The sequence below is a fragment of the Streptomyces sp. NPDC104367 genome, from assembly GCF_055583825.1.
Genome location: NZ_JBVJND010000007.1, coordinates 1 through 226,089, shown reverse-complemented (window position 1 = coordinate 226,089; position 226,089 = coordinate 1). Strand labels below are relative to the sequence as shown.

209 protein-coding genes and 1 pseudogene (1 of these 210 only partly in view) are annotated in these 226,089 nt (G+C 73.3%); 105 read left to right on the top strand and 105 right to left on the bottom strand.

Annotation, left to right across the window (positions count from 1 at the left end):
- From ACZ619_RS13355 to ACZ619_RS13335, 5 genes are all read right to left on the bottom strand, one after another.
- Positions 1-776 carry the 5' portion of an aldehyde dehydrogenase family protein gene (locus ACZ619_RS13355; RefSeq protein ID WP_469598008.1) on the bottom strand. The gene continues 682 nt to the left of window position 1, outside the view, so only the first 776 of its 1,458 coding nucleotides appear in the window; it begins with the start codon at positions 774-776; the stop codon falls past the left edge of the window.
- Between the two features lie 35 nt (positions 777-811).
- On the bottom strand, positions 812-1,996 hold the full coding sequence (locus ACZ619_RS13350) for an FAD-dependent oxidoreductase (protein WP_469598005.1): 1,185 nt from the start codon (positions 1,994-1,996) through the stop codon (positions 812-814).
- Positions 1,993-3,648, bottom strand: a complete 1,656-nt coding sequence (locus tag ACZ619_RS13345) for an aldehyde dehydrogenase family protein (protein WP_469598003.1) — start codon at positions 3,646-3,648, stop codon at positions 1,993-1,995. The genes ACZ619_RS13350 and ACZ619_RS13345 overlap by 4 nt, the downstream gene beginning before the upstream one ends.
- Positions 3,645-4,928: an acyl-CoA dehydrogenase family protein gene (locus ACZ619_RS13340; protein ID WP_469598000.1), complete on the bottom strand. Its 1,284-nt coding sequence runs from the start codon at positions 4,926-4,928 to the stop codon at positions 3,645-3,647. The genes ACZ619_RS13345 and ACZ619_RS13340 overlap by 4 nt, the downstream gene beginning before the upstream one ends.
- Before the next feature lie 132 nt (positions 4,929-5,060).
- A complete protein-coding gene (locus tag ACZ619_RS13335) occupies positions 5,061-6,335 on the bottom strand; it encodes a flavin reductase (RefSeq protein ID WP_469597998.1) in 1,275 nt (424 codons plus the stop codon).
- A 257-nt stretch (positions 6,336-6,592) separates the two neighbouring features.
- Between ACZ619_RS13335 and ACZ619_RS13330 the strand changes: the two genes are divergently transcribed.
- Positions 6,593-7,390: an IclR family transcriptional regulator gene (locus tag ACZ619_RS13330; RefSeq protein ID WP_469597995.1), complete on the top strand. Its 798-nt coding sequence runs from the start codon at positions 6,593-6,595 to the stop codon at positions 7,388-7,390.
- Positions 7,391-7,445: 55 nt separating this feature from the next.
- On the opposite strand, the gene ACZ619_RS13325 is transcribed toward ACZ619_RS13330, so the two are convergent.
- Both ACZ619_RS13325 and ACZ619_RS13320 read right to left on the bottom strand, forming a co-directional pair.
- Positions 7,446-8,138 (bottom strand): hypothetical protein, encoded by a 693-nt coding sequence (locus ACZ619_RS13325; protein WP_469597993.1) that lies wholly within the window; start codon positions 8,136-8,138, stop codon positions 7,446-7,448.
- A 9-nt stretch (positions 8,139-8,147) separates the two neighbouring features.
- Positions 8,148-9,278: a hydroxymethylglutaryl-CoA lyase gene (locus ACZ619_RS13320; RefSeq protein WP_469597991.1), complete on the bottom strand. Its 1,131-nt coding sequence runs from the start codon at positions 9,276-9,278 to the stop codon at positions 8,148-8,150.
- 64 nt (positions 9,279-9,342) lie between these two features.
- Between ACZ619_RS13320 and ACZ619_RS13315 the strand changes: the two genes are divergently transcribed.
- Together ACZ619_RS13315 and ACZ619_RS13310 are read left to right on the top strand one after the other, a co-directional pair.
- Positions 9,343-10,536 carry a CaiB/BaiF CoA transferase family protein gene (locus ACZ619_RS13315; RefSeq protein WP_469597990.1) on the top strand — a complete coding sequence of 398 codons (1,194 nt, stop codon included), beginning with the start codon at positions 9,343-9,345 and terminating at the stop codon, positions 10,534-10,536.
- A 1-nt stretch (position 10,537) separates the two neighbouring features.
- Positions 10,538-11,176: an isochorismatase family protein gene (locus ACZ619_RS13310; RefSeq protein ID WP_469597987.1), complete on the top strand. Its 639-nt coding sequence runs from the start codon at positions 10,538-10,540 to the stop codon at positions 11,174-11,176.
- A 63-nt stretch (positions 11,177-11,239) separates the two neighbouring features.
- Here the strand turns inward: ACZ619_RS13310 and ACZ619_RS13305 are convergent, their stop codons facing one another.
- The 6 genes from ACZ619_RS13305 to ACZ619_RS13280 form a co-directional block, all read right to left on the bottom strand.
- Positions 11,240-11,941, bottom strand: a complete 702-nt coding sequence (locus tag ACZ619_RS13305) for a neocarzinostatin apoprotein domain-containing protein (RefSeq protein ID WP_469597985.1) — start codon at positions 11,939-11,941, stop codon at positions 11,240-11,242.
- Positions 11,941-12,600, bottom strand: a complete 660-nt coding sequence (locus tag ACZ619_RS13300; RefSeq protein ID WP_469597982.1) for a neocarzinostatin apoprotein domain-containing protein — start codon at positions 12,598-12,600, stop codon at positions 11,941-11,943. The genes ACZ619_RS13305 and ACZ619_RS13300 overlap by 1 nt, the downstream gene beginning before the upstream one ends.
- Positions 12,597-14,678 carry a hypothetical protein gene (locus ACZ619_RS13295; RefSeq protein WP_469597979.1) on the bottom strand — a complete coding sequence of 694 codons (2,082 nt, stop codon included), beginning with the start codon at positions 14,676-14,678 and terminating at the stop codon, positions 12,597-12,599. Before ACZ619_RS13295 ends, ACZ619_RS13300 begins: the two co-directional genes overlap by 4 nt.
- Positions 14,675-15,823, bottom strand: a complete 1,149-nt coding sequence (locus ACZ619_RS13290) for a hypothetical protein (RefSeq protein WP_469597977.1) — start codon at positions 15,821-15,823, stop codon at positions 14,675-14,677. The genes ACZ619_RS13295 and ACZ619_RS13290 overlap by 4 nt, the downstream gene beginning before the upstream one ends.
- Complete coding sequence (locus tag ACZ619_RS13285; protein ID WP_469597975.1) at positions 15,820-16,833, bottom strand: hypothetical protein; 1,014 nt, start codon at positions 16,831-16,833, stop codon at positions 15,820-15,822. The genes ACZ619_RS13290 and ACZ619_RS13285 overlap by 4 nt, the downstream gene beginning before the upstream one ends.
- A 135-nt stretch (positions 16,834-16,968) precedes the next feature.
- The gene (locus tag ACZ619_RS13280) at positions 16,969-18,588 is read right to left on the bottom strand and encodes a WxL domain-containing protein (RefSeq protein ID WP_469597973.1); all 1,620 of its coding nucleotides are present in this window, start codon (positions 18,586-18,588) and stop codon (positions 16,969-16,971) included.
- A gap of 395 nt (positions 18,589-18,983) precedes the next feature.
- Here ACZ619_RS13280 and ACZ619_RS13275 point away from each other — a divergent pair.
- From ACZ619_RS13275 to ACZ619_RS13225, 11 genes and pseudogenes are all read left to right on the top strand, one after another.
- Positions 18,984-19,469 (top strand): annotated as a pseudogene (locus tag ACZ619_RS13275) (MaoC family dehydratase); the annotation flags it as partial.
- Positions 19,466-20,506 (top strand): LLM class flavin-dependent oxidoreductase, encoded by a 1,041-nt coding sequence (locus tag ACZ619_RS13270; RefSeq protein ID WP_469597970.1) that lies wholly within the window; start codon positions 19,466-19,468, stop codon positions 20,504-20,506. The pseudogene ACZ619_RS13275 and the gene ACZ619_RS13270, both read left to right, overlap by 4 nt.
- Positions 20,503-21,747, top strand: a complete 1,245-nt coding sequence (locus ACZ619_RS13265) for a CaiB/BaiF CoA transferase family protein (protein ID WP_469597968.1) — start codon at positions 20,503-20,505, stop codon at positions 21,745-21,747. The genes ACZ619_RS13270 and ACZ619_RS13265 overlap by 4 nt, the downstream gene beginning before the upstream one ends.
- A 247-nt stretch (positions 21,748-21,994) precedes the next feature.
- Positions 21,995-23,416, top strand: coding sequence for an MmgE/PrpD family protein (locus tag ACZ619_RS13260; protein ID WP_469597966.1), 1,422 nt, complete (start codon positions 21,995-21,997; stop codon positions 23,414-23,416).
- Positions 23,413-24,498 carry a Rid family hydrolase gene (locus tag ACZ619_RS13255; protein WP_469597964.1) on the top strand — a complete coding sequence of 362 codons (1,086 nt, stop codon included), beginning with the start codon at positions 23,413-23,415 and terminating at the stop codon, positions 24,496-24,498. The genes ACZ619_RS13260 and ACZ619_RS13255 overlap by 4 nt, the downstream gene beginning before the upstream one ends.
- Entirely contained in the window at positions 24,495-25,010 is a 516-nt protein-coding gene (locus ACZ619_RS13250; RefSeq protein ID WP_469597962.1) for an FAS1-like dehydratase domain-containing protein, read from the top strand. Before ACZ619_RS13255 ends, ACZ619_RS13250 begins: the two co-directional genes overlap by 4 nt.
- On the top strand, positions 25,007-25,435 hold the full coding sequence (locus tag ACZ619_RS13245; RefSeq protein ID WP_469597959.1) for a MaoC/PaaZ C-terminal domain-containing protein: 429 nt from the start codon (positions 25,007-25,009) through the stop codon (positions 25,433-25,435). Before ACZ619_RS13250 ends, ACZ619_RS13245 begins: the two co-directional genes overlap by 4 nt.
- Positions 25,432-26,580, top strand: coding sequence for an acetyl-CoA acetyltransferase (locus tag ACZ619_RS13240; protein WP_469597957.1), 1,149 nt, complete (start codon positions 25,432-25,434; stop codon positions 26,578-26,580). The genes ACZ619_RS13245 and ACZ619_RS13240 overlap by 4 nt, the downstream gene beginning before the upstream one ends.
- Positions 26,577-27,005, top strand: coding sequence for a Zn-ribbon domain-containing OB-fold protein (locus ACZ619_RS13235; protein WP_469597955.1), 429 nt, complete (start codon positions 26,577-26,579; stop codon positions 27,003-27,005). The genes ACZ619_RS13240 and ACZ619_RS13235 overlap by 4 nt, the downstream gene beginning before the upstream one ends.
- 3 nt (positions 27,006-27,008) lie before the next feature.
- Positions 27,009-28,172, top strand: coding sequence for an acyl-CoA dehydrogenase family protein (locus ACZ619_RS13230; protein WP_469597953.1), 1,164 nt, complete (start codon positions 27,009-27,011; stop codon positions 28,170-28,172).
- Positions 28,173-28,176: 4 nt separating this feature from the next.
- Positions 28,177-29,040, top strand: coding sequence for an HpcH/HpaI aldolase/citrate lyase family protein (locus ACZ619_RS13225; RefSeq protein WP_469597951.1), 864 nt, complete (start codon positions 28,177-28,179; stop codon positions 29,038-29,040).
- A gap of 21 nt (positions 29,041-29,061) precedes the next feature.
- Here the strand turns inward: ACZ619_RS13225 and ACZ619_RS13220 are convergent, their stop codons facing one another.
- The 3 genes from ACZ619_RS13220 to ACZ619_RS13210 all read right to left on the bottom strand — a co-directional run bounded on the left by ACZ619_RS13220 (position 29,062) and on the right by ACZ619_RS13210 (position 33,123).
- Entirely contained in the window at positions 29,062-30,621 is a 1,560-nt protein-coding gene (locus tag ACZ619_RS13220) for an MmgE/PrpD family protein (RefSeq protein WP_469597948.1), read from the bottom strand.
- Between the two features lie 302 nt (positions 30,622-30,923).
- Positions 30,924-31,769, bottom strand: a complete 846-nt coding sequence (locus ACZ619_RS13215; protein ID WP_469597946.1) for a cyclase family protein — start codon at positions 31,767-31,769, stop codon at positions 30,924-30,926.
- Positions 31,770-31,830: 61 nt separating this feature from the next.
- Positions 31,831-33,123 (bottom strand): CaiB/BaiF CoA transferase family protein, encoded by a 1,293-nt coding sequence (locus ACZ619_RS13210; RefSeq protein WP_469597944.1) that lies wholly within the window; start codon positions 33,121-33,123, stop codon positions 31,831-31,833.
- Between the two features lie 70 nt (positions 33,124-33,193).
- On the opposite strand from ACZ619_RS13210, the gene ACZ619_RS13205 reads away from it, so the two are divergent.
- Complete coding sequence (locus ACZ619_RS13205) at positions 33,194-34,642, top strand: dihydroorotase (RefSeq protein ID WP_469597942.1); 1,449 nt, start codon at positions 33,194-33,196, stop codon at positions 34,640-34,642.
- Positions 34,643-34,712: 70 nt separating this feature from the next.
- On the opposite strand, the gene ACZ619_RS13200 is transcribed toward ACZ619_RS13205, so the two are convergent.
- The 5 genes from ACZ619_RS13200 to ACZ619_RS13180 all read right to left on the bottom strand — a co-directional run bounded on the left by ACZ619_RS13200 (position 34,713) and on the right by ACZ619_RS13180 (position 42,534).
- Entirely contained in the window at positions 34,713-35,555 is an 843-nt protein-coding gene (locus ACZ619_RS13200; protein WP_469597940.1) for a DUF4437 domain-containing protein, read from the bottom strand.
- Positions 35,556-35,576: 21 nt separating this feature from the next.
- On the bottom strand, positions 35,577-37,190 hold the full coding sequence (locus ACZ619_RS13195) for a class I adenylate-forming enzyme family protein (protein ID WP_469597938.1): 1,614 nt from the start codon (positions 37,188-37,190) through the stop codon (positions 35,577-35,579).
- 118 nt (positions 37,191-37,308) lie between these two features.
- Positions 37,309-39,117, bottom strand: coding sequence for an endo-1,4-beta-xylanase (locus tag ACZ619_RS13190; RefSeq protein ID WP_469597936.1), 1,809 nt, complete (start codon positions 39,115-39,117; stop codon positions 37,309-37,311).
- A gap of 90 nt (positions 39,118-39,207) precedes the next feature.
- Positions 39,208-41,499 carry a zinc-dependent metalloprotease gene (locus tag ACZ619_RS13185; RefSeq protein ID WP_469597934.1) on the bottom strand — a complete coding sequence of 764 codons (2,292 nt, stop codon included), beginning with the start codon at positions 41,497-41,499 and terminating at the stop codon, positions 39,208-39,210.
- A 336-nt stretch (positions 41,500-41,835) separates the two neighbouring features.
- Positions 41,836-42,534 carry a GntR family transcriptional regulator gene (locus ACZ619_RS13180; protein WP_469597932.1) on the bottom strand — a complete coding sequence of 233 codons (699 nt, stop codon included), beginning with the start codon at positions 42,532-42,534 and terminating at the stop codon, positions 41,836-41,838.
- Positions 42,535-42,668: 134 nt separating this feature from the next.
- Between ACZ619_RS13180 and ACZ619_RS13175 the strand changes: the two genes are divergently transcribed.
- The 12 genes from ACZ619_RS13175 to ACZ619_RS13120 all read left to right on the top strand — a co-directional run bounded on the left by ACZ619_RS13175 (position 42,669) and on the right by ACZ619_RS13120 (position 55,094).
- Positions 42,669-43,991 (top strand): M20/M25/M40 family metallo-hydrolase, encoded by a 1,323-nt coding sequence (locus tag ACZ619_RS13175; RefSeq protein ID WP_469597929.1) that lies wholly within the window; start codon positions 42,669-42,671, stop codon positions 43,989-43,991.
- Complete coding sequence (locus ACZ619_RS13170) at positions 43,988-44,911, top strand: polysaccharide deacetylase family protein (RefSeq protein WP_469597926.1); 924 nt, start codon at positions 43,988-43,990, stop codon at positions 44,909-44,911. The genes ACZ619_RS13175 and ACZ619_RS13170 overlap by 4 nt, the downstream gene beginning before the upstream one ends.
- The gene (locus ACZ619_RS13165) at positions 44,908-45,714 is read left to right on the top strand and encodes an SDR family NAD(P)-dependent oxidoreductase (protein ID WP_469597924.1); all 807 of its coding nucleotides are present in this window, start codon (positions 44,908-44,910) and stop codon (positions 45,712-45,714) included. The genes ACZ619_RS13170 and ACZ619_RS13165 overlap by 4 nt, the downstream gene beginning before the upstream one ends.
- Positions 45,711-46,739, top strand: coding sequence for a ketopantoate reductase family protein (locus ACZ619_RS13160; protein WP_469597921.1), 1,029 nt, complete (start codon positions 45,711-45,713; stop codon positions 46,737-46,739). Before ACZ619_RS13165 ends, ACZ619_RS13160 begins: the two co-directional genes overlap by 4 nt.
- Positions 46,740-46,901: 162 nt before the next feature.
- Positions 46,902-48,536, top strand: coding sequence for an ABC transporter substrate-binding protein (locus tag ACZ619_RS13155; protein ID WP_469597919.1), 1,635 nt, complete (start codon positions 46,902-46,904; stop codon positions 48,534-48,536).
- Positions 48,536-49,480, top strand: a complete 945-nt coding sequence (locus tag ACZ619_RS13150; protein WP_469597917.1) for an ABC transporter permease — start codon at positions 48,536-48,538, stop codon at positions 49,478-49,480. The genes ACZ619_RS13155 and ACZ619_RS13150 overlap by 1 nt, the downstream gene beginning before the upstream one ends.
- Complete coding sequence (locus ACZ619_RS13145) at positions 49,477-50,331, top strand: ABC transporter permease (RefSeq protein WP_469597914.1); 855 nt, start codon at positions 49,477-49,479, stop codon at positions 50,329-50,331. Before ACZ619_RS13150 ends, ACZ619_RS13145 begins: the two co-directional genes overlap by 4 nt.
- Positions 50,328-52,040: a dipeptide ABC transporter ATP-binding protein gene (locus tag ACZ619_RS13140; RefSeq protein WP_469597912.1), complete on the top strand. Its 1,713-nt coding sequence runs from the start codon at positions 50,328-50,330 to the stop codon at positions 52,038-52,040. Before ACZ619_RS13145 ends, ACZ619_RS13140 begins: the two co-directional genes overlap by 4 nt.
- A 42-nt stretch (positions 52,041-52,082) precedes the next feature.
- A complete protein-coding gene (locus ACZ619_RS13135; RefSeq protein ID WP_469597910.1) occupies positions 52,083-52,637 on the top strand; it encodes a WD40 repeat domain-containing protein in 555 nt (184 codons plus the stop codon).
- Positions 52,638-52,756: 119 nt separating this feature from the next.
- Positions 52,757-54,223, top strand: coding sequence for a hypothetical protein (locus ACZ619_RS13130; RefSeq protein WP_469597907.1), 1,467 nt, complete (start codon positions 52,757-52,759; stop codon positions 54,221-54,223).
- Positions 54,224-54,269: 46 nt separating this feature from the next.
- Positions 54,270-54,854: a GNAT family N-acetyltransferase gene (locus ACZ619_RS13125; protein ID WP_469597905.1), complete on the top strand. Its 585-nt coding sequence runs from the start codon at positions 54,270-54,272 to the stop codon at positions 54,852-54,854.
- A gap of 78 nt (positions 54,855-54,932) precedes the next feature.
- A complete protein-coding gene (locus ACZ619_RS13120) occupies positions 54,933-55,094 on the top strand; it encodes a hypothetical protein (RefSeq protein ID WP_469597903.1) in 162 nt (53 codons plus the stop codon).
- A 62-nt stretch (positions 55,095-55,156) separates the two neighbouring features.
- On the opposite strand, the gene ACZ619_RS13115 is transcribed toward ACZ619_RS13120, so the two are convergent.
- From ACZ619_RS13115 to ACZ619_RS13095, 5 genes are all read right to left on the bottom strand, one after another.
- Complete coding sequence (locus tag ACZ619_RS13115; RefSeq protein ID WP_469597901.1) at positions 55,157-55,372, bottom strand: DUF4177 domain-containing protein; 216 nt, start codon at positions 55,370-55,372, stop codon at positions 55,157-55,159.
- A gap of 110 nt (positions 55,373-55,482) precedes the next feature.
- Positions 55,483-56,010: a hypothetical protein gene (locus ACZ619_RS13110; RefSeq protein WP_469597898.1), complete on the bottom strand. Its 528-nt coding sequence runs from the start codon at positions 56,008-56,010 to the stop codon at positions 55,483-55,485.
- Between the two features lie 13 nt (positions 56,011-56,023).
- Positions 56,024-56,737 carry a transcriptional repressor LexA gene (gene lexA, locus ACZ619_RS13105; RefSeq protein ID WP_469597896.1) on the bottom strand — a complete coding sequence of 238 codons (714 nt, stop codon included), beginning with the start codon at positions 56,735-56,737 and terminating at the stop codon, positions 56,024-56,026.
- A gap of 80 nt (positions 56,738-56,817) precedes the next feature.
- Positions 56,818-58,167 carry a cytochrome P450 gene (locus ACZ619_RS13100; protein WP_469597894.1) on the bottom strand — a complete coding sequence of 450 codons (1,350 nt, stop codon included), beginning with the start codon at positions 58,165-58,167 and terminating at the stop codon, positions 56,818-56,820.
- 133 nt (positions 58,168-58,300) lie between these two features.
- Positions 58,301-58,807: a MarR family winged helix-turn-helix transcriptional regulator gene (locus ACZ619_RS13095; protein WP_469597892.1), complete on the bottom strand. Its 507-nt coding sequence runs from the start codon at positions 58,805-58,807 to the stop codon at positions 58,301-58,303.
- Between the two features lie 256 nt (positions 58,808-59,063).
- On the opposite strand from ACZ619_RS13095, the gene ACZ619_RS13090 reads away from it, so the two are divergent.
- Positions 59,064-60,329: an MFS transporter gene (locus ACZ619_RS13090; RefSeq protein ID WP_469597890.1), complete on the top strand. Its 1,266-nt coding sequence runs from the start codon at positions 59,064-59,066 to the stop codon at positions 60,327-60,329.
- A 76-nt stretch (positions 60,330-60,405) separates the two neighbouring features.
- Here the strand turns inward: ACZ619_RS13090 and ACZ619_RS13085 are convergent, their stop codons facing one another.
- Complete coding sequence (locus ACZ619_RS13085; RefSeq protein WP_469597888.1) at positions 60,406-61,326, bottom strand: LysR family transcriptional regulator; 921 nt, start codon at positions 61,324-61,326, stop codon at positions 60,406-60,408.
- Between the two features lie 121 nt (positions 61,327-61,447).
- Between ACZ619_RS13085 and ACZ619_RS13080 the strand changes: the two genes are divergently transcribed.
- The 8 genes from ACZ619_RS13080 (at position 61,448) to ACZ619_RS13045 (ending at position 69,135) form a co-directional block, all read left to right on the top strand.
- Positions 61,448-62,428 carry a fumarylacetoacetate hydrolase family protein gene (locus ACZ619_RS13080; protein ID WP_469597886.1) on the top strand — a complete coding sequence of 327 codons (981 nt, stop codon included), beginning with the start codon at positions 61,448-61,450 and terminating at the stop codon, positions 62,426-62,428.
- On the top strand, positions 62,425-63,381 hold the full coding sequence (locus ACZ619_RS13075) for a cyclase family protein (protein WP_469597884.1): 957 nt from the start codon (positions 62,425-62,427) through the stop codon (positions 63,379-63,381). The genes ACZ619_RS13080 and ACZ619_RS13075 overlap by 4 nt, the downstream gene beginning before the upstream one ends.
- A gap of 158 nt (positions 63,382-63,539) precedes the next feature.
- Positions 63,540-64,688, top strand: coding sequence for an FAD-dependent oxidoreductase (locus ACZ619_RS13070; RefSeq protein ID WP_469597882.1), 1,149 nt, complete (start codon positions 63,540-63,542; stop codon positions 64,686-64,688).
- Positions 64,685-65,692 (top strand): amidohydrolase family protein, encoded by a 1,008-nt coding sequence (locus tag ACZ619_RS13065; protein ID WP_469597880.1) that lies wholly within the window; start codon positions 64,685-64,687, stop codon positions 65,690-65,692. The genes ACZ619_RS13070 and ACZ619_RS13065 overlap by 4 nt, the downstream gene beginning before the upstream one ends.
- Positions 65,693-65,704: 12 nt before the next feature.
- The gene (locus ACZ619_RS13060; protein WP_469597878.1) at positions 65,705-66,643 is read left to right on the top strand and encodes a VOC family protein; all 939 of its coding nucleotides are present in this window, start codon (positions 65,705-65,707) and stop codon (positions 66,641-66,643) included.
- A gap of 55 nt (positions 66,644-66,698) precedes the next feature.
- On the top strand, positions 66,699-67,670 hold the full coding sequence (locus ACZ619_RS13055; RefSeq protein WP_469597876.1) for a fumarylacetoacetate hydrolase family protein: 972 nt from the start codon (positions 66,699-66,701) through the stop codon (positions 67,668-67,670).
- 71 nt (positions 67,671-67,741) lie between these two features.
- Positions 67,742-68,497: a CoA transferase subunit A gene (locus ACZ619_RS13050; protein ID WP_469598217.1), complete on the top strand. Its 756-nt coding sequence runs from the start codon at positions 67,742-67,744 to the stop codon at positions 68,495-68,497.
- The gene (locus tag ACZ619_RS13045; protein WP_469597874.1) at positions 68,494-69,135 is read left to right on the top strand and encodes a CoA transferase subunit B; all 642 of its coding nucleotides are present in this window, start codon (positions 68,494-68,496) and stop codon (positions 69,133-69,135) included. The genes ACZ619_RS13050 and ACZ619_RS13045 overlap by 4 nt, the downstream gene beginning before the upstream one ends.
- On the opposite strand, the gene ACZ619_RS13040 is transcribed toward ACZ619_RS13045, so the two are convergent.
- Together ACZ619_RS13040 and ACZ619_RS13035 are read right to left on the bottom strand one after the other, a co-directional pair.
- Positions 69,119-69,532: a DUF6069 family protein gene (locus tag ACZ619_RS13040; RefSeq protein ID WP_469597872.1), complete on the bottom strand. Its 414-nt coding sequence runs from the start codon at positions 69,530-69,532 to the stop codon at positions 69,119-69,121. The genes ACZ619_RS13045 and ACZ619_RS13040 overlap by 17 nt on opposite strands.
- Positions 69,533-69,691: 159 nt before the next feature.
- Entirely contained in the window at positions 69,692-72,061 is a 2,370-nt protein-coding gene (locus tag ACZ619_RS13035) for an ATP-binding cassette domain-containing protein (RefSeq protein WP_469597869.1), read from the bottom strand.
- 325 nt (positions 72,062-72,386) lie between these two features.
- On the opposite strand from ACZ619_RS13035, the gene ACZ619_RS13030 reads away from it, so the two are divergent.
- From ACZ619_RS13030 to ACZ619_RS13015, 4 genes are all read left to right on the top strand, one after another.
- Positions 72,387-73,379 (top strand): phospholipase D-like domain-containing protein, encoded by a 993-nt coding sequence (locus ACZ619_RS13030; protein ID WP_469597866.1) that lies wholly within the window; start codon positions 72,387-72,389, stop codon positions 73,377-73,379.
- Positions 73,380-73,586: 207 nt separating this feature from the next.
- Positions 73,587-73,898 (top strand): hypothetical protein, encoded by a 312-nt coding sequence (locus tag ACZ619_RS13025; protein WP_469597863.1) that lies wholly within the window; start codon positions 73,587-73,589, stop codon positions 73,896-73,898.
- Between the two features lies 1 nt (position 73,899).
- On the top strand, positions 73,900-74,931 hold the full coding sequence (locus ACZ619_RS13020) for a hypothetical protein (protein ID WP_469597860.1): 1,032 nt from the start codon (positions 73,900-73,902) through the stop codon (positions 74,929-74,931).
- Positions 74,928-76,628, top strand: coding sequence for a hypothetical protein (locus tag ACZ619_RS13015; protein ID WP_469597857.1), 1,701 nt, complete (start codon positions 74,928-74,930; stop codon positions 76,626-76,628). The genes ACZ619_RS13020 and ACZ619_RS13015 overlap by 4 nt, the downstream gene beginning before the upstream one ends.
- Here the strand turns inward: ACZ619_RS13015 and ACZ619_RS13010 are convergent.
- Positions 76,609-78,342 carry an APC family permease gene (locus tag ACZ619_RS13010; protein WP_469597855.1) on the bottom strand — a complete coding sequence of 578 codons (1,734 nt, stop codon included), beginning with the start codon at positions 78,340-78,342 and terminating at the stop codon, positions 76,609-76,611. The two genes, ACZ619_RS13015 and ACZ619_RS13010, sit on opposite strands and share 20 nt — an antisense overlap.
- A gap of 337 nt (positions 78,343-78,679) precedes the next feature.
- Here ACZ619_RS13010 and ACZ619_RS13005 point away from each other — a divergent pair, with 337 nt between their 5' ends.
- From ACZ619_RS13005 to ACZ619_RS12990, 4 genes are all read left to right on the top strand, one after another.
- Positions 78,680-80,710, top strand: coding sequence for an NAD(+) synthase (locus ACZ619_RS13005; RefSeq protein ID WP_469597853.1), 2,031 nt, complete (start codon positions 78,680-78,682; stop codon positions 80,708-80,710).
- Between the two features lie 431 nt (positions 80,711-81,141).
- A complete protein-coding gene (locus ACZ619_RS13000; RefSeq protein WP_469597851.1) occupies positions 81,142-81,687 on the top strand; it encodes a hypothetical protein in 546 nt (181 codons plus the stop codon).
- A gap of 313 nt (positions 81,688-82,000) precedes the next feature.
- Positions 82,001-82,750 carry a dienelactone hydrolase family protein gene (locus tag ACZ619_RS12995; protein WP_469597849.1) on the top strand — a complete coding sequence of 250 codons (750 nt, stop codon included), beginning with the start codon at positions 82,001-82,003 and terminating at the stop codon, positions 82,748-82,750.
- Positions 82,751-82,858: 108 nt separating this feature from the next.
- Positions 82,859-84,724: a glycoside hydrolase family 5 protein gene (locus ACZ619_RS12990; RefSeq protein ID WP_469597847.1), complete on the top strand. Its 1,866-nt coding sequence runs from the start codon at positions 82,859-82,861 to the stop codon at positions 84,722-84,724.
- Between the two features lie 59 nt (positions 84,725-84,783).
- Here ACZ619_RS12990 and ACZ619_RS12985 read toward each other — a convergent pair whose 3' ends face one another.
- Positions 84,784-85,665 (bottom strand): AfsR/SARP family transcriptional regulator, encoded by an 882-nt coding sequence (locus ACZ619_RS12985; protein ID WP_469597845.1) that lies wholly within the window; start codon positions 85,663-85,665, stop codon positions 84,784-84,786.
- 293 nt (positions 85,666-85,958) lie between these two features.
- On the bottom strand, positions 85,959-86,933 hold the full coding sequence (locus ACZ619_RS12980; RefSeq protein ID WP_469597843.1) for a DMT family transporter: 975 nt from the start codon (positions 86,931-86,933) through the stop codon (positions 85,959-85,961).
- 584 nt (positions 86,934-87,517) lie between these two features.
- Here ACZ619_RS12980 and ACZ619_RS12975 point away from each other — a divergent pair.
- Positions 87,518-88,789 (top strand): FAD-dependent oxidoreductase, encoded by a 1,272-nt coding sequence (locus tag ACZ619_RS12975; RefSeq protein ID WP_469597841.1) that lies wholly within the window; start codon positions 87,518-87,520, stop codon positions 88,787-88,789.
- Positions 88,790-88,932: 143 nt separating this feature from the next.
- Here the strand turns inward: ACZ619_RS12975 and ACZ619_RS12970 are convergent, their stop codons facing one another.
- From ACZ619_RS12970 to ACZ619_RS12955, 4 genes are all read right to left on the bottom strand, one after another.
- Positions 88,933-89,547: a ScbR family autoregulator-binding transcription factor gene (locus tag ACZ619_RS12970; protein WP_469597838.1), complete on the bottom strand. Its 615-nt coding sequence runs from the start codon at positions 89,545-89,547 to the stop codon at positions 88,933-88,935.
- A gap of 215 nt (positions 89,548-89,762) precedes the next feature.
- Complete coding sequence (locus ACZ619_RS12965; RefSeq protein WP_469597835.1) at positions 89,763-90,428, bottom strand: ScbR family autoregulator-binding transcription factor; 666 nt, start codon at positions 90,426-90,428, stop codon at positions 89,763-89,765.
- Positions 90,429-90,573: 145 nt separating this feature from the next.
- On the bottom strand, positions 90,574-91,347 hold the full coding sequence (locus tag ACZ619_RS12960) for an SDR family NAD(P)-dependent oxidoreductase (RefSeq protein ID WP_469597832.1): 774 nt from the start codon (positions 91,345-91,347) through the stop codon (positions 90,574-90,576).
- A complete protein-coding gene (locus ACZ619_RS12955; RefSeq protein WP_469597830.1) occupies positions 91,344-92,078 on the bottom strand; it encodes an HAD family hydrolase in 735 nt (244 codons plus the stop codon). Before ACZ619_RS12955 ends, ACZ619_RS12960 begins: the two co-directional genes overlap by 4 nt.
- Positions 92,079-92,462: 384 nt before the next feature.
- On the opposite strand from ACZ619_RS12955, the gene ACZ619_RS12950 reads away from it, so the two are divergent.
- Positions 92,463-93,422: a ScbA/BarX family gamma-butyrolactone biosynthesis protein gene (locus ACZ619_RS12950; RefSeq protein ID WP_469597828.1), complete on the top strand. Its 960-nt coding sequence runs from the start codon at positions 92,463-92,465 to the stop codon at positions 93,420-93,422.
- Between the two features lie 465 nt (positions 93,423-93,887).
- Entirely contained in the window at positions 93,888-95,222 is a 1,335-nt protein-coding gene (locus ACZ619_RS12945) for a jacalin-like lectin (RefSeq protein WP_469597826.1), read from the top strand.
- Between the two features lie 123 nt (positions 95,223-95,345).
- On the opposite strand, the gene ACZ619_RS12940 is transcribed toward ACZ619_RS12945, so the two are convergent.
- Entirely contained in the window at positions 95,346-97,094 is a 1,749-nt protein-coding gene (locus ACZ619_RS12940) for a helix-turn-helix domain-containing protein (protein WP_469597823.1), read from the bottom strand.
- Positions 97,095-97,260: 166 nt separating this feature from the next.
- Here ACZ619_RS12940 and ACZ619_RS12935 point away from each other — a divergent pair, with 166 nt between their 5' ends.
- The 3 genes from ACZ619_RS12935 to ACZ619_RS12925 all read left to right on the top strand — a co-directional run bounded on the left by ACZ619_RS12935 (position 97,261) and on the right by ACZ619_RS12925 (position 100,948).
- Complete coding sequence (locus ACZ619_RS12935; RefSeq protein ID WP_469597821.1) at positions 97,261-99,000, top strand: FAD-dependent oxidoreductase; 1,740 nt, start codon at positions 97,261-97,263, stop codon at positions 98,998-99,000.
- 96 nt (positions 99,001-99,096) lie between these two features.
- A complete protein-coding gene (locus ACZ619_RS12930; protein ID WP_469597818.1) occupies positions 99,097-100,011 on the top strand; it encodes a YceI family protein in 915 nt (304 codons plus the stop codon).
- Positions 100,012-100,183: 172 nt separating this feature from the next.
- On the top strand, positions 100,184-100,948 hold the full coding sequence (locus ACZ619_RS12925) for a thioesterase family protein (RefSeq protein WP_469597816.1): 765 nt from the start codon (positions 100,184-100,186) through the stop codon (positions 100,946-100,948).
- An 83-nt stretch (positions 100,949-101,031) separates the two neighbouring features.
- On the opposite strand, the gene ACZ619_RS12920 is transcribed toward ACZ619_RS12925, so the two are convergent.
- Positions 101,032-101,457: a MarR family winged helix-turn-helix transcriptional regulator gene (locus ACZ619_RS12920; protein WP_469597815.1), complete on the bottom strand. Its 426-nt coding sequence runs from the start codon at positions 101,455-101,457 to the stop codon at positions 101,032-101,034.
- 245 nt (positions 101,458-101,702) lie between these two features.
- Between ACZ619_RS12920 and ACZ619_RS12915 the strand changes: the two genes are divergently transcribed.
- Positions 101,703-102,746: an aldo/keto reductase gene (locus ACZ619_RS12915; RefSeq protein ID WP_469597812.1), complete on the top strand. Its 1,044-nt coding sequence runs from the start codon at positions 101,703-101,705 to the stop codon at positions 102,744-102,746.
- A gap of 282 nt (positions 102,747-103,028) precedes the next feature.
- Complete coding sequence (locus ACZ619_RS12910; protein ID WP_469597810.1) at positions 103,029-105,314, top strand: sensor histidine kinase; 2,286 nt, start codon at positions 103,029-103,031, stop codon at positions 105,312-105,314.
- Between the two features lie 345 nt (positions 105,315-105,659).
- Here the strand turns inward: ACZ619_RS12910 and ACZ619_RS12905 are convergent, their stop codons facing one another.
- Both ACZ619_RS12905 and ACZ619_RS12900 read right to left on the bottom strand, forming a co-directional pair.
- A complete protein-coding gene (locus ACZ619_RS12905; RefSeq protein ID WP_469597807.1) occupies positions 105,660-106,838 on the bottom strand; it encodes an AI-2E family transporter in 1,179 nt (392 codons plus the stop codon).
- An 86-nt stretch (positions 106,839-106,924) separates the two neighbouring features.
- Complete coding sequence (locus ACZ619_RS12900) at positions 106,925-107,752, bottom strand: serine hydrolase (RefSeq protein WP_469597804.1); 828 nt, start codon at positions 107,750-107,752, stop codon at positions 106,925-106,927.
- 186 nt (positions 107,753-107,938) lie between these two features.
- Here ACZ619_RS12900 and ACZ619_RS12895 point away from each other — a divergent pair, with 186 nt between their 5' ends.
- Positions 107,939-109,393: a purine-cytosine permease family protein gene (locus ACZ619_RS12895; protein WP_469597801.1), complete on the top strand. Its 1,455-nt coding sequence runs from the start codon at positions 107,939-107,941 to the stop codon at positions 109,391-109,393.
- A 33-nt stretch (positions 109,394-109,426) separates the two neighbouring features.
- Here ACZ619_RS12895 and ACZ619_RS12890 read toward each other — a convergent pair whose 3' ends face one another.
- Entirely contained in the window at positions 109,427-109,951 is a 525-nt protein-coding gene (locus ACZ619_RS12890; RefSeq protein WP_469597799.1) for a transglycosylase SLT domain-containing protein, read from the bottom strand.
- Between the two features lie 424 nt (positions 109,952-110,375).
- Here ACZ619_RS12890 and ACZ619_RS12885 point away from each other — a divergent pair, with 424 nt between their 5' ends.
- From ACZ619_RS12885 to ACZ619_RS12875, 3 genes are all read left to right on the top strand, one after another.
- Positions 110,376-111,101 carry a response regulator transcription factor gene (locus tag ACZ619_RS12885; RefSeq protein ID WP_469597798.1) on the top strand — a complete coding sequence of 242 codons (726 nt, stop codon included), beginning with the start codon at positions 110,376-110,378 and terminating at the stop codon, positions 111,099-111,101.
- Positions 111,102-111,154: 53 nt separating this feature from the next.
- The gene (locus ACZ619_RS12880; RefSeq protein WP_469598214.1) at positions 111,155-112,588 is read left to right on the top strand and encodes a sensor histidine kinase; all 1,434 of its coding nucleotides are present in this window, start codon (positions 111,155-111,157) and stop codon (positions 112,586-112,588) included.
- A gap of 147 nt (positions 112,589-112,735) precedes the next feature.
- The gene (locus tag ACZ619_RS12875) at positions 112,736-114,067 is read left to right on the top strand and encodes a DUF3500 domain-containing protein (RefSeq protein WP_469597796.1); all 1,332 of its coding nucleotides are present in this window, start codon (positions 112,736-112,738) and stop codon (positions 114,065-114,067) included.
- On the opposite strand, the gene ACZ619_RS12870 is transcribed toward ACZ619_RS12875, so the two are convergent.
- Genes ACZ619_RS12870 through ACZ619_RS12855 form a run of 4 tightly spaced genes read right to left on the bottom strand, consistent with a single transcriptional unit; the run spans position 114,050 to position 119,562 of the window.
- Entirely contained in the window at positions 114,050-116,434 is a 2,385-nt protein-coding gene (locus tag ACZ619_RS12870) for a bifunctional salicylyl-CoA 5-hydroxylase/oxidoreductase (protein ID WP_469597794.1), read from the bottom strand. The genes ACZ619_RS12875 and ACZ619_RS12870 overlap by 18 nt on opposite strands.
- An 11-nt stretch (positions 116,435-116,445) precedes the next feature.
- Positions 116,446-118,134 (bottom strand): AMP-binding protein, encoded by a 1,689-nt coding sequence (locus ACZ619_RS12865; protein ID WP_469597791.1) that lies wholly within the window; start codon positions 118,132-118,134, stop codon positions 116,446-116,448.
- Between the two features lie 46 nt (positions 118,135-118,180).
- Positions 118,181-119,080: an acyl-CoA thioesterase gene (locus tag ACZ619_RS12860; RefSeq protein ID WP_469597789.1), complete on the bottom strand. Its 900-nt coding sequence runs from the start codon at positions 119,078-119,080 to the stop codon at positions 118,181-118,183.
- Positions 119,077-119,562: a cupin domain-containing protein gene (locus tag ACZ619_RS12855; RefSeq protein ID WP_469597786.1), complete on the bottom strand. Its 486-nt coding sequence runs from the start codon at positions 119,560-119,562 to the stop codon at positions 119,077-119,079. Before ACZ619_RS12855 ends, ACZ619_RS12860 begins: the two co-directional genes overlap by 4 nt.
- A gap of 148 nt (positions 119,563-119,710) precedes the next feature.
- On the opposite strand from ACZ619_RS12855, the gene ACZ619_RS12850 reads away from it, so the two are divergent.
- Positions 119,711-120,124, top strand: coding sequence for a RidA family protein (locus ACZ619_RS12850; RefSeq protein WP_469597784.1), 414 nt, complete (start codon positions 119,711-119,713; stop codon positions 120,122-120,124).
- Here the strand turns inward: ACZ619_RS12850 and ACZ619_RS12845 are convergent.
- Positions 120,121-120,978 carry a PaaX family transcriptional regulator gene (locus tag ACZ619_RS12845; protein ID WP_469597782.1) on the bottom strand — a complete coding sequence of 286 codons (858 nt, stop codon included), beginning with the start codon at positions 120,976-120,978 and terminating at the stop codon, positions 120,121-120,123. The genes ACZ619_RS12850 and ACZ619_RS12845 overlap by 4 nt on opposite strands.
- Before the next feature lie 183 nt (positions 120,979-121,161).
- Here ACZ619_RS12845 and ACZ619_RS12840 point away from each other — a divergent pair, with 183 nt between their 5' ends.
- The 3 genes from ACZ619_RS12840 (at position 121,162) to ACZ619_RS12830 (ending at position 123,128) form a co-directional block, all read left to right on the top strand.
- The gene (locus tag ACZ619_RS12840; protein WP_469597779.1) at positions 121,162-121,767 is read left to right on the top strand and encodes a GOLPH3/VPS74 family protein; all 606 of its coding nucleotides are present in this window, start codon (positions 121,162-121,164) and stop codon (positions 121,765-121,767) included.
- Positions 121,768-121,962: 195 nt separating this feature from the next.
- Positions 121,963-122,145 (top strand): hypothetical protein, encoded by a 183-nt coding sequence (locus ACZ619_RS12835; protein ID WP_469597777.1) that lies wholly within the window; start codon positions 121,963-121,965, stop codon positions 122,143-122,145.
- Between the two features lie 206 nt (positions 122,146-122,351).
- A complete protein-coding gene (locus ACZ619_RS12830) occupies positions 122,352-123,128 on the top strand; it encodes an SDR family NAD(P)-dependent oxidoreductase (protein ID WP_469597774.1) in 777 nt (258 codons plus the stop codon).
- Positions 123,129-123,164: 36 nt separating this feature from the next.
- On the opposite strand, the gene ACZ619_RS12825 is transcribed toward ACZ619_RS12830, so the two are convergent.
- Genes ACZ619_RS12825 through ACZ619_RS12805 form a run of 5 tightly spaced genes read right to left on the bottom strand, consistent with a single transcriptional unit; the run spans position 123,165 to position 128,508 of the window.
- Positions 123,165-124,034, bottom strand: a complete 870-nt coding sequence (locus ACZ619_RS12825; RefSeq protein WP_469597771.1) for a carbohydrate ABC transporter permease — start codon at positions 124,032-124,034, stop codon at positions 123,165-123,167.
- Entirely contained in the window at positions 124,031-124,990 is a 960-nt protein-coding gene (locus ACZ619_RS12820) for a carbohydrate ABC transporter permease (RefSeq protein WP_469597769.1), read from the bottom strand. The genes ACZ619_RS12825 and ACZ619_RS12820 overlap by 4 nt, the downstream gene beginning before the upstream one ends.
- Positions 124,984-126,285: an extracellular solute-binding protein gene (locus ACZ619_RS12815; protein WP_469597765.1), complete on the bottom strand. Its 1,302-nt coding sequence runs from the start codon at positions 126,283-126,285 to the stop codon at positions 124,984-124,986. Before ACZ619_RS12815 ends, ACZ619_RS12820 begins: the two co-directional genes overlap by 7 nt.
- Complete coding sequence (locus ACZ619_RS12810) at positions 126,282-127,277, bottom strand: GNAT family N-acetyltransferase (RefSeq protein ID WP_469597762.1); 996 nt, start codon at positions 127,275-127,277, stop codon at positions 126,282-126,284. The genes ACZ619_RS12815 and ACZ619_RS12810 overlap by 4 nt, the downstream gene beginning before the upstream one ends.
- Before the next feature lie 34 nt (positions 127,278-127,311).
- Positions 127,312-128,508 (bottom strand): exo-beta-N-acetylmuramidase NamZ family protein, encoded by a 1,197-nt coding sequence (locus ACZ619_RS12805; protein ID WP_469597759.1) that lies wholly within the window; start codon positions 128,506-128,508, stop codon positions 127,312-127,314.
- A 203-nt stretch (positions 128,509-128,711) separates the two neighbouring features.
- On the opposite strand from ACZ619_RS12805, the gene ACZ619_RS12800 reads away from it, so the two are divergent.
- The gene (locus ACZ619_RS12800; protein ID WP_469597757.1) at positions 128,712-128,900 is read left to right on the top strand and encodes a hypothetical protein; all 189 of its coding nucleotides are present in this window, start codon (positions 128,712-128,714) and stop codon (positions 128,898-128,900) included.
- Between the two features lie 255 nt (positions 128,901-129,155).
- On the top strand, positions 129,156-129,470 hold the full coding sequence (locus ACZ619_RS12795; protein ID WP_469597755.1) for a hypothetical protein: 315 nt from the start codon (positions 129,156-129,158) through the stop codon (positions 129,468-129,470).
- A 105-nt stretch (positions 129,471-129,575) separates the two neighbouring features.
- Here the strand turns inward: ACZ619_RS12795 and ACZ619_RS12790 are convergent, their stop codons facing one another.
- Complete coding sequence (locus ACZ619_RS12790) at positions 129,576-130,211, bottom strand: LysE family translocator (protein WP_469597753.1); 636 nt, start codon at positions 130,209-130,211, stop codon at positions 129,576-129,578.
- Positions 130,212-130,321: 110 nt separating this feature from the next.
- On the opposite strand from ACZ619_RS12790, the gene ACZ619_RS12785 reads away from it, so the two are divergent.
- The 5 genes from ACZ619_RS12785 (at position 130,322) to ACZ619_RS12765 (ending at position 136,902) form a co-directional block, all read left to right on the top strand.
- Positions 130,322-131,257 (top strand): LysR family transcriptional regulator, encoded by a 936-nt coding sequence (locus ACZ619_RS12785; RefSeq protein ID WP_469597750.1) that lies wholly within the window; start codon positions 130,322-130,324, stop codon positions 131,255-131,257.
- A gap of 150 nt (positions 131,258-131,407) precedes the next feature.
- A complete protein-coding gene (locus ACZ619_RS12780) occupies positions 131,408-132,853 on the top strand; it encodes a glyceraldehyde-3-phosphate dehydrogenase (RefSeq protein ID WP_469597748.1) in 1,446 nt (481 codons plus the stop codon).
- A gap of 191 nt (positions 132,854-133,044) precedes the next feature.
- Positions 133,045-134,574: an alpha-N-arabinofuranosidase gene (locus ACZ619_RS12775; protein ID WP_469597746.1), complete on the top strand. Its 1,530-nt coding sequence runs from the start codon at positions 133,045-133,047 to the stop codon at positions 134,572-134,574.
- Between the two features lie 16 nt (positions 134,575-134,590).
- Complete coding sequence (locus ACZ619_RS12770; RefSeq protein ID WP_469597744.1) at positions 134,591-135,892, top strand: glycoside hydrolase family 27 protein; 1,302 nt, start codon at positions 134,591-134,593, stop codon at positions 135,890-135,892.
- Between the two features lie 2 nt (positions 135,893-135,894).
- Complete coding sequence (locus ACZ619_RS12765; RefSeq protein WP_469597742.1) at positions 135,895-136,902, top strand: LacI family DNA-binding transcriptional regulator; 1,008 nt, start codon at positions 135,895-135,897, stop codon at positions 136,900-136,902.
- Positions 136,903-136,921: 19 nt separating this feature from the next.
- Here the strand turns inward: ACZ619_RS12765 and ACZ619_RS12760 are convergent, their stop codons facing one another.
- The 3 genes from ACZ619_RS12760 to ACZ619_RS12750 all read right to left on the bottom strand — a co-directional run bounded on the left by ACZ619_RS12760 (position 136,922) and on the right by ACZ619_RS12750 (position 139,756).
- A complete protein-coding gene (locus tag ACZ619_RS12760) occupies positions 136,922-137,578 on the bottom strand; it encodes a class F sortase (RefSeq protein ID WP_469597739.1) in 657 nt (218 codons plus the stop codon).
- Positions 137,579-137,690: 112 nt separating this feature from the next.
- The gene (locus ACZ619_RS12755) at positions 137,691-138,131 is read right to left on the bottom strand and encodes a hypothetical protein (RefSeq protein ID WP_469597736.1); all 441 of its coding nucleotides are present in this window, start codon (positions 138,129-138,131) and stop codon (positions 137,691-137,693) included.
- Positions 138,132-138,367: 236 nt separating this feature from the next.
- Positions 138,368-139,756 carry a glycoside hydrolase family 43 protein gene (locus ACZ619_RS12750; RefSeq protein ID WP_469597733.1) on the bottom strand — a complete coding sequence of 463 codons (1,389 nt, stop codon included), beginning with the start codon at positions 139,754-139,756 and terminating at the stop codon, positions 138,368-138,370.
- A gap of 401 nt (positions 139,757-140,157) precedes the next feature.
- Between ACZ619_RS12750 and ACZ619_RS12745 the strand changes: the two genes are divergently transcribed.
- From ACZ619_RS12745 to ACZ619_RS12725, 5 genes are all read left to right on the top strand, one after another.
- The gene (locus ACZ619_RS12745; protein WP_469597730.1) at positions 140,158-141,219 is read left to right on the top strand and encodes a Vgb family protein; all 1,062 of its coding nucleotides are present in this window, start codon (positions 140,158-140,160) and stop codon (positions 141,217-141,219) included.
- 72 nt (positions 141,220-141,291) lie between these two features.
- Positions 141,292-141,762: a hypothetical protein gene (locus tag ACZ619_RS12740; protein ID WP_469597728.1), complete on the top strand. Its 471-nt coding sequence runs from the start codon at positions 141,292-141,294 to the stop codon at positions 141,760-141,762.
- Positions 141,763-142,112: 350 nt separating this feature from the next.
- Positions 142,113-142,304: a putative ATP-grasp-modified RiPP gene (gene tgmA, locus ACZ619_RS12735; RefSeq protein ID WP_089102565.1), complete on the top strand. Its 192-nt coding sequence runs from the start codon at positions 142,113-142,115 to the stop codon at positions 142,302-142,304.
- A 15-nt stretch (positions 142,305-142,319) separates the two neighbouring features.
- Positions 142,320-143,303, top strand: coding sequence for an ATP-grasp ribosomal peptide maturase (gene tgmB, locus ACZ619_RS12730; protein ID WP_469597726.1), 984 nt, complete (start codon positions 142,320-142,322; stop codon positions 143,301-143,303).
- A gap of 48 nt (positions 143,304-143,351) precedes the next feature.
- Positions 143,352-144,239, top strand: coding sequence for a Gfo/Idh/MocA family protein (locus ACZ619_RS12725; protein WP_469597723.1), 888 nt, complete (start codon positions 143,352-143,354; stop codon positions 144,237-144,239).
- A 15-nt stretch (positions 144,240-144,254) separates the two neighbouring features.
- Here the strand turns inward: ACZ619_RS12725 and ACZ619_RS12720 are convergent, their stop codons facing one another.
- On the bottom strand, positions 144,255-145,163 hold the full coding sequence (locus ACZ619_RS12720; RefSeq protein WP_469597720.1) for a GNAT family N-acetyltransferase: 909 nt from the start codon (positions 145,161-145,163) through the stop codon (positions 144,255-144,257).
- Between the two features lie 246 nt (positions 145,164-145,409).
- Between ACZ619_RS12720 and ACZ619_RS12715 the strand changes: the two genes are divergently transcribed.
- Positions 145,410-146,507: a PP2C family protein-serine/threonine phosphatase gene (locus ACZ619_RS12715; protein WP_469597718.1), complete on the top strand. Its 1,098-nt coding sequence runs from the start codon at positions 145,410-145,412 to the stop codon at positions 146,505-146,507.
- 3 nt (positions 146,508-146,510) lie between these two features.
- Here ACZ619_RS12715 and ACZ619_RS12710 read toward each other — a convergent pair whose 3' ends face one another.
- Both ACZ619_RS12710 and ACZ619_RS12705 read right to left on the bottom strand, forming a co-directional pair.
- Complete coding sequence (locus ACZ619_RS12710) at positions 146,511-146,951, bottom strand: Lrp/AsnC family transcriptional regulator (protein ID WP_469598212.1); 441 nt, start codon at positions 146,949-146,951, stop codon at positions 146,511-146,513.
- Positions 146,952-146,971: 20 nt separating this feature from the next.
- Entirely contained in the window at positions 146,972-148,321 is a 1,350-nt protein-coding gene (locus ACZ619_RS12705; protein WP_469597716.1) for a transaminase, read from the bottom strand.
- Between the two features lie 347 nt (positions 148,322-148,668).
- Here ACZ619_RS12705 and ACZ619_RS12700 point away from each other — a divergent pair, with 347 nt between their 5' ends.
- The 8 genes from ACZ619_RS12700 to ACZ619_RS12665 all read left to right on the top strand — a co-directional run bounded on the left by ACZ619_RS12700 (position 148,669) and on the right by ACZ619_RS12665 (position 156,364).
- Positions 148,669-149,136, top strand: coding sequence for a hypothetical protein (locus ACZ619_RS12700; protein ID WP_469597714.1), 468 nt, complete (start codon positions 148,669-148,671; stop codon positions 149,134-149,136).
- A 423-nt stretch (positions 149,137-149,559) separates the two neighbouring features.
- Positions 149,560-150,831, top strand: coding sequence for a serine hydrolase domain-containing protein (locus ACZ619_RS12695; RefSeq protein ID WP_469597711.1), 1,272 nt, complete (start codon positions 149,560-149,562; stop codon positions 150,829-150,831).
- A gap of 217 nt (positions 150,832-151,048) precedes the next feature.
- Complete coding sequence (locus ACZ619_RS12690; protein ID WP_469597709.1) at positions 151,049-152,539, top strand: ATP-binding protein; 1,491 nt, start codon at positions 151,049-151,051, stop codon at positions 152,537-152,539.
- On the top strand, positions 152,536-152,958 hold the full coding sequence (locus ACZ619_RS12685; protein WP_469597706.1) for a roadblock/LC7 domain-containing protein: 423 nt from the start codon (positions 152,536-152,538) through the stop codon (positions 152,956-152,958). The genes ACZ619_RS12690 and ACZ619_RS12685 overlap by 4 nt, the downstream gene beginning before the upstream one ends.
- On the top strand, positions 152,955-153,317 hold the full coding sequence (locus ACZ619_RS12680; RefSeq protein ID WP_469597705.1) for a DUF742 domain-containing protein: 363 nt from the start codon (positions 152,955-152,957) through the stop codon (positions 153,315-153,317). The genes ACZ619_RS12685 and ACZ619_RS12680 overlap by 4 nt, the downstream gene beginning before the upstream one ends.
- A complete protein-coding gene (locus ACZ619_RS12675) occupies positions 153,289-153,912 on the top strand; it encodes a GTP-binding protein (protein WP_469597702.1) in 624 nt (207 codons plus the stop codon). The genes ACZ619_RS12680 and ACZ619_RS12675 overlap by 29 nt, the downstream gene beginning before the upstream one ends.
- Positions 153,909-155,135 carry a cytochrome P450 family protein gene (locus ACZ619_RS12670; RefSeq protein WP_469597699.1) on the top strand — a complete coding sequence of 409 codons (1,227 nt, stop codon included), beginning with the start codon at positions 153,909-153,911 and terminating at the stop codon, positions 155,133-155,135. Before ACZ619_RS12675 ends, ACZ619_RS12670 begins: the two co-directional genes overlap by 4 nt.
- Positions 155,132-156,364, top strand: coding sequence for a cytochrome P450 family protein (locus ACZ619_RS12665; protein WP_469597696.1), 1,233 nt, complete (start codon positions 155,132-155,134; stop codon positions 156,362-156,364). Before ACZ619_RS12670 ends, ACZ619_RS12665 begins: the two co-directional genes overlap by 4 nt.
- Before the next feature lie 121 nt (positions 156,365-156,485).
- Here ACZ619_RS12665 and ACZ619_RS12660 read toward each other — a convergent pair whose 3' ends face one another.
- The 3 genes from ACZ619_RS12660 to ACZ619_RS12650 all read right to left on the bottom strand — a co-directional run bounded on the left by ACZ619_RS12660 (position 156,486) and on the right by ACZ619_RS12650 (position 160,557).
- A complete protein-coding gene (locus ACZ619_RS12660; protein ID WP_469597693.1) occupies positions 156,486-158,015 on the bottom strand; it encodes a helix-turn-helix domain-containing protein in 1,530 nt (509 codons plus the stop codon).
- A 366-nt stretch (positions 158,016-158,381) separates the two neighbouring features.
- On the bottom strand, positions 158,382-159,974 hold the full coding sequence (locus tag ACZ619_RS12655) for an MFS transporter (protein ID WP_469597691.1): 1,593 nt from the start codon (positions 159,972-159,974) through the stop codon (positions 158,382-158,384).
- Positions 159,975-160,080: 106 nt separating this feature from the next.
- Entirely contained in the window at positions 160,081-160,557 is a 477-nt protein-coding gene (locus ACZ619_RS12650; protein WP_469597689.1) for a MarR family winged helix-turn-helix transcriptional regulator, read from the bottom strand.
- 129 nt (positions 160,558-160,686) lie between these two features.
- On the opposite strand from ACZ619_RS12650, the gene ACZ619_RS12645 reads away from it, so the two are divergent.
- Positions 160,687-161,307 carry an L-threonylcarbamoyladenylate synthase gene (locus ACZ619_RS12645; protein ID WP_469597686.1) on the top strand — a complete coding sequence of 207 codons (621 nt, stop codon included), beginning with the start codon at positions 160,687-160,689 and terminating at the stop codon, positions 161,305-161,307.
- 113 nt (positions 161,308-161,420) lie between these two features.
- Positions 161,421-162,176, top strand: coding sequence for a dienelactone hydrolase family protein (locus tag ACZ619_RS12640; RefSeq protein ID WP_469597684.1), 756 nt, complete (start codon positions 161,421-161,423; stop codon positions 162,174-162,176).
- Positions 162,177-162,233: 57 nt separating this feature from the next.
- On the opposite strand, the gene ACZ619_RS12635 is transcribed toward ACZ619_RS12640, so the two are convergent.
- The 3 genes from ACZ619_RS12635 to ACZ619_RS12625 form a co-directional block, all read right to left on the bottom strand.
- The gene (locus tag ACZ619_RS12635) at positions 162,234-164,633 is read right to left on the bottom strand and encodes a M4 family metallopeptidase (RefSeq protein ID WP_469597682.1); all 2,400 of its coding nucleotides are present in this window, start codon (positions 164,631-164,633) and stop codon (positions 162,234-162,236) included.
- Complete coding sequence (locus tag ACZ619_RS12630) at positions 164,630-164,773, bottom strand: hypothetical protein (protein ID WP_469597680.1); 144 nt, start codon at positions 164,771-164,773, stop codon at positions 164,630-164,632. The genes ACZ619_RS12635 and ACZ619_RS12630 overlap by 4 nt, the downstream gene beginning before the upstream one ends.
- A gap of 117 nt (positions 164,774-164,890) precedes the next feature.
- Positions 164,891-165,334, bottom strand: coding sequence for a GNAT family N-acetyltransferase (locus ACZ619_RS12625; protein WP_469597677.1), 444 nt, complete (start codon positions 165,332-165,334; stop codon positions 164,891-164,893).
- A 140-nt stretch (positions 165,335-165,474) separates the two neighbouring features.
- Between ACZ619_RS12625 and ACZ619_RS12620 the strand changes: the two genes are divergently transcribed.
- The 4 genes from ACZ619_RS12620 (at position 165,475) to ACZ619_RS12605 (ending at position 169,880) form a co-directional block, all read left to right on the top strand.
- Positions 165,475-166,125 (top strand): NADPH-dependent F420 reductase, encoded by a 651-nt coding sequence (locus tag ACZ619_RS12620; protein WP_469597675.1) that lies wholly within the window; start codon positions 165,475-165,477, stop codon positions 166,123-166,125.
- 91 nt (positions 166,126-166,216) lie between these two features.
- Entirely contained in the window at positions 166,217-167,215 is a 999-nt protein-coding gene (locus ACZ619_RS12615; RefSeq protein WP_469597672.1) for an MHYT domain-containing protein, read from the top strand.
- A 61-nt stretch (positions 167,216-167,276) separates the two neighbouring features.
- Positions 167,277-168,824, top strand: a complete 1,548-nt coding sequence (locus ACZ619_RS12610; protein WP_469597670.1) for a metallophosphoesterase family protein — start codon at positions 167,277-167,279, stop codon at positions 168,822-168,824.
- A gap of 21 nt (positions 168,825-168,845) precedes the next feature.
- Positions 168,846-169,880, top strand: a complete 1,035-nt coding sequence (locus tag ACZ619_RS12605) for an LLM class flavin-dependent oxidoreductase (protein WP_469597668.1) — start codon at positions 168,846-168,848, stop codon at positions 169,878-169,880.
- A 1-nt stretch (position 169,881) separates the two neighbouring features.
- Here the strand turns inward: ACZ619_RS12605 and ACZ619_RS12600 are convergent, their stop codons facing one another.
- The gene (locus ACZ619_RS12600; RefSeq protein ID WP_469597666.1) at positions 169,882-170,841 is read right to left on the bottom strand and encodes a TauD/TfdA dioxygenase family protein; all 960 of its coding nucleotides are present in this window, start codon (positions 170,839-170,841) and stop codon (positions 169,882-169,884) included.
- A gap of 133 nt (positions 170,842-170,974) precedes the next feature.
- On the opposite strand from ACZ619_RS12600, the gene ACZ619_RS12595 reads away from it, so the two are divergent.
- Positions 170,975-171,280, top strand: coding sequence for a hypothetical protein (locus ACZ619_RS12595; RefSeq protein WP_469597664.1), 306 nt, complete (start codon positions 170,975-170,977; stop codon positions 171,278-171,280).
- Between the two features lie 86 nt (positions 171,281-171,366).
- Positions 171,367-172,197 (top strand): aldo/keto reductase, encoded by an 831-nt coding sequence (locus ACZ619_RS12590; RefSeq protein ID WP_469597662.1) that lies wholly within the window; start codon positions 171,367-171,369, stop codon positions 172,195-172,197.
- Positions 172,198-172,252: 55 nt separating this feature from the next.
- On the opposite strand, the gene ACZ619_RS12585 is transcribed toward ACZ619_RS12590, so the two are convergent.
- Positions 172,253-173,143 carry a helix-turn-helix domain-containing protein gene (locus ACZ619_RS12585; RefSeq protein WP_469597659.1) on the bottom strand — a complete coding sequence of 297 codons (891 nt, stop codon included), beginning with the start codon at positions 173,141-173,143 and terminating at the stop codon, positions 172,253-172,255.
- Between the two features lie 160 nt (positions 173,144-173,303).
- Here ACZ619_RS12585 and ACZ619_RS12580 point away from each other — a divergent pair, with 160 nt between their 5' ends.
- A complete protein-coding gene (locus ACZ619_RS12580; RefSeq protein ID WP_469597657.1) occupies positions 173,304-174,182 on the top strand; it encodes an oxidoreductase in 879 nt (292 codons plus the stop codon).
- Positions 174,183-174,194: 12 nt separating this feature from the next.
- On the opposite strand, the gene ACZ619_RS12575 is transcribed toward ACZ619_RS12580, so the two are convergent.
- The 5 genes from ACZ619_RS12575 to ACZ619_RS12555 form a co-directional block, all read right to left on the bottom strand.
- Positions 174,195-176,555: an ATP-binding SpoIIE family protein phosphatase gene (locus ACZ619_RS12575; protein WP_469597655.1), complete on the bottom strand. Its 2,361-nt coding sequence runs from the start codon at positions 176,553-176,555 to the stop codon at positions 174,195-174,197.
- Between the two features lie 56 nt (positions 176,556-176,611).
- Positions 176,612-177,079 (bottom strand): peroxiredoxin, encoded by a 468-nt coding sequence (locus ACZ619_RS12570; RefSeq protein ID WP_469597653.1) that lies wholly within the window; start codon positions 177,077-177,079, stop codon positions 176,612-176,614.
- A complete protein-coding gene (locus tag ACZ619_RS12565) occupies positions 177,080-177,457 on the bottom strand; it encodes a DoxX family protein (RefSeq protein ID WP_469597650.1) in 378 nt (125 codons plus the stop codon).
- A gap of 66 nt (positions 177,458-177,523) precedes the next feature.
- Positions 177,524-178,996: a family 43 glycosylhydrolase gene (locus ACZ619_RS12560; protein ID WP_469597648.1), complete on the bottom strand. Its 1,473-nt coding sequence runs from the start codon at positions 178,994-178,996 to the stop codon at positions 177,524-177,526.
- A gap of 184 nt (positions 178,997-179,180) precedes the next feature.
- Positions 179,181-179,693 (bottom strand): MarR family winged helix-turn-helix transcriptional regulator, encoded by a 513-nt coding sequence (locus ACZ619_RS12555; RefSeq protein WP_469597646.1) that lies wholly within the window; start codon positions 179,691-179,693, stop codon positions 179,181-179,183.
- Positions 179,694-179,784: 91 nt separating this feature from the next.
- On the opposite strand from ACZ619_RS12555, the gene ACZ619_RS12550 reads away from it, so the two are divergent.
- On the top strand, positions 179,785-180,738 hold the full coding sequence (locus ACZ619_RS12550; RefSeq protein ID WP_469597644.1) for an alpha/beta hydrolase fold domain-containing protein: 954 nt from the start codon (positions 179,785-179,787) through the stop codon (positions 180,736-180,738).
- A 120-nt stretch (positions 180,739-180,858) separates the two neighbouring features.
- Here ACZ619_RS12550 and ACZ619_RS12545 read toward each other — a convergent pair whose 3' ends face one another.
- From ACZ619_RS12545 to ACZ619_RS12520, 6 genes are all read right to left on the bottom strand, one after another.
- Complete coding sequence (locus tag ACZ619_RS12545; protein ID WP_469597641.1) at positions 180,859-181,332, bottom strand: carboxymuconolactone decarboxylase family protein; 474 nt, start codon at positions 181,330-181,332, stop codon at positions 180,859-180,861.
- Between the two features lie 204 nt (positions 181,333-181,536).
- A complete protein-coding gene (locus ACZ619_RS12540; protein ID WP_469597640.1) occupies positions 181,537-182,580 on the bottom strand; it encodes an Ldh family oxidoreductase in 1,044 nt (347 codons plus the stop codon).
- 19 nt (positions 182,581-182,599) lie between these two features.
- Positions 182,600-184,300: a thiamine pyrophosphate-dependent enzyme gene (locus ACZ619_RS12535; RefSeq protein ID WP_469597638.1), complete on the bottom strand. Its 1,701-nt coding sequence runs from the start codon at positions 184,298-184,300 to the stop codon at positions 182,600-182,602.
- A 13-nt stretch (positions 184,301-184,313) separates the two neighbouring features.
- Positions 184,314-185,174: an amidohydrolase family protein gene (locus ACZ619_RS12530; protein ID WP_469597636.1), complete on the bottom strand. Its 861-nt coding sequence runs from the start codon at positions 185,172-185,174 to the stop codon at positions 184,314-184,316.
- Positions 185,175-185,326: 152 nt separating this feature from the next.
- Positions 185,327-186,526, bottom strand: coding sequence for an L-2-hydroxyglutarate oxidase (gene lhgO, locus ACZ619_RS12525; RefSeq protein ID WP_469597634.1), 1,200 nt, complete (start codon positions 186,524-186,526; stop codon positions 185,327-185,329).
- Positions 186,519-187,979: an aldehyde dehydrogenase family protein gene (locus ACZ619_RS12520; protein WP_469597632.1), complete on the bottom strand. Its 1,461-nt coding sequence runs from the start codon at positions 187,977-187,979 to the stop codon at positions 186,519-186,521. Before ACZ619_RS12520 ends, lhgO begins: the two co-directional genes overlap by 8 nt.
- 181 nt (positions 187,980-188,160) lie before the next feature.
- Between ACZ619_RS12520 and ACZ619_RS12515 the strand changes: the two genes are divergently transcribed.
- Positions 188,161-188,448: a putative quinol monooxygenase gene (locus tag ACZ619_RS12515; protein ID WP_469597630.1), complete on the top strand. Its 288-nt coding sequence runs from the start codon at positions 188,161-188,163 to the stop codon at positions 188,446-188,448.
- A gap of 101 nt (positions 188,449-188,549) precedes the next feature.
- Here ACZ619_RS12515 and ACZ619_RS12510 read toward each other — a convergent pair whose 3' ends face one another.
- From ACZ619_RS12510 to ACZ619_RS12470, 9 genes are all read right to left on the bottom strand, one after another.
- Positions 188,550-189,554, bottom strand: coding sequence for a uroporphyrinogen decarboxylase/cobalamine-independent methonine synthase family protein (locus tag ACZ619_RS12510; protein WP_469597628.1), 1,005 nt, complete (start codon positions 189,552-189,554; stop codon positions 188,550-188,552).
- A 4-nt stretch (positions 189,555-189,558) separates the two neighbouring features.
- The gene (locus tag ACZ619_RS12505) at positions 189,559-190,017 is read right to left on the bottom strand and encodes a GlcG/HbpS family heme-binding protein (RefSeq protein ID WP_469597626.1); all 459 of its coding nucleotides are present in this window, start codon (positions 190,015-190,017) and stop codon (positions 189,559-189,561) included.
- The gene (locus ACZ619_RS12500; protein ID WP_469597624.1) at positions 190,014-190,799 is read right to left on the bottom strand and encodes an alpha/beta fold hydrolase; all 786 of its coding nucleotides are present in this window, start codon (positions 190,797-190,799) and stop codon (positions 190,014-190,016) included. Before ACZ619_RS12500 ends, ACZ619_RS12505 begins: the two co-directional genes overlap by 4 nt.
- Before the next feature lie 25 nt (positions 190,800-190,824).
- Positions 190,825-191,196, bottom strand: a complete 372-nt coding sequence (locus ACZ619_RS12495) for a VOC family protein (RefSeq protein ID WP_355723483.1) — start codon at positions 191,194-191,196, stop codon at positions 190,825-190,827.
- The gene (locus ACZ619_RS12490; RefSeq protein ID WP_469597622.1) at positions 191,193-191,963 is read right to left on the bottom strand and encodes a fumarylacetoacetate hydrolase family protein; all 771 of its coding nucleotides are present in this window, start codon (positions 191,961-191,963) and stop codon (positions 191,193-191,195) included. Before ACZ619_RS12490 ends, ACZ619_RS12495 begins: the two co-directional genes overlap by 4 nt.
- Positions 191,960-193,408: an NAD-dependent succinate-semialdehyde dehydrogenase gene (locus tag ACZ619_RS12485; protein ID WP_469597619.1), complete on the bottom strand. Its 1,449-nt coding sequence runs from the start codon at positions 193,406-193,408 to the stop codon at positions 191,960-191,962. Before ACZ619_RS12485 ends, ACZ619_RS12490 begins: the two co-directional genes overlap by 4 nt.
- Positions 193,409-193,428: 20 nt before the next feature.
- The gene (locus ACZ619_RS12480) at positions 193,429-194,349 is read right to left on the bottom strand and encodes a VOC family protein (protein ID WP_469597616.1); all 921 of its coding nucleotides are present in this window, start codon (positions 194,347-194,349) and stop codon (positions 193,429-193,431) included.
- Positions 194,350-194,461: 112 nt separating this feature from the next.
- On the bottom strand, positions 194,462-195,373 hold the full coding sequence (locus tag ACZ619_RS12475) for a LysR family transcriptional regulator (protein ID WP_469597613.1): 912 nt from the start codon (positions 195,371-195,373) through the stop codon (positions 194,462-194,464).
- 124 nt (positions 195,374-195,497) lie between these two features.
- The gene (locus tag ACZ619_RS12470; protein WP_469598210.1) at positions 195,498-196,061 is read right to left on the bottom strand and encodes a carboxymuconolactone decarboxylase family protein; all 564 of its coding nucleotides are present in this window, start codon (positions 196,059-196,061) and stop codon (positions 195,498-195,500) included.
- A 223-nt stretch (positions 196,062-196,284) separates the two neighbouring features.
- On the opposite strand from ACZ619_RS12470, the gene ACZ619_RS12465 reads away from it, so the two are divergent.
- The 3 genes from ACZ619_RS12465 to ACZ619_RS12455 all read left to right on the top strand — a co-directional run bounded on the left by ACZ619_RS12465 (position 196,285) and on the right by ACZ619_RS12455 (position 198,217).
- On the top strand, positions 196,285-196,689 hold the full coding sequence (locus tag ACZ619_RS12465) for a cupin domain-containing protein (RefSeq protein WP_469597612.1): 405 nt from the start codon (positions 196,285-196,287) through the stop codon (positions 196,687-196,689).
- A gap of 129 nt (positions 196,690-196,818) precedes the next feature.
- Positions 196,819-197,253, top strand: a complete 435-nt coding sequence (locus ACZ619_RS12460) for an SH3 domain-containing protein (protein WP_469597610.1) — start codon at positions 196,819-196,821, stop codon at positions 197,251-197,253.
- A 199-nt stretch (positions 197,254-197,452) separates the two neighbouring features.
- The gene (locus ACZ619_RS12455) at positions 197,453-198,217 is read left to right on the top strand and encodes an XRE family transcriptional regulator (protein ID WP_469597608.1); all 765 of its coding nucleotides are present in this window, start codon (positions 197,453-197,455) and stop codon (positions 198,215-198,217) included.
- Positions 198,218-198,275: 58 nt separating this feature from the next.
- On the opposite strand, the gene ACZ619_RS12450 is transcribed toward ACZ619_RS12455, so the two are convergent.
- The 7 genes from ACZ619_RS12450 to ACZ619_RS12420 form a co-directional block, all read right to left on the bottom strand.
- Entirely contained in the window at positions 198,276-199,601 is a 1,326-nt protein-coding gene (locus ACZ619_RS12450; RefSeq protein ID WP_469597605.1) for an MFS transporter, read from the bottom strand.
- A gap of 262 nt (positions 199,602-199,863) precedes the next feature.
- Positions 199,864-200,814, bottom strand: coding sequence for a catechol 2,3-dioxygenase (locus ACZ619_RS12445; RefSeq protein WP_469597603.1), 951 nt, complete (start codon positions 200,812-200,814; stop codon positions 199,864-199,866).
- Positions 200,795-201,922, bottom strand: coding sequence for a 4-oxalomesaconate tautomerase (locus ACZ619_RS12440; protein WP_469597601.1), 1,128 nt, complete (start codon positions 201,920-201,922; stop codon positions 200,795-200,797). The genes ACZ619_RS12445 and ACZ619_RS12440 overlap by 20 nt, the downstream gene beginning before the upstream one ends.
- Complete coding sequence (locus ACZ619_RS12435) at positions 201,919-202,623, bottom strand: 4-carboxy-4-hydroxy-2-oxoadipate aldolase/oxaloacetate decarboxylase (RefSeq protein ID WP_469597598.1); 705 nt, start codon at positions 202,621-202,623, stop codon at positions 201,919-201,921. The genes ACZ619_RS12440 and ACZ619_RS12435 overlap by 4 nt, the downstream gene beginning before the upstream one ends.
- Positions 202,620-203,372: a PIG-L deacetylase family protein gene (locus tag ACZ619_RS12430; protein WP_469597596.1), complete on the bottom strand. Its 753-nt coding sequence runs from the start codon at positions 203,370-203,372 to the stop codon at positions 202,620-202,622. The genes ACZ619_RS12435 and ACZ619_RS12430 overlap by 4 nt, the downstream gene beginning before the upstream one ends.
- A gap of 65 nt (positions 203,373-203,437) precedes the next feature.
- Positions 203,438-204,088, bottom strand: coding sequence for a GntR family transcriptional regulator (locus ACZ619_RS12425; protein WP_469597593.1), 651 nt, complete (start codon positions 204,086-204,088; stop codon positions 203,438-203,440).
- A gap of 118 nt (positions 204,089-204,206) precedes the next feature.
- On the bottom strand, positions 204,207-205,064 hold the full coding sequence (locus ACZ619_RS12420; RefSeq protein ID WP_469597591.1) for a LysR family transcriptional regulator: 858 nt from the start codon (positions 205,062-205,064) through the stop codon (positions 204,207-204,209).
- Between the two features lie 68 nt (positions 205,065-205,132).
- Between ACZ619_RS12420 and ACZ619_RS12415 the strand changes: the two genes are divergently transcribed.
- Positions 205,133-206,050, top strand: a complete 918-nt coding sequence (locus tag ACZ619_RS12415) for an EamA family transporter (RefSeq protein ID WP_469597588.1) — start codon at positions 205,133-205,135, stop codon at positions 206,048-206,050.
- 53 nt (positions 206,051-206,103) lie between these two features.
- Here ACZ619_RS12415 and ACZ619_RS12410 read toward each other — a convergent pair whose 3' ends face one another.
- The 4 genes from ACZ619_RS12410 to ACZ619_RS12395 form a co-directional block, all read right to left on the bottom strand.
- The gene (locus ACZ619_RS12410; RefSeq protein WP_469597586.1) at positions 206,104-207,288 is read right to left on the bottom strand and encodes an NAD(P)/FAD-dependent oxidoreductase; all 1,185 of its coding nucleotides are present in this window, start codon (positions 207,286-207,288) and stop codon (positions 206,104-206,106) included.
- Positions 207,285-207,482, bottom strand: a complete 198-nt coding sequence (locus ACZ619_RS12405; protein ID WP_469597584.1) for a ferredoxin — start codon at positions 207,480-207,482, stop codon at positions 207,285-207,287. Before ACZ619_RS12405 ends, ACZ619_RS12410 begins: the two co-directional genes overlap by 4 nt.
- Before the next feature lie 29 nt (positions 207,483-207,511).
- Positions 207,512-208,738, bottom strand: a complete 1,227-nt coding sequence (locus ACZ619_RS12400; protein ID WP_469597582.1) for a cytochrome P450 — start codon at positions 208,736-208,738, stop codon at positions 207,512-207,514.
- Positions 208,739-209,084: 346 nt separating this feature from the next.
- Positions 209,085-209,810, bottom strand: coding sequence for a response regulator transcription factor (locus ACZ619_RS12395; protein ID WP_469597580.1), 726 nt, complete (start codon positions 209,808-209,810; stop codon positions 209,085-209,087).
- 296 nt (positions 209,811-210,106) lie between these two features.
- On the opposite strand from ACZ619_RS12395, the gene ACZ619_RS12390 reads away from it, so the two are divergent.
- On the top strand, positions 210,107-211,147 hold the full coding sequence (locus ACZ619_RS12390) for a zinc-dependent alcohol dehydrogenase (protein ID WP_469597578.1): 1,041 nt from the start codon (positions 210,107-210,109) through the stop codon (positions 211,145-211,147).
- Here ACZ619_RS12390 and ACZ619_RS12385 read toward each other — a convergent pair.
- Positions 211,131-211,787, bottom strand: coding sequence for a TetR/AcrR family transcriptional regulator (locus tag ACZ619_RS12385; RefSeq protein ID WP_469597576.1), 657 nt, complete (start codon positions 211,785-211,787; stop codon positions 211,131-211,133). The genes ACZ619_RS12390 and ACZ619_RS12385 overlap by 17 nt on opposite strands.
- Positions 211,788-211,995: 208 nt before the next feature.
- Here ACZ619_RS12385 and ACZ619_RS12380 point away from each other — a divergent pair, with 208 nt between their 5' ends.
- From ACZ619_RS12380 to hemC, 4 genes are all read left to right on the top strand, one after another.
- Positions 211,996-213,462 (top strand): MFS transporter, encoded by a 1,467-nt coding sequence (locus tag ACZ619_RS12380; protein WP_469597574.1) that lies wholly within the window; start codon positions 211,996-211,998, stop codon positions 213,460-213,462.
- A 365-nt stretch (positions 213,463-213,827) separates the two neighbouring features.
- A complete protein-coding gene (locus tag ACZ619_RS12375) occupies positions 213,828-214,805 on the top strand; it encodes an ATP-dependent DNA ligase (protein ID WP_469598207.1) in 978 nt (325 codons plus the stop codon).
- A gap of 105 nt (positions 214,806-214,910) precedes the next feature.
- Positions 214,911-215,687, top strand: a complete 777-nt coding sequence (locus tag ACZ619_RS12370; RefSeq protein ID WP_469597571.1) for an NPP1 family protein — start codon at positions 214,911-214,913, stop codon at positions 215,685-215,687.
- A 254-nt stretch (positions 215,688-215,941) separates the two neighbouring features.
- Positions 215,942-216,877, top strand: coding sequence for a hydroxymethylbilane synthase (gene hemC / locus ACZ619_RS12365; protein WP_469597568.1), 936 nt, complete (start codon positions 215,942-215,944; stop codon positions 216,875-216,877).
- A gap of 6 nt (positions 216,878-216,883) precedes the next feature.
- On the opposite strand, the gene ACZ619_RS12360 is transcribed toward hemC, so the two are convergent.
- The 4 genes from ACZ619_RS12360 to ACZ619_RS12345 form a co-directional block, all read right to left on the bottom strand.
- The gene (locus tag ACZ619_RS12360; protein ID WP_469597566.1) at positions 216,884-217,402 is read right to left on the bottom strand and encodes a hypothetical protein; all 519 of its coding nucleotides are present in this window, start codon (positions 217,400-217,402) and stop codon (positions 216,884-216,886) included.
- Between the two features lie 195 nt (positions 217,403-217,597).
- Positions 217,598-218,452, bottom strand: coding sequence for an ABC transporter permease (locus ACZ619_RS12355; protein ID WP_469597563.1), 855 nt, complete (start codon positions 218,450-218,452; stop codon positions 217,598-217,600).
- On the bottom strand, positions 218,412-219,239 hold the full coding sequence (locus tag ACZ619_RS12350) for an ABC transporter ATP-binding protein (protein ID WP_469597560.1): 828 nt from the start codon (positions 219,237-219,239) through the stop codon (positions 218,412-218,414). Before ACZ619_RS12350 ends, ACZ619_RS12355 begins: the two co-directional genes overlap by 41 nt.
- The gene (locus ACZ619_RS12345; RefSeq protein WP_469597558.1) at positions 219,236-219,691 is read right to left on the bottom strand and encodes a MarR family winged helix-turn-helix transcriptional regulator; all 456 of its coding nucleotides are present in this window, start codon (positions 219,689-219,691) and stop codon (positions 219,236-219,238) included. The genes ACZ619_RS12350 and ACZ619_RS12345 overlap by 4 nt, the downstream gene beginning before the upstream one ends.
- Positions 219,692-220,006: 315 nt before the next feature.
- On the opposite strand from ACZ619_RS12345, the gene ACZ619_RS12340 reads away from it, so the two are divergent.
- Positions 220,007-220,798, top strand: a complete 792-nt coding sequence (locus ACZ619_RS12340; RefSeq protein WP_469597556.1) for an RNA polymerase sigma factor SigF — start codon at positions 220,007-220,009, stop codon at positions 220,796-220,798.
- A gap of 3 nt (positions 220,799-220,801) precedes the next feature.
- Here the strand turns inward: ACZ619_RS12340 and ACZ619_RS12335 are convergent, their stop codons facing one another.
- The gene (locus ACZ619_RS12335; protein WP_469597553.1) at positions 220,802-221,116 is read right to left on the bottom strand and encodes an ANTAR domain-containing protein; all 315 of its coding nucleotides are present in this window, start codon (positions 221,114-221,116) and stop codon (positions 220,802-220,804) included.
- 129 nt (positions 221,117-221,245) lie between these two features.
- On the opposite strand from ACZ619_RS12335, the gene ACZ619_RS12330 reads away from it, so the two are divergent.
- On the top strand, positions 221,246-222,058 hold the full coding sequence (locus ACZ619_RS12330; protein WP_469597550.1) for a VOC family protein: 813 nt from the start codon (positions 221,246-221,248) through the stop codon (positions 222,056-222,058).
- A gap of 76 nt (positions 222,059-222,134) precedes the next feature.
- Here ACZ619_RS12330 and glgX read toward each other — a convergent pair whose 3' ends face one another.
- Both glgX and ACZ619_RS12320 read right to left on the bottom strand, forming a co-directional pair.
- The gene (gene glgX / locus ACZ619_RS12325; protein ID WP_469598204.1) at positions 222,135-224,243 is read right to left on the bottom strand and encodes a glycogen debranching protein GlgX; all 2,109 of its coding nucleotides are present in this window, start codon (positions 224,241-224,243) and stop codon (positions 222,135-222,137) included.
- A gap of 23 nt (positions 224,244-224,266) precedes the next feature.
- A complete protein-coding gene (locus tag ACZ619_RS12320; protein ID WP_469597548.1) occupies positions 224,267-224,770 on the bottom strand; it encodes a pep a2 in 504 nt (167 codons plus the stop codon).
- 304 nt (positions 224,771-225,074) lie between these two features.
- Here ACZ619_RS12320 and ACZ619_RS12315 point away from each other — a divergent pair, with 304 nt between their 5' ends.
- Positions 225,075-225,368, top strand: a complete 294-nt coding sequence (locus ACZ619_RS12315) for a DUF5133 domain-containing protein (protein WP_469597545.1) — start codon at positions 225,075-225,077, stop codon at positions 225,366-225,368.
- A 103-nt stretch (positions 225,369-225,471) separates the two neighbouring features.
- The coding region (locus ACZ619_RS12310) for a maltotransferase domain-containing protein (RefSeq protein ID WP_469597542.1) at positions 225,472-226,089 on the top strand (618 nt) is incomplete at its 3' end.

Genomic DNA, 226,089 nt, shown 5'->3' with positions numbered 1-226,089 from the left:
CAGGCCATCACCAGCCGGTCCAGGGCCTCGTCGGTGAGTTCGGCGTCGTCGAGCAGGACCGCCGGGTCGTTGCCGCCCAGTTCCATGGTGGTCGGGGTGAGCGCCGCCGCTGCCAGGGCGCCGACGGCCCGGCCGGCCCGGGCGCCGCCGGTGAACGCCACCTTGTACACGCCCGGGTGCCCGACCAGTTCGGCGGCGGTCGCCTCGTGGCCGTGCAGCACGTGCAGCAGTCCGGGCGGAAAGCGTCCCGCCCAGGCCCGCAGCAGTCCGTCCAGGGCGAGCGGCGCGAGCGGTGAGGGCTTGACCAGCAGGGCGTTGCCCGCGACCAGGGCGGGGGCGAGCTTGAGCACGGTGAGGACGACGGGCGCGTTCCACGGGGTGAGGGCGGCGACGGGGCCGTAGGGGCGGCGGCGTACCGTCAGCCGGCCCAGGGCGTCGTCGGTCTCGGTGTCGGCGAGCAGGGCGGGGGCGGCGTCCGCGTACCAGCGCAGCACGGCGGCGGAGAAGGCGAGTTCGCCCCGGCAGTCCGCGAGGGGCTTGCCGGACTCGCGGGCCAGGAGCACGGCCGCGTCGGGTGCGCGCCGGTCCAGTTCGTCGGCCGCCTCCCGTACGGCGGCGGCCCGTTCGGTGACCGGGCGGGCCGCCCACGCCCGTGCGGCGGGCCCGGCGGCCGCCACCGCACGGTGCACCTCGGCGGGCCCGGCCACCGCCACGGTGCCGACCGACTCGGCCTTCCGGGACGGGCTGTGACGGTCAATCAGTTCCGGGTCGGCCACGGGGCCCTCCTCCGTGCGGTCGGCGCGCTCCCCGTTCAGCGGGCGGGGCGCAGCGAGGCGATCATCGAGCTGCGCAGCAGGGTGTCCCGGGCCCGGACGGGATCGGCGGCGGTGGCCCGGAGTTCGGCCTCCAGCGCGGCGCGGGTCCCGGGGTCGCGGGCGCGCAGCCGCTCCCAGTTCCGGTGGGTGTGGGCGCCCACGTAGCCGAGGGCGCAGTCCCGGCGGGCGGCGGCGACCCGGTCGAGGGCGGTGTCGGCGCCGGGTTCGCCGAGGGCCAGCGCGGCCAGGGCGCCGCCGAGCAGGACGGCGTCGTGGATGCCGCTGTTCATGCCCATCCCGCCGAGCGGGTTGTTGACGTGCGCGGCGTCCCCCGCGAGGAGGACCCGGCCCTTCCTGAAGCCGTCCGCGACCCGCTGGTGCACCCGGTAGAGGCTGGCGTGCGCGACCCGCCAGGGTGTCCGTGCCCCCACGTCGGCGCGCAGAGCCGCCAACCGCGTTTCCAGTCGGGCCAGTTCGGCGGTGTCCTCGGTGTCGGGGGCGGTGGGCAGCAGTACCCGCCAGTGGTCCGGGGTGCGCAGCAGGACCAGCCACTCGTCCGGATCCATGACGTAGGCGATCGGCGCCAGACCGGGCAGGTCGGCGGCGAGGTCCGCGTCCAGGGAGGCGACGAGGAAGCGCTCGGGGTAGGTGAGCCCGTCGAAGGTGACGCCGAGCGCGCGCCGTACGGCGGAGTGGGCGCCGTCGGCCGCGACCAGGTAGGTGCCGCGCACGGCGTGCCCGTCGTCGAGGACGGCCGTGACGGAGTCCGTGTCCTGCCGTACGTCCGCGACCCGGCTGCCGAACCGCAGCCGGGCACCGGGCAGCGCGCCCAGCGCCCCGGCCAGGAGCGGGGTCAGCTTGCTCTGCTCGCACTGCACCCGGTACGGGAACGGGGTGTCGCCGGCCAGCAGGGACAGGTCGAGTTCGGCGACGGGCCCGGTGTGCCGGTCGCGGTACTGGAAGGTTCGGGCGATCAGACCGCGGGCGAGCAGACCGTCGGCGACACCGAGCCGGGCGAGCATCTCCAGGGTCGGCGGGTGGAAGGTCGAGGCGCGGGACTCGGCGGACAGTCCGGTGCCCGCCTCCAGGACGGTCACCGGCACCCCGGCGCGGGCCAGCATCAGGGCGGCGGTGAGCCCGACCGGGCCGGCCCCGGCCACCAGCACGGGCGGCGCGCTCATCCGGACGCCCGGCCGGCGGAGGGACCGGTGTGCGGGGCGGCCGGATGGGAACCGGCCGTGTGCGGGTCGGTGGCGGGCGGGGCGACCGTGTCCGGGGCAGCCGTGTGCGGGTCGGCGGCGGGCGGGGCGACCGTGTCCGCGGTGGCCGTGTGCGGGTCGGCGGCGGGCGGGATGGTGGTGTGCAGGGCGAATCCGGCCTCGACGCCGGTGACGCGGGTGCCGGTGAAGTGCAGCAGGGTCTCGTCGGTGCCCTCGTCCACCAGCCCGGACAGTCCCCAGGCGGGGCGCGGTGTGTCGAGGTGCAGGCTGAGCACCGAGGAGCCGTTGACCTTGACCTCCCCGGCCCGGATCCGCGCCGCGACGGCCAGTGCCGCCGCCTCGTCGCGTCCGGCCACGTAGGCCTCCAGACCGTAGCCGGTGGCGTTGGCCAGGGCCACCGCCTCGTCGAGGGAGTCGTACGGGTGGACGGTGGCGACCGGGCCGAAGATCTCCGCGCGGGCGTGCTCCTCGGGGACGCCGGAGAGCAGCACCGGGGCCAACCAGTTGCCCTTCTCGGGGACCTCGGTGAAGGAGTGCTCCTTGGCGCCGAGCGCGGTCAGGCCCGCTATCGCCGAGCGGGCGCCGTGCCGGTAGCGGGAGTGGGCCAGCGGGCCGTAGCCGGTGGCGGGGGACAACGGGTCGCCGACGGCCAGTGCGGCGAGGGCCGCGCCGACGGCCTCGACGACCTCGGTGCGGCGGGCGGCCGGCACCACGAGTCTGCCCAGGGCGCGGCACCACTGGCCGTTGAGGGTGGTGAGCAGTTCGGCGGCGATCCGCGCGACGTCGCCGGTGTCCGCGTCGGCCATCACCACCAGGGCGTTGTTGCCGCCGAGTTCGAGCTGGGCGGGTTTGAGGGAACCGCCGCACACGGCCCCGACCGCGCGGCCGGTCGCGGTGCCGCCGGTGAAGGACACCGCGCGGACCCGGTCGTCTCCCACCAGCCGGGCGCCGACGGCGCCGTCTCCGTGCAGGAGTTGGAGGAGCGCGGCGGGGGCCCCGGCGTCGGCGAGGGCGGCCGCCGCGCTCTCCACCAGCAACTGGCTTCCGTAGGGGTTGAGTTCGGGCGCCTTGAGGAGGACGGGACAGCCCGCGGCGAGGGCGGAGGCCGCCTTGTGCGCGGCCATCGGGGCGGGCGCGTTGGCGGGTACGACGCACAGGGCGGGGCCGAGTGCCGCCCTGCGCACGGTGACCGTGCGGCCGTCGGGCCGGGCCACGGTGGTGTGCAGTACCGAGGCGCGCAGGCGGGCGGCGGCGAGCCGGAAGGCGCCGCCGAGGATGACGCCGAGCACGGTGGTCTGGGCGATCGGGACGCCGCTGCCGAAGGACTCGGCGCGGGTGATGAGACCGGCCCGCGCCTCCACCGCGCCGGCGGCCGCGTCGAGGGCGTCCGCGCGGTCGGTGTCGGGGAGTTCGGCCCAGGCGCCCGAGCGGTGCACCCGGTCGGCGGCGGCGAGGGCCTGCTCCACCCGGGCACCGGTGCTGCCGCGGGCCGGGCCGAGGTCCTCGCCGGTCGCGGGGTTCTCCAGCCGGGGGCCGTCCGGCAGCGGCGGGCAGGGCAGGGACCGGCCGTCGACCAGGTCGGCGACGGGGGCGGGCCGGAAGGGTGTGGTCATCGGCCGCGCTCCACGGTGGCGAACAGTGCGGTGGCCCGGTCGTCGGTGACCGTCTTCGCGGCCTCCAGCCGTCCGCGCTCCGCGGGGAACGTCATCACCAGGCCCATGGCGAGGTCACGCAGGGTGCGGCCGATGATCCCGTCGAGGGTCGCCCCGGAGGTGCCGCACGCCTTGAGCGCGCCCAGTGCGACCTCGAAGCAGGCCTCGGTGACGGAGCCCTTGCCCAGGCGCCACTGCCGGAACACCTCGGGTTTGGGGCGCAACGGCGGTTGCGAGGTCTCCAGTTCGAGCTGGCGGCGCAGCCAGAGGTAGGCGGTCTCCAGCCGCTGGGTCATGTCGCCGACGAGCACCTGGTGCATGGGGCTGGAGGCGATGGGCCGGCCGGTGTCGGCGAACGTCCTGGTGGTGAGCAGGTCCAGGGTGTGGTCGTAGACCGCCTGGGCGGCGCCGGTGTAGACGGCGGCGATGGCGAGCTGGTTGCCGACGAAGCTGCCCCGGCTGACCTGGAGCATCCGGCTGAAGGCGCCGGGCAGGGTCAGCGCGTCGCCGTCGGGGACGGTCACCCCGTCGAGACGGATGCCGTGGTTGGCGCTGCCGCGCATGCCGATGCCGTTCCAGGGCGGCCGGGAGGAGACTCCGGGCGCGTCGCGCGGTACGAGGAACAGAGCGAGTCCGTCCATGCCGTCCACGCCGTCGAGGCGGGCGGTGACGAGGTAGAGGTCGGCGACGCCGGTGGCGCAGCCGAAGGACTTCTCGCCGTCGAGCCGCCAGCCGTCGGTGGTGCGGCGGGCAGTGGTGGCGATGGAGATGTTGGCCCCGGAGGTCTTGACCGACTCGCTGGCGAAGTTGCCGAGCCAGCTGCCGCCGGACATCACCTTCAGCACCCGCTCCGCGAAGGCGGTGACCTCCGGGATCTCGGCGTCCTCGAAGAGCCCGGCGTCGATCGCCTCCAGCGGCAGCAGTCCGCGGGAGGCGCTCGTGTTGTGGAAGAAGTAGGCGAGAGCGGTGGAGGGGCAGGCGGTGCCCATCGCGAAGGTGGCGGCGGCCAGGTCCCGCAGGCCGCCGCCGAGGCCGCCGTACTCCTCGGGGACGACGAGGCCGAGCAGACCCGCTTCCCTCAGCAGCGCGACGTGGCCGCGCGGGAACTCCCCGGCGGCGTCCGCCTCGGCTGCGGCGGCACGCAGCGTGGGCAGCACGGATTCGACCCGGCGGGCCCGGCTCTGTTCCTCGGGGGTCATGACGTCGATGAGACGCTCACCGGTCAGGCGCGGTGCTGTCATGCGTCGACTCCTCGGCGCGGAAGTGGGTGGGGAGACAAGGGCGGAGAGGGCTGGAGAGGTGAGTGGAAGGAAAGAAGGAAAGGAAAGGAAAGGGAAGGGAAGGGAAGGGAACGCACGGGACCGGTCCGGCGCTCAGGCGGGGCGGCGGGTCGGGCCGCGCCTGACCAGCCGGGCCATGTCCGCCCGGCAGGCGGCGAGTTGGGAGCCGTCCACGGGTACGCCCACCCCCATGCGGGAGCACAGCAGCACCAGCCGTTCGGTGTCCAGGGTGCCGTCGCAGCCGGTGAGTGTGGTGTCGAAGTGGCGGATGCCGCTCTTCATGGCGGTGAGCGCGTTGACCAGGCCGAGGCCGTGGTCGTCCCGCAGGCACAGCCGCAGCGGTACGACGCCGGCCAGTTGGACCGCGTCCTGGAGGAGCAGCCGCAGATGGAGCGGCGAGCTGCGCTCGGGCGAGGTGCCTCCGTCCGGATCGGGTGCCTCCTGGAGGGCGATCTCGTCGCATCCCGCGGCGCGCAGCGCGGACACCAGGTCCAGGACACGGGCGGCGCGGGCGGGGTCGAGGGCGTCGTCGACACGGCCCACGACCGTGGCTGCTCCGGAGGCAGCGGCCATGAGGGCGGGCACGCCGGCGAGCGCCACGCCGGGCGTCCCGGGTGACTCCGCGACCGTGAACTCGACCGTCGTGACCCCTGCGGCGAGGGCCTCGGCGGCCTCCTCGGCCCCGGCGACCAGCGCGGAGACGGCGAGCGGGACCCCGCCGACCGGCCGGGCGCCGGAGAACCGTGCCGGGGGCAGCCGCACCCGGACGCCGGCCACGGCCAGGGCGGACAGCAGCCGGGCGGAGCTGCGGTCCGGGCCGCCGGCGGCCAGCTGCCGGGCGGCACCGATGTCGGCGACCCCTACCCGGTCGGGCAGCGGGTCGGCGACCTGGCCCCAGGCGCGGGAGTGGAACAGCAGGGGGGCGACCAGGCGGGGCACCCGGGCGTCGAGCACCTCGCCGACGAAGATGGTGTGGTCGCCGCCGGGGTAGGCGTGCCGGACCGTGCAGTCGACCCAGGCCGCCGCGTCCTCAAGGACCGGGCTGCCCGTCGCGCGCGCCTCCCAGGACGCCCCGGCGAAGCGGTCCTCGACCGCCGGTTCCATGCCGGCGAACCGGCGTCCCAGGGCGATGTGGTCCCGGCCGAGGACGCTGACCGCGAAGACGCCGTGCTCCTCGATCATCCGGTGCGAGCGGATCCGGCGGTCCATGCAGACCAGGACCAGCGGCGGGTCGAGACTCAGGCTGCAGAACGAACTGGCGGTCATGCCGTGCCGGCCGAGCGGTCCGTCGGTGGTGACGATCGCGACGCCACTGGGCCAGCGCGCCAGTGCCTGACGGAATGTCGACTCGTCGACGGCGGCTCGCATGGCGCCTCCCGGCGGTGGGTTCGTGTGGGTACCGGTGTCCCGAGCAGACGTCCACCGCCACCACCATCGGGCTTCTGTTTCCTCTAGCGGAACGGTGTCACGATGAGCGTAACGACGGCCTTCATCCGGTGTCAATGGCGAACGGTGACGGCAGGGCGACCGCGTTTCCCTTGGGGAAATCCGGACCGTATGCTGGGACACGGTCGGAGGAGCCGCCCCGACTGGCCCACCCGGCCCCGCACCGCAGAAGGAACAGCGTGAGCGAGGAGAACAGCAGCAGGTCGATCGCCGCCGTCGAGCGGGCCATGGACGTACTCCTGCTCTTCGGCCGCAGCGGCCGGCCGGACCTCGGAGTCACCGAGATCGCACAGGAGCTGGGCATCACCAAGGCGGTGGTGCACCGCATCCTGACGGCCCTGCGCAACCGGGACCTGATCATCACCGACCCGGTCACCCGGCGCTACGCCCTGGGTCCCGCGGCCATCTCGCTGGGCCGCGCCTACCTGGCCCGCACCGACCTGCGGACCATGGCGGCACCGGAACTGCGCCGGCTGGCCGCCCAGTGCGGCGAGACGGCGACGCTGTCCATCCGGCGCGGTGACACCCGGCTCTACGTCGACCAGGTCGTCCCGCAGCAGGAGTTGCGCATCGAGGTCGCCCTCGGCATCCCCTATCCGCTGCACGCGGGCAGCTCCTCCAAGGTGGTGCTGGCGTTCATGCCGGAGCACGAGATCGAGGAGTACCTGAGCCGACACGAACTGGAGCCGCTCACCGACCGGACCATCACCGACGTGGCCAGGCTGCGCAAGGAGCTGACGGCCATCCGCAGGCGCGGCTACGCGACCTCCGCCGGTGAGCGGGAGGCGGGGTCGGCCTCCGCCGCCGCGCCCGTGCTCGGCCACGACGGCCATGTGGTGGCCGCGCTGAGCGTGGCCGGGCCGCAGACCCGCTTCAAGTCCCGGCTGGCCGAGTGCGTTCCGCTGGTGATGGCGGCGGCGGAACGGATCTCGGCGGAGTTCGGCCACCGGCCCGGCTCGGGGACGGCCACGGGCTGAGCGAGGGCCGCGCCGGCCTGCCGCCACGGGCTCCCGCGGGAGCCCGTGCGGGCGTTCACAGCGATGCGCCCGGTTTGAACACGCCCAGCGCGGCCGCGCCGAGCACACAGCTCCAGATCCCCACGACGTAGGGCACACAGCCGTCGACCGCGCGGCGCAGCACGGCCTCCGTCGCGGGGGTGGAGCCCTCGCGGGCGAGCGTGGCGAAGGCGGCGCCGAACGGGCGCAGGGTGAGCCTGATGCCGAGCCCGCAGGCGATCGCCAGCGCGTACAGCATCACCTTGGCGCCCAGCCAGTGCGGCCGTGTCGTGACCCCGAAGGGTTCGTCCGCGAACAGGGTGTATCCGCCGACCGCGAGCAGGGCGAGGGTCAGCCCCACCCGTACGGTCCAGTCGGCGCGGCGGACGAGTGGATGGCGGCCGGGGTGCCGGTGGTCGGTGACCGTGAGCCAGAGCCACACCGCGGCACCCGCCCAGGCGGCCCCGGCGGTCCAGGGGTTGAGCAGGGAGGCGCCGTGCGGATCCAGCGCCATCAGGGTCACCCCGCTGGGCAGGAAGAGCACGAGGCAGATCTTGGGGCCGAGGTCGAGGATCCCCATGATGCGCAGGGCGGTAGCCCGGGCCTCGAAGCCGATGCCGGAGGCGAGCACGGACCGGCTGGACACGTAGACCCCGAGGTCACCGCCGAGCCAGAAGACGAACAGCACGAGGTGCAGCAGAATCCACCAGCCGTGCGCGTGAGCACCCATGGCTCCCCCTCACCCCTCCCCACCGGACGTACCGGACACACCGGACACACCGGCCCGGTCGACTCCGACGCCTGACGCGGGCAGGCCGGCGGATGACGTGGGCAGGTCGGCGGGCGGCGGCGGCCGGTCGGCAGACAGCGCGGGCCGGTCGGCGGGCGGTCGTGGTGCGGCCAGAGGGTCGGCCTGCGGGGACGGTTCGGCGGGGGCGGCTCGCGGTGCGCTCGGCGGGAAGGGGCCCGCGCGGCCGAGCAGGGCCGGGACGGGCTTGGCGAGGCGGTTGCCCAGGGAGCGGCCGATGGCGGCCGCGGTCTCCAGGTCGATACCCGTGCGGACGCCCATCCGCTCCATCAGGTAGACGAGGTCCTCGGTGGCGATGTTGCCGGTCGCCGCGGGAGCGAACGGGCAGCCGCCGATGCCTCCCAGGGACGCGTCCAGCCAGGCGGCGCCCGCCTGCACGCCGGCCACCGCGTTGGCGTACCCGGTGTTGCGGGTGTTGTGGAAGTGGCAGCGCAACACGGCGTCCGGGGCCACCTCGGCGACCGCGCGCAGCAGCCGGGTGACGGCGTCCGGGGCGGCCACCCCGATGGTGTCGGCGAGCACGATCTCCGCCGCCCCGGCCAGTGCGGCCCGCCGCGCCAGCTCCACGACCCTGCCCTCGGGGACCTCTCCCTCGAAGGGACAGCCGAAGGCCGCGGCGAGGGTGACCGACGGCGTCACCCGGTGCGCGCGGGCGCGGGCGGCGACCTGCTCGAAGACCCCGAAGGCGCCCTCGGTGTCCACGCCCTGGTTGCGCCGGCAGAACGTGTCGGAGGCCACCACCACGCAGTTGACCTCGTCCACACCGCTGTCCAACGCCCTTTCCAGGCCCCGGAGGTTGAGGACGAGTCCGGAGTAGCGCACCCCGTCCGTCCGGGGCACCAGCGCCATCACCTCCTCGGCCCCCGCCATCTGCGGAACACGTCCGGGACGGACGAACGCCACCGCTTCCACCCGGCGGGCCCCGGCCGCGACGGCCCGCGCCACCAACTCCGCCCGCTCGGCCGGTCCGAGGACCACCGACTCGTTCTGGAGCCCGTCACGCGGGGCGACTTCGACGATGCCGACGGCGGGCGCGGCCGCTTCGGCGGACCTGATCTCCATGGCCGCCATTCTGCCCCCTCGGTTCCCCTGGCGGAACAGCGTTTCCCAAATCTACACTCGGCTCATGACTGGACCCCTCTCCGACGTCCGCGTGGTGGAGACCGGCACCCTGCTCGCCGGTCCGTTCTGCGGCCAACTCCTCGGCGACCACGGCGCCGAGGTCGTCAAACTGGAGGACCCCGGCGGCGGCGACCCGATGCGCCAGTGGGGGCGCGAGCGCCCGTACGGCACCTCGCTGTGGTGGCCGGTGGTCGCCCGCAACAAGAAGTCCGCGACCTGCAACCTGCGCCACCCCGAAGGCCAGCGCCTGGCAAGGGAGTTGATCGCCACCGCCGATGTGCTGGTGGAGAACTTCCGCCCCGGCACCCTCGAACGCTGGGGGCTCGACTACGCGACCCTGGCCGAGGCCAACCCCGGCCTGGTCCTGGTCCGCGTCACCGGCTACGGCCAGAGCGGCCCCTACGCGCCCCGGGCCGGCTTCGGTTCCATCGGCGAGGCCATGGGCGGCATCCGGCACATCACCGGCGAGCCCGACCGGCCCCCGTCGCGCACCGGGGTCTCCCTGGGCGACGCGCTGGCGGGCACGATGGCCGCCTACGGCGCGGTGATGGCCCTGCACGCCCGCACCAGGACCGGCCGCGGCCAGGTGGTCGACTCGGCGCTCTACGAGGCGGTGCTGGCGTACATGGAGTCGCTGATCCCCGAGTGGGAGATCGGCGGGTACCGGCGCGAGCGCACCGGCGCCGTCCTCCCCAACGTGGCTCCCAGCAACGTCTATCCCACGGCGGACGGCGTCGACGTGCTGATCGCCGCGAACCAGGACACGGTGTTCGCCCGGCTGACCGAGGTGATGGGCCGCGCGGACCTGGCCGCGGACGAGCGGTACGCCACGCACGGCGCGCGCGGCGCCCACCAGGCCGAGCTCGACGCGGCGGTCTCCGAGTGGAGCTCGCGGCAGAAGGCGGAGCCGCTGCTGGCGGCCCTGCACGAGGCGGGCGTACCGGCGGGGCGGACGTACACCGCCGAGGACATGCTGGCCGACCCGCACTTCGCCGCGCGCGAGGCCATCGTCCGCGTGCCGCACCCCGACTTCGGCCGGATCCCCATGCAGAACGTGGTGCCCCGGCTGTCGGAGACCCCGGGCGAGGTGCGCTGGCCCGGCCCCGCGCTGGGCGCCCACAACGACGAGATCTGGGGCGGCGTCCTCGGACTGGCCGCCGGGGAGCGGGCCCGGCTGGCCGCCGACGGGGTGATCTGACGTGGCGGGCCGGCTCGACGACGACTACGCGGCGGCGGGATTCGGGCGCCGCGTCGGCTGGGGCGAGCGCCCGGCGCTGCTGCTGGTCGACGCGGTCCGTGCCTACGCCGAGCCGGACTCCCGGCTCCGCCTCGACACCGCCGGGCCCGCGCTCGCGGCGATGGCGGAACTGGCCGCCGCGGCCCGCGCGGCCGGGGCCCCGGTGGTGTTCACGGCCGTCCACTACGCGGGCGACCCGGCGGCCGACGCCCCGCACTTCCACCGCAAGGTGCCGGGTCTCGACGCCTTCCGGGCGGGCGGTCCGCACGCCGGGTTCACCGACGTCTGCCCGCCGCGGGGGGACGACCTGGTGGTGCGCAAGCACTATCCGAGCGCGTTCTTCGGCACCGGACTGGACCGGCTGCTCACCGAACGGGGCGTGGACACCGTGGTGATCGGCGGGTTCTCCACCAGTGGCTGCGTCCGGGCCAGCGCGCTGGACGCCCTCCAGTACGGGTTCCGCCCCCAGGTGGTCCGCGAGGCCTCGGCCGACCGCGATCCGGCGCCGCACGAGGCCAACCTCTTCGACCTCGACTCCAAGTACGCCGACGTCATCGGGCTGGCCGAGGCCCTCGCCCGGCTCGCCCCGCCGCTGCCCTGACCGCGGGCCGGTCATCGGCCCTGGGGCCGCTCCGTGACGGTGCGGCCCCAGGGTGACGGACGGTCAGTCCTCGTGCCGTCGGCGCGGGATCAGCAGCAGTCCGGAGACGCCGCACAGCACCAGCGTCGTGGTGGCCAGCAGCCCGACGGGGATGCCGTCCATGGTGCCGGTCTGCGCCAGCGCGTCGTCCGAGGACGAGGCCGACGAAGACGACGAGGACGACGAGGACCCGGTCGCCCCCGAGGACCCCGACGTGCCCGACCCGCCGGAGGACGAGGCGGCGGAGGCCGAGGCGGAGGCGGAGGGGCTCGCGGACGACGAGGCCTCCGTGACGGTCAGCGGCACCTGGACCATCTCCTCGGTGGCGGTGATGAAGACCGCGATCACACAGGCGCCCGCCTTCGCGGTGCAGTCCGCGCCTCCCGCCGTCGCCTTGACGGTGATCCTGACGGTCGTGGCGTCGTCGGAGGAGGCGTGCCAGACGCCGTCGGCGTCGGTCTTGCCGACGTACGCGGAGTCGGCCGAGGTGTCGCAGTCGGTCGGCCCGGCCGGATCGGGCTTGCACAGGCCGAGCGGCGCGAAGGACTGGCTCTTGCTGAGTCCCTTCGCCGAGACGGTGACCGTGTCGCCGACGGCGAGCCCGGTGGTTCTGCTGACGGTCAGGACTCCGGCGGCGGCCGCCGGATGGGCGGTGAGCAGGGCGGTGCCGGCGGCCACCGCCCCGGCACAGGCCAGGGCCGTGGACCGGCGGTTGACGGTGCGCATCAGGGAGTACCTCCAGAGCGGGAGAGCGGGACGGGGCCTGGGCGGTGCGGGAGCAGGCCGGCCGCGGCGCACAGCACGACGGCGGCCAGGGACAGGGCCCACAGCACGGTCGAGGGACCGTCCCAGCGGGAGTCGTCCGACGACCGGGCCGCGGCGGAGGTCTCGGCGTGCCCCTCGCCGGACGGCTCGCCGGCGACGGTCCCGCCCTTGAGGCCGATCGGGACGTTCACGGTGTTGGCGGGGCGGAGCGCGGCCGGTGTCCCGGTCGGCAGCGGGGAGACCCCGACGACGCACTGGCTGGTGCGGCAGTCGGTGCCGGCGACCGTGCGCCGGACCGTCAGGGTGACCGTGGGCAGGCGGCCCCGCGCGTCGATGTTGACGAGCGCGGCGCCTCCGGTGAGGTCGCAGTCCGTGTTGCTTCGGTAGCCCTTCTTGCACAGTCCGACGGCGACCGAGGTGAGCCCAGGGCGGAAGCCCTCGCCGGTGACGGTGATGCGCTGGCCCTCGGTGAGCGCGGTGGCCTGCGAGACGGTGACGGTGGCCCCTGCGCTGTCGGCCTCCGCCACCGTGACCGGGCCGAGGAGGGCGAACAGCGGCGGTCCGCTCAGCGCCAGGGCCGCGACGAGGCGCCGCGGACGGGTCCGGGGCCAGGAGGTCATACCGGTTTCCTTTCGTGGAGAGGCGCCGTGCCGTGGGCGTCGGGGCCGCCGGACGCGCCCGGTCGTCGGGCCATCGCGTCGGCGGTGGACCGCTCGGGCCGGCGCGGCGCGCGTGCGGGCCTGCGTTCGGTGAGGTCGAGCGGCCTGCCGCCGAGCGGGACGGCCGCGCTGCCCGCGGTGGCGACCAGGACCGTCGTGCCGTGGTCCGCGATCCGGCGGACGAGCCCGGCCACTTGGGGATCCTCGGCGAGGGCCGCCGCGGCCGGGTCGGTCAGGTCGAGGAGCAGCAGCCGGGGCCGGGCGAGCAGTGTCTGCGCGAGCCCGAGGACGCAGCGCTCGGCCGGTCCCAGGTCCCGTGGCCGGCTGTCGAGCCGCTCCGCCAGGACCGGGAACGCGGCGAGCGCGGCCCTCAGCAGGTCCTCGGCGCGTCCCGGGCCGTGCTGTGCCACGGCACCGCGCAGCGCGTCACCGACCGTGCGGTCCGAGGCGACCTGCGGCAGCAGGCCGGTTCCGGTGGCGTCGACGGGGTCGACGGCGGCGGACAGGCCCAGCAGCCACCGGGTTCGGGCGGGGACGGCCCGTACGTCCTGGCCGTGCAGCCGGTATCCGCCGCGGGCCGGCCGGTCGCGCCCGGCCAGGACCCGCAGCAGCGCGGCGGCCCGCCGCCCGTTCCGCTCGTCGCGCAGGACGAGGACGTCCCCGGGCCGGGCCGTCAGCCGCAGCCGCCGGACCTCGACGCGCCCGCCGCGCCGTACCGTCAGGCCGTGCACCCGCAGCAGCGGTTCCGCCCGCTCCTCCGCTCCGCCGTACGCACGGCGGTCCGCCCGGACCAGCAGCACGGTGGCGGCCAGCGGCGGCCAGGCGCAGAGCGTGAGCGCGTCCCCCGCGTCCACGAACCGTCCGAGACCGGACAGGACCCCGATCCCGGCGAGCGCGCCGAGCAGGGTCCACGCGGCGGTCGCCGTACGACGACGGTCGTCGAGGCGCCGGTCCAGCGCCCGCCCGGTGAGCGCGGCGCAGACCAGCAGGGCGCAGAGGGCCACGGTCAGCCGCACCGCTCCGCCGGCGGTCGCGAGGGCGAGCAGCGCGGCGCAGGCGGCCGCGAGCGACAGCGCGGCGGACCGTCGGCCGCCGTTCCGGCCGGGGAGCGCCGCGAGCAGGTACAGCAGTGCGGCCCCGCCGGCGGCGACGCCGATCCGCCCGGCCGGTTCCGCCCCCAGCAGCTCGAAGCGGAAGGTGAGGAAGTCCTGCGCCGCGAGGCCTCCGGCGCCCACCGCGAACCCGAGGGCGGCGAAGGCGGCGGAGCCCGTGCGGTGCCGGTCGTCACGACCCGCGATCGGGCCGGTGTCAGCCCCGGGCAGGGCGCCGACGTGTCCGGACTCCGACTCCGCCCCGGCGAACTTCGCCCCGGCGGACACCGGGCCTGCGGATCCGGTCCCTGCGAGGACCGGGCCTGCGGACACGGGGCCTGCGGACACCGGGCCAGCAGGCACCGAATCCGCCGGCACCGGATCCGCGCGCACCAGATCCACGGAAACCGATTCCGCGGGCACCGGTTCCGCGCGCACCGGGTCGCGTCGGAACGCGGCCGGTGCCGTCGCGAGCGTGGCGGTCGCCGCGCATGCCAGGAGCGCGGTCGCCGGGCGGTCCGGGAGCAGGGCGCTGGTCGCGCCGCTCGCGGCCAGGCCGGTCAGCGCGGCCGGGTACCAGGCGGGGCCGGTGCGGATGGTGAGGGCGGCGGCACCGAGGGGGGCGGCCAGCAGGACCGCGGCGCACAGCACGGCAACGCCGGGCAGCGCGCCCGCGAGGGCGATCAGCAGGCTCGCGGCGAACACGCAGCGAGCCGCGGTGCGGGCGGAGAAGGGGCGCTCGGGGCGCCGGCGGGCGCGGCAGCCGGTGAGCGTCAGGGCCCCGAGGGCGAGGAGCACGCCGGTGAGCAGGACGTAGCGGACGGCCGCCCCGGGCATCCCCACGACACCGCCGAGCTGCTGTGCGCCGAGGACGAGGGCCCCCGGCACCAGTCCGGTGGCCGCTCCGGCCGCGGCGCCCCAAAGGGTGGCCGACGAGAGGCGGTTCACCGGTCTCCCCCGGCCTCGGCGGAGCCGACGGGCGCGGTGTCCGGTGCGGGAAGGTGGGCCAACAGGGTCTCCAGGGCGTCGAGTCGCGCGGCGTCGACGAGGGCCGGCCGGCCGGAGAGCGTCCGCAACAGGCCCTCCAGTCCGAGAGGTTCGCCGAGAGGTTCGCCGAGAGGTTCGCCGACCGGCCGGGGGGTGAGGGTGGTGAGCAGGGTGTGCAGTCCCTCGGCGGTGACGGGGACGGCGGCCGGGGCGGGGACGGTCGCCGGGGCGGGCGGCGGGACCGGCGCGGGCGGCCTGTCGAGGCGGCGGCGGACGGCCCGGCCGACGGCGAACACGGTGAGCAGGACCGAGGCCCCGGTGACCGTGATCAGGCCCCACGGGTAGAGGTCCGTGGCGACGGTGAACGAGCGTGTGCCGTACCGGCCGCCGACGGAGTAGCGGCCGAAGGCGGCCAGCGGCATGGCCATCGGGACGCGGTAGGTGGCCTGCGCGCCCGGTGCCAGCGGTGCGGTGAGCGGGGCCGCGACGTCGGTGTCGGCCCGCGCGCCCGCTCCCCAGCGGACCCGGAGGGGGGTCCGTCCGAGCGTGGCGTCACCGGTGTTGCGCACGGTGACGACGAGGGTGCGGTGGGGCCGGCCGCCGAACAGCTCGGCGAGCCCGGGGCGTCCGGTCAGTTCGGCGTCGACGACCGTCACCTCGGGGGCCCTGGTGTCCGGGGCGGGCACCTTCCGTTCGGGGACGCCCTCGATCCCGACGCCGACCGTGGCGGTACGGCCGCTCTGTCCTCCGGTGGTCGCGCGGACCACGCACGGGCAGTCGGCGGGCGGGCCGCCGGCGACCAGCGCCAGCCGGAAGGTGCCGTCGGGGGCCACCAGGGCGACCGCACCCCGGGTGGTGTCGCAGTCGGAGCTGCCGTGGACGGCCCGCGCCCCGCACACCTCGGCCTGGACGGTGGCGCCGACGGGCCAGCCGGTGCCGCTGACGGTGACGGGGCGGCCGGGGACCAGCCGGGTGTCGTCGACGGTGACGGCCTGGCCGGCGGCCGGGACGGGCACCGTGGCGAGGGCGACGAGGGCGAGGGCGCCCAGGACCGGGGCGAGCAGCCGGTGGGCCGGGGTCGGGGCCGGGGCCCGGCGGTGGGTCATGTGTGCTCCAGCGCGAGGGTGCGTCGCCGTCGCCGCAGTTGGGATCCGGCGGCGGCGGACAGGATCGCGGCGGCGGCCACGACCGCGAGGGTGGGCCAGGACAGGGCCAGCCGGTGGGCCCGCGCGGTGGTGGCGGGTGTTCCGGTGCTGCGCACGGTGACCTTCGCGGTGAGCAGGTCGACGGGCGGGGCGCGGCCGATGCCGACGCTGAGTTCGGTGTGCTGGCCGGGCAGGATCAGGGGCAGGGAGCGGGTGCGGCGGCCGATGTCGCGGCCGAGGAGTCCGCTGACGGCGATGACGGCCCTGCCCTGGACCGGGGTGTTCCCGGTGTTGGTGACGGTGTAGCGGACGGTGACGCGCCCCTGGCCGAAGGGGGCGCCGTCGGGCGTGTGGTCGAGGTGCACCCCGCCGACCGACAGGCCCGGGGTGAGCGGGCCGGCGACGGTGAGCTCCAGGCGGACGGCGATGGCCCGCTGGATCCTCACGTCCACTCCGGAGCCGGTGGTGCCGGCGCCGCGCAGGGCGTTGTCGAGGGCGACGATGCCGCCGGTGTGGGTGCCGGGGGTGGCGTCCTCGGGGACGGTCACGGTGAACGGGATGTCGGCGGCCCGGCGGGAGGGGATGACCAGGGCGTTGGTGCCGAGCTTCACCCAGACCCCGATGTCGTGCTGGGCCTCTCCCGCCTGGCGGTAGGCGAGGCCGCCGTCGCGCGGGGTGTTGTAGGCGTCGGCGCCGTAGACCTGGAAGGAGATGGGCTCGGTGGAGAGGTTGCTGACGCGCACCGAGTCGTGGACGACGGTCCCGGGCCGGGCGTCGAGCCGGAAGGCCGTTCGGGTGTCGGTTCCGCCGGCTGCGCCGCTCTTGTCGCTGGGCTGCACCGACCAGGCCTGCGCGGTGCCGTCCGCCGCGGCGCCGGGCGCGTGGAGCCAGCACAGGGCGGTGGTCAGCACCGCGCACACGGCGAGCCGGGCCGCGCGGACGGCCGTACGGCCGCGGACGCTTGGGCGCATCGGTCCTCTCGGATCCTCGGGCGGGCCGTGGGCCCCGGCGGGCGGGGCGCTCGGCGGACGGCGGTGTCCGGCGGTGCGGGGGAAGAGGGCGGGCCCGCCGGGCGCGTTGCCCGGGGGCCGCCGTCCGGAGTCCGGTCAGGACAGGGTCAGTCGCAGGACGGCCGCGTACTGGCCGCGTTGGGTGATGGCCGGGACGGTCAGGTCGAGCGCGGCACCGGCGTCGAAGTCGCCGCCCGTCACGGCGGTGGGGTCGTCGTCGGCGGCCTGGGTGCACAGGGGCGCGGCGGTGGTGGAGCTGAGGGCTCCGGCGCCGCCCGGGGTGACGGTGGAGGCCGCGGCGGCGCCGGTGTGGACGGCGCAGGTGGGGGTCCAGGACAGGTTGCTCGCGGGCAGGGTGGCGCCGGCCGCGTCGGTGAAGTCGGTGACGGTGCCGACCAGGGACCAGCCGCCGGTGCCGCCGCGGAAGTCCTTGACCTCGACGGAGTTGAGCGCGCCGGTGGAGGTGTGCGCGGTGCCGTCGACGGTGACGGGCGAGAGGGTGACCTCGCCGGCCTGCTGGGCCATGGTCAGCGCGCCGCCGCTGACGACGACCTTGAGGGTCTGTTCGGCGCTGCCGCCGTCGGTGGTGGCGGTCCAGCCGGCCTCGGCGGAGTCGGCGGCGGTGCCGTCCTTCTCGGTGGCGACGACCTTCACCGTGGCGGTGGTGGGGGTGAGGGTGGCGGTGAATCCGCCGCGGGCGTCGACGGGTGCGGTGAGGGTGTCCCCGACGGCCTTGCCGTCGGCGTCCACGCCGGTGACGGTGACCTCGTCGCCGGGGTCGAAGGAGGCTCCGGTGACGGTGGTGGTCGTGCCGGGTCCGCCGCCGGCGGGGCTGAGCTGGAGGGAGCGGGTGCCCAGCACGCCGAGCGGGACGGTGGCGCTGAGCGAGCCCTGGGTGATGACCAGGCTGTGCGGGCCCGGGGTGGCGGCGGCGCCGATCCCGACGGTGCCGGAGAGGCCGCCGCCGGCGTCGACGGTGAGCGCGGGGGTGAGCACGTCGTCGGCGCAGGCGGTGGTTCCGTCCAGGGCGCAGAGCCGGACGCCGTCGACGGGTTCGCCCGCCGTCCAGCCGCTGCCGCCGAGGGTGACGACGTCGCCGCGGCGGGCGCCGGTGGTGTCGGCGGCGGGGCGGCCGGAGACGGACTCGACCGCGGCGGTGGCGCTGCCGGTGCTGTCGTCGGTGGCGGTCACCGTGCCGAGGACCGGGGCGCTGCCGGTGACCGTGCAGGCGATGGACAGGCCGTAGTTGGTGATGTTCAGCGTGATGTCGCCCGGGGCGAGTTCGACGGTGCCGGGCTGGGCGACGGTGAGTTCGCCGGTGAGGTCGGGGATGGGGATCTCGGCGTAGGCGGCGACGGCGGCGTTGGCGGCGGGTGCGCTCACGGTGACCGGGTCCTGGCCGGAGACGGAGACCTTCGCGGAGACGGCCACGGTGTTCGCGGCGAGCGCCACGGGGCCGTTGGCGGGTCCGTCGGCGAAGCTCAGGGTGACGTCGACCGGGGTGCCCGCGGTGGTGGTGGCGTCGGCGGTGAGAGTCGCCGTGGTGCTGAACACCGAGTGGGACGAGGCGAACACGCAGTCGTAGGTCACCGCGGCGCTGCCCGCGAGCGCCGGGGTGGCGCCGCCGAGCACGAGTGATCCTGCCGCCGCGACGACCAGGGCGGCGAGCGACGCCACCGTGCGGGACGAACACGGTGAGATGGTCTTGGCTCTCATAGCGGGAAGCTGCCCTCTCCGTGGTGAGAGTGTTTCCCATAAGGAAACAATGTTCCGAAACAGTGCCTCACATGGAGCCACCACCGCGACCCACTGTCAAGGCGCGGGCGGGTCACGACCCGTAAAACCCCTGTTTCCAAAGGGCGTCGGCAGCATCACCTCACAGGGAAACACTGGACCGCACAGGGAAACAAAGCTCTTGACGGGGCCGGACCGCGCTCCTAGGGTCTGGGCGACAGCGGCCCCTCGCCGCGGCCCCCTGGAGCCCGCATCCGAAAGAGGACGCCATGAGTTCCACCGCCGAACCCGAACCCGTCCCGCGGGCGGGCTGGACCGGCCGCTTCTACGAGGACTTCGCCCCCGGCGACCTCTACGAGCATCCGCTCGGCCGCACGGTCGGCGAAGCGGACAACACCTGGTTCACGCTCCTGACGATGAACACCAGCCAGGTGCACTTCAACGAGCAGTACGCCGCGCGGGGCGAGTTCGGGCGCCCGCTGGTGGTGTCCACCCTCACCCTCGCCATCGCCGTCGGGCAGAGCGTCACCGACCTCAGCCAGAACGCCTTCGCCAACCTCGGCTGGGACGACGTCCGGATGAGCGCGCCGGTACACGCGGGCGACACCCTGTGGTCGGAGTCGCTGGTGCTCTCCAGGCGCGAGTCAGCCTCCCGCCCCGAGGCCGGCATCGTGACCGTGCGCACCCGCACCATCAACCAGCACGGCACCGAGGTCTGTTCCTTCCGCCGCACCTTCTACGTGCACAAACGGGGCGCCCAGGCGCTCGTGGGCATCCGGCCGCGCCCCGCCACCCCCCTGACGGCGGCACCGGAGCCCGCGCGCCCGCGTCCCGCCTCCGCCGTCCGGACCCCCCGGCCGTGACCGCGTCCGTGCCGCTCCGGCTCGGCTACGCCCCCTGGGGCGCGGATCTCGCCGAACTCACCGCCGCCGGACGGGCCGCCGAGGAGGCGGGCGCCGACACCGTGTGGGCCTCGGAACTGCACCGCAGCGCGACCGTCACCGCCGCCGCGCTGGCCTGCGCCACCACGACCGCCCGGGTGGGCACCGCCGTCGCCCTGGCCTTCGTCCGCTCCCCCATGACCTGCGCCCTGGAGACCCTCGACCTCGACGAACTCTCCGACGGCAGAGCGGTGCTGGGCCTGGGCACCGGGGTGCGACGGCTGAACGAGGAGTGGCACGGTGTGCCCTTCGACCAGCCCGCCCAGCGGCTGCGGGAGACCGTCGAGTGCGTCCGCGCGTTCATCGCGCACTGCGCCGACGGAGAGCCCATCGAGGCCGGCGGCGCTCTCACCGCCCTCCGCGTCCGCGGCTACCGCCGTCCGCCGCCCCGCCGCACCCGTGTGCCCGTGCACCTGGCCGCGGCGGGCCCGCTGACGACCCGGCTCGCCGGTGAGATCGCGGACGGCTGGATCGGCCACGAACTGGGCTCCCCCGCCCACCTGCGCGACACCGTCCTGCCCGCCCTCCACCGCGGCCTGGAGCGGGCCGGGCGGTCCGCGGCCGAGCTGGAAGTGGTGGCCTCGGCCTGTGTGTCGGTGCACCCCGATCCGGCCGAGGCGCTGCGCCGGGCAGCCGGGAACGTCGGCTTCTACGCCTCCGTGCGCACCTACGCGCCGCTGTTCGCGGCGCACGGACTGGCCGGGCCGCAGCGCGCGGTCGCCGAGGAGTTCCGCCGCCCGGGCGCCCGCGCGGGCGGCCTGGCGGTCGCCGTGGACCCGGCGATGACCCGGGCCCTGACCCTGTGCGGCACCCGCGACCAGGTCGCCGAGCGGCTCGCCGGGTACGCGGGGGCAGCCACCAGCCTCAAGCTCACCCCGCCCGTGCACGGCCTGACGCCCCGGGAGATCCGGGAGTCCCAGGCCCATGTCCTCGACCTCGTCCGGGAGTTGCGCCGATGACCTCCAGCCTCTCCCCCGCCGGTCCCTCCCCCGCCGGCCCGCGTCCGCTCCAGGACGTCCGGGTGATCGCCGTGGAGCAGTACGGCGCGGGGCCCTTCGGCACCTGGCATCTCGCCGAACTCGGCGCCGAGATCGTCAAGATCGAGGAGCCGTACTCGGGCGGTGACGTCGGCCGCTACGTGCCGCCGTACCAGGAGGGCGAGGACTCGCTCTTCTTCGAGACCTTCAACCGCGGCAAACTCAGCGTCGGCCTCGACCTGGCCGCGCCCGCGGGCCGCGAGGTCTTCGAGGACCTGGTCCGGCACAGCGACGCCGTCTACTCGAACCTGCGCGGCGACGTGCCCGCCCGGATCGGCATCACCCACGCCGACCTGCGCCACCTCAACCCGGCCGTGGTGTGCTGCTCGCTCAGCGGCTTCGGCCTGACCGGTCCGCGCGCGGCCCAGCCCGGCTACGACTACATCCTGCAAGGGCTGGCGGGCTGGATGGACCTGACCGGCGAACCGGGCGCGGCCCCCGCCAAGTCCGGCCTGTCGCTGGTCGACTACTCCGGCGGCTTCGTCGCGGCGCTGGCCCTGCTCGCCGGGCTGCACGCGGCCCGCCGCGACGGCGTCGGCTGCGACTGCGACGTCTCGCTGTACGACACGGCGATCGCGATGCTCACCTATCCGGCCGTGTGGCACCTGACGGCGGGTCACACACCGGAGCGCACCCGGCACTCCGCCCACCCCTCGCTGGTGCCCTTCCAGGCCTTCGAGGCGGCGGACGGCTGGCTGGTCGTCGGCTGCGCCAAGGAGAAGTTCTGGCGCCGTCTCGCACCGCTGCTCGGCCACCCGGAGTGGGCCGAACCGGGCCACCCCTACGCGGACTTCGCGGGCCGACGGGAGCACCGTGCCCGGCTGATAACGGAGTTGGAGTCGCTCTTCGCGGTGCGGACGGTCGCCGAGTGGACCGGCCTGCTCACCCCGGCCGAGGTGCCCTGCGCGCCGGTGCGCACGGTGGCCGAGGCCTTGGCCGATCCGCACACCGAGGCCCGGGGGCTGATCGCGGAGAGCGACCATCCGCGGTTCGGCACGGTGCGCGCCCCGGCCAGCCCGGTCCGGGTCGGCGACCGCCCCTCCGGACGGCGGCCACGCGCCCCGCACCGCGGCGAGCACACCGACCCCGTCCTGCGCGACCTGCTCGGTTACGACGACGACCGCATCGCGGCCCTGCGCGCCAAGGGAGCCTTCGGTGACTGACACCCCCCACCCCCCGCACCAGACCCCGACGCCGACCCCAACGCCGCACCCAACCCCAACCTCGGCCCCGCCCCCAACCTCGGCCCCAACGCCGATCTCAGCCCCAGCCCCAGCCCCGCACCCGCACCCGCACCCGCACGACCATCACCACGGCCACCACCAGCGCCCCGACCCCTGGGACCAGGCACCCGCGGCCGTCCGAATCGCCCACTGGGCCGCCGACCTCACCCCCGCCAAGATCCCCAGCGTGGTCCGGCGCGCGCTGTGCCGCCAGCTGCTGGACGGTGTCGGCTGCGTGCTCGCCGCCGCCCGCACCGGCCGGGCCGCGCCCGCGCTCACCGTGGCCGCCGCGCTCGGCGGCCCTCCGGAGGCCGTCGTACCGGGGCTGCCCGAGCCCGTCGGCGCACCGGCCGCGGCGCTCGCGCTCGGCGCGCTCGTCCACGCCCTGGACTACGACGACACCCACCCGGCCGCCCTGGTGCACGCCACCGCGGCCGTCCTGCCCGCCCTGTTCGCCCACGGCCGGTCCGTCCCGGCGGCCGGTCCGGCCCTGCTGACCGCCGCCGCGGCCGGGTACGAGACGGCGCTGCGGATCGGGCTCGGCGCCCCCTACCGGTTCCATGCCCGCGGCCTGCACGCGACCCAGGTCGCGGCCGTCTTCGCGGCGGCCGTCACCGCCTCGGTGCTGGACCGGCGGCCGGCCGCGACCGTGGCCCACGCGCTGGGGATCGCCGGCAGCAGCGCGGGCGGACTGCTGGAGTTCCTGGACACCGGCAGCGACACCAAGACCCTGCACCCCGGGCTCGCCGCGCACGCAGGACTGGTCGCGGCCCGGCTCGCCGCGGCGGGCGCCGAGGGTCCCGCGACGGTCCTCGAAGGACGTCACGGCGTGTACGCGTCCCTGGCCGGACATCCCGTCACGGCCGCCGACATCACGGGCGACCTGGGCGAGATGTGGCACGTCAGCGCCGTCGAGAGCAAGCTGCACCCCTGCTGCCACCTGCTGCACCGCACCCTGGACGCGGCGGCGGCGCTGCGGGAGCGGCTCGCGGCGCACGGCGGGCCGGAGGCCGTGGCGTCCTGCGAGGCGTGGATGGCGCCGGGCAGCGTGCCCGTGGTCTGCGCACCGCGCGCCCACCGGGTCGCCCCGCGCACCCGCTACGAGGCGAGGTTCTCGCTGCCGTTCACCGTCGCCCTCACCCTGCTCGACGGCGCTCCGGCCCACGACGGCGACATCCCCACGGCCGACGAGCGGCCGGACGCGGCCCGGCTGGCGGCGCGCGTGACCCACACCGTCCGGCCGTACGACGGTCCCGACGCCGAGGCGCCCGGGGTGCTGCGCGCCCGCCTGCACGACGGGCGGGTGCTGGAGGCCCGGGTCGACGGCGGCCCCCTGCGGCCGCCGGACACGGCACGGGTCGTCGCCAAGTTCCACGCCAACGCGGGCGGCGAGACCGCCGCGACCCGCGAACTGGCCGACCGTGTGCTGCACCTGGACCGCGAGGACGGCCTCCACACCGTCCTGGACCTGACGGCCGCGATCGCCACCGGCCCATCCTCGCTGGAGCACCGCACAGCCCCGTCCGCACCGGACCACCGCACCGACCCGTCATCGCCCTGCCACCGCTCCGGCCCGTCCGTGAACTCCGCATCCGGGAGCCCTAGTTGAGTCACACCCACGCCCCGCCCGCACCCCGGGCCGCGGTCACCGTCCTGGGCCGTGGCCCCGGACCCGAGCGGCAGGCCCGCGCGGCCTACGGCGCGCTGGCCGCCCGTCTGGCCGTCCGTCTGGCAGACGGCGTCCGGGGCGTGCGGCTCACCGAGTTCGTCACGGCCGGCGCCCCCGAGGCGCACCCCGCGCTGGCCGTCGCCCGAGCCGCCGCCCTGCCGGCGGCCGACGCCGCCGTACGGACCGTCGTCGTGGACTCGCTGCCCGACCCCGGCGCCCTGCTCGCCGTACGGGCCGAGCCCGCGCGGTCCGGGGACGCGGCGTTCGACGCAACGGTGCGGCTGCCGACCGTGCTGCCGCTCGACGCGCACGGCGGCCTCGTCCGCCCGGGCGACTTCACCGCGCAGTACGCCCACTGCCTGACCACGGCGGACCGGCTGCTCAAGAGCGCGGGGCTCAGCCTGGACCACGCGGTGACGACCTTCGACTACACCACTCCGGCGACCCGTCGCGCCTATCCCGCGTGCGCGGCGCCCCGGCGTGAACTCCTGGGCGGTGCAGGGGTGTTCCCGGGCGCCGGGGGCATCCTGATGAACCGGCTGCACGCCCCGGGGGTCCTGGTGGCGCTGGACGTCACCGCCTCACGGCACCCGCTGACAGCGGTGAACCCCGGCTGGAGCCGCTACGACACGCTCACCTACTCCCCCGGTGTACTGGCCGGGCGCACCCTGCACATGTCCGGCTTCGCCGCGCTCGACATGGAGACCCAGCGGGCCCTGCACCCGGACGATCCGGTCGCGCAGAGCGAGACGGTGACGCGGGCCGTGCTGGAGGTGGTGGGGGCGGCGGGCGGCGGACCGGAACACCTGGTGGCCGTGGAGGAGTACCTGTGCCCGGCCGCCGTCCCGGGCCGGGCCGCCGTGGCCGCCGCGCGCTCGCGGGTGCTCGGGCCCGCCGCGCGGCCCGAGGTGACCTCCGTGGGCTGCGCGGCCCTGCTGCGGCGGGAGTTCCTCACCGAGGTGTTGCCGACCGCGCTCCTGCCCGCCGCCCCGGCGGGACCCCCCGAGGAGGGAACGCGATGACCGTCCTGCTCACCGACGCGCTCCGGGCGAGCCTGACCGGGCGCACCGCCGTCTACACCGCGCCGGAGGAACTGGGCCGGGCGGCGATCCGCTACTTCGCGCTCGCCACCGGCAACACCGATCCGCTGCACCTGGACCCGGAGTACGCGCGCGCCCACGGCCACCCGGACGTGGTCGCCCCGCCCACCCTGGTCTGCGAGACCAACCAGTACGCGGGCCTGCCGCCGGACGAGGACGGCTACCCGGGCCACACCTGGGGCATCGCGCTGCCCGGCACCCGGACCGTGCGCGGCGGCAACTCCTACGCCTTCCACCGGCCGGTGCGCCCCGACGACCGGATCACCGCCACCTGGACCCTGGTGTCGGTCGTCGAACGCACCACCGGGCAGGGGCTGCCGATGCTGGTGGTGACCTCGCACTGCGCCTACACCGCGGACGGCGAACTCCTCGCGGAGAACGAGGAGACCGTGCTGCACGTCGCGCTCCCGCCCGACGAGGTGAAGTCCTCGTGACCGGACCCCAGTTGCTGCCCGGAGCGGTCGTCCCGCCGCTGCGCCGCGACTTCCCCCTCACCCGGCTGGTGGCCTACGCGGGCGCCACCTGGGACTGGCACCGGCTGCACTACGACACCGCCTACGCGGCCGAACGCGGGCTGCCCGCCCCGGTGGTGGACGGGCAGGTCCTCGGCGCGCTGCTCGCCGAGCAGCTCCAGCGCTGGCTCGGACCGCAGTGTGCGCTGCGCACGCTGCGTTTCCGGTTCGCCCAGCCGGTGTTCGCCGGTGAGAGCGTGCTGTGCACCGGCCGGGTGACCGCGGTCGACGGCGCCCTGGTCACCGTGGAGCAGCGCATCGAGGTGACCGGCGAGCGCCCCCGCACCGCGGTGTCACGGGCCGGGGCCACCCTCACGCTGGCCCCGCCGCCGGGAAGCCGGGCGTGACGGCGGCGATCGTCGGCGCGGCCACCTCCGACCTCGGGGTGACCGGGATGCCCGCGCTGGCGCTGCTCGCGCAGGGCGTCACCCGGGCCCTGGCCGACGCCGGGCTGCGGCTGTCCGACGTGGACGGTCTGGCCACCGCGGGGACCGGCCGCTTCGCCGCCACGCAGGCCGCCGACTACCTGGGGCTGCGTCCGGCCTGGACCGACTCCACGTTCGCAGGCGGCAGCGCCTTCGAGATGTACGTGGCCCGGGCCGCCCAGGCGCTGGCGGCCGGACAGTGCCGTACGGTCGTCATCGCCTACGGCTCCGACCAGCGCTCGGCGCGTCGGCGGTCGCTGGCCGGGCCGTACGACCCGACGGCGCCCGAGGCGCAGTTCGAGGCGGCGGCGGGTCCGCTGTTCCCTGCCTCGCACTACGCGCTGGCCGCGCGGCGCTATCTGCACGTCCACGGTCACGACCGGCGGGCGCTCGCCGAGGTGGCGGTCTCGGCGCGGGCCTGGGCGCTGCTGAACCCGGAGGCGTACCGGTACACGGCGGGTCCGCTGAGCGTGGCGGAGGTACTGGCCGCGCCGATGCTGTCGAGCCCGCTGTCCACCGCCGACTGCTGTCTGGTCACCGACGGCGGCGGCGCGCTGGTGCTCACCACGCCGGACCGGGCCCGCGAACTGCCCAACCACCCGGTCCTGGTGCTGGGTTACGGGGAGGCCACCGCCCACACCGGCTCCGCCGGACCGCGCGACCTGCTCGACACCGGGGCGGCGGCGTCGGCCGAACGCGCCTTCGCCCGTGCCGGGTTGGGTCCGTCCGAGATGGATCTCGCCGAGGTCTACGACTCGTTCACCATCACCACCCTGCTCTCCCTGGAGGCGCTCGGCCTGTGCCCGCCCGGCGGCGCCCCGGAGCTGGTCGCGGACGGCGGCACGGGTCCGGGCGGCCGGCTGCCGGTCAACACCTCGGGCGGCGGACTGTCGTACGGCCATCCCGGGATGTTCGGGCTGTTCCTGCTGATCGAGGCGGTACGGCAGTTGCGCGGCGGGTGCGGGGAGCGTCAGGTCGCCGGGGCGCGGACCGCCGTCGTGCACGGCACCGGCGGGATCCTGTCCACGCACGCGACCGTGGTCCTGGCCCGGGACGACGCGCGATGAGTGCCGCGGCCGACCGTCCCGCGCCCGCGGACGCCGTGACGGAGCCGTACTGGCGGGCCACCCGGGCGGGTGTTCTCACGGTGCAGCGCTGTGCGGACTGCGGGGCGCACCAGCATCCGCCGCGGGTGCTGTGCGCGGGCTGCGGGGCCACCGGGTCGCTGGCCCAGGTGCCGGTGCGCGGTCCGGCGGTGCTCGACAGCTACACCACCGTGCACCGTGCACCGGACGGCCGCCCGGTGCCGTACACCCTGGGCCGGGTGCGGCTCGCCGAGGGGCCGGTGCTGCTGGTGCCGCTGCTCGGGGCGCCGGACGGCTTCCGCTGCGACCAGCCCGTGCGGCTCGTCTGGCTGCCCCTGCCCGACGGGCGGCGCCAGCCCGCCTTCACCCCGGCGCCCGAAGCGCCGCCCGCCCGAACGGAGCCGTGACCCGTGGACTTCGACCTCACCCCCGAGCAGGACCTCTTCCGCCGCACCCTGCGCGCCTTCGTCACCAAGGAGATCGAACCCGTCGCCCGGGAGTGGGAGGCGGCCGACCGCTATCCCGCGGAGATCGTCGAGACGATGCGCACGATGGGCCTGTTCGGGCTGACCGTGCCGGAGGCGTACGGCGGCCTGGCCGTCGACATGGTCTCCTTCGCCCTGGTCTTCGAGGAGATCTCACGCGGCTGGATGGGCATCGCCGGGATCCTCGGCTCGCACGCGCTGGCCTGTCTGCTGATCGCCCGGTTCGGCGACGAGGGGCAGCGGGCGCGGTGGCTGCCCGGCATGGCGAGCGGAGCGTGCCGCAGCGGCATCGCCCTGACCGAACCCGACGCGGGCACCGACCTCCAGGGCATCCGCACCACGGCCCGCCGCGAGGGCGACACCTACGTGGTGACCGGGGCGAAGACCTGGATCACCAACGCGCGGCACGCGGGTCTGCTGCCGGTGCTGGTGAAGACGGATCCCGGGGCCCGGCCCGCCCACCGGGGCATGAGCATCCTGCTGGTGGACACCTCGCTGGAGGGCTTCACCGTCACCCGCGACCTGCCCAAGCTGGGCTACAGGGGCACGGAGACCTGCGAGTTGCTGCTGGACGGGGTGCGGGTCCCGGCCGACTGCCTGCTGGGGCCGGACGAGGGCCGGGGCATGCAGCAGGCGCTGTCGGTCCTGGAGACCGGCCGGATCAACGTCGCCGCCCGCTCGGTGGGCATCGCGCAGGCCGCCCTGGACGAGGCGCTGGCCTACACGGGCCGGCGGCAGGCGTTCGGCCGGCCCGTCCACGACTTCCAGGCGGTGCAGCTGCGGCTGGCCGACCTCGCGACCCGGCTCCAGGCGGCCCGGCTGCTCGTCTACTGGGCGGCCTCCCGCGCCGACGGCGGAGCGCGCGCGGACACCGAGTCGGGGATGGCGAAGCTGTTCGCCTCCGAGACGGCGATCACGGCGGCGCTGGACGCCATGCGGCTGCACGGCGGCTACGGCTACTCGAAGGAGTTCCTGGTCGAACGGCTCTACCGGGACGCCGCGTTGATGAGCATCGGCGAGGGCACCAACGACATCCTGCGCACGGTCGTCGCCCGCGGACTGACCTCCGGCACGACCAGGATCGGGTGACCCGGTGGCGCGTTCCTACCTCTACGTCCCCGCCGACCGTCCCGCGATGCTGGCGCGGGCCCTGGAGCGCGGCGCGGACGCGGTCATCGTCGACCTGGAGGACGCCGTGGCGCCGGACGCGAAGGACGCGGCGCGGCGGGCCGCAGCCGACTGGCTCGCCGGGCTGGACCCCGGTCCGGCGGCCGAGGTGTGGGTGCGGGTGAACCCCGGCCCGGCGGGTCTGGCGGACGCGGCGGCCGTGGTGGCTCCGGCGCTGCGCGGCCTGTGCCTGGCCAAGTGCGAGTCCCCCGAGGACGTGGCGGCCGTGTCGCGGGCGGTGGCCCGGCGGGAGCGGTCGCTCGGCCTGGTGCCGGGCGCGGTCGCGCTCTCACCGCTGCTGGAGTCGGCCGCCGCGGTGCTGGCGGCGCCCGGGATCGCCGCCGCCCCCCGGGTGGCGCATCTCCAGGCGGGCGAGGCGGATCTGCGGGCCGAGCTGGGCATGGAACCCGGCCCCGACGAGCGGGAGTTGCTGCCCGTGCGGGTCGCCCTGGTGCTGGCGTGCGCCGCCGCGCGGGTGGGTCCGCCGGTGGGACCGGTGAGCACGGACTACCGGGACGCGGAGGCGCTCCGGCGTTCCACCCGGGCCCTGCGCCGGCTCGGCTACCGGTCCCGGGCCTGTATTCATCCTGCACAACTCGCCGTGGTGCACGAGGTGTTCACGCCCTCGGCGGCGGAACTCGACGCGGCGCGCGACCTGGTCACCCGTTTCGACGCGGCCGTCCTCGACGGGCGCCCCGTCATCGTCGGCGCGGACGGCCGGATGGTCGACGAGGCCGTGGTGCGCGCCGCCCGCCGCACCCTGGCGGCGGAGCGGCGTGCGGCGACCTGAGGGGCGTACGGCCGGGACCGCTCACCCGGGTGCGGTCCGCGCGCGGGTCGCGTCGAGGAGCCGGCGGGCGCAGCCCGGGCCGGTGCCGGGCAGGGCGCGGACGGCCGCCGCCAGGTGTGCGGCGCGGTCGGGGCCGAGGAGCGGGTCGGCGCCCAGCCCGTACTTGGTCTCCAGTTCCCGCGGGGTGAGCGGCGCGGACGGGCCGCCGCGGGAGCCCGCGACCCGGTGTTCCCAACGGGCCCCCGTGTGGGTGGTGATCCGCAGGACGGCGCTGAAGGCGTGCGGGAACTCCTCGTCGCAGCGCGGGTCGACGACCACCTCGACGCGTTCGGCGAGCGCCCGGCGGACCGGATCCTCGAAGGCGGCGGGTGTGAAGTCCGCGAGCCGCAGGCCGAGTCCGGGACCGTTCCCGGCGAGCAGGGCCGCGGCGACGGTGTAGGGGCCGGAGAACTTCGCGTGGTACGGGGTGCGGGGCCGGGTCTTGTCCGGCCGGGGCTCGCCGATGGTGCGGCGGGGGGCGGCGGCGACGCCCAGTTCGGCGGTGGCGATGTCGGCCGGGTCGAGTCCGCGGCGGCGCAGCGCGAGCGCGCAGTCGATGCCGGGGTGGGTGAAGTGGTTGGAGGGGTACGGCTTGTAGACGGACCTCGGGTACTGCCAGTGGGCGGCGTCGTGCGGGGTGTCCAGGCCCTGGGTGAGCGGTTCGACGTGCCACCGGTCGCCCAGGTGGGCGGTGAGGAATCCGAAGCGGCCCTCGATCACGGTCGGGGGTCCGGTGACGCCCTCGGCGGCGAGCTGCGCGGCGTGCACCCCGCTGTGCGCGGCCCAGCCGCAGTGCACGCGTTTGACGCTGCCGCCGGTGCGGTTGGCCTCGATCACGCCGGCGCCCATGGAGCAGGCGATGCCGATGGCGTGGGCGATGCCGTCGGCGGGCAGGCCGAGGAGCAGGGCGGCGGCGACGGCCGCGCCGACGGTGCCGCAGATCGAGGTGGCGTGCAGGCCCTGTTCGAAGAAGACGGAGTTGCGCAGGGCCGGGTCGTAGGAGGCCATGCCGAGGCGTACGCAGATCTCGCCGCCGGCCGCGAGCGCGGCGAGCAGGGCGGGGCCGTCGGCGTCGGTCGCCTCGGCGACGGCGAGGGCGGCCGGGAGCACGGCGGCGGTGGGGTGCAGGACGGACGGCAGGTGGGTGTCGTCGAAGTCGAGGGCGTGCGCGAGGGTGCCGTTGACGAGGGCGGCCCGGTCGGCGGGCAGCCGGTCCCCGCCGCCGATGACGGTGGACTCGGTACGGCCGCCCGTGTGCCGGGCGGTGCGCAGAGCGGCCTCGTGGGGTGCGGTGCCGGGCTCCTCCCCGGTGTCCGGGCCGAGCGCCGCGAGGCAGTTCCCGAGGAGGTCGAGGACCCGTCCGGTGGCATCGGCGGCGACGGCGTCGGGAAGCCCGCTCCGGGACGCGGCGGCGAACTCGGCGAGCAGCGCGGCGAGGCCGGGCGGTCGCGGGGAGACGGCAGCGCCCGGAGCGGCGGCCCGGCCCGGGGCACCGGACGGCCGCGCCGCGGGAGAGGGGAGCGCCGCAGGGGACGGCGGCACGGACGCGGACGCGGACGGGGGCGGGGACGGGGAAGCGGCCGGAGCCGGAGACGGAACCGGGGCCGAGGGCAGGGGAAGGGACGCGGACGGAACCGGGGCCGAGGAAGCGGCCGGAGACGCGGACGGAATCGGAGACGGAGACACAGCCGGGGACGGAGCCGGAGCCGGGGACACAGCCGGAGACGCGGACGGAGTCGGGGGCGCGTCAGGAGATGGCGGCGCGGAGACGGACGGGGGAACTGACGGGGGGACGGATTGGGTCGGTGGTACCGCGTCGGCCGGGGTCGCGGATGCGGGCGGGTTCATGCGGGGGCCTCCCCGGTGAGCAGGGCGAGGGGGCGTACCGGGGCGCCGGTGGCGCCGACGAACGGCAGTGGGGCGAGCACCAGCAGGAACTCGGCCGCGCCGGTCGCGGCGAGGGTGTCCAGGCGCATGGTCTCCACGATGTTGATGCCGGCCTCCACCAGCAGGGTGCGGTGGACGGGGAGGGTGGCGTGGCCGCGGCCGGGCGCGATGTGTTCGAAGGCGATGGTCTCCGCGCCGGCCAGGGCGGGCCCGCGGGCGGCCAGCCAGTCCGCGGCCGCGGGACCGGGGCCGGGGGCGCCGTCGCGCTGTCCGGTGAAGCGCGCGGGGTCGGACCAGTGCCGGGTCCAGCCGGTGCCGATGAGGACGGCCTCGCCGGGCAGGACGGTGACGCCGGCGGCCCGTTCGGCGGCTTCCAGGTCGTCCGGGGTGACCTCGTAGCCCGCGGGCAGGACGTCGACGCCGTGCAGGCGGGCCACGTCGAGGAGGACGCCGCGGCCGACGTAGGGCGTGAACTCGTCGATGCCCAGCCGTGCGAAGCCCTCGTGACCCTGCTGCTCGGCGGCGACGAGCCCGCCGTGCAGCAGCCCTCGGTGGGAGACGTGGGCGAGGGCGTCGACATGGGTGCCGACGTGGCCGCCGGTGATGACGATCTCGTTGGCCGCGGAGCCGCCGTCCGCCCGGACCAGGTCGCCGTGGCGGCGGTCCAGCTGGAGCCGGAAGGGCGGGTGGTTGGGCGACTGGGGCATGCCGCGCCGCATGGGCTGGGCGAGGTCCACGACGCGGGCGGCGGTGAGCGCCTGCCAGGGCGGAGGACCGGGGAGGACGTCGCGGGCGCCGGACATGGGGGTCCCTTCGGTGAGGCGGCGGGGGGACGGCCGGGCGGGAGCCGAGCGCGTCGGCGGATCAGATGGTTCCGTCGTCGGCGAGCGCCTTGAGTTCGGCCGCGCTCAGACCGAGCCGGTCCCCGTAGACGGCGGTGTTGTCGGCGCCGTGCGGGCGTCCGGTCCAGCGGATCGAGCCCGGTGTGCCGGAGAGCCGGAACAGCACGTTCTGCATGCGCAGCGGTCCCAGTTCGGGGTCGTCGACGGTGGTGAGGGAGTCCAGGGCCCGGTACTGGGGGTCGGCGAAGACGTCGCGGATGTCGTACACGGGACAGATCGCGGCGTCGGCCTCGGTGAAGGCGGTGACCACGGTGTCCAGGTCGCGGGCGGCGATCCAGCGGCCGACGTGTCCGTCGAGGAGGTCGGCGTGGGCGGCCCGTCCCGAACCGGTGGCGAACCAGCCCTCTTCGGTGACCTCGGGGTGTCCGACCAGCCGCAGGACCCGTTCGGCGACGGACTGGGCGGAGGTGGAGACGGCCACCCAGCGGTCGTCTCGGGTGCGGTAGGTGTTGCGGGGCGCGTTGTTGGCGGAGCGGTTCCCGGTGCGGACGGGGACGGTGCCGAGCTGGTCGTAGGCGGTGGCCTGGGGGCCGAGCAGGGTGAGCAGGGGTTCGACGATGGCGAGGTCGACGACCTGGCCCCGGCCGTCGTGGCGTTCGCGGTGCAGCAGCGCGGTCTGTACGGCGGAGGCGGCGACGAGGGCGGCGACGCCGTCGGCGAGACCGAAGGGGGGCAGGGTGGGCGGTCCGTCGGGTTCGCCGGTGACGGCGGCGAACCCGCTCATCGACTCGGCGAGGGTGCCGAAACCCGGCCTGCGGGCGTAGGGGCCGAACTGGCCGAAGCCGGTGACCCGGGCGATGACCAGGCCGGGGCTGGCGTCGTGGAGGCGGTCCGGGGCGAGGCCCCAGCGTTCCAGTGTGCCGGGGCGGAAGTTCTCGATGAGGACGTCGGCCCGTTCGGCGAGCCGGAGCAGCAGGGCGGCGCCGGCCGGCCGGGAGAGGTCGAGGGTGACGGTGTGTTTGTTGCGGCCCAGCATCTTCCACCACAGGCCGGTGCCGTCGCGGGCGGGGCCGTGGGTGCGGGCGGGGTCGGGCCGGCGGGGGTGTTCGATCTTGACGACGTCGGCCCCGTAGTCGCCGAGGACGGTCGCGGCGAGCGGGCCGGCGAAGAGCGTCGCGCAGTCGAGCACGGTCAGTCCGGCGAGCGGTCCGGGCGGTGTCCCGGTCTCGGAGGGGATGTGGGACGGCACAGCGGCTCGCACCCCTTCAGTCCAGCTTGTTTCTCCTTGTGGAACAGCGTTACCAAACGCTAGCATGCGGCACGCTCACACAGAAGAGAAACGACGTTTCCCCAAGGGGAGGCGGGACCGGAAGGCGGTAGTGGGCTTGGCACGCTACGACCTGCTCGTGAAGAACGGCACGCTGGTCCAGCCGTGGACCGGGAACATCCGCGCCGACCTGGCCGTCCGGGACGGTCTGGTGACCGCCATCGGGGACGACCTGCCCTCCTGCGACGCGGCGGAGGTGCTCGACGCGACCGGCAGGGTGGTGCTGCCGGGGGCCGTCGACGCCCACTTCCACCTCGGCATCTACCGGCCGCTCGCGGTGGACGCCGCCGAGGAGACCCGCTCGGCCCTGGCCGGCGGCGTCACCAGCGTGCTGTCGTACTTCCGCACCGGGGAGCACTACCTCGACCGCACCGGGCCCTACGCGGAGATCCTGCCGGAGGTGCTCAAGGCGGTGGAGGGCCGCGCCCACACCGACTACGGCTTCCACCTGGCCCCCATGGACAGCGCGCAGATCGGCGAGATCCCGGCGCTGGTCGGGGAGAGCGGGGTCAGCTCCTTCAAGTACTACATGTTCTACAAGGGGTTCAACCTCGCCGCCGACTCCCGCGACGCCCGCGGGTTCCGGATGACCGGTGAGGGCGAGGAGTACGACCTCGGGCACCTCTACCAGCTGATGGAGGCGGTCGCCGCGGCGGACGCGGCCCGGCCCGGGGGCCGGGTCTCGCTCTCCCTGCACTGCGAACAGGCCGAGCTGATGCGCCTGTTCATCGACCGGGTGCGCGCGGCGGGCGACCCGCAGACGCTGCGCGCCTACAGCGAGGCCCGGCCGCCCCTGACCGAGCAGGTCGCCATCGGAGAGGCCGCCGCGCTGGCCCGCGCCACCGGCTGCCCGGTCAACCTGCTCCATCTCTCCAGCGGCCAGGCGCTGGACGCGGCCCGCGCCGCGCGCGCCGCCGCCCCCGGCGCGGACCTGCGCACCGAGGTGACCCTCCATCACCTCTGCCTCGACCACGAGACCCTGGACGCGGCGGGCACCGGCCTCGGCGGCAAGGTGAACCCGCCGATCCGTACCGCGGCCGACAACGAGGCCCTGTGGGCGGGCGTCCTGGACGGCACGGTCGACTGGGTCGCCTCCGACCACGCCTGCTGCATGGAGGCGAGCAAGGGCGACGCCCTCTGGCCCGCGCTGCCGGGCTTCGGCGGGACGGCGCTGCTCTATCCGCTGCTGCTGTCCGAGGGCCACCACCGGCGGGGGCTGCCGCTGCACCGGATAGCCGAGCTGGCGTCGGGCACTCCGGCCGCCGCCTACGGGCTGGCCGGGCGCAAGGGGTCGCTGATGGTGGGGCACGACGCGGACCTGGTGGTCGCCGACCTCGACGCCGAGCGCACCGTCACCCCGGAACTGCTGCTGTCGGGACAGGACCACTGCCCGTTCGCGGGCCGGACGGTCCGCGGCTGGCCGCGGGCCACCGTGCTGGGCGGCCAGGTCGTCTACCGCGACGGCGAGGTGACCGGCCCGCCGCGGGGCCGCTACCTGTCGCGCTGACCCCGTCCCGCCGACGGGCCGGGCCCGGCACCCGTGGGGGAGGTGCCGGGCCCTTCGCCGCGTTCGTGCCTCACATGCCGTCGCGGCTCCAGTCGCCTCGCGAACGCGAGCGCAACGGCATCGTGGACGGCTGCGGCGACTGGTGCGGCTCGTAGTTCTCCGCCTCACCGCCCCAGTTGATCCATTCCTCGGTCGTGTACCAGTTGATGAGCTCGCCGTCCGAGCGGATGATCCACTCGGTGTCCTCCTCGGCGACGAAGTGGCCGTGCTTCACGAACGGCGGGCGGAAGCAGTAGGTGCCCGGATCGATGTCGCCGAAGTTGTAGGTCATCCGCCCGCTGAGTGTGTAGAACTCCTCGTAGCAGGGGTGGTGGGCCAGCCGGTGGTCGGTCCAGCCCTTCGGGGCGAGGATCAGCCGGGTGTAGAACCCGGTCTTCTCGTCGCGGTGCAGCAGCTTGATGTAGAGCGGGGTGATGGGTCCGACCGTGGGCGCCGCGCTCCACCCGATCGCCCCGGAGTCCCGCAGGGTGACCTCGCCCTCGGCGTCGGCCGCGCGTTCGCCGCCCGCCAGGAAGCCGGCCGGACCGTACTCGCGCCAGTGCAGCAGCCGGCTGCCCGCGTCGACGGAGATCCGCTCCATGGGCACTCCGGCGGGCACCTGGACGTACCCGCCCTCCCCCATCTCCGTCTCCCCGTAGGTGAGACGGCCGGAGAGCACGAAGAACTCGGTGTCGGCGAGGGGGACTCCGGGGCCCCGGGACCAGTCGGTGTCGAAGACGAGGGACAGGGCGCTGGAGCCGTCCTCCTCGTCCGTGCTGAGCCTGCGCTCACGCACCTCGCCCTCGCCGCCCGGCAGTTCGGCCGGGTGCCAGACGTAGTCGTCCTCGTGGATCAGTTCCACATGCGGGCGCACCGCGCCACCGCCTTTCGCTCGTCATGCCGTCGTGGGGTCCTGCTCGGCCCCCGACCGGGGCGCCGTCGCACGCAGTTCGCGTTTGAGCACCTTGCCCGCGGAGTTGCGCGGCAGGGCCGCCACGCTCTCCACCCGTCGGGGGAGCTTGTAGGGCGCGAGGTGGGGCCGTACGAAGCCCATGAGGCCTTCCGCGTCGACGGGTTCGGCGCCCGGGGCCCACACCACGAACGCGGTGACACGCTCCCCCCAGACCGGGTCGGCCGTGCCCGTCACCGCGCAATCGGCCACCGCCGGATGGGCCAGGAGCGCCTCCTCCACCTCACGCGGGTAGACGTTGAGCCCGCCGGAGACGATCACGTCCTTCTTGCGGTCGACGATGCGGACGTAGCCCTCGTCGTCGAGGGTGGCGACGTCGCCGACCGAGAGCGCGCCGTCCGGTGCGCGGCAGGCGGCGGAGGCGGCCGGGTCGTCGAGGTAACCGGCCATGAGGAAGGGCGACTTGCTGAACAGTTCACCGGGCTCCCCCGGCGCGACCGGCCGGCCGTCGTCGTCGACCACGCGGACCTCGGTGAGGTACCAGGCCCGGCCGACCGAGCCGGCCTTGCGACGGGCGTCGACGGGACGCAGATCGGTGACGACGCCGCCCTCGGTGGAGCCGTACAGCTCGTGCACACCGCAGCCGGGAAACGCGTCCAGCACCCATTCCTTCAACGGCACCGGCAGGGCTGCCGCGTTGAAGTAGAGGGTGTCCAGCGCGGACAGCCGGTAGCGGGACGGCGCCCGCTCCCCGAGCGCCCGGAGGGTCTGGGCGTGGGTGGGCACCAGGAACACGGACTGGGCCCGGTGTTCCTGCGCGAGTTCGAGCATGCGGACGGGGTCCCAGCGCGGCAGCATCACCACGGTGCCGCCCGTCAGGACCGGCGCGTAGCCGAACATGAAGCCGGCGCCATGGCTCATGGGCGCCACCGCGATGCTCGTGCGCCCGGCGCCCAGCCCCCACTCGTGCGCGGACAGCGACGCGGTGAGCGCCCGCCCGCCGTGCGTGAGCAGCGCGCCCTTGGGGCGGCCCGTGGTGCCGGACGTGTACTGGACACAGAAGACGTCGTCGCCGGTGACGGGCACCATCGGGTCCCGGTCGGCGGCGCGGTCGAGCGTCCTCTCGTACGGCCGCCCCGGTCCGGATCCGCCGAGGGTGAGGACGACCGCGAGCCGTTCCGCGCCCTTCTCGACGGCGGCGACGGCCTCCTCGGCCCGGTCCCCGTCGACGATCAGCGCCCGGGCCCGGCTGTGCCCGACGATCCAGGCGATCTCGGGGGCGGTCTGCCGGATGCCCAGCGGCACCATCGGCAGCCCGGCCTTGGCCAGGGCGGCGGCCACCTCGGGATACTCCAGCCGGTTCCCCAGCAGCACCGCGACCCGGTCCCCCGGCGAGAGTCCGGCGCCGAGCAGCGCCTGCGCGAGCCGGTTCGACCGTCCGTGCACGGCGGCGAAGGTGAGCGTGCGCGCGCCGTCCACCACCGCGGTCCGGTCGGCCGCGTCGACGGCACGCGCGCGCAGACCGGTCGCCATCGTCCCGACGCTCCCCGAGGCGAGCATCCGCCGGACCCGGGCGGGCAGGGGCGGCGCATCCGGCATGAGACGTCCTCCCCTGCGGGCCCGGCGGCGAGCGGTCCAGTCGCCCTTGTTTACCGCAGTCGTTCCACCCAGGTCAACGAAGTTTCCATGCGTGGAACACCGCCCGCCGGTTCCCGGGTCATGACGGCGGGGCAGCTCCGCGTGCTCGACCCCGCCGGGACGAGCGCGAGACGGCGGCCCGGCGAGGGGAACGGCTCAGGACATCGCGCAGGGCCCAGTAGGCGGGCTTCGCCTCGTACTCCGCGTCCCAGGGGAGTGCGTCCCCGGGGCTCGGCGGGTAGTTCCGGATGTCGGCCGTGGAACCGTACCGGTCGGTGAAGCCCCAGGTGGAGAAGGAGGTGCAGTTGGGCTCCTCCAGGCAGACGGCGAGCTTTCCCGCGAACTGACGGGCCTGGACGTCCGCGCCGTCCGCGCCGCCCTCGCCGCCCTCGCCGTCATCCCCGCCGTCACCGACGAGCACGTCCATCTCCGAGACCCGGGCCTTCAGGCCGAGCTCGGCCAGCGCCCTGACCTTGCGCCGGAAGACCTCGGGGTCGGTACGGTCGCCGGCGGAGTACTCGTGGTTCTGGAAACCGACGCCGTCGACCGGAACGCCGCGTTCCCTGAGCCGTACGAGCAGCGCGTGCAGGGCGTCCCAGCGCCGTCCGTCCTCCTCCACGCCGTACTCGTTGAGGTAGAGCACCGCGTGCGGGTCGGCCGCGCGGGCCGTACGGAAGGCGATGTCGATGTACCGCTCGCCCATCGCGTCGAACCAGAGGTGGGGCCGCACGCCGAGGTTGCCGTTGGTGTAGTCCTCGTCCTCGTCGGACATGGGCTCGTTCACCACGTCCCACTCCGCCACCCTCCCCCGGAAGTGGCCCGCGACCGCCCGGACGTGTTCCGTCATCACGTGCCTGCGGGCCTCGTCCGTCATCTCGGCGCGCATCCACGCGGGCAGCGCCTCGAACCAGACGAGGGTGTGGGCGTGCACCCGCGCGCCGTTGGCCTCGGCGAAGTCCACCAGGGTGTCGCCCTCCGCGAACGCGAACACTCCGCGTCGCGGCTGCACGAACTGCGCCTTGAAGTCGTTCTCCGGGGTGAGCACGGAGAACTCCTCACCGGCCGTCCTCCGGTAGGCGCTGTCGGTCAGCAGCGGGCCCGCGGCCAGGGCGGTCCCCACGCCGACCGGACGCCGGAGGCCGGCCGCCAGGTCACGCAGCGCGTCCGTGGACCGGGGCACCTTGAGGCCGGGGGCGTCCCGGACGGACAGCCGCCCCCGCCCCACGGGCATCGCACGGAGTTCCCGGAGCGTCCAGTGCTCCCCGTCGCCCTGCGCGTCCGCGCCGAACCAGATCCGGCCGTGCCCGAAGACCTCCCGCGCCGGGGCGCTCCCCACGACGTGCCCGTCGGCCTCCAGCACGAGCCTGTCCCCGCGCACGTCGACGGCGAGGCGGACGTCCGCCCCGAGCTCCCCGCCGAAGGTCCGGGTCAGTGCGGGCCGGTCCGAGTCCCCGTCCCACCGGTCGAACCGGACACGGCCGCCGGCCACACCGATCCGCACACCGCGCCGCTCGTAGCGCCACTCGTCGTAGACGACGGGGGTCTCACCGTAGAGGTGCAGATAGGCATCCGTGCCGTCCGTCCCGCTCATCCGTGCCTCGATCCGGATGTCACCCCGGAACACCAGGTGAGGACCCCGCAGGTTCACCGGCGGATTGGGCTGCCCACCGCTGCCGTCCTGCCGCGTGATCCGCCGGTCGAGGCGGGTGACGCGGACCCCCGCCCGTGTCCGCCTCGCCCCGGCGAAGTGCGCCCAGTCCCGCCCCTTCAGCAGGTCCACCGCCGCTCCCCGCGCGGCCCCGGACCGGACGGAACCGGTCACCGCGACCCCGGCGAGCAACGCACCGGCACCCGCGACAACGGCCCGCCTCCGCGACGGTCCTGCCATGCCCGCTCCCCCGCCCCCGCCCCCGCTGACCAGCGTCCCCGGCTCACCATCATCCCCGGCCGCCGTGGCCGTTCGGGACCGGGGGTGTGTTCAGTTGGGCGCTCCCGGCGGAAGCGTCGGGAGCAAGTCGCGGGTGGGTGGAAGGGGTTCGGCCAGGCGGAGCCGGATGGTCTGGGCCGCTTCGCTCTGTTGGGGGTCGCCGTCGCGCAGGATCTCGAAGAGGGAGCGCAGCGCGTGGCGGATCACGGCGTCGACGCCGGCGTGGATGGTGCCGTCCGCCAGGACGCGGAACAGGTGGTCGAGGAGGGTCCGTCCGGCGGTGGCGGTGACGGCGTCCGCGCCGGGGGTACCCGGGTGCACCGGGTCCGCGCGGAGCCAGGTGGTGGCGAAGACCGCGGCGAGGACGTCGGCGACACCGGGTACGTCCGGGTCGGCGGCGTGCTGCCAGGCGAGCCGGTTCAGCCGGGTGGGTTCCAGGAGGGGCTCGGCGACCACCGACACCGCCGCCGCGACCGCCGCGAGGGGGTCGAAGACGCGTCCGGCCCGGGTGGCGAGGTACTGGTCGCTGCGCTCGTGGCGGATGGCCGGCGGGGTGAGGACGTCCAGCACGGCTCGGGGCAGGCTGAGTTCCTCGGCCCGCAGCAGCGCGGCGAGACGGGTGAGCGCTTGGTGCTGGTCCTGTGCCGCGACCGGGCGGGTCCCCACCTCGGGGTCGCCGGCCCAGGCGTACCGGTAGCGCACTCCGCCGAGGAGCCGGGCCACCGCCTGCGTCTCGTGACGGTGCAACAGGTGCAGCAGGGCGGCCCGTTCCTCCAGCTCGCCGCTCTGCCGGTCCGGCGGCACCGCTCCGGCGGTGAAGCCGTCCAGGGCGGTCCGCCGCACCCGCAGGATCCGGTCGAGGGCGTCGACCGCGCCGGGTCCGGTGACCCACGGCACGGCGTCCGCGTGCGCGGCGTGCGGTCCGTGCCCGTCCTCGTCGGTGAGGTAGACGAGGCCCGACTCGGTTGCCAGCCGCCGGAGTTCGGCGAGCGCCGTCTCCTCGTCGTGGTCCGGGAAGCGGCCGTAGGCGTGGGTGACGAGGAAGTGGTCCCAGGGGCCGAGGCCTTCGGCGTAGGCGCCGGAGAGGTCGACGACACCGTCCGCGCCGACGTCGACCCGGGCGTACGGGTAGTCCATCACGGAGGGCTCGGGGTGGTGGGTGCTGGCGTAGTTGTGCATGAACCCGAGCGCGTGGCCGATCTCGTGCGCGGCCAGCTGCCGTATCCGGGCGAAGACCAACTCCTCGACGGCGGCCAGTCGTTCCGCCTCGTCGGGGCGGCCGTAAGGGGTCAGCAGGGCTTCGCCCAGGGCGCGTACCTGCTCCACCCGCTGGGAGCCGAGCCGGACCCGGCCGGCCACGATCTCCCCGGTGCGCGGATCGGTCAGGCCCGCGCCCATCGACCAGCCCCGCCCGGCGCGGTGCACCCACCACACGGCGTTGACGCCCGGGTCGTGGAGGTCGGCGTCCTCGCCCGCGACCTCGACCCGGAAGGCGTCGGTGAAACCGGCGCTCTCGAAGCCCGCCCGCCACCAGTTGCCGCCCTCGACGACCGCCGAACGCAGCGGCTCGGGGATGGCGGGGTCGACCAGGAAGACGACGGGACGGCGCACGGCGGTGGCCGGCGCCTCGGGCGCGAGCGGTTCGAGGCGGAACCTCGGCTGGAGCCGCACCGTGGGCGAGTCGCCGCCGGTGAGCCGGGCGTGGTCGGCGTGCCCGATGCCGTAGGCCCCGGAGCCCGGGTGGTAGCGGCGGACCGGCAGGGCGGGCTCGGGCAGCGGGAGCAGGTGCAGGTGCTGGACCAGGCTGACGGAACGGGGGTCGGGCACCACCTCACGCAGGGCGGTGCCGGTGCCGGGGCCGCTCAGGGTGAGCAGCGCGGTCAGCCGGACGCGTCCGTCACGGACGTGGCTCTGCTCGGGCAGGGGCAGACTGCGGCCGGGGTCGAGGGTGTGGGTGCCCTGTCCGGTCTCGGCGAGGTGGGTGATCAGGTCCTGGTGGTCGGCGACGGTCAGGGAGCCGGCGTCCACGACGACCGCGCCGTCCTCTTCCCGCAGCACGGGCGCGCTCCACAGCACGGACACCGCGAAGGACTCCTCGCCGGCCCGGCGGGCGGCGCCGTCGCCGTGGGCGAGGTGGTGCTTGTTGTGCTGGACGAGCAGGACGCGCGGGCCGACCCGTCGGAAGGAGGCGACCCGGACCTTGCCCGGCCGGGCGCGGTCGGGCAGCAGACGGCTGCTGCCGACGCCGGTGCCGAGGGCGGCGAGGAGCAGGAACGGGGTGTCGAACTGGCGTATTCCGACGAGGAGTCGGGCTCCCTCGGGATCGTGCGGGAGGTCGAGCATGGCGGGCGCCTTTCGTCTCGGGTACGGACGGGCTCGGGCAACGGGGCGACATGGGGACGCGCGGTGGGCTCGGCCGGTTGGCCGGACCGGCGCTCCAAACGAGCAGGGTGCGGACGAGCAGGGTGCGGACGAGCAGGGTCCGGATCTCATGCGTATCCAGTCGAGTACACGCGAGGACTCGATGGGTGCGCGCGGCGGCGCGGTGGCCGCCGCGCAACTCGGCCACGGGTGCGCGAAGGTGACGGGGCATGGACGCCCAACGCTCAGGAGCGGGTCGCGCTCAGGGGCGGGTCGTACGACATCGCGAGGGGCCGACGACGCGCCGGGGGCCGGGGTTCAGGGGAGGGTCCTGGCGAGGGCGGCGAGCCGCACGTCGCGGTTGCGGCCGAGGTGGGCGACGACCTCACGGCGGGCGGCGTCGGCGTCGTGCTCGCGGATCGCGTCGATGAGACGGCCGTGTTCCTCGTGGGTGAGTTCGCGCTTGGCGGGTTCGACCGTCGGGGCGCGGTCGAAGAGCCGCATCTGGGTGATCAGCCGGTCCAGCAGCCCGGAGACGATGGCGTTGTGGCCGGCGTGCCAGACGGCCTTGTGGAAGGAGGCGCTGGCGTCCGCGGCCTCCTCCGTGCCGGTGGCCTCCAGCAGGCGTTCGTGATGGTGGGTGATGCGGGCGAGGTCGAGGTCGGTGCGGCGCAGTGCGGCCGCCCCGGCGGCCGTCGCCTCCAGCGCGATCCGCGCCTCGTACAGCTCCAGGATGTCCTCGGCGGTGATGACCGGGACGCGGTAGCCGCGTGGGACGCGTTCGAGCAGTCCGTCCTGTTCGAGGCGGTTGAGCGCCTCCCGGACGGGGGTGCGGGAGACGCCGTACCGGCTGCCCAGCGCGGTCTCCAGGAGCAGTGAACCGGGGTCGATGGTGCCGTCGATGAGGTCCTGGCGCACCTGCCGGTACATGCCGATGCCGGAGTCGGCCGAGACCTCGGGCTCACGCGGTGCGTCCGGGGCCGGTTTCTCGGCGGGGTGCCGTGCTGCAGGGCTCACGGGGGCGTCCATCCTCACGGGTCGTCCTCGGTGGTCGATGCGCTCATTGAAGCACGCCGGGTGAAAAACGAGTTCACATGTTTGACATCAGTATCCACTTGAATACATCTGGATTCACTGCGGATGATCGTGACATGAGTCCCGTAGACGACACGGTCGACCTGCTGTCGGCGATGATCCGGAACGCCTGTGTGAACGACGGCGGTCCGGACTCCGGCGGTGAGTCGCGCAACGCCGGAGTCCTCCTCGACTACCTCTCCGGCACATCCGCCGAGGTCGAGGTGGTCGAGCCGCATCCCGGCCGGGTGAGCGCCGTCTTCCGGGTGCCGGGGCGCAGCCGCGAGGCCCCGGCGCTGACCCTGCTGGGCCACACCGACGTCGTACCCGCCGATCCGCGCACCTGGTCGCACGACCCGTTCTCCGGAGCGGTGCGCGACGGTGTCGTCTGGGGCCGCGGCGCCATCGACATGCTCAACCTGACCTCCGCCATGGCGGTCGTGACCGCGGCGGTGGCCCGCCGGTCCGAACCCCTCGCGGGCGACCTGGTGTTCGCGGCCGTCGCGGACGAGGAGGCCGGCAGCCGGTTCGGCGCCGGCTGGATCGCCCGCAACCGGCCCGAACTCCTCTCCTGGGACCACGCCCTGACCGAGAGCGCGGGCGCGCACGTCGGCTCGGGCGCGGTGACCGTCACGGTCGGGGAGAAGGGCTCCTTCCCCCGCAGGCTGCTGGTGCGGGGCCGCTCCGGGCACGGTTCGATGCCGTGGGGCGCGCGGAACGCGGCGGTGATCGCCGCCGAGGCGGCCGTCCGGATCGCGCGGCACCGCCCGGCGGCCCGTACCGACGAACGCTGGGAGGCGTACGTCCGCGCGCAGGAGCTGCCGCCCGCCGCCACCGCCGGGCTGCTGGACCCGGCCACCCTCGACGACCACCTGCACCACCTCGGCGAGGCGGCCCGCTTCGGCCACGCGCTGACCCACCTCACCCTCACGCCCACCGTGGTCCGCGCCGGGAACAAGCTCAACGTGATCCCCGGCACCGCCGTGGTGGACGTGGACATCCGCGGCCTGCCGGGCCAGGACGAGGCCGAGGCGGACGCCGAACTGCTGTCGGCTCTGGGGGAGTTGACCGAGTTCATCACCGTCGAACGGCTCGGCTCGCGCACCGCCTCGCAGTCCGGCACGGGCCGGCTCTACGACGCGGTGGGCGCCGCCGTGGGCCGCCGGTTCCCCGGCCGCGCCCCGCTGCCGTCCCTGACGGCCGGCGGCACCGACGCCCGCTTCGTCCGCGAACGGGGCGGCACCGCCTACGGGTTCGGTCTCTACACCTCCGCATGGGACGTCGGCCGCTACCGCCGTCTCTTCCACGGCGACGACGAGCACGTCGACGTCGAGAGCCTCCGCCTGACCACCGACGCGTTGCAGGACGTCGTCGAGTCCTTCCTGGGAGAAGAACGATGACCAGTGAGCAGCACCCGCCGGACGAGTCCGGACGCGAACCCTGGCAGTGGCCCGAGCCGGTCTGGCGCGGCCTGGTCGGACGGGTGCGCGCGGGCCGCGATCTCACCCCGGCCTCCTGGCCCGGCGGCGCCCGGGTCGCGGTCGCGGTCTCCTTCGACAGCGACCACGAGACGCCCGCTCTGCGCGACGGCCACACCACCCCCGGTGTGCTGGCCGCCGGCGAGTACGGCGCACGGGTCGCCGTACCCCGCATCCTGCGCCTCCTCGACGAACACGGGGTGCCCGCGTCGTTCTTCGTGCCCGCCGTCTCCGCGCTGCTGCACCCGGGCGAGATCGCCGACTACGCGGCGGCCGGTCACGAGGTGGGCGTGCACGGCTGGATCCACGAGCGCAACACCCTGCTCTCCCGCGCCGACGAGCGCGAGCTGACCCTGCGCAGCCTCGACACCCTGGAGCGGCTGTCCGGGCGGCGGCCGGTCGGCATCCGCACCCCGTCCTGGGACTTCTCCCCGGACACCCTGAGCGTCGTCCGGGAACTCGGCTTCCTGTACGACTCCTCGCTGATGGCCGCCGACGAGCCGTACGAGCTGCTGGAGGACGGCGAGCCCACCGGCGTGGTCGAACTCCCCGTGGAGTGGATCCGCGACGACGCCCCCTACTTCGCCATGGTCCGCTACGCCGGACTGCGCCCCTACACACCGCCGCGCGAGGTGCTGCGGGTGTGGCGGGACGAGTTCGACGGCGCCCTGCGCGACGGCGGCCTCTTCCAGCTGACCCTGCACCCGTCCATCTCCGGGCACCGCTCCCGGATCTGGCTGCTGGCCGAACTCCTGCGCCACATCACCGCCTCGGGCCCGGTCTGGTTCGCCACCCACGAGCAGATCGCCCGCCACGTACGCACCGAAGGAGGACTCGGATGAGTCCGCACGCCGTCGTCACCGGAGCCGCCTCCGGCATCGGCGCCGCCATCGCCGACGACCTCGCCGCCCACGGCTGGCACGTCACCGGAGCCGACCTCAGGGCCGACGCCCTCACCGCCGTGCTCGACGCCGTCCACGCCAGGCACGGCGTGCCCGTACGGGCCGTCACCGGCGACCTCGCGGACGCCGCGTTCGCCGCCGCGCTCATCGACGAGGCCTGGTCGCAGGCGCCGGTCGACGCACTGGTGAACGCGGCGGGCATCTATCCGGCGATCCCCTTCGAGGATCTCACCGCCGAACTCTGGGACCGGGTGCAGCACGTCAACGTCCGGGCCGCGGTCCTGACCGCGCAGCGCCTGGCGCACCACGCCCGCCCGGCCGGCCGCACCCCGGCCGTCGTCAACATCGCCTCGGGCGCCGCCCTGCGGGCCCGTCCCGGCGCCGCCCACTACTCCACCTCCAAGGCGGCCCTGGTCATGGCGACCAAGGCGACCGCCGTGGAACTCGGCCCGTACGGCATCCGCGTCAACGCCGTCTCCCCCGGCTTCGTCGGCGTCGACAGCCCGGTCAACCCGGTCACCCCCGGCTACGCCGAGGCCGTCGGCCGGTCCCTGCTGCCGGGCCGCGCGGAGGCCGCCCACATCGCCCCGGCCGTCCGCTTCCTGCTGGGCGCCGAGGCCGCCTGGATCACCGGCGCCGACCTGCCGGTGGACGGCGGCGGTTCGGCCGGCACCACCGCCCTGCCCCACCACTGGCCCGAACCCACCCCCTGGCAGCTCGGCACCCCGGAGGCCCGCTCATGACCACCTACACCGTCGTCGGCGCCGGCGCCATCGGCGCGACCCTCGGCCACGCCCTCGCCCGTGACGGCCACCAGGTCACCCTGGTCGACACCGACGCCGACCACATAGCCGCCGTCCGCCGAAACGGGCTCAGCGTCCGCCGGCCCGACGGCACCGACGACACCGTCCGGGTCGCCGCCGCCCACACCACCGACGACCCCGAACTGCCGCCGATGTCCGGTCCGGTCCTGCTCGCCGTCAAGTCGCAGGCCACGGCGCGGGCCGCCGAGTGGATCGCGGCACGCCTCACCGGCGACGGGTTCGTGGTGTCCGCGCAGAACGGCCGCAACGAACCCGTCATCGCCGACCAGGTCGGCACCGACCGCACCCTCGGGATCTTCGTCAACATCTTCGCCGACTACCTGGAACCCGGGGTGATCCGCGACGGCGGGGCGGGCGCCCTGGCCGTCGGGCTGCCGGACGGCGGCGCCCCCGACCGCCGGGTCCTGGACCTCGCCGCGGACCTGCGCGCCTACGGCCCGGTCAGCGCCACCGCCAACCTTCCCGGCTTCCGCTGGGCGAAGCGCGGCTTCGGCGCGATCCTGGGCGTCACCACCCTGGTCGACGCGCCGATCGCCGGCATCGTCGACGCCCACCGCGACCTGGCCGCGGCGGCGGCCGCGGAGAGCACCGCGGTCGCCGTCGCCGAGGGGATCGCCCTGGAGGCCTTCGACGCGTACGAGCCGTACGCGTTCTCCGCCGCCGCCTCCGAACGGGCCCGCACCGCCGCACTCGACCGGCTGGTCACCTGGCTGGCCGGGCAGCCCAAGGACCGCAGCGGGGTCTTCCGCGACCTCGCGGTACGACGCCGTCCCATCGAGCGGCCCAGCCGCGACGACGGCTACGCCGCGCTCGCCGAACGCCACGGGGTGGCCACGCCGCTGGGCCGTGCCCTGGGCCGCCTGCTCAGCGAGATCGAGTCGGGCGACCGCGACTTCTCCGCCACCAACCTCGACGACCTCCGCGCGGCGGCCGCCGCCGGATGACCGCCGGGGCGGGGCGCGGAAGGGCGGGTCAGCGGCCGACGCCCCGCCTCTTCGCCGCACACACCGGTACCTCGTCGCACGCACCGGTTCCTCGCCCTACGCACCGCTTCCTCGCCGTACACACCGCTTCGCCGTACACGCCGCCGAAAGGATCCCGCCGTCATGCGGACGCCACCCACCCATGTCCTGCGCAGAGCCGCCGTTCCCGGTCTCGCGCTCTCCCTCGCCGCCGTCCTCAGCGCCTGCGGCACCGGCACCGGCAACTCCGCTTCCGGCGCCTCGGCCTCTCCCAAGGCAGGCGGCAGCCTGAAGATCGCCATCGACTCCGACCCGGTCTGCCTCGACCCCCAGCAGTCCACGCTGATCGCGAGCGCCGTGATCAACCGTCAGGTGGTCGACTCGCTCATCGCCCAGGACCCCAAGAGCGGCAAGTTCGTCAGCTGGCTCGCCGACAAGTGGAAGGCGTCCGCCGACGCCAGGTCCTTCACCTTCCACCTGCGTTCGGGGATCACGTTCTCCGACGGCACCCCCGTCAACGCCGCGGCCGTGAAGGCCAACTTCGACTCGATCGTCGCGGCCGGCGCCAAGTCGCCCTACGGCAGCCAGTACCTGCTGGGCTACGCGGGCACCGAGGTCAAGGACGCGCAGAACCTCACCGTCACCTTCGACAATCCCAACGCCCAGTTCCTGATGGCCGCTTCGACCCCGACGCTGGGTCTGCTGTCCACCGCCGGCCTCAAGGCGTCGCTCGCCGACCGCTGCACCGGAAAGGGCCTGATCGGTTCGGGGCCCTTCAAGTTCTCGTCGTACACGAAGGACTCCAGCACCACGCTCGTCAGGCGCACCGGCTACAAGTGGGCGTCCGCGCTGGCCGAGCACTCCGGTGACGCCTATCTCGACAAGGTCACCTACAACGTGGTCACCGAGCCGAGCGTCCGCTCCGGCAGCCTCAAGTCGGGCCAGGTGGACGTCGCCACCACCGTGCAGTCCCAGGACGAGTCCTCGCTGAAGAGCGCCGGCTACACCCTGCTGTCCCGGGTCAACCCCGGCGTCGTCATCGGCGCGGCCCCCAACCTGAAGAGCTCGAAGATCCTCCAGGACGCCGACGTCCGCAAGGCGATCCAGCTGGCCGTCGACCGGCAGGAGATCACCGACACCGTGCTGTCCCCGTCGTACGGCGTGGCCAGCAGTGTGCTCGGCGACACGACGCCCGGCTACACGGACCTGTCCGCGTCCCTGAAGGCCGACCCGGACAAGGCCGAGTCCCTGCTCGACGCGGCCGGCTGGAAGAAGGGCTCGGACGGCATCCGCGAGAAGGCCGGCAAGAAGCTGTCGATCAGCCTGCTCTACTTCTACCAGGCCAACGTCATCGAGGCCGTCCAGCATCAACTGCGCGCCGTCGGCGTCGACCTGAAGCTCAAGCAGGTGACCGCCGCCGAGTACGCCACCGCCTCCGCCAAGGGCGACTACGACCTGCGCTCCACCTCGGTCAGCCGCCCGGACCCGGACATCCTGCGCGCCGCGTTCTCCAAGTCGGCGGGCAACCTCGCCTGGTTCACGGGTGACGAGCCGCAGGAGGCGCGTCTGGAGAAGGTGCTGGCCGCCCAGCTCGCCACCACGGACACCGCCGAGCGCAACAAGCTGGCCGCCGAGGCCGAGCAGATCCTCGTCGACGAGGGCTACGCCTTCCCGTTCAGCCAGCTCACCCAGGTCGTCGGAGTCTCCGCGAAGATCACCGGCATCACTTTCGACGCGGCGTCCCGGATCCTCCTCTACGACGCCGGCCGGACCTCCTGATGCCCCGCTTTCTCGTCCGGCGCGCCGCCACAGCACTTCTGGTGCTGTGGGCGGCGTTCACCGGAACCTTCCTCCTCATGTACCTGCTGCCCGGCGACCCGGTGGAGATGATGCTGGGCCCCGAGGCGCTCCAGAACACGCCCGCCGACCAGATCCGGGCGCTGCGGGCGGAGTTCGGCACCGACCGGCCGCTGATCGTGCAGTACGGCGACCAGTTGTGGCGGCTGCTCCATCTCGACCTGGGCACGTCCTTCCAGCAACGGACGCCGGTCGGCGACCTGTTGGGCGCAGCCGTGCCGCCGACCCTGGAGCTGGCGGTGTCCGGCCTGGTCCTCGGCGTGCTGCTGGGGGGCGCGCTGGCGGTCTGGACCCGGACCACCCGCAGCGCCAGGCTCCGCGGCCTGCTGGAGGCGCTGCCCGCGGTCGGGGTCGCCATGCCCACCTTCTGGGTCGGCCTGATGCTGCTCCAGCTGTTCTCCTTCCGCTGGGGCCTGTTCCCCGCCTTCGGCGACCAGGGCGTACCGACCCTCGTACTGCCGGCCGTCACCCTGGCGCTGCCGCTCGCCGCGGCCACCGCCAAGGTCCTCTCCGACGGCATCGCCACCACCCTCGGCGAACCGTACGTCCAGGTGCTGCGTGCCAAGGGGGTCGGAACGGCACGGCTGTTCGGCCGGCATGTGCTGCGCAACGCGTCCCTGCCGACGCTGACCACGGTCGGCGTGTGGACGGCGCAGCTGCTGGGCGGCGCCGTGCTCACCGAGACCGTGTTCTCCCGGCCGGGCCTCGGCCAGACCGCGGAGGCCGCGGTCTCGGCCCGGGACGTGCCGGTCGTCCAGGGGGTGGTGCTGCTCGCGGCGGGCGTGTTCGTCCTGATCAGCCTGTCGGTCGACCTCCTGTACGGCGTGATCGACCCGCGGATCCGGCTCACGGCGGTGACCGCGTGAGCGCCCCCGTCTCCGCGCCCGTGCCCGCCGAGAAGTCGCCGACCGGGCCGGCCGCCCGGCGCCGGCCGCCCGCGACCGGTCTGATCGTGTCGTGGCTCGTCCTGTCCCTCGTCCTGCTGTGGGCGCTGGCCCCGGACCTGTTCACCTCGCAGGACCCCCTGCTCGGCGATCCCGCCGACAAACTGCTCGGACCGTCCTGGCACCACCCGTTCGGCACCGACCAGTTGGGCCGTGACCTGTACGCGCGGGTCGTGCACGGCGCCTGGCTGTCGCTGAGCGGCGTCTTCCTCGCGGTCACGCTGGCCGTGGTGGTCGGCTCCCTGCTGGGCCTGCTCGCCGGCTACTTCGGCGGGCTGGTGGACGAGTGCGTGATGCGGGTCTGCGACGTGCTGCTCGCCGTCCCGAGCCTGCTGCTGTCCATGGCGATCATCACGGTCCTCGGACAGGGGGCGGTGAAGGTGGCGGTCGCGGTCGGTGTCGCGGGCGTGGCCGGGTTCGCGCGGACCGTGCGCAGCGAGGTGCTCAAGGTGCGCGAGGCCGGGTTCGTCGAGGCGGCCCGGGCCGCGGGCGTGCACCGCTGGACCGTCGTCGTCCGCCACGTCGTGCCCAACTCCTACCGGCCCGCGGTGGTGTTGGCGACCGTCGAGTTCGGCACCTCGCTGCTCGCCATCGCCGGCCTGAGCTTCCTCGGCTACGGCGAACCCCCGCCGCAGCCGGAGTGGGGGTCGCTGATCTCCGGGGGCCGCGACTTCCTGCAGAGCGCGTGGTGGCTCACCACCGTCCCGGGACTCGTCGTCGTGGCGATCGTCCTGTCCGTCAACCGCATCTCCCACTCCCGGAGGAGCACATGACCTCCCCCTCCGAAGCCGGCCCGGGTTGCGTGACCGATCCGGGCCCCGCGGCCGAGCCGGTGCCCGCGCTCTCGGTACGCGGCCTGTCCGTCGCCTACGCGGGCCGGCCACCGGTCGTCCACGAGGTGTCCTTCGACGTGCCGAGCGGCCAGGTCGTCGCCCTGGTCGGCGAGTCGGGCTCCGGCAAGAGCACCACCGCGCTCGCCGCGCTCGGCCTGCTGCCGCCGACCGCCCAAGTGACCTCCGGCACGGTCGAGTTCGACGGCACGGGTGACCTGCTCGGGCTGCCGCAGTCCCGGCTGCGCGCCCTGCGGGGCCGGGACATCGGGTTCGTCCCGCAGGACCCGGGCGTCTCCCTCGACCCCACCCAGCGGATCGGCCCCCAGGTGGCCGAGGCGTTGCTGGTGCACGGGCTCTGCGACCGGGCGGAGGCCGCCCGGCGGGCCGTCGCGATCCTGGAGCACGCGGGGCTCGACGACCCGGCCCGGCGGGCCCGGCAGTACCCGCACGAACTGTCCGGGGGCATGCGGCAGCGGGTGCTGGTCGGGATCGCGTGGGCCTGTGAGCCCCGGCTGATCATCGCCGACGAGCCGACCAGCGCGCTGGACGTGACGGTGCAGCGGCAGATCCTCGACCATCTGGACCTGCTGCGCGCCGGGACGGGCACCGCGCTGCTGCTCGTGACCCACGATCTGGCCGTCGCCGCCGAGCGGGCCCAGCACATCGTCGTCCTGTCCGGGGGCCGGGTGGTCGAACAGGGCCCGCCGGCCAAGGTCCTGCACGAACCGGACGACGAGTACACGCGGCTGCTGGTGCGCAGCATCCCCGGGCGCGGACGCGGGCGCGAACGCGAGCCGTGGGCCGGCCGCGGCCGTGCAGCCGCCGTACCGGTGTCCGCCGCCGTGCCGCTGTCCGGCGCGGGGTCCGGGGCGGCGCCGGAACAGCCGCTGGTGCGGGTGGAGAACCTGGTCAAGGAGTTCGCCGCCCGCCGCCCGGACGGCAGCCGGTTCCGGTTCCGGGCGGTGGACGGGGTGAGCTTCACCGTGGAGCGCGGCGAGACCCTGGCCCTGGTCGGCGAGTCGGGTTCGGGCAAGTCCACCACCGCCCGGACGGTGATGGCACTGGAGCGGCCGACCAGCGGCGCCGTCCACTTCGACGGCGTACCGCTGCACTCCGCGCGCGCCCGCGAACTGCGGCGGCTGCGGCGGCGTTTCCAGCTCGTCCAGCAGAACCCGTACAACTCGCTGAGCCCTCTGCTGAGCGTGGAGAGCATCGTCGCCGAACCGTTGCGCGCGTTCGGTCTGCCCCGGGACACGGACCGGATCGGCGGGCTGCTGGAACGGGTCGGCCTGTCCCGGTCGCTGGCCGGACGGCGCCCCGCAGAACTCTCCGGCGGCCAGCGCCAGCGCGTCGCCATCGCCCGAGCCCTGGCCCTCGAACCCGACCTGGTGGTCTGCGACGAGCCGGTGTCCGCGCTGGACGTCACGACCCAGGCCCAGGTCCTCGATCTGCTGTCCGAGCTCCAGAGCGACCTGGGCCTGAGCTACCTGTTCATCTCGCACGACCTGGCCGTGGTCCGGGACATCGCCGACCGCGTGGCGGTGATGCGCTCCGGCCGCATCGTCGAGACGGGCCCCACGTCCGCCGTCTTCGACACCCCCGGCGACACCTACACCGCTCACCTCCTGGCGGCGGTGCCGGGCGGCTGACCCCTCGCCGGACAGAAGCCTCGGCGAAGGAAGGTCACTCCAGTGGGTCGTCACCACAGCCGGGTCTATCTGTCGGATCCGGCCACCGGCCGGATCCGGGCGATCCTGACGACCGATGCCCTCGACTCCCTGGAAGCGGTGGCCTTCAGCCCAGACGGCCGTACCGTCGCGACGGGAAGCGCGTCGGGGGTGGAGCGGCTGTGGGACACCGCGAGCCGCCGGCTCCGGGCCGCACTCCACCGGTCCGGAACCACCGCCGACACCGCCTTCTCCAGCCCGGACGGCACCGCCCTCGCCATCGGGGCCTCGGCGGACGACTCGCCCGACGACGGCACCGTCCGGCTCTGGAACCCGGGGACCGGCGTGACCACGCACATCGCGCCGGACCACCGAGGCGAGGTCGGGCTCGCTTTCAGTCCCGACGGCCGCAGGCCGGCCATCAGCGACAGCGCCGGCACGGTGCGGCTGTGGGACGCGCGCCTGCCCGGAAGGCCGACGCTGATCCGCGACCTCTGCCGGGCCGTCCACCGGGACATCACGGAGCAGGAACGGTCCCTGTACCTGCCCGGTACCGGTCACCGGCCCGTGTGCGGTTGAATCGATCGCCCCAACTGCCTGCATTTTCACGGTAGTTGATTTGGTGCACAGCCATCCCCTCGCAGCGGGACGCGGGGCTAGGCTGCTGCCGCGGGCGACCGTCCGGCGAAGGGGGCGTCGTGGCACGGGCGGACACGGCGGTCAGGGACCGTACACGGCTGCTGCTGATGTACAACCTCACACCGCAGGTACGGGTGCCGGACGGCGTGCTCCGTCCGCTGACCGGGGCGCTCGACCTCGGCCGGTTCAGCGCGCACGTGGAGGCCGCGGGGCGGCTGCTGCCCCGGCTGGTGCTGCACGAGCGCGTACCGGAGTTCACGCTGCCGTCGGGCGCGGCCCGGGTGGGCGGTGCGACCGTCACCCTGGCCGTCACCCCCCGCCAGGACCCGCTGCTCTTCGTGGACATCGAGCTGCCCGACGAGGCGAACCGCCCGGACACCATCGCGGAGACCCTCTACGCCACCTGGCAGGACCGCTCCGCGATGTGTGTCGGTGAGGAGCCGCTGACCGCATGGCTCGACCGACGGCTGCGCGCACACGGAGCGACGGACCGGCCCGCAGGACAGGCACCGCTCGCGTTCGGGCGGAACGTCCACCAGAGTGTCTTTCCCGGCGCGGCGCTGGCACGGGAACTGCTCGCCGAGCACACGGCCGAGGACGCCGTCGGCTCGGACGTGGTGACGGTCGTCCTCCGCGGCACGCTGGCCGGCGGCACCGGCGCCAGGCTGGGCATCCGCCGGCCCGAGACGCTCAACAACCCCGGTCAGACCATGGTGGCGCACGGCAGGGGGGTGTCGCTGGTCGTCGGTTTCGCACCCCCGGTGGAGAACGCCTTCGCCGTGGCCGCGGCCGGGATCGTCAACGCGGTCGCCGCCGTGCACCGCATCCGGCAGCAGGCGTTCGAGGCGCTGGAGCTGGACCGGGCGGCGGTGGTCGACACGGTCGACGACGCGCGCTCCCTGGTCGCCTGGCTCTCGCGCAGGCTGAGCGACCTCCAGCTCGACCTGAGTTTCAGCGTCGAGGCGTACGCCGACACGATCCTCATCCCGGAGCTCCTGGTCGAGGGCTTCCACGCGTCGCTGCGCGGCGTCTCCGCGCTGGCGGACGCGCTGGCCAACACGTCCCGCATCGTCGAGCGCGTCGACGCCGTGCTCGCGACCCGCCGCGTCGACCTGGAGACGGCGTCCCAGCGCTACGCCGAGCGCCGGGACCGGGTACTGGCCGCGGCGATCGCCGCCGGTTCGGTCATCGCGCTCCCACCCGCGCTGCTCCTCGCCTACTTCGGCGTCAACAGCAGTGATGTGGACCCGCACCGCTCCATCCTGGACATCCACCGCTACGGTGTCGCCTACGCCGTCGCCTGGCTGCCGTTCCTCCTCCTGATCGCGGCCGGTCTGGTCGCACGCCGCCGCACCTCGCTGCGCCTGACCGACCCGGACGCCACGGTCGCGCCCGTCACCGGCGGACAACGCCGAAGCCGACGCGCCCGGCCAGGACAGCAGCGTCGGGGCGGAGGAGCCGGTGCGGGAAGTGCTGGTGCGGGAAGTGCCGGTGCGGGAAGTGCCGGTGGGGGCGACGGCGGCTAGGGCGTTCTGTCGTCGTGGTGGTCCGGGCACCTGTTAGCGTGCGCGGATGGATGATCTGGGAGCCGTAGCCTGGCCGCCCGAGCCGGTCAGGACCGAACGGCTGGTGCTCCGCGCGTCCGAGGCACGGGACCGTACGGCGTTCGTCGAGCTGCACGCCTCGCCCGAGGTCCACACCTACCTCGGCGGCGCCCGCCCGCGTGACGAGGTCGAGCGGGCGGCGCCGGAGGTGCCCGGTCGGTGGCCCGGGTGTTTCGTCGTCGATCTCGACGGGACGATGATCGGCCAGATCCTGCTGCGGAGGGCGACGGAACACCGCAGTCCGGCGGCCGTGGGGAAGCTCGACCTCGGCTACCTGTTCCTGCCGCGGGCGTGGGGGTTCGGGTACGCCGCCGAGGCCTGCGCGGCGGCGCTCGACTGGCTCGACGGCGTACTGCCCGGCGAACCGGTGGTCCTCACCACCCAGAGTGCCAACGGCCGTTCGATGCGCCTCGCGGCGAAGCTGGGGTTCACCGAGGTGGAGCGGTTCGAGGCGTGGGACGCCGAACAGTGGCTCGGTCAGCGGTCCCCGGCGCGCGGCAGGCATCGTTCCGGCCCGGATTCCTCCGACGCGGGTTGGTCAGGCCGTGTGTGACAGGTCCTGCGAGTGGACCGGGCGGACCGGGTGGGCGAAGGACAGGCCCTGCGCGTAGCGGGTGATCTCGGCGGCGGCGTGATCGGTCATGCGGCCGAGTTCACCGCCCAGGGAACCGGCGATGTGCGGGGTCAGGAGCACCCCAAGTGGGGCGCCTACGACCGGGACACCCCCGAGAGCGACGTCGTCCACCGCGTGGACGGACTGAGGGTGGGCACCTCCTGCGCGGACGTGTCCTGACCACACCGCCCCCGGACCGTCGTGGTCCGGGGGCGGCAGGGCGGCGTCACGCGGTGTGCCGGTCAGACCCGCGGGCGCTCGAAGGTCAGCAGGAGGCCCTCGACGGCGCCGGGGCCGATCCGGCCCTTCACGTCGGCGGCGGTGATCGCCTTGAGGCCCCAGCCGTCCTCGGCGTGCTTGTTGAGGACCTTCTCCAGCTTGTCGCTGTCCAGCGCGTCGCCGATCAGCGACTCCCGGAACGTGACGACCTTGTACTCGTAGGCATGGACGTTGCTCATGACTGCGGGATCCTCCTGCCGGCGAAGCCGGATCGGGTTGCAAGTGCCGGAGTCAGACAATCATCCCCGGTATCCGCCGCATCCGGCGGCCCCACCCTTCGCCGCCCCGCTCACGGCAGTTGCCGGCGCACGGGCACCCATTCGGCCAGCCGGTCCCGGACCGGACCGGGCGAGAGCCTGGGCAGCAGCCACTCGACGTGAGCCGTGAGGGCCTTGTGCCGGCGCAGCTCACCTATCTGTTCGATCGTCAGCTCCGGCCAGCCCGGCGCCGCCGCCTCCGCCTGCCGCACCCCGAGCGTGAGTGTGGCGAGGGTGTCGGCGGCCAGGGCCTGCGGGTCCCAGTCCGGGTCGGCGTCGGCGTCGGCGCCGAGGCGTTCGATGACCCACCTGCGCAGCATGAACTCCTGGACGTGCATCCGCATCTGGTCCCACACGCCGTCGCCGTGGTAGCGGCGGTTCGCCTCCAGCGACACCTTGGCCCAGCGGAGCCGCGCCTCGCGCGGCTCCGGGGAGTGGTACACACGGCCCTGCGCGATCAGCCGGATCGACTCCAGCTCCCGGTCGCGGTGGAGCCCGGCCACACGGTCCGCCAGGCGCTCGACGCTCCATGTGTCCAGGCCGGGCTCAGGTCGCTCCACGGGGCCGTTCCTCTCAGAGCAGCCGCAGGACGCCGACGACCTTGCCCAGGATCTGGACGTCGTCGGCGGGGATCGGGTCGTAGGACGGGTTGCGGGGCATGAGCCACACCCGGCCGTCCTGTCTGCGGAGCACCTTGACGGTGGCCTCGTCCTCCAGGAGCGCGGCGACGATGTCGCCGTGGTCGGCGCTGTCCTGGCGCCGGACGGTGACGATGTCGCCGTCGCAGATCGCCGCCTCGATCATGCTGTCGCCGGAGACGGTCAGGGCGAACAGGTCGCCCTCGCCGACGATCTGCCGGGGCAGGGAGTAGACGTCCTCGATCATCTCCTCGGCGAGCAGCGGCGCACCGGCGGCGATGCGGCCGACGAGCGGGACCTCGGCCGGCGCGGGGCTGCGCGGGCCCAGGTCCGGCGCCCAGGACGGACGTACCCGGTAGGCGCGGGGCCGGTGCGGGTCGCGCAGGAGGACGCCCTTGCTCTCCAGGACCATCAGCTGGTGGGCGACCGAGGAGGTGCTGGCGAGGTTGACGGCCCGGCCGATCTCCCGCATCGACGGCGGGTAGCCCTGCCGGTCCACCGCCTCCGTGATGCAGCGGACGATGGCCGACTGACGGCTCGTCAGCTCCCCCTCGGCGGCGTCTGGACCTGGGGGACGGCCCCGTCGGGCGGGTGCGGCGTTCTCCATCCGGGGATACCTCCGTGCATGATCCTCTCGGATGGTGACCATAACCCGATCCCGCCCGGAAATGGAACACGGCTTCGAAGGGAAGAGTGCCGAGCCCTTCCCGGTTCCGGGTCGTGCGGCGGTCAGGGGCGGCGGGGGCCGACGGCCATCAGCATCTTCCCCGGGCGGACGGTCGCTCTGGCCACGGGCAAAACGGGCCGGCCGCCGACGGGCGCGAACCGTACGCGCCGTACGACGGTGGCGGTCGCCGTGACGAGCTCGGTGGTGGCGAAGCGGTCGCCCAGGCACTTGTGCTTGCCCGCCCCGAAGGGGAGGAAGGCTCCCTGCGGGGGCGACTGGGACGCGTCGAGCCAGCGGTCGGGGTCGAAGCGCAGCGGCTCGGGGTAGAGGGCGGGATCGCGGTGCAGGGCGTGCTGGCAGTAGGCGAGGTCGGTGCCGGCGGGCAGGGTCCACTCCCCCAGTTCGATCGCGGTGAGGGTGCGGCGGGTCACCAGCCACCCGGTGTGGTGCAGTCTGAGCGCCTCGGTGACGACCCGGTTGAGGTAGGGCAGGCGGGGGATGTCCTCGAAGGCGACGGGGCGGTCGCCGAGCACCTCGGCCAGTTCGGCGAGGACGCGTGCCTCGATGCCGGGGTGGCGGGCGAGTTCGTAGAGGACCCAGGACAGGACGCTCGCGGTCGTCTCGGTGCCCGCCACCGCGAGGGTGAGGATCTCGGCGGAGATCTGGTCGTCGCCGAGCGGGCGGCCGGTCGTCTCGTCCTCGGCGGTCAGCAGCATGGACAGCATGTCGCCGCCGTCACGCCCACGGGCGCGCAGGTCGGCGACGGCGGTGTGGACGGTGGCCCGCACGGCGTCGCGGGCGCGGGCGAAGCGCCGGTTCACCGGCAGCGGGAGGCGGGCGATCCAGTCGGGCAGGATGATGCGCGTGCCGACCCCGTTCATCACGACCGCGAGGTTCCGGCGCAGCTGGAGGAACGTTTCACCATCGATGCTGCCCGCGAAGACCGTCTTGGTCAGCATGTCGAGGGACAGCCCGACCATCGCCTCGCGCACGTCGATGACCTGGCCGTCGTTCCAGCCGTCGACGACGGCGGCCGTCTCCGCGCGCATGACGTCGACGTAGCGGGTGATCTCGGTGCGGGCGAACGCGGGCTGGAGCTGGCGGCGTCTGCGGACGTGGTCGGGCCCGGCGGCCGTGACCACCGACTCGCCCATCAGGTCGCCCATCTTCTCGAAGAAGCGGCCCTTGTCGAGCTGGGGGGCGAGGTCGGTGAGCATGCTCCGGATCAGCGCCGGGTCCTGGACCACGACGGTCGAGGCGCCCGGCTGGAGACTGATCTCGACCAGCGGGCCGTACCGGCCGCGCAGGGAGGCGACGAAGCCGAGGTTGTCCCGGAGCAGCGGCACGGCGTGCCCCAGGAGGGGAAGTGATCCGGCCGCCTTGGGGATGGGAGGAGACGCAGGCTGTATCACGAGCGGTTTCCCTTCGCGATGATCACAACGCCCTTATGGATTCCCGGCGTTGGATCAGGCGAACCGAACCTTCACACGCTCCTCGCCATCTCCGACCGTGTCCCCCGCGCCGCGGAGATCCATCGGAAGCGCCCTAGCGGCGCCGCCAGGGCAGCGCCTCCTGCTCGTCGCCGTCGGCGTCGATCCGCTGGAGCGCGGCGTTGATCGCCTCGCCGATCTCGGCGAACTGGGTCACCTGCTCGGGGGTGAGGGCGTCGAAGATCCCGCGGCGCACCGCCTCGACATGGCCGGGGGCCGCGCGCTCCAGGAGGGCGGCGCCGCCCGGGGTGAGCACGGCGAGCTGGTTGCGCCGGCTGGCGGGGTCCTCGCGGCGGTCGACGTAGCCGGCCTCCTGGAGGCGGGTCACGGCGTGGGTGAGGCGGCTTCGGGTGATCTTCAGGCGTTCGGCCAGCTCGGACATGGTCAGGGAGTTGTCCTTGACCGAGGAGAGGTGGGCCAGCAGGGTGTAGTCGGAGTGGGTCATCCCTGCGTCGCGCCGCAGCTGGCGGTTGAGATGGTCCGACAGATGGGTGGAGAACTGGACGTAGGCGAGCCACGCCCGTCGTTCCTCGGGGTTGAGCCAGCGTGGCGTCGTGGTCATGGGCGCACCCTAGCCCTTCACGTTTGAATATTCAAACTTTTCGGGGGTCTTCTCATCCACGGGGTGGATGCGGCGGATCCGGGATTCGGATCACGCGGGGGATGGCGACCGGGCTCGGGCACGCCCCATAGTCGTCCCTGCCCCGCACGTCGCCGTCCGGACCGGCCGCCGGTGCGCGGGTTCTCCCCCGCATGCCGCGCGCCCCGGTGGCGCCCCTGACGGCATGCCCGCTCTCCTCGCCGTCCCTGGAGTCGCCATGCCCGGATCCGTGCCCCCGTCCCCCGCCCCGGTGGACGACACCGCCCCGTCCTCCGTCGAGGGGACGGGGCCTGCGCACCTGCTGCGGGTGACCCTGCTGATGGCCGGCAGCTGCCTGCCGATCCTGGGCGCGGTGCTGATCGCGCCCGTGCTGCCGAAGATGCAGGACCACTTCGCGTCCGTGCCGGGCGCCGAGGCGCTGGTGCCGCTCGCGCTGACCGTTCCGGCGCTGGCGCTGGCGCTGCTCGCGCCGTTCGCCGGGGTGATCGTGGACCGGCTGGGCCGCAAGCGTCTGCTGGTCGTGGCGACCCTGCTGTACGCCGTGTTCGGGACCGCCCCGCTGTGGCTGGAGTCGCTCGGCGCGATCATCGCCTCCCGGGCGCTGGTCGGTGTCGCCGAGGCCGCGATCATGACCTGCTGCACCACGCTGATCGGCGACTACTACTCCGGGCGGCAGCGGGTGCGCTACCTCGCCCTGCAGACCATGTGCGCGTCCGCCTCGGCCACCGTGTTCTTCGTGCTCGGCGGTGCGGCGGGCTCGGCCGGCTGGCGGGTGCCGTTCTGGGTGTACGCCGTGAGTCTCGTCCTCGCTCCCCTGATGGCCACCGCGCTGCCGAGCCCGGCGCGGACGGGTACGGCCACCGCGCGGACGCCCGGTGAGGTCCGGCGTGCCTTCCCCTGGCGGCAGCTGCGCGGGATCTGCGCCCTGACCTTCTTCGGGGCGATGGTCTTCTACACCGTCCCGGTCGAGATGTCGTACCTGCTCGACGACCTCGGGGTGACGCAGTCCGGGGTGATCGGGCTGGCCACCGCGATCGCGAGTGCGGCCACGGTCGGCGGTGCCGTCGCCTTCGCCCGGCTGAAGCGCTCCCCCGAGCCGATGCTGCCCGCCGTGCTCGCCGTCTGCGCGGCCGGGTTCGGGCTGATGTTCCTCGCCGGAAACGTTCCGCTGCTGGTCGTCGGGGCGGTCGTCAACTGTGTGGGCACGGGGATGCTGCTGCCGGCGCTGCTCACCGGCGCGATGTCGCGGCTGGCGTTCGAGGACCGCGGGCGGGGGACGGGGCTGTGGACGGCCGCGTTCTTCGGCGGGGAGTTCGTGTGTCCGCTGGTGCTGTTGGGAGCGCAGTCGGCGGTGGGCACGCTCGCCGGGGCCGTGGGGGTGCTGGGGGTCGCCTGCGCGGTGGTGGCGGCGGGGCTCTTCGCCGTGCGGCGGCGGGCGGCCGGGGCCGTGGATCCAGGGCCGCTGCCCGAGCGGGCGGCCTGAGGGGCGGCGGGGAGGCGCGGTGCCCGCCGCCGGCCCGCGGCGTCACCGCGTGGCCTGCCGCGCGGTTCCCGCGTCCCTAACGGGGCGCTCCGGCCGGCGTCAGCGTCGCGCCCACCTCCGCGGCCTTCCGGCGGAGCCAGATGTGGGCCGCGTCCTGGGCGTGCACCGGGTGCCACCACATGGCCTCCTGGACCGGGACCGCCTCGAAGGGGCAGGGCAGGACGCGTACCGCGGCGGAGCGCACCACCTTGCGGGCCAGGCGTTCCTGGATCATCGCCACCCTGCGGGTGCCCTCGACCATGTAGGGCAGCAGCTGGAAGGTCTGCACGGAGACCTCCACCCGGGGGCTGATGCCGAGCATGCTCAGCTGGCGGGCGGCCGGGGCGTCGTACGGACGCTGGTAGACCGCCCACGGCAGTTCGGCCAGCTGGTCCAGGGTGAGGGCGGCGCCGACCTCGGGGTTGTCGTCGGCGACCATGCACAGCCAGCGGTCCTGGTGGACGTCGACCGCGGGGAAGCCGTCGATGATGCCGTGCGGCAGGAGAAGGCCGTCGATGGTGCTGAGGACGGTGCCGGGGTTCTCCTCGACGCTCGGCGGGGTGTGCCGGAAGGTGAGGCGGATGCCGGGCGCCTCGTGGTGGAGCGCGCGGGCCAGCGGGGCGCCGAAGACGGCGGCTCCGTAGTCGGAGCCGAGCAGGGTGAACTCCCGGGTCTCCGCCGCAGGGTCGAAGTCGGGCTGGCTGGAGAACACGCGCTCCAGCAGGTCGCAGGCGGTCGCGCTGCGGTCCCGCAGGGAGACGCCGAGCGGGGTCAGTTCGTAGGCGTTGCCGGAGCGGGCGAGCAGTTCGTCGTCGAAATGGCGGCGCAGCCGGGCGAGGGCGGCGCTCATGGCGGGCTGGCTCAGTCCGACGCGCTCGCCGGCCCGGGTGACGTTGCGTTCCTCCAGCAGCGCGCGCAGGGCGACGACCAGGTTGAGGTCGAGTCGGGACAGGTTCACCGGGCACCGCCTAGCCAGTCGGGAGACATCCACGCCATCGATCCGCGGCATCCACAGGATCTATTTCCGTGATCCGCTCACGAGGGCCACAGTAGACCGCAACCCCGCAGGAGGAAATCTGATGGCAACGTTCGCGCAACCTGCCGGCCCGTTCGCGCTCGGCACGTTCTCCGCTCCGGACCGGGAGCCGTTCCCCGGCCTGCTGGCCCGGGAGCACGTGCTCGACCTGGGCGCGGCGCTGGACTGGGCGCCGGCCGGGCTGCGCGCCGTGGTCGAGCGCTGGGAGGAGACCCTCCCGGTGCTGCACGCCCTGGCGGACGACCCGGCCCAGGAGTGGCGGCCGCTGGAGGAGCTGCGGGTGCACGCGCCGCTGGAGCCCCGGCAGATCTTCCAGTCCGGTGCGAACTACCGGCAGCACGTGATCGACCTGGAGGTCGCCCACCGCTCCCCCGACGACCCGCGCACGGTCGAGGAGGCCCGCGAGGAGATCGCCGCGATGATGGACCGGCGGGCGGCCGAGGACCTGCCGTACGTCTTCATCGGGCTGCCGACGACGGTCGCCGGGCCGTACGACGACGTCGTGCTCCCCGACGGGGCCGAGCAGCCGGACTGGGAGCTGGAGCTGGCGGCCGTCATCGCCCGCCCCGCGTACCGGGTACCGGTCGAGGAGGCCCTGGAGTACGTCGCCGGGTACACGATCGCCAACGACCTCACCGACCGGGCGGCCGTCTTCCGCCGGGACATGAAGGCCATCGGCACGGACTGGCTGCGCTGCAAGAACGCGCCCGGTTTCACGCCGCTCGGACCGTGGCTGGTGCCGGCCGCCTCGATCGCCGACCCCGGCGACCTGCGGGTGACGCTGAAGCTGAACGGCGACACCATGCAGGACGAGTCGACCAAGGACATGCTCTTCGGGATCGCGCGGCTGGTCTCGTACATCTCGCAGACGGCCCGGCTGCTCCCCGGCGACCTGGTGCTGACCGGCAGCCCGGCCGGCAACGGCATCCACTGGGGGCGGCTGCTGCGGGACGGTGACGTGATGGAGGGGTCCGTGACCGGGCTCGGCGTCCAGCGCACCCGCTGTGTGAAGGAGTCGGCGTGAACCGGCAGGATCCCGAGGGCGCGATCGCCGAGGCCGCCAAGGCGTACTCGAACTGGGGGCGCTGGGGCGCGGACGACGTGCTCGGCACCCTGAACTTCCTCGACGAGGCCAAGCGGCGCGAGGGCGCGGCGCTGGTCCGGCGGGGGGCCAGCTTCTCGCTGTCGCAGGCCTTCGACATGGACGGCCCGCAGAAGGGCTGGCGGCGCCGGACCAACCCCGTCCACACCATGCTGGACACCGGCACCGACGCGGCCCTCGGCAACCAGGGCTTCCCGCACGGCATCGGCGGCGCCGACGACGTGATCGCGATGCCGTTGCAGTGCTCGACCCAGTGGGACGGGCTCGGGCACATCTTCGACCACGGCAAGGCCTGGAACGGGCGGGACGCGGCGCGCACCGTCACCTCCGACGGCGACCTCGTCACCGGTATCGAGCACATGGCGCCCTACGTCGCGGGGCGCGGGGTGCTGCTCGACGTGGGCCGGGTGGTCGGCACCGACGGGGAGCTGCCGGACGGGTTCGCCGTCACCGAGGAGCATCTGACGGCGACCGCCGAGGCCCACGGGGTGGCCGTGGGACGCGGTGACATCGTCCTCGTGCGGACCGGGCGGCTGGCCAGGGCCCGGCGCGAGGGCTGGGGCGAGTACGCGGGCGGGCCGGCGCCGGGGCTGTCGTTCACGACCGCCGGGTGGCTGCACGGCACCGAGATCGCCGCGATCGCCACCGACACCTGGGGCTTCGAAGTGCGCCCGAACGAGTTCGACGACGCCTTCCAGCCGCTGCACCAGGTCGCCATCCCCAACATGGGTCTGCTCATAGGCGAGATGTGGGACCTGGACCTGCTCGCCGAGGACTGCGCCGCCGACGGCGTCCACGAGTTCTGGCTGACCGCCGCGCCGCTGCCCATCACCGGGGCGGTCGGTTCACCGGTCAACCCGATCGCCGTCAAGTAGCCCCGCACAGCCGCCGGATGCGCCGTCCTTCCCGGACAGCAACGGCGCATCCGGCCCGCACCACCTCTTCCTCCACCGCCCGGCCCGTCGTCCGGGCGGGTGAGAGCCGCATCCAGCCGCCCGAAGCCGCGCGGCCCCGACCCGGGAGGTATCCCGACATGGCTGACCGCCCCACACCCACCGTCCTCGTCATCGGCGGGGGCACCTCCGGCAACGCCCTGACCGTGCTGCTGCGCCGGGCCGGGATCGCCGTCGACCTGGTCGAGGCGAGCCCCGACTGGAAGGCCGCGGCCGGCTCGGGCATCACGCTCCAGGGCAACGCCCTGCGCGTGCTGCGCGAGGTGGGCGTCCTCGACGCCATCGAGAAGGACGGGTACGCCGCGAACGGGGTCGCCGTCCTCGCCCCCGACGGCACGGTGCTCCACGCCCACGAGGAACTGCGCACGGGCGGAGACCAGTTGCCCGCCCACATCGGCATGCAGCGCCCCGGGCTCCAGCAGCACCTCATCGACCGGGTGCGCGCCTGCGGCGCCGACGTCCGCCTCGGCACCACCGCCACCGCGTTCGCGCAGGACGGAACCGGCGTGGACGTCACCTTCTCGGACGGCACCAGCCGCCGCTACGACCTCGTGGCCGGCGCCGACGGGCTGCACTCCGCCACCCGCCGCATGATCGGCATCACCGACGAGCCCCGGCCCGTCGGCATGGGCATCTGGCGCGCGCCCGCGCCCCGCCCGGCCGGCGTCACCCGCACCGAGATGATCTACGGCGGCCGCTGCTTCATCGCGGGCTACTGCCCGACCAGCGAGGACACGGTCTACACGTACCTCGTGGAACGGGCCCGCGACCGCGCCACCGTCGACCCGGCCTCCTACGCCGACGAGATGCGCGCGCTGAGCGAGGGCTACGGCGGTGCCTGGCCGGAGCTGCGCGAGGCGTTCACCGATCCGAAGGCCGTCAACTACACCTGGTTCGACCGGCACTTGGTGGAGGGCGCCTGGCATCGCGGCCGGGTGGTGCTGGTCGGCGACGCCGCCCACGCCTGCCCGCCCACCTTCGCCCAGGGCGCCGCGATGTCCCTGGAGGACGTCCTGGTCCTGGCCGAGCTGCTGACCGACCTGGACACGTGGGACGCCGAGTCCGTGGACCGCGTGCTCACCGGGTACCACGCCCGGCGGCTGCCCCGCGTGCGCACGGTCGTCGACGCCTCCTGCCAGCTCGCCGACTGGCTGCTGGAGGGCCGCCGGGACGCGGACGTGCCCGGTCTGATGGCCCGTACCCTCACCGCCCTCAAGGAGCAGCCGTGACCGAGTCCCCGTCGGCGCCCACGATCGACGTGCACGCGCACCTCCTGCTCCCGGAGGTGGAGGAGGCCGTCGCCGGACGGCCGGAGCTGGCCGAGGCCAGCGCCCTGGACGCCCGCCGCAACGGGCCGGCGGCGCTGGCCGTGAACGGGCCCATGGTCGGGCAGCGGGTGCCCCGGCTGACGGACGTCGCCGTGCGGCTCGCCGCCATGGACGCCCAAGGCGTGGACGTACAGCTGGTGAGCCCCTCGCCGTCGCACTACCACTACTGGGCGGACCCGCAACTGGCCGACCGCGTGTGCCGGTTGGCCAACGAGGGCACCGCCGCGCACTGTGCGAAGGCCCCCGACCGGCTGTCCGGGCTCGGACTGGTTCCGCTCCAGCACCCGGAACTGGCGCCCGCGTTGCTCGACGACGCGCTGCGCCAGGGCCTCAAGGGCGTGGAGATCTCCTCGCACGCGCCCGGCCGCGAGCTGTCGGACCCGGCGTACGACGCCCTCTGGGCGCGGGCCGAGGAGACGGGCGCGCTGCTCTTCCTGCACCCGTTCGGCTGCACGCTCGACGAGCGGCTGGATCGCTGGTACCTGTCCAACACCGTCGGCCAGCCCACCGAGAGCGCCGTCGCGCTCTCCCATCTGATCTTCTCCGGGGTCCTGGACCGCCATCCGGGACTGCGGCTGGTCGCGGCACACGGCGGCGGCTACCTGCCGACCCACCTGGGCCGCTCCGACCACGCCTGGCGGGCCCGTCCCGACGCCCGGGACTGCGCCCGGGAGCCGAGCAGCTACCTCGGGCAGCTGTACTTCGACTCGCTCGTCCACGACCCGCACGTGCTGCGGGAGCTGATCCGCGTCGCGGGTGCGGACCGGGTGCTGCTGGGCTCCGACTTCCCCTTCGACATGGGCACCGAGGACCCGCTGGGCGCGCTGCGCGCGGCGGACCTGCCCGACCCCGACTTCCACGCCGTCCGCGGTGGCAACGCCGCCGCACTGCTGAACCTGATCTGAGGAGGAACCCCCATGAGCGACCGCCTGCTCACCCACCTCCGGCACGTCGACCTCGCCGTGCCCGACTACGACAAGCAACTGGACTTCTACGCCGGTGTCTGGGGTCTGACCAAGGTCGCCGAGGACTCGGGCATCTCCTTCCTGGCCGCCGAGGGCTCGCCCGAGCAGTACGTGATCCGGCTGCGCAAGGCCGACGAGAAACGCCTCGACCTGGTGTCGTACGGCGCGGCGAGCGCCGCGGACGTCGACACCCTCGCCGAGCGTCTGCTCGCGCAAGGCGTGCGGCTGGTGTCGCAGCCGGGCAAGGTGGACACGCCCGGGGGCGGTTACGGCTTCCGGTTCTTCGACGTGGACGGCCGGACCGTCGAGGTCTCCGCGGACGTCGAGGTACGCCGGCACCGGAAGATCGAGGAGAAGGAGTCGATCCCGGTCAAGCTGTCGCACGTGGTGCTCAACTCGCCCGACCTGGACCGCACCCGCGCCTGGTACGAGGAGCACCTCGGCTTCCGGCTCTCCGACACGCTGAGCTCGCCGCACATGGGCGAGGTCATGCACTTCATGCGGATCTCCAGCCAGCACCACTCGATGGCGCTGGCGAAGGGCCCGCACACCTCGCTGCACCACGTGTCCTTCGAGATGCGCGGCATCGACGAGTACATGCGGGGCTCCGGCCGGGTGATCCGGGCCGGCTTCAAGAAGATCTGGGGTCCGGGCCGGCACATGGCCGGTGACAACACCTTCACCTACTTCCTCGACCCGCACGGCAACACCGTCGAGTACACGACCGAGCTGGAACTCCTCGACGAGGACACCTGGCACCCGAGCGTCTACGACTTCTCCAGGCCGGAGGTCACCGACCAGTGGGGCACGGCGAACCCGATGAACGAACTGGTCGCCAAGGAGTCGTTCAACGACGTCGACCGCGGCGTCTTCGCGGCCCCGCCGGTCTGACCCTCCCGCTCCCCCGTTCTCTCGTTCTCCTCTTCGCCCGACGACAGGACCTGCCATGCGTTTCGCCACGTACGAGTACCGCTCCCGACGCCAGGTGGCCGTCGTCGGGGAGGACGGCGCGCTCCACCCGCTGCCCGGCGTCGGCTCGCTGGCCGAACTGCTCGCCGATGGCGGCGGACTGCCCCAACTGCTGGCGGCGGGCTCGGCGGCGCTCGACGCACCGGCCGGGCCGAACGTCTGCGAGGTTCGGCTGCTGCCGCCGCTCCAGCCGCCGACCGTGCGGGACTTCGTCACCTTCGAGGAGCACGTCGAGGGCGTACGGCGGTCCATCGACGGCGACGCGGGCGTGCCGGAGCAGTGGTACGCGGCCCCCACGTTCTACTTCACCAACCCCTACGCGGTGTACGGCCCCCACGACGACATCCCCGTGCCGCCCGGCTCCGGCGTGCTGGACTTCGAGCTGGAGGTCGCCGCGGTGATCGGCACGGAGGGCCGCGACCTCACCCCGGACCAGGCCCGCGAGCACATCGTCGGCTACACCGTCTTCAACGACTGGTCCGCGCGCGACCTCCAGTCCGCCGAGATGAAGGTGAACCTCGGCCCGTGCAAGGGCAAGGACACCGCCACCACCCTGGGCCCGTACCTGGTCACGGCCGACGAGTTCGAGAAGTACCGGGACGCCGACGGCTTCCTGCGGCTGGCGCTCACCGCCTCGGTGAACGGCGAGGTGGTGGGCGAGGACCTGCTGTCCAACATGAGCTGGACCTTCGAGGAGATGGTCGCCTACGCCTCGCGCGGCACCTGGGTGCGGCCCGGTGACGTGCTCGGCTCGGGGACCTGCGGCAACGGCGGCTGTCTGGCCGAGCTGTGGGGGGTGCGGGGCAGGCAGGACCCACCGCCGCTGAAGCCGGGCGACACCGTCACGCTCACCGTGGAGGGCATCGGCAGCGTCTCCAACACGGTGGTGGCGGGGGCCGAGCCGCTGCCGCTGCCGGCCGCCCGGCGCCGTACCCGCGAGCGGCCGTGAGCGAGGTCGCCGGGATCCCGGCCGACGGCGGCCCCGTCGGTTCCTGCACGAACAGCACCAGAAAGGCCCTCATGGACAAGGTCTGTCCCAGCGCCGCCGAGGCGGTCGCCGACATTCCCGACGGCGCGTCGCTGGCCGTCGGCGGCTTCGGTCTCAGCGGCATCCCCGCCGTCCTGATCAGCGCCCTGTACGACCAGGGCGCCACCGGGCTCAGGGTCGTGTCGAACAACTGCGGGGTGGACGGGCAGGGCCTCGGCATCCTGCTCGGCGCGGGCCGCATCGCCCGGGTCACCGGCTCCTACGTCGGCGAGAACAAGGAGTTCGCCCGGCAGTACCTCGCCGGTGAGCTGGAGGTGGAGCTGGTCCCGCAGGGCACGCTCGCCGAGCGGCTGCGGGCCGGCGGCGCCGGCATCCCCGCCTTCTACACCCCGGCGGGGGTGGGCACCCAGGTGGCGGACGGCGGGCTGCCCTGGCGGTACGCGTCCGACGGTTCGGTGGCGCTCGCCTCGCCGGCGAAGGAGATCCGTACCTTCCAGGACCGCAGGTACGTCCTGGAGCACGGCATCACCACCGACTTCGCCCTGGTCCGCGCCTGGCGCGGCGACCGGCACGGCAACCTCGTCTTCCGCAAGGCCACCGCGAACTTCAACCCCCTGGCGGCGATGGCCGGGCGGGTGGCCGTCGCGGAGGTCGAGGAACTCGTCGAGCCGGGCCTGCTGGACCCGGACGAGGTGCACCTGCCGGGCATCTACGTGCAGCGGGTCGTCCGGCTGGACCCCGCCCAGGCCGCCGAGAAGCACATCGAGAAGAGGACCGTACGCGCATGAGCTGGACCCGTGACCAGATGGCCGCCCGCGCCGCCGCCGAACTCGCCGACGGCTCCTACGTCAACCTCGGCATCGGCCTGCCCACCCTCGTCCCGGGCCATCTCCCGCCCGGCGTCCATGTCGTCCTGCACTCGGAGAACGGCATCCTCGGCACCGGGCCCTACCCGCGCGAGGACGAGGTCGACCCCGACCTGATCAACGCGGGCAAGGAGACCGTGACCGTGCTGCCGGGGGCGTCCTTCTTCGACTCGGCGCTGTCCTTCGGGATGATCCGCGGCGGCCATGTCGACACCGCGGTGCTGGGCGCGATGCAGGTCTCCCGGACCGGCGACCTGGCCAACTGGATGATCCCCGGCAAGATGGTCAAGGGCATGGGCGGCGCGATGGACCTCGTGCACGGCGCCCGCCGGGTCATCGTGCTCATGGAGCACACCGCCAAGGACGGCACCCCGAAGATCCTCGACGAGTGCACCCTGCCGCTGACCGGCGAACGGTGCGTGCACCGGATCATCACCGACCTCGGCGTCCTGGACGTGACACCGGACGGACTCGTGCTCGTGGAGTGCGCGCCCGGCGTCACGGCGGCGGAGGTGGCGGACCGCACGGACGCGCCGCTGGTCGCTACGACAGCGGCATGACCTTGCGGAAGGCGAGGACCACGATCGCCGCGACCGCGACGTGCATCAGCAGCAGCGCGCCGACGCCGATGGCGCCGCCGTTGCCGTAGAGCAGGAAGTCGGGCACGAAGGACACCACGACGACGACCGGCGCGAGCCAGCGGACCAGGGCCTCGGGGGCCTTGGACGCCTTGCGCACGACGGCCCAGCCGAGGGCGCCTATCAGGGTGGCGACCGCCGTGAGGAAGATGTACGACCCGGCCTTCAGCGGCTGGAAGTCGTCCGGTGCGCCGGCGGCGAGGGCGACGAGCGCGATGACGGCGTCGGCGATCGAGGCCACCACGATCGCGGCCAGGACACCCCCCGCCACGACGAGCGGGCCACGGCGGACGGCGACGGCCTCAGAGGTAACGGACACAGCGAACTCCAGGGGACGGCATGGGGGGAAACGCACGAGAACGGTGCGTTTGAAGGATCAAACAGATGCCAGTCTTGCGCGTCCCGTTTGAACTCTCAAGCTCATGCCCCTGTCAGTGTGCTGTCGGCCGGCCGCGGTGCGCGGCCGGCCGGAGGGCGGTCAGGCGCCGACGTACTCCGCGAGGTGCTCGCCGGTGAGGGTGGAGCGGGCGGCGACCAGGTCGGCCGGCGTGCCCTCGAAGACGATCCGCCCGCCGTCGTGGCCGGCGCCGGGGCCGAGGTCGATGATCCAGTCGGCGTGGGCCATGACCGCCTGGTGGTGCTCGACGACGATGACCGACTTGCCGGCGTCGACCAACCGGTCGAGCAGGCCGAGGAGTTGTTCGACGTCGGCCAGGTGCAGGCCCGCGGTGGGCTCGTCGAGGACGTAGACACCGCCCTTGCCGGCCATGTGCGTGGCCAGCTTCAGGCGCTGCCGCTCGCCGCCGGAGAGGGTGGTGAGCGGCTGGCCGATGGTGAGGTAGCCGAGGCCCACGTCGGCGAGCCGCCGGACGATCCGGTGGGCGGCCGGGATGTGCGCCCCGCCCGCGGCGAAGAACTCCTCGGCCTCGGTGACCGGCATCGCCAGCACCTCGCTGATGTCGCGGCCGCCGAGACGGTATTCGAGCACCGAGGCCTCGAACCGCTTGCCGTCGCAGTCCTCGCAGGTGGTGGCGACCCCGGCCATCATCGCCAGGTCGGTGTAGACGACCCCGGCGCCGTTGCAGGTGGGGCAGGCGCCCTCCGAGTTGGAGCTGAACAGGGCGGGCTTGACGCCGTTCTCCTTGGCGAACGCCTTGCGGATCGGTTCGAGCAGTCCGGTGTAGGTGGCCGGGTTGCTGCGCCGGGAGCCCCGGATGGCGCCCTGGTCGACCGAGATCACCTCGGCGCCGGCCGGGATCGAGCCGTGCACCAGGGAGCTCTTGCCGGAGCCGGCGACACCGGTGACGACGGCCAGCACGCCGAGCGGGATGTCGACGTCGACGCCCTGGAGGTTGTGGGTGCTCGCGCCGCGGATCTCCAGTGTGCCGGTGGGCTTGCGGACCGACTTCTTGAGCGAGGCCCGGTCGTCGAGGTGGCGGCCGGTGACGGTGCCGCCCTTGCGCAGGTCCTCGACGGTGCCCTCGAAGCAGACGGTGCCGCCGCCCGCGCCGGCGCCGGGACCCAGGTCGACGACGTGGTCGGCGATGGCGATGACCTCCGGCTTGTGCTCCACGACCAGAACCGTGTTGCCCTTGTCGCGCAGCCGCAGCAGCAGGCCGTTCATGCGCCGGATGTCGTGCGGGTGCAGGCCGGTGGTGGGCTCGTCGAAGACGTAGGTGACATCGGTGAGCGAGGAGCCCAGGTGCCGGATCATCTTGGTGCGCTGGGCCTCGCCGCCGGACAGGGTGGCGGCCGGGCGGTCGAGCGAGAGATAGCCGAGGCCGATCTCCACGAACGACTCCAGGGTGTGCCGGAGCGTCCTGAGCAGCGGCGCCACCGACGGCTCGTCCAGCTCCCCGACCCACGCGGCGAGGTCGCTGATCTGCATCGCGCAGGCGTCGGCGATGCTGATGCCCGCGATCTTCGAGGAGCGGGCGCCCTCGCTCAGCCGGGTGCCGTCGCAGTCGGGGCAGGTGGCGAAGGTGACCGCCCGCTCCACGAACTCGCGGATGTGCGGCTGCATCGACTCCTTGTCCTTGGAGAGCATCGACTTCTGGATGCGCGGGATCAGACCCTCGTAGGTCATGTTGATGCCGGCGATCTTCATCCGGGTCGGCTCGCGGTGCAGGAAGTCGTACAGCTCCTTCTTGGTGAACCCGCTGATCGGCTTGTCCGGGTCGTAGAAGCCGGACTCGCTGTAGAGGCGGGAGTTCCAGCCGCCGCCCTTGTAGCCGGGGACGGTGATCGCGCCCTCGTTGAGGGACAGGGTCTCGTCGAAGAGGTGGCCGAGGTCGAGGTCGGTGACGGCGCCCCGGCCCTCGCACCGCGGGCACATGCCGCCGGTGATGCTGAAGCTGCGGCGTTCCTTCACCTTCTGGCCGGCGCGCTCGACGGTGACGGCGCCCGCGCCGCTGATCGAGGCGATGTTGAAGGAGAACGCCTTGGGCGAGCCGAGGTACGGCCTGCCCAGGCGGCTGAAGAGGATGCGCAGCAGCGCGTTGGCGTCGGTGGCGGTGCCGACCGTGGAGCGGGGGTCGCCGCCCATCCGCTGCTGGTCGACGATGATCGCGGTGGTGAGGCCTTCGAGGACGTCGACCTCGGGGCGGGCCAGGTTGGGCATGAAGCCCTGGACGAAGGCCGGGTAGGTCTCGTTGATCAGCCGCTGGGACTCGGCGGCGATCGTGTCGAACACCAGGGAGCTCTTGCCCGAGCCGGAGACCCCGGTGAAGACGGTCAGCCGCCGCTTCGGGATCTCGATGCTGACGTCCTTGAGGTTGTTCTCGCGCGCGCCGTGCACGCGGATCAGTTCGTGGGTGTCGGCCACGTGCGTCTCGGTCCCTCTGGCCATGCTCAAACCCGTCTCCATCCGCTGCGCGCCGTCTGCGTCGATGCCCGCCACGCTAGCCCGGCCCCGTCGCGGACGCTTCTCCATTCCTGACCGGTCCCGCGGCACCGCCCGTACGGCCCCGGCGCCACGCCTACGAAGATTTTGCGTTCTCGCGGGGCGTCCATGAACCGGGTGCCACCTGCGCGAAGTCCGGTTTGCCGGGTGGCAGGGCCGGTCGGTAACTGTGAGTTCACCGGCCTCCCCTTCCTCGGCGGTCTACGCGCGTGGTGTCATGCCCACGCTCACCCACCCCCCACGTGAGCGTCTACTCGACTAGGAGTCACGCATGCTGTCGAAGCTTCTCGGCCGCGCGGGTGTCGCACTGGCGGCCGGTGCGGCCGTGGTCGCCACCGCTGTCCCCGCGAACGCCGCGAGCTACACCGCGTTCGCCTTCTCGCTCAGCAGCAGCGAGCCCACGATCTACGACTTCATCAACTCGGCCACCAGCTCGCTCGACATGACCATGTACGAACTGGAGGACACCACGGCCGTCAACGACCTGATCGCCCTGGAGAACAAGGGCGTCACCGTGCGGGTCGTCCTGGACCGCCAGCACAAGAGCGCCAACAGCTCCGCCTACACCTCCCTCACGAACGCGGGTGTGGGCGTGGTCTGGTCCTCGTCCAGCTTCGTCTACACGCACCAGAAGACGATCACGGTGGACGCCACCAAGTCGCTGGTCCTGACCGGCAACCTGACGTCGCAGTACTACGCGACGGGCCGGGACTACGGCGTCTTCACCGACGACACCAGGGACGTCGCCGCGATCGAGAAGGTCTTCGCCGCCGACTACGCCGGCACCTCGATCACCCCGACCGACGGCGACCACCTGCTCTGGTCCCCGACCGACTCCCGCAGCCGCCTGCTGTCGGTGATCAACTCCGCGACGACGACGCTCGACGTCGAGGAGCTGGAGTTCAGCGACAGCACCGTCGTCGCCGCGATCGTCGCCAGGGCGGAGGCGGGCGTCAAGGTGCGGGTGGTGCTGGAGACGCCGTCCGACTACTCCAGCGAGGTGTCCGAGGTCGAGGACGCCGGCGGCACCGTCGTCGGCTACTCCGACCCCGACGGCTTCTACATCCACGCCAAGGCCATGGTCGCCGACTACGGCCTGTCCACCCAGGAGGTGGAGGCCGGCTCCATGAACATCAGCAGCAACTCCCTCTCCAACAACCGGGAGCTGGGCATCATCCTCACCGGCACCGGGGTGGCGCAGTCCGTGGCCACGACCATCGAGACGTCGTTCAACAGCGACTACGCGGGCGGCACCGCCGCCTAGCCGGCCGCCCCGCACCGCGCGGAGCGGCCGGTCGCGGGCACGGCGCGAACGCGCGCCGGGTCCACGACCGGTCGCTTCCGCACAACCCCCCGGCACGGCGTGGCGCGCCGCCCGCCGCGGGTAGCTTGGTGGGGGCGTCGACGCGGGGACTGCCGCCGCATCGGCTCGGCGTCCGGTCCACTCCCACCGCGACGCAGGGGCATGCGCATGGCTACGAGGATCTCGGTGTCCGTCAGAGGGCCGGGCGGTCTGGACGACGTGGACCGGCTGCTCACCGAGCTGGAGGCCGAGACCGGCCTGTCGTGGCGGGCACGGGAGGCCGACGCGGGGCCGGTGCTGAGCGCCGTCGGCGAGATCGTCCTGACGGCCGTGGCCGGCAAGGCCGCCGAGTTGGCCGTGACGGCCGCCTTCGACGCGGCGAAGAAGGTCGTCGAGCGCTGGCGCGGCGAGCGGCTGGATCCGCCGGAGACCTCGATCGACACCGAGCCCGTGCCCGGCACCGAGGGACGGGACGGCTGAGATGGCGTCCCGGGCGGTGGTGATCGGGACGGCACGCTTCGCCGAGGACTCCGGGATCGACAGCCACGCGTCGATCGGCGAGAGCGCGCGCCTGTACGGCGAGGTCCTGGCGGGCGACGCGATGTGGGGCCCGGAGAGCTGCCGGGTGCTGGCGGCGGACGAGGTGGAGACGGCCGACGGGGTGATGCGCGCGTTGCAGGAGGCCGCGGACGCGACGGGACCGGAGGACGTCCTCCTGGTCGTCTACGTCGGTCACGGCCAGTTCTGGAGCGACCTGCCCGGCGCCCAGGTGCACCTCTCGGTGGGTTCCTCGTACCGGAACAAACCGTGGACATGGCTGTCGAGCTGGTACGTCTACCGGGCGCTGCGCAGGTCCCGGGCGCGGCTGAAGGTGCTGATCGCGGACTGCTGCTACTCCAACCTGTTGCCGCAGCTGGGCGAGGAGCCGGTGCTGCCCGGGGTGCTGGGCTCGCTGGACGAGGGCACGTGCGTGTTCACGGCCGTCAGGAGCCGGCAGAACTACGCGTCCGCCGACGGCTGTTCGGCGCTGCCCGGGGACCTCGCGGGATGCACTCCGTTCAGCGGGCACCTGCTGCGGATGCTGCGGGAGGGCACCAAGGACCACAACCACCAGCTCACCGTCGGCCTGCTGCGCGAGGCGGTGCGGCGGGAGATGGAGACGTGCGCGGGCGGCCTGCACCAGACACCGAGGATGTCGCTGAACGACGCCCGGGACGGCACCCCGCTCTTCACCAACCGGATGGAGCCCACCCGGCGGGACCGCCCGCCGCACCACCCCGTCGCACCCGCCGACTGGGTCAGGGCGCTGATGCTGGACCGGGACTGGCACCTGGACAAGCTGCTGGAGGACGAGCGCACGACGGGTGACGTCGTGGCGCTGCTCAGTTCCCGGGCGGACGAGACCGGCCGGCAGCTCGCACGGCACATCGACGCCCGGGCCAACCGGGCGTTCAGCTCGCCCCGCGCCTTCGCCCGGTACTGGAGCCAGGTGGAGAAGGCCCTGCGCGTATGAGGGACGGCCAGGTCGGCGAGAACCCGGGCGGTGATCCCGCGGAGCCCGGGGGGTTCGGCTACGACTGGGTCACCACCTGCTCGGTCGAGGACTTCGTGCAGCGGGTGCAGGCCATGCGGGAGGGCGAGCTGCCGGTCAGGGAGCCGAGTGACCGGCCTCGTCCCGCGACCGCGATCCGGGCCCTGCACGCCTTCGCCATGCGGCGCCCCATCGACCAGCTCATCGAGTCAGCCGGCGCCTTCCCCGACTACCGGGACGCCGTCAACATGCTGGCGACGGCGGCGCTGTGCCGGGACATCAAGCAGTCCGCGAGGCTCGCCGTCCGGCAGTGGGAGGCCGAGCACGGCGGCGGGGGCGGGCGGCCGCGGCTGATCGACGGTGTCATCCACGACATCGCGCTCCAGCGCACGGTCGTCGAGGTCGCGGTGTTCATCCGTGAGTGCCGGCTGGCCGGCCGGCCCGAGATGGTGGAGCGGACGCTGCGGGTGATCACCGGGCCGGGTTCGGGGCGCACGCACCTGGACAAGGCGCTGCTCTACATCGCGCTGCGCGACGAGGACTGCGGCGAGGAGGCCGCCGAGCTGCTGCGGCAGACTCTGGTGGCGATCACCGACCGCGACTCGGCGGCGCAGGTTCCGGAGAACGTCCCCCGGGAGTTCGACGACCTCGCCGGGGCGCTGCACCATCTCAGTCCGTCCGAGGGGATCCTGGAGGAGTGGCTCGACACGCAGCTGCTGAACCGCAGGCGGGTGTCCGAGACCAGGCGGGTCGTCGCCCATCTGATCGCCACCAGGACGGACCCCCACGACACCCTGGTCGAGCATGTCGGACGGCGGCTCAAGCCCCATCACATCGCGGAGATCTGCGCCCGGCTGGTCGGACGGTCGGCCGCGGACAAGTGCGCGGAGGTCCGCGGGTACGCGGCTTCGCGCGACGACGTGGAGGACCTGGCCCAGCTGGTCATCGCCTGGCACGCCGCCGAGGCCCTGAAACGGTCGACCACGGAGTTGCTCGCCGACATCGTCGCCAGGGGGACTCAGGCCCGGCTCGGTCCCCGCTCGCCGGGTGAACTGGACGATCTGGACACGGCGTTGGGCGAGTTCAGCGCCCGCCCGGAGTGCCGGCGGCTGCTGCGGGTGGCGGCGGCCGGGCACACCGACCGGCGGACCGGCACCGACCTGTTCACCCTGGTGGACCGGATCGAGCGGCCCCGGGACCGCAATCGCGCGGCGCAGGCCATCGCCCAGCACCTGACCGCGCGCGTCCTCGAACAGGCCGGGGACGCCCCGATGTTCGTCGACTACGTCACGGGACTGCGCGGCCGGGGGCGCACCGACGCCGTGTTCCTGGCCTGCAAGGAGCTGGCGGACCCGGTGGACCCGGTGCGGCCGCAGGGCGGTTCGGGCGAGGTGATCGCCGAGATCGCCTGCTGTCTGTACCGCCGGGGTCTGGACCGCGAGGGCTGGGACCTGCTGGAGCGCTGCCTGGAGAACGAGCAGCGGGTCACCCCCGAGGACGTGGCCGTGATCGTCGGGCAACTGCGCGACAGCGAGATGACGGAGCGCAACCGTCATCTGCTGCTGCGTGCCACGGTGGGCCGCTGGGCCGACGCGCGCCGCCGGGAGGAGGCGGTCGCGAGACTGACCGGCGAGGGGTTCGCGGCGGAGGCCAGGGAGGTCATCCGCTCGATGCGCTAGCGCCGGTGGCGAGCCGGCCGGTGGCCGGGGGCGGCAGGTGCGGGGGCACCTCGGCCATGTGCCGCCGGGAGGCCCGGACCAGGCCCTCGAACGCGACGAGCGCCGCGCCGACGGCCAGGCAGCTGCCCCAGAACCCGCCGTGCGGGCGCCCCGCCCAGTGGCTGCCGAGCACTGCGAGCAGCATCAGTACGGCGAGATAGCCGACCAGCCAGAGGACCGCCTGGGCGGCGGGCCTGGTCCGCCAGTGCCTGAGCAGCGTGACATGGACCTTCGCGTCGTAGAACCGGCCGAACGAGGGCTGCCGGCGGGCCACGGCGGGCAGCCCGAGGAGCAGGGCGCAGCCGATCGCCAGGGTCAGCATGCCGCGCGCGAGGTCGCGCGGTTCGGTGTTGAACAGGACCAGGGCGATCAGGGCGAAGCTCGCCCGTGCCAGTACCCCGTGGGCGGTGCGCCGGGCCTCGGAGTGGTCGGGCAGGTGGTCGCGGAGCGCGACGAGCACGACGCCCGGGACCGCGTAGACGACCAGGGCGAGGACTCCGATGATGGAGAAGAGGGTGCTCCGGCTGCCGCCGACCGCCGCGAGCACGAGCGCCGCGATGACGAAGTCGACCAGCAGCACCAGCCAGTAGACGTCGTGCCGCCGGTAGAGGGAGGCCTTGTGGGCGGCCTGGAGTCCCCGGTGGGTGAGGTGGGCGCGGCCGAGCGCCGCGACCTCCCGGGTGAGGGCGTGCGCGAAGACCAGGCCCGCTCCCATCGGGGCGAGGACGGCGACCGCCCGCAGGACCCAGACCAGCCACCACAGGCGGGCGTCGGCGGCCGCGAAGTTCCCGAAGGGGGACGGCTCCCTGCCGGCCGCGTGCGCACGGTACCTGCTGTAGACGACCTGGAGCGCCACGTACAGGGCCATCGAGCCGATGAGCGTCCCGAAGATCGCCCAGCGCAGCCGGGCCGCCTCCCCCATGCCGCGCCGCTTGACGTTCCCCGCGAAGTCGAGCGGCCCCTGGAATCCCAGGTAGGAGTAGATCACGCCGTACGGCACCACGACCCGGAGCGCGGCGCCGACGCCCGGTCCGTCGCCGTGGACGGGCGGGGGCGGGCTCGGTTCCAGGCCCCGGTGGCCGGAGCCGACGACCAGGAGGAGCAGGAACAGCGCGGCGGTCAGCACGGGGACGACGACCTTCACGACCGTCAGCCCGGAGTTGATCCGGAAGAAGAGCCGTGGCGCGGCGAGGTTCACCGCGGACATCAGCACCATGAAGGCGAGCGCGTACGCCCAGCCCCTGGCGGTCAGCGCGTCGTCCTCGAGGACCCCGCCGACCCTCCAGGACAGGCCCTTCGTCATCATGACGGCCTCGCTGGCGAGGTTGATCGCGTAGAACAGCCACAGCCCGGCCGCGACCACGGTGGCGACCAGCGCGCCGCTGCTCTGCAGCGGCAGGAAGATCAGTCCGCCGGTCTTGGCGGCGGCGGTGCCCAGTTCGACCATGACCGTGGCGACCAGCAGCATCAGCAGGCCGCCGAACACCCAGGCGAGGTAGGCGTCCTCGTGCGCCCGCTCGAACAGGTCGGCCCCGGCCGTCGCCCAGCCGGAGCCGATCACCCCGCCGGCCGCGAGCCCCGCGAGGTGGAACACGGACAGGCGCCGCCGCTCGTCCTCGTGCTCGATCCAGCCCGGTCGCCCGGTACGGACACTGTGTGCTTCCCGCAGACTCATCCGTCTGGTTCCCCCGTGTGGCGCCGGCCGTCCCGGGTACCGTGGCGCGAAACCGCAGGCGGCGCCCGTTCTATGGGCGTCAATCACCCCATCGGGCGACACCGCCCGCGGTACCGGCCCGCGGTACCGGTGCCTCGGCACGGCACTGAGCCCCCGACCACGCTCGGCGGCGCCCCGCGAGCCGGTGACCCGGGCCTGTGATCAGCGGTTCTCACCTGGCGATCTATGCTTCAGGGAACAGCGAGTCCGCCAGACCGTCCAAGGAGAGGGTGCCCGTGTACGGCGACGCTCTCCGTCCGGCGTGCGCACCGTGTCCGTCTCTCCCGAGGAAGTCCCTTTGAGCTTCTGGTCGATCTACGAGCACGGCTTCGCGCGGGTCGCCGCCTGCACGGGCCACACCGTCATCGCGGATCCGCGCGCCAACGCCGAGGCGGTCCTGCGCCAGGCCCGCCGCTGCGCGGAGGACGGAGCCGCCGTCGCCGTCTTCCCCGAACTGGGGCTGACCGGCTACTCGATCGAGGACCTGCTGCTGCAGGACGCGCTGCTCGACCAGGTCGAGGAGGCGGTCGCGGCGGTGGTCGCCGGTTCCGCCGGGCTGCTGCCGGTCCTGGTGTTCGGCGCCCCGCTGCGCCATCGCAACCGGATCTACAACTGCGCGGTGTTCGTGCACCGCGGCCGGATCCTCGGCGTCGCGCCCAAGTCGTACCCGCCGAACTACCGGGAGTTCTACGAGCGCCGCCAGATCGCCTCCGGCGACGACGAGCGGGGCGGGACCATCCGGATCGGCGGCGAGAGCGTGCCGTTCGGGGTGGACCTGCTGTTCGACGCGGAGGACGTCCCCGGTCTCGTGCTGCACGCCGAGATCTGCGAGGACATGTGGGTGCCGGTGCCGCCCAGCGCGGAGGCGGCGCTCGCCGGGGCCACCGTGCTGGTCAACCTCTCGGGCAGCCCGATCACGGTCGGCCGGGCGGAGGACCGCAGGCTGCTGTGCCGGTCGGCCTCGCAGCGCTGTCTCGCCGCCTACGTGTACGCGGCGGCCGGGCTCGGCGAGTCGTCCACGGACCTGTCCTGGGACGGCCAGACCATGATCTACGAGAACGGCGCGCTGCTGGCCGAGACGGACCGGTTCCCGCTGGACGACCAGTACGCGGTGGCCGACGTGGACCTGGACCTGCTGCGGCAGGAGCGGGCCCGGATGGGTTCCTTCGACGACAACCGCCGTACCCACGCGGCACGCACCGGCGACTTCCGCACCGTCCCCTTCCGGCTGGACCCGCCCATGGCCGACCTGGGCCTGCGCCGTCGCGTCGAGCGCTTCCCGTTCGTGCCGGCCGACCCCGAGCGGCTCGCCCTGGACTGCTACGAGGCGTACAACATCCAGGTCGCGGCGCTTCAGCAGCGGCTGGCGGCGATCGGCGGCCCGAAGGTCGTCATCGGGGTCTCCGGCGGCCTCGACTCCACGCACGCGCTGATCGTCGCCGCCCGGGCGATGGACCGGTCGGGGCGTCCGCGCAGCGACATCCTGGCCTTCACCCTGCCGGGCTTCGCCACCGGCGAGCACACCAAGGGCAACGCCCACAAGCTGATGAACTCGCTCGGCGTGACGGCCGCCGAGCTGGACATCACGCCGACCGCGCGGCTGATGCTGAAGGAGATGGACCACCCGTTCGCCGCCGACGAACCGGTGTACGACATCACCTTCGAGAACGTGCAGGCGGGGCTGCGCACCGACTACCTGTTCCGGCTGGCCAACCAGCGCGGCGGCATCGTCCTGGGCACCGGCGACCTGTCGGAGCTGGCGCTCGGCTGGTGCACCTACGGCGTCGGCGACCAGATGAGCCACTACAACGTGAACTCCGGGGTGCCGAAGACGCTGATCCAGCATCTGATCCGCTGGGTCATCAGCAGCGGGCAGTTCGACGCGGAGACCGGCGAGACGCTGGCCGCGATCCTCGACACGGAGATCAGCCCGGAGCTGGTGCCCGGCGAGGAACTGCAGTCCACCGAGTCGAAGATCGGCCCGTACGCGCTGCACGACTTCACCCTGTACCAGGTGCTGCGCCACGGGTTCCGGCCGTCCAAGATCGCCTTTCTGGCCTGGCACGCCTGGCACGACCGGGAGGCGGGTGCCTGGCCGCCCGGCTTCCCGGAGTCCGAGCGCAACGCGTACGACCTGGCCGAGATCCGGCACTGGCTGGAGTACTTCTGCCGCCGCTTCTTCGCGTTCGCCCAGTTCAAGCGCTCGGCCATGCCGAACGGCCCGAAGGTCTCGGCGGGCGGCTCGCTCTCCCCGCGCGGCGACTGGCGCGCCCCGTCCGACAGCTCGGCGAAGGCCTGGCTGAACGACCTGGCCCGCGTGCCGAAGTAGCGGACCGCGCGGCGCCCGGAGGGGAACGCGCACACGATTTGGCGTGCGTCCCCCGGTCACGCTAGAGTCGATCTTGCGCGCGGCGCTCCCGAACTCCGGGAATCGCGCGATGCGTTGGTGGTCCAAGGAAAGACGCCCCGCTTCCTGCGGGGAAATGCAGGTGCAAGGCCTGCCCGGCGCTCCGCACGAAGAGCCCCGTCCCCGGTCCGTCGGGGGCGGGGCTCTTCGCATGAGGTGGCCGGCGACCGTGTCGCGCGCCCTGACGGGCGCACATCCGGCCGACACCCGGACGGAGCCTTCGGGCAGGTGAAACAGCTGGTCAAGAGGGTCGGGCCAGGACGCCGGACAGGGCGTGGACCGGATCACCGGTTGCAGTGTCCGGTGCCCCTTCCCACGGTGGGCGCAAGGACAGCAGTCTCGAAAGGAACCTCATGCCCGCCCAAGTCTCCCGCGGCCTCCTCGTCTCCCCCCTGATCTGTGCCGCTCTGGTCCTCGGCCCGGCAGCCGCCACCGCTGCCGCCGCCGACACCGGTCGAGAAGCGTCGGGAGCCCCTGTCACCCAGACCGCCCCGCGCCCCGCCGCGGACGCCGCCACACTCCTGGAGCGGTCGGTCACCCTGCCCGGCCTCGCCACGGCACAGGGCGACCGGATCGACCCGGCACCGGCCGCCTACGCCCAGGCCCTACGGAAGTGGAGTGCCGGTCTCCAGGAGCGGCTGAGGCAGCTGGACACCCGGGCCGCGACCCGCGCGGCCGATCCCGTCCCGGACCTGACGACGGCGATCCAGTCCGCCGTCACCGATCTGGTCGGCTCCCTCACCGCGCTCGACGCGGACGCGGTGGCGAACGCCGTCACCGGGCTGCTCTCCCCCGTCCTCGACACGGTCAAGGGCCTGCTCGGCGAGCCGACGCCGGAGCTGCCGGCGCTGCCCTCGGCCGACACGCTCACCTCCACCACGACGGCCGTCTCGCCGTGAGGCGCTGATCCGCGGCCGCCATGCCCGCCGTCGGACCGTCCGGGATGCGGACGGTCCGACGGCAGGCCCGTCCGGGCCCGCGGACCTCGGTTCCCGTGCCGGCCCGGGGGCCGCTCTCAGGACGCTCCTCGCGATCCGCGACAGGGCCGTGCCGTCCGGCGGTACGTCGTCCCGCCGCCGGATCGCGACCTCGTGCGAGCCCCCGCCGCCGTCCTCGCCGTGCCTCGAGACCAGGACACAGCGCGCCGTGCCGGCGCCCCGACAGGCGCCGCCCGGACCCCTCGCTGGCCGTGGCTTCCCCCGAAAGTGTTTGATGGCGGGAGCACGCAGCACGGCGGAGGAATCGGAGGTGGCCGCGGTGGCCGACGGACGGGTCGTCGAGGTGGGCGGGAGCGCCCTGGTGGTGCGTCGGGCACCGCGGGAACGGGCTCGCGCGGCGGTGCTCGTCCTGCACGGCGGCCAGGAGCAGGGGCTCCGTCCGGCGCGGCCCTGGCAGCCGGCGGCGCTGCGCATGCGTCCCTTCCTGGGGGTCGCCGCCTCGGTCTCCTCGCCCCGTGACGTGCTCGTCGGGCAGGTGCGGTACCGCTACCGCGGCTGGAACGACGGCGCCGATCCGCTCCAGGACACCCTGCGGGCCCTGGACGAACTGCGCGGCCTGGCCGGTGACGTGCCGGTGGTGCTGGTCGGGCACTCGATGGGCGGCCGGGCCGCGTTGCGCGCGGCCACCGATCCCTCGGTGCAGGGAGTGCTCGCGCTGGCGCCCTGGTGTCCGCCGGGCGACCCCGTCGACGGTCTGGCCGGCACGCGGATGGTCGTCCTGCACGGGGACCGGGACCGGATCACCCGGCCCGCCGACTCGGCGGCGTACGTCCGGCGGGCCCGTGGGGCCGGTGCGCAGGCCGGGATGGTGCTGCTGCGGGGCTGCGACCACGCGATGCTGCGGCGCAGCCGCGACTGGCACCGGGCGACGGCCGCCGCCGTACGGCAGTTGCTGCGCCCCGAGCGCGCGCTGGACGGCTGGACGGCCGAGGCGTGCGCGGCCGAGGAGCCGCTGGTCCGCTGAGCCGCGTGGCGGCCGTCCTCTTCGAACGGCGGTCCCGTCCTGGTAGGGTGCCGCCCCGCGCGGCACCCCCACCGGCTCCGGCAGAGGACGATGATGTCGATCACCAAAATGATCAGAATTGTCACGTACCTGACAGTCTCGTTCCTGGTTCTCGCACTCTCCCCCGCCCTGACCCCGACCGCCGCGGCGGCGGACACCTGGCGGGGTCCGCTGTCCACCCGGGGCCGATACATCGTCGACGCCGACGGGAACCGCTTCCGGCTCAAGGCGGCCAACTGGGACGGCGCCCAGGGCTCCTGGACCGGCAGCGGCAGCATCAGCGACCCCGCCAACCACCACGCGGGCCAGGACTCCTACGGCATCCCGCTCGGCCTGGACCGGGCGCCGCTGTCCCAACTCCTCGCCGACTTCCACGCGCTGGGCCTCAACAGCATCCGGCTGCCGTTCTCCAACGCCATGATCCACAGCACGGATCCGGTCCCGGACAACGCTGTCACGGCCAACCCGCAACTGCGCGGCAGGACACCGCTGGAGGTGTACGACGCCGTGGTGGCCGCCCTCACCGACTCGGGCTTCGCCGTCATCCTCAACAACCACACCAACACGTCCCGCTGGTGCTGCGGAGTCGACGGCAACGAGCGGTGGAACAGCAGCCAGTCCACCCAGCAGTGGGCCGACGACTGGGTCTTCATGGCCCGCCGATACGCGGCCGATTCCCGTGTCGTGGGCGTCGATCTCTACAACGAGGTACGCCGGGACGTCCTCGACGACCCCAACTGGGGCCTGGGAGACGCCCACGACTGGTACGCGGCGGCCCAGCTGGCCGCCGACCGCATCCTCACGGAGGCGAACCCGAACGTCCTCGTCGTCATCGAGGGCATCAACTGGACGGGCCTGCCGGTCGACGGCTTCGCGCACGACCGGCCCCTCCTCAAGCCGGTCCGCACCCTCTCCCACACACTCGTCGACGCCCACAAGCTGGTCTACTCGGCGCACTTCTACGGCTACACCGGCCCCCGGCACAGCGGCGCCACCGGCATCGGCGAGACCAGCGACCCCCGCTACCAGGACCTCAGCCGCGACGACCTGTACCAGGCCCTCGACGACGAGGCCTTCTACGTCACCACCGAGGGCAAGCACTACACGGCGCCGGTCTGGGTCAGCGAGTTCGGCATCGGGGCGAACGAGACGGGCACGGCCGCCCGCACCTGGTTCGGCAACATCACCGACTACTTCGCCGACCACGACGCCGACTTCGCCTACTGGCCGCTGGTCGGCTGGGAGGGCCACGACGACTGGGCGCTGCTGCGCTACGACACCGACGGGCACCGGTACGGCCTGCTGGACGGCGGGGACTGGCGCGCCACCGCGTGGGACCACCTGATGAGCGCCGCGAGCCGCACCGGTCACGTCGAGCCCGGCACGACCTGGCGCATGCTCGCCACGGACCACGGCGACCAGGTCGAGTCGCTGCGGGTACGGGCGGGCGGCGACTGGGACTCGGGCGCCTACAAGGCGGCCTGCCCCGACGGGCTGCGGCTGATCGGTCTGGCCCACTCCGGCGGGCGCGGCCTGTGCACCGACGCGACCGCCGGTGACCTGCGCGCCACGGGCAACACCCAGACGGTCGTCACGGACGAGCGGTACGTCCCGTCGGGCGGCGACTGGGCGTCCGGCTACACCAAGTTCCAGTGCCCCGCGGGCCAGTTCGTGATCGGCTACAGCCTCCGTGGCGAACGCGTCTCGGCGGCGCTGTGCGCCCCGGCCGGCACCTCGCTGGGGACCGGCGGACGGACGGTGTGGTTCGACCGCTCCGACAACCGCCCCGCGGACGGAGCGGGCGACGACTTCGCGTACGGCGCCTACAAGGGCCAGTGCGCCGCGGACGAGTACATCGGCGGCATCGCCTTCACGACGCGTCTGTTCAGCACCCCAGGACCCGCCGCCGTGCTCTGCGTGGCCCTGCACTCCTGACCCCGGCGTGCGGACGCCGGGGTGACCGGGCGCCCGGGGCACGGAGTCACGGCTCCGGCTCAGGGCACCCGGGCCAGCCCGCCGTCCGGCACCGGTGCGGGTGCGACCAGGTCGTCGTCGTACTGCGGCGACCCGGGGGGCTCGGCGGTGGCCGTGAGGATGGACTGCTGGAGACGGCGCAGCCGCGGTGAGGGTTCCAGCCCGAGGTCCTTGACGAGCAGGGCGCGCAGTTGTTGGTAGACGTGGAGCGCCTCGCCGCGCCGGCCCGAGCGGTAGAGGGCGAGCATGAACTGCGCGTGCAGGTTCTCGTGGGTGCGGTAGCGGCTGGTCAGCACGGTGAGTTCGGCGAGCAGTTCGCGGTGCCGGCCGAGCCTCAGGTCGGCGTCGATGCGCTGGTCGAGGGCGCACAGCCGGCTCTCCTCCAGCCGCCGTGCCTCCATGGCCAGGTGGGCTCCGGTGTGCACGTCGGCGAAGGGCGAGCCGGTCCACAGGGCCAGCGCGTCGCGGAGCGTACGGGAGGCGCCCGCGAAGTTCCCGTCGTCCATGGCCCGGTAGCCCAGCTCGGCCAGCCGCTCGAACTCGTGGATGTCGCTGCCGCCCCCGCCGGAGGCGAGCAGGTAGCCGCCGGGCAGGGTGGTCAGGACGTCCTTCGCGCAGCGCGCGCCCCCGGCCCCGCCTCCGGGCCCGTTTCTGGGGGCGGCGGGCTCTCGCAGCGCCGTCGCGATGAGTTCCCTGAGCTGGAGCACATAGGTCTGCAGGGTGGTGCGGGCGCTGCGGGGCGGGTCTCCCGCCCAGACCTCCTCGGTCAGGGCCGCGACGGGGACCACCTGGTCGGCGCGGAGTGCCAGCAGGGCCAGCACCTGGCGCGGCTTCGGCGCGGTCGGGGCGACGGAGATCCCGTTCACCGTCACGTTCAGTGCACCGAGCAGGCCGATGTCCACACGCGTCTCCCTGGTCCTCTCGCCTGACACTCCGCCAGTAGAAAACAGCACGACCGGTCTGTCAACAGAGCGATCACCAGGCCGAGTCCGAGGATCGGCGGGCCAACCCCCCTGACTCGCTTCCGTATCCCGGAATTTCCGTGAAACAGCAGTACAGGGCGGCCGTTTTGGCGACCCGGAGGGCCGGCAGGGCGGCGGCCCGGCGACCCCGGCGGGTCGTCGAGCCGCCGGGCGTCCCGCCGCGGGACCATACCGAACAGGGCCATGCGGTCTGTTACTCGGCGGCGACCGGGTCAGCGGCCCCGGCCGCGCGTGCCGCCGGCGGGGAGGGTGAGGACGACGATCCCCGCCGCCAGCACGCCGAGTCCGCACCAGGAGACGGCCGGCAGCCGCTCGCCCAGGACCGCGACCCCCAGGACCGCGGCCACGGCCGGTTCGACCAGGGTGAGGGCGGTCGCGAGCTGGGCGGTGGTGTGCCGCAGGCCGTGCCCGAAGAGCCGGTAGGCGACGAAGGTGGTGATCACCCCCAGGTACAGGACCACCAGCGCGCCCCGTGGCGTCGCCGGCCACGGGCCCGCGTTCCACAGCAGCACGGGAAGCACGAGCAGGGCCCCGCCGCCGAACATCGCTCCCATCACCGCGCCGGACACGTGTCCCCGGGCGATGAGCCGGCCGCCGACCAGCGCGTAGACCGCGTACGACAGGCCCGCGAGTCCGGCCTTCAGGACGCCGAGGAGGTTCATGGAGGCGCCGTCGCCGGTGAGCTGGGGGCCGAGGACGAGCACGGCGCAGCCGAGGACGGCCGCCGCGGTCGCGGTCGCCCAGCGGGCGGTGGGCCGGGACTGCCGGGTCAGCCAGGCGAGGAGTCCGGCGCAGACGGGGGCGCCGCCGAGCGCGACGACGGTGGCCACGGCCACCCCGGTGGAGGCCACGGCGGGATAGAAGGTGAGCGGGTAGCCGGCCACCGCGAGGGCGCCGAGGAGCAGCAGTCGGCGCTCGCCTCCGGTGCAGGCCCTGGGCAGCGAGCGGGCGCCGGGTGCGGTCAGGAGCAGCAGGAGGCCGCCGAGCACCAGTCCGGCGGCGCCGACGGCGGCGGCCGGGGCCCCGGCCGGGGCGAGGGAGCTGACGGTCCCGGTGGTGCCCCAGAGCACGGCGGCCGTGAGGATCGGGAGCGGCCCGGAGAGCGGGCCGGCCGGGCACGGCAGCGGGCGCTCGGGGGCCGGGCCGGCCGGGGCGGGAGAAGGCTGGGATGAGGTGTCGTGCGGCACAGTCGTGAACTTCCGTCGTCGAATACCGTCTGCGGACTGGTTTCGGAACGGGCGCACGGCACCTGCCCCGGGCCGCCTGGAGGCAGGGCCGGGAGCGTGGGGTCGAGCCGGCAGCTGGTGCGCCCGTCAGGCGCTGAGCGGCGGCAGAACGACGTGCCAGTAGGTGTTCACACGCCGATCGTACCGAGGGGCGGCGAGAGCGCCGGACCCGTCCGCACTGTGGACGACCTGTCCGTACTCCGGGCGTCCGATGCGACTCGGAGCGTGACCGGGGCCGTGCGGCGGCCGACGTCAGCAGGGGACGGGGCAGGGCGGAGCCCGGTGCCGGGGGCGCTCGACCGTTCCTGTCGGTTCCGTGATCAAGGGACCCCGTGCGGCGCACGTCAATGACACGGTCGGCGTCGCTTGTCGTATGGTTCGACCAAGTTTTGGCCAACGTGCGCAGATATCGTTTCCCGGCCCCGGCGGGTAGGACAGACTCTGCCGCGGAGGGGGGACGAGCACGGCCGTGTCACGCCGGGCGTGCCATCCCGCAGTGTCGCGTCGCCTTGGGGAAGGCGGCGAGCGGACCAGCGGAGGGTTCCATGACGCAGTCGCTTCCGGGGCAGCGCCCTGCCCAGGAGCAGGCGTTCAGCGGGCGCGGACGGCCACCGGTCGTGGTGGTCGGTGCCGGACCGTACGGATTGTCGGTGGCCGCCCACTTACGGGCGGCAGGGGTGCCGGTGCGCGTCTTCGGTGACGTGATGGGCAGTTGGCGGCACGCCATGGCCACCGGGATGTTCCTGAAGTCGACGCCGGACGCCACCGACCTGTCGGCGCCGGAGCCGGGCGGCCGCCTGGCGGACTTCCGGCGCGTGCACGGCGAGCCGGAACTGACCGAACTCACCCCGATCCCGTGCGACGTGTTCGTACGGTACGGGCAGTGGTTCCAGAAGCGGTACGTCGGCGAGGTCGAGCCGGCCCGGGTGACCGCGGTCGAACGGCCCGCGTCCGAGCCGGGGTTCACGGTCCGGCTGGACGACGGACAGGAACTGGCGGCCTCGGCGGTCGTGGTGGCGACCGGCCTGAACGGACTGGCCCATGTCCCGGACGAGTTGCGGCGTCTCGCGCCGCAGGGGCCGGGCCCCCGGGCCGCGGTGTCCCACACCAGCCACCACACCGATCTGGCGGCGTACGCGGGACGGCGGGTGGCCGTCATCGGCGGCGGCCAGTCCGCGCTGGAGAGCGCCGCGCTGCTGCACGAGGCCGGTGCCGAGGCACAGGTCCTGGTGCGTGAGCGGAAGGTGCTGTGGGGCATGACCCCGGAACTGGTCCGGCCCCGGACGCAGCGGCTGACCAAGCCGGCCTCGCCCCTGGGCACGGGCTGGATCCTGGCGGCGGTCTGCGCGGCGCCGGGCGGGGTGCGGTGGCTGCCGGCGGCGTCCCGGCTGCTGCTGTTCCGGCGGGCGCTCGGCCCGTCGGGCGGCTGGTGGCTGCGGGAACGGGTGGTGGGCGTCGTACCGGTGCGCACCTCCAGCCGGGTCACCGGTGCCGCGCTCGACGGCCCCGCGGTGCGGCTGGACGTGGCAGGTCCCGGGGGCGAGCGCGAGTCCCTGACCGTCGACCACGTGCTGGCGGCCACCGGTTACCGGCTGGACCTGGAGGCGCTTCCCTTCCTGTCGCCCACGGTACGGCGATCCGTGGCGTGCGTGCCGGGTTCGCGGGCGCCCGCGCTGCGCGGCACGTTCGAGTCGTCGGTGCCCGGCCTGTACTTCACCGGCTCGCTCGCGGCGCCGATGTTCGGGCCGATGATGCGGTTCGTCGCGGGTACGGAGTTCGCCGCGGTCCGGATCGCCCGGCACATCGGAGCCGCCTGAGGAAGCCGAGGGCCGGGGATTCCGGCCCTCGTTCGGGTGGGCAGATGGGGGGAGGAGGACGTCCGTCGCCTCCCCCACCTGCCCTCCGGACAAAGAAACGGCGCGGTCGGTTTGCTGTCGTCCAGCGGCCAGTCGGGCCGGATTCAGGAGTCGGAGAGCGTGGCACCCGCGAACGCGTCGCCGTGGGCCGCCAGTTGGGGCAGCACCAGTGACCAGAACTGCTCCACGTGCTGGGACGGAATCCGGTCACGCTCGTCCCTGCCGAGCAGTTCGAAGCCCACCGTCGCCGCCACTATCACCGCCGCGACCCGGTCCGGCGACACCCCGTCGGCCAGTTCGCCCTCGCGCTGCGCCCGACGCAGCTGCTCGGACACCCAGCCGCGCCACCAGCATCCGAAGCCGGCGCCGTTCTTGCGGGAGGGATCGGCGCTGAGCTTGAACCCGGCCCGGACGACGACATCGGCGGTGACCGCGCCGAGCAGCTCCCGGGTGCCCGTGACGAGGAGTTGGAGCGAGGAGTCCACCGACGGACGGCGCCCCGCGACCAGTTGCTCGACGGACTGCCGGGCCTCGTTCTCCACCTCGACCGCGAGGGCGTCCTTGCTGGGGAAGTGGAAGTGCAGCGCTCCCGCGCTCACTCCCGCCCGGCGGCTGATCGCGGGCAGCGAGGACAACGCGTACCCGTCCTCCGCGAAGATCTCGGCGGCGGCGACGAGGAGGGCCTGTCGGGTTCTGGCCGCCCGGAGCTGCTTGACCATCGCTTCCCCCTGTTGATCCGGGAGAATCCGGAACTGGACGGTCCGATTCCCCCTGGGCCTGCAACTTTGCGATTCGAGGACCTTAGCAAACAGCGTGATCGGCAGGTTTGTCGATGAACGAGGACGGAACGGACAGCTCGATACCCCCCCGGCATCAGCGGAGGAACGGCTCACCGTCGGCAGCAAACCAGGCGGATGGTTTCGTTCGAGGCTGGTCAGGCCTCGGCGGGCTCCAGTGGCTGCTGCCGTTGACGCTCGGCTTCCTCGACGACACGGGCGCCCCGGTCGGGCGCGGTGTCGAGCCGGATCAGGGCCGCGGGTGTGGCGATGGCCGGCAGTACGTGGTTGTAGAGGACGGAGATGCGGTCGCTGAGATCCGTCCAGTCGGAGACGACCTCGGACATGAACTGGGTTCCGATCCAGGCCCCGAGGAAGCACTCCGCGGTCTCGCGGGGCTGGACGTGCGGCAGCACCTCGCCGCGTTCCTTGGCCTCCACGAGCTTGTCCGTCACCAGCTCGGTCCAGGCCGGCCAGGCGCTGCCGAACAGCGAACGGCCCTGGAGATCGGCGGACAGGCGTATACCGGCGAGAAGGATGACCTCCTTGGGGATCCGGTGGGCCAGCGTCATGCCGATGTCCACCCACTCCTGGAGCTTCAGCTCGCGCGGCACCCAGTAGTCGTCACTGATCTGGGCGTTGATCACACCCCGCGCGAGGGCTTCCTTGGAGTCGAAGTGGAAGTACAGGGCGCCCTTGGTGACTCCGGCCCGTTCGAGGATCTCGGAGATCGTCGCGGCCGTGTAGCCGCGCTCGGCGAACACCGCGGCGGCCGCCTCGACAACAGCACGGCGGGTCCGGATCGCACGCTCCTGACGCGCCATGGGACCCCCCTCCTCGGCCAAAACAAAACCGGACGTGACGTACCTTACCCCAATCGGGGGTCGGTATTTCGGCCGTACCGGGACCGTTCCCGGCCGGTACCGGGTGCGGAGCCCCGGTGCCGGCGCGCGGCTCCCGGCGGGCGGTTCACCAGGCGGTGCGACCACCGTCCACGGTAAGTGTGGCACCCGTGACGAAGCTCGCCTTGTCGCTGCACAGCCAGGCGGCGGCCTCCGCCACCTCCTCGGGATCGGCGGCGCGCGCCTGCGGGGCCGAGCGGTAGGCCCGCGCCTCGTTCTCGGGCGATCTGGCGAACCAGTCGTCGATCATCTCGGAGCGGGTCAGCCCGGGGGCGATGGCGTTCACGCGGATGCGGTGGGGCGCGTACTCGACGGCGGCGGCCTTGGTCAGTCCGATCACCGCGTGCTTGGAGGCGATGTAGGGCGCGGCGGTGGAGGAGGCGACCAGTCCGCCCACGCTGCTGGTGTTGACGATCGAGCCGCCGCCGGTCTCCAGCATGGCGGTGATCTCGTGGCGCAGGCAGTTCCACACGCCCCGCACGTTGGTCTCGGTGACCCGGTCGAAGTCGGCGTCGTCGATGAGGTGCATCGGGGTCTTCGGCAGCGCGACGCCGGCGTTGTTGAAGGCGGCGTCGAGACGGCCGTGGCGCTCGACGGTGAACTCGACGGCCCGGCGCACCGCGTCCGTGTCGCGGACGTCGAGCACGCGGTGGCTCGCCTCGGCGCCCCGGGCGCGCAGTTCGGCGGCGAGTTCGCGCAGCCTGTCGTCGCGGCGGGCGGTGAGGACGACGGTGGCACCCTGCCGGGCGAACACCCGGGCGGCGGCGGCGCCGATGCCGCTGCTGGCGCCGGTGACGAGGACGACGCGGCCGGCCAGGACGGTGCTCTCCCCCGTGTTCAACGGGTCACCTCGCGCGTGCCGGGGAGCGGCTCGGCGGTCCGCCGCCAGACGGTGCCGAGCGCGGCCTCGGTGTCGAGGGCGCGCAGCCGCTCCTCGTCGATCTCGCGGAGGCCGCCGACCAGGTGCCGGACGCCGAGGTCCCGCATCAGCTCGCGCTGGAAGCCGTGCGCGAAGGCGCTGGGGTGGCCGATGAACGGCACGTCCAGTTCCCTGGCGTGCCCGGCGAAGCGGGCCACGTCGTCGATGAACAGGACCTGGTGGTAGCCGAGGCCGAAGTGGTCCTCGACCAGTTCCCGGATGCCGGGCCGGACGGCGTCGGTGCAGATGTAGTGAGGGGCGGTGAACAGCTGCTCCCAGGCGCCGAGATGGCGGCGGAAGTGGTCCTCGCCGAGGCCGCCGTAGCAGATGACGTCCAGGCCCAGGGCGCCCAGCAGGCGCAGGAGTTCCTCGGCGCCGTCGAGGGTGTGGACGGGATGGGTGCGCAGGTACCGCTCGCGTTCGGCGAAGTAGTCGGCGATGGCGTCCTGCTCGCTCACCCCGGCGCCGGTCTCCTCCAGCAGGACCCGCGCGGCCGCGAGCCGGGACTGCGAGAAGAGCCGCTGTTCCAGCTCCCTGGTGTACTCGCCGCCGTACTTGAGGACGAGGCGGTGCAGGACGGGGCTGAAGCTGTCGTTGAGCAGCACGCCGTCGATGTTGACGGCGGCGAGGCGCAGGGTGCGCAGTGGTTGCATCCGGTTCTCCCTCTCGCGGACCGTTCGAACATCATGCAGGGGCTGCCGGGCCCGGGGGGCCCGCGGGGCGGCCGTCCCACGGCCGGGAATGGCCGAAAGCGACCGCTGGACAGGTTTCCGACGGGTCGGACCGGGACCGTGACCCGCCCACAACCGGCCGCCGACATCCGCCATTTAGTCCGTTTTTCGCCGTGCCATCTTCATCATTGAGCGCGAAAATACTTGGCCAAACCACCACGGAGCGGAGTCGCGCATGGATCGAGTCGAACCACGCTTGGTGAATCCTTTACCTAGTGGCCGACCCGAGAAAACCGGTAGGTCCGTATCTTATAGGCGTCGAACAGAGCTTCAGCCAACGAAGAGCTTTCCGACGGGGGGTTGTCGATGAGCCTGTCCGCCAGCGAGATCGGAGTCGGTCTGCCCGCACTGCCCCGGCTGACCACCACGGTCCCCAAGGAGTACGTCCACCGGGCGTCCCTGGCCGAGGTGTTCCTCACCGGGTGTACGGCTCAGGACGACGGACTGCGGTTCTCCCTCACCGGACAGTGGCCGCGCGCCCACACCTTCTTCACCAGCGCCGACGGCTCCAGCCACGACCCGCTCCAGGCGGCGGAGACGTTTCGGCAGGCCGGCATGTTCGTCACGCACGCCGAGCACGAGGTCCCCCTCGGCCACCACTTCGTGCTCTGGTCGCTCAGCTGCCACACCGATCTGGAGCAGCTGCGGATCGCCTCCCGCCCGACCGACTTCCAGCTGGAGGTCACCTGCCCCGACCCGGCTCCGCACGGCAGGGCGTCCACGCGCCGGATGGGCATCGGATTCTCGCTGCGCCGGGACGGCCGGCCCGTGGCCCACGGAGACGGGCGGTACTCCATCGTCACGCCGTCCGTCTACGCGCGGCTGCGGGCCAGCCGTCCCGCCCGGCCCCCGGCCCCGGCGGACCCGGTCCCCGCGGCCGCGCCGATGCCGCCGGCCGCGGTCGGCCGCACCTCCCCCGCCGACGTGGTGCTGACCGCCACGGACACACCCGGCCGCTGGCTGCTCACCCCCGACCTGGACCATCCGATCCTGTTCGACCACGGCGGCGACCACCTGCCCGGGATGGTCCTGCTGGAGGGCGCCCGCCAGGCCGCCTGCGCGCACCTGGCACCCCGGACGCTGATACCGGCGAGCACCTCGACGGAGTTCAACCGGTACGTCGAACTGGACAGCCCCTGCTGGGTCGACGTCACCGGTGTGACACCCGGGAGCGGCGACACGGTGACCGTCGAGGTCGTCGGACGGCAGGACGGCGAGGTGGTCTTCACGTCCACCGTCCGCGGACCCGCCGTCCAGGGCCCCTGACCCCAGGCGGCGGAGTCCGCGCAGCGCCCGCGGTCGTTGCGCGGGGCGGCGGTGCCGGCGTCGCGGTCCCGCACGCGGACCGCGGCACGCCCGGCCGGCCGGTAGCGGCGGAACACGCAGCCGTGCCCCTCGGTGTCCGACAGCGACCGACAGCGCGCGCCGGGACGTGCACCTGAGCGGCTGGGGTGCGAGCGGGCGGCCGGGGGCCGCGCAACCGCCCGGCCGCCCGGCGCGCGGATCACGCACGACGGCGGCGTCTCCCCCGTCCGCCGGGGGGCGCGACACACCGACCGGACGGTGGCCGTCCCTCACCTTCGGGATCGATCTTCAGGGAGTCACGCGGAATTTTCCAACTGGTTGGTAACAAGAGGGGGTCCGGAGAAAGCGTTTGCCGCTACGTTTTGGCTTGCCTCATTGGCATGCTCACACCCCTCAGCGCACCCCCTCCCCGTAGGAGACACCCCCATGCGCAGACTCGTTGCCTGCCTGGCGGCCGCGGTCGCCGCCCTCGGCGGGCTCACGGCGACGGCCACCCCGGCCGCTGCGGCAGGAGGCACGTTCAGCGTGCTCACGTACAACGTCGCCGGGCTTCCGGAAGGCCTGTCGAGCGCACCCACCCCGCGCGACACCAGCACCACGGCGATCGGCACGCGCATCGCGCCGTACGACATCGTCAACGTCCAGGAGGACTTCAACTACCACGCCTACCTCTACGCCACCGACACCCACCCCTACCGCACCGCGACCAGCGGTGGCGCGGGCATCGGCAGCGGCCTGAACACGGTCTCCAACTACGCCTGGGACACGGACGACTTCGAGCGGGACGGCTGGAACTCCTGCCAGATCGACTCCGGCGACTGCCTCACGCCGAAGGGTTTCACCTTCATGCGCGAGCGGCTCGCCGAGGGCGTCTACGTCGACTTCTACAACCTGCACACCAACGCGGGCACCAACGACGGCGACGAGGCGTCCCGGGCCGACAACCTCAGCCAGCTGACGTCCTTCATCAGCACGCACTCGGCCGGCAACGCGGTCGTGGTGATGGGTGACACCAACACCCGCTACACCCGCTCCGCCGACACCATCGCGGAGTTCGCCTCGAACAACGGGCTCACCGACGCGTGGGTGCAGCTCATCCGCGGCGGCAGCGCGCCGGCCAAGGGCAGCGACGCGCTCGTCTGCGACGACACCGCGGCGACCGTGCCCAACACCTGCGAGGTCGTGGACAAGGTCCTGTACCGCGGCAGCAAGCTGGTCACGCTCAACGCGACCTCGTACAACAACGAGCACGCCAAGTTCCTGACGTCCGACGGACTGATGCTCTCCGACCACGACCCGATCACCGTCGGCTTCTCCTGGTCGCAGAACGCGAACTTCCAGCTCAGCGACCAGTTCGGCGGTCCGCACGGCGACTACTACCAGGACATCGACAAGGTGGCCGCCGGCGCCCGCGCCACCAGCGTCTCGCTGCGCTCCGGCTCCCGCGTCGACCAGGTCGGCATCACCCTCGCCGACGGCACGGCGCTCACCCACGGCGGCACCGGCGGCACGGCGTCCTCACTGACCCTGGGCAGCGGCGAGTACGTGACCACGGCGTACCTGTGCGAGGGCGTGAAGGACAGCCACACACGCATCTTCTACGCCAAGTTCACCACCAACCTGGGCAACACCCTGGCCGGTGGCACGACGACCTCGGACTGCGTGACCCGCACCGCCCCGTCGGGCTGGCAGATCGCCGGCTTCCACGGCCGCGCCGGCGACGAGCTCGACAAGGTCGGCTTCATCTACACCAAGCGCTGACCCCCCGGCCGGCGGACCCCGCACGGGTCCGCCGGCCGTCCACCGGCCGTCCGCCGAGGCGCGCGGCGGTGCGCGGCCGGGTGGCGAGCCGGGCCGGGAGACGGCGCCCTGCGGGGAACGCGGCTACGCGTGGGAGCCGTAGGTGCGCAGTTTCCGGTAGAGCGTCGCTCGGCCGATACCCAGGGCGGCCGCGGCGCGGACCTTGTTGCCGCCGTTGCGGCGCAGGGCCTCCAGGATGGCGGTGCGCTCGGCGTACTCCATGGGGCTGAGCGGACGTCCGGCGGGTCCCTCGCGTACGGGGTCGGGCAGTTCGGCCCGGCGGACCGGCCCGGCCGCCCGGCGACGATGCGCCAACGACCTGACGACATGGGCGAGTTCGGTGACGTTGCCGGGCCACGGGTACCGCTCCAGGGCGCGCCGCGCGTCCAGTGTCCAGGTCAGCGGAGGCTGGCCCGGGGTCGGGGCCGGGGTCACGGCGCTGAGCAACTCCCTGATGTCCTCGGGGCGTTCACGCAGTGCGGGCAGGGTCACCGAGCGGGCGGCCAGGGTGTCGAGGAGCCGTTGCAGACAGGGGCCGGGCGGGGTGCCCGGGGTGTAGGTGACCAGCAGGGGTGTGGCGGGGCGGGTCTCCAGGAGGGTGACGATCGCTGCCACGTCCGGCTGCGCCAGGCGCTCGGCGTGGCGCAGGACGAGGCCGCGGGGCCCGGCGGGCAGGGCCTCGTGGAGTTCTCCCTCGGCGGCGTCGATGACGAGCGGCTCGGGATCGTCGAGCAACTCCCGTGCCAGCGTGGTCTTTCCGGTGCCGCGTTCACCGACGAGCAGTAGCGGGGCTCGGCCCGACGCCAGTTCGGCCGCGCGGCCGGCTGCGTGCCGCCACGGCACCGAGTGCCCGGCCAGGGTGGTCGGCGGCCGCCCCGCGGGTGCGGCGGGTCCGTGGTCCCGCTCCGGGGCGAGGACGGCGACGGCACCGACGGTCTCGCCGAGGTGCCGGACGAGCCGGACCCGGGCGCCGTACGGGAGTCCGGTGGTGGCCCGCTCGCCCCGCAGCACCGCGTGCACGGCGCGCTCCAGGTCCTCGATGTCGCGGGAGGACAGCATGCGCCCGGCCGTCCCGTTCACCAGCCTGCTGTGCCCGGCGAAGGCCACCACCGGTCGGCCGGATCCCTCGTCGGCCGCCAGGTAGGCGTCCAGCAGGGCGCGTTGCGGCGGCCGGGCCCGCTCGCGCAGTTCCGCCTCCACCGTGGCGGCGGCCGCCTCGGCGAGGGCCGCCTGCGGGTGGGGTCCGCAGCCGCCGCACAGGGCCGACGCCACGGTCACCGTGCCGGCCGGCCTGCCGTCGCCGGGGGCCCGCAGCGGCACGCTGACCGCGGAGACCTCCTGCCAGGCGTCGAGGAAGTGCTCGGGTCCGTGCACCTCGGCGCGGTGGCCGGTGCGCAGCGCGAGGGCCGCGCTGTTGGGGCCGACACGCTGCTCGGAGAGGTCCGCACGGCGCACGCGGTCGGGCGTGTGGCCGCCGGTCCACAGCACCCGCAGCCGGGCGTCGGTGAGGACCAGGGTGGCGTGTCCGAGGTCGAGCACCGGTCCGAGCCGCTCCAGCAGGGGCCGGGCGGCCGCCAGCAGCGCGGGCTCGGGCGAGGGGGGCGCCGGAGCGGGGGCAGGACCGGCGGGACCCGCGGTGTCGGCGGTGTCGGCGGTGTCGGGACGGACGCCGTAGAAGCGGGCGCGGCGCCAGGCGGCGGCCACCTCGTCCGGTACGTCCTCGGGCAGGGGGTGGCCGGCGAGGAAACGGGCGCGGGCCCGGCGCAGTTGGCCGAGGGCGGGGCGGGTCCCGGGCTCCCGGCCGGCCGTGGGGGGATGCTCTGCGGTGGTCATGGCGCCACTCACCGTACCGGGGGAGGTTGAAGGAGCAACGACCGGCTTGCCCCGTCCCGGCCCGGCGTACACCGCCTGTCTCGGATTGAGACACCCACGAGCGGGCGAACCGGTTCATGATCTTGGACGGTCGGTTTCCGTCCTTCCCCCCTCCGGAGCGTTCCCCGTGCACACCGATGTCGTGACCGACGTCCTGATCGTGGGCAGCGGCCCCGCGGGCGCCTCGGCCGCCCTGGCCCTGAGCACCTACGGCGTACCGAACATGGTCGTCACCCGTTATGCGAGCCTCGCCGACACCCCGCGCGCGCACATCACCAACCAGCGGACCATGGAGGTCCTGCGGGACCTCGGGGTCGAGCGGGAGGCGCTCGCGAAGGCCACCCCGCAGCATCTGATGGGGAACACGACCTTCTGCACCAGCCTGGCCGGCGAGGAGCTGGGCCGGGTGCGGTCGTGGGGCAACGAGCCGCTGGTGCAGGCGGCGCACGAGCTGGCGAGCCCTACGGCGATGTGTGACATACCACAGCACCTCATGGAACCGGTGCTGGTGGACGCCGCCGTCGCCCGCGGCACCGTCTTCCGTCACAGCACCGTCTACAAGTCGTTCACGCAGGACGCGGACGGCGTGACCGTCACCGTCGAGGACCGGGTGCGCGGCGACGAGTACACCGTCCGCGCCAGGTACCTGATCGGCGCGGACGGCGGACGCTCGCAGGTGGCCGAGGACGCCGGGCTGCCGATGGGCGGTCAGATGGGGGTCGCGGGCAGCATCAACATCGTCTTCGACGCGGACCTGAGCAGGTACACCGCGCACCGCCCGTCCACCCTCTACTGGGTGCTGGCGCCCGGCGCGACCGTCGGCGGCATCGGCGCGGGCCTGGTGCGGTGCGTGCGGCCGTGGTCCGAGTGGCTGATCGTGTGGGGGTACGACGTCACGGCGGGCGCTCCCGACCTGACCACGGAGTACGCGGAGTCGATCGTCCGCCGCCTGGTGGGCGACGACGAGATCCCGGTGACCGTGAAGTCGTCCTCGGCGTGGACCGTGAACGAGATGTACGCCGAGACGTACTCCAACGGCCGGGTCTTCTGCGCCGGGGACGCCGTGCACCGGCACCCGCCGTCCAACGGGCTCGGCTCGAACACCTCCATCCAGGACTCCTACAACCTGGCCTGGAAGCTGAAGCTGGTCCTCGACGGCACCGCCGGCCCGCGGCTGCTGGACAGTTACACCGCCGAACGCGCGCCCGTGGGCCGGCAGATCGTCACCCGCGCCAACAAGTCGATCGGCGAGACGGCCCCCGTCTTCGAGGCGCTGGACGGCCTCGCACCGCAGACGCCCGAGCAGCTGTGGGCCAACATCGCCGCCCGCAAGGAGCCCACCGAGGCGGCCGGGAAGCAGCGGGCGCGGCTGCGCGACGCGATCGCCCACAAGGTGTACGAGTTCAACGCGCACGGCGTCGACCTCAACCAGCGCTACGACTCGGCGGCGATCGTCCCCGACGGCACCCCCGACCCGGGCTTCGACCGCGACCCCGAGCTGTTCCACCAGCCCAGCTCCCGCCCCGGCGCCAAGCTCCCGCACGCCTGGCTCACCTCGGGCACCCGGACCGTGTCCACCCTGGACACCGTCGGCAAGGGCCGGTTCACCCTGCTGACCGGTATCGGCGGCGAGGGCTGGGTGCGCGCGGCCGAGGCCCAGGACCTGGACATCGCCACGGTGGTCATCGGCCCCGGCCGGCAGTTCGAGGATCCCTACGGCGACTGGGCCCGGCTGAGCGAGGTCGCCGACTCGGGCGCGCTGCTGGTGCGGCCGGACGGGTACGTCGCCTTCCGGCACCCGGCCGCCGCCGAGAACGCGGCGGACCTGCTCGGCGAGGCGGTACGGCAGATCCTCGGCCGCTCCTGACCCGGCAGGGCCGTTTCCCGACCCGGTACGGCCGGGCCGACCCGGGGCGGACGACCGTACCGTCCCGCATTCCACGCAACACGAAAGGTGAACAGCATGGCCCTCGGGCTGCTCAGGCGCCGGTGGTCCAAGGACGCCCCGGCCCACGGCACGGGTCTCACCCTGCCCCTGCCCGCCGGTGCGGGCGGTGTCGCCCGGACCGTCCTCGACCCCGTCGACCAGCCGCTGGGCGGTGCGGAGGTCACCGTCACCGCGCTCGACACGCACCAGGTCGCCGCGCGCGGCACGACCGATCCCTTCGGCTTCTTCATGGCCGCCCTGCTGCCCGGGCGGTACAGCATGCTGGTCATCGCCGAGGGGCTGGACCCCCACCGGGAGTCCGTCGACGTCGTCGCCGACGACTGCCCGGCGCCCTCGTACATCCGGCTTCAGCCGGCCCGGCAGCTGGCGCTGCCGCCGACCGGGGGCTGGGTCTTCGACCCGCCGCACACCGCGATCCGGTTCATCGCCAAGCACGTCGGCATGGCCCATGTGCACGGCCGTTTCGAGCGGTTCGACGGCGCGATCAACGTCGCCCCGGACATGAGCCAGTCGACGGTGCGGGTGCGCATCGACGCGTCCAGCATCAACACCGGGAACACGACCCGCGACAACCATCTGCGTTCGGCCGACTTCCTGGACGTCGAGCGCTACCCGCACATCGACTTCGTGAGCACGCGCTTCGCCTACCGGGGCGGCAGCAAGTGGACGCTGCTGGGCACGCTGACGATGCACGGGGTGAGCCGCTCGGTCTCCCTCGACAGCAACTACCTGGGCACGGTCAACGGCGGTTACGGCGAGGAACTGCGCTGCGCCGCGCTGGCCACGGCCGAGCTGCACCGGGAGGACTACACCCTCAACTGGCGGACGATGCTGGCCCGTGGCATCGCGGTGGTGGGCCCGACGGTGCAGCTGGAGCTGGACGTCCAGGCGATGTACCGGTCGCCGGACACGCCCACCCCGCCGGAGTGACGATCACGTGATCCCGTGTCGCGGGCCGCGGGCTCCCCGGCCGGGCGGCGCGGCGTCGGGTGGGCCGGCCGTCCCGCCCCGGCCTCGGCACGGGAGACTGGTCGTACCGACCGGCGAGGAGACACGACCGTTGACCAGCACGAACACGTCCCGGGGTAGTTACTTCGAGGCCATGGACGACCACCGCTACAAGCCGACGCCGCACGCGAGCGGGGCCTGGAGCACGGACGAGCAGCACTTCAGCCCGCTGGGCGGGCTCGTCGCGCACGCCGTCGACCGCCACCGGGCCGACCGCGCCGGCGACGGGCTGGTGCTCTCCCGGATCAGCTACGACATCCTGGGCCGGCTCGCCCTCGACGAGTGCGAGATCCAGGTGGAGACCGTCCGGCCCGGCCGGACCATCGAACTGCTCGAAGCGGTCGTGCGGATCGCCGGCCGTCCGGTGGTCCGGGCCCGCGCCTGGTTCCTGGCCGCCGCCGACACCACGGCGGTCGCGGGCGGTCCCGAGGAGCGCCTCGCCCCGCCGGAGTCGCTCGCCCCGTGGCGGATGTCCGACCTGTGGCCCGGCGGTTACATCGCCTCCGTGGACGTCCGCCCGGTGGAACCGCCCCGGCCGGGCCGCGCGAAGGCCTGGATCTCCACGCCGCTGGACCTGGTCGGCGGCGTCCCGGTGAGCCCGGTCGCGTCGTTCATCGCGCTGGTCGACACCGCCAACGGTATCGCCGTCCGGCAGTCGCCGGCCGAGTGGATGTTCCCGAACGTCGACCTGACCGTCCACCTCCACCGCCAGCCGCGCGGCGCGTGGACCGGGCTGGACACCACGGTCGCCTTCGGGCCGTCGGGACAGGGCCTCACCAGCTCCGTCCTGCACGACGTCGAGGGGCCGGTCGGCCACGCCCAGCAGATCCTCACCGTCCGCCCCCTGCCGGGCAGCTGACGCGCCCGGGAACCCCGGCCCGCCGCCCGCCGCCCGCCGCGGACCCCGCCCCGGCCTGGCGCGGCCGGCCGGTACGGGCCGGGCTACAGCCGGCGGACCACCGCGGCCAGCACCTCGATCTCGTGGGCGGAGAGCCTGTCGGTGAAGTGGCGGCGCACCGCGGCCTCCAGGCCGGGGGCCACCGCGGTCACGGCCTCGCGGCCCGCCCCGGTGAGGGTGACGGTGACCGCGCCGCCGCTGCCGTCAGGGCGTTCGCGGGTGACGAGCCCGCGTCCGCTCATACGGGTGAGCTGGTGGGAGGTGCGGGTGCGGTCCCAGCCCAGGGCCGCGGCCAGCTCGCTCTGGCGCAGTGCGCCGCCCGCCTTCTCCAGCTTGACGAGGATCGTCAGGTCCGGCTCGGACAGGCCCGCCGCCTCGGCGGTGTCCGCGACCACGCGGGCCCGGACGACCTCGTGGGCGCGCTTGAAGGCGGACCAGAGGTCGACGGGCTCCGGCCCGGCATCGCCCACGGACCGCCCCGGTTCACCGGACCCGCCTTCGCCGGGCGCCCCTGCGCCGGACCCACCTCCGCCCGATCCGCCTTCGCCGAGCGCACCGGAGTGCGCGGCCCCCCGCGCCGACGTTGACATATCAACGCGCCCCTTTCTAGTGTTGAGATGTCCTAGTGTTGAGATGTCAACGCTAACAGGCGGCCATGCGCCCCGCGCCCCCTGTCGGCCGCCCCGCACCTCCCCCTCCCGCACCTGAAGGACCCATGCGAACCCGATCCCTCGGCACCGGCGGCCCGCAGGTCGCCCCCCTCGCGCTCGGCTGCGCCGGCATGTCCGACCACACCGCCCCCGCCGACGAGGCGGACGCCGTCACCACGATCCGTACCGCCCTCGACGCGGGTGTCACCCTCCTCGACACCGCGGACTTCTACGGCATGGGCCACAACGAGGACCTCATCCGCCGTGCCCTGCGCCCCGGGGACCGCGAACGGGCCCTCCTGAGCGTCAAGTTCGGCGGACTGCGCGACCCCGACGGCGCCTTCGTCGGCATCGAGGGCCGACCCGCCCACGTCAAGAACGCGCTCGCCTACTCACTGCGCCGCCTGGGCACCGACCACGTCGACATCTACCGCCCCGCCCGTCTCGACCCCGGCACCCCGGTCGAGGACACGGTCGGCGCCGTCGCCGAGCTGGTCCAAGCCGGGTACGTGCGCCACATCGGGCTCTCCGAGGTGGGACCGGAGACCATCCGCCGCGCCCACGCCGTGCACCCGGTCCGCGACGTGCAGGTCGAGTACTCACTGTTCAGCAGGGGTCCCGAGAGCAACGGCATCCTGGCCACCTGCCGCGAGCTCGGGATCGGCGTCACCGCCTACGGCGTCCTCGCGCACGGCCTGCTCACCGGCGCGTACCGGCCGCCCGCGGGCGGCGACCCGCGCGCCCACTGGCTGCCCCGCTTCCACCCCGACCACCTCGCCGCCAACCTCGGCCTGGTCGAGCGGCTGCGGCCGCTCGCCGACGCGCGCGGTGTCACCGTCGCGCAACTGGCCACCGCCTGGGCCCTGGCGCAGGGGGACGAGCGGGCCACGGTCGTGGCCGTCGTCGGCGCCCGCCGGCCGCACCGCGTCGAACAGGCCCTGGCCGCGGCCGACCTCGTACTGACCGACACCGAACTCCGCGCGATCGACGAGGCGGTACCGGAGGGCGCGGCGGCCGGAACCCGCTACGCCGCACCGCTCATGGCCCTGCTGGACAGCGAGCGCGGCGAGCGGCCGCCCACCGGCGGACGACCGGCGGACTCCGCCTGACGAACGGCGGCCTCCGCCCGACGGACACGAGGGGAAGTGGTCCGAGACCACCGAAGAAAGCGCTGCCTGTTCGCCCTGTCGGACACCTCGCCGGTCACTGCCCGCCCGCCCCGTGATGCGTGCGTGGAACACCAACGGCTTTGGATGAGGTTTGCACCACTTCGAGGAAACCGCTTCACCCAAAAAGCCGTCGGAGTCGATCGCAGGGTGTTAGAACTTGGCCACTGTACGTCGGGCTGCGAACAGCCCTTCTCGCCATTCCTGTTGTGAAATGGGACGGTCTTGTCCAAGCTCAGACCCCTGACCGGCAATTGGCGCGTCGCGAGACGCCTCCAGGCCATTCTGCTCATCCCCGTGCTCGTCGCCCTCGGCCTGGGCGGCCTCCGGGTGAAGCACTCGATCGACACCCTGCGGGACGCCAACGACGCCGTGCGCGTGGCCGAGTTGGTGCAGGCGGCGAACGCCTACGCCAGTGACGCGATCAACGAACGGGACGTGTCGGTCATCCCTCTTCTGCAGGGAAAACGGAACGCGCCGGCCGTACTGGCCGCACGCAAGGTCACCGACGCGGACGCCGCGGCCTTCGACACCGCCGTCGCCCGCGCACCGAAGACCGCGGGCCTCATGCGCCGGATCGCGCTCGTACGGCAGGGCGAGAAGCAGCTGCCGACGGTGCGGGCCGGCGCCTTCACCGGCAAGCTGTCGGGGGTGCAGACGGAGGAGAGCTACCACGCCGTCCAGCACCCGCTGATGGAGATCTCGAACGAACTGGGCTACGGCAGCAGCAACCAGGCGAGCTTCGGGCGCACCCTGTACGCCATCTCCCTGACCCAGGCGGCCGAGTCGCTGGTGCGCGCCATCGGCACCCATCTGCTGGTCGAGGACCGCGACGCGCTCGCCGAGGGCGAACTCCAGACCCAGCTCGGCTCGTTCAGCTCCTACGTCTACCTGGAGCAGGTCGGTCTGCAGGAGTACGCCGGTGCCGGTACCGCAGGGGACATGACCCGGCTGCAGGCGGCGCTGGCGGAGGCGAAGAAGAAGGGCGCCGCGCAGACGGCCAAGGCCGCCGAAGCGGCCCGGGCGGCCGGGGAGACCTTCGTGACCCCGCCGAGTCTGGCCAAGATGATCACCGAGATAGCCACCGGGAAGCCCACCGGGCAGCTGGCCGCCGAGGGCATCACACCGGAGTCGTTCTTCGCGGCGTCCGCCCTCGCCTTCGACGCGTACCGCGGCATCGAGGTCAACCTCACCGACACCGCGCTCGCGAGCGCCCGGAACATCGCCGCCGACGCGCGCCGGGACGCGATCGTCAACGGCGCGCTCGCGCTGAGCGCCGTGCTGGTGGCGATCCTGCTCGCGGCCTGGGTGGCCCGATCCATGAGCCGGGGCATGCGCCGGCTGAGCGCCTCGGCCATGGAGATCGCCGAGCAGCGGCTCCCCGCGGTGATCACCCAGCTGTCCCAGGCCGTGCCGGGCCAGGTGGACACCAAGGTCTCGCCGATCCCGATCACCACCACCGACGAGATCGGCGAGGTGGCCCGTGCCTTCGACCACGTGCACCGGGAAGCGGTCCGGCTGGCCGCCGAACAGGCCCTGCTGCGCGGCAACATCAACACGATCTTCACCAACCTGTCCCGTCGCAACCAGTCGCTGATCGAGCGCCAGCTCGCCCTGATCACCGACCTGGAGGAACGCGAGGCCGACCCCGACCAGCTGGCGAACCTGTTCCGGCTGGACCACCTGGCCACGCGGGTGCGCCGCAACGGCGAGAACCTCCTGGTGCTCGGCGGTGAGCGGCCCACCCAGCAGTGGGACCGCCCGCTGCCCCTCGTCGACGTCCTGCGGGCGGCGGCCTCGGAGGTGGAGCAGTACGAGCGGATCGAGATGTCGGGCATCCCGGAGACCGAGATCCACGGCCGTGCCGTCACCGACCTGGTGCACCTGCTCGCCGAGCTCCTGGAGAACGCCACCGCGTTCTCGTCGCCGCGGTCGAGGGTGCAGGTGACGGCGACCCGGCTGCCCGACACCCGGATCATGATCGAGATCCATGACAAGGGCATCGGGCTGGTCCCCGAGGACTTCGCGCTGATCAACCACAAGCTGGCGAACCCGCCGACCGCCGACGCCGACGTCTACCAGCACATGGGCCTGTTCGTGGTCGGCAGGCTCGCCGACCGGCACGGCGTCCGGGTCCAGCTGCGGCCGGCCTCCGCGGAGTCCGGCACGACCTCGCTGGTCATGCTCCCCGGCACCATCACCTGGCGCAGCGCCACGGAGTCCGACGCCGACACGCTGGCACTGGCCGCGCTGAAGGCACGCGGCGCGCCCGGACTCGGGGCACTGTTCGCGGACGGGCCGGACGATCCGTTCCGGATGCACGAGGCGTGGGAGGACGGCATCGCACCGGCCGCCGGACCGGCCGTACCGTCCGCCGCCCCCGTCGGCTTCTCCGGCAGCGCGGACTTCTCCGCCCCGGCCGACTTCTCCGCCCCGGCCGGGCCCGGAGCGCCGGCCACTCTGCCCCGCCGCAGCCCCAAACGGGGACGCCGCACCAACAAGGGAACCTGAGCCCCCAAAAGCCCAGACGCCCCCACGGCCCCCGCCCGTCAGGCCTCACGCCTCGGGTCCCCAGCCTCTTGCCTCGGGTCCCGGTTCCCCAGCCCTCCGGGCTCCGGGCTCCGGGCTCCGGGCTCCGGGCTCCGGGCTCCGGGCTCCGGGCTCCGGGCTCTTGCCAAGGGTCTCGGGTCTCGGTCCCAGGCCTACGGCCTCCGACCCCTTTCCTCCTTCTTCTGGTCCCGGCGCTCGGGTCTCCGGCCTCGGGACTCAGACCTCCTGCCCCTGGCTCCCTCGCCCCTGACACTCGGCCCCAGCCCCAGCCCCGGTTTCGGCCCCAGTTTCGGCCCCTGCGCCGGGTCAGGGTGGTGCTGGGCGGAGTGCGCGGGTCACTGCCCAGAGGACGGAGACGAACGGGACGGCGACGACGGCGCCGATCACCCCCGCGACGATGCTGCCCGCGATGACGGAGACGGCGACGACGAGGGGGTGCAGGCGCACCGCCCAGCTCATCACCAGGGGGTGCAGCACATGCCCCTCGATCTGGCCGATGACGACGATGAGCACGAGGACGGCGGCGGCGGTGAGCGGTCCGCGCCCGGCGAGCGCCACCACCGTGGCCACCGCGAGCGCGACGGGTGAGCCGACCAGCGGGATGAACGCGGCGAAGAACTCCAGCAGGGTCAGCGGCAGCGCGAGCGGCACCCGCAGCACGGTCAGGGCGATGCCGACCAGGACGGCGTTGGCGGCGGCCACGATGATGATGCCCCGGGTGTATCCGGCGAAGGTCCGCCAGGCCGCGCGTCCGGCCCGGTCCCAGCCCGGCCGGGCGCCGGACGGCAGCAGTTCGCCGCTCGTCCAGGCCCACAGGCGTTCGCCGGAGTGGATGAAGAAGACCGAGGCGAAGAGCGCGAGCGCGCCGCCGGTGACCAGTTCGACGAGCGTGCCGAAGCCGCTGAGCGCCCTGCTGAGCAGGTTGGAGCGGTGGGCCGAGACGTAGTCGACGATCTGCTGCTGGAGCTGGGCCAGCGCGCCCGGGCCGAGCCGGAACGGCGGGCGCCGCAGCCACTCCTCGATGCGGTGGATGCCGCCGCGGAACTCGGTGGCGAGCGTGGCCGACTCCCCGGCCACGGCGTTGCCCACCAGGGCGAGCAGTCCGCAGAACAGGCAGATGCTGCCCACCAGGGCGACGGCCACGGACAGCGACCGGGGCAGCCGGCGGGCGAGAAGGTCCGCGGGCGGCCGCAGCAGCGAGGTGACGACCAGGGCCAGGAACAGGGCCACCGCGATCAGCTGGAAGCGGCCGAGGACGATGAAGACGCCGTAGACGACGATGCCGACCGCGATGAGCCGCCAGGCGTAGGCGGCGGTGACCCGCAGGGCGGGGACGACGACCGCGCCGGCGGCGGCGCGTGGATCGCGGGCGCTCCTCGGCCTCGCCGGGAGCCGGGCCGGGCGTGCGGCGCGGCCGTACGGCGCCGGGCCGCGCGCCCGGGATGGCCGGCCTCGCCCGGCCGCCGGTCCGCCCGCACCCGCCACCGTGCCTCCCGTTGCCGGCTTCCGTCGCCTTTAGAGCACGTTAGGGGCAATCCGGGCGGAGGGCGGGGTGCACTGCGCCAAGGGGGTCAGTGCGCGGTCGCGGCGGAGACGGCCGTACGGGCGGCCCGTTCGACGAGTTGTACGCCGTCGGACATGGAGGCGTTGCCGTCGGAGAGGACCGCGACGAGGTAGTGGTGCCCGCCGGCCGTGACGCGTCCGACGCTGTTGATGTCCCACAGGCCGGTCGCGGTGCGCATGAGCCAGCCGTTCTTCAGTGCCCAGTCCGAGTCGGCTGCGGCCGAGACGCCCCAGGACTGGTCGGTCGCGATCTCCGTCATCAGGGTGGCGATGCGGTTGCGGGACGCGGTGTCCAGCGGTGTGGCGCCGGTGCCGAAGACCGCGCGCAGCAGTCGTATCTGATCGCCCGCCGTGGTGCGGGTCAGCCCCCACCTGCCGCCGGAGCCGCCCTGGGTCTCGGTCAGTCCCAGCCGCTTGTTGGCGGACTCCAGGCCGGGGGCCTGCCCGATGGCCTTCCACAGGGCGTTGGCCGCGTCGTTGTCGCTGTCGCGGATCATGATCTCGGCCAGGGCGCTCTCCCTCGCGGTCAGGGCCCGGCGGTGGTCGTGGGCGTGCAGCGACAGCGCGGCGAGGATGTCGACCTTCACGATGCTCGCCGTGTCGTACGGCGTGCCGTCGCCGTAGAGGGCGGGTTCCGTGGCCGTGGCGTCGAGGTCGAGGACGGCGGCGGAGACCCGCGCCCGGCCCTCGGCCTGTACGGCGGTGCGGAAGTCGGCGGACGCCGGGGCGGAGCCCGTACCGGTGCCGGTGCCGGTGCCTGCCGCCAGGGCCGCGGGCGCGGCTCCGCCGAGCAGGGACACCACCGCGGCCGCGACGGAGAGGGTGCGCTTGAGCATGTCAGGAGGCCTCGGCAGTTCGAAGTGAAGGGACAGAGGATTGCGAAGTTAGACAAAAAGTGCGCTGTGCGCGGTGACCGCCGACACGACGGGCCCGGTTTGTGAGCAGAACGACAGAGGTGGAGTCGCGGTCCCGGGCGGGGGAAGAATGTGATCGGAGTGGCGGACCGTCCCCTGGGAGGTGCCATGAGCACATCGGCGGAGCCGCGGGTGAGCGGCCTGGAGGTCCGGTCCATCGACTACGTGCCGCTGGACGAGCGGCACGGCAAGCTGTGGCATCTGGGCCCGCTGTGGTTCATGTCCAACGCGCAGATCGCCACCCTGGCCGTGGGGCTGATCAGCATCACGGAGGGCGGCAACCTGATCTGGTCGCTGCTGGCGATCGTCGCGGGCACGCTGATCGGCACGTTCTTCATGGCGTTCCACTCGGCGCAGGGCCCGCAGCTGGGGCTGCCGCAGATGATCCAGTCGCGGCCCCAGTTCGGCTATGTGGGCGCGCTGCTGGTGTGGCTGTTCGCGTACGTGCAGTACGCGGGCTTCAACGTGTTCAACACGATCCTGGCCGGTGAGGCGCTCGACACCACGCTCCACGGCGGCGTGAAGCTGTGGGTGGCCGTGGTCACCGTGGTCGCTCTGGCGGTGGCGCTGGTGGGCTACGACATCATCCACCGGGCCGAGCGGTTCCTGACGTACACGTTCCTGGTCGTCTTCGGGATCTTCACCGTCGGCGTCCTGGTGACCCTGCACTACCCGGCGGGCTCCTTCGACCTGAGCGCGTTCAGGGTGGCGCCGTTCCTGGCGCAGTTCGGCGTGGTCGCCGGGTACCAGATCAGCTGGGCCATCTACGTCTCGGACTACTCGCGTTACCTGCCGCCGGACGTGACCGTCCGCAAGACGTTCTACTGGACGTACTTCGGCTCGGCGCTCGGCGGTATCTGGCTGATGGTGCTCGGGACGCTGCTGGCCGCGTGGGCGGGCGACGGTTTCGACACGATCCCGTCGATCGACGCGGCGGGCGACAAGGTCTTCCACGGCTTCGGCGCGGTCGTGCTGCTGTTCTCCGCGCTGGGCCTGATCTCCGTCACGGCGCTGAACATGTACGGCGGTTCGCTCACCCTGATCAGCGCGATCGACTCGTTCAGGCGGGTCCGTCCGACGCTGGGGGTGCGGCTGCTCACCCTGGCCGTGACCGCCGCGCTCTCCCTCGTCGGAGCACTGGCGGCGACGTCGAACTTCCTGGCGAACTTCAACAACTTCCTGTTGCTGGTGCTCTATCTGTTCATCCCGTGGACCTCGGTGAACCTGATGGACTACTACGTGGTGCGCCGTGGCCACTACGCCATCGCCGAGATCTTCAAGCCGAACGGCATCTACGGCCGCTGGGGCTGGCAGGGGATCGTCTCCTACCTGGTCGGCTTCGCCGTGATGATCCCGTTCTTCTCCGTCGGCACCCTGTTCGTCGGCCCCGCCGCCAGAGCACTGGACGGCGCGGACATCTCGCTGTTCATCGGGCTGCCGGTGTCGGCGCTGCTGTACTGGTGGCTGACCCGCTCGATCGACGTCGAGGCGGAGACGCGCATCGCCGAGGCGGAGGCGGAACTGCTGGAGAGGGCGGCACACGAACACCGCGAGCCCGAGTGACCCGGGCGGTACGGGTGAGCGGCCCTCTCCGCCTCAGTAGGCGGAGTTGACGTTGTCGATGGAGCCGTACCGGTGGGCGGCGTAGTTGGCGGCCGCGGTGATGTTGGCGACCGGGTCGGTGACGCTGTTGGCGGTGCCGCCGACGTGGTAGGCCTTGAAGGTCGGGTCGATGACCTGGAGCAGGCCCTTGGAGGGGGTGCCCTGCCGGGCGTTGACGTCCCAGTTGTTCTGGGCGGTGGGGTTGCCGCCGGACTCGCGCATGATGTTGCGCTTGAGGCCGTCGTAGCTGCCCGGGATGCCCTTGTCCTTCATGATCTGCAGCGACTGCTTGATCCAGCCGTCGAGGTTGTTCGCGTAGCCGGACTTCTGCTGCCCGGCGGTACGGCTGTCGTTCCCGGAGGTCGCGGCCACGGTGGCGGTGTGGGTCTGGGTGGCCTCGGCGGCCTGCGCGTTCGCCGGCATCAGGGTGAGCGCGGCGGCCGCGGCGCCCGTGGTGGCGAGGCCGGTGAGGCCGATGGTGCGCAGGCGGGCGATTCGGGTACGAGTGGTCGTGGTCATGCGTGAGCAACTCTCCGTCGGGGGTGATGTCGGTGCCGGCGGGAGCGGGCGGGTCCGGCGGGTGTCCGCTCGGCCCGTCGTCCGTCTCCCGGCGACGACAGCCATGGTTAGCGGTGCCGGGAGCCGGGCGCAATGATGTGACGTACTACCCTAACTAGGAGAAATGCCCGATTTAAGCCCTATCTCACCCCAAAGCCCAATTCAGAGCCTTCCCGTCATACGAAGCCGCATAGGATGTGATGTGGCTCCTATGGGTGGCATCACGCCCCGACCCCCACTGAAGCCCCTCCACCGGCAGGCCCCAGCTCCCCCCGAAACAGTCCCGGGCGCCACAGCGACCGCTCGGACAGCGGTGCCGGGCCATGCTCGCGGAGTGGGGGTGCTCCACAGCTTGCGAACAGGGGGGCGCGGGAGGATCGGGGGCATGTCTGACTCCCCCACAGCGGCCGCGGTTCCGATCCGTGTGCTGATCGTCGACGACGAACCCGAGCTGACCGAGCTGCTCTCGGTGGCCGTCACCGCGGCGGGCTGGCAGCCGTTCGTGGCTCGGGACGGGTACGGCGCGCTGCGCACCGCCCGCCGGCACGGCCCGCACGCCGTCGTCCTGGACGGCATGCTGCCGGACCTGGACGGGATCCAGGTGCTGCGGCGGCTGCGCTACGAGAACGCCCGGATGCCGGTGCTGATGCTGACCGCGCGGGACGCGGTGGAGCACCGGCTCGACGGGCTGTCCTGCGGCGCCGACGACTACGTGACCAAGCCGTTCTCCCTGGAGGAGGTCATCCTCCGGCTGCGCGGGCTGCTGCGCCGCTGCGGGACCGCCGAGGCCATGGACGAGGCGGGCGTGCGGGTCATCGGCGACCTGGTGCTGGCCGAGCGGACCCGCGAGGTGCGCCGGGGCGACACCCTCATCTCGCTGACCGCCAAGGAGTTCGACCTGCTGCGGTTCCTGATGAGCCACCCGCGCCAGGTGCTCAGCAAGACGCAGATCCTGAACCACGTGTGGAACAGCTCGTTCGACGGCGGCGGCAACCTGGTGGAGGTGTACGTCTACGGCCTGCGCGCGAAGATCGACAAGGAGCGGCGGCCGATGATCCACACCGTGCGGGGCGCCGGCTACGTGATCAGACCGGCGGACGGCGAGGCGTGACGGTGCTCCGGCGGGCCCTGGCCCGGCTGCGCGGGCGCTCACTGCGGGCCCGGATGGTCCTCGTCCACTCGCTGACCCTGGCCGCCGTGTGCACGGCGATGGCCCTCGCCACCGTGACCGTGCAGCGTGTCTACCTGATGAGCGAGCTGGACCAGCGGGTGACCGACGCGGCCGAGCACAGCCAGGGCGGCCGCGAGCACGGTTCGGTCGGCGGGGGGCTCGGCTTCCTCAACGAGCGGGGACAGCACACCGGCACCCTGGCCGTCCTGATGGACGGGGACGAGATCGCCACGGCCGAGGTGGTGACCGACCAGGGCCCGCGTTCCCTCACCGCGGCCCAGCGCGCCGCCCTCGACGGCATCCCGGCGGACGGGACCCTGTACACCCGTACGCTCCCGGGCCTGGGCGTCTACCGGCTGACCGCCGTCACCGAGCGCGGCACCACCATGCTGGCCGGGCTGCCGGTCAGCAACGTCCTGCGCATGATCGACTCGCTGGTGGCCGTCGAGGCCGTCATCGCCGGGCTCGGGCTGGTCCTGGCCGCGACGGTGTCGGCGGTCGCGGTGCGGCGGCAGCTGCGGCCGCTCGGCCGGGTCGCCACCACCGCCGTGGAGGTCTCGCGCGCGCCGCTCGACCGGGGCGAGGTCAGCGGGCTCACCCGGGTGCCGGCCGCGGACACCGATCCGCGGACCGAGGTCGGCCAGGTCGGCGCCGCCCTGAACCTGCTGATCGACCACGTGGAGTGGTCCCTGTCCGAGCGCCAGCGTGCCGAGGAGCACATGCGGCGCTTCCTCGCCGACGCCAGCCACGAGCTGCGCACCCCGCTGGCCTCGATCGCCGGGTACGCCGAGCTGATGCTGATGGGCGTGGACACGCAGAAGATCGAACCGGAGCACGCCTGGCGGCGGGTCTCCGCCCAGTCGGCGCGGATGACGGGCCTGGTCGAGGACCTGCTGCTGCTCGCCCGGCTGGAGGAGGGCAGGCCGCTGGAGTCCGCCGAGGTGAACCTGGCGACCCTGGTCGGGGACGCGGTGTGGGACGCGCGGGCGGCGGGGGCCGACCACGTCTGGCAGCTGGTGCTGCGCCTGGACGCGCCGGCCACGGTGCTGGGCGATCCGTCCCGGCTGCACCAGGTGGTGGCGAACCTGCTGGCCAACGCCCGCGTCCACACCCCCGCCGGGACCCGGATCACCGTCACGGTGGAGACGGCCGAGGAGCGGTGCGCGATCCGTGTCCACGACGACGGGCCGGGGATCCCGGGCGAACTGCTGCCGACGGTCTTCGAGCGGTTCACCCGGGGTGACGCCTCCCGCTCCCGGGTCCCCGGCGGCGAGGGCGGGGCGGGTCTGGGGCTGGCCATCGCGTCGGCGATCGCCCAGGCGCACGGCGGCCGGGTCGAGGTGGCCAGTGCGCCCGGCTCCACCGAGTTCACCGTCACCCTGCCGCTCGCCGACGCCGCGCGGCAGATCTCCCTGAAGCTTTCCTGAATCCCTAGGTACCTCACATAGACCCAGGTCAGCGGCGGCTTCCGGACTCCCGCGGGCCACCCGGTTCAGCCCGGACTCAGCTGGGCGCAGCAGGGTGGACGTCCGGTGGCCGTCCAGCAGGGACGCGCCCAGGACGAAGGGAGCCGCATGCCCGAGATCGACGCCGGTGAGGGTAGGACGCAGGGGCCGCAGGACGCGGAGCGCCCCGAGGCGAGCCGTCGCAACTTCATGCGGAAGGTGTTCTTCGCGTCCGGGGCCACCGCCCTGGTGACGATGGGCAGTGCCGGGGCCTGGACGGCGCTCGCCGACGACAGCACGGGGCCGGCCGACGCGTCGGCCGGCCCCTCCCCCAGCGGCGCGCCGAGCGGCGGCCCGGGCGGCGGCGCAGGTGGTCCGGGCGACCAGTCGCTGACGGAGGAGTTCTTCGGCCTGACCACGGACGGCAGGCGGATCGACGACCTGTTCACGATCCACTCGACCAGGGTCGACACCGCGCCGGTCATCACGGCCGCCGAAGCCTTCCTGGCCGGTCTGACCGACACCCAGAGGACCTCGACGCAGTTCACGGTCCACTCCACCGAGTGGCGGCTGTGGAGCAACATCGACTCCTACAGCAGGCAGGGCGTCTCGCTCGCGGACCTCACCGACACGCAGAAGGACCTGGGCACGGCCCTGCTGAAGGCCGCGCTCAGCGCGGACGGCCTGGAGACCACGGAGAAGATCCGGAAGATCAACCAGGCGGCCGGCGAGGCGATCGGCAACACCACGTCGTTCAACGAGGACGCCTACTACTGGACGGTGATGGGCACGCCCTCGGACAGCGAGCCCTGGGGCTTCCAGTTCGACGGCCACCACTGCGTGATCAACTACTTCGTCCTCGGTGACCAGGTCGTCATGAGCCCCTGCTTCTGGGGCTCCGAGCCGACCTCGATGGAGATCGACGGCGAGACGGTCACCGTCTGCCACGAGGAGGTCCTCGCGAGCCTCGCCTTCGTCGGCTCGCTCTCCGCGGACCAGCGGGCGGTCGCGGTCGTCTCCGCGACCAAGACCAGCGAGTCGATGAAGGCCGGCGCCTTCTCCGACAACGCGGTCCAGGCCTACGAGGGGCTGCGCGGCGACGCCCTGGACCGCGTCCAGCGGCAGAAGCTGCTCGGCATCGTGGAAGCGTTCGCCGACCGGGCGAAGGCGGACGTGGCGAAGGTGCGGATGGCCGAGGTGCGGGCGCATCTCGACGACACGTACGTGACCTGGGCCGGCGGCACGGGCGCGGACGACGCGTTCTACGTCCGTGTGCACAGCCCGGTGGTCTGGGTCGAGGTCGACTGCCAGGCGCCCGGCCCGCTGCGCGGCGCGTACGGCGGCACCGAGGGCGTCCCGACCCAGATGCACGTCCACTCGATCATCCGCACGCCCAACGGCAACGACTACGGCAAGGAGCTGCTCCGCCAGCACTACCTGACGTCACCGCACCACCGGTAGGCCCTCCCCCGCGGGCTTCCAGCGCAGGTGGACGCCGGCCCCCGCCCGGTCCGCGCGCAGCAGCGACAGGCGGGGGCGGACGGCGTCGGTGCGTGCCGTCGGCGGCCGGCGGCGCCCGGCCCCGAACTGCGCCGGCCAGTCGGCGCCGGCTCCCCGGTACTCCTGCTCGGCGGCCGCGTGCAGCGTCCAGTGCGGGTCGTACAAATGCGTACGGCCCACGGCGCACAGGTCCGCGCGGCCGGCCAGCAGGATGGAGTTGACGTCGTCGTAGGAGGCGATGGCGCCGACCGCGATGACGGCGGTGCCGGTCGCGGCGGCCACCTCGTGGCGGATGCGGTCGGCGAACGGCGTCTGGTAGGAGCGCCCGTAGGCGGGGCGCTCGTCCCGGGTGACCTGGCCGGTGGAGACGTCGATGGCGTCGGCGCCGTGGGCGGCGAAGGCCCGGGCGATGCCGACCGCGTCGTGCTCGGTGTTGCCGTCGGGGGCCCAGTCGGTGGCGGAGATCCGCACGATGACGGGGCGTTCGGCGGGCCAGGCGGCGCGGACGGCGTCGAAGACCTCCAGCGGGTAGCGGAGCCGGTTCGCCAGCGGGCCGCCGTACTCGTCGGTGCGGTGGTTGGCGATCGGGGAGAGGAACGAGGACAGCAGGTAGCCGTGGGCGCAGTGGAGCTCCAGGAGGTCGAAGCCCGCCTCGGCACCTCGGCGGGCCGCCGCCACGAACTCGGCGGTGATCCGGTCCAGTTCGGCGCGGGTGAGCGCGCGGGGCGCCGGCGATCCGGGGCCGTACGGCAGTGCGGACGGGCCGACGGTCTGCCAGTTGCCGTCCGGCAGCGGCTCGTCCATGCCCTCCCACATCAGGCGGGTCGAGCCCTTGCGGCCCGCGTGGCCGAGCTGGAGGCCGATCCGGGCGGTGCTGTGCGTGTGCACGAAGTCCACCACGCGGGTCCAGGAGTCCCGCTGTCCGTCGGTCCACAGGCCGGTGCAGCCGGGGGTGATGCGGCCGTCGGGCGAGACGCACACCATCTCGGTCATCACCAGTCCCGCGCCGCCCGTCGCCTTGGAGCCTAGGTGGACGAGGTGGAAGTCGCCGGGCATCCCGTCGGTGGCGGAGTACATGTCCATCGGGGAGACGACCACCCGGTTCTTCAGCTCCAGTCCCCCGATGCGGAACGGCTGGAACATGGCGGGCGCCGTGGTGGGCAGGCCCTGTGCGGCGGCGAAGCCGGCGTCGACCCGGTCGGCGAACTCCGCGTCGCGGGTGCGCAGGTTGCCGTAGGTGATGCGGCGGGAGCGGGTCAGCAGGTTGAAGCAGAACTGGGTGGGCTCCTGGCGGACGTACCTGCCGATGTTCTCGAACCACTCCAGGGACGCCTGCGCGGCGCGCTGCGTGGACTCGACCACCGGGCGGCGTTCGGCCTCGTAGGCGTGCAACGCGCGCTGCGGGTCGGGGTGTTCGTGCAGGCAGGCGGCCAGGGCGAGGGCGTCCTCCATGGCGAGCTTGGTGCCGGAGCCGATCGAGAAGTGCGCGGTGTGGGCGGCGTCGCCGATCAGGACCAGGTTGCCGTGGTGCCACCGCTCGTTGCGGACGGTGGTGAAGTTCAGCCACCTGGAGTTGTCGGCGAGCAGCCGGTGCCCGTCGAGCTCCCGGGCGAACAGCCCGCGGATCCGGGCGACGGCCTCCTCGTCGGAGGCGCCGGGCGCGAACACCGCGTCCTCGGTGGCGTCGAAGCCGGCCCGGCGCCAGACGTCCTCGTGCATCTCCACGATGAAGGTGGACCCGGTGGCGGAGTAGGGGTAGCCGTGGACCTGCATCACGCCCCACTCGGTCTCCCTGACGAAGAACTGGAAGGCCTCGAAGACGCGGTCGGTGCCCAGCCACATGTACTTGGCGTGCCGGCGTTCCAGCGACGGGCCGAAGAGGTCCGCGTGGGCCGTGCGCACCCCGGAGTTGACGCCGTCCGCGCCCACGACCAGGTCGTAGGAGGCCCGCAGCGCGGCGGCGCCGGGCGCGGGCGCCGAGAAGCGCAGGCCGACGCCGAGTGCGCGGCAGCGGTCCTGGAGCAGCCGCAGGAGTTCCCTGCGGCTCATGGCGGCGAAGCCCTGGCCGCCCACGGTGTGGCGCTCGCCCCGGTAGTGGATGTCGATGTCCGTCCAGCGGGCGAACCGGCGAGACATGGCCTCGGAGACGACCGTGTCGGCGTTCTCGATGCCGCCGAGCGTCTCGTCGGAGAAGACGACGCCGAAGCCGAAGGTAACGTCGGGGGCGTTGCGTTCCCAGACGGTGATCTCGTGGGCGGGGTCGAGCTGTTTCATCAGGGCGGCGAGGTAGAGCCCGCCGGGACCACCGCCGATGACCGCGATCTTCAAGGGAGTTCCTCTCACTGCTCGGCTCGCTGTTCGGCTCGCTGCTCGGCGAGCGGCGCGGTGGCCTGCTCCTGCTCGACGATCCGGCGGAGCGCGAACCGCTGGAGCTTGCCGCTGGTGTTGCGCGGCAGGCTGTCGCGGAACCGCACGTCACGCGGGTACTTGTAGGGCGCGAGGACCCTCTTGACGTGGTCCTGTATCTCCCGGGCCTTCGCGGCGTCCGCGGCGACGCCCTCGCGCAGCACCACGAAGGCGCACACGACCGAGCCGCGCTCGGGGTCGGGGCGGGCCACGACGGCCGACTCGACGACGTCGGGGTGGGTGTCGACGGCGGCCTCCACCTCGGGTCCGCCGATGTTGTAGCCGGACGAGACGATCATGCTGTCGCTGCGCGCGTGGTAGTGGAAGTAGCCGTCCTCGTCCCGGTGGAAGATGTCCCCGGTGACGTTCCAGCCGTCGACGACGTACTCGCGCTGGCGTCCGTCGTCGAGGTAGCGGCAGCCGACCGGGCCGATGACGGCGAGCCGTCCGGGTTCGCCCGGGCCGAGTTCCGCGCCGTCGGGGCCGAGGATCGTGGCGCGGTAGCCGGGGACCGGGCGGCCCGTGGCGCCGGGCCGGATGTCGTCGCCGGCGGCGGAGATGAAGATGTGCAGGAGTTCGGTGGCGCCGATGCCGTCGACCACGCTCAGGCCGATGCGGTCCCGCAGGTCCTGCCAGGTGGTGAGCGGTATGTGCTCGCCGGCCGACACCCCGGTCCGCAGACCGGCGAGTTGGTGTTCCCGGCCTTCGCGGACGATCGCCCGGTAGGCGGTGGGCGCGGTGGCGAGCACGGTGACGCCGTGTCGTTCGACGAGGTCGGCGAGCCGGGCGGGGGTGGCGGTCTCGGTGAGCAGGGCGCAGGCGCCGGCCCGGAGCGGGAAGACGACGAGCATGCCGAGGCCGAAGGTGAAGGCGAAGGGCGCGGTGCAGGCGACCAGGTCGTCCGGGCGCAGGCGCAGGACGTGCCGTCCGAAGGTGTTGTCGATGGACAGGACGTCCCGGTGGAAGTGCATCGTGATCTTCGGGGCGCCGGTGGAGCCGGAGGTGGGTCCGAGGAGCGCCACGTCGTCGGCGGCGGTGTCCACGTCGGTGAACTCGCCGGACTTCGCGGCGGCCAGGGCCACCAGGTCCGCGGCGCCGGTCCCGCCGTACTCGACCACCCGCAGGCCGGGCAGCACGGTGTCCCGGACGGTGCGGACGTCCTCGGCGAAGCGGTGGTCCACGAGGGCGAGGACCGGGCGGGTCCGTTCGGCGATCGGGGTGATCTCGCGGGCGCGCAGGGCGGCCATGGTGGTCACCAGCACCCCGCCGGCCTTCAGGACACCGAGCCAGCATGCCACGGTCCAGGGGGTGTTGGGCGCGCGGAGCAGCACGCGGCCGCCCGGGACGAGGCCGAGGTCCTCCGTGAGGACCTGGGCGACCTGGTTGGCGCGGGTGCGCAGTTCGCCGTACGTCCACAGGTCGCCGGCCGGGGTGCGCAGGGCGGGGCGGTCGGGGCCGTGGCGCTCGACGGCCGCGTCGATGAGCTCGACGGCCGCGTTGAGGCGGGCGGGGTAGGCGAGTTCGGGTGTGGTGAACTCGATGACGGGCCACTGCCGGGCGGGCGGGAGGTGGTCCCGGGCGAAGGTGTCCTGGTGCGAGCTGGGAGCGAGCGGAAGAGCCAACGCGGGGTTCCTTCCGGGAGCCCGCCGGTGGTGTGCGGCGGGCGGCTCAGGCGGGGCGGATCATGCCCTCCTGGACCACGGTGGCCAGGTGGCGGTGGTCGCGGGTGAAGAAGCGGCCGGTGCCCAGTCCGCGGCCGGCGTCGGCGGCGACCGCCTCCTGGAGGTAGAGCAGCCAGTCGCCGACCGGTGCGGGGCGGTGGAACCACATGGCGTGGTCGAGGCTGGCGGTGACCAGGCCGGGGTCGGCCCAGGCCAGGCCGAGGACGCGCAGGACGGGTTCGAGAATCGTGTAGTCGCAGACGTAGGCGAGGGCGGCGAGGTCGCGCTGGGCGTCGGTGAGGCCCTCGACGGGGCGCAGTGCGTCGAACGGCCTCACCCAGACGGCCTGGTGGGGCCGTCGCTCGCCCTCGACGGTGAGGTAGACGGGGCCGGGGACGTGGCGCATGTCGAAGCCGCGGCCGCCGCACCAGTAGGTCTTGGACTCGGCGGTCATGGTGCCGCCGGCGCGGTCGGCGAGGTACTCCGCGGAGCCGGGCAGGCCCTCGGGGCCGGGGACGTCCTCGGTGAGCCGCGTCCGGAAGGCGGCGCCGGGCTCCCCCGCCGCGAAGTTGGCGAGGCACACGTACAGGACCTTGCCGTTCTGGTAGCCGCGGACCTGGCGGGTGCTGTAGCCGCGGCCGTCGCGGAGGATCTCCACCTCGTAGCGGACCTCGGCGCCGATGTCGGCCGGGCGCAGGAAGTAACTGTGCGCCGAGTGCAGGGACTTGCCGTCGGTGACGGAGCGCGTCGCCGCGGCGACGGCCTGGGCGACGAGGTCGCCGCCGTAGGCCTTGGGCCAGGGGCAGGGCTGGGTGGTGGCGGTGAAGGCGAGGTCGAAGCGCTCGGGCGGGGCGGGCTTCAGGGTGAGGGCCGCGGTGACGATCGCGGAGGTCGGGGCGGCGCTCATCGGCCGAGCCAGTCGCGCAGGTCGGCGTCGGCCACGTCGGGGAGGTTGACGACGATGTTGCCGGGGGTCCGGGTGGTCATCCAGACCAGGGGCCGGGTCCGGGAGAGGTTGCACTCGACGTGCGGCATGAACGGCGGGACGAAGACCCAGTCCCCCTCGGCCATGTCGACGTAGTCCTCGAACTTCTCGCCGAAGTAGATCCGGGCCCGGCCGGAGAGCACGTATCCGCCGGTCTCGGCCTCGCCGTGGTGGTGGGAGACCGAGCGGTAGCCGGGGTCGTTGCTGACCTTGCCGTACCACAGGCGGCGGGCCGGGGTGTGCTGGGCGCTGACGCCGGACACGCGGACGGCGCCGCCCGAGTCGGCGGTGTTCACGTCCTCCAGGCCGGCCCGGGTCACGACGGGCGCGACGATGCCGCTGGGCAGGCGGTACATCGTGTTGTCGCCGTCGGTGCGGAACGTGCTGCGGTCGTCGGGCTCCATGGAATCGGCTCCGTTTCCGTGGCGTGCCGGGGTGCGGGAGGGGTCCGGAACAGGACCACGCGCTATCTCGTATCTTTCACGGTCGTCATTTATTGTCAATACGCCCGGCCGTACGGCCGGAGCCGGACACCACCGAACCGGAGGCCTGATGACTCCCGTCGCCGTGAACCCGCCCGAACTGCCCGCGCCGAGCGGCTACTCGCACGGAACGCTCACGGGCAACACCCTCTACCTGGGCGGCCAGACCGCCCTCGACGCCGGCATGAGGATCGTCGCGGGCGGGATCGTCGAGCAGTTCCGGCAGGCGTTCGGCAATGTGCTCACCACGCTGCGGGCGGCGGGCGGTGAGCCGCGGGACCTGGTGAGCGTGACGCTCTACCTCACCGACATCCCCGGCTACCAGGCGCGGGGCCGGGAGATCGGCAGGGTGTGGCGGGAGCTGGCCGGGCCGGTGTATCCGGCGATGGCGGGCATCGGCTGCACCGCGCTGTGGCAGCCGGAGGCGCTGATCGAGATCCTCGGCGTGGCCGTGATCCCCGAGGAACGGCTGGTCAGGCCCTAGGGTGCGTGGACGACGGCGAGGGCGTGTGCGCGGGCGGGTTCGCGCAGCGCGCGGTCGAGTTCCGCGAAGAGGGCGCCCGCGGTGTCGCCGTTCCAGCCCGGCGGCAGCAGGGACAACGGCAGCCCGGGGTCGCGGTACGGGAGGCGTCGCCATTCGGTGAGCATCGGCAGATAGGTCCCGAACGCCTCCCGCGGCGGGACCGCGCCCGCGGCGGCGCGCTCGCGCACCGGCTGGTACCGGGCCAGGAAGTCCGCGTACAGCGCGGTGAGTTCGCCGAGGTCCCACCAGGCGCGGACCTTCGCCCGCAGGTCGCCGAAGGCGAAGTGGTCGCCGGTGAAGATATCGACGTAGGGCGTCAGTTCGAGGCGTTGCAGGGTGCGGCGGGTCTCGTCGGCGAGGATGCCGGGGGCCACCCAGACCCCGGGGGCCGCGGTGCCGAAGCCGAGGCGGGTCAGGGCGGTGCGCAGGGCGTGCCGCTTGTCGCGTTCGGACTCGGGGACGGAGAACACGACGACCAGCCAGCCGTCGCCGTCGGCGGCGCGGCTGCGTTCGAAGATGCGGATGTCGCCCTCGGCGAGCACCTCCAGGGTGGCCTCGGCGACGGCGTACCCGGCGGCCCCGCCGTGGCGCTCGCCGCGCAGCACCCCGCGCCGCTTCAGCCGGGAGACGGCCGAACGGACGGCCTGCCCCTCCACCCCGAGGTCGGCCATCAGACGTATCACCGCGGCGACGGAGAGCCAGTTGTGCTCGCCGCGCGCGTAGAGCCCGAAGAGGGTGATGAGCAGCGGGCCCAGTCTGCTGTCCCGCCCGGCCGCGCCGACGGCGGCCGGTGACGGCCCGACGTCCGCTGTCATCTGTGCCCACCTCCGGCCCGGTGCCGTCCCGCTGATCGCGGAGCAGCCTACCGCGCGCCCCGACACGCGACCGGCGCGGCCGGGCGGCGGGAGAGCGCGGGACGCCCCGCTCCTGGCATCGTAGGCACGCGCAGCACCGTTGCCTCAGACACCTCTGTCGCCATCTCTGTTGGGGAGTCCGCCATGACCACACCCCGGGACCTGTTCATCGTCACCGTGTACGACGCCGCCGCCCGGCCCGTCGAACAGGGCGACCTCTCGCTGGCGCTCGCGGGAGCCGAGCTGGTCGAGCTCGCCGCCGCCGGGGCCGTGACCCTGGAAGGCGACCTGGTCGTGCCCGCGCCCGCGGGGCCGACGGGTGACCGGCTGCTGGACGAGGCGGTGGCCGCGCTGCGGCGGGAGGCGCCGTACGAGTCGGCCGAGGACTGGCTGTGGCGGCGGGGGCGCGGCCTGGCCGCGGCCTATCTGGCCGCGCTGGAGGAGGACGGGACGGTCACCCGGCAGCGGCGGCGGTGGCTGCCGCTGCCCTCGGGGCGGACGGCGCCGGCCGAGACGGCCGGACTGGCCCGGGCGCACGAGCGGTGGGCGTCGGGCGAGCCGGTGCTCGCCGCGTTCGCGGCGGCCGTGGGCATCCAGGACGAGCCGCCCAAGGACCTCACGGGCGTGGCCTCCGAGGCCGCCGTGACGGTGGTGGCCGCGGTGAACGACGCCGTGACGGAGCTGGCCGCCGTACGGCAGCGGCGGGAGATCGAGGACGCGGCGTTCGACAACGTCTGGCGCGGCCTGTGACCCGCGAGCCCGCCGACCGGAGGTGCCGTCCGGCGACGGTGCGGGGCTGAGAAGCGGGTGCGGGCACGGCGGCCGGCCGTCGGGTGCGAGCCCGTACCCGGTGAGAACGGGGTTCTCGTTCGGCGGCGGTAGCGAACTCGCTTGTTGCAGAGCAGGGTTCGGTCCAGGCTGCGCCCCTGCCTCGCAGCTGGGCGCATGGTCGTCCTGCCCGTGAGCGCCGTCCCCGCAGAACCGGTCGAGACCCCTGAACCCGCCTGGCGGCAGCGCGCCGCCGACGAGGACTGGGCGTTCTGCGCCGGCGGCCTGCGGGGACCCGTCGCGCCGCCCCCGGCGAAGAAGACCACGGCCACCGCGAAGAGGCCCCGCGCCCGGACGTGACACGGCGGCCCCAGGGCCCGCCTCGCTCGCCGCCGGCAACGCACCCCTCCCCGGGGCGCCCGGACCCTTGACGGTCCCTTTCGGTCTGACCTTTGATGAGTAGCGCCGGCGGCGGCCGCGAGGTGTGGGTCTCCACGGCGGGCCAGGTCGCGGGGACGAGTGGGGTCATGAAGGTCGTCATCGCCGAGTCACCGGAGTGGTGAGCCATGTCCGTGGAGGACTTCAGCGACCGGCCCGGAACCGCGTTCGTCGCGGGCGGCACCGGCGGGATCGGGGCGGCGGTGGTCCGTGCCCTCGCGGAACACGGCAGCGACATCACGTTCACCTACCGGACCGACCACGAGGGGGCGGCGGCCCTGGTGGACGAGGTCGAGGGACTGGGCCGCCAGGTCCGTTCACGGCGGCTGGACCTGACCGACGAGGCGGCGACCGCGCGGGCCGTCACCGAGGCCGCCGGGGCGTCCGGCGGCCTGCACACGCTCGTGTACGCCGCGGGGCCCCATGTGCCCATGATCCATCTGAGCCGGGTGACGCCCGCCCGGTACCGCGCCCAACTGGAGTCCGACGCCGTGGCGTTCTTCAACCTCGTCCATCCGGCGCTGCCGTTGCTGCGGGCGGGCAAGGGCAGCGTCGTCGCCGTCACCACCGTCGCGACCCGCCGCTATCCGGTCCGGGACGGGCTGTCCTCGGGGGTCAAGGGCGCGGTCGAGGCGGTCGCCCGGGCCCTGGCCGCCGAGGAGGGCCGGTACGGGGTCCGGGTCAACTGCGTGGCTCCCGGCATGCTGGACGACGGCATCGCGGCCCGGCTCGTCGAGACGGGGGAACTCGACGAGGCCGCCCTCGCGATCACCCGGCGCAACATCCCCCTCGGCCGGTTCGGGCGCGCCCGGGACATCGCGGAGGCGGTCTGCTTCCTCGCCTCGGACCGGGCCGCGTTCATCACCGGGCAGGCGCTGGGGGTGGACGGCGGCTACAGCGTCTGAGGGACGAGCCGGCCCCCGCTGCGCCTGCCGGGTCCGCTACTTGAGGCCGCTGAGCATGACGCCCCGGATGTAGTGCTTCTGGAGCAGCAGGAAGAGGACCAGGACGGGCAGGACGCTCAGCACCAGGCCGGCCATGACGATGGGCATGGTGCGGTTCGGGTCGACGTAGTCCTGGAGCAGCTGGATGCCGACGGGCAGGGTCATCACGTCCGGGGCGGCGGTCGACACGAGCAGCGCCCAGATGTACTCGTTCCAGGCGTCGACGAAGGTCAGCAGCCCGAGGGTGACCAGAACCGGCCGGGTCTGGGGCACGACGATCCGCCACCACACGGTGAACTCCCCTGCGCCGTCGACGCGCGCGGCCTCCAGGACCTCGTCCGGGATGGAGATCATGAACTGACGGGTCAGGAAGATCCCGAAGCTGCTGACGAGGAACGGCATGGCGAGCGCCACGATGCTGACGGTCAGGCCCGCGCCGCCGCGCCCGAACAGGTCGTTGCCGCCCGCCAGCGGCCAGTGCACCAGGATCAGGAAGTGCGGGATGAAGAAGAGGAACGGCGGGAACATCATCGTCGACAGCACCAGGCGGAAGACGAGGTCACGGCCGGGGAACCGGAGCTTGGCGAGCGCGTAGCCGGCCAGCGACGAGGTGAGCAGCACCGATCCGGTGATCAGGGCGGTGGCGACGACGCTGTTGCGGAAGAGCACCGGCAGGTCGAGCTGGTCGACCGCCGCCCGGTAGTTGGACAGGTCGAACGCCCGGGGCAGGAACCGGTAGGGCAGCGTGCCGGCCTCCCCCGGCCCCTTGAACGACGTCATCACCATGTCGAGGAACGGCACCAGCGTGAGCACGGCGCCGGTCGCCACCAACAGGTACGACAGCCACGGGAAACGGCGGCGGTTCACGCGTCCTCCCCCTTGCGCCGGAAGATCCACAACTGGACAAGGGTGACCACGAGGACCACCAGGAACAGCACGAACGCGGCGGCGCTCGCCGTGCCCCAGTCGCCGTAGGAGAAGGCCTGCCGGTACATCTCCAGCGCGGCGACGGCGGTCGCGTCGCCCGGTCCGCCCTTGGTCATCACGATGATCAGCGCGAACGACTGGAGCCCGGTGAGGAACTGGGTGACGCACACGAACATCAGGGACGGCCGCAGCAGCGGCAGGGTGATCCGCCGGAAGACGGTGACGGGGCCCGCGCCGTCGAGGGCGGCGGCCTCGTAGTACGACTCGGGGATGGACTTCAGTCCGGCGGTCAGGACGAGGATCGCCGAGCCGACCGAGGCCCAGGCCTGGACGACCACGACCGAGGGCAGCGCGGTGTCCGGGTCCTGGAGGAACGCCACCGAACCGAGCCCGAGGGCGTTGAGGACGCCGTTGACCAGGCCGCCCGGCTCGTACATGTACTTCCAGACGTTGCCGACGGCCACGACGGTCGTGACGATCGGCAGGAAGTACAGGGTCCGCCAGAACCCCTGGAAGCGCAGCCTGTCGATGCAGGTGGCGACGAGCACGGAGCCGGCGAGCGCCAGGGCGACGGTGCCGAGGGCGAACAGCAGCGTGTTGGTGAGGACCGGGGTCAGGAACGTCGCGCCGTCCGCGAAGAGGCCGGCGAAGTTGTCCAGGCCGACCGGGTCGATGTCGCCGAGGTCGAAGCCGGTCCAGTGGGAGAGCGAGAGCAGCAGCGCGAAGCCGAGCGGGAGGACGAGGAAGACGGCGAAGAACAGCAGCGCCGGTGCCAGGAAGAGGTAGGCGACGGCGGTCTGGCGGCGCCGGTGCCGGGGGCGGCCGTCGAGCGGGGCGGCGGTCCGGTCGCGCGCCGCCCGTTCGGCCGCCTCCGGGGCGAGGGTGGCGTTCACCATGATCGCGACACCTCCTGGTCGACCTGGCGGCGGGTGGTGCGCAGCGCCTGCTCGACCGACTGCTGGCCGGTCCACAGCGCCTCGATGTTCCTGCGCAGCAGCGACTTGGCCTGCTGCGCGCCGGGTACGTTCGGCTCCGGCACCGCGTACGCGAGCGCGTCCCGGAACGGCCGCAGGTTCGGGTCGGTGCCCCGGCCGAGGAGGGTCCGCATGTCGTCGGCGCGGCCGGTCAGGGAGCCGACCGAGACCTGAAGGGCGCTCATCCTCGTCGTGCCGCGCACCTTGTCGGTGTTGAGCCAGCGCAGGAACTCCCAGGCCTCGTCGGGGTACCTGCTGGCCCTGTTGACGCCCAGCATGAAGCCGGTGGCGAGGGTGGCGGGCCGGTCGTCCGCCGCGGGGACGGGCACGGGGGCCACTCCGACGTCCCGGTAGTCGGGGCCCATCAGCTCCTTGAGGTTCGCGGTCCACCAGCCGGCGCTGATCACCATCGCCACCTGCCCGGAGGCGAACGCCTTGTAGACGTTGACGCCGGGGTCGCTGGCCCGTGCGGTGACGAGCCGGTGCTGGAGGTCGAACACGGACCGGCCGGCCGGTGAGTCGATGGTGGTGCTGCGGCCGTCCGCGGAGACGAACCGGCCGCCGGCGGCGTTGAGCAGGGCGAGGGTCTGGCCGACGGTGGTGGAGTCGTCGAAGGCCGACAGCCCGAACCCCTGGACCAGCGTGTTGCCGTACCGGTCGCGCCGGGCGGTGCGGCGGGCCGCGTCCTCCAGCTGCCGCCAGGTGTGCGGCGGTCCGTCGACGCCGGCCTCGCGCAGCAGCCGCCTGTTGTAGTAGAGGGCGTACGTCTGCATCTCGGTGGGGTAGCCGTAGACGGTGCCCGCGACCGAGGCGGAGCCGACCGCGGCCCGGCCGTAGCCCCGCCGGATCTCCGCGGCCCGGCCGGGCGGGGCGGGCCGCAGGACCCCGGCCCGGACGAGCTGGCCGTTCCACAGGCAGTACGGGTGCAGGATGTCCGTGCCCTGGCCCGCGGCCTGCCGGACCATGAACGTGGTCAGCAGGTCCGTGAACTCGACGGCCTTCGTCCGCACCTTGACCCGGTCGTGGGTGGCGTTCCACTCGTCGACCGGGCCCTGGAGTGCGTCCTTGAGCGCCCCGCTCGCGTAGTGGGAGAGCAGGGTGAGGACGATCGGGTCGCCGGGCCGCCCGGTGCCCCGGTGCGGCGCGGCGCACCCGGAGGCGAGCAGCGCGGCGGGCAGGGCGAGCGCGAGGTGCCGGCGGCTGGGGGGCCGTCTCACCGGGCGGTCTCCCGGCGCATCACCCGGAACACCCGGGTCGTGGTGAAACCGCTCTTGCGGTAGAGGTGGCCCGCCGGTGAGTGGACGCCGGTCCACAGGAACCAGGCGGAGTGCGCCCGGCGCGCCCGCATCCGCTCCAGGACCAGGTGGAGGAGGACCTCGCCGAGTCCGGTGCCGCGCATCTCCTCCAGGACGCCGATGGGACCGAACCGCTCGTCCACCGAGTCGAACGCGCCGTGCATCGCCCAGCCGACCATGCGGCCCCCGGGGTCGCGGGCGGTGACGATCCGGTCGGGCGGTGTGCCGGCGGTGAGGCAGTTGCGGACGGTGCAGGCCCAGTCCGGTCCGAAGCGGCTCCCGGCGAGGGCGAGGAGATCGACCAGGTCGTCGTCGGACGGGGTGGCGAACAGGTGTCCCCGCGCGGTGAGTTCGTCCAGGCGGCGGGCCACGTCCTCGGGCATCCGGTAGCCGATCAGGCAGCGGTCCATCGCCGTCGCCTCGTACAGGGTGCGAAAGCCCAGGGACTCCAGGAGCCCGGCGGCCTCCGGGTAGGCCTCGGCGTCCAGGCCGGGGAAGACGTAGTCGGGGGTGTACGAGGCGAAGTCCACGCGGGTGCGGCCGTGGCCGTGCAGCCAGTCGATGGCCTCGGTGAGCAGCCGCCGGCCGAGTCCGCGGCCGCGGGCGTCCGGGGCGACGAAGAAGAAGGGGATCCAGCCCTGTTCCGGTTCCAGGTCGGTGCCGGCCAGCGGTGTCAGCCTGCGCACCGCGTAGGCGGCGCCGACGACGCGCTCACCGCCGGCGGGGTCGTCGGCGACGGCGATCCGCAGGCCCTCCGGGTCGAAGTTGGGGTCGAGCAGCACCAGGGAGCGGAAGCGGTCCGGGCTGACGGCGTCGGCGGGCGCGCTCCGGCGCCACGCCTCCACCAGGCGCGGGCCGTCGCCCGCGCGAAAGCCGCGGATCCCGGCCCGGGATCGCGTCGTGAGTTCGGTCATCGACGGGTTGTCCTTCCGAGCACAGCGGCGGGTCTCAGGGGTAGAGCAGCACGTCGTCGCCGGCCCACCGGGCGGGCGGGACGGGCGGGTCGCACAGCGGCAGCGGGTCCTCGCCCGCGTCGACGGCGTGCCGCAGGCGGTCCGAGCCCCACAGCAGGTCGACGAAGTACGGGTGGCCGGTCCCCTCGGCGCCGCCGTCGGTCACGCGCCAGCCGAAGTCGTCCGGGTACAGCCGCCGCAGGGTGGCGAGCATGGCGACGGCGGTGCGCACCGGGGCGAACGTCCGGCGGTCGGTGATGTGCAGCTGGACCCCGCGCAGCGGTCGTCCGGCGTGCCGGTGGAAGGCCGGTACGAACCGCAGGTCGCGGAAGTGCACGCCGGGCAGGGCGAGTTCGGCGAGCGCGAGGGCGAACCGCGCGTCGGCGTAGGGGGCGCCGACGATCTCGAAGGGCTGGGTGGTGCCCCGGCCCTCGGAGAGGTTCGTGCCCTCGAACAGACAGGTGCCGGGGTAGACGGCGGCGGTGGCGGGCGTCGGCATGTTCGGCGAGGGCGCGACCCACGGCAGGCCGGTCGCCGTCGCGTCCTGGGCGCGGCGCCAGCCGGCGGCCTCGATCACGGTCAGGTCGGCGGCCCGGCCCGCCTGCCGGGGTACCGCCGAGGTGTTGAGGAACCGGGCGAGTTCGCCGCAGGTGAGGCCGTGCCGGACGGGGATCGGGGCGCGCCCGACGAAGCTGGCCCAGGCGGGGTCGAGCAGGGGGCCCTCGCTGAGCAGGCCGCCGAGGGGGTTGGGCCGGTCGGCGACCACGAACCGCAGGCCCGTGCGGGCCGCCGAGGCCATCAGGTCGAACATCGTCCACACGTAGGTGTAGAACCTGGCGCCGATGTCCTGGAGGTCGTACACCAGGGCGTCGACACCGCTGTCGATCAGCACTTTGTCGAGGCGTTCGCCGTCGTGGCGGTAGGTGTCGTACACCGGCAGTCCGGTGTCGGGGTCCCGCCGCGCGGTCTCGCTCTCGCCGGCCTGCCCGGTGCCGTGCAGGCCGTGCTCCGGTCCGAACAGGGCGACCAGGCGGGCTCCGGCGTCGAGCAGCGCGGGCGCGGCCGGGCGCAGGCCGGGCAGGACGCCGGTGTGGTTGGTGACCAGTCCGAGGCGGCCCGGCCCGGCGAGTTGTGGCGCCGCGTGCAGTCGCGCGATCCCGGTCGTCACGGCGACCCGGTCGTCCCTGCTCATCCCTTGCCCCGTCCGCCGGTGACACCACGATCAAGCAATGGTCGGGAATGTACCCTTCGGTCCGGGATTTTCCGCCGTGAATCGCCGACGGCCCGCCCGGCCCCGCGCCGCGCGGAGGGTCCGTCCGGGGAACCGGTTGCCCCGATGGTGTGACGGCGCGGGTGACGGCGACTCCCTTGCGCCCGGGGGGCGTTGAACCGGGCATGCTCCTCGGCGACATCCCCTCCTTCGCCCAACTGTCGGACGCCTACTGGCTGGACAGTCCGCACCTGGGCGAGCACTCCCCCGACCCGGCACCCCCGGCACCGGGTCCCCGCTCCGGGTGGCGCACCGTGATGCTCGGCCTGTCCGCCCTCACCGTCGCGGTGGCCCTGGTCGTGGCACTGACCTGAAGGCCACGCACGGCGTCTTCCCGAAAGGGGCCCGCGCGACGCCGTCCCACGAGGAGGCCCGCGCGCCACGACACGCCGACGGAGGTCGCTCGGACGTGGGACGTTTCCGTGTCGCCGGGGCGTCCCGGCCCGGCGGCGGTGTGGGATGGCGCCGGACCTCGGTCATTCCGACGTCACAGACGATCCGCGTCACAGACGATCCGCGCCCCAAGCGGTCCACGTCGCAGACGTTCCACGCTCACGAAGGACTTCACGATGCGCCTCTGCCGTCCGCTCGCCGTCACTCTCGGCGGGCTCGCCCTCGCCGTCGTCACCATGGGTCCGGCGGCCGCCGCCGACGGGACCTTCGTCTGGCTGGGGCCCAAGGGCAAGGCGTACGCGATCCAGAACCCGCCGGACCGCAAGTGCCTCGACATGGCGCAGGAGGCGCGCGGGCCGCAGAACGCCACGAAGAAGGCGCTCGTCGTCTACCGCAAGGCGAAGTGCAAGGGCACCGCGCGCCGCATCACCCCGGGCCACTCGGTGTCCGGCAGCGTCCACTTCGCCAGCGTCGTCTTCAACCCCCGCTAGTCCGCGCACCGTTCGGCCCTCCGGCGGCGCCGCTCCCCCTTGTTCCGGTGAGCGTCGCCACCGGTGCGGCCCGTTCTCCCGGCGGCTCGCGGGCGGCCGGGCCGCTCAGACGCCTCCGGCGACCGCGAGGCCCAGCCCGCACAGCACCACGCCGGTGACGATGTTCAGCCCCCGCCGCACCGCCGGCCGGGACACCAGCGCCCGGCCCCGGCCGACGGCCCAGGTGAAGATCAGGTACCAGCACACGTTCACGAGGGCCCAGAGGGCACCCAGCGCGATGCTGCTCAGCAGGACGGGGCCGTCCGTGGTGACGAACTGGGGCAGTACCGACACCGCGAAGACGCCGGCCTTGGGGTTGCCCAGTGCGGTGCCCAGCCCGGCGCCGTACGCGCTCCACAGTCCGGCGGCCCCCTCCGCACCGGCGTCCGGCTCCGGCACGGCGGCGTCGGCGCCGGTCCGCCGCGCCGCCCTCAGGGTGTTGACGCCCAGCACGAGCAGCACCGCTCCGCCCGCGAGCCGCACCGCCAGGTAGGCGTGCGGGTTGGCGAGCAGCACGGCCGACAGGCCCACGGCGGCGGCGGTCGACCAGAGGAGCAGCCCGGTGGCGTTGCCCGCGATGGTGGCCCGGGCCGGGCGCGGGCCGAACTCCAGGGTCTGCCGGATCATGAGCGCCTGCCCGGCGCCCGGGAGCATGGCCAGCAGCCATGTGGTGATCACGAACAGGGGCAGATGGACGGGCACGGTGTCGTCGGCCTTCCTACGCGGGGCGGATGATGCGCTTCCCAGCCTGGCGGGGCCCGTGGATGAAGAGAAGTAAGGGCTGTTCCGGTCAGCATTAAGATGTTTTGGTGATGACCCCCGATCCGGGGCAGCTGCGGCTGCTCGCGCTGATCGACCGCCACGGCTCGCTGACCGGCGCCGCCCACGCGCTCGGCGTGACCCCGGCCGCGGTGACCCAGCAGGTGGCCCGCGCGGAACGGGACTGGAACGCGCCGCTGGTGGTGCGCGGGCCGCGGGGGGCTTCGCTCACCGCGGCGGGGGCGCTGCTCGCGGAGCACGGCCGGGTCATCGACGAGCAGACGGAACAGGCGGGCGAGCGGCTCGCCGCGCTCCTCGGCCATCTGTCGCTGCGGTTGCGGGTCGGCGCCTTCCTGGCGGCCGGGCTGCATCTCCTGCCGCCCGCGCTGACCGCGCTGCGGCACCGGTATCCGCACGCGGACGTGTCGGTGGAGGACCTGCTGTCCGCGCAGGGGGTGGCACGGATCGCGGCGGGCGAACTCGACGTCGCGGTGATCGCGTCCTGGGCCACGCCGCCCGAACCGGGCCCGCACACCGCGGTGCACACCCTGCTGCGCGACCCCATGGTCGTCGTCCTGCCCGACGACCATCCCCTGGTCACCGGGTCCCCCGCCGGCACGCCGCTGCGGCTGGAGCAGCTCCGGGACGAGTCCTGGGTGACGATCCTGGCCGGGCACGCCGCCCACGAGCAGCTGGAGCGGGCGGCGAACGGCGCCGGTTTCACTCCGCGGGTCCGCTTCCAGACGGCGTCCTACGACCTCGCCCAGGCACTGGTCGGCACGGGCATCGGGGTCGCGCTCGTCTCCCGGCTCGCCCTCACCGGGGTGCCCGGCACCACGCACCGCCCCCTGGCCGACCCTGCCCTCCACCGCGACCTGCACGCCGTGACCCGGTCCGACACCTCCCTCACCCCGCTCGCGGACGTCTTCCGGACCCTGCTGGTCGACGTCGCCACCGACCTGCGGGGCGCCTGGGGAGCGCAGGACTGACCGGGCGCCCCCGCGAACCCGCGGGGAAGAGCACGAGAAGCACCGGTGGCAACTCCGCGACGGGCATCACATCAGGACCCTCTTGATCGATCATTCACCCATCAGTCTACCATATGAGCGCCACCCAGCTCGATCGAGAGACGTAGATCTGTGACTGTCAACGATGACTCGTTCACCAACTGGAAGAACCGTGAGGAGATCGCGGAGTCGATGATCCCGATCATCGGGAAGCTGCACCGGGAGCGGGACGTGACGGTCCTCCTCCACAGCCGCTCCCTGGTGAACAAGTCGGTGGTCAGCATCCTCAAGACGCACCGCTTCGCCCGCCAGATCGACGGCGCCGAGCTCTCGGTCACCGAGACGATGCCCTTCCTGACGGCGCTGACCAGGCTCGACCTGGGGCCGTCCCAGATCGACATCGGCATGCTCGCCGCGACCTACAAGGCCGACGACCGCGGTCTGGGCATCGAGGCGTTCACCGCCGAGGAGGTCGCCGGGGCCACCGGCGCCAACAAGATCGACCGCCGGGAGCCGCGGGACGTCGTCCTGTACGGCTTCGGCCGCATCGGCCGCCTGGTCGCGCGCCTGCTCATCGAGAAGTCCGGCTCCGGCAACGGGCTGCGCCTGCGGGCCATCGTGGTCCGCGGTGGCGGCGGCGAGGACATCGTCAAGCGCGCCTCGCTGCTGCGCCGCGACTCCATCCACGGCCAGTTCCAGGGCACCATCACCGTCGACGAGGAGAACAGCACGATCCTCGCCAACGGCAACGAGATCAAGGTCATCTACGCCGACGACCCGAGCGCCGTGGACTACACGGAGTACGGCATCCGGGACGCCATCCTCATCGACAACACGGGCAAGTGGCGGGACCGCGAGGGTCTGTCCGAGCACCTGCGTCCGGGCATCGAGAAGGTCGTGCTGACCGCGCCGGGCAAGGGCGACGTCCCGAACATCGTGCACGGCGTCAACCACGACACCATCAAGCCGGACGAGCAGATCCTGTCCTGCGCGTCCTGCACCACCAACGCGATCGTGCCGCCGCTGAAGGCGATGGCCGACGAGTACGGGGTGGTGCGCGGCCACGTGGAGACGGTGCACTCGTTCACCAACGACCAGAACCTGCTGGACAACTACCACAAGTCGGAGCGCCGCGGCCGGTCCGCGCCGCTCAACATGGTGATCACCGAGACGGGCGCCGCGTCCGCCGTCGCCAAGGCGCTGCCCGACCTCAAGGCCCGGATCACCGGCAGCTCGATCCGGGTCCCGGTGCCGGACGTGTCGATCGCGATCCTCAACCTCCAGCTGGCCCGCGAGGCGTCCCGCGAGGAGGTCCTCGACTACCTCCGCGAGGTGTCGCTGACCTCGCCGCTCAAGCGGCAGATCGACTTCATCACCGCCCCGGACGCGGTCTCCAGCGACTTCATCGGCTCCCGCCACGCGTCGATCGTCGACGCCGGCGCCCTGAAGGTGGAGGGCGACAACGCGATCCTCTACCTCTGGTACGACAACGAGTTCGGCTACTCCTGCCAGGTCGTCCGGGTGGTCCAGTTCGTCTCCGGCGTCGAGTACCCGACGTTCCCGTCGACGGCGGTCTGACACCCCCGCCGGCACCCTCCGCCCCCGGCGGCCGGGCCCCTCCGTGGCACACGGAGGGGCCCGGCCGTTCCTCCCGCCCCGCGCACCACCCTTGACGCGCCCACCTCCCGGTGGCAGCGTTTTATCGATACAACCGACCTCGCGAACATCGTTCGAGATCTCGAACGACTGTTCCGGACAGGAGTCCCCGCGTGCCCACCCCGACCGCGACCGCGATCATCAACCTCGACATCGCAGGCCCCACCATCAGCCGCCACCTCTACGGCCACTTCGCCGAGCACCTCGGCCGCTGCGTCTACGGCGGCTTCTGGGTCGGCGAGGACTCCCCCGTACCCAACGAGGGCGGCATCCGCCTCGACGTCGTCCAGGCCCTGCGCGCGCTCGGCATCCCCAACCTGCGCTGGCCCGGCGGCTGTTTCGCCGACGAGTACCACTGGCAGGACGGCATCGGCCCCCGCGACCGGCGCCCCGTCATGGTCAACACGCACTGGGGCAACGTCGAGGAGAACAACCACTTCGGCACCCACGAGTTCATGGCCCTGTGCGAACTGCTCGGCGCCGAGCCCTACATCAGCGGCAACGTCGGCTCCGGCACCGTCCGCGAGATGAGCGAGTGGGTCGAGTACCTCACCCGCGACGGCGACAGCCCGATGGTCCGCCTGCGCAAGGCCAACGGCCGCGAGGAGCCCTGGCGGGTGAAGTACTGGGGCATCGGCAACGAGACCTGGGGCTGCGGCGGCAACATGCGGGCCGAGTACTCCGCGGACCTGGCCCGCCAGTACGCCACCTACTGCCGCGACCACGGCGACAACAAGCTCTACCGCATCGCCTCGGGCGCCTCCGACGACGACTACAAGTGGACCGAGACCCTGATGCAGCAGATCAGCTGCTTCGGCTGCGAGGCCACCCCCAAGAACTTCTTCCAGGGCGTCTCCATCCACCACTACACCCTCGCCGGCCCCTGGGAGGCCAAGGGCAGCGCCACCGTCTTCGACACCGACGACTACTACCGCACCCTGCTCGCGGCCCGGCACGTCGACCGCATCCTCACCGGCCACTGCACCGTCATGGACGTCTACGACCCCGGGCGCACCGTCGGCCTCGTCCTGGACGAATGGGGCACCTGGTGGGACGTCGAGCCCGGCACCAACCCCGGCTTCCTCTTCCAGCAGAACACCCTGCGCGACGCCCTCGTCGCCAGCACCCACCTCGACATCTTCCACAAGCACGCCGCCCGGCTGCACATGGCCAACATCGCCCAGACCGTCAACGTGCTCCAGGCCATGCTCCTCACCGACGGCGACTCCCTCGTACTGACCCCGACGTACCACGTGTTCGAGATGAACAAGGGCCACCAGGACGCCACTTCGCTCCCGGTGCACCTGCGCACCGAGAACACCGGGCGCCGGGTCGGCGACACCGAGCTGGACACCCTGTCCGCCTCCGCCAGCGTCAAGGACGGCAACGTCCTGATCTCGCTCAGCAACCTGGACGCCGAGGAGTCCGCCGAGGTCACCCTCGACCTGCGCGGCGGTGTCCTCGGCGAGGCCACCGCCCGCGTCCTCACCGCCGACAAGCCCCAGGCCCACAACACCCCCAAGGCGTCGGCGACGGTGGCACCGAGGGCGTTCGAGGACCTCTCGGTCACCGACGGCGGGCTGCGGCTCTCCCTGCCGCCGCACTCGTTCGTCACCGTCCAGGCCCCGCTGAACCAGCGCTGAACCGAGGAGTGCGTCCATGACCCGCACCGCACGTCCGCTCCCCGCCCGCCATCTGCGTCCGCCGATGGGCTGGAACAGCTGGGACTGCTACGGCACCACCGTCACCGAGGAAGAGGTCCTCGCCAACGCGGAGTTCATGCGCGAGCACCTGCTGCCGCACGGCTGGGACACCGTCGTGGTGGACATCCAGTGGTACGAACCCACCGCCCGCGCCCACGGCTACAACCCGGACGCGCCCCTCGTCCTCGACGAGTACGGCCGCCAGCTCCCCGCGCCCAACCGGTTCCCGTCCGCGGCGGACGGGGCCGGTTTCGGACCGCTGGCGGCGCGGGTGCACGCCATGGGCCTGCGGTTCGGGCTGCACATCATGCGGGGCATCCCCCGCCGCGCCGTGGAGGCGAAACTCCCGGTGTTCGGGACCGCGTTCACCGCCGACGAGGTCGCCGACACGGACTCGACCTGCCCCTGGAACTCCGACAACCACGGCCTGGACCACGGCCATCCGGGCGCCCAGGCGTACTACGACGCCCAGGTGGCCCAGTTCGCCGACTGGGGCGTCGACTTCGTCAAGGCCGACGACATGCTCTTCCCGTACCACGAGCGGGAGATCGCCGCCTACGCGCGGGCGATCGAGCGCTGCGGACGGCCGATCGAGCTGAGCCTGTCCCCCGGTACCGACGTCTCCGTGGCACGGCTGGACCACCTGCGGGAGCACGCCACCATGTGGCGGGTCTGCGACGACCTGTGGGACCGCTGGGAGGACGTCGAGGCGCAGTTCGCGCGCATGGCCCGCTGGGCCCCCTGGCAGGGCGGGGGCGGCTGGGCGGATTCCGACATGCTGCCGCTCGGCCGCATCGGCATCCGTGCCGAGCGCGGCGAGGAGCGCGACTCCCGGCTCACCCGCCCCGAGCAGATCAGTCTGCTGACCCTCTGGCTGATCTCCCGCTCACCGCTGATGATGGGCGGCGACCTGCCCGCCAGCCCGCCCGGGACCGTCGAACTGCTCACCAACGACGAGGCACTCGACGTCCTGTGGCACAGCACCGGCAACCGGGAGGTGCTGCGGGAGCGGGACCTGGTCCTGTGGACCGCCGGGGACACCGACGGGCGCACCCGGTACGCGGCCGTGTTCTCCCTGGCCGGTGAGGCCCGCCGGGTCGAGGTGCCGCTCGGCTCCGTCGGCGCCCGTCCGGGCGACCGGGTGCGCGAGCTGTGGACCCGTACCGACACCGGGCACGACGGCCGGCACCTGGTGGCCGAGCTGCCCGCCCACGGCGCCGCCCTCTATCGTCTTGCGGAGGACAGCGGGCGGGAGTGAGCGTGGCGACGATCCAGGACGTGGCGAAGGCGGCCGGAGTCTCGGCGATGACCGTCTCCAATGTGATCAACGGCCATCGCAACGTCCGCCCGGCCACCCGCGAGCGCGTCCTGGAGGCGATGAGCCGGCTCGACTACCGGGTCAACGTCGCCGCCCGCAACCTGCGCAAGGGCCGCACCGGGACCATCGGCCTGGCCGTCCCGGAGATCGACCGCCCCTACTACGGCCGGCTGGCCGCCTCGATCATCGCGGCGGCCGGCCGGCACGGGCTGCGGGTGAGCATCGAACAGACCGGCGCCCGCCGGGAGAGCGAGCTGGCCGCCCTCTCGCTCTCCCGCAACCGGCTCTACGACGGCCTCATCCTCAGCACCGTCGGCATGGGCCCGGCCGACGTCACCGCGCTGGAGGTCGACCATCCGGTGGTGATCCTGGGCGAGCGCATCTTCGGCGGGCCTGTGGACCATGTCGCCATGCCGAACGAGGACGCGGCGAGGGCCGCGACCCGGCACCTCGTCGAGCGGGGCTGCACCCGGATCGCCATCGTGTGCGGAGCGCTCGGCGGTGACGTGGACGCGTCCGGTCTGCGCCACGCCGGGTACCTGCGGGCGCTGGCGGAGGCCGGGCTGGCGTCCGGACCGGAGCTGGTGATGACCGTCGGACCGCTCACCATGCCGGAGGCAGCCCGCGCCGTCCGGGAGCGGACGGCGCACGGCCTGGACTTCGACGGAGTGTTCTGCGTGACGGACACACTGGCCGTCGGCGTACTGCGCGCCCTCGCGGACGCCGGGATCCGGGTGCCGGGGCAGGTCAAGGTGATCGGCTTCGACAACATCGACGAGAGCGCCTACCTGGTCCCCTCCCTGTCGACCGTCGACCCGGACCACGACCTGATGGCCGAACGCGCGGTCGCCCTGCTGGCGGCCCGCATCGACGGGAGCGCGCCAGGGCCGGAACGCGAGGAGTTCACCGGCCCGTTCTCCCTGGTGGTCCGCGAGTCCACGGGCGGCTGACCGGCGTCCCGGTCCGGCGTCAGACCAGGTGGCCGAAGACGACCAGGTTCTCCGTGTAGTCCTTGACGTCGTGGTCGTAGTCGCCGGCGCAGGTGATCAGGCGGACCTCCGGCCGGCGGGTGTCGGCGTAGACGCGTTCGCTGGGGAAGTCGTCCTTGGCGAAGGTGTCGGCGGTGTCGACCACGAAGTGCGCCTCGCTGCCGTCGGCCCGGTCCACCGTGAAGCGGTCGCCGCGCGTCAGCTCGTCCAGCCTGGCGAAGACGGCCGCCGAGGTCCTGGTGTCGACGTGGCCCGCGATGACCGAGGTGCCGGCCTCGCCGGGTGCCGCGCCCCTGGCGTACCAGCCGACGAGGTTCGTGTCGTCGGCGGGCGGGGGCTGGAGCTGTCCGGAGGCGGCGAGGGTGAGGGTGGTGAAGGGGGCGTCGACCGCGATCTTCGGGATGAGCAGGCGGGTCGGGGCGGACCGGGGCAGTGCCTTGCCGGTCCTGCGCGGATCGGCCGAGGGGGCGGCGTCGGCGCTCCCGCCCGGGATGCTGCCCGTGCCGGTGGCGGCCTTGCCGTGTCCGCCGAGGAGCGCCACGGCCAGGAGGAGGACGGCCACCCCCCAGGCGGAGAAGCGTCCGCCGTGCCGGAGGCCGCCCGGGTCGTCGGGGTGCGGGGAGGAGCCAGCTGCCATCCGAGGTCACCTTTCTGGGGCACGGCAGCGGGGTGGGCGGGGAACGGGGGTCGCGGTGCCGCCGGCGTGGTGGGTGCCGGCGGCGGCCGCGTCCCCCGTGTTCGTATGCCCATCAGGACACGGACCCGGTGACTCTCCTGCGCCGCAGCGCGTAGGCGCCGGCGGCCGCGACGCCGAGGACGGCCATGCCGCCGGTGGTCACGCCGGGCGTGGCGAGTCCGCCGCCGCCGGTGTGCATACCGCCGTGCGGCTTGCCGCTCTCCTCGTCGTCACCCCACGAGGAGCCCTCCTCGCGGCTGTCGCCCTTGCCCTTGTCACCCTTGTCCCCCTTGTCGCCGTTGTCTCCCTTGCTTCCCTGGTCCTCGTCCTTGTCCTTGTAGCTCTCGGGGTCGAACTTGCTGTTGCCGCTGTCGCTGTCCGAGCTCCAGTCGTCACCGGCTTTCACCGAGGCCGGCGCGGCGCCCTCCGCGACCGCGGCCTGGGCGGCGGGGGCGGAGAAGGCGAGGGCGGCGGTGGCGGCCGTCGTCGCGAGGATCGTGCGGGCAGAACGCATCTCGATGTCCTTCCGCCGTGGCCGGGTGCCGATACTCCATCAGCTGTAACGACCCGGCTCCGACATGAACCACCGTCAGCCCGCGCCACGGCTCGCACCATCCGTGCCGCCCATCCGTGGTGTCGACACGCCCAACACCGCCCGCCTGGGTCAATCCCGCGCACAGGCGCACCGCCATTCGGGCGGACCTGGGCCCGCACCGGCGTGTCGCCGCACGGGGCGGACCCGTCGCCGTGTCAGTACCCCACGAAGAACGTGGCGTCGGCCTGTTCGGTGCTGGTCGAGATCGGGTCGATCCGCAGCACGTAGTCGGAGTGCCGGATGTAGCGCGTCGGGTAGTTGTACGACCGGAACGAGGCCCAGGAGGAGTCGGCGAGGCCCGCCGTGCGGTAGAAGGTGGCGTCCTGCGCGAACGACGTGGTGCTGTCGTTCTCGTCGAGCTCCAGCTGGTAGTTGTAGTGGCGCAGGTAGCGGGTCGGGTAGTTGACGGACTGGAAGGACACCCCGGTGCTGTCGGCGAGCCCGGGGACCAGCTTCCACATGCCGTCGGTGTACGGGTCGAAGGCGTACTCGTCGATGCGGCCGACGAAGTTGCTGTGCCGGACGTACCGGGCCGGGTAGTTGTAGGACTTCAGCCGGTTCCAGGCGGGCGTGCCCCACTTGGCGACGAGGTTGTTGTACTCGGTCGTGGTGATCGGCTGGATGCCGCAGTGCTTGGAGTTGAGCGGCTGGGTGTAGGTCTTCTGGTCGAGGGCCGTCCAGGTGCCGGCCGACAGGTCGCCGCTCTGCCAGGCGTAGAACACGCCGTTGGGCGACCAGGTGTCGCCCCAGAGGTACCAGGTGGAGCTGGACGCGAGGGACTTGACCAGGGTCGGGGCCTCGGTGCCGTTGTGCGAGACGGCCGTGCTGAACTCGGTGAAGCTGCCGGGGTCCAGTGAGGCGGAGCGGGCGCCGACGAGCGTCGAGTTCTTCTTGAAGTAGAGGTAGTTGACGCCGTTGACGCCGACGGCGAGGTCGCCGTCGATGACGTCGTAGCCGGGGTCGAAGAAGACCTGCGGGTCGCCCGCGGTGACGAAGTCGGCGGTGTAGTTGATCATGATGACGTTGTGGCCGCTGGAGTTGACGGCGGAGTAGATGACGCCGTAGGTACCGCGGCCCGCGTCCCAGAACGCCTCCGGCGCCCAGCTGTGGGTGTCCATGTCGTGCAGCTTCATCCGCCGGTAACCGGTGAAGGTGCGCAGGTCGGTGGAGTCCCAGACGTGGATGTACTGGCTGACGTAGGTCCAGTCGGTGCCGTTGAGGTCGGTGGCGAGGACCACGAAGGTGCCGTCCTGCTTGCGCAGGATGAACGGGTCGCGCAGGCCGAGGGAGCCCGCGGTGGGGGTGGCGACGGGGGCGTTCTGGTTGAGCGGGGTCCACTGGAGGCCGTCGGTGCTGACGGCCAGGTGCAGGCCGTAGTTGGCGGCCAGCATGTCCGGGGACTCGGTGAAGTAGCACATCACGTAGGCCGAGTTGGTGGCGGCCTGCGCGCTTCCGGCGCCCAGGGCGAGGGCGCCGGAGGCGGCGAGGGGGACGGTCGCGGCCATGCCGAGGAACGTGCGGCGCGACAGGGGGGTGCCGTTCATGTGCGCTCCAGACAGGGGGGCGTCCGGTATTTCGGACGCGGTTCGGGAAACCGATCAGAAACTAGAGGGGCGCGTGGGGCGCGTCAATCCTTGCGCAACAAGGGAGTTGCTCGGATTTCCCGCCGCTCGCCCGGGGCCGGGGTTCCGCCCCGAACGCGGGTGCCACGGTGCAGGGGTGCCGCGCTCCGACGGTGACCGCGGTCCGACGGTGACCGGGGTGTCACCGCCCGCCTCCCGGCCGCCGACGCGCAGGGCGGCCGTGCCGAAGCCGTAGGCCAGGGCCATGCGCACCGCGACCGACCCGTGTGGAGCAGCCGGTCCCCCGTCCGCGCCGGCCGGGTCGTACGGCCGTACGCCCGCGCCTAGCCTCGGTCTCACCGTCCGTTCGAGAAGGGCCCCGCATGCCCGGCCGACCGCCCCGATCCCCCCGGCTCCCCCGCCGTCCGCTCGCGTTCCTGCTCGGCGCCCTGACCGGCCTGACCGCCGTCGCCGCCCCCGCTCCCGCCCGCGCGGCCGGCGGCGGGCTGACGGAGTATCCGATCACCACCGCCGCCGACAGCCTGCCCTCCGGGATCACCGCCGGACCGGACGGCGCCCTCTGGTTCGCCCAGGCCGGCACCGCCGGGATCGGGCGGATCACCGCGGACGGCACCGTGACCGCCTTCCCCACCCCGACCCCCGACAGCGCGCCCTTCGCCATCACCCGGGGACCGGACCGGGCGCTCTGGTTCACCGAGCAGACCGCCGGGCGCATCGGCCGGATCACGACCTCCGGCGCCGTCACCGAGTTCGCCCTGCCCAGGGCCACGAGCGCACCCGCCGGGATCACGGCCGGGCCCGACGGGGCACTGTGGTTCACCGAGCTGGGGGCCGACCGGATCGGCCGGATCACCACCTCGGGCCAGATCACCGAGTATCCGGTGCCCACGGCCGACGGCCTGCCGTACGGCATCGCCGCGGGTGCCGACGGCGCCCTGTGGTTCACCGAGCTCACCGGCGGCAGGATCGGGCGTCTCGAACCCGTCGGCCGGATCGCCGAGTTCCCGCTGCCCGGCCGCACGGACTTCCCCGAGGACATCGTCGCCGGGCCCGGCGGCATGTGGTTCACGGCTTCCGGGTCGGACTCGGTCGACCGCATCGACGGCAGCGGCCGCGTCACCCGGTTCCGGCTGCCCGGAGCGGACGGCGACCCCGCCGGGATCGCCGCGGGACCGGACGGCCGGGTGTGGTTCGCCGACCAGTCGGGCCGGATCGGGCGAATCGAGGCGGACGGCGCGATCACCCTCCTACCGGTGCCGGCCGGCTCCGACAAGGGTCCTTTCCGGCTCGCGGCGGGCCCGGACCGCGCCCTGTGGTTCACCGGGCTGCTGGGCAACGCCGTCGGCAGGGTCCGCACCACCGGGGCCGACCGGGGCTCGCCGTCGCCCAATGGGGTAGGTCCGGCCGAAAAACGGATGCTTTGACCCCACGGAGATGGGATTCTTCCCTACGGTCCGATGAGTACCACAGGGGGAGGTATCACCACAGTGAACCGTATGCGCACGTCTTTCACCGTCCTGGCCGCCACCGGCCTCGTCACCGCGGCCCAGTTGGGGGTGGCCGCCGGCGCGTCCGCACAGGCGGGCACGGCGGCGCAGAGCACCGGCTGCCCGGTCGACATCGTCTATCCGAGCCGCTTCTACGTGAACTCGAGCGGCTGGGTGACCGACGGGGGCCTGTACTTCGCGGTCAGGAACAAGAGCACGGCCAAGAGCTTCTCGAAGGTGACGTTCACCGTGACGGACGTCAAGAACATCCGCTTCGGCACCGCCACCGCGAAGAACGGCAAGGTCTCCCACCGGACGTCGAAGGCCGTGTCCGTGTACACGACGACGCTGAAGAAGAAGACGAGCCTCGGCGTGAAGGTGCAGACGCACCTGCTGAACACCAGCACCTACAAGGTGCGGTTCACACTGCACGGCTCCGGATGGAACTGCGCCGTGGACCAGGGCACCTGGGGCTCCTGACCCGGACCGGCCACCCGGCCGCCGCGCACGGCGGACATCGTGAGACCGGCCTCGCGATGTCCGCCCGTCCGACTGCCCTTTTCCGGACCGCTCCCTGACGGATCACCGGCACTCTCCGGACGAAGCGGCACCGAACGGGCTCCGGCGACATCACGGATGATCATGGGCAATTGACTCCGTCATGTGCCGGACGGGCATGTGAAATCGGCCACGGGCGGGAACGATTCGCCGCTGATTCCCAGGTGGTTCCTTAACAAGCTCTTAATTGGGGCTGAGATTACGCAGAGTAAGGAAACCAACCACGCGTTCGAATCGTATAAGTGCATGGAAGAACGAAACAGGGAGAGACCATGCAACCGTTCGCGCTCAACTATGCACGCCCCGCAGTGCAGTTGGACGTCACCACTCCGTACGCGTATGACTCCGGACTGCAGTTGAACGTTCTCCATGATGGCCGGATAGCAGCGACCGATCACGCAACGCTCAGAGCCCTGGGGACGACCACCTCCACCGCGGGTTCCAAGACGCACTTCGACGACTGATCGCGGACCCCGACGATGACCGTGCTCATCCTGACCACTGAAGAGGACGTGACGGCGGACATGGTGGTCCTCCGGCTGCACGAGGCAGCGGTGCCCGTCGTCCGCCTCGATCCCGCCGATCTCACCAGTGGTGTCGCCCTGTCGGGCGAGTTCGTCCAGGGCGTCAGCCGCGGGCATCTGTCCGTGAACGGGCGCCTGGTGAGCATGAACGGCCTGCGCTCCATCTGGGTACGCAGGCCGGGAACCGCGGCCGCCCGGGCCGCCCAGCCGTCCGCCTGGCTGTCGGAGGAGTCCGCGCAGGCGCTGTACGGCATGCTGCGGGGCACCGACGCGCGCTGGATGAACCATCCGGACGCGTCCCGCCGGGCCCGGCACAAGCCGTGGCAGCTGCGGCTGGCGCAGCGCAGCGGGCTCGCCGTGCCCGCCACGCTGATCACGACGTTCCCGCAGGCGGCCCGGGAGTTCGCGGAGCGGTTCCCGGACCTGGTGGTGAAGCCGGTGTCGGGCGCGCATCCGCAGGAGCCGCCGCGGGCGGTGCCGACCAGCCGGGTGGCACCGGACACCGACTTCGCGGCGGTGGCGTTCGGTCCGACGCTGCTCCAGCGCCGGGTCGCCAAGCGGGCCGACATCCGGCTGACGGTGGTCGGCGAGCGGATGTTCGCCGCCCGCAAGCCGGTGCACCCGGACGCCCACCCCGACGACGTGGACGTCCGGTTCGCCCCGTCCGTCTCCCCGTGGCTCGCGGTGGACGCCCCCGCGCGAGTCGCCGAGGCCGTTCACACGTATATGAAGGACGCCGAACTGTCCTACGGCGCCTTCGACTTCGCGGAGGACGCCGACGGCATCTGGTGGTTCCTGGAGTGCAACCAGTCGGGACAGTTCGGGTTCGTCGAGATGGACACCGGGCAGCCCATCGCCGAGGCCATCGCCGACTGGCTGGCGGACGGCGTCGGGCGGTGCCGGTCGTACGCCGACGGCGGTCGGAGCACCACGCCTTGACGGGCTCGCCGACGGTGTGGAACAGAGCACGGAGAAAGGAACCGGAAGATGCGCATCGGACTGCTGGGGACCGGCCCCTGGGCACGGGCGGCCTACGCCCCCGCGCTGGCGGGGCACGGCTCGCTGGACTTCGCCGGGGTGTGGGGCCGCCGCCCCGAGGCCGCGGACGGGCTGGCGCGGGAGTACGGCGTCCGGGCGTACGACGAGGCGGACGCGCTGTTCGCCGACGTCGACGCGGTGGCGGTGGCGCTGCCGCCTGGAGTGCAGGCCGAGCTGGCGCTGCGGGCGGCCCGGGCGGGCCGGCACCTGCTGCTGGACAAGCCCCTGGCGCTCGGCGTCGACGAGGGGCGGGCGGTGGTGGAGGCGGCCGAGCGGGCGAGGGTCGCCTCGGTGGTGTTCTTCACCACCCGGTTCCAGTCGGAGCCGGAGTCCTGGATCGGTGAACAGGCCGCGGCGGCGGGCTGGTTCACCGCGCGGGCGCAGTGGCTGGGCTCGGTGTTCACCGACGGCAGCCCGTTCGCCGCGTCGCCGTGGCGGCGGGAGAAGGGCGCGCTGTGGGACGTGGGCCCGCACGCCCTGTCCGTGCTGCTGCCGGTGCTAGGGGACGTACGGCGGGTGGCGGCCGCCGTACACGGCCCCGCGGACACCGTGCACCTGGTGCTCGACCACGCCACCGGGGCCTCCAGCACGGTGACGCTGAGCCTGACCGCGCCCCCGGCGGCGGCCGGGGCCGATGTGGAGCTGCGGGGCGAGACGGGGGTGACGCTCCTTCCGAGGAGTGCGGAAGGAGCGGTCCCCGCCCTGTCCCGGGCCGCCGACGCCCTGCTCACCGCGGCCCGCACGGGCCGCGCGCACCCCTGCGACGCCGCGTTCGGGCTGCGGGTCACCGAGATCCTCACGGAGGCGGAGACCGTGCTGGGCAAGGACGTCGGCTAGGCTCCCGGCCGGCCGTCAGGGACGGCCGGCCGCGGGCCCCGCACAGAAGTTGGCCCGTTCCCGCACGACGGGGTAGCCCGCCCTGGCGAAGTGGGCGGCCATCGGGTGGTTGCCCTGGTCGGTGGCGGCGGCGATGAACTCGGCGCCCTGTTCGACGAGGAAGCGGGTGCACTCCACGAGCAGGTCGTAGGCGTAGCCGTGGCCGCGCTGCTCGGGGAGCACCCCGATGAACCCGACGCACGGCCCCGACGGGTTGCGCCCGGGGATGTGGATGCCGGCCGGCTCGCCGTCGGGGGTGCGGGCGATCTGCCACCACTCGCGGGGCGAGGGCATCCAGTGGAAGAAGTCCATGTCCTCCTGGGCCGCCTGGTCCACTCCCCCCTGCTCGATGGCGCGGCGGGCGTGCGCGTCCAGGGTCGCGGAGTGGATGCGGCGCAGGGCGTCGAAGAACACCCCGTCGTCGGGTTCGGGGGTGAAGGCGAGGCGGCCGGGCCGTCCGGGCAGGCCGCACTCGGGGGTCCAGCGGTAGTTGTAGCGCTCGACCAGCAGCTCGAAGCCGGCCTTGCCCGCGGCGGTGAAGCGGGTCTCGGCGGCCGCGCGCAGGCCGGGGTCGTCGTGCCAGCCGGTGGGCAGGTCGAGTTCCAGCTCCCCGACCTGCCAGGGGGCGGTGCGCAACAGCTCGGCGCCGGCCTCCTCCTCGCCCTCGGCCACGTCGAACCAGTTGATCAGGAGGGGGCGGGTGTCCTGCGGCCGGGCCCACCAGGCGGCCCGGGCCACGACCCGGCCGTCGCGCAGGGCGACGCGCTTCCAGTCGGGGCGGTAGGCGGTGTTTCGGTTCCGCTCGCCCAGGCGCAGCGGGTCGGGCAGGGCGTCGAAGAGGTGGGCGGTGCTGTCGTCGAGCGTACGGATGACCGGATCGGTCACGGATTCCTCCGGGATGCGTGTGACGCGGACGCGCTCCCTGATCGGCTCTGGCCTGTCACGCCCGGACAACGGGGAGGGAGCGCTGGATGGGTGTGGTGATCACGGCGCTCGCCTCCTTCCGTCCGGTCTCTCGGGCGTGCGCTCATACGGTAGGGGCCCGGTCCGCGGGCGTCCACGGGTTTTCCCGCGGCGCGACCGCGGGATCCGGCCGGGCCGCCGGTCCGGGCACGGGCGTAGCTTGGGGATGTGACTTCGGTGCGCGGCTGGTCGCCGCGCGGCTACCGGGACGGTCGTGGCTGGTTGCAGGGTGCGCCCCCGCCACGCTGGGTGCGGGTGCTGCCCGTGGCCCTGCTCGCGGTCGTGACCGTGGCGACACTGGTCAGCCCGGACGGACACGACTTCGGCTTCCTCCTCGGCGCCATCCCGCCGCTCGCCGTGCTCTCGTACGGGCCGCTGGCGACGGCGGTGCTGAGTTCGCTGGTGGTGCTGCTGCTGAACGTGCCCGCCACGCACCTGAACCGCCCCGGCGACACCGATCTGCTCACCGTCACCTTCGTCGCGCTGCTGAGCGTGTTCGTGTCCTACGTCCGCAGTCACCGGGACGCCCAGCTGGTCACCGAGCGGGCGGTGGGCGAGGCGGTGCAGCGGGCGGTGCTGCCGCCGCTGCCGGAGCGGGTGGGCGCGGTGGGGTGCGCGGGGCTGTACCGGGCCGCGCAGCGCGGGACGCTGGTCGGCGGGGACTTCTGCGACGTACGGGACGGGCCCTACGGGGTGCGGGCGGTGATGGGGGACGTGCGCGGGCACGGGCTGGCCGCGGTCTCCACGGTGGTGTCGCTGCTCGGCGCCTTCCGGGAGGCGGTGCTGGACCAGCCGGACCTGGAGTCGGTGGCGGCCCGGATGGACCGCAGGCTGACGGTGGACTCGGCCGGCGCACCGCACCCGGAGCTGTTCGCGACGGCCCTGCTGCTGGAGTTCTCCGGCGATCTCAGGTCGGTGCGGGTGGTGGCCTGCGGTCATCCGGCGCCGGTGCTGCTGCGCGACGGCCGTACCCAGGAGCTGGCCGTCGCGCCCGGGGCACCGCTGGGGCTCGGGCTGGTCGGGGTGGAGGCCCCGAAGGAGGTCACGGTCGAGCTGGGCCCCGGCGACCGGCTGTTCCTGGCCTCGGACGGGGTGTGGGAGGCCCGTGACCGGGCGGGGGCGTTCTACCCGCTCCCGGAGCGGCTGGCCGGGTTCACCGGCACGGACGCGGCCGCGCTCGCGGACCTGGTCTGGGCCGACCTGGCCGGGCACTACGAGGTGCGGGACGACGCCACCATGCTCGTGCTCACGCCCGCCATCCGCTGAGCCTCAGCCCACGTCCCACAGGAAGCGATGGGTGTGGATGCCGAAGTACGGGAACGCCTGGACCTCGCGTACGCCCTCGACGGGCCGGACCACGTCGTTGACGAAGTCGAGCAGGTCCTTCGGGCCGGGTGTGACGACCTCGGCGAACAGGTCGAAGCCGCCCGAGGTGAACACGGAGTAGACGACCTCTGGGTGGCCGGCGAGGGCGTCGGCGACGGCCCGGGGGTCGCCGTCCACGCCGATGCCGAGCAGCGCCATCGCCTGTCCGCCCATGGCCATCGGGTCGGTGACGCCGACGACCTGGACGGCCCGGGAGTCCAGCAGGCGCTGGAGCCGCTGGCGGGCCGCCGAGGCGGACAGGCCGACCTTCGGGCCGAGGTCGGCGTAGGCGATACGGCCGTCGCTCTGGAGTTCGCGCAGGATGGCCCGGTCGATGTCGTCCATGTGCATCGCGGCGCGTCTCCTCAGCCGGCCAGTTCGAGCAGGGCGGCCCCGAACATCGCGGTGTGGGTGTCGACGTCGTGCTCGGTGGTGTCGGGGCACATCAGCGCCATGTTGTGGAACGGGGTGAGCAGGATGCCCCGGTTGGCGAGGTAGAGGTGGAGGAAGTCCTCCAGCTCGGGGTCGGCGGCGGCCTCGGACTCGGTGCCGGTGCGCGGTGCCGGGGAGGCGAAGCGGTACTCGGTGCGGGCGCCGAGGCGGCTGACCGACCAGGGCAGGGCGTGGGTCTCGACGGCGGTGCGGACACCGGTCTCGAAGCGTTCGGCGAGCCTGGTCATCCGGTCGAACGCCGCGTCGGTGAGCACGTGCTCCAGGGTGGCCCGGGTGGCGGCCGTCGAGAGCGGGTTGCCGGCCAGGGTGCCGCCGACGCCGCCCATGTCCACCAGGTCCAGGTCGTCGCGGGCCAGGAGCCGGTCGGCGAGTTCGGCGGAGAGGCCGTAGGCGCCGGCCGGGATGCCGCCGCCGATGGCCTTGCCGATGGTCAGCAGGTCGGGCTCCAGGTTCCAGGCGGCGGTGCAGCCGCCGGGCCCGGCCGAGAAGGTGTGCGTCTCGTCGTTGATGAGCAGTGTGCCGTACTGGCGGGTGAGGGCGCGTACCCCGTCCAGGTAGCCGGCTTCGGGGAGCACGATGCCGATGTTGGTGAGCGCGGGTTCCATGAGGACCGCGGCGACGTCGCCGTGGGCGAGCTCGCGCTCCAGCTGCTCCAGGTCGTTGAACTCGGCGACCCTGCTGGTCAGGGTGACGTCACAGGGCGCGCCGACGTTCCCGGGGCGGGCGACACCGGTGCCGTCGGGGCCGACGACGATGAGGGACTCGTCGACGCTGCCGTGGTAGCTGTAGCTGTTCACGAGGATCTTCGGGCGGCCGGTGACGGCGCGGGCGAGGCGGATCGCCCAGCGGTTGGCGTCGGTCGCGGTGAGCGAGAAGCTCCACCGGGCGAGCCCGAAGCGGCGGGTCAGTTCGGCGCCGACCCATTCGGCGTCCTCGGTCGGCAGCATCGCGGTGGCCCCGCCCTGCTCGGCGAACCTGTGCCGCACCGCCTCGGTCACGGCGACCGGCGAGTGCCCGGCCATCGCGCCGGTGTCACCGAGGCAGAAGTCGATGTACTCGTGCCCGTCGATGTCGGTGACGCGGGCGCCGCGGGCGGTCGCCAGGTACCGGGGGAAGGCGCCGGCGGTCTTGTTCATCCAGGTCATCGGGACCCGGCCGAAGAGATGGTCGGCGCGGGCATATGCCGCCCGGGAACGGGGGTTTCGCCGTTCGGCCTCGGCGCTCTCCCGGGCCAGCAGGGCGTGCAGTCGGGTGCGGTCCATGGAGTACCCCTGGTCGAGAGCGGATGGCGTGCGATGACGAGCGGAACGCCGGGAGCGTACGACCGGAATCGACCACAGATCAAGACCCGACGCTCGAATCGATTGTCGCGACAACCGATTCGAGCGTCGTATCTCGTGAGCGCACCCCTGCCCGACAGGGCGGCGACCGGACCGGTGCTCGATGTTCGAACATTCGCCCCGAAACGCCAGGGTTCGCCACCCCTTCCGCCACTTGGAAATATCTACCAGCATGCATATGCCGGGTTGGCGTGCGAACGCACCGACTGCCCGGTATCGGTCGTTCCCTGCACCCGAAACAGGTGAGCGGATATCTCCCGGAGCAGTGCATGACGAACACGATGTGGATGCAGGGCGTGGAATGGCTCGCGGCGGCCTCGGCGGACCCCCGGGCCTGCAAGTGGGAGTGGGACCACGGGGAGGGCGTCGCCCTGCTGGAGGCGGGCCGGTTCTGGGACGTGCTGAGCGTGCCGGACCGGCTCGGCCTGCTCGCCCTCGACCTGCTGTGGCGGCCTTCGCTGCCGGTGCCCGGGCCGACCCTGGTGGACAGCGCGGCACAGCGGGTCGGCTTTCTGCTGCCGCCCGACCCGTCCGGCGGCTGGATCGGCGCCGGACTGCGGTACGCGAGCAAGGGCTCGTGGGTCGCGGTACCGCCGCCGTACCGGCCCGCGCGGTTCCTGGAGTGGCTGGTGCCCCCCGACGGCAGCGGCGCGCTGCACGCGCCGGCCACGCTGGAGCTGGCGCTGCGGGAGGCGAACGGCACGCTGACGGTACTGGCACCGATGTGGGACGAATGACGAACAGCGAGGTCAGCGGGCGAAGGGCCCGGTCAGCGCCGGAGCGGAAAGACCAGGACGGTGGCCCAGCGGCCCTCCCGTTCGCCCGGCACGGTACGGCCCTGGTCCCGCCACTCGCGCACGAGCTGGGCGTAGATCGGCTCACGCGGAGACAGGGCGAGTGGCCGTCCGGCCGGGCGCCGGGTCGTCGTGATTCCGTCCGTGCCGGGGGAACGCCCGGGTCACGGCGGTGGTACGCGCCGTACGACCGGCTCACCGGGACGGGTGAGCCGGTCGCCCGATCGGTCCCACCGGCCCGGTCCTACAACCGTCCGGGCGGCCTTCGCCGACGGGCACCCTCCGACGGGCCCTCGTATCCTGGGAAGCCGCGGTCCTGACGTCCGGCCCACCGCACGGTCGCTCTCACGTGCTTGGAGTCAGCCCATGTCGCACACGTCCGCCATGCTGCGCAGAGGGGCCTCGATCGCCGTCGTGCTGGGGCTCCTGACGGTGCCTCTGGCCGCGGGTGCCGTCCAGGCCGCGCCCGGTTTCCCGGCCGCCGCGTCCACGGCGCCGCCGGCCACCCCGTCGCCCGCCCCGTCGGCGTCCGGCGGTTCGGACGTGCGGGAGATGACCCCGGCCGTGGCCGGCCGGCTGGACGCGGCCGTGCAGCGGGTGATGCGCGAGGCGAACGTGCCGGGCGTCACCGTCGGCATCTGGACGCCCGGCCGGCCCGACTACGTTCGCTCCTTCGGGGTCGCGAACAAGGCGACCAGGCAGAACATGTCGCCGGATCTGTACATGCGGATCGGCAGCGAGACCAAGATGTTCACCGTGACGGCGATGCTGCAACTGGTCGACCGGGGCAGGATCGGCCTGGACGACCCCATCGGCAAGTACATCTCCGGGGTGCCCAACGGCGACCGGATCACCCTGCGGGACCTGGCCGGCATGCGCAGCGGGCTGTTCAACTACTCCGAGGACGACGACTTCTTCAAGGCGCTGACCTCGAACCCGCAGGGCGCCATGACCCCGCAGCAACTGCTGGGCTACTCCTTCAGGCACCCGGTGATGTTCCAGCCCGGGGCGAAGTTCTCCTACTCCAACACCAATCTGATCCTGCTCGGCCTGCTCGTCGAGAAGGAGAGCGGGCAGTCGCTCGGGGAGTACGTGAGCCGGTACGTCCTCGGCCCGGCGGGCATGAGCCACACGGTCTTCCCGACCGGGAACGAGTTCCCCACCCCGCACGCCCAGGGCTACACCGACCAGACGGCGAACGGACAGGTCGCGGAGACCGCCGACTGGAACCCGTCCTGGGCCTGGGCGGCCGGCGCGATGATCTCCGACCTCGACGACCTGCGCATCTGGGCGCCCACGGTGGCCACCGGGGTCTTCCCCGACGGCAGCACCATGGTCGCCCCGGCCACCCAGAAGCAGCGGCTGACGACACCGCCGACGGGGATCCCGGGCGCCGGGTACGGACTCGGCATCTTCAACGTCCAGGGCTGGATCGGGCACAACGGCTCACTGCCCGGCTACGAGGCCCTGACCGTCTGTCTGCCGTCGGCGCGGACGACCCTGGTCGTGCTGCTGAACACCGACATCAGCTACCACGGCGACATCGAGCCCAGCACGCTGTTCGGCCAGGCGATCACACGGATCATCTCCCCGGCCCATGTCTTCGACCTGCCGGCGCCGGCCGCCGCGACCCGGTGACCCGGCACCCGCCGCGAAACACCAACCCGCCTTTCTCACAAGGCATTTCCGACAGTTGACACAGAAGCGAACAGCCATCGAACGGATTCGAAGCGATGTAACGATTCACCGTGCGAGGCCGGTCAATGACGGTGTGTACTGTGCTGCGAGTGCCACACGGGAGAGCCCTGGGCTCCCCGTACCCGCCGCTGCCCTACTCCCCCTGGAAACCGATTCCATGATCGAATTGCCGGAACTGGTGGCCGGTGGTCTCGCCGCCGGAACGCTCTCCGCGCTCGCCCTCGGCGGCGGCCTGTTGCGATCCCGGCGCCAACAGGCGGCGCTGCGGGCCGAGTTGGCCGACCTTCGAGCCCAACTGGACGGCACCGAGAACGCGTTCGTCACCGAGGTGGAGCATCTCGCCGGCCGCCGGATGCCCGCGGCCGCCGCGCAGCTCGCCCACCCGCACCTCAAGGTGCCGGGCCCGGCGCGCGCGAACACGCCCGGCACGCCGACCGGTATCGCCCTGGAGTACGTACTCAGCGCCCTGCGTGAGGAGTTGAGCGCCCAGCGCATCCGCATCGACGCGGCCGCACAGGCCGGTCTGCGGGGCGCCACCCGGGAGATCCAGGCGGCCCTCTACCGACTCCAGGACGCCCTGCGCGGACTCCAGCAGCGGTACGACGACCCCGAGTTGGCGCAGACGCTGTTCGCGCTGGACCACGAGAACGAGCAGTCGCTGCGCCGCGCGCAGGTCGCCGCCGTGGTGTGCGGGGCCTGGGTCGGGCTGGCCCGCGAGGAGTCCCATGTCGTGGACGCCGTGACCGGCGGCCAGGCCCGGCTCGCGGGCTACCACCGGGTCGGCGTCCACAACCACCTGGAGCCGGGCACCGCCCTGGTGTCGCACGCGGTCGAGCCGGTCGCCATCATCGTCGCCGAACTCCTCGACAACGCGCTGCGGCACTCCTCGCCGGACACCGACGTCGTGGTCAACCTGGAACACGTCCACCACGGTGTGTGCGTCACCGTCGACGACGCCGGCCTCGGCATGACCCAGGACGAACGCGCCCGCGCCCAGCGGCTGGTGGCGGGGAGCGACCCGATCCTGCTGACCGACCTGGGCGACCCGCCGCGCATGGGCCTGGCCGCGATCGGCCAGCTCACCCGCCAGTTCGACCTGACCGTCGACGTCTCCTCGCCCTCGCCGTACGGCGGGGTGCGCGCGGTGCTGCGGGTGGACAGCCATCTGCTCGGCCGGATCGACCCGGAGGAACGGCCGCCCTCGGTCAGCGCGCCGCGCTCGACCCGGGAGCGCACGGCACGCCGGGAACCGGTGCGCGAACCGGCCGTACGGGAACCGGTGGTGCGGGAACCGGGCGTGGGTGAACCGGCCGTACGCGAGGCGTCCGGGCACGGGACGCCGTCGGCCGGACCGGCCGCGCCCGCGGTCCCCGCGCACGGTGACGGGGCCGAGCACGAGCGCGCCGCCGCTCCCGGCCCGGACCCGCGGGGACCGGGGGAGCTCGCCGGTCTGCCGCGCCGGCGCCGTCGCACCCGGGCCACCGCCGACGACGGCGCGCCGGAGCCGCTGCCGCCAGCGCGCCGCCCCGAGGAGGCGGCCGCCGCGCTGGCGGCCCTGCAGTACGGAACCGCGGCGGCGCGGACCCCCAAGCGGGCGAGCGCGCCCGATTCCCAGCGGACCGAAGACGAAGGAGGAGCGGCCAGATGACCAGCCGCGATGCGGGCGAGACGGCATGGGTGCTGGATCCGATCCTGCAGGTGCCCCATGTACTGGCCGCCGTCCTGCTCACCCGGGACGGCCTCGCGACCGGCTACACCGACGCCCTGTCCCAGCCGTCGGCGGAGCGGGTGGCCGCGATCACCAGCACCGTGCAGGGCGCGTGCCGGGCCGCGGCCGCCGCGTTCGCCGACCGGGACCGGGCCGAGGTACGGCAGGTGGTCATCGAGTCGGACCACGGGTACGTGCTGATCGTGCCGACCGACCACGGCACCTGCGTGGCCGCCTACGGCGACCCGGAGGTGCGGCTCGACCTGCTGGCGCACCGGGTGCACTCGCAGGTCGCCCGGCTGGGCGAGAAGGCGATGGCGGCCGCGCCCAGAGGCTCCGACGGCGGCGCGTCGGCATGACCGGCCGCCGTGGCGGCCGTCCCCTGGTCCCCGCGTACCTGTCGACCGGCGGGGTGGCCCGGCCCAGCCGTCCGTACCTGGAACGGCTGACGGTCCTCACCCGCGGCGGGGCGTCCCTGCCCGCCGGACTGCCGGCCGCCGAACAGGCCCTGCTGGAGCTGCTGTCCGGCGGTGCGCTGACGCTGGTGGAGGCCGCGGCGCTGCTGCGGCTGCCGGTCTCCGCCGTCCGGGTGCTGGCCGCCGACCTCGTGGACCGGGACCTGATCAGGGCCCGCGCACCGATCCCGCCCGCCGAACGGTTCGACCCCGACCTGCTGAAGAGAGTGGCCGATGGCCTCCGCGCCCTCAAGCACCAGTGAGCTGCCCCACCCGGGCACCCCGCACCTCCCCGACGCCACCGGCGACCTGGTGAAGATCCTGGTCACCGGTCCGTTCGGGGTCGGCAAGACGACCCTGATCGACGCGGTCTCGGAGATCCGCCCGCTGCACACCGAGGAACAGCTCACCGAGGCCTCGGTCCATGTCGACCAGCTCGACGGGGTGCGGGAGAAGGAGACGACGACCGTCGCGATCGACTTCGGCCGGATCAGCCTGTCCGGCGGGATCGTGCTGTACCTCTTCGGGACACCGGGCCAGGAGCGGTTCCGGACGCTGTGGGACGACATCTCCTACGGGGCGCTCGGCGCCCTGGTCCTGGTCGACAGCCGCCGGATCGACGCCTCCTTCGACGTGCTGGGCCTGGTGGAGGAGGCCGGGCTGCCGTACGCGGTCGCCTTCAACACCTTTCCCGACGCGCCGGACCACTACACGGGCGAGCAGTTGCGCGCGGCCCTGGACCTGGAGCCGGGCACCCCGATGGTGACCTGCGACGCCCGGGACGCGCACTCCTCGATCGACGCCCTGCTCACCCTCGTCCAGCATCTGATCGACGACCGGCCGGCGGAGGCCCGATGACCGCGCAGCAGTCCTTCACCGTCTCCGGGCCGGTACGGCTGTGGGAGGACGGCTTCGCCCGCAACCCGCACGGCTACTACGCGGCCCTGCGCGCCCAGGGCCCGGTCGGCTGGGCGGAACTGGCGCCGGGCACGCCCGCGTACGTGGTCACCGAGCGGCGCGCCGCCCTCGACGTGCTGCGGGACGTCGAGACGTTCTCGCACGACCCGCGGGACTGGGAGACCACGGTCCCCGAGGACTCCCCGCTGCTCGGCATGATGCGCTGGCGGCCCAACGCGCTGTTCTCCGACGCCGGCGCGCACCTGCGCTACCGGGCCACCCTCATCGACGTGTTCGACCTGATCGAGCCGCACGACCTGCGCTCGCTGGTGCACCGCGCGGTACGGCTGCTGGTGGACCGGTTCGGGCCCCGCGGCGAGGCCGACCTGGTCACCGACTTCACCCGGCCGCTGATGGCGCTGGTCTTCAACAACCTGTTCGGGCTGCCGGACAGCCAGGGCGACCGGCTCAACGAGGGCCTCCTGAAGATGATGGAGGGCGGCGCGCAGGCGGCCGAGGGCGAGGCGGAGTACGCCGAGTACGTGCTCAGGCTGGTCGCCGCCAAGGTCGAGGAGCGCGGCGAGGACCTGCCGAGCATGCTCCTGGACCATCCCGCCCAGCTCACCCCGGAGGAGGTCACCTGGCAGGTGTTCCTCACCCTGGGCGCGGGCTACGAGCCGACCACGAACCTGGTCTCCAACGCGCTCTCCCGGATCCTCGGCAACCCGCTCTACTACTCGACGCTCACCAGCGGCGCCCGCCCGGTGACGGACGCGGTGGTGGAGGTGCTGCACCACGAGACCCCGCTGGCCAACTACGGGATCTACTACGCCCGCAGGCCGGTCTCCTTCCACGGCGCCTGGGTCCGGCCCGCGGTCCCGGTGGTGGTCTCCTTCGGCGCCGTGGGGCTGTTCGCCGAGCGGGAGGTGATCAGCGGCCGGCGGCCCGGGGACGCCTCGCACCTGTCGTGGGGAGCGGGCCCGCACGCCTGCCCGGTCCGCCATCACGCCCTGCTCATCGCGACCGAGGCGATCGAGCAGCTCACCCTGTGGCTGCCCGACCTCGACCCGGTGCTGCCCCGCGAGCGGCTCAACTGGCGGCCCGGCCCGTTCCACCGCTCGCTCACGTCCCTGCCCGTCCGGTTCAGTCCCCGCTCCCCCGACCAGCCAGGAGAGTCGTCGTGACCGTCACCGACCGTATCGCTCTGGACCCGTTCGGCTCCGACATCCCGGCGGAGAGCGCGCGGTTACGCGCCCTCGGCCCGGTGGTGCCGGTCGAGCTGCCCGGCGGGATACCCGCCTGGGCCCCCACCGGCTACGACGTCCTCAAGGAGCTGATCCTCGACCCCCAGGTCAGCAAGGACCCCAGGCAGCACTGGCGGTTGTGGCCGCAGATCGGTCGACATCCCTCCTGGGGCTGGGTGCTGGGCTGGGTGGGCGTGGTCAACATGCTCTCCGCGTACGGCCCCGACCACACCCGGCTGCGCCGGCTGGTGGCGCCGAGCTTCACCCACCGGCGCACCGAGGCGATGCTGCCCCGGGTCGCGGCCATCGCCGAGGAGCTGCTGGACGACATGACGGCGGCCGGCGCCGACGGCTCGCCGGTGGACCTGCGCGCCGCGCTCGCGCACCCGCTCCCCATGCGGATGATCTGCGAACTGTTCGGCGTGCCGGACGAGTTGCGGGACGGCACCGGTGAGCTGATCGCGGCCATCATGGACACCTCCGACCCGAGCCCCGAGCACGCGGCGTTCGTGCAGGAGCGGATCGGCACGGTCCTCGGCGCGCTGATCGCGTACAAGGCCGGGCACCCGGGCGACGACATGACCACCGAGCTGATCCGGGTCCGCGACGAGGACGGCGACCGGCTCAGCGACGAGGAACTGCTGTACACGCTGCTGCTGGTGATCGGGGCCGGTTTCGAGACCACGGTCAACCTGATCGGCAACGCGGCCGTCGCCCTGCTGACGCATCCGGTGCAGCTGGCGGCGGTGCGGGCCGGTGCGGTCGGCTGGGACGCGGTGGTGGACGAGACGCTGCGGGTGCATCCGTCGATCGCGTCGCTGCCGCTGCGGTTCGCGGTGAGCGACCTGAAGATCGGGGGCGTGGTCGTGCCGGCCGGGGACGCCATCATCACGACGTACGCGGCGGCGGGGCTGGACCCGGAGCACTTCGGGCCGGACGCGGGCGCGTTCGACGCGGCGCGCGGGGCCGACGACCATCTGTCGTTCGGGATCGGGGTGCACCGCTGCATCGGCGCGCCGCTGGCCCGCGCGGAGGCCCGGGCGGCGCTGCCCGCGCTGTTCGACCGCTTCCCGGGGCTGCGGCTCGCGGCCGGCGAGGACGAGCTGCGGCAGGTCCCGTCGTTCATCGCGTTCGGCTGGCAGGAGATCCCGGTGGTCCTGGGGCCGTGAAAGAGGGTCGCGGGGGCCCCGACCGGTCCCCCGTTCCGGTCGTGCCCCCGCGAAAAGTGAACTTACGTGCGGATCCGGCCGTTGGGTACCGCGCCGGTGCCCGTTCGGGCACGCGGAGGGCTCACCCGTGCACAGGTGAGTCCGGTTGGCCCCGATTCGCCCGCCGCAGGGCGGGGGCGGCCAGTTCACCGAGGACGAGGTGGGCCAGGACGACCTCGTAGAGATCGGTGCCGGAGGCCAGCAGTTGGCGTTCCAGGACGGGTTCGGCGCCGCGGACGTGTTCGCGGACGGTCTGGGCGTGCACGCCCAGGTCCTGGGCAGCGCGTTCGGCGTTGCCGCCGGCCGCGATCCACGCGCGCAGGGTGCCGCGCAGGTCCCGGCCGTCCCGGGCGAGGCGGTCCAGCAGGTCGTGTGCCCAGGCGCGCAGTCCGGGGCCCGTCAGCAGGTCGCCCAGCCCCGCGCCGGAGGGCTGCGCGGTCTGCCCGGCGGAGTCCTCCGTCCAGGACGCCTGGGTGTTGAGGGCCAGGTGGGCGGTGGCGCGCACGGTGAGGTCGGAGAAGTCGGCGCCCAGCAGGGCCTCGACGCGGTCCATGCGGGCGCGCACGGTGTTGCGGCTGACGCCGAGCACCTTGGCCGCGCTGACGGCGGTGAACTCCAGGCCGAGGCGGGTGGTGGCGAGGAGTTCCGCGCGGGTGTGGTGGGGCAGTGTGTCGAGCGGCCGCAGCACGGCGGTGGACCAGGCGTGCAGCACGGCGGGGTCCATCAGCCGTTCCGGGTGGGTGCGTTCGGCGTAGACGGCGGCCTGGTCGGGGCGGAAGCGGGCGACGGCGAGGGCGCTGACGGCCTGGCCGTAGGCGGTGGCGGTACGGGCGAGGCTCTGCCGGACGCTGCCGCCGAGGTAGGTGCCGGGGCGGCCGTCGACGAGCGAGCGCAGCCACTCCCCCGCGCCGGCCGCGGGGCTGACGACGATGACATGGCCGTCCACCGCGGGGCAGCGGACGACGAGGGCCTGGCCGCGGGTGATGTCGAGGCAGTCCTCGGCGAGCCCGTCGCGGTCGGCCGGGTCGCCCTCGACGATGTACACGAACGCGCTGTCGGTGTCGAGGAGTCCGGGCCACAGTCCCGCGGCGACCCGGCGGGCGGAGACGGTGTCCTCCACCATCAGCAGTTGCAGGATGGCCAGGCGCAGGTCTGCGGTGGCCCGCCGGAGCCGGTGCCCGGACGCCGTCAGTTCGCGTTCGCGCAGCAGGAGTTCGACGACGCCGGCGGTGTGCGTGACGATCTCCGCGGCGCGCCGGTCGAAGGGGGTCGCGCGGGCCACGGCGAGCAGTCCGGTGCCGGCCGGGCGCGGGTCGGCGGCGCGGACGGCGACCAGGCGCAGATGCCGGCCGTCGTCCTGGACGGCGGCGGCGGAGATGCGGCCGGCGACGACGTCGGCGACGAGGCCCGCGTCGAGGGGGATCCGCTCCCCGGCGAGCAGGGTGCCGTCGGCGCTCCGCAGGCAGACGTCCGCCTGCACGGCCCCGGCGAGCCAGTCGACGACCCGGCGCGGGTCCCGGGCGCCGGGACGCAGATGGTCGAGCAGCCGTGCGGCCCAGTCGTCGGCGTGGGATGTCGGGGGGTGCGGGCCCTCACCGGCTCGGCCTGCCATGTCGCCCCGCTCCTCGTCCATCGCGTCCACCTCGGCATACGGACGTTACCCGATGGACCGCGACCGCTCCCGACCGCCCGGTACGACTCCGCCGGCGGCCCTCGGGGGAGGGGCCGCCGGCGGAGCACACCACGCCCGGGGCCGGGGGGAACGCCCCGGGCGGCTGCCTCCTCGACTGCCCGTCAATCCGCCGGCCATGCAAGCGGACTCGGAAGCGACCGCCCCTGGCCCCCACCCCACCGACCGAGCAGGCGGCCCGCCGACCTCACGACCGGTTCCCACCCGCGTCCGGCCACCGCACGAACCATGCGCGGTGCCCCCGGCGACAGCCGGTTCGTGGTGGTGGTCGGGGCCGGTCGGGGTCGCTCAGTGTTGCCGGGGTGGGCGGCGCAGGACCGCGGTGGCCAGGGCGGCGCCCAGCAGGCAGAGCGTGCCGGTGAGCAGGACGGAGGTGTGGACGCCGTTCATGAACGCGTTGCCGCTGCCCTCGACGACCGCGCGGCGCAGCGCGGCCGGCATGCCGTCGGAGACCGGTGCGACGCCCATGGCCACCGCGTCCTCGGCCGCCGTGAGCTGCCCCGCCGTGGCCACGGGCACGCCCGCGCCGGTCAGTTCGGGGCCGAGGGTCGCGCCGACCCGCGCGCTGATGACGGAGACCAGCACGGAGGTGCCGAGCGCGCCGCCGATCTGGAGGGTCGTGGCCTGGAGGCCGCCCGCCACCCCGCCGTCCTGGACGGGCGCGTTGCCGACGATGGCGTCGGAGGACGCGGCCATCACCATGCCGACGCCGAGGCCGAGCGCGACGAACGGCGGCCACATGGTGGCGTACGAGGAGTCCGTGGACCAGGTGAGCATCCCGAAGCAGGCCGCGGCCTGGAGGACCATGCCCAGCGGCATCGTCAGCCGGGCGCCGAAGCGGCCGGTGATGGCCGCGCCGAGCGGCGAGGCGACCAGCGAGGCGAGGCTCAGCGGCAGGGTGCGGACGCCGGCCTCGACGGGCGAGTAGCCGCGCACGTTCTGGAGGTAGAGCATGATGAAGAAGATCGCGCCCAGCATCACGAAGAAGTTGAGCGCGGTGATGATCGTGCCGACGGTCAGCGCGGGGCTGCGGAACAGCCGCATCGGCAGCAGCGGGTGCTCCCGCCGGGTCTCGTACCAGCCGAAGACGACGAGGACCAGCAGGCCGAGCACGACCGCGGTCCAGGTGCCGGCCGAGGTCCAGCCCCAGGTCTCGCCCTTGACGACGCCGAGGACCGTGCTGAGCAGTCCGGCGGCGAGCAGGACGACGCCGGGGATGTCGAAGCGGTGGTGTCCGGTGGAGTTCTTGGACCGGGGCAGCACGAACGCGCTGAAGGCGCAGGCGAGCACGCCGATGGGCAGGTTGATGTAGAACACCGACTGCCAGCTGACGTTCTCGACGAGGAGACCGCCGACGATCGGGCCGAGCGCGGTGGAGACGGCGGAGACCATGGCCCAGATGCCGACCGCCATCGCGAACCGGCGCGGCGGGAAGACGGCCCGCAGCAGGCCCAGGGTGTTGGGCATCAGCAGTCCGCCGAACACGCCCTGGAGGGCGCGGAAGAGGATCACGCCGCCGACCGAGCCGGAGAGGCCGATGGCGACGGAGGCGAGCGCGAATCCGGCCACACCGGCTATGTAGAAGGTGCGCCGGCCGAGGCGGTCGCCGAGCTTGCCGCCGAGGATGAGGGTGGCGGCGAGGGCGAGCAGGTAGGCGTTGGTCACCCACTGGAGCTGGGCCGTGGAGGCGTTCAGATCGCGGCCGATCTCGGGGTTGGCGATGGCCACCACGGAGCCGTCGAGCTGCACCATGAAGAGGCCGAAGGCGACGGCGGCCAGGGTGAGCCAGGGGTTGGCCCGGCGTCCGCCGCCGACGGCGGCGGTGGGCGGAGCCGTGGCGGATGCGGGCACGGCGGAGTGATCCACGGAGGTGGACGGCATGGGGATCCCTTGTCTGGTACGGGGATGAGCGGCGGTGGGCCCCCCGCGCCGGCCGCTGTCGGGCACGCCGAGGTGCCCGCGGGCGCGGGGCGGGAGAGAGGTGCGGTCAGCGGGCGGCCGGGTGGAGCCGGTGCGCCAGTGAGGTGAGCGCGCCGGTGACCGAGCCCAGGGCGTCCAGCTGGCCCTCGGTGAGGGAGTGCAGCGCCTCGGTGAGGTACGAGACCTCCAGCGCGCGCACCTCGGCCAGCCGCCGCCGGGCGACGGGCGTGAGGTGGAGGCGGGCGACCCGCTTGTCGGCGCTGTCCTGCCGGCGTTCCAGCAGGCCCTGCTCGGTGAGCTGGGAGACCAGGGCGCTGACGTTGTTGGGCTTCATCAGCAGCGCCTCGGCGGCCGCACGGACCGTGGTGCCCTCCTGCTGGGCGACGAACCGCAGCAGGTTGAGCTGACCCTCGGGCGGCTTGGGGTGCGGGAAGTCGCGGGCGACCCGCCGGTCCAGGGCACGGTGCAGCGCGGGAAGGCAGTCGGCGAGCTCGGTGGCCACGCGGTCGACGCCCCGCTGCTGGGGTGCGCTGGTTCCGGACACGTCCCGAGGATAGGTATGTCCTCATACCCATGTCAAACAGGTATGACCTCATAGGCATCGGCCGCCACGCACGCCCCTAGGCCGCGGGGCGCGCGTGGTGACCGGGGCAGGACGGCATAAGCTCGGCGGATGGCGAAGTACTTCGACGTGCACCCCGACAACCCGCAGCCGCGCAGCATCTCCCAGATCGCCGACTCGGTGCGGTCGGGATCCCTGATCGCGTACCCCACCGACTCCTGCTACGCGCTGGGCTGCCAGCTCGGCAGCCGGGACGGCATCGACCGGATCCGCGGCATCCGGCACCTGGACAACCGGCACCACTTCACCCTGATGTGCCGTGACTTCGCCCAGCTCGGCCAGTTCGTGCACGTCGACAACGACGTGTTCCGGGCCGTGAAGGCGTCGACCCCGGGCAGCTACACCTTCATCCTGCCGGCCACCCGGGAGGTGCCGCGCAAGCTGCTGCACCCGAAGAAGAAGACCGTCGGCGTCCGCATCCCCGACCACGTGGTCACCCAGGCGCTGCTGGCGGAGCTGGGCGAGCCGCTGCTGTCCAGCACGCTGCTGCTGCCGGACGAGGCGGAGCCGCTGACCCAGGGCTGGGAGATCAAGGACCGGCTCGACCACCAGGTGGACGCGGTGGTCGACTCCGGGGAGTGCGGCACCGAGCCGACCACGGTCATCGACTTCTCCGACGGCGAGGCCGAGATCGTCCGCCGGGGCGCGGGCGACACCTCACGCTTCGAGTGACACCGGGCTCCCCCGGCGCCACCCGTCCCGCCCCCGCGTGCCACGATGACCGGGACATGCCGCGCCGGGTGTCCCCCACCCCGACGCCGACTCCACAGAGAGGCACTTGCGCCATGACCGCCGTACAGGGAACCGACGTCGACATCGCCACCGCGGACGGTGTCGCCGACGCCTACCTGGCCCACCCCGCCGACGGGCTCCCCCACCCGGGCGTGCTCTTCTACCAGGACGCCTACGGCATCCGCCCGCACCTGAAGTCGATGGCGGACCGGCTCGCCGGCGCCGGTTACACCGTTCTGATCCCGAACGTCTTCTACCGCAAGGGCCGTACGCCGGTCGTCGAGCTGCCCGAGTTCATCGACCCGGCCGCCGACCCGACGCTCTGGCAGCGGATCGGCCCGATCATGCAGTCGCTCACGCCCGACCTGGTCCGGCGGGACGCCGGCGCCTATCTGGACTGGCTGGCCGGCAGCCCGCTGGTGGCCGACGGGCCGGTCGCCCTCACCGGTTACTGCATGGGCTCCCGGCTGGCCGTGTACACCGCCGCCGCCCACCCGGACCGGGTCGCCGCGGCGGCCGGCTTCCACGGCGGCGGCCTGGTCACCGACAGCCCGGACAGCCCGCACCGGGCGCTGGGCACCGTCACCGCGGAGCTGTACTTCGGCTTCGCCGACCAGGACCACTCGATGACCGCCGAGCAGATCGGTGCCTTCGAGGAGGCGCTCGACGCCGCCGGGATCCGCAGCACCTGCGAGGTGTATCCGGGTGCGGCGCACGGCTACACCCAGGCCGACACCCCGGCGTGGTCCGCCGAGGCCTCGGAGCGGCACTGGGACGCGCTGTTCGACCTGCTCAAGCGCGCCTTCTGAGACGGCCGAGCGGCCCGCGACCGGAGGTCCGGTCGCGGGCCGCCCAACTGCTGTGCGTCAGCCGGTCGTGACGGCGGTGTCGTCGATGACGAAGCTGGTCTGGAGCGAGGAGTCCTCGACACCGCTGAACTTCAGGGTGACGGTCGAGCCCGCGTAGGAGGCGAGGCTGAAGGACTTCTGGGTGTAGCCGGAGGCCGCGTTGAGGTTCGAGTACGTGGCCAGGGTGGTCGAACCGGCGGTGACCGTCAGCTTGTCGTACTGGGTGCTGGTGGTGGTCTCGGCCGTGTCGATGTGCAGGTAGAACGTGAACGTGGTGTTGGTGCAACCGCTCGGGATCGTCACCGACTGGGACAGCGTGTCGGTGTGGGTCGATCCGTAGCCGTCGAGCCAGGCGTAGTACGAACCGGCGTGCGACGACTGGCTGCTGGAGCTGGTGATGACACCGCTGGTCGCCGTCCAGGTGGTGTTGCCCGACTCGAAGCCCTGGTTGCCCAGCAGCTGCGAGGAGGTGCAGGAGCCGCTGCCGGACGAGCTGACCGTCCAGGTGAAGGACGCGGTGCCGGTGGCGCCGGTGGAGTCGGTCACCGTGACGGTCGTGCTGTAGGTGCCCGCCGTGGTGGGGGTGCCGGTGATCGCGCCGGTCGAGCTGCTGATCGACAGGCCGGTCGGCAGTCCGGTCGCCGCGTAGGTCAGCGAGCCGGAGTTGCTGCTGCTCGCCGAGATCTGCAGGCTCACCGCGGTGCCCACGGTGGAGGACTGGCTGCCCGGGTTGGTGACCGTGACGCCCGTGGTGGGCACGGTGATGTGGCTGCCCACGTTGATGCCGGCGAAGGCGTTGCCGACCCCGGCGTACTGGGTGGAGCTGGTGCCGTACAGGGCGGCGGCCGCGCTGAGGGCGGCGGTGCGGGCACCGGAGTAGCTGGTGCTCGACGTCATGTACGAGGTCAGCGCCTTGTACCAGATCTGCAGGGCCGCGTCCCGGCCGATGCCGGCCACGGCGACGCCGTCCGAGGTGGTGCTGGTGTAGGTGACACCGTTGATGGTCTTGGTGCCGCTGCCCTCGGACAGCAGGTAGAACATGTGGTTCGCCGGACCCGAGGAGTAGTGCACGTCGAGGTTGCCGACACCGGAGTACCAGCTGTCCGCCGACGAGCCGTCCTTGCTCGGCTTGTCCATGTAACGCAGCGGCGTGCCGTCGCCGTTGATGTCGATCTTCTCGCCGATGAGGTAGTCGCCGACGTCGGTGGAGTTGTTGGCGTAGAACTCCACGCCGGTGCCGAAGATGTCGGAGGTCGCCTCGTTGAGACCGCCGGACTCACCGGTGTAGTTGAGACCGGCGGTGTTCGAGGTGACGCCGTGGCTCATCTCGTGGCCGGCCACGTCCAGCGAGGTCAGCGCGTGGGTGCTGCTGGTGCCGTCGCCGTAGGTCATGCAGAAGCAGTCGTCGTCCCAGAAGGCGTTGACGTACGCCGTGCTGTAGTGGACGCGCGAGTAGGCGGCGACGCCGTCGTTCTTGATGCCGCTGCGGCCGAACGTGTTCTTGTAGAAGTCCCAGGTCTCCTGGGCCCCGTAGGCCGCGTCGGCGCCGGCGGTCTGGGTGTTGGAGCCGGATCCGGTGCCCCAGACGTCGTCGGAGTCGGTCATCAGGGTGCCGGTGCCCGACGTGCCGTTGTTCAGGGAGTACGTCTTGTGGCCGCCGCGCGTGGTGTCGTACAGCTGGTACGTCGAACCGGACAGCGTGGTGGAGAGCGACACCGTGCCGCTGTACTGGGTGTTGCCCGTACCGGACTTGATCGCCTGGTAGCGGTACAGCTCCTTGCCGCTGGTGGCGTCCGTGATGACGTGCAGCTGGCTGGGCGTGCCGTCGTCCTGGAAGCCGCCGACCACGGTCTCCCAGGCGAGCTTCGGGGTGCCGGTGCCGGCCCAGATCACCTTGCGGGCGCTGTCGGTGGTGGCCTTCGTGGCGTCGAGCGCCCTGGCCGTCCTGAGCGCCTTGGTCGCGGCGGCCGCCTTGGTGACGGTCGGGCTGACGGAGGCGACCTGGACGGTGTGCTTGTTGTTGAAGGTCGTGCTGACGGTCCCGGCCGCGAGGGAGGCGGGCGGGGTGTGCACGACCAGGTCGCCGCCGAGGACGGGCAGGCCCGCGTAGGTGCGCTCGTAACGCGTGTGCAGGGTGCCGTCGTTGTCCTTGGTGACGTCCTTGACGACCAGCTTCTCCTTGGCACCGAGGCCGATGGTGCGGGCGGTCGCGGTGGTCTTCTTCTGGGCACTCCTGACCAGCGCGGTGTGCTGGGCGGGAGTGAGCTCGGCCTCCAGGCCACCCGTGCGCAGGGGACTGGGGTGGGCGGAGGCGGGCTGGGCGTTCGCCGGGACCGACTGGATGCCGACGGCGAGGAAGGCCGCGGTGGAGACCAGGGCGGCTCCGACCGTGGCGCGTCTGTGGGGAAGACGTCTCACTCGTACTCCTCCTGCTGCGGCCGCCGGGTCGCGGCCGGTGACAGACCGGGCAGACGGGTGTGCTGTCCGGACGAGCTGAGCTGTGCGGGAACCGGGATCCGGGGGACCTGGGGTACGCGGTCCGGGATCCGTGTGGACACGCCCTGGGGGAAGCGTGTGCTCAGCGAGGATTCCAGTTTTGACCCGCACATGTCAGCGGCGTCGAGGTCATTCAAGGGTTTTCCCTATGCACCGCAGGGGGGGTGGGGGCCAGGCGCTCAGACGGAGGGCGGGCGCACCATGAACACGTCCACCGGGTCCTCGCTCTCGACCGTGAACCCGTGGCGGGCGTAGAGCCGCCCGGCCGCGCTGCCGCTCAGGACGTTCAGCCGGACGGTGGTCCCGTCGCGGTCGCAGCGCTCCAGCAGCGCGCGCAGCACGGCCGAGCCGATGCCGCGGCCCTGGACCTCCGGGGCCAGGTAGAAGTGCTCCAGCCAGTGGGCGTCCGGGCCGGGCCGCAGCGCCACACAGCCCGCGAAGCGGCCGTCCGCCTCGATCACCCAGGTGTGCGCCGCGTCGAACCCGTCGCGCAGCCGTTGCCGGACGCGGTGCGGGTCGTACCGCCCGAGCCGCTCCAGGTCGTCCCGGAGCACGACGGCACGCAGCCCGGCCACCGGCTCGACGTCCGCCCGGGACGCCCGCCTCAACCGCCAGTCCGCCACGCCGGCAAGCGTAGCCGGGCCGTGCGCGCGGACCGGCGGCGCCCCCGGTGCGCCTGCCCGGAAGTGCCGCCACGGGCGTTCTATCTTGATCCGGCGTTCCGGTACGGCCACCCCCCCACCCCCACGGAAAGGGCCATCCCATGCGGGTCTTCATCGTCGGCACAGGCAACATGGCGGGCGGCATCGCCACCCGGGCGCTGGCGGGCGGGCACCAGGTCCGGCTGATCGGCACGGATCCGGCCAAGGCCGCCGCGCTCGCCGACGCGCTGGGCGAGCGGGTGCCCGGCGCCGACGTGGCGCCCGCCGTGCCGGACGCCGTGGGGGCGGCGGACGTGGTGGTGCTCGCGGTGCCCTTCGACGCGGCCAGGCAGGTCGTCGCCGACTACGGCGACCAGCTCGCCGGCAAGACGGTGGTCGACATCTCCAACCCGGTGGACTTCTCCACCTTCGACTCGCTCACCGTGCCCGCGGACAGCTCGGCCGCCCAGCAGATCGCGGCGGCCGCCGCGCCCGGCACCCGGGTGGTGAAGGCGTTCAACACCACTTTCGCGGGTGCCCTGGTGGCGGGCGAGGTCGGCGGGCTGCCGCTGGACGTGTTCATCGCCGGCGACGACGCCCCGGCCCGCGACCAGGTGGCCGAACTCGCCGCCTCGGGCGGGCTCAACCCGGTGGTCGTCGGCGGCCTGCGGCACGCCCGCGAGCTGGAGGGCATCCAGCTGCTGCACATGGCCCTGCAGACGCGGCCCGAGGGGCACGGCTGGATGAGCGCGCTCAAGATCGTCGCCCCCTGATACCCCCGAAGTCCCGTTGAACGCCGCGCCCGCCACCCCGTCCCGTAGTACCTTCCCCACAACAGCGGTGACTCTGGGGGGAGTTGCACACATGCACGGCACGACGGAAGGGTTCCACTACGGCGCGGTGACACCGGTGGCGGGCTATCTGACAGCCTGTCTGGGCGGGGCGCTGGGACTGCGCTGCATCGTCCGGTCGCTCGGCAACGGGGGGCGGCGGACCGGCTGGCTGGCGCTGGGCGCGGCCTCGATCGGCTGCGGCATCTGGACGATGCACTTCATCGCGATGATCGGCTTCCACGTCCAGGAGACCTGGATCCACTACGACGTGGGCCTGACGGTGCTCAGTCTGGCGGTGGCCATCCTCGTCGTGGGCGTCGGCGTCTTCACCGTCGGCCACCGGGGCGCGGGCGCGGGGCCGCTGTGGACGGCCGGGGTCGTCACCGGGCTCGGCGTGGCCGCCATGCACTACCTCGGCATGGCCGCCCTCCACGTGGACGGCACGATCCGCTACGACCGGCTCACGGTCGCGCTGTCGGTGCTGATCGCGATCGCGGCGGCGACGGCCGCACTCTGGGCGGCCGTGTCGATCCGGGGTTTCACGGCGAGCCTGGGCGCCAGCATGGTGATGGGTCTGGCGGTGTCGGGCATGCACTACACCGCGATGGCGGCGGTGCACGTCGATGTGCACCCGGCGGCCGCGAGCGCCTGGCCGAGCGAGTCACCGTCCTCGCTGCTGCTGCCCATGCTGCTGGGCCCGCTCGTCTTCCTGCTGCTGGCCGGGGTGGTGGTGATGTTCGACCCGCTGCTGGTCCTGGGCGAGGGCGACTGGCACGGGCAGGCGGCCGAGCGGACCGGGGGCGCGGCGGCGGTCCGGCCCGTGCGGCCGCGGACGTCCCGGCCGCGGGGCGGTCACGCGACCCGAAGCCGCGACGCCGAACCGGCCCGCCCGGCACCCGGCGGCACGGACCGGCACGGCGCGCCCACCCGCCCGGCGTCCCGCGGCGGCGGCCGGCACGGCGCCTCCGCACGGCCCGGACCCGGCCCGCAGGGCCCGTACGGCACTCCGTCGAACCCCTCCGAGTGGTGACCGGTCCATCGGCCAACCCCCAGGTCACGCGCCGTCGTTGGGCGTTGCTACGGTTCCCCGCGTGTCTGACTCCTCACGCAAGACCGCAGAAGGCGCCGGCTGGGGCTCCGCCGAACGCGGTGACTACCGCCATCTCATGCCCGAGCACGTCCAGAAGGTGTCCTGGCTGGACCCCCGGCTGCTGTGGGCCGCCCGCAACGGGGTGCTGGCCTCCTGGTTCGGCGACCCGACCGGCCGTACCCGGAGCCGCTGGGTGGCGCAGCGGGCCGCCGCCGGGGCACCCGCCGACAAGGTGATCCGGCGGCACGAGGCGGACCGCTTCTCGTTCATGGTGATCGGTGACACCGGGGAGGGCGACGACTCCCAGTACGCCGTCGTACCGGGCTTCCTGAGGGTGGGTCAGGACACCGACTTCGCGGTGATCGCGAGCGACGTGATCTATCCGGTCGGCGCCGCCGCCGACTACGGCACCAAGTTCTTCCGTCCGTACCAGGACTATCCGGCGCCGCTGTACGCGATACCCGGCAACCACGACTGGTACGAGGACCTCGGCGCGTTCATGCGCGTCTTCTGCGACGACGCGCCGCCGCTGCCCGCCGGGCCGAGGCCGCGGCCGCTCACCCGCGCCTGGTGGCGCGCCCTGCTGTGGCACCGGCCGCGCGCGGTGGACGAGGAACTCCTCGCGCAGGCGCGCAAGTCGCGGCCCGCGCCGGAGCAGACGGCCGTCCAGCCGGGCCCCTACTGGGCGATCGACGCCGGGCCGCTCCGGATCGTCGGCATCGACACCGGCCTGCTCGGCACGGTCGACGCGGAGCAGGGCGCCTGGCTGCGCGAGGTGTCCCGGGGGCCGCGCCCGAAGATCCTGGTCACCGGCTCGCCGCTGTACGTGGACGGGGAGCACCACCCGTGCCCGGTCGAGGGCGGCGGCACGGTCGACGACATCGTCCGCGACCCGGCCCACCACTACGTGGCGGCGATCGGCGGTGACATCCACAACTACCAGCGCTACCCGGTCGACGTGGACGGCCGCACCATCCAGTACGTGGTCTCGGGCGGCGGCGGTGCCTTCATGCACGCCACCCACACCATCCCGCGGATCTCGGTCGGCGGCGTCACCGAGGACGACTTCCGCTGCTACCCGCTGCGCGGCGACTCCCTCGCCTTCTACAGCCGCCTCTACGGCCGCAGACTGCGGCTGCCCCGCTTCCTCACCCTCACCGAGGCCGAGGCGACGGCCGTGATCGCCGAGCGGCTCGGCATCACACCCGGCCGTACCCCCGGCCCGGACACCAGGGTCACCCGGCGCACCCGGCTGGTCGCGGCCCTGATGGGCGTCGCCGGCCGTCCGGAGCGCACCTCGCGCCTGCGGCTGCCGGTGCGCAAGATGTACACCCAGCTGTTCTCGCCCAGCTCGGTCACCTACAGCCCGCCCTTCTTCAAGTCCTTCCTGCGCCTGGACGTCAGCCCGGAGGCGGTGCGGCTGCGCTGCTTCGCCGCCACCGGGAACCTCCCGCAGGAGCTGGACCCGCCGGTCGAGGACGAGATCACGATCCCGCTGGTCGGATCACACTCCCGCAATGTTCGGGTGTCACAATCGGGGCAGAACTGACGTACGACAGCTGGAGGATCCGTGCCGTCCACCCCCCGTCCGCTGCGCCGGCTCGGCTTCCTCACGATCGGTCTGTTCGACGGGGCGGACCCGGGCCGGGGGCACGAGTCCACGCTGGAGATCATCGAGCTGGGCGAGCGGCTGGGCTTCGACAGCGCGTGGGTGCGCCACCGCCACCTCCAGTACGGCATCTCCTCGCCGGTCGCGGTGCTGGCGGCCGCCTCGCAGCGCACCAGCCGCATCGAACTGGGCACCGCGGTGATCCCGCTCGGCTGGGAGAACCCGCTGCGGCTCGCCGAGGACCTGGCGACCGTCGACGTCCTGTCCGGCGGCCGCCTCAACCCCGGGGTGAGCGTGGGCCCGCCCATGCACTACGAGCAGGTCAGGGAGGCGCTCTACCCGGACACGGCCGACGCCGAGGACTTCGGGTACGAGCGGGTGCGGCGGCTGCTGGACCTCGTGCGCGGCAAGCCGGCCACCGACTTCAGCGGGGTCGAGGGCTTCGAGGTCTTCTCGGACGTGGTGCAGCCGCACTCCCCCGGTCTCGGCCGGCGGCTCTGGTACGGCGGCGGCAGCCTCGCCTCGGCCCGCTGGGCCGGCGAGCACGCCATGAACTTCCTGACCAGCAGCGTCGTCAAGGCCGAGGACCCGGACGGCACGAGCGACTTCGCCGAGATCCAGCTCGCGCACGTCCGCGCGTTCCGCGCCCGCCACCCCGACGGGGACGCGGCCCGGGTCTCCCAGGGGCTGGTCGTCATCCCCACCGACTCCGCGACGCCCGAGCAGCGCGCCAGGTACGAGGCCTACGCGGCCAAGCGGCTGGCGCGCACCACGACCCCGCAGGGTCCGGCGCGGCTGCTGTTCGCGCCGGACCTGGTGGGCACCTCGGCCGAGCTCGCCGAACGGCTGCACGCGCACGCCGCGTTCCGCGAGATCGACGAGGTGGCCTTCGCGCTGCCGTTCACCTTCGAGCACGAGGACTACGTCCAGATCCTCACGGACCTCGCGACCCGCCTGGGCCCGGCGCTGGGCTGGCGCCCCGGGTCCGCCGCCTGAGTCACCAGCGGCCCGGCTCGGTGCCGGTCACCGGCTCCGACGGCCTGCCGTCGACGCCGACCGGCACCTCGCCGTGCAGCATCACCCGGTGCATGACCCGGGGGAAGCCGAGGTGGGCGTTGTCGCCGGGCGCGAGATGGATGGTGGCCCGGTTGTCCCAGAAGGCGACGCTGCCGGGCGCCCAGCGGAAGCGGACCGTGTACTCGGGCCGTACCGCCTGTTCCAGGAGCATCTCCAGCAGCGCCGCGCTCTCCGGGCGGGAGACGTCGGCGATCTGCTCGACGTAGTAGCCGTTGACGTACAGCACCCGCTCGCCGGTCTCCGGGTGGACCCGCACCAGCGGGTGCACCGAGGCCACCTGATGGTCCAGCAGGTGGCGCAGGTAGGAGTCGTCGCCGGGGCGGGGCTGGTAGCCGACGCCGAGGCGGTGCTCGGCGCGCAGCCCGTCGGCGAAGGCGCGCACGGGCGCGGAGAGCCCGGCGTAGGCGGCGGCCAGGTTGGCCCAGGTGGTGTCGCCGCCGTAGGGCGGGACGGTCTCGGCGCGCAGGATCGTGGCCGCGGGCGGGTCGATGCGGGCGCCGTGGTCGCAGTGCCAGCCGCGCAGCAGCGTGTGCCGGCGGCGCTGGAGCCACTCCTCGTGCTCCATGCCGAACCGTCCGCCCAGCTCCAGCCGGTCGGCGGTGGTCTCCACCTCGGGGAAGCCGGCCGGGGAGGCGCTGCCGCGCCGCCCGAGGACGACCGGCTCGCCGAAGCGGCGGGCGAAGGCGACGTGCCCGGCGTGGTCGAGCCGCTGCTCCCGGAAGAACACGACCTTCCAGCGCAGCACGGCCTCCCGGATCAGGGCGACGACGGAGTCGTCGAGGTGCCCGGCCAGGTCGACGCCGGTGATCTCGGCCCCGATGTGCCCCGCGACCGGGTTCACCCGGACGGTCTGGTTCCCCGTGCTGCTTCCCGTGGTCATACGTGCTCCGAAGGTCGTCGGTACCGGTTCCACGAAGATCGTGACAGCCGGGCGCGCTCGGCAGAAGACGTTGCGGATCGCACCGGAGCCGTGATGATCGCGGGGGAACGGACCTTCGGCCGAGGAGTGACCCGTGCACGAGACCGCCGGCCTCATCGCCCGGAGCTACCGGCTGGGGCCGGGCCCCTGGAGCCTGACGCCCGTCGCGCGGGGCGGGCTGGGCCGGATCTGGCGGCTCACGGGCCCGCGCGGTTCCTGGGCGGCGAAGCAGCTCGTGTTCGGCTGCGACGAGGAACAGGTGGAGCGGGAGGCCGGGTTACGGCTCGCCGCCGAGCACCTCGGCATCGCCTCCCCCCGCCTGCACACCGACCGAGACGGCACCCACGTCACGCGCGTCCCGGTGTCCCGGACCGTGGTGGCCGTGGCCGGGGCGGGGTGACGGCCCGGTCGTTCGCCGCCGGCTTGATCACCGCGCACCCCGTCGGTGAGGCTGGGGGGAGGACACAGTCGAGGGAAGGCCCCATCGTGATCAGCATTCCTGCGTACACGCTCAATGACGGTACGTCGCTGCCCGCCGTCGGTCTGGGCACCTGGCCCATGGACGACGCGCAGGCCGAGCAGGCCGTCCGGCACGCGCTGGAGCTCGGTTACCGGCTCGTCGACACGGCGGTGAACTACCGCAACGAGACCGGGGTCGGCCGGGGCGTCGCGAGCAGCGGCGTGCCGCGCGAGGAGGTGGTGGTGACGACGAAGGTCCCGGGCCGCGACCACGGCTACGAGGAGACCCTCGCCTCCTTCGAGGAGTCCCGGCGGCGGCTGGGCGTGGAGTACGTGGACCTGTATCTCGTCCACTGGCCCAACCCCCGGGTCGGCAAGTACGTGGACACCTGGAAGGCGATGGTGCGGCTGCGCGAGGAGAGGCTGGTGCGGTCGGTCGGCGTCTCCAACTTCACCGAGGAGCACCTGACGCGGCTGGAGAAGGAGACCGGGGTGCTGCCGTCGGTGAACCAGGTGGAGCTGCACCCGCTGTTCCCGCAGGAGGAGCTGCGGGCCTACCACGCGTCGAAGGGGATCGTGACGGAGAGCTGGAGTCCGCTGGGCCGGGACCACAGGCTGCTCGACGACCCGGCCGTCGTCTCGGTGGCGCGGGAGCTCGGGGTGACGCCCGCCCAGGCGGTGCTGCGCTGGCACGTCGAGCTGGGTGCCGTGGCCATCCCGAAGTCGGCGGACCCCGGGCGGCAGCGGGCCAACCTGGACCTCTTCGGCTTCCGGCTGTCCCCGGAGCAGACGGCGGCGATCTCAGAGCGGGCCCGGCAGCGGCTGGGCGGCGACCCGGACCACCACGAGGAGTTCTGAGCCGGCCCGCCGGCGGCGGCTGGTCCCCGCCCCGTCCCCGCGGCGCCACCCGCGCCTATTCGTCGATGTGCTCCTGGGGAGCCTCCCGCCCGGTCCCGGTCCCGGTCCCGGTCGCGGTGAGGCTCCCGAGGATGTCCAGCAGTTCGGCGTCGCGGCTGCCGGGTTCGGCGTGGAAGACGACCAGGACGAGTCCGTCGGTACCGTCCATCGACATTTTGTTCGAGTGCAGGTCCAGTTCACCGACCAGCGGGTGCGCCAGGTGACTCACCCGGCCGCGCAGGGGCCGCACCTCGTGCCGGGCCCACAGGGTGCGGAAGCGCTCGCTGCGCAGGGAGAGCTCGCCGACCAGGTCGCGCAGCCTCGGGTCCTCGGTGTCCTGCCCGGCATAGGCCCGCAGACTGGCCACGCCCTCCTCGGTGAGGTCCTCCCAGTCACGGCGCAGCTCCCGCTCCACGGGGTCGAGGAAGACCGCCCGCATGAGGTTGACCCCCGGCGCGTAGTTCGGGGACAGGGCCGCGCACAGCGCGTTGACGGCCAGGCAGTCGGTGTAGCGGTTCTGGACGTACGCCGGGTTGCGGGTCCAGCCGTCGATCAGCTGGAGGACGCTGACGGGAACCCGCTCGGGCCGGTGCGGGGCGCGGGTGCGCCGGGCGTGCCGTACGTCGGCGGGGCGGTCCTGGGCCAGGCCGACGAGGAACGCGGTGGCGTCCGGGTCCAGGGCGAGCACCCCGGCGATGGCCTCCAGCACCTGGACGGAGGGGTTGCGGTCGCGGCCCTGCTCCAGCCTGAGGTAGTAGTCGGAACTGATGCCGGCGAGCATCGCGACCTCCTCGCGGCGCAGCCCCGGCACCCGGCGCAGTCCGCCGCCGGGCAGCCCCACGTCCTCGGGCCGCACCAGCGCCCGGCGGGCACGCAGGAACTCACCGAGCGCGTTCGAACCGTCCATGGCCCCACCGTACGGCCCGGCCGCGGCCGGTGCCTGGCCCTGGCACTCCCAGGAACACCGGGGCTTGGCCACCGTGCGCGAGAGCGGCGCAGGGTGGAGGCGAGGACGGGACACCGGACCGTACCGGTGGCCCCCCAGAGATCGCGAGAGGCACGAGACCATGACCGCACAGCTCGCCGGAACCCTGACCCCCGCCGACGGCCTGACCCTGACCCGGGTCGGCTACGGCGCGATGCAGCTGGCCGGCCCGCACGTCTTCGGTCCGCCGAGGGACCGGGCCCGGGCCGTAGCGGTGCTGCGTGCCGCGGTGGCCGCGGGCATCACGCACATCGACACCGCCGACTTCTACGGGCCGGTGGTCGTGAACGAGATCATCAGGGAGGCCCTGCACCCCTACCCGCGGGACCTGCGCATCGCCACCAAGGTGGGCGCCCGGCGCGCCGCCGACGGCGGCTGGGTCATGATGCGGCACCCAAAGGACCTGAAGGCGCAGGTGTACGACAACCTGCGCAACCTCGGTGTGGACGCCCTGGACGTGGTCAACCTGCGCCTGGGAGACGTGGACACCCCGAACGAGGACCCGATCGCCGACCAGTTCGGCGCCCTGGCCGAGCTGCGGGAGGCGGGGCTGATCCGGCACCTGGGCCTGAGCGCCGTCTCACCAAAGCAACTGGCCGAGGCCCGGGAGATCGCGCCGGTGGTCACCGTGCAGAACCTGTACAACCTGGCCGACCGGCGGGACGACGCGCTGGTCGGGTACACGGCGGCGCGGAACATCGCCTTCGTGCCGTACTTCCCGCTCGGCGGCTTCGACCCGTTGCAGTCCGAGACGCTGGCCAAGGTCGCCGGCCGGCTCGGTGCCTCGGCCCAGCAGGTCGCCCTGGCCTGGCTGCTCCAGCGCTCCCCGAACATCGCGCTGATCCCCGGCACCTCCTCGCCGGAGCACCTGCGGGAGAACATCGCGGCCGGCTCCCTGGTGCTGCCCGAGGACGCGGTCACCGAACTGGACGGGATCGCGGGGCCGGCCGGCGGCGCGTAGGCCGCCCGGCGCTCAGGCGTCGGCGACCGGCAACGGGCCCTCGGGCAGCGGCTGTTCGGCCCAGATCGTCTTGCCGCTGCCGGTCTGCCTGCTCCCCCACCGCTGGGTGAGCTGGGCGACCAGGAGCAGTCCGCGGCCGCCCTCGTCGTAGGCGTGCGCGCGGCGCATGTGGGGTGAGGTCGAACTGCCGTCGGAGACCTCGCAGATGAGGGCCCGGTCGCGGATCAGGCGGAGCTGGACGGGCGGTTCGCCGTAGCGGATGGCGTTGGTGACGAGTTCGCTGACGACGAGTTCGGTGACGAACGTGGCCTCCTCCAGGCCCCAGGCGGCGAGCCGTTCGGCGGCGGCCTGCCGGAACCGGGCCACCTCGGCCGGGTCGGGCGGGACGTCCCAGGTGGCGACGCGGTCGGCGCCCAGGGCACGGGTGCGGGCGAGGAGCAGCGCGACGTCGTCGGCGGGCTGCTGGGGCATGACTGCCTTGATCACGTTGTCGCTGAGGGTCTCCAGGGAGTCGGCCGGTGCGGTCAGCGCACGGCACAGCTCCTCGGTGGCGCGGTCGACGTCCCGGTCGCGGTCCTCCAGCAGGCCGTCCGTGTAGAACGCGACGACGGAACCCTCGGGCAGCCGCAGCTCGGTCGCCTCGAAGGGGAGGCCGCCGACGCCGAGGGGCGGTCCCGCGGTCATCGGGATCAGCTCGGCGGGGCGGCCGGGCAGCACCAGGGCGGGGGCCGGGTGCCCGGCGGCGGCGAGGGCGAGGTGGCGCGAGACGGGGTCGTAGACGGCGTACAGGCAGGTGGCGCCCAGTTCGGCGACCTCCTGGCCGGGCCCGTCCGCGGCCAGGTGCGTGACCAGGTCGTCGAGGTGGGTGAGGAGCTCGTCGGGGGGCAGGTCCACGTCCGCGAGGGTGCGCACGGCCGTCCGCAGCCGGCCCATGGTGGCGGAGGAGTGGATGCCGTGGCCGACGACGTCGCCGACGACCAGGCCGACCCGGCTGCCGGAGAGCGGGATCACGTCGAACCAGTCGCCGCCGACGCCGGCCACCGATCCGCACGGCAGATAGCGGTGCGCCACCTCGACGGCCGCCTGGCCGGGCAGTCCGCTGGGCAGCAGGCTGTGCTGGAGGGCGAGGGCGGTGGAGCGCTCGCGGGCGAAGCGGCGGGCGTTGTCGATGCAGACGGCGGCACGGCTGGCGAGTTCCTCGGCGAGGACGGCGTCGTCGGCGGCGTACTCGTCGGGGTGGCGCATCCGCACTCCCACGGCGACGCCGAGCAGGGTGCCGCGGGCCCGCAGCGGCACGGCGATCATCGAGTGGACGCCGCGGCGGAAGGGCCGGCCGCCGGGCGAGCGGGCGTTGCGTTCCTCGACCCAGCGGCGGAACTCCGGCTCGCCGGCCTGGCTGAGCACCGCGCGGCCCTCCCGCAGGGCGCGCGCCGGGGTCGACGAGGGCAGGTACACGTCCGCCTCGCCGAGGCGCACGGCCGCCTCCGGGGTGCCCTCGGTCGCCGAGCCGTGGGCGACCCTGCGCAGCACGATGTCGCCCTCCGGGACGGTGTGCGGTTCCTCGGCGCCCAGCACCCAGTCGAGCAGGTCGACGCTGGCGAAGTCGGCGTAGCGCGGGACGAGGAGTCCGACGAGTTCCTCGGCGGTGCGCACCACGTCCAGGGTGGTGCCGATCGCGGTGGCCGCCTCGTTGAGCAGGGCGAGCCGGATCCGGGCCAGGTACTGCTCGGTGCTGTCGAAGGCGGCGAGGGCGACGGCGGTCAGCTCGCCGTCCGGGTCGCGCAGCGGCCACATCTCGATGCTCCAGGCGTACTCCCGGTTGAGCGCCGGGGCGCCGGCGAAGCTCTCGTAGCGGACGGCCCGGCCGGTCTCGACGACCTGGCGCAGGTGGCTCAGGAAGCCCTTGCTGTGCTCGGCGTCCTCGACGGTGTCCAGGAAGAATCGGCCGAGCAGGGCGTCCTCGGGTACGCCCATGACCTGGCAGGCCACGTCGTTGGAGCGGAGGTAGTGCTGGGCGACGTCGAAGACCGACATGGCCATGGAGGCCTGCTGGAAGGCCTGTCCGGCCAGGGTGGGGTCGGGCCGCCGGGGCGGGTCGGCGGTGAGCACGTATCCGGTGGTCTCGCCGCCGGGGCCGAGGACCGGGCAGGCGGTGAGGGCGATCTCCGTGCGCCGTCCGTCGGCGTGGCGCAGGGCGACGGTGCCGGAGCGGGCGGCCAGCGTGTCGGCGGGCACCCGCTCGGCGAGGAGGTCGGCGGCGGGGCGGCCGACGACCTCCCGGGCCGGGCGTCCGGTGAGCGTCTGCGCGCCCTCGCTCCACCCCGTCACCCTGCCCAGGGCGTCGATGACGGCCGCGGCCGCGACACGCTCCATATGCCCCAGGATGGGACCTGTGTCCCGGCGCTTCAAGCGCGGGCGGCCCCGGCCGCTCAGCCCCGGTGCGCGCGCAGGGCGGCCAGCGCCCGGTCGGCGTGGGTGTTCATGCGCAGCTCGCTGCGGACGACCTCCAGCACGGTGCGGTCCTGGGCGATGACGAAGGTGGCCCGCTTGGTGGGGACGAGCGAGAAGCCGCGCCTGACGCCGAACCGCTCCCGTACCGTGCCGTCGGCGTCGGAGAGCAGCGGAATACCGAGGGTGTGTCTGCCCGCGAACTCCTCCTGCTTCTCGACGCTGTCCCCGCTGATCCCGACGGGCCGCGCGCCGGCGGCCGCGAACTCGGCGGCGAGGTCCCGGAAGTGGCAGGCCTCGGCGGTGCAGCCCGGCGACAGGGCGGCCGGGTAGAAGAAGAGCACGACCGGCCCGTCGGCCAGCAGCTCCGTGAGCGTGCGCGTCGTACCGGTCTCGTCCGGCAGCGCGAAGTCCTCGACCTCGGTTCCGACCTCGACGGCTTTCGTCATCTATCGGCCCTCCTCGTTGCGTGCGACACCGCGCGCCCACAGCACCAGGGGGATCTGGAGCGGCAGGCGGGCGAGGGCCGCGGTCCTGAGCGGCTCGGGCCGCTTGTGCCAGTCGACGGCCATCTGCACGTTGGCAGGGAGGACACCGACGAAGAACGCGGCGGCGGCCCGTGCCGCCACCGCGCGGGTCCGCGGCAGGGCGATGCCCGCCGCGAGCGCCAGTTCCACGGCCCCGCTCCCGTACGTCCACGTCCTCGGCGCCCCGGGCAGCGCCGCGGGGATCATGGCGTCGAACTGCTTGGGCACCACGAAGTGGGCGACACCGGCGGTGGCCAGCAGCCCCGCCAGCAGCAGGGGTGAACGTTCGGACCGGGACACGACGCCTCCTCTGACGACCTGCCGCCGGATATTACCCGGCGGTACCGGTCCGCGGGGCGCCGGGTCCTACTCCTGGTAGTAGGTGGCGTCCTGCTGGTCCAGTGCGGTGCTGAGGGCCTGGACGTAGAGCAGGCTGTCGTAGTGGCGGACGTACCGCCCCGGGTAGTTGTACGACTCCAGGGAGACGCCGGCCGGGTCGGCGAGGCCGGCCCGCTGCCGGAAGGAGGCGTCGGCGGCGAAGGCGGTGGAGCCGTCGTCCTTCTCCACCCACGCCTCGAAGTCCCGGTGGCGCAGGTAGTAGCCGGGGTAGTTGGCCGACTCCAGGGAGACCGTGCCGCCGCCCGCGAGTCCGGTGACGATCCGGAACTGGGAGTCGGCGAGGTTGGTGACGTTCGCCTCCGTCCTCGCGCGAAAGCCGTAGTGGCGGATGTAGCGGTCCGGGTAGTTGTACGAGGAGAGGCGGACCGGGGTGACGCCGTCGGCGACGGGAACGCCGAGGTTCGGCGTGCCGTCCGCGTTCCAGTAGACCTTCTGGAGGCGGGTGCGGCGGTTGGGGTCGTTCAGGGGGTCGCCGGTGATGTCCTTGTAGCCGCGGTCGTGGTAGACGAGGATGTCGGACTTCCCGTCCTCGGAGACCGTGAACGAGTTGTGGCCGGGGCCGTACTGCGAGGTCGAGGCGTTGGTCTTGAAGACCGGTGTCTGGCTCTTGCTCCAGGAGGCCGCGTCGAGCAGGTCGGCGGAGGCGGACGCGGTGAGCATGCCGAGGCAGTAGTTGGCGTCGGTGGCGCTGGCGGAGTAGGTCAGGAAGACCTTGCCGCCGTGCTGGACGACGGCCGGGCCCTCGTTGACCTTGTAGCCGACGGTTTCCCAGGAGAGCGTGGGCTGGGAGATCTCCACCGGGGTGCCGCTGATGGTCCAGGGGTTGGCCATCCTCGCGATGAACAGGCTGGTGTTGTTGTCCTCGGAGGGGTTGTGCTGGGCCCACGCCAGATAGCGCACGCCGTTCACCACGAAGGTGGTGGCGTCGAGCGAGAAGCTCTCCCAGGTGGTGGTGATCCGGCCCTTCTCGGTCCAGGTGCCGGTCAGCGGGTCGGCGGCGTCGGTCTCCAGGACGTACATGCGGATCGCCCAGACGTCGCTGGTGGAGCCGGCGGCGAAGTACACGTACCACTTGCCGTCGATGTAGTGGATCTCCGGTGCCCAGATGTGGGCGCCCATGACACCGTCGGCGTGCTTGGTCCAGATGGTCGTCTCCGGGGCGGTGGCCAGGCCCTGGAGGGTGGTGGCCCGGCGCAGCACGATCCGGTCGTACTCGGGGACGGTGGCGGTGAAGTAGTAGTAGCCGTCGGTGTGCTTGAAGATCTGCGGGTCGGCCCGCTGTTCGGCGATCGCGTTGGTGAAGGTCACGGCGGGAGAGGAGGGGACGGCCGCGTGAGCGGGGGTGACGGTCAGGATCAGGGCGAGCGCGGCGAGGACGGCGGTCAGCGCCCAGCGGGAGCTGCCGTCGCGGCACGTGGGCCGGGGGCGGGTGCGGATCACGGGGGTGGTTCCTTCCGGCGGCCATGTCGTTCTGGATTTCGAACGACGTACGGAACTGCGACCAGAAGGTAAGGGGTTGGCAATGACACGTCAATGAGTTGGACGCACCCGGCGGAGGCCTCAAGCGCCCTGCGGGACAGCCGCGTCGACGCCGGCGAGCGCGACCGCGCCCCTCCCGCGCAGCTCAGGCCGAGCCCACGGCCTCGTCGGCCTCGTCCTCGACGGAGTACGCCAGGAAGTCGTCGACCATGCGGTGGAAGAGCGAGGCCAGCTGCCGCAGCTCCTCGGGCCGCCACTCCCCGAGCGCCAGCTGCATACCGCGCGCCCCGGCCACCCGGACCCGGTCCACGGCCTCCCGGCCGGCGTCGGTGAGCTCGATCCGCTGGGCACGGCGGTCGTCCGGGTCCGGGACCCGGGTGACGTACCCCAGCCGCTGGAGCTGCTGGACGGTGCGGGTCACGTGGGACGCCTCGACCCCGAGCCGCTGCGCCAGCTCCCCCGGGCGCAGCGGCTCGGAGTCGGCGACCTGCCGCAGCAGGGCCACCGCGGCCCGGTCCAGCGGGACGCCGGCGAGGGCCATCAGTTGCTCGTGCCGGCGGGCCCGGGTGCTCAGATAGGTGATGCGCGTCAGGGCGCGCTCGATCTCGACGACCTCCGCGGAGGCGACGGGGACGGCAGGCAGCGGTTCTGTGGACATACCGGCCAGTTTACCATATCGTTGCGTAACTCAAGTAAGTTGGTGCGTGGGGTGGCGCGCGCTCCTGCACAGAGTCCACGATCGGAGCCGTATGTCCCTCCTGGCCCGTCCTTCGGTCGCCGCCCTCGGCGCGAAGACCATGCAGCGGCTCACCCTCCTGGCGAGCAGGCGCCCGAGCGGGCCCGGCTCGGACGCCGCCTCGCACGCCCGGCTGCCCGAGTTCCCGCGCAGGGTCAGGGAGCTGACCGTCCCGACGACCGTGGCACCGGCCCGGGCCACGGTGTACCTGCCCGCGTCGGCGGACCCGTCGCCCCCGGTGCACGTCAACTTCCACGGCGGCGGTTACGTCATGGCGCTCACCGAACTCGACGACCCGCTGTGCCGGTTCCTCGCGGCCGAGGCCGGGGTGGCCGTGGTGAACGTGGACTACGTCGTCGCCCCGCAGCATCCCTTCCCGGCCCCGGCCCGCCAGGCCTACGAGGTGGTCCGCTGGGTCGCCGAACACGCCGCCGGGCAGGGCTGGGACGGCTCCCGGCTGACCGTGGGCGGGCAGAGCGCGGGCGGCGGGCTCGCCGCGGCGGTGGCCCGGCAGGCGCTGACGGAGGGCGGGCCCTCGATCGCGCTCCAGGTGCTGCACTATCCGCCGCTCGACCTCGTGACGAACGCGGCGGACAAGCGGGCCGCCATCGCCCGGCCGATGCTGCGGCCCTGGATGGCGGAGGTGTTCGACACCTCGTACGTCCCGGACCCGAAGCGCCGGAGCGACCCGCTGGTCTCCCCCGCCCATCCGTCCGACACCGCCGACCTGACGGGCATCGCCCCGGCGCTCGTCGTCACCGCCGAGTACGACCTGCTGCGCGCGGAGGGCGAACGGTACGCGGAGCGGCTGAGGGCGGTCGGGGCGCTGGCCGGGTACCACGAGGTGGCGGGGGCGGACCACGCGTACGACGGCAGGGACGACGCGAAGGCGCGCGAGGTGTACGCGCTCGTCGCACGGCGGCTGCGGGCGGTCCGGGGCGAGGAGACACAGGAGCCGCCCGCGTGACACGGGCGGGCCGGGAAGGGCGGACCGGCCGCCGGCCGCCGGTCCCGGCCGGTGCCCGGCCCGTGCGGATCCCTCAGCCGCCGGCAGCGACGCCTTGAGCGACCCGGGGCCGGTGGGGGTTCAGTGGAACTGCCCGACCTCGTAGTCCCCGGCCGGCTGCCGGGTGATGACGTTCAGCCGGTTCACCGCGTTCATGAACGAGATCAGGATCACCAGCGCGGTGAGCTGCTCCTCGTCGTAGTGCTCGGCGGCCCGTGCCCACACCTCGTCGCTGACGCCGTCGGCCGCGTCCGCGACCCGGGTCCCCTGCTCCGCCAGCTCCAGCGCGGCGCGCTCGGCCTCGGTGAAGACCGTGGCCTCCCGCCACGCCGGGACCAGGTTCAGCCGCACCGGGGTCTCGCCCGCGGCGGCAGCCTCCTTGGTGTGCATGTCGAGGCAGACGGCGCAGCCGTTGATCTGGCTCACCCGCAGCGCCACGAGTTCCTGTGTGGTGGCCGACAGCGGTGCCCCCTTGAGCTCCCGGCCCGCCGACATGAGGTACTTGAGGGTCTTGCCGGCGGTCGGGCTGGTGAAGTAGTCGAGTCGCGCGTCCATCGTGTGCTCCTCCGTGCTCGTCGGTGCGTTCACCCCCGAGACGAGACGGCCCGCGCCCCTGTGACACGGGGAGCTGTGACCCACGACTCCCCACCGTCGTCGCGGCACCGGGGCCGTCCGTCGTCGGTGTCCGGGGTGACCGGCGGCACAGCGTGCTCGGGTCCGGGTCGGGACCGCGTCCGCGCGCGGCCCCGCCGGTGACCGTCAGACGGGCAGCGCCACCCCGAGCCGCTCGGCGCGCTCCGTGAGGTCCCGCCAGACCTTCGGGGCCACCGGGATGCCCTTGTGCCCGCGCTCCTCGGCGACGGCCGCGCTGCGCTCACCCGGGTAGAACACCCCGTCGGCGCCGTCGGCGGCCGGCAGGTTCTTCAGGGTGCCGAGCGTGTCGTCCACCGCGCCGAGGAAGGCCTCGGGGTCGCCGAAGGCCGCCGGGTCGAGGGCGACGAGCAGGGCGTTCTGCCGGTGCCTGCGGTCGCCCGCGTGGAAGCCGGCGAAGATCGGCGCGCCGACCAGGACGCTGGTCAGCAGCTCGAAGGCGAGCGACATGCCGGAGCCCTTGGCCCCGCCCAACGGCAGCGGCATGACCGCCAGTTCGGGGTCGGTGGTCGGCGTGCCGTCCTCCGCCGCGGCCGCGCCCTCGGGCAGCGGGGTGCCGTTCGCCCTCGCCTGCCGGATCTTGCCGAGGGCGATGGTGGCGGTGGCCATGTCCAGCAGCAGCGGCGGGTGTTCGCGGGCCGGTACGGCGACGGCGAGCGGACTGGTGGCGACGGCCGCGCCCTGGACGCCGGTGTAGCCCATGTTGGGCATGCCGGCCACGAACCCGAGCCCGACCAGGCCCTGTTCGGCGATCCGGGACACGTAGTAGCCGATGGCGCCGGTGTGCACCGTGCGGCGCACGCCCACCGAGGCGATGCCGGTCTCCCGGGCCCGTCGTACCGCCTCGTCGGCGGCGGCGGTGAGGGCGACCGGGCCCGGGGCCCGGTCGGCGTCCAGGACGGCGGCGGCCGGCGCGGTGGACTCGACGGTGAGGTGCGGGTCGGGGTTGGCGACGCCCTTGGCGAGCAGGTCCAGATAGGCGGGGACGCGGGCGGTGCCGTGCGAGTCGACGCCGCGCTGAGCGGCCCAGACGAACACGTCGGCGGTGGTGCGGGCGTGCTCGGCGCTCAGGCCGCCCTTCTCCAGCAGGGCGGCGGAGAAGGCACGCAGGGCGTCGGCGGGCACCAGGGGCCTGGTGGGGGTGTCGGACATGGTTGCGGAATCTCCTGGGCTAGCGGGTGACGAGGACGTCCACGACGGCGGTCGTGCCCTCGGCCACGGCCTTGAGGGCGCGTTCCAGCGCGGGTGCGAGGGCGTCCGGGGTGTCGACGGTCTCGGTGTGCATGCCGAACGGCTCGGCGAACGCGGCGAGCCGGGGCAGCCGGTGCAGATCGGTGCCGAGCCATTCGCCGGTGTCCGCGGCCGCGCCGTCGGGGTAGAAGCGGCGGTGGTTGAGATTCATCGACTTGTAGAGACGGTTGTTGAACACCACGATCAGCACCGGCAGTTCGTACGCCTTGGAGGCGTCGTACGACGGGATCACCGGGTTGTAGGTGAAGGCTCCGTCGCCGACGGTGAGGACCACGGGCCTCTCCCGCGCGGCGAGTTTGACGCCGAGGGCGACCGCGATGCCCTGGCCGAGTCCGCCCTGGACGTAGAAGTAGGAGTCGGGGGCGGCGGTCCGCAGGTGCCGTTTGACGGCCCGGCTGTGGGTGATGGTCTCGTCGACGACGATCGCGTCCTGCCCGTGCAGCAGCCGGCGCAGGGTGGCGGCGACCAGCACCGGGTCGACGCCCCCGGCCTCGACGGCCTTCGCCTCGGCCGCCTCGGCGGCGGCCCGCTCGGCGGCGTGCCGCTTCTCCTGCGCCGCCCGGCGGATGCCGACCGCACGCTCGTCGAGGTCCTTCGCCCGCTTGCTGAGCTGGCGCAGGGTGTTGGCGACGTTGCCCTCCAGGTAGGTGTCGGCGAACAGCACCTGGTAGACGACGTGCGGGCGCTGCGGGACCTCGTCGATGACGACGATCCGCGCCTTGGACGGGCGGCGCGAGGGCGGGTAGAAGGGGGCGCGGCAGTTGACCAGCAGGATCAGGTCCGCCTCGTCCATCCACGGCCCGATGTCGCTGCCGGCGTGCAGCGGGTGGGTGCGCGGGAAGTTCCCGCACACCGCGGAGTCCGGCTCGACGACCGGGATGTCCCAGGCCTCGGCGAAGGCGACCAGGGCCTCGAAGCCGCCCGCCTCGCGGCCCGCCGTCTCGGTGACGACGACGGGGTTGGCCGCCTCGCGGATCAGCCGCGCGACCTGGTCGGCCTCCTCCGGTGAGCTGTGGGTGGAGCCCGGCCGCACGACGGGCTTGGCCTCGCGGCCGTCCCACTCCTCCAGGAGGATCTCCAGGGGGATGTTCAGGTAGGCCGGTCCGGCCGGGGCCCGCCAGGCGAGTTCCGCGGCCCGGGTGATCATGGTGGGCAGGGTGTGCACGTCGGCGGCCTCGGTCGACCACTTGGTGAAGGGCTGGGCGATGCCGTGCGGCCCGCCCACGATCGACAGGTTGCGGTACCACTGGCCGCCCGGGTCGTGTCCGGGGGCGTCGCCATAGGTGGTCGACTCGGACGAGGTGACCACCATCGGCACGCCGGCCAGCAGGGCGCCGTGCACGGCCATCGAGCCCTGGAGCAGGCCCGGTGCCGCGTGCAGCAGCACGCCCTGCGGGCGGCGCTCGACCAGCCCGTAGCCGGTGGCCATGCCCACGGCCACCGTCTCGTGGGTCAGGTCGAGGTAGCGCGGTGCGGGCTCGCCGTCGCGGTGGCGGCGGGCCAGTGCCTCCCACACCGGGGCCCATTCGGAGCCCGAGGAGCAGAAGACGTAGTCGGCGCCCGCCGCGTTGAAGGCGGAGACGACGGCGTCGCCGCCGTCGGTCCGTGGGGTGCAGGTCATCGCCGGTGTTCCCTCAGCCCTCGATCGGCCAGTTCAGGACCTCGGAGATACCGCGGCCCATGATCCATTCAAGTTCCTCGGGCGTGAAGTCCCAGTGCTTGGTGAACTGCTCGATCGTGTCGGTGTAGGTGATGCCGTGGCCGAGCAGCCGGGTGATGTCGGTGCCGTAGAAGCAGCGCTGCGGGCCCATCCTGTCGACCATCTCGCGCACGTACTTCTGGATGTTGCTGTTCGGGAAGGGCTGCGTGGAGTAGCCCGGCAGCGCCGACACCTTGACGTAGATGTTCGGGTAGGCGGCCAGGTCCGCGGTCTCCTGGACCCAGTATCCGATCGCGTCGTCGACGCAGCGGGCCATGATGCCCATGTGGTCGATGATGATCTTCAGTTCGGGGTGCCTGGCGGCGATCTCGCCCAGCTCGCGCTTCCAGATCGGCGCGTGCACCATCGTCGGGATGCGCAGCTCCTCGGCGACCGGCCAGTACCAGTCGTTGGTGCCGTCGATCATCCAGTTGCGGTCCTGCGGCCGGTGGAAGGTGAGCCGGGTGCCCTTGACGTGCGGGTTCCGGGCGAAGTCCCGGAGCATGGCCCTGCCCTCCGCCGGCTTGTTCTGCGGGATGCGGGCCATGATCCCGAACCGGTCCGGGTGGGCCTCGCAGGCCTCCAGGGCGTAGTCGATGCGGTCGCCCTCCCAGGACGGCGGCAGGATCAGCGCCCGGTTCACGCCGGCCTCGTCCATCAGCTCCAGGGCCTCCTCGTAGGAGAAGGGGTCCTCGCGGTGGCCGTTGAGCCGGATCCGCTCGCGGGCACCGGGCACCCAGGGGCGGTCCGGGGTCTCTTCCTTCCAGATGTGGATCTGCGTGTCGACGACGAACATGGTGCGAACTCTTTCTCTCGGAGAAGGTCTTGAGGTGCTGCGGAAGGAACGCTAGGCGGCCCGGGAGGCCTTGCGCAGATCCCGGAGCGCAAGCTGTTGTTGCGCGGAAGTGCCCTGTTCACAGCGGACTTCCAGGTCCCGGACCGGGCGGGTCAGGCGCCGTCGAAGACGGCCGTGGTGATGTGTTCGGCGATCGCCATGGAGGCCGTGGCGGCCGGCGAGGGGGCGTTGCGCACGGCCGTGATCCGGCCGACCCGGTGGATGCGGAAGTCGTCGACGAGCGTGCCGTCGCGGTCCAGCGCCTGGGCGCGCACGCCCGCTCCGCCGCGCACCACGTCACGGACGCCGACCTCCGGGACGTACAGCCCGGCGTCCCGCATGAAGGCGGCCGTGGAGAAGGATCCGCGGTACTCCCTGACCCCGGTGCGCCAGTGCCGCGCGGCCATCCGCCAGGTGCCCGGGTAGGCCGCGAGGGCCAGCAGGTCCCGGGGGGAGACCCGGCTGCGCCGGTACCCCTCCCTGGCCAGGGCGAGGACGGCGTTGGGGCCGACCTCCACCGAGCCGTCGACACGCGGGGTGAAGTGGACGCCGAGGAAGGGGTAGCGGGGGTCGGGCACCGGGTAGACGAGCCCGCGCACGAGATGTGCCCTGTCCGGCCTGAGCAGCATGTACTCGCCGCGGAACGGGATGATCCGGGGCTCCTGCCGGTCCCGCGCCAGCCGGGCGACGGAGTCGGACTGGAGGCCGGCGCAGAGGATCAGCCGGTCCACGCGGACCCGGTCCTGGCCGGAGACGGCCTCGATGCCGCCGGGCACGCCGGTGACGGACGTGACCGGGAAGCCCAGCCGTACCTCGCCGCCGGCGTCGACGACGTCCTGGGCGAAGGCGCGGGCGACCGCCGGGTAGTCGGTGATCGCGGTGCGCGGGGAGTGCAGGGCGGCGACACCGCCGGCGTGCGGTTCGATCTCCCTGATCTCCTCGCGGCAGACCTTGCGCAGCTCCGGCACGTGGTTGTTCCTCGCCCGGGTGTAGAGGTTCTCCATCCGGCCCAGCTCGTCCGCGCGTACCGCGACGACCAGCTTGCCGATCTCGTCGTACGGCAGCCGCCGGTCCTGGCAGTACTCGCGCAGCAGGCAGACGCCCCGTACGCACAGGTCGGCCTTGAGGCTGCCCGGGGTGTAGTAGATGCCGGCGTGCACCACACCGGAGTTGTGGCCGGTCTGGTGGCGGGCGACCTCCCGTTCCTTCTCGAACACCACCACCCGGGTGCCGGGGCGGCGCAGGGCGATCTCGCGGGCCGTGGCCAGGCCCACGATCCCGGCGCCGACCACGCCGATCGTCTCGTCAGCCATCGGCGCGCTCCGGGGCACCGGTGTTGACGGCCACCGTCTTGACCCGGGTGGAGAACCGCAGGACCTCGTCGCCCTGCTCCTTGTAGGCCGTGCCGGAGTCGCGGAAGCCGCCGAACGGGAGGTGGACGTCCCATCCGGTGGTCGTCGTGTTGACCGCGACCTGCCCGCACTCGGCCTCGTCGGCGAAGCGGTACGCACGGCCGAGGTCGCGGGTGAAGACGGCGGCGGCGAGCCCGAAGCCGGAGTCGTTGACCGCCTCGACGGCCGCGTCGAAGCCGTCGGCCGCGCGGACGGCGAGGACCGGTCCGAAGACCTCCTCGCGCCAGACGGCCATGTCCGGGGTGACGTCCGCGAGGACGGTGGCCTGGACGTGGCAGCCGTGCGGCCGCTCCGGGTCGGTGCCGCCGCCGGTGAGCACGGTCGCGCCCTGCCCGACCGCCCCGGCCAGGTCGGCGAGGACGCTGTCGCGCTGCTGCGGGCTCGACAGCGGGCACAGGGTCGTCGTCGGGTCGCTGCCCGGGCCGGCCTTCAGCGCCCGTACCTCGGCGACCAGCAGCGCGACGAACTCGTCGTACACCGGCCGCTCGACGATCACCCGGCTGGTGGCGGTGCAGCGCTGTCCGGCCTGGCCGAAGGAGGCGGCGGCCACCGCCCTGGCGGCGGCCGGCAGGTCGGCGTCGCGCAGCACCACGGAGGCGTTCTTGCCGCCGAGTTCGCCCTGGAAGCGGACGTTGCGGTCGGCGAGGCGGCGCCGGATGCGGTTGCCGACGGCGTTGGAGCCGGTGAAGGTGATGCCGGTGATCCGGGGGTCGTCCAGGAGCGCCTCCTCGATCTCGGCGGTCCGGCCGGTGACCACGTCGAGCACCCCGGGCGGCAGCCCGGCGTCGTGCAGGGCGCGGGCGAGGTGCAGGCCCGACAACGGTGTCTCGCCGGCCGGCTTGAACACGGCCGCGTTGCCGGCGGCGAGCAGCGGGGCGAGCTTGCGGGCCGGGGTGATCAGCGGGTCGTTCCAGGGGCTGATGACCAGGATCACGCCGATCGGCTCGCGCTGGGTGTGCGTACGGTGGTTCGGGCGTACGTCGTGCAGGAGGGTGCCGTAGCCCTGGCGGGCCAGGCCCGCGTAGTACTCCAGGAAGTCGGCGGCCTTCAGCGTCTCGCCGGTCGCCTCGGCGCCGGTCTTGCCGTTCTCGGCGGTGACGTCGGCGGCGATCTCCGCGGCCCGTTCGCGGATCAGCCGGGCCGCCTCGGTCAGGACGCGGGCCCGCTCGAAGGGGCTGGTGCGCTTCCAGGCGGCGAAGCCGCGCTCGGCGTGGTCGTAGGCCCGGGTGACGTCCTTGGCGGAGAGCGCGGGGACGCGGGCGAAGGGGGTGCGGACGTCGGCGGGGTCGTGGACGTCGATCCACTCACCGGTCGTCACCCACTCCCCGCCCAAGAGGGTTTCCAGGGTGCGCATGGAGATCACTTCCTTCGTCGTCCGCGGTGCCGCCCGTGTCGGGCCGGATGCGACAACACACCATGTGGGAGGGGGTCCACCAGCCCCGCGGGGGCAGGCATTGATTGCGCCGTGCGCGGGCCGTCGGGGGCATGATCCATGCTGGAATCGGCGGACCTGACCCGACGTGAGGAGAGAACGCATGGCATACGCAGTCGTCGCCCGGTACCGCTGCGCACCGGCCGACGCGGACGCGGTGCGCGCCGCGCTGCTGGAGGCCCGGGCGGCCACCCGTACCGAGCCCGCGAACCTGATGTACGAGGTGCACGCGGTGGAGGGGGAGCCGGGTGGGTTCCTGCTCTACGAGCGGTACACCGACCGGGAGGGGTTCGAGGCGCACAAGGCGGCCGGGCACTTCAGGGAGGTCGTGGTGGGGGTGGTGTGGCCGTTGCTGACCGAGCGCACGGTGACGTTCGCGGAGGTGCTCTAGCGTCGGTGGTGGTGAGGGGCGCGGGTGGTGTGCGGCTGATCGCGCCCGCGGCGGCAGCCGCGGATCGGCCACCGCCCCGCGCCTCTGGAAGCGGAAGCGTTCTAGAACTCGTTGCCCCAGCAGTACCGGGCGATCGTCTCGACCAGGACGAGCTTCTTGCGCTGGTCCTCCGCGCTCAGCAAGGGGCGGTTCGCCACGTCCGCGAAGCCCCTGGACGGTGATACGGCGCCGTCCTCCAGGTCCTTGAACTCGGCGGCCGTGTCGATGCGGGACATCACGGTGTCGACGTCCTCCAGGCCTGGCACCGTCGCGTCGACGACGCCGAGGCAGAAGTCCCGTTCGTCGGGCAGCGCCCTGAGCAGGTCCAGCTCCGCCGGGGTGCCCTGGTCGAACGGCAGCACCCAGCGGTCGGCGCCGATGCCGGCGTAGAGCCGCTCGGCGCGGGAGCGGTTCGGTTCGGCCGGGGCCGCCCAGCCCGGTGCCATGCCGATCCGGACGCCCTCGGGGCGCTCGTCCGGCCGTACCGCCAGGGCGTCGACGGCGAGGGCGTCCTCGAAGGAGAGGGCGCCGGGGTCGGCCGGATCCGCCCCCAACTGGCCGAGCAACAGCGGGTTGTTGAGCTGGATCAGGCGGACACCCCGGGAGACGAGCAGTTCGATCTCGGCCCGGACGATCTCCGCGAGGGCCTCACCGAGTTCCCGGGCCGAGGAGACGCCGAGGCCCGGCCGGAAGGTGGTGGCGGCGAGGTAGGCCGGGGAGGGGAGGGCGGCCTTCGGGGCGATCACCGTCAGTTCGGCGAGCCGGGCGGCCCGGTCGGCGAGCAGCGGGCCGTCGGCCTTGGGCGGCGACTCGGCGACCCAGCGGACCAGGCCGTCCGGGCCCGTCTCGTCGGTGCGGCGGAAACCGGAGACGGAGTCGAGGACCGCGCTGCGGAAGTCCTCGCGGGGGAGGTCGCCGTCGGTGACGACGGTGCAGCGCAGCTTGCGCTGGTCGGCGACGGCCTCCCGGACCGCCGCGTCGACGGAGTCCGGGTCGGCGGTGGACAGTCCGGCCGGGCGGACCAGGCTGCCGTGGTGGTCGATGCGGTAGTTGAACGTGTCCGCCATGGTGTCAGTCCCTTCCGCCGGTGACGCCCCAGGCGGCGAACTCCAGCTCGTAGCCGAGCGCCTTCAGGACCTCCTCGGCGATCCGCTGGTCCTCGTCGGCGGTGCCGCCGGCGATGCCGAGGCCGCCGATGATCTCGCCGTCCTTCTTGATGGTGACGCTGCCCTCGGCGGCCATGATCGGGAGGGCGGCGCCGGGGAGCTGGGAGAGCTGGGCGAAGAAGACGGGCTGGCTCTCCTGCCACTTCTTCAGCATGGGGCCGGGGCGCTGCATCACGGCCGCGGTGTAGGCCTTGGCACGGGCGATGTCGGGGGTGAGCGGGCGGGCGCCGTCGGGGCGGCGGATGGCGATCGGGAAGCCGCCGGCGTCCACGACGGCGACGCTCACCGCCTTCCCGATCCGCTGGGCGCGCTCGTGGGCGGCGCCGATGATCTCCTCGGCGGCGGCCAGGGTGAGGCTGGTCATGCGGCTTCCTTCGGTGCGGTCAGGGTGCGGCGGAGCCGGGCGACGGCCGCGTTGTAGGCGCCGGGCGCCTCCCAGTACATGGAGTGCGGGGCGTCCGGGACGATCTCCAGGTGGGAACCGGGCAGGAGTTCGTGGGCGCGGGTCACGGTCTTCACGCTGAGCACCGCGTCCTTCTCGCCGGCCAGGAAGGCGACCTTGACGCCGGAGGCCGCGATCGCCGCCGGGGAGGGGCCGTCGGTGTCGAGGTTGCGCAGGTCCTGCATCCGGGCCACGTTGAACGTGCCCATCTGCTGGAAGAGGAAGGTGAGGTCGGCCCGGTCACGCTGGAACGATTTGGTGAGCAGCCGGTCGATCACGGGCAGCCGCACGGCCTGCGCCCGGTCGGCGGCGGCCAGTTCCCTCAGTTCGGGGTGGCCGATGCCGCCGAGGGAGTGGCCGAGGACCACGGAGGAGACGCGCTCGGGGCGCAGCAGCGCGGCGCGCAGGGCGGCGACGGAGCCGATGGACTGGCCGACCAGCATGACGTCGGTGACGTCCTCCCGGTCGAGGACGGCGACGACGTCGCCGGGGAAGTCCTGTCCGTCGAACTCGTCCATCGAGGAGTCGGACTGTCCGAAGCCGCGCAGGTCCACGGTGAGGACGGTGAACTCGTCGCGCAGCGCGGCGACCTGCTGCCACCAGGCGGCGTGGTGGCCGCCGCTGCCGTGCACGAACAGGATCGCCGGGCCGCTGCCGTGGCGCTCGTAGTAGATGGCGGTGCCGTCGGAGTCGGCGAGGGGCATGGGGTGTACTCCCGTACTGATGGGCTTAGTTGGGGCGGCGGCCGTGGTGGACGAGCTCGATCATGGTGTGGTCGGGGTCGTGGATGTAGCAGAACTTGGACTGGTTCTCGGGGCGTTCGATCGGCCGGGTGTGCCGGATGCCCAGTTCCGTGAGGTGGGCCAGGAAGTCGTCCCAGTCGTCGACCTCGACGGCGAAGTGGTAGGGCGCCATGCGCTCCATCTCCTCGACCGGGGTGAAGTGGAGGTCGAAGTTGCCCCGGGTCATCAGCACCACACGGGTGTTGGACTTGGGCTGGATCCGCTTCATCCCGAAGACCTTGGTGTACCAGGCCGCGGTGCGGTCGGGGTCGGTGGTGGGGAAGTTGACGTGGTGGATGTAGCGGGGTTCCGCGCTCATGAGTGGTTCCCTTCCAGGTGTACGGGGTTGGACAGCACGCCGATGCCGCTGATCTCGACGTCCACGGTGTCGCCGGGCTCCAGTTGGCAGGTGGACTCGGCGCCCATCCACAGCACGTCACCGGGGTGCAGGGTGATGTGCCGGGTGATCTCGACGATGTGGTCGTAGGGGTCGAAGACCATGTCCCCGGTCGGGAACGCGGCCCGGACCTCGCCGTTGACGCGCAGGGTGGTTCGCTGGGCGAGCGCGTCGACGTCGGTCTCGATCCAGGGGCCCATGGGCTTGAACGTGTCGCTGTTCTTGCTGCGCCAGAAGGAGCGGTCCTGGTGCTGCCAGGTGCGGGCGCTGACGTCGTTGCCGATGGTCCAGCCGAACACGCCCGCGCGGGCCCCGGCATGGTCGGCGTGGCGGAGGGTGCGGCCCATGACGGCGACGAGTTCGGGCTCGGCCTCGAAGCGTCCGGTCACCTCGGCGGGCCGCACGATCGGCGAACCGTGTCCGGTGAGCGCGTTGTTGGCCCGGTAGCCGACCTCGGGGCGCTCGGGGGTGGCGGCGCCGGCGTGCGCGATGTGCCGGGGGTAGTTGTGTCCGACGGCGTAGAACACGCCCGGTACGACGGGCGGCAGCCAGACGGCGTCCGTCACGGGGACCGTGCCGAGGACGTCGAAGGCGCCCTCCAGCGGGGAGCCGGAGAGCAGTTCGACGTCCTTCTCCCCCACCCGTCCCCAGACCGGCCGGCCGTCGATGGACACGCGTGCGTACCTCATGGTGTCAGCAGGTGGGAGACGCGCTTGGTGACCAGGTAGGCGTCCAGCGCCTCGGGCCCGCCCTCGCGGCCGTACCCGCTCTCCTTGACCCCGCCCGAGGGGGCCTCGTGCACCGAGCCGCCGCAGTGGTTGAGGGAGAGGATGCCGGCCTCCAGCCCGGCGGAGAGCTTCTCGGCGGTGGCGGCCGACCGGGTGAAGCCGTAGGCCGCCAGGCCGTACGGGAGCGAGTTGGCGGTGGCGAGGGCGTCGTCGAGGTCGGTGAACGGCACGATCGGGGCCAGCGGTCCGAAGGGTTCCTCGGACAGCACGTCCGCGTCCGCCGGTACGTCGGTGAGGACGGTCGGCGCGAAGAAGTAGCCGGGGCGGTCGAGCCGTTCGCCGCCCGTGCGGACCGTGGCGCCCTTGGCCACCGCGTCGGCGGTGAGCCGCTCGGTCGACCGCAGTCGGCGCTCGTTGGCGAGCGGGCCCATGGTGGTGCCCGGGGCCAGGCCGTCGCCGACGACGACGGCCTCGGCGGCCTTCACGAACTCGGCGGTGAAGTCCTCGGCCAGGGACTCGTGGACGAGGAAGCGGCTGGGCGAGGTGCAGACCTGGCCGGCGTTGAAGAACTTGGCCCGGGCGGCGCGCCGGGCGGCCTGTGCGGGGTCGGCGTCGGCGCAGACGATCACCGGGGCGTGGCCGCCCAGCTCCATCAGGGCGGGCTTCATGACCTTGCCGGCCTCGGCGGCCAGCAGCTTGCCGACGGGCACCGAGCCGGTGAAGGCGATCACGCGGGTGACCGGGGAGGCGATGAGGTGGGCCGAGACCTCGGCGGGTTCGCCGAAGACCAGGTTGAGCACGCCCGCGGGCAGTCCGGCGTCCGCGTAGCACCCGACCAGGGCGGCGGCCGTCGCCGGGGTCTCCTCGGAGGCCTTGATGACGAGGGAGCAGCCGGCCGCGAGGGCCGAGGAGATCTTGCGGTTGGGGCCGCCGACCGGGAAGTTCCAGGGCACGAAGGCGGCGACGGGCCCGGCGGGCTCGCGGCGGACGGTGAGGACGGTGCCGGGGGCGGCCGGGACGATCCGGCCGTACGCGCGGCGGGCGTCCTCGGCGTGCCAGCGCAGGGTGTCGGCCGTGCGCCGGGCCTCGCCGGTGGCCTCGGCGAGGGTCTTGCCCTGCTCCAGGGTCATCACCCGGCCGATGGCGGCGGCGCGGTCGGCGATGAGGCAGGCGGCGCGGTCGAGGATCGCGGAGCGTTCGGCGATCGGGGTCGCCCGCCACACCCGGAAGCCCTCGTCGGCCGCCGCGAGGGCGCGGTCGAGGTCGGCGGCGGTGGCGAGCGGGACCTCGCCGACCTGTTCCTCGGTGGCGGGGTTGACGACGGGGGCGGTCCGTCCGGAGCCGCCCTGGCACCACTCGCCCGCTATGTACATGCGGACGGCGGGATAGCCGTGGTCGGTGGTCATGAAGGGGTGCCCTCTCAGGGTCAGGACGCGGTCGGGGCTTCCTGGTCGCGGTTGGTGCGCAGGGCCCAGATGTGGTGCGGCGGGGTCGTCTCGTGGACCCGGGTGCCGTAGTTCTCGTCGGCCCGGTCCATGTCGGCGGCGTACTCGACGCGGCCGCCGCACGGGGCGTGCAGGAAGCGGAAGACGTTGGAGCCGATGGTGTGCCGGCCGAGTCTGCGGGCCTCCCGCCAGCCCCGCTCGATCATGTGGTTGCCGCCCTCGACGACGTCGTCGAAGCCGGGCACCTCGTAGGCAATGTGGTTGACGCCCGCCTTGTCGGGGCGGTGGCACAGCAGCATGGTGTGCTGGTCGTCGTCGCCGGGGGCCTGCATGAAGACGCCCATCGGTTCGACGACGTCGGTCGGGCGGAAGCCGAGCCGGTCGACGTAGAAGGCGACGGCCCTCTCGCGGCCCTGCTCGGGGATGTTCAGGGCGACGTGGCACATGCGCAGCGGGCGGCCCCGGGTGATCGGCTCCAGCGCGGTGTTCCAGCGTGCGACGCTGCCGAGGGTGTTGGACGGGCGGGGCGTGACCGCGGCGGGCCGGGGGCGGGCCAGGGTCAGGCCGACGCCGAAGCCGGTCTCGTCGACGGTGTGGTGGACGCCGTCGGCGCTCTCGCGGACCTCGCGGTCCCGGGCCGCCTCGGCCGCCAGCCGCGCCAGTTCCCCGGGGGTGTCGACGCCCCAGACCACCTCGCGGAGCGTGGGTCCGTCCTCCACCGGGGGCGGCAGCGACGGACCGGGCCGGGTGTCGAGGTGGAGGGTCTGGCCGGTGCGGGTCGCGAACACCGCGTGCTCGTCGGTCCGCTCGATCATCGACAGGCCGAAGTCGTCGAAGAAACGGACGCATTCGCCGAGGTCGCCGATGCCGTACGTGACCGATTCGATTCTCTGGATTCCCATGGATTCCTCGTTTCCGGGTCGCCTCGCGAGCGTAGGTTTCGCCTCGCGAGGGCATCAATGGCCTGAGCTCTACGGAATGCGCAAGCGTTTCTTGCGGCTCGCGCCGCCCGGGCTACGGCCGGATCGCGGGAATCGGGTTCTGCGAGAACCACTCGGCGAGGAAGTCCAGGAACACGCTGATCTTGCGCGGGGTGTCCTGCCCGGGGCCGTAGATCGCGTACAGCGGGCGGTCGGGTACGGCGAGTTCGGGCAGCAGCACCCGCAGGGCGCCGGTGACCACGTCGTCGTAGACCGGGCGCTGGGGCAGCAGCGCGATACCGCGGCCGTGCACCGCCGCCTTCTGCAGGGCGATGTAGGAGTTGGACGAGAACGCGATGTTGCGGATCTTGTGCAGGGTGCTGGCGTGTCCGTGGCCGATCCGCCACACCGGGTCGTTCAGGTGGACCAGGCAGTCGTGGGCGGCCAGGTCGTTGGGGTGGGTGAGTTCGCCGTGCCGCTCGACGTACTCCTCGGAGGCGCACAGCACGAACGGCAGCGAGGAGATCTTCTTCAGCCGGACGCTGGAGTCCCTGAGGTCGCGGGTGTGGAAGGCGACGTCGAACCCGCTGTCCAGGAAGTCGTAGGTGCGGTCCGACATGCCGCCGAGCTCGAAGCGGACCTGGATCTTCGGATGGGCCGCCGAGAACGCCGCGATGGCGTCCCCGAGGTCCAGGCTGCCGATCCACTTGGGACAGATGACGCTGAGGGTCCCCTCGGGCCGGTCGTGGCGCTGTGCGATGCCGGCGTCCTCGGCCTCGATCTCGTCGAGGATGCGGGCGGCGAACTGGGCGTAGCGCTGGCCGGGCTCGGTGAGGCTGACGGAGCGGGCGGTGCGGTTGACCAGGCGGACGCCGATCTGCCGCTCCAGTTCCGCCACGTGCCGCGACACCAGGGAGCCGGACGAGCCGAGTTTCTTGGCGGCTCCGCTGAAACTGCCGACCTGGGCGACGGTGACGAAGCTGTGCATGAGGAGCAAGCGATCCATTTTTCCTCCGAACGCGCGTGCGGCTCGCTCGCGCTGGTCACCCACACAAATCGAATGTCGGCAATCCTGTCAACCTTCTTGCCGTCCAAAGGAACGGCCTCGATGTGACCGCCGTGTCACCTGGTCAGGGCATGGACGCGCTGCTCTCGGGGACGACCCGGCCGTAGCCGCGGACGTCGGGGAAGGGCGGTTCCCGGTCGGCCTGGAGGTCGACCTGGAAGGTGTTGAGGCACATGCCGAGCATGGTGAAGTTGCCGAGCGCGCCGATCGTGTCGACCAGCCCCCTGGCCCCGAAGTGCTCGTGGGCGCGGGCGAAGGTCTCGTCGGTGACGAAGTGCTCCTCCAGGATCTCCCGGCAGAACTGGTAGAAGGCCTGGTCGGCCGGGTCGTCGAAGACCGCCGGGCGCTTCTCGGCGATGGCCCGTACGGCGGCCTCCGGGACGCCGGCCCCGATGGCCCGGTGGACGTGGGCGTTCCAGGAGTACTGGGCGTCCCAGTTGCGGGCGGCCATCAGCAGCGTCAGTTCGCGCAGGTGCTCGGGAAGGCTGCAGTCGAAGCGGGCGAAGGCGCCGAGGGACTCCGCGCGTTCGCACATCTCCGGGCTGTGCAGCCAGACCCGGAACGGGCCGCGCACGGCGCCGCGCCGGCCCGCGATCCGGGCGGCCAGCTCCCGCTGCCGCGGGTCCATCGCGTCTTCACTGAGAACGGGGAGCCTCATGAGGCCGACACCTGCCTTTTCTGTCCGGCGCGCCCTGTGGGTGGTCGCGACGCCAGGTGACGCTACAGCCGCTCCGCGGGCGCTCACACCTCCCGGAGCGCAAGGTAAAACTGCACGCCAGGGGGCACCCGTTCGCGCGCGGGCGGCCTACCGTCGGTCGGCGTACCACCTGGCAGCGGAGAGGAATCCCCCGATGACGACGATCATCAAAGCCGCGTCCGTGCCCCTGCTCGACCGGGGCGGCGCGGTGGTGACGACCCCCCTGATCACCACGCCCTCGGCGGGCGGGGAGAACCTCATCACCAGCGGGATGAGTGTCTACCCGGTGGGTTCCGGGGCGCCGTTGCACTCGCACAACTGCGACGAGCACGTGACCGTCCTGGAGGGCGAGGCGGAGGTCTGGGTGGACGGCGAGGTGACCCGGCTGGAGCGGTTCGACACCACCTACGTCCCGTCCCCCGTCCCGCACCTGTTCCGCAACGTCGGTGACACCCCGCTGCGGATCCTGTGGGTGTACTCGTCGGGACACGTCACCCGGACCTTCACGGAGACGGGGCGGACGGTCGAGCACCTGTCCGCGGCGGACCAGATGGGCTGACCGGGCGTTCCAGGGGACGTCCCGGGCGTCCCAGGGCACGCGGGGACGACATGGTGACGGCCCGTCACGGCAATCCTCCGATGCGTGGTCACGCCTCGTGGTCACGAGAACGACAGCCCGGAGGTTTCCATGACCCGTCGGATCCTGAAGAGCGGCCTGCTGGCCACGGTCGCGGCGTTCGCGTTCCTGCCCACGGCGGGGGCGGCCACCGCGAGCGCCGCCGCACCGGTCCCCGCGCCGCAGGGCATCGTGCGGCTCCACGGCCACCACCCCCTGCCCGCCCCGGTCGCGGTCCCCGATCACCCGCGCCGGCACCACACGTCCCGGACCCACCGCACCGTGGGCCGGGTGACCACGCACCACGTCCGTCTGAACGTCCGCTCCGGCCCGGGCACCGGCTACCGCGTGGTCGGCCACCGCCGCGACAACCGGCTGCTCCCGGTGGTCTGCGAGACGTACGGCGGCCCGGTGCGCGGCAACCACGCCTGGTACCGGCTCCCGCACCGCACGGGGTACGTCTCCGCCCGCTACGTCCGGGTCGGCCGCGCCGTCCCGTGGTGCTGACGGCCGCCCGGCCGCGCCGCGCCCGCTGACCGCACAGGCCTGTTCGGGGATCTCGGGGTTCCCGAACAGGCCTTCGACGTGCGCCGCCCGCCTCACCGTCTTCACACCTGTACGCCGATTGCGGACCGGGTCCACCCGGGAAGCCATCCCGACAACAGGGGCGAAACGCCCATAGCGGAATGAAGTCGAGGCACGCGACATGCGGCACCCCGAAGGAGCGGCCACCACGCCACCGGATGCGTCCCCGGCGGCGGGCCTGCGCGAGCTGAAGGAGCGTACGGGCCTGAGCCTGGCCGCGCTGGCCGCCCGCACCCCGTACAGCAAGTCCGCCTGGCACCGCTATCTCTCCGGCGCCAAACGGCCACCGCGCCCGGCTGTCGAGGCCCTGGCACGGCTCGCGGGCGCGGACCCGGCCGCCGTACTCGCGCGGTGCGAGGCCGCCGAGGGGCCGCCGGCCGCCGAACCCGCCCGGCAGGCGCCCCGGCCCGGGCACCGCCGGCGGCAACGGCTGACCGCGCTCGCCCTGCTCGCCGTGGCCGGGGTGACGGCGGCCGCGGTCACCGTGTCGGACCGGCGGGGCGCACCGGCCGCGCAGCCGGTGCCGGGGGCCCCGCGCTGCCAGGGCCGCTCCTGCCAGGGCGAGCTGCCGGACACCTCGGCGTGCGCCCGGGACGCACAGACCAAGAGCACGGTCACCGACACCGCCTACGACGTCCGGCTGCGCTACTCCCCCGCCTGCGGGACCGCCTGGTCGGAGGTGCGGCTGCGCGCCCCGCACGCCCGGGAGGTCTCGGTGCGGGCCGGGCAGGACGTGCTCTCGGCGAGCTATCCGGCCCAGGACTCCGCCGGCTACACCAGCCCGATGCTGGCGGTGCCGACGCCCCGGGGCGTGGAGGCGTGCGCCGATGTCGAGGGGCGGCTCGCCTGCACCGGGCTGGAGCCCGAGCCCGACATCGAGGAGTGACGGCATGGCGCCGCGCCCCTTCCACGGGCGCGGCGCCGGACCGGTCGGCGGGTACCGGTCAGTGTGCGGCGACCAGTTCCTCCCGGTCGCTGCCGGCCTGCGGCTGCCTGGCCGAGCGCAGGGCGGCGATGCCGATGAAGACCATCGAGGAGACGCCGGCCAGCGCGAAGGCGGTGAAGCCGAAGTCGCCGTTGCCCGCGGCGAGCAGCTGGCCGCCGAGCCACGGGCCGAAGACGGCGCCGAAGCGGCCCATGCCCGAGGTCCAGCCGACGGCGGTGGCGCGGTTGTCCGGGGTGGAGCGGATGGAGACGGTCGCGTAGATCATCGTCTGGGCGCTGTTGAGGAAGACACCGGTGAGGAAGACGACCACCGTGGTCACGCCCATCGGCATGTGGACGCTGAGCAGGTAGACGCCGAGGGCGGTGAGGGCGAACCAGACCGCGGCGATGCGCGGGGCGCCGAACCTGTCGGCGGCCCGGCCGGCGAGCAGCATGCCCACGATGCCGCCGAGGTTGAAGACGACGACGAAGGTCAGGGCGTTGGCCAGCTCGTAGCCCTCGGTGCGCATCAGGGTGGGCAGCCAGGTGGCGACGCCGTAGACGAGGAGCAGGCCGCCGAAGGAGGCGAACCAGTAGAGCAGGGTCTGGATCCACTCGCCGCCGCGGAACAGGCCGAGCAGCGCGTCCCAGCGGTCGGCCGCGCTCTTCCTGGCGGCGACGGCGGGCAGCTCGACCTCGTAGCGCTCGGCCAGGGCGGAGGCCTCCTCGGTGCGGCCCTTGGCGACCAGGAAGCTCAGCGACTCGGGCAGCAGCTTCATCAGGACGGGGACGAAGAGCAGCGGGAGCACGCAGACCCAGAAGGCGGAGCGCCAGCCGACCGGCTCGACCAGCCACTTGGCGACGTACGCGGAGAGGATGCCGCCCGCGTGGTGCGCGGTCATCAGCAGGCCGATGGTGATGGCGATCCGGCCGCCCCTGGCGTAGTCGGAGACCATGCTGATCGCGGTCGGCAGCAGGCCGCCGAGGCCGACGCCGGCCAGCGTGCGGCCGAGGCCGAAGACCGCCACGCTGCCCGATATCGCGCAGACGCCGGAGGCGAGCGAGAACAGCGTGACGCAGCCGATCATCAGCTGCTTGCGGCCGATCCGGTCCGCGACCGTGCCCGCGGTCAGGGCGCCCACCAGCATGCCGAAGGTGGCGTAGGAGCCGAGGTCGCCGGCCCGGTCCGGGGTGAGGCCGAAGGTCTTGGTCTCCAGCAGGTGGGGCAGCACCGAGCCGTAGATGAACATGTCGAGACCGTCGAAGAGCACGGCCAGCCAGCACAGACCGACGACGAGCAGAGCCAGTTTGCTGCCGCGGGCGGACAGGGCGGGGGAGGAGGACATCTTTGTTTTCCTCTCGTCCAGGAGGCGTTCCCTGGAGGGGATCAATGAGCGGGCCGCGCGGCTCGTGCGGCTGACCCTTGGTGCGCTAGACGTTAAGGATCGCGATCTGGAGTGTCAACGCTTTTGTCAACAATCTCAGCAACAATCCGGACACCGGCCACGACACCCTGCGCGACGGGTGAAAACCCCAGGTGGCAAAGGGGGGCGGGGACGCGCGTCGACGCGTCACCCACCCCCCGATCGGCCGGAATCCGAGCCCTGGTCAGCCCACCGGGGGCGTCCCGTGGGTGTGGAAGGACTCGATCGTCCTCAGCCCCCAGGCCTGTCCCTTGGCCCGCTCGGCCTCGGTCCAGGTGATCAGCGGCCAGTCGGGCGCCAGCACCAGCCGGGTGAGCGGGTTGCAGAGCTCGATGCGGTTGCCGCCCGGCTCGTAGACGTACAGGAAGAACGTCTGCTGGATGGCGTGCTTGTGCGGGCCGGTCTCGATGAACACGCCGGTGTCGATGGCGAGATCGGCCGCGCGCAGCACGTCCTCGCGGGTGTCGGTCGCGAAGGCGATGTGGTGCAGCCGCCCCTCGGAGCCGGTCCAGTCCGAGGTGTACACGACGTCGTACGACTTGTTCGTGAAGGTCAGCCAGCGGGCCGCGACCTTGCCGGTGTCGAGCCGGATCTGCTCGGTGGGCCGGGCGCCGAGCACCTGTTCCTGGAACTCCGCGTTGGCGAGCACGTCGGCGGCCAGGAAGTTCACATGGTCCAGGCGGCGCACGCCGACGCCCCGGTTGGGCTTGGCCTGCGGCTGGTTCTTCAGCGCGGGCCTGAGCTCGTCGGGGGCCCGGTAGTACTCGCTCTCCCAGTAGAGGGCGTGCTCGTGGCCGTCCGGGTCGGTGGTGACGTAGAGCTTGCCGAGGCCGGGCTCGTCCTCGGTCCAGTGCCCGGTGCCGCCCGCCTCCTCGATCGCCCCGACCCTGCGGTGCAGTGCCTCCTCGCTGGAGGTGCGCAGCGCGAGCCGGCCGAGGCCGGGCTGTTCGCGGGCGGTGAGGACCAGGCTGTGGTGCTCGTAGTCGTCGAAGGCGCGCAGGTAGACGGTGTCGCCGTCCTGGCCGTTGACGGTCAGTCCGAGGTAGTCGGTGAAGAAGGCGACACTGGCGTCCAGGTCCGGGGTGAACAGCTGGGCGTGGCCGATATGGGCGATGTCACCGAGGGGCGGAGCCATCGTTGCCTCCTTGGGGTCGTACGGGTGCGGGGGTCGGACCGGCGGCACGGGGGAAGACGGTGCCGTCGAAGATCTTGCGGGCGGTGCGGACGACCGCGGTGCGGCGGGCGGCCGGCGGGGTGCCGTCGGACCCGGGGTCGACGCTGGTGTCGATCTCCAGGAATCCGGTGGGGTGTTCGATGCGGATCCGGTCGCCCTGCTCCGGGAGCCGTGCCATCCCCTCCCCCACGCCGCCGGGCAGCCGGAGGCCGGCCGCCACGCTCGCGGCGCCGAGGACACCGATCGAGGTGTGGCAGCGGACGGGGATGAAGGTGCGGGTGGTGACCGCGCCGCCGTCGCGGGGCGCGGCGAGCAGGCTGAGCTTGGGCACGGTGGCGCTCTCGACGTCGCCGAGGCCCATCAGCTTCCCGGCCGCGAGCCGGATCTCGTGCAGCCGGCCGGCGAGGGCCAGGTCCTCCTCCAGGTCCCCGGGCTCCTCGTACCCGGTGACCCCGAGGTCGCCCGCGGCGACGAGCACCGTCGGCATGCCGTTGTCGACGCAGGTCACCGTAATGCCGGCGACGGTGTCGCGGACGCTTCCGGTGGGCAGCAGCGGGCTCCGTCCGGCCGGGAACTCGATCACCACCGGGGCGGCCGTGCCGGGCACCCCGGAGATCTCGGCGTCGCCGGTGTAGTCGACGCGCCCGCCCGGGGTGGGGAAGGTGGCGACCGCCCGCTCCCCGGTGTTGAGCATCCTGATACGGACCGAGGTCTCGCCGTCACCGGGAGCCACGAGCCCCCGTTCCACGGCGAACGGGCCGACCCCGGCCAGGATGTTGCCGCAGTTCTGGCGGTCGGTCACCTCCGGCCGGTCGACGGCCACCTGGAGGAAGAGGTAGTCGACGTCGGCCTCGGGATCGGCCGACACCGAGACCACCGCCACCTTGCTGGTGAGGGGGTGCGCCCCGCCCAGGCCGTCGATCTGGCGCGGGTCGGGGCTGCCCATCACCCGCAGCAGCAGGTCGTCGCGGGCCGCCGGGTCGGCGGGCAGGTCCCCGGCCAGGAAGTAGGCGCCCTTGGAGGTGCCGCCGCGCATCAGCATGCAGCGCACCTCCGCGGGCCCGGTCATGTGGTGCGCTCCTCGTACTCCGCGTACGTCTTGTACTCGACGCCGAGCCGCCGGAGGGTCTCGCGCAGTCCGTAGCGGTCCAGGCCGAGCTGTCCGCCGATGAAGGCGGCGCGGGTCGCGGCCTCCTTGGCCTCGCGGGCCTCGGACTTCTCGACCGTCTCGCGGACCCGCTCCCGGGGTACGACCACGACACCGTCGTCGTCGGCGAGGATCGCGTCGCCCGGGTTGATCACCTGGCCGTCGAGGGCGATCGGTACGTTGACCGAGCCGCCGGTGGCCTTGACGGTGCCCTGCGAGGAGACCTCCCGGGACCAGGCGGCGAAGCCCATGTCCCGCAGCTCCTGGGTGTCGCGGACGCCGGTGCCGAGGACGGCCCCGCGCACCCCGCGCTGCTGCAGCGCGGTCGCGAACAGCTCGCCGAACAGCCCGTCCGTGCAGGGCGAGGTGGTGGTGACGACCAGGATGTCGCCCTCGCCGCACTGCTCGACGGCCGCGTGGATCATGAGGTTGTCGCCGGGCCAGCTGAGCACGGTCACGGCCGTGCCGGCGACCCGTACGCCCTGCTGGACGGGCCGGATACGCGGGCCGAGCAGACCGGTCCGGCCCATCGCCTCGCTGACGGTGGCGACGCCGAAGCCGGCCAGCGCGTCGACGTCCTTCAGGTCCGCCTTCGGCGGGTCGGTGACGATCACGCCGCTCATGCCAGCTCCTTCGCGATCTGCGGGAACGGGCGCATGAACGCCTCCGCCATGGTGGAGTGCGCCAGGCCCAGGTTGGGGCCGGCGTTGCGCTTGAGCTGCACGCCCCGGCGGACGGCGAGGTCGGTGTAGTAGGCCCACAGGTGCTGCTGGGCGCCGAGGCACTCCATCGCCTTGCGCTTGGTCTCCCAGACCTCGGTGATGTCGAGGAGCACCTCGGGACGGAAGCCGCTCATCTCGGGCTGGTGCGGCTCGAAGTAGAAGACCGGCGGGGCGCCGATGATGTCGCCCTCGCCCGGGTAGCCGATGGCCTGGGCGAGGATGCGCGCCTCCAGGGCCATGCGGTTGGCGGCCGGGTGGTCGCCGTTGTAGGGGTCGTCGACGGGGTGGGTCAGCACGACGTCGGGCTGGGTCTCGCGGTAGACGGCGACCAGCTGGTCGGTCAGCTCGGCGGAGGCGACCAGGGGGTAGTCGCCCGCGTCGAAGAAGCGGACCTCGGCGCCGAGGGCGGCGGCGGCCTTCTCCGCCTCCTCCCGGCGTATCGCCTTGATCTCCTCCAGGCCCTTGCCCTCGCGCCACGCCTTGGCGGACTCGCCGCGCTCGCCGAAGGTCAGACACGCGATGGTGACCCTCTCGCCCCGGGACGCGGCCAGGGCGATGGCTCCGCCCGCCCGCCACACGAAGTCCCCGGCGTGCGCGGTGACGACCAGGGTGGATCGCGGTGGGGTGGCGGGCGCGTTGGCGTGGGTCATTGCAGAAATCTCCTTGGTGGACAGGTGTGCGCCCACCCACCCCGGGCGTCGTGCGAAGGGCCGCGTCAGTCGCGCAGCGCTCCGATCACGCTCGTGAGGTGGGCGCGGACGGCCGCCTCGGCCGCCTGCGGATCCCTGGCCCTGATCGCCTCGATCATCGCCAGATGCTCGTTCAGGGATTGCTGCGGACGCCCCGGGCGCAGCGCCAGCTGGAAGCGGTGCCGGACCAGTTGGGCGTTCAGCCGCTCCAGCAGTTCCACGGCGGTCTGCTGGCCGGAGATCTCCCGGATCAGGTCGTGGAGTGCGTGGTTGAGCTCGGAGTAGGTGACCGGTTCGCCGTCCGCGACGGCCTTGGTCATGGCCGCGCCGAGATCCGCGAGCTCGGTGAGGTGTTCGTCGCTGGCCGCGACGGCCGCCTTGGCCGCGCACAGTCCTTCCAGGACCATGCGGCACTCCGTGATCGCGACCGCTTCCTCCACGGTCACCACCCGCACCCGCGAGCCGCGGTTGCGGATCCGCTCGACCAGTCCCTGGGCCTCCAGATCGATGAGTGCCGCGCGGATGCTGGCCCGTGTCACACCGAACTCCTCGGCGAGCTCGTTCTCCACCAGCCGCTGGGCCGGGGCCATCTCGCCGTGCAGGATCGCCTGCCGCAGCAGCGCGAGCGCATGCTGCTTGGCCTGCTCTCCGGTGGTCGGACGGGCTTCTTTCGGCATCGTGCCCTCCCTGAGTGAGTGCCTGTCGAACGTAAATCTAGCCAAACAAGATTGTCAACAATTTTGTCTGCCGTATTGCCGTCGCGATTCCCGCGCGAGCGCGCCGGCGGACCGGTGCTCAGCCGGCCCGGTAGAGCTCGGTGAGCAGTTCCACGACGGCCTGCCGGTGCGGGTGCGGGTCGTCCCGCCACCAGGCCAGCCGCACGGCGACGGGTTCGGCGTCCCGGACCGGCCGGTACACCACGCCGGGCCTCGGGTACTGGTTGGCGGTCGACTCGGCGGTCACGCCCACCCCGCGCCCGGCCGCGATCACGGTGAGCCAGTCGTCGACGTCGTGCGTCTCCTCGACGACCGGACGGGACTCCGGCGGCCACAGCTCGGGCGTGGTGGTTCCGGTCCGCCGGTCGACGAGAAGGATCCGGCCACGGAGGTCGGCGAGCCGTACGGACCGGCGCCGGGCCAGCGGGTCGTCGGCGGCCATCGCGCACAGCCGTCGCTCCAGGCCCACGATGGCCGTGTCGAAGCGCCGGTCCTCCAGCGGGCGCCGTACGACGGCGAGATCGCAGGTGCCCTCGCCGAGCCCGGCGGACGCCGTGTTCACCCGGACGAGATACAGGTCGACGCCGGGACGGGCGGCGCTCCACCGCCGCTGGAAGGCCACCGTGTGGCGCCCCACGGCCGACCAGGCGTACCCGATCCGCAGCCGGGTGTGCCCCGAGGCGGCCTCCTGGACCAGGTCGGCGACGTCCGCCAGCACCCGCCGGGCCCGCTCCACCACCCGCAGCCCGGTCGCGGTCGGCGTCACCTCGCGCGAGGTCCGCCGCAACAGCCGTACGCCCAGCGTCCGTTCCAGTCCCGCCAGGGTCCTGGAGACGGCCGCCTGGGACACCCCCAGGGCGATCGCCGCGTCGGTGAAGGTGCCCTCGTCGACGATGGCGACGAGACAGCGCAACTGCCGCAACTCGACCTCATCCATACGTACATCGTATAGATCGAGGGCTGGATGCATTTTTCGAAAGTACCGACGGGGCGGACTCTGCTGTCATGCGACGAACTCTGGAACGCCCCGCGACGACCGTGTCCTCCCCGGCCCCGGAGCTCCCCGCGCCGGGGCGCCTGGCCGGCGTGGCGACGATGTTCGGCAGCGGCCTGTCCAACCAGACCGGCGCGGCGATCGGCGCGCTGGCCTTCCCGGTCCTCGGCCCGCTCGGCGTGGTGGCGGTACGGCAGTACGTCGCCGCCCTCGTCCTCGTGGCCGTCGGCCGCCCGCGCCCCCGCTCGTTCACCTGGCCGCAGTGGTGGCCGGTGCTGCTGCTGGCGGTGGTCTTCGGCACGATGAACCTCACCCTGTACACCGCGATCGACCGGATCGGCCTGGGTCTGGCGGTCACCCTGGAGTTCCTGGGCCCGCTCGCCGTCGCGCTGGCCGCGTCCCGCCGCCGGCTGGACGCGGGGTGCGCGGTGCTGGCGGCGGCGGGGGTGGTGGTGCTGATGCGCCCCCGGCCGTCGGCGGACTACGCGGGAATGGGGCTGGGCCTGATCGCGGCGTGCTGCTGGGCGGCGTACATCCTGCTCAACCGGACGGTCGGCCGCCGGATCCCGGGGGCGCAGGGTTCCGCGACGGCGGCGTCGGTGTCGGCGCTGACGTTCCTGCCGGTCGGGATCGTGCTGGCGGTACGGCACCCGCCGACGGCCGGGGCCGTGCTGTGCGCGGTGGCGGCGGGCGTGCTGTCGTCGGCGGTGCCGTACCTGGCCGACCTTCTGACGCTGCGCAAGGTCCCGGCCCAGACCTTCGGCCTGTTCATGAGCGTCAACCCGGTCCTGGCGGCGGTGGTGGGGTGGATGGTGCTGGGGCAGGGCCTGGGGCCCGCGGAGTGGGCGGCGATCGGGGCGGTGGTCGCCGCCAACGCGGTCAGCATCGCGACGAGGGCCGACCGAGGCGCCCCCTCAGGGGCGCGGTGAACCGCGCGACCAGCCACGACCGGCCCGCAGTTCACCCACCACCGATCCCCCGGTCAGCTCACCGCTTCCTTCCAGGCCGCCCCGACCGCAACGGCCTGCCGCCACCCCCGCAGCACCTTCGGCGGCATCCCCACCGCGAGCACCCCGCTCAGCCGCTCCCCCGTGCGGTACGCGGCCACGAACCGCGCCTCTTCCCACTCCCCCGCCACCAGGCGCACTTCCTCGTGCCCGCGCAGACAGCCGTACGCCTGGACCTTCATCCCGTACTGGTCCGACCAGAAGTACGGCACCGGCGCGAACGCCTTGCGCGCCCCGGGGGCGAGGAGGTTGCGCGCCGCGGCCATGCCCTGCTCCGCCGCGTTCGTCCGGTGCTCGACCCGCATGGAGACCCCGAACAACGGGTTGTGCCAACGGGCCACGTCCCCGGCCGCGTACACTCCCCCAGCCTCCGGCCGGGGGGACCCCCAGGCGGCCGCGCAGTACTCGTCGCAGACGATCCCGTCGCCCACCGTGAGCCCGCTCCCGGCCAGCCAGTCCGTGTTCGGCAGGGAGCCGATCGCGACCAGTACCTCGTCGGCCTCCACCACCTCCCCGCCGGCGAGCCGCACCCCCTCCCCGGTCGCCTCGGTCACGGTGACCCCGGTCCGCAGGTCCACGCCCCGCTCCAGATGGGCCCGGGACAGCACCCGCCCCACCTCCTCGCCGACCGCGTGCGCGAGCGGCACCGGCGCCGGTTCGAGGAGCGTCACCCGCGCGCCCAGCTGCCGGGCGACGGCCGCGGCCTCGGCACCGAGGAACCCGGCGCCGACCACCACCAGCCGCCGCCCCGGCCCGAGCCGCTCCCGCAGGGTGAGCGCGTCGTCGAGGGTGCGCAGCACATGCGCCCCCTCCCCCGGCAGCCGGCGCGGTCGCACGCCCGTGGCCACGATCAGCCCGTCGTAGGACAGCTCCGCGCCGTCGGCCAGACGCACCGTACGGTCCGCCACGTCCAGCCCGCTCGCGGCCACCCCGAGCCGCAACTCCAGCTCCAGGGCGTCGAGTTCGGTCGGTGTTCGCAGTGCCACCCGGTCCGGCGCCCATGCGGCGGACAGCACCTGCTTGGACAACGGCGGCCGGTCGTAGGGCGCGTGGGGTTCGTCGCCGACGAGGGTGAGCGTGCCGTCGTAGCCCTCGCGGCGGAGCGTCTCGGCCGCCGCGAGGCCGGCAGCGGAGGCGCCGACGACCACGATCCGGTTCACCCGTCCGCCAGGCGGATCGCGGCGGCCGGGCAGATCGCCACGGCCTCCCGGACGGCGTCCAGGGTGTCCGCGGCGGGCTTCCCGTCGATCACGAAGGCGATGCCGTCCTCGTCCCGCTGGTCGAAGACCTCGGGGGCGACGAGGACGCACTGCCCGGACGCGACGCACTTCGGTTCGTCCAGTTCGACGTGCATGGTGTTCTCCTTGCTTTCAGGGGGGTGGGTCACCAGGTGACGGGGAGTTCGTGGACGCCGTACACGCCTCCGTTGTGCTTGAAGGGCAGGTCGTCGACGGCGGCGGCGAGCCGCAGGGTGGGGACACGGCGGTAGAGGGTGCCGTAGACCACCTGGAGCTCCATCCGGGCCAGCGGCTGGCCCAGGCACTGGTGGACGCCGAAGCCGAAGGCGACATGGCGGCGGGCGTCGCGGGTCAGGTCGAGGCGGTCCGGGTCGGGGAAGACCTCGGGGTCGCGGTTGGCGATCTCGCCGGGCATGATCACGCCCTCGCCGGCCCGGATGACCTGTCCGGCGACCTCGATGTCCGCCAGCACCGCCCGGCGCCGGCCGCTGTGCACGATGCTCAGGTAGCGCAGCAGTTCCTCGACCGCGGCGGCGATCGCCCTCGGGTCGTCGGTCTCGCGCAACAGGGCGAGCTGCTCGGGGTGTTCGAGCAGGGCGAGGGTGCCGAGCGCGATCATGTTGGCGGTGGTCTCGTGCCCGGCGAGCAGCAGCAGGACGCCCATCTGCGCGGCGCCCAGCCGGGTCAGCTCGCCGGCCCGCACCCGGGCCACGAGCCCGGAGAGCAGGTCGTCGGCCGGGTGCTCCGACTTCTCGCCCATCAGGTGGTCGAGGTACTCCACCAGCCTTCCGTGGGCGGCCGTCCGGTCCTCGACGGAGGTGTCCCGGCTGATGAGGAGCTTGCTGTTGTCCTGGAAGAAGCCGTGGTCGGCGTAGGGCACGCCGAGCAGGGCGCAGATGACCAGCGAGGGCACCGGGAGCGCGAAGGCCTCGACCAGGTCGACGGGGTTCGGACCGGCCAGCATCGCGTCGACCAGGTCGTCCACGATCCTCTGCACCGCGGGCCGCATGGCGTCGACGCGCTTGACGGCGAAGGGCGCGGTGACCATGCGGCGCAGCCGGGAGTGCTCGGGGTCGTCCATCATGATGAAGCTGATGTTGTTCTTGCCGTTGCTGGGTGCCTGGAGCGGGTATCCGGGGCGGTCGGCCTCCGCGCTGACCCTCGGGTCGAGCAGCACGGCCCGCTGGTCGGCGTACCGCGTGAGCAGCCAGTAGTCCTTGCCGTCCCAGAGCCGGACCCTGGTGAGCGGCCCCTCGTCCCGGGCGGCACCGAGGCCCGGGGGCGGGTCGAAGGGGCAGCGGGCGGCCCGGGGCATCGGGAAGTCGGGAGCCTGCGCGGCGGCCGGGCCGGTGCCGGTCAGGGGGTCGGCCATCTCTGTCTCCTCGGGGTGGGGGACTCCGCTCGGGGCGGAGCACAGGGTCGATGGGTACGAGGCCTCGATGAGCACATGCAAACAGGCTGGGCTGACCACTTCCGGTCAGTTCGCTGACAACCGGCTGACGTGGCCCGGATCACACGGCGACGCCGTTGCCCTGAACCGCGCATCAGTGGCAGGGCTCATCAACTGCCGCCCAGCAAGCCGTCGTTGATCTGACATCAGGCGTGGCACATGTACCCGACGGTGGACGCCGCCCCTCCCCCACACCCCTCGGCGGCACGACGGAGGGACAGGTCACACACATGGCGCGCATTTGCTCCCGGATCACGCTGCGAAGCGCTCACACATCGCCGGACGAGTCCCCCAGCCAGTAGCCGAAGCCCCGCCGGGTGTGGATCAGCGCGGAACCGCCCCGGTCCACCTTGCGCCGCAGCCGGGAGACCAGCTGTTCGATGGCGTTGTCCCCCCGGAACTCACCCCAGACGTGGCGGCTGATCTGCTCCTTGGACAGCACCTTGTGGGCGTTGACGAGCAGGTGACGCAGCAGCCGGTACTCGGCGGGGGTGAGGTCGAGGGTGGCGGCGTCCCGCCGGGCCCGGCAGGTGGCGTCGTCCAGCACCAGGTCGGCGTAGTGCGGCCCGGCCCCCGGACAAGCGCCGGCACCGGCATCCCGAAGCAGCACCTTCACCCGGGCGAGGACCTCGGCGATCCGGAAGGGCTTGGTGACGTAGTCCCGCAGTCCACTGGCGAGCCGGGGCACCAGACGGGCCAGGGAGTCACTGCCGGCCAGCAGGAGGACGGGCGGACGGTAGGCCGGCCTGAACCGGCCGCCCTGACCCAGCTCGCCGAGCCCGGGCAGGTCGGCGTCCAGCACGACCAGGTCGAAGCGGTGCTCCGCGAGCCGCCGGGCCACCTGTGCGCCGTTCGCCGCGACGCCGATCCGGTAGCCGGCCAACTCCATTGTCGTGGCGAGGAGTTCGGCGGTGTCCGGATCACCCGAGGCGACCAGGAGGCGCTGTCCGCTGCCACGGGCGAGGACCTGGGGGGCCGGGGAGCTGCCGTACATGGGGGGCCATTCGTTCGAAGGTACGGGCAATTCGCTTGCTTGACTCAAGTAAGCCATATGTGCTTGCCTAACTCAAGTAACCGGGGCGCCTTGAGCGGAGGCCCCCGGGGGCCCGCCCGGCGGACGGGCCCTGGCGCCGGGCCCGTGGGGACGGGGACCGGCGCGCCCCCGGGCCGGGCGCCGGCCCACTCCCCCGTCCGGCGCCCGGCCCGGGAGGACCCCTCCCGCCGGAACCGCCACCCGGGCCACCCGGGCCCCTTCCCGGGTCAGCGCATCCAGAGAGCGAGAGTCACCCCATGGCCACGATGAAGTCCGTACAGACCGGTGGCGTCGGCAGGATCGAGGTCGTGGACGTCGAGCGTCCCGTGCCCGGCCCCAGGGACGTCCTGCTGAGGATCCGCGCGGGCGGGATCTGCGGCACGGATGTCACCTTCCTGCACATGGGCGGCATGCCCGCCCGCGCCCACCTGGGCGGCGACCTGGTCCCGGTCCCCCTCGGCCACGAGCCGGCCGGCGAGATCGTCGAGGCCGGCGCCGAGGTCACGGGGCTCCGGGTGGGCGACCGGGTGGTCGTGAACCCGCAGGCCGCGCCCAGCGGGATCATCGGCTGCGGCGGCCGATACGGCGCCCTGAGCGAGTACCTGCTGATCGAGAACGCCGAGGCGGGCCGGAGCGTCACGGTGTTCCCGGACACGGTGCCCTTCGACGTCGCCGCCCTCAACGAACCGCTGGCGGTCTCCCGGCACGCCGTCAACCGCTCCGAGGCGGGACCGGACGACCAGGTGGTCGTCTTCGGCGCCGGCCCGATCGGCCTCGGCGCCGCGATCTGGCTGAAGCTGCGGGGCGTCGGGCACGTGGTGGTCGCCGACGTCATTCCGTCCCGGCTGGAGAAGGCGCTGGCCGTGGGCGCGGACGCGGTCGTCAACCCGGCCGAGGAGGACGTCACCGCGCGCCTGACCGAACTGCACGGACAGAGCGCCAACGCGCTGGGCCAGCCCCGCCCCGGCACCGACGTCTACATCGACGCGGCCGGCGCACCGGCCGTCTTCGACACCGTGGTGGCCAACGCGCGGTGGCACGCCCGGCTGGTCATGGTCGCCGTGCAGAAGAAGGGCGAGGTCGACCTCGGCGGCATGCTGCGCAGCGAGCTGACCCTGGTCGCCTCGCAGGGCTACCCGAGCGAGATCTTCGAGGTCACCCCGGAACTGGTCGAGCACCACGAGCGGTTCGCCCGGCTGATCAGCCACCGGGTCCCGTTCACCGAGGTGGACGAGGCCTTCCGGCTCGCGCTCACGCCCGGCGCCGCCGAGAAGGTCGTCGTCACCTTCGATGCGTAGCGGTGACCGGCGCCAGCCACAGGCCGAGGAGCGCGTCGGTGAGTCCCGTGGCCGCGTCGCCCCAGGTGGCGCGCGGGGTGGCGGTGCCCTCGGCGAGGGCCCGCTCCCGCTCGGCGCAGATGTGCAGGATCAGCGTCCGGGCCATGTCGCCGCGTTCGGCGCGGACCTCGGGGGGCAGCTGGGGCATCCGGCGGGTGAGCCCCGCGACGGCCTCGCGCAGCGAGGGCGAGGCGAGGGACTCCTCGACCATGATCTCGTAGAGGGCCGGGTCGGTCGCCACCTGGGCGCAGAAGCGGGCGTACCAGGTGGGGCCGGAGAGGCCGGCGAGGTGTTCGGTGATCGGGCGGACCAGGCAGTCCACCCAGTCGCGCAGGTCGGCGGAGTCGTCGAGCGCGGCCACCAGGCCGACCCGGATCTCCTCGATCTGCCCGAAGTGGCGCGCCGCGATGGCCCGGACCAGGTCGGCCTTGGTGCCGAAGTGGTAGCCGACGGCGGCGTTGTTGCCCTGGCCCGCGGCCTCGCTGACCTGCCGGTTGGAGACGGCGTACACGCCGTGCTCGGCGAAGAGCCGCTCCGCCGCGCCCAGGATGGCCTCCCGCGTCGCGCTGACCTGCTCCGACCGCGCCGCCCTGCCCGCCATGCCCACCACCGCTCCGGGACCGTGCACCACCCGGCCCGGCCCGTCCCGCGCGCCGTGCCGTTGCCTCGCCCGGGGCGGCGAGGTCCAGCCGGAGAAGCCTACGCGGCGGCGGCGCCGGGCGCGGTCCCGGGCTGCCAGTACAGTAAGTCAAGCGACTGACTTAAACAGTCACGGTCGCCCCTTTTCTTGCCTACGGAGGCCCTGTCCCATGTCCGAAGCCCCTGTCGGGTCCGCGAGTCCCGCGCGGCCCAACCCCAACGCGGTGGTGGCGGTGCTGGCCCTGGCCGGTATCACCGTCTCGCTGATGCAGACCCTGGTGATCCCGATCGTCCCGGAGCTGCCGACGTACCTGGACGCCTCCGCGTCCAACGCGGCCTGGGCGGTGACCGCGACCCTGCTGGCCGCCGCCGTGGCCACGCCGGTGGCCGGCCGTATCGGTGACATGTTCGGCAAGCGGCTGATGCTGCTGGTCAGCCTGGTGCTGCTGGTCGGCGGCTCGGTCGTGTGCGGGCTGAGCGACTCGCTGGTCCCGATGATCGTCGGCCGCGCCCTGCAGGGTCTGTCGTCCGCCGTGGTGCCGCTCGGCATCAGCATCATGCGCGACGAGCTGCCGCCGGAGCGCCTCGCGGGCTCCACGGCCCTGATGAGCGCCTCGCTCGGGGTCGGCGGCGCGCTGGGGCTGCCGACCGCGGCCTTCATCGCCGACCACTTCGACTGGCATGTGCTGTTCTGGACCTCGGCCTCCCTCGGCGTCGTCGCCTTCGCCCTGGTCATGCTGCTGGTGCCGGAGTCCAAGGTGCGTTCGGGCGGCCACTTCGACGCGGTCGGCGCCGCGGGTCTGGCCGTCGGTCTGGTCTCGCTGCTGCTCGCGGTCTCCAAGGGCGCCGACTGGGGCTGGACCAGCGGCACCACGCTCGGTCTGTTCGGGCTCGCCGTGGTGGTCCTCGTGGCCTGGGGCTTCTTCGAGCTGCGCACCGGCGAGCCGCTGGTCGACCTGCGCACCACGGTCCGCCGCCAGGTGCTCTTCACCAACCTCGCCTCGATCGCGTTCGGTTTCTCGATGTTCGCGATGTCCCTGGTGCTCCCGCAGCTGCTCCAGCTGCCCACCCAGACGGGCTACGGCCTGGGCAGGTCGATGATGACGGTCGGCCTGGTGATGGCCCCGCAGGGCCTGGTCATGATGGCCTTCGCACCGGTCTCCGCCGCCATCACCAAGGCCCGGGGCCCCAAGGTCACACTGATGACCGGCGCGGTGATCGTGGCGGCCGGCTACGGCCTGAACATCGTCCTGATGTCCGAGGTGTGGCACCTGGTCCTGGTGTCCTGCGTCATCGGCGCCGGCGTCGGCTTCGCGTACGGCGCGATGCCCGCCCTGATCATGGGCGCCGTCCCGGCGTCGGAGACGGCCGCCGCGAACAGCCTCAACACGCTGATGCGGTCCATCGGCACCTCGGTGGCCAGCGCGGTGGCCGGCGTGATCCTGGCCCAGCTGACGACCAGCCTCGGCGGCGCCACGCTGCCCTCCGAGAACGCCTTCAGGGTCGTCATGGCGATCGGCGCGGGCGCGGCCGCCCTGGCCTTCGTCCTCGCCTCGTTCCTGCCCGGCCGCCGCCCGGCGGCCGCGGAGCCCGCCCCGGTGACGACCGCCGAGCCCTCGGCCGAGTCGGTGCGCTGACCGGTGCGGCCGTGGCCGTCGCCCGAGGGGCGGCGGCCACGGCCGCGCGGACCGCGTACACCGGTGGCACAGGGCGGTCCCGACAAGGAACCGCGACGAGGAACCGCCGGGAAGCCGTTCGCCTCCCCGTTGACCGCGCGCACCCGCATCCACCGCGCGACGACCGGACCGGACGCCCGCGACCGGGCCCGACTCGCGCTCAGGCCTACCGGTCGGCGCCGGTGCCGCCCCCTCCGCCGACCGCCGGCATCCGACATCCTGCCGCCGAGGACCGTTCGGGCGAACCGGCGGCTGAAGGCGCGTGCGGCGGCAGCGCGCGGTCCACACCTTCTGCCGTGACCACCGCCCTGCCGCTGATCCCGCCCATGCTCGCCACCCCGGGCCGACTGCCGCCCGCCGCGCAGGACGCCCGGTGGGCCTACGAGACCAAGCAGGACGGCCAGCGCGCGGTCGTCTACCTGCCCGGCGACGGCAGCCTGCTGCTGCGCGCCCGCTCCGGCGAGGAGATCACCGGCGCCTATCCCGAACTGGGTCCGCTCGGCGGGGCACTGGGCCGGGTGCCCGCGGTCCTGGACGGCGAGGTACTGGTCCTGGACGACCGCGGCCGCGCCGACTTCCAGTCGCTGCAGGGCCGGATGGGCCTGGCCCACGCCCCGGCCCGGGCCGCGCGCCTGGCCGCCCGGACGCCGGTCCATCTGGTGCTGTTCGACGTACTGCACCTGGCGGGCGCCCCGCTGCTGCGGGTGCCGTACGCCGAGCGCCGGGCCCGGCTGGAGGCGCTGGGCCTGGACGGGCCGTACTGGTCGACGCCGGGGGCCGTCGTCGGACACGGCGCCGAGGCGCTGCGGGCCACCCGGGAGCACGGGCTGGAGGGCCTGGTCCGCAAGCGGCTGGACTCGGTGTACGAGCCGGGGGTGCGGTCCCGCGCCTGGGTCAAGATCCGGAACCTGCGGGCCGAGGACGTGATCGTCGGCGGCTGGCTGCCGGGCCGGGGCCGGCTCGCGGGACTGCCGGGCGCGGTGCTCGCGGGCCAGCGCGCCGCCGACGGACGGCTCCGGTACGTCGGCGGGGTGGGCACCGGCTGGACCGAGGCCGAGCGGACCGAGCTGGCCGCGCTGCTGCGGGCCGCCGGGACCGGCGTGTGCCCCTTCGACCCGGTCCCGCCGGTGCGGGGCGCCCACTGGGTGCTGCCCCGGCTGGTCGGCGAGGTCGGGTACAGCACCCGGACCCGGGACGGGCTGCTGCGCCAGCCGTCCTGGCTGCGGCTGCGCCCGGACCTCACGCCCGAGGAGTCGGCGGCCGACCTGCCCGGGGACGCGGCGGAGGCGGAGCGCGCCGACTGACCGTCGGACCAGGATCCACCGGCGGTACGCGCGCGGCCTCTTGGCAAATCCTTGACCGAACGCGAAGCTGAACCGCCTTGCCCCCCGCAGCAGTTGGAGGATCCCGTGTCGTCACGGACGTTCCGCATCGGTCGCCGCAGATGGCTGACCGGTCTCGCCGGCGCCGCCGCCCTGGTCGTCGCCTTCCCCGCCGCGGCCTTCGCCGCCCCGCCGCAGGCACTGCCCGCGAACGCCGAGACGGCCGAGAACACGTACCAGCCGGCGTTCGACTACGACACCGACGGCTGCTACCCGACACCCGCGATCGGCCCCGACGGCACGGTGAACGGCGGGCTGAAGCCGACCGGCGCCCTCAACGGGGAGTGCCGGGACGCCTCCGACCTCGACAACACCAACAGCTACTCGCGCTACAAGTGCGACAACGGCTGGTGCGCGTACATGTACGGCCTGTACTTCGAGAAGGACCAGGCCCTCGCGGGCAGCAGCATCGGCGGGCACCGGCACGACTGGGAGCACGTCGTGGTGTGGGTGCAGAACGGCCAGATCCAGTACGTGTCGACGTCCAACCACGGCTCGTTCACCGTGCACGCGGCCTCCGAGGTCCGCTTCGACGGCACGCACGCCAAGATCGTCTACCACAAGGACGGCATCAGCACCCACTGCTTCCGGCTGGCCAACTCCAACGACGAACCGCCGGAGAACCACAAGGGCACCTGGCAGTACCCGCCGCTGGTCGGCTGGAACGGCTACCCGGCGGGCCTGCGCGACAAGCTGAGCGCCTACGACTTCGGCAGCGCCAACTTCGGCCTCAAGGACGCGAATTTCGCCTCCCACCTCAGTTCGGCGAAGCCTTCGGGAATCTCGTTCGACCCGAACGCCTGATTCCCGCGCGGGCACAACTGACGCCGGGCGCGGGGAAGTTGTCCGAATCGCCTTCTCCGCGTCCCGGCCGGGGCACGACCGCCTCCGGCGCCGCGCCCTGGCCAGGACGCCCGGGCCCACGTAGCGTGTCCACCGACCGCCCCGCGGCACCGGCCGGGGCGCGTCGGCGGGGGGCCGGCGGCCCGGCGCGGCCCCGGCGAAGTCCGACAGGATGTCGGGATCCTCAGGTGCCACTTGGGTCTATGGTGTCTCCCATGTCCGTGCCCGAGTTGATCCGTATCGTCTCCCGTGACTCGCCGATGGCGCTCGCTCAGGTGGCCCGTGTCCGGGCCGAGTTGGCGGCGCTCTTCCCGCACATGCGCACCGAGGTGGTCCCGGTGAAGACGACCGGGGACAAGTGGCTGGGCGACCTGTCCCAGGTGGAGGGCAAGGGGGCGTTCACCAAGGAGGTGGACGCCGCGCTGCTGACCGGCGAGGCGGATCTCGCCGTGCACTGCGTGAAGGACGTGCCGGCGGACCGGCCGCTGCCCGCCGGGACGGTGTTCGCGGCGTTCCTGAAGCGCGACGACATCCGCGACGCCCTGATCCACCCGGGCGGCCTGACCCTGGACGAACTGCCGGCCGGCACCCGCATCGGCACCTCCTCGGTGCGCCGGGTCGCCCAGTTGGCCGCCACCCGTCCGCATCTGGAGTGCGTGCCGTTCCGGGGCAACGCCAACCGCCGGCTGGAGAAGCTCGCCGCCGGCGACGCGGACGCGCTGCTGCTCGCGGTGTCGGGGCTGGAGCGGATCGGCCGTACGGACGTGATCAGCGAGGTGCTGTCCCCGGAGGCGATGATGCCGCCGATCGGCGCGGGCATCCTCGCCCTGCAGTGCCGTGAGGGCGACTCCGAGCTGATCGACGTGGTCAGCGAGCTGGGCGACCCGGACACCTACCGGGAGGCCACCGCCGAGCGGATGTTCCTGCATGTGCTCCAGGGGCACTGCAACAGCCCGATCGCCGGGTACGCCCGGGCCGGGCACGACGGTGAACTGTCGCTGCGCGCCTGTGTGTTCACCGCGGACGGCAAGACCCGGCTGAACGCCCACGAGTGGGCGGGCCGGCTCGACCCGGCCACGCTCGGCACGTCGGTCGCGGTGGCCCTGCTGCGGCAGGGTGCCCGCGAGATCATCGACGGCATCCCGCACTGACCGGCGTCAGGCGCCGGGCTCCGTCTGCTCCTTGAGGAAGGCGCTCACCTGGTGGGCCAGGCCGCCCGGCCCGGCCCCCTGGCAGGAGGCGGTCGTCGACTCCGCGGTCCCGATGCCGCCCGCCCACAGCCGGCGGTCGGTCCACTCCTCGTCGACGCGCAGCTGGATCTGGACGTCCACCTGGGTCAGGGCCGCCTCCGGGGCCGCCGCGTAGAGGACGGCGGTGGCGCGGCGCAGCGGGTAGACGTCGAAGCCCTCGATGAACTGGGAGCTGCGCCAGTCGATGAAGGCGCCCTCCCCGTCGGGGCCGACCCGGACGTCGACCTGACCGTCCTCCAGCTGGACGCCGAAGTGGCCCGAGCCGCGGTTCTCGACGGTCACCCGGACACTGAAGTACGTGAGCCCGGCGGCGGCGTCGTCCCGGCCGCGCGGCGGCTCGGCCGCCTCCAGGCGGTGGACGCGGACCCGCAGACCGGCATGCTCGTCGTACTCGTGCCACTCCCCGACCAGGCTCGGCTCGTACACAGTGCCCCTCTCGACCCACGCTGTCTATCCGTGCGCTCAGCGCACTGTCAAATGCGCAGAATGGGCCGTGGCCAGGGGGTTCGCCCGCTTTGATCGGCGATCAAGCGTTGCGCAGCGGTTATCCCCGCCGGGGCCCCGGGCCGGACCCCGGTCGCGTGCCGCACATCACGTCGGCGTCCGGGGCCCCGGACGGGTTCAGCGGGCCAGGCGGCCCAGCAGCGAGGAGGCGGCCGTGATGCCGAGGGCGGCGGCCACCGCCAGCACGCCGAAGTCGAGCGCGAGGTGCGAGGGCGTGCCGAGCAGCAGGCCGCGCAGGGCGTCGACCTGGTAGCTGAGCGGGTTGACCTTGCTGACGGCCTGGAGCCAGCCCGGCATGATCGCCACGGGGTAGAGGGCGTTGGAGGCGAAGAACAGCGGCATGGTGATCGCCTGTCCGATGCCCATCAGCCGGTCGCGGCTGAGGACGATGCCCGCGATGCTCATCGACAGGCAGGAGAAGAAGGCCGAGGCGAGGACGACGGCCAGCCCGACGCCGAGCAGCTTGAGCGGGTTCCAGGTGAGGGAGACCCCGAGGACCGCGGCGATGACGATCACCACGACGGCCTGGATCAGCGACTTCACCCCGGCCGCGAACGCCTTGCCGGTGACGAGGGCGGAGCGCGGGGTGGGGGTGACGAGGAGCTTGTTGAGGATGCCGGCGTCGCGCTCCCAGATGATCTGGATGCCGTAGAAGATGGCGATGAACATCGCGGACTGGGCGATGATGCCGGGCGCGAGGTAGTCGATGTAGGGGATGCCGCCGGTGGGTATCGCCTTGATCCGGGTGAAGGTCTGGCCGAAGATCAGCAGCCACAGGGCGGGCTGGACGGCCCGGGTGTAGAGCTCGGTGCGGTCGTGGCGGAGCTTCTGGAGCTCCACGGCGCACATGGCGACGACCCGGGCGGGCAGCAGCCGCCAGCCGGGACGGGGCCGTGGCGGGGTCAGCAGCAGGGAGGCCGCCGCCGTGGGCTCAGCCGACGCGGTGCGCGGTGCGGCGGGTGCTTCGGACATCGCGGAATCCTCCTGACCGGTCGTCGAGGCCGCTGCCGGCCACGTCGCGGAAGACGTCTTCGAGGGTGGGCAGGGTGTCGGTGCCCTGGCGTTCGGCGAGGCCCTGCCTGAGTTCGGCGGGGGTGCCGAGGGCGCGGATGCGGCCGCGGTGCATCAGGCCGACCCGGTCGCAGTGCTGGTCGGCCTCGTCCATGTAGTGGGTGGTGACCAGGACCGTCATGCCGGTGGCCGCGCGGACGGCGTCGATCTGGTCCCAGACGCCGGTGCGGGCGATCGGGTCGAGGCCGATGGTCGGTTCGTCGAGGATCAGCAGCCGGGGTGCGCTGACCAGGGCCTGGGCCAGTTCGAGTCGGCGTACCATGCCGCCCGAGTAGGTGCCGGCGAGCCGGTCGGCGGCGTCGGCGAGGTCCACGGCCGCCAGTGCCTGCGCGACCCGTTCGGCGCGTTCGCGCCGGGGTACGTCGAAGACCCGGGCGAACAGGGCGACGTTCTCGCGTCCGGTGAGCCCGCTGTCGGCGGACAGCTGTTGCGGGACGTAGCCGAGCAGTCTGCGGACGGCCATCCGCTCCCGGCCGGTGTCGTGCCCGAAGACGCGGACCATCCCTGCGGGGACGGGGAGCAGGGTGGTGATGCAGCGGATGGCGGTGGTCTTGCCGGCCCCGTTGGGGCCCAGCAGTCCGAAGACCTCGCCCCGCCCGACGGTCAGGTCGAGTCCGTCGACGGCTCTGGTCTCGCCGAAGGAGTAGGCGAGTGCGGCGCAGGCGACTGCGGCGGTGTCCGGCGTCATGATTCCTCGGCCTCCTCGTGCAGGGTGTCGGCGAGCCTGCGCAGCGCGGGAAGCGCCGCCGCCAGTGCCGCCCGGTCGGTCGGATCGAGCCGCCCGACCTGGCCGGCGACCAGTTCGGCGCGGCGGCGCCGCCAGTCGGCGAGGCGTTTCGCGGCGGCCTCGGTGAGCAGCAGCCGGGCGGCCCGGCGGTCCGCGGGGTCGGTCTCCCTGAGCAGGTAGCCGTCCTTGACGAGCCGGTTGACCAGGGTCGACACCGAGTTGCTCGCCAGGTGCAGTTCCCTGGCGGCGTCCGAGATGCCGATCCCGGGCCGTGACTCGACGAGGCGCAGCAGTTCGACCTCGGCGCCGCGCAGCCGGGGCAGGGCGAGTCCGCGGCGCAGCCGGCGACGGACCAGCCGCTGGATGCCGACGATCGCGTCGGCCAGTTCCTCCGGAAAGGTCCCCGATTCCACACCGGAAGATTACCTCTGCTACAGAGGTATCTCCGCCCAAGGGAGGGTCAAGGACACACTCCTCCAGGGCACCCCCCGTCAGGGACACCGCACGGAGAGTCCGGTAACGGCCGGGGAAAATGAGACGCATCTCACCTTTTTGCAGCATTTGTTTCTCTTTACCCCATTCGGGGCATCCGACGCTCAGTGCTTCGGACCGGAGGCACCTGCGTGGGAGCCGGCTTCGGCCGACCGCCCCGTGTCCTCCCCGAGGGTCCGAGCGCGTTCCTCCCACGGTGTCCGTCCACCCAGCATGCCCCGAGGGAGGTGCGCGCGATGCGTACCACCTGCGACACCAGGACCCACCCCCACGACGACGCCCCCGACACGGCCCAGGACTTCGCGCGGCTGGCCGCGCTGCCCGAGGGCCCGGCCCGCCGGGCGCTCCGCGACGAGCTGGTCGAGCTGTGGCTGCCGATGGCCGAGCGGATCGCCGTACGGTTCCGCGGCCGCGGGGAGACCCCCGAGGACCTCTACCAGGTGGCCGCGCTGGGCCTGGTGAAGGCCGTCGACCGCTACGACCCGACGCGCGGCCGGGCCTTCGAGGCGTACGCCGTGCCGACGATCACCGGCGAGATCAAGCGGCACTTCCGCGACCACATGTGGACCCTGCACGTGCCGCGCCGGGTGCAGGAGCTGCGCAACCGGGTCCGGGCCGCCCTCCGGGAGCTGGGCCAGACCGTCCCGGGCCGCGCGCCCACCGTCGCCGAGATCGCGGAGCGGGCCCAGCTCACCGAGAGCGAGGTACGCGTCGGGATGGAGGCGCTGGAGTGCTACTCGGCGCTGTCGCTGGACGCCGAGGTGCCCGGCGGCGACGGCTACGCGCTCGGTGACACCCTGGGCGCCCCCGACCCGGGCTACGACCTGGTCGACGAGCGCACCGCGGCCGAGCCCTGCCTCCAGGACCTGCCCGAACGGGACCGGCTCATCCTCTACCTGCGGTTCTTCGGCGGGATGACCCAGAGCCGGATCGCCGAGCAGCTCGGCATCTCGCAGATGCACGTGTCCCGGCTGCTCAGCGCCTGCTTCGACCGGCTGCGCGAGGAACTGCAGACCGAGACGGTCTGAGGCTCACACGGGCGGGGCGCCGGGGATCTGGGTCGGGCCGTAACGCTCCAGGGCCTCCGCCAGCTCGACCCGGATCTCCGCCGGCATGTCACCGGTGCGCCCCCACACGAGGATCAGCTCCGCGACGTTGCGCAGCTTGATGTTGGTGTGCTGCGAGACCTCCTTGAGGACCTCCCAGCCCTCGTCGGGCGTCACCCGGCCGAGCGCGACCACCATGCCGATGGCCTGGTCCACCACGGCATGGGAGGCGACGGCCTCCTTGAGCTGGTCGACCTGCTCCTCCAGATGGAGGATCCGGTCCGGCTCGCTCTCGCTCACCCACCCATCGTCGTCACTCGTCCGGCCGAGTGCCACCGGGGTACTCGGCAGGCATGCTGGCCGTCAAGGGTTGGAGACTGGTGTCAGGCCGGTTCCCCCCGCCGGCCCCGACACCAGGACGCGAGTGCCATGAACAACGACACGCCTCCCCCCGGCCCCGCGAAGAAGAAGCGAGACGTCATCTCCACCCACTCGGTCTTCGGTGCCCCGTGCTGGGTCAGCCTGACCAGCCGTGACCTCCAGGCGACCGAGGAGTTCTACACCGCCGTGCTCGGCTGGCGATGGCGCAGCGTCCGGCTCGGCGACCACTTCCGGATCGCCCTGGCGGACGGCGTACCGGTCGCGGGGATCGCCGCGGTCGCCGCGATGTGGCAGATGGCGGTGGCGTGGACGCCGTACTTCGCCGTGCCGGACGCGGACGAGGCGGTGGCGCGGGCCCGGGAGCGCGGCGGCACGCCGGCCGTGGGCCCGCTCTCCTTCCCGCCCGGCCGGGCGGCGCTGATCGCCGACCGGGACGGCGCCGTCTTCGGCATCTGGGAGGGCGAACTGGTCTCCAACTGGGAGACCTGGCGGCGGGCCGCCCCGACCTTCATCCGGCTGCACACCCGCAACGCGTTCGACTCGGCGATCTTCTACGGCGAGACCCTCGGCTGGGCCTCCGACCGCAGCGGCTGCTGCGAGGTCGAGTACGAGGGCGGCGAGGTCGTGCTGCGCAGCCGGGGGGACGTCGTGGCCCGTATCGACTCGGGCGCGGTGGAGGCGGCCCCCGATCCGTCGGTACGGCCGCACTGGCAGGTGCACTTCGCGGTCGTCGACGCCGCGGAGTGCGCGCGGGCGGCGGAGAAGCACGGGGGCAGCGTGCTGAGCGATCTGGAGACCGAGGCGGTGCTGCGGGACCCGGACGGTGCGCAGTTCACGGTGATGTCACGCGGGGCTCGCTGAGGGGCGCGGGGAACCGCGTGCGCGGCCGCGGGGTACCCGTGGCCGCGCACGACGGGGTCTCCCCCGGCCCGGCACCTCACTTGGACGGACGTGACAGCAGCACCAGGCTCCGGTCCTCCACGCGGAGCCTGGTGCCTGCCTTGCGTTCGAGTTCGTCCGGGATCCCGTCGGGGTCGGCGGTGTCGATGAGGGTCGTCCAGCGCTCGCCGTAGGAGTCGTCGGGCAGCCGGAAGTCGACCGGTTCCCAGTGGCCGTTGAGCAGCAGCAGGAACGAGTCGTCGACCAGGCGCCGCCCGTACGGGTCGCGTTCGGCGATGGCGTCGCCGTTGAGGAAGACGCCGACCGTGTGCGCGTCGGGACGCTGCCAGTCCCGGTCGGTCATCTCGCGGGCGTCCGGCAGCAGCCACACCAGGTCGGGCAGCGGCTGCCCGGTGTGCACGGCGGTCTCCCCGCGGAAGAAGCGGCGCCGGCGCAGCACCGGATGGGCGGCGCGCAGCCCGATGACGTACCGGGTGAAGTCGGCGAGCGTGCGCTGTTCGCCGGTCAGCCCCCAGTCGATCCAGGAGACGTCGTTGTCCTGGCAGTAGGCGTTGTTGTTGCCCCGCTGGGTACGGCCGAGTTCGTCGCCGTGGCTGAGCATCGGTATGCCCTGGGAGAGCAGCAGCGTGGCGAGCAGGTTGCGCTGCTGGCGGGCCCTCAGTTCGAGGACCGCGGGATCGTCGCTCTCGCCCTCGGCACCGCAGTTCCAGGACCGGTTGTGGCTCTCGCCGTCCCGGTTGCCCTCGCCGTTGGCCTGGTTGTGCTTGTCGTTGTACGACACCAGGTCGCGCAGCGTGAACCCGTCGTGCGCGGTGACGAAGTTGACGCTCGCCCGCGGCCGCCGTCTGCTGTGCTGGTACAGGTCGGCGGAGCCGGTGAGCCGGGAGGCGAACTCGCCGAGCGAACCGGGCTCGGCCCGCCAGAAGTCCCGTACGGCGTCCCGGTAGCGGCCGTTCCACTCCGACCACAGCGGCGGGAAGTTGCCGACCTGGTAGCCGCCCTCCCCCACGTCCCAGGGCTCGGCGATGAGCTTGACGCGGCTGATGACCGGGTCCTGCTGGATGAGGTCGAAGAACGCCGAGAGGCGGTCCACCTCGTGGAACTGCCGGGCCAGGGTGGCCGCGAGGTCGAAGCGGAAGCCGTCGACGTGCATCTCGGTCACCCAGTACCGCAGCGAGTCCATGATCAGCTGGAGCACGTAGGGGTGCCGCATCAGCAGGCTGTTCCCGGTGCCGGTGGTGTCGTAGTAGTGCGCCCAGTCGCCGTCGACGAGCCGGTAGTAGGAGGCGTTGTCGATGCCCCGCAAGGACAGCGTGGGCCCCATCTCGTTGCCCTCGGCCGTGTGGTTGTAGACCACGTCGAGGATCACTTCGAGCCCCGCCGCGTGCATCGCCTTCACCATCGCCTTGAACTCGTTGACCTGCTGGCCCCGGCTGCCGAACGCGGCGTAGGCGTTGTGCGGCGCGAAGAAGCCGATGGTGTTGTAGCCCCAGTAGTTGGACAGCCCCCGGTCCTGGAGGACGCCGTCCTGCACGAACTGGTGGACCGGCATCAGCTCCACCGCGGTGACACCGAGCGAGGTCAGGTGCTCCAGGACCGCCGGGTGCGCGAGGCCGGCGTAACTGCCCCTGAGCCGTTCGGGTACGTCCGGGTGGGTGACGGTGATGCCGCGGACATGCGCCTCGTAGATCACCGAGTCGGAGTACGGCCGCCGGGGCGGACGGTCGTCGCCCCAGTCGAAGTAGGGGTCGGTGACCACGCCGAGCATCGAGTGTCCGGCGCTGTCGGCCGGGGCCGGGCCGCCGGGGGTGCGCTCGTACAGCGAGGCGTGGTTGTCGATCTGGCCGTCCACCGCCCGGGCGTACGGGTCGAGGAGCAGCTTCGCCGGATTGCAGCGGTGGCCGAGGGCGGGGTCCCAGGGGCCGGTCACCCGGTAGCCGTAGCGCTGCCCCGGGCCGACGCCGGGCAGATAGGCGTGCCAGACGAAGCCGTCGGCCTCGGTCACCGGCACCGTGCGCTCGGTGCCGGCGTCGTCCACCAGGATCAGGTCGACGCGTTCGGCGACCTCGCTGAACAGGGCGAAGTTGGTGCCCTGTCCGTCGAACGAGGCCCCCAACGGGTAGGGGTGCCCGCTCCACACGGGCACCCCTTTCCGGGACCTGCGCACACTCACCGGGCGCCCTCCAGGACGCCGTCGGCGGATGCCGCCAACTGGGCGACGGGAAGCGTCCGGGGCACCCGGAGCGTGTGCCGCAGGGTGGGCGTGGGCGCGGTCGGGACCAGCGGGACGCGCTCGCCGGCCCGGGCCCGCTGCGAGAACCAGATGATCTTGCTGCCGGTGTCCGAGGCGCAGCACCCCCAGCCGTCGCTCATGGCGGCGATGTGCGCCAGGCAGGCGCGCAGGTCCTGGTCGGGGCGGAGGTCCCGGTCGTCGTCACCGATGGCGGTGATGAGGTGCTGCCCGTTCCACCACATCTCGATGGACGTGTGCTTGTCCGAGGCGTGCTGGTCGATGGCGTGCAGCAGCAGCTCGGCGCCGCCGCAGACGGGGTCCACGAGGTTGTCGAGGTCCCAGTAGCGCAGATGGGCGGCCAGGATGCGGCTGACCTGTCCCACCCGCTCCGGGCTGACCTCGACGTCGAGGTGGTAGTAGCAGGGCACTGCGGTCTTCATTGTCGCTTGCTCCTCACCGGCGGAACTCCCGCTCGCCTCACCATCCGGAAATCGGTTCCGGACGCATAGCGTGAGCGCTGATCGCTTCTGAGTAATCTCCACAGTGGAGGTGCTACGCCATTCGTGCAACACGAGAGCCGCACGAGGTGGTTGAAGATCCAACAAGACGCTCGGTCATCATGTGTGCACCATGAGTGAAAGCCTCGATTCGCCGTAACGGCTCCGTGCCCCCGCGTGCCCGGACGCTCCCCCGACCGTCGGGGACACGTGCCCACTCGAGAGCGTCGGAAGGAACGACACGGCCATGCTGCTACCCGCGAAGGCCGAGGTGGCCCGGCAGCTGCGGCGCTACCGGGCGTGGGAGCGAGTCATGCTCGCCTCGCCGCACGACCGTGAGGTGCGGTCCACCTTCGAGGACTCGGGCTACACGCTGTGCGTGCTGATGGGTAAGCGCTGCGCCCGGGAGGCGGTGGACGCGGCCGAGCGCTATCTGCGCAGCAGCCTCGTCACCTATGTGCGGGAGCAGGCCGAGCGTCCCCAGCTGAGCGGGAAGGTCCGGCCGGGTCCGCCCGCGGACCGGCGCTCCGCGAGGCAGTGACACCGCAGGCGGACTTCGCGGGAGGACAGCGGTCCTCCGGCGCACAACGGACCAGCGGAGCCGGGCCCCGGGCCCGGCTCCGCGCACGGCGGAGGTGAGACCCATGAAGGCGACTGAGGCCATCGGCCGCATTCCGGTGCGTGACGTCCGGCCCGCCGTGGCGAGCGGCGGACGCCCGGCGAAGGCGGTCCCCGGTGAGACCTTCGAGGTCACCGCGACCGTGTTCCGCGAGGGGCACGACGCGGTCGGCGCCGATGTCGTGCTGTGCGACCCCGCGGGCCGCCGCGGGCCCTGGACGCCGATGCGCGAGCTGGTCCCCGGCACCGACCGCTGGGGAGCCGAGGTCACCCCGGACGCGACGGGCCGCTGGACGTACCACGTGGAGGCCTGGAGCGCGCCGCTCACCACCTGGCGGCGCCACGCCCGGGTCAAGATCCCGGCGGGCATCGACACCGGTCTGGTCCTGGAGGAGGGCGCCGAGCTCTACGAGCGCGCCGCCGCCGGGGTCCCCGGGGCCGCGGACCGCGAGCGGGTGCTGGCCGCGGCCGGGGCCCTGGGCGACGACTCCCTCCCGCTCGCCGTCCGGCTGGCGACCGCGCTGGCTCCGGAGGTGGACGAGATCCTCTCCCGGTATCCGCTGCGGGAGCTGGTGACCGCCTCCGAGCCGCTGCCGCTGCTCGTGGAGCGCGAGCGGGCGCTGTTCGGTTCCTGGTACGAGTTC

Bases quoted from the DNA above. Each gene is read 5' to 3' on its own strand.
- hemC (WP_469597568.1), top strand. From the start codon at position 215,942: ATGTCCGTGCCCGAGTTGATCCGTATCGTCTCCCGTGACTCGCCGATG.
- ACZ619_RS13335 (WP_469597998.1), bottom strand. From the start codon at position 6,335: ATGCGAGCCGCCGTCGACGAGTCGACATTCCGTCAGGCACTGGCGCGC.
- ACZ619_RS12550 (WP_469597644.1), top strand. From the start codon at position 179,785: ATGTCCCTCCTGGCCCGTCCTTCGGTCGCCGCCCTCGGCGCGAAGACC.
- ACZ619_RS12675 (WP_469597702.1), top strand. From the start codon at position 153,289: ATGGCCTCCGCGCCCTCAAGCACCAGTGAGCTGCCCCACCCGGGCACC.
- ACZ619_RS13300 (WP_469597982.1), bottom strand. From the start codon at position 12,600: ATGACCTCCTGGCCCCGGACCCGTCCGCGGCGCCTCGTCGCGGCCCTG.
- ACZ619_RS13345 (WP_469598003.1), bottom strand. From the start codon at position 3,648: ATGACCACACCCTTCCGGCCCGCCCCCGTCGCCGACCTGGTCGACGGC.
- ACZ619_RS13140 (WP_469597912.1), top strand. From the start codon at position 50,328: ATGACCTCCCCCTCCGAAGCCGGCCCGGGTTGCGTGACCGATCCGGGC.
- ACZ619_RS12950 (WP_469597828.1), top strand. From the start codon at position 92,463: ATGAGCCTGTCCGCCAGCGAGATCGGAGTCGGTCTGCCCGCACTGCCC.
- ACZ619_RS12835 (WP_469597777.1), top strand. From the start codon at position 121,963: ATGGTCGTCCTGCCCGTGAGCGCCGTCCCCGCAGAACCGGTCGAGACC.
- ACZ619_RS13015 (WP_469597857.1), top strand. From the start codon at position 74,928: ATGAGGGACGGCCAGGTCGGCGAGAACCCGGGCGGTGATCCCGCGGAG.
- ACZ619_RS12695 (WP_469597711.1), top strand. From the start codon at position 149,560: ATGTCGCACACGTCCGCCATGCTGCGCAGAGGGGCCTCGATCGCCGTC.
- ACZ619_RS13080 (WP_469597886.1), top strand. From the start codon at position 61,448: ATGGCAACGTTCGCGCAACCTGCCGGCCCGTTCGCGCTCGGCACGTTC.
- ACZ619_RS13195 (WP_469597938.1), bottom strand. From the start codon at position 37,190: ATGCCGGATGCGCCGCCCCTGCCCGCCCGGGTCCGGCGGATGCTCGCC.
- ACZ619_RS12530 (WP_469597636.1), bottom strand. From the start codon at position 185,174: ATGTTCGTCGTCGACACGCAGATCCACATCTGGAAGGAAGAGACCCCG.
- ACZ619_RS12585 (WP_469597659.1), bottom strand. From the start codon at position 173,143: ATGGACGGTTCGAACGCGCTCGGTGAGTTCCTGCGTGCCCGCCGGGCG.
- ACZ619_RS12460 (WP_469597610.1), top strand. From the start codon at position 196,819: ATGACCCGTCGGATCCTGAAGAGCGGCCTGCTGGCCACGGTCGCGGCG.
- ACZ619_RS12745 (WP_469597730.1), top strand. From the start codon at position 140,158: ATGCCCGGCCGACCGCCCCGATCCCCCCGGCTCCCCCGCCGTCCGCTC.
- ACZ619_RS13315 (WP_469597990.1), top strand. From the start codon at position 9,343: ATGACTGGACCCCTCTCCGACGTCCGCGTGGTGGAGACCGGCACCCTG.
- ACZ619_RS12970 (WP_469597838.1), bottom strand. From the start codon at position 89,547: ATGGTCAAGCAGCTCCGGGCGGCCAGAACCCGACAGGCCCTCCTCGTC.
- ACZ619_RS12850 (WP_469597784.1), top strand. From the start codon at position 119,711: ATGACTCCCGTCGCCGTGAACCCGCCCGAACTGCCCGCGCCGAGCGGC.
- ACZ619_RS12900 (WP_469597804.1), bottom strand. From the start codon at position 107,752: ATGCTCAAGCGCACCCTCTCCGTCGCGGCCGCGGTGGTGTCCCTGCTC.
- ACZ619_RS12930 (WP_469597818.1), top strand. From the start codon at position 99,097: ATGGCCCTCGGGCTGCTCAGGCGCCGGTGGTCCAAGGACGCCCCGGCC.
- ACZ619_RS12490 (WP_469597622.1), bottom strand. From the start codon at position 191,963: ATGAGGTACGCACGCGTGTCCATCGACGGCCGGCCGGTCTGGGGACGG.
- ACZ619_RS12810 (WP_469597762.1), bottom strand. From the start codon at position 127,277: ATGACCGAACTCACGACGCGATCCCGGGCCGGGATCCGCGGCTTTCGC.
- ACZ619_RS12455 (WP_469597608.1), top strand. From the start codon at position 197,453: ATGCGGCACCCCGAAGGAGCGGCCACCACGCCACCGGATGCGTCCCCG.
- ACZ619_RS13290 (WP_469597977.1), bottom strand. From the start codon at position 15,823: ATGACCCACCGCCGGGCCCCGGCCCCGACCCCGGCCCACCGGCTGCTC.
- ACZ619_RS12840 (WP_469597779.1), top strand. From the start codon at position 121,162: ATGACCACACCCCGGGACCTGTTCATCGTCACCGTGTACGACGCCGCC.
- ACZ619_RS13305 (WP_469597985.1), bottom strand. From the start codon at position 11,941: ATGCGCACCGTCAACCGCCGGTCCACGGCCCTGGCCTGTGCCGGGGCG.
- lexA (WP_469597896.1), bottom strand. From the start codon at position 56,737: ATGGTCACCATCCGAGAGGATCATGCACGGAGGTATCCCCGGATGGAG.
- ACZ619_RS12480 (WP_469597616.1), bottom strand. From the start codon at position 194,349: ATGGGAATCCAGAGAATCGAATCGGTCACGTACGGCATCGGCGACCTC.
- ACZ619_RS12700 (WP_469597714.1), top strand. From the start codon at position 148,669: ATGACGAACACGATGTGGATGCAGGGCGTGGAATGGCTCGCGGCGGCC.
- ACZ619_RS13030 (WP_469597866.1), top strand. From the start codon at position 72,387: ATGCTGTCGAAGCTTCTCGGCCGCGCGGGTGTCGCACTGGCGGCCGGT.
- ACZ619_RS12725 (WP_469597723.1), top strand. From the start codon at position 143,352: ATGCGCATCGGACTGCTGGGGACCGGCCCCTGGGCACGGGCGGCCTAC.
- ACZ619_RS12570 (WP_469597653.1), bottom strand. From the start codon at position 177,079: ATGACGAAAGCCGTCGAGGTCGGAACCGAGGTCGAGGACTTCGCGCTG.
- ACZ619_RS12415 (WP_469597588.1), top strand. From the start codon at position 205,133: ATGCGACGAACTCTGGAACGCCCCGCGACGACCGTGTCCTCCCCGGCC.
- ACZ619_RS12515 (WP_469597630.1), top strand. From the start codon at position 188,161: ATGGCATACGCAGTCGTCGCCCGGTACCGCTGCGCACCGGCCGACGCG.
- ACZ619_RS13250 (WP_469597962.1), top strand. From the start codon at position 24,495: ATGACCGTCCTGCTCACCGACGCGCTCCGGGCGAGCCTGACCGGGCGC.
- ACZ619_RS12880 (WP_469598214.1), top strand. From the start codon at position 111,155: ATGGTCCTCGTCCACTCGCTGACCCTGGCCGCCGTGTGCACGGCGATG.
- ACZ619_RS12965 (WP_469597835.1), bottom strand. From the start codon at position 90,428: ATGGCGCGTCAGGAGCGTGCGATCCGGACCCGCCGTGCTGTTGTCGAG.
- ACZ619_RS12845 (WP_469597782.1), bottom strand. From the start codon at position 120,978: ATGACAGCGGACGTCGGGCCGTCACCGGCCGCCGTCGGCGCGGCCGGG.
- ACZ619_RS12890 (WP_469597799.1), bottom strand. From the start codon at position 109,951: ATGACCACGACCACTCGTACCCGAATCGCCCGCCTGCGCACCATCGGC.
- ACZ619_RS13340 (WP_469598000.1), bottom strand. From the start codon at position 4,928: ATGACAGCACCGCGCCTGACCGGTGAGCGTCTCATCGACGTCATGACC.
- ACZ619_RS12510 (WP_469597628.1), bottom strand. From the start codon at position 189,554: ATGGCGGACACGTTCAACTACCGCATCGACCACCACGGCAGCCTGGTC.
- tgmA (WP_089102565.1), top strand. From the start codon at position 142,113: ATGCAACCGTTCGCGCTCAACTATGCACGCCCCGCAGTGCAGTTGGAC.
- ACZ619_RS12540 (WP_469597640.1), bottom strand. From the start codon at position 182,580: ATGTCCGACACCCCCACCAGGCCCCTGGTGCCCGCCGACGCCCTGCGT.
- ACZ619_RS12390 (WP_469597578.1), top strand. From the start codon at position 210,107: ATGGCCACGATGAAGTCCGTACAGACCGGTGGCGTCGGCAGGATCGAG.
- ACZ619_RS13050 (WP_469598217.1), top strand. From the start codon at position 67,742: ATGGACAAGGTCTGTCCCAGCGCCGCCGAGGCGGTCGCCGACATTCCC.
- ACZ619_RS12975 (WP_469597841.1), top strand. From the start codon at position 87,518: ATGACGCAGTCGCTTCCGGGGCAGCGCCCTGCCCAGGAGCAGGCGTTC.
- ACZ619_RS13070 (WP_469597882.1), top strand. From the start codon at position 63,540: ATGGCTGACCGCCCCACACCCACCGTCCTCGTCATCGGCGGGGGCACC.
- tgmB (WP_469597726.1), top strand. From the start codon at position 142,320: ATGACCGTGCTCATCCTGACCACTGAAGAGGACGTGACGGCGGACATG.
- ACZ619_RS12465 (WP_469597612.1), top strand. From the start codon at position 196,285: ATGACGACGATCATCAAAGCCGCGTCCGTGCCCCTGCTCGACCGGGGC.
- ACZ619_RS12690 (WP_469597709.1), top strand. From the start codon at position 151,049: ATGATCGAATTGCCGGAACTGGTGGCCGGTGGTCTCGCCGCCGGAACG.
- ACZ619_RS13210 (WP_469597944.1), bottom strand. From the start codon at position 33,123: ATGCTAGCGTTTGGTAACGCTGTTCCACAAGGAGAAACAAGCTGGACT.
- ACZ619_RS12645 (WP_469597686.1), top strand. From the start codon at position 160,687: ATGGCGAAGTACTTCGACGTGCACCCCGACAACCCGCAGCCGCGCAGC.
- ACZ619_RS13190 (WP_469597936.1), bottom strand. From the start codon at position 39,117: ATGGCAGGACCGTCGCGGAGGCGGGCCGTTGTCGCGGGTGCCGGTGCG.
- ACZ619_RS13115 (WP_469597901.1), bottom strand. From the start codon at position 55,372: ATGAGCAACGTCCATGCCTACGAGTACAAGGTCGTCACGTTCCGGGAG.
- ACZ619_RS13035 (WP_469597869.1), bottom strand. From the start codon at position 72,061: ATGGCCAGAGGGACCGAGACGCACGTGGCCGACACCCACGAACTGATC.
- ACZ619_RS12785 (WP_469597750.1), top strand. From the start codon at position 130,322: ATGACCCCCGATCCGGGGCAGCTGCGGCTGCTCGCGCTGATCGACCGC.
- ACZ619_RS13235 (WP_469597955.1), top strand. From the start codon at position 26,577: ATGAGTGCCGCGGCCGACCGTCCCGCGCCCGCGGACGCCGTGACGGAG.
- ACZ619_RS12575 (WP_469597655.1), bottom strand. From the start codon at position 176,555: ATGGAGCGTGTCGCGGCCGCGGCCGTCATCGACGCCCTGGGCAGGGTG.
- ACZ619_RS12380 (WP_469597574.1), top strand. From the start codon at position 211,996: ATGTCCGAAGCCCCTGTCGGGTCCGCGAGTCCCGCGCGGCCCAACCCC.
- ACZ619_RS13170 (WP_469597926.1), top strand. From the start codon at position 43,988: ATGACCAGTGAGCAGCACCCGCCGGACGAGTCCGGACGCGAACCCTGG.
- ACZ619_RS13155 (WP_469597919.1), top strand. From the start codon at position 46,902: ATGCGGACGCCACCCACCCATGTCCTGCGCAGAGCCGCCGTTCCCGGT.
- ACZ619_RS12545 (WP_469597641.1), bottom strand. From the start codon at position 181,332: ATGGACGCGCGACTCGACTACTTCACCAGCCCGACCGCCGGCAAGACC.
- ACZ619_RS12670 (WP_469597699.1), top strand. From the start codon at position 153,909: ATGACCGCGCAGCAGTCCTTCACCGTCTCCGGGCCGGTACGGCTGTGG.
- ACZ619_RS12485 (WP_469597619.1), bottom strand. From the start codon at position 193,408: ATGACCACCGACCACGGCTATCCCGCCGTCCGCATGTACATAGCGGGC.
- ACZ619_RS12660 (WP_469597693.1), bottom strand. From the start codon at position 158,015: ATGGCAGGCCGAGCCGGTGAGGGCCCGCACCCCCCGACATCCCACGCC.
- ACZ619_RS12330 (WP_469597550.1), top strand. From the start codon at position 221,246: ATGAACAACGACACGCCTCCCCCCGGCCCCGCGAAGAAGAAGCGAGAC.
- ACZ619_RS12750 (WP_469597733.1), bottom strand. From the start codon at position 139,756: ATGAACGGCACCCCCCTGTCGCGCCGCACGTTCCTCGGCATGGCCGCG.
- ACZ619_RS12885 (WP_469597798.1), top strand. From the start codon at position 110,376: ATGTCTGACTCCCCCACAGCGGCCGCGGTTCCGATCCGTGTGCTGATC.
- ACZ619_RS12355 (WP_469597563.1), bottom strand. From the start codon at position 218,452: ATGTCCGAAGCACCCGCCGCACCGCGCACCGCGTCGGCTGAGCCCACG.
- ACZ619_RS13165 (WP_469597924.1), top strand. From the start codon at position 44,908: ATGAGTCCGCACGCCGTCGTCACCGGAGCCGCCTCCGGCATCGGCGCC.
- ACZ619_RS12615 (WP_469597672.1), top strand. From the start codon at position 166,217: ATGCACGGCACGACGGAAGGGTTCCACTACGGCGCGGTGACACCGGTG.
- ACZ619_RS13000 (WP_469597851.1), top strand. From the start codon at position 81,142: ATGCCCGCCCAAGTCTCCCGCGGCCTCCTCGTCTCCCCCCTGATCTGT.
- ACZ619_RS12925 (WP_469597816.1), top strand. From the start codon at position 100,184: ATGGACGACCACCGCTACAAGCCGACGCCGCACGCGAGCGGGGCCTGG.
- ACZ619_RS12495 (WP_355723483.1), bottom strand. From the start codon at position 191,196: ATGAGCGCGGAACCCCGCTACATCCACCACGTCAACTTCCCCACCACC.
- ACZ619_RS12445 (WP_469597603.1), bottom strand. From the start codon at position 200,814: ATGGCTCCGCCCCTCGGTGACATCGCCCATATCGGCCACGCCCAGCTG.
- ACZ619_RS12740 (WP_469597728.1), top strand. From the start codon at position 141,292: ATGCGCACGTCTTTCACCGTCCTGGCCGCCACCGGCCTCGTCACCGCG.
- ACZ619_RS13020 (WP_469597860.1), top strand. From the start codon at position 73,900: ATGGCGTCCCGGGCGGTGGTGATCGGGACGGCACGCTTCGCCGAGGAC.
- ACZ619_RS12875 (WP_469597796.1), top strand. From the start codon at position 112,736: ATGCCCGAGATCGACGCCGGTGAGGGTAGGACGCAGGGGCCGCAGGAC.
- ACZ619_RS12995 (WP_469597849.1), top strand. From the start codon at position 82,001: ATGGCGGGAGCACGCAGCACGGCGGAGGAATCGGAGGTGGCCGCGGTG.
- ACZ619_RS12680 (WP_469597705.1), top strand. From the start codon at position 152,955: ATGACCGGCCGCCGTGGCGGCCGTCCCCTGGTCCCCGCGTACCTGTCG.
- ACZ619_RS12395 (WP_469597580.1), bottom strand. From the start codon at position 209,810: ATGTACGGCAGCTCCCCGGCCCCCCAGGTCCTCGCCCGTGGCAGCGGA.
- ACZ619_RS13150 (WP_469597917.1), top strand. From the start codon at position 48,536: ATGCCCCGCTTTCTCGTCCGGCGCGCCGCCACAGCACTTCTGGTGCTG.
- ACZ619_RS12440 (WP_469597601.1), bottom strand. From the start codon at position 201,922: ATGACCGGGCCCGCGGAGGTGCGCTGCATGCTGATGCGCGGCGGCACC.
- ACZ619_RS12500 (WP_469597624.1), bottom strand. From the start codon at position 190,799: ATGCCCCTCGCCGACTCCGACGGCACCGCCATCTACTACGAGCGCCAC.
- ACZ619_RS12315 (WP_469597545.1), top strand. From the start codon at position 225,075: ATGCTGCTACCCGCGAAGGCCGAGGTGGCCCGGCAGCTGCGGCGCTAC.
- ACZ619_RS12600 (WP_469597666.1), bottom strand. From the start codon at position 170,841: ATGACCACGGGAAGCAGCACGGGGAACCAGACCGTCCGGGTGAACCCG.
- ACZ619_RS13185 (WP_469597934.1), bottom strand. From the start codon at position 41,499: ATGCTCGACCTCCCGCACGATCCCGAGGGAGCCCGACTCCTCGTCGGA.
- ACZ619_RS12855 (WP_469597786.1), bottom strand. From the start codon at position 119,562: ATGGAGCCCGACGACCGCAGCACGTTCCGCACCGACGGCGACAACACG.
- ACZ619_RS12535 (WP_469597638.1), bottom strand. From the start codon at position 184,300: ATGACCTGCACCCCACGGACCGACGGCGGCGACGCCGTCGTCTCCGCC.
- ACZ619_RS12385 (WP_469597576.1), bottom strand. From the start codon at position 211,787: ATGGCGGGCAGGGCGGCGCGGTCGGAGCAGGTCAGCGCGACGCGGGAG.
- ACZ619_RS12320 (WP_469597548.1), bottom strand. From the start codon at position 224,770: ATGAAGACCGCAGTGCCCTGCTACTACCACCTCGACGTCGAGGTCAGC.
- ACZ619_RS12795 (WP_469597755.1), top strand. From the start codon at position 129,156: ATGCGCCTCTGCCGTCCGCTCGCCGTCACTCTCGGCGGGCTCGCCCTC.
- ACZ619_RS13090 (WP_469597890.1), top strand. From the start codon at position 59,064: ATGCCCGGATCCGTGCCCCCGTCCCCCGCCCCGGTGGACGACACCGCC.
- ACZ619_RS12470 (WP_469598210.1), bottom strand. From the start codon at position 196,061: ATGGACCCGCGGCAGCGGGAGCTGGCCGCCCGGATCGCGGGCCGGCGC.
- ACZ619_RS12940 (WP_469597823.1), bottom strand. From the start codon at position 97,094: ATGACCACCGCAGAGCATCCCCCCACGGCCGGCCGGGAGCCCGGGACC.
- ACZ619_RS12450 (WP_469597605.1), bottom strand. From the start codon at position 199,601: ATGTCCTCCTCCCCCGCCCTGTCCGCCCGCGGCAGCAAACTGGCTCTG.
- ACZ619_RS13280 (WP_469597973.1), bottom strand. From the start codon at position 18,588: ATGAGAGCCAAGACCATCTCACCGTGTTCGTCCCGCACGGTGGCGTCG.
- ACZ619_RS13265 (WP_469597968.1), top strand. From the start codon at position 20,503: ATGACCTCCAGCCTCTCCCCCGCCGGTCCCTCCCCCGCCGGCCCGCGT.
- ACZ619_RS12520 (WP_469597632.1), bottom strand. From the start codon at position 187,979: ATGCGCACCCTGGAAACCCTCTTGGGCGGGGAGTGGGTGACGACCGGT.
- ACZ619_RS12505 (WP_469597626.1), bottom strand. From the start codon at position 190,017: ATGACCAGCCTCACCCTGGCCGCCGCCGAGGAGATCATCGGCGCCGCC.
- ACZ619_RS12685 (WP_469597706.1), top strand. From the start codon at position 152,536: ATGACCAGCCGCGATGCGGGCGAGACGGCATGGGTGCTGGATCCGATC.
- ACZ619_RS12555 (WP_469597646.1), bottom strand. From the start codon at position 179,693: ATGTCCACAGAACCGCTGCCTGCCGTCCCCGTCGCCTCCGCGGAGGTC.
- ACZ619_RS12375 (WP_469598207.1), top strand. From the start codon at position 213,828: ATGCTCGCCACCCCGGGCCGACTGCCGCCCGCCGCGCAGGACGCCCGG.
- ACZ619_RS13125 (WP_469597905.1), top strand. From the start codon at position 54,270: ATGGATGATCTGGGAGCCGTAGCCTGGCCGCCCGAGCCGGTCAGGACC.
- ACZ619_RS13095 (WP_469597892.1), bottom strand. From the start codon at position 58,807: ATGACCACGACGCCACGCTGGCTCAACCCCGAGGAACGACGGGCGTGG.
- ACZ619_RS13010 (WP_469597855.1), bottom strand. From the start codon at position 78,342: ATGAGTCTGCGGGAAGCACACAGTGTCCGTACCGGGCGACCGGGCTGG.
- ACZ619_RS12710 (WP_469598212.1), bottom strand. From the start codon at position 146,951: ATGGACGACATCGACCGGGCCATCCTGCGCGAACTCCAGAGCGACGGC.
- ACZ619_RS13025 (WP_469597863.1), top strand. From the start codon at position 73,587: ATGGCTACGAGGATCTCGGTGTCCGTCAGAGGGCCGGGCGGTCTGGAC.
- ACZ619_RS12580 (WP_469597657.1), top strand. From the start codon at position 173,304: ATGACCGCACAGCTCGCCGGAACCCTGACCCCCGCCGACGGCCTGACC.
- ACZ619_RS12945 (WP_469597826.1), top strand. From the start codon at position 93,888: ATGCGCAGACTCGTTGCCTGCCTGGCGGCCGCGGTCGCCGCCCTCGGC.
- ACZ619_RS13060 (WP_469597878.1), top strand. From the start codon at position 65,705: ATGAGCGACCGCCTGCTCACCCACCTCCGGCACGTCGACCTCGCCGTG.
- ACZ619_RS12405 (WP_469597584.1), bottom strand. From the start codon at position 207,482: ATGCACGTCGAACTGGACGAACCGAAGTGCGTCGCGTCCGGGCAGTGC.
- ACZ619_RS12425 (WP_469597593.1), bottom strand. From the start codon at position 204,088: ATGCCGAAAGAAGCCCGTCCGACCACCGGAGAGCAGGCCAAGCAGCAT.
- ACZ619_RS13350 (WP_469598005.1), bottom strand. From the start codon at position 1,996: ATGAGCGCGCCGCCCGTGCTGGTGGCCGGGGCCGGCCCGGTCGGGCTC.
- ACZ619_RS12640 (WP_469597684.1), top strand. From the start codon at position 161,421: ATGACCGCCGTACAGGGAACCGACGTCGACATCGCCACCGCGGACGGT.
- ACZ619_RS12655 (WP_469597691.1), bottom strand. From the start codon at position 159,974: ATGCCGTCCACCTCCGTGGATCACTCCGCCGTGCCCGCATCCGCCACG.
- ACZ619_RS12800 (WP_469597757.1), top strand. From the start codon at position 128,712: ATGCTCCTCGGCGACATCCCCTCCTTCGCCCAACTGTCGGACGCCTAC.
- ACZ619_RS12895 (WP_469597801.1), top strand. From the start codon at position 107,939: ATGAGCACATCGGCGGAGCCGCGGGTGAGCGGCCTGGAGGTCCGGTCC.
- ACZ619_RS12475 (WP_469597613.1), bottom strand. From the start codon at position 195,373: ATGGATCGCTTGCTCCTCATGCACAGCTTCGTCACCGTCGCCCAGGTC.
- ACZ619_RS13285 (WP_469597975.1), bottom strand. From the start codon at position 16,833: ATGCGCCCAAGCGTCCGCGGCCGTACGGCCGTCCGCGCGGCCCGGCTC.
- ACZ619_RS12820 (WP_469597769.1), bottom strand. From the start codon at position 124,990: ATGGTGAACGCCACCCTCGCCCCGGAGGCGGCCGAACGGGCGGCGCGC.
- ACZ619_RS12830 (WP_469597774.1), top strand. From the start codon at position 122,352: ATGTCCGTGGAGGACTTCAGCGACCGGCCCGGAACCGCGTTCGTCGCG.
- ACZ619_RS13055 (WP_469597876.1), top strand. From the start codon at position 66,699: ATGCGTTTCGCCACGTACGAGTACCGCTCCCGACGCCAGGTGGCCGTC.
- ACZ619_RS12435 (WP_469597598.1), bottom strand. From the start codon at position 202,623: ATGAGCGGCGTGATCGTCACCGACCCGCCGAAGGCGGACCTGAAGGAC.
- ACZ619_RS13175 (WP_469597929.1), top strand. From the start codon at position 42,669: ATGAGTCCCGTAGACGACACGGTCGACCTGCTGTCGGCGATGATCCGG.
- ACZ619_RS12340 (WP_469597556.1), top strand. From the start codon at position 220,007: ATGCGTACCACCTGCGACACCAGGACCCACCCCCACGACGACGCCCCC.
- ACZ619_RS12770 (WP_469597744.1), top strand. From the start codon at position 134,591: ATGACCCGCACCGCACGTCCGCTCCCCGCCCGCCATCTGCGTCCGCCG.
- ACZ619_RS12620 (WP_469597675.1), top strand. From the start codon at position 165,475: ATGCGGGTCTTCATCGTCGGCACAGGCAACATGGCGGGCGGCATCGCC.
- ACZ619_RS12990 (WP_469597847.1), top strand. From the start codon at position 82,859: ATGATCAGAATTGTCACGTACCTGACAGTCTCGTTCCTGGTTCTCGCA.
- ACZ619_RS12400 (WP_469597582.1), bottom strand. From the start codon at position 208,738: ATGGCCGACCCCCTGACCGGCACCGGCCCGGCCGCCGCGCAGGCTCCC.
- ACZ619_RS12350 (WP_469597560.1), bottom strand. From the start codon at position 219,239: ATGACGCCGGACACCGCCGCAGTCGCCTGCGCCGCACTCGCCTACTCC.
- ACZ619_RS12420 (WP_469597591.1), bottom strand. From the start codon at position 205,064: ATGGATGAGGTCGAGTTGCGGCAGTTGCGCTGTCTCGTCGCCATCGTC.
- ACZ619_RS12755 (WP_469597736.1), bottom strand. From the start codon at position 138,131: ATGCGTTCTGCCCGCACGATCCTCGCGACGACGGCCGCCACCGCCGCC.
- lhgO (WP_469597634.1), bottom strand. From the start codon at position 186,526: ATGGCTGACGAGACGATCGGCGTGGTCGGCGCCGGGATCGTGGGCCTG.
- ACZ619_RS12915 (WP_469597812.1), top strand. From the start codon at position 101,703: ATGCGAACCCGATCCCTCGGCACCGGCGGCCCGCAGGTCGCCCCCCTC.
- ACZ619_RS13325 (WP_469597993.1), bottom strand. From the start codon at position 8,138: ATGGGTGCTCACGCGCACGGCTGGTGGATTCTGCTGCACCTCGTGCTG.
- ACZ619_RS12705 (WP_469597716.1), bottom strand. From the start codon at position 148,321: ATGGACCGCACCCGACTGCACGCCCTGCTGGCCCGGGAGAGCGCCGAG.
- ACZ619_RS12760 (WP_469597739.1), bottom strand. From the start codon at position 137,578: ATGGCAGCTGGCTCCTCCCCGCACCCCGACGACCCGGGCGGCCTCCGG.
- ACZ619_RS13045 (WP_469597874.1), top strand. From the start codon at position 68,494: ATGAGCTGGACCCGTGACCAGATGGCCGCCCGCGCCGCCGCCGAACTC.
- ACZ619_RS12805 (WP_469597759.1), bottom strand. From the start codon at position 128,508: ATGAGCAGGGACGACCGGGTCGCCGTGACGACCGGGATCGCGCGACTG.
- ACZ619_RS12430 (WP_469597596.1), bottom strand. From the start codon at position 203,372: ATGACCCACGCCAACGCGCCCGCCACCCCACCGCGATCCACCCTGGTC.
- ACZ619_RS13320 (WP_469597991.1), bottom strand. From the start codon at position 9,278: ATGGAGATCAGGTCCGCCGAAGCGGCCGCGCCCGCCGTCGGCATCGTC.
- ACZ619_RS12955 (WP_469597830.1), bottom strand. From the start codon at position 92,078: ATGCAACCACTGCGCACCCTGCGCCTCGCCGCCGTCAACATCGACGGC.
- ACZ619_RS12860 (WP_469597789.1), bottom strand. From the start codon at position 119,080: ATGAGCGCCGCCCCGACCTCCGCGATCGTCACCGCGGCCCTCACCCTG.
- ACZ619_RS13215 (WP_469597946.1), bottom strand. From the start codon at position 31,769: ATGTCCGGCGCCCGCGACGTCCTCCCCGGTCCTCCGCCCTGGCAGGCG.
- ACZ619_RS13160 (WP_469597921.1), top strand. From the start codon at position 45,711: ATGACCACCTACACCGTCGTCGGCGCCGGCGCCATCGGCGCGACCCTC.